Source organism: Pectobacterium peruviense, assembly GCF_003312355.2.
Classification (GTDB): Bacteria; Pseudomonadota; Gammaproteobacteria; order Enterobacterales; family Enterobacteriaceae; genus Pectobacterium; species Pectobacterium peruviense.
This window is the reverse complement of the sequence record NZ_CP161826.1, coordinates 4,439,050-4,669,735: the sequence shown is the minus strand read 5'-3', so window position 1 is coordinate 4,669,735 and position 230,686 is coordinate 4,439,050. Positions and strand designations below refer to the sequence as shown.

Annotated in this window: 206 protein-coding genes, 8 tRNA genes, 6 rRNA genes, 1 other RNA gene, 2 pseudogenes and 1 riboswitch (2 of these 224 running past the window's edge); of the genes and pseudogenes, 125 read left to right on the top strand and 98 right to left on the bottom strand. The window is 51.2% G+C overall.

All coding sequences use genetic code 11. The features are described from left to right. The 10 genes from argH to hemB all read left to right on the top strand — a co-directional run. Positions 1-883: the 3' portion of an argininosuccinate lyase gene (argH, locus tag DUT67_RS21055; RefSeq protein ID WP_113632409.1), read on the top strand. The gene continues 491 nt to the left of window position 1, outside the view; only the last 883 of its 1,374 coding nucleotides appear in the window; its start codon lies off the left edge, out of view; it ends in the stop codon at positions 881-883. 230 nt (positions 884-1,113) lie between these two features. Beyond that, positions 1,114-2,670 (top strand): DNA recombination protein RmuC, encoded by a 1,557-nt coding sequence (gene rmuC, locus DUT67_RS21050; RefSeq protein ID WP_113632408.1) that lies wholly within the window; start codon positions 1,114-1,116, stop codon positions 2,668-2,670. Positions 2,671-2,810: 140 nt separating this feature from the next. After that, on the top strand, positions 2,811-3,566 hold the full coding sequence (gene ubiE, locus DUT67_RS21045) for a bifunctional demethylmenaquinone methyltransferase/2-methoxy-6-polyprenyl-1,4-benzoquinol methylase UbiE (RefSeq protein ID WP_048258273.1): 756 nt from the start codon (positions 2,811-2,813) through the stop codon (positions 3,564-3,566). Positions 3,567-3,578: 12 nt separating this feature from the next. Then, on the top strand, positions 3,579-4,202 hold the full coding sequence (locus tag DUT67_RS21040; protein ID WP_113632407.1) for an SCP2 domain-containing protein: 624 nt from the start codon (positions 3,579-3,581) through the stop codon (positions 4,200-4,202). Continuing rightward, entirely contained in the window at positions 4,199-5,839 is a 1,641-nt protein-coding gene (ubiB, locus tag DUT67_RS21035; RefSeq protein ID WP_113625938.1) for a ubiquinone biosynthesis regulatory protein kinase UbiB, read from the top strand. The genes DUT67_RS21040 and ubiB overlap by 4 nt, the downstream gene beginning before the upstream one ends. 82 nt (positions 5,840-5,921) lie before the next feature. Further along, positions 5,922-6,182 carry a Sec-independent protein translocase subunit TatA gene (gene tatA, locus DUT67_RS21030; RefSeq protein WP_048258276.1) on the top strand — a complete coding sequence of 87 codons (261 nt, stop codon included), beginning with the start codon at positions 5,922-5,924 and terminating at the stop codon, positions 6,180-6,182. Between the two features lie 3 nt (positions 6,183-6,185). Then, positions 6,186-6,797, top strand: coding sequence for a Sec-independent protein translocase protein TatB (gene tatB / locus DUT67_RS21025; RefSeq protein WP_113632406.1), 612 nt, complete (start codon positions 6,186-6,188; stop codon positions 6,795-6,797). A gap of 3 nt (positions 6,798-6,800) precedes the next feature. After that, entirely contained in the window at positions 6,801-7,553 is a 753-nt protein-coding gene (gene tatC, locus DUT67_RS21020) for a Sec-independent protein translocase subunit TatC (protein ID WP_113632405.1), read from the top strand. 79 nt (positions 7,554-7,632) lie between these two features. Next, positions 7,633-8,415, top strand: a complete 783-nt coding sequence (gene tatD / locus DUT67_RS21015) for a 3'-5' ssDNA/RNA exonuclease TatD (protein ID WP_113632404.1) — start codon at positions 7,633-7,635, stop codon at positions 8,413-8,415. A gap of 17 nt (positions 8,416-8,432) precedes the next feature. Next, positions 8,433-9,455 carry a porphobilinogen synthase gene (gene hemB, locus DUT67_RS21010; RefSeq protein ID WP_039307260.1) on the top strand — a complete coding sequence of 341 codons (1,023 nt, stop codon included), beginning with the start codon at positions 8,433-8,435 and terminating at the stop codon, positions 9,453-9,455. Positions 9,456-9,508: 53 nt separating this feature from the next. On the opposite strand, the gene rfaH is transcribed toward hemB, so the two are convergent. Next, the gene (rfaH, locus tag DUT67_RS21005; RefSeq protein WP_048258280.1) at positions 9,509-9,997 is read right to left on the bottom strand and encodes a transcription/translation regulatory transformer protein RfaH; all 489 of its coding nucleotides are present in this window, start codon (positions 9,995-9,997) and stop codon (positions 9,509-9,511) included. A 200-nt stretch (positions 9,998-10,197) separates the two neighbouring features. Between rfaH and ubiD the strand changes: the two genes are divergently transcribed. Next, positions 10,198-11,694, top strand: coding sequence for a 4-hydroxy-3-polyprenylbenzoate decarboxylase (gene ubiD / locus DUT67_RS21000; protein ID WP_048258281.1), 1,497 nt, complete (start codon positions 10,198-10,200; stop codon positions 11,692-11,694). Positions 11,695-11,746: 52 nt separating this feature from the next. Then, positions 11,747-12,448: an NAD(P)H-flavin reductase gene (fre, locus tag DUT67_RS20995; RefSeq protein WP_048258282.1), complete on the top strand. Its 702-nt coding sequence runs from the start codon at positions 11,747-11,749 to the stop codon at positions 12,446-12,448. Between the two features lie 93 nt (positions 12,449-12,541). On the opposite strand, the gene fadA is transcribed toward fre, so the two are convergent. Continuing rightward, the gene (fadA, locus tag DUT67_RS20990) at positions 12,542-13,705 is read right to left on the bottom strand and encodes an acetyl-CoA C-acyltransferase FadA (RefSeq protein ID WP_113632403.1); all 1,164 of its coding nucleotides are present in this window, start codon (positions 13,703-13,705) and stop codon (positions 12,542-12,544) included. 11 nt (positions 13,706-13,716) lie between these two features. Next, a complete protein-coding gene (gene fadB / locus DUT67_RS20985; protein ID WP_113632402.1) occupies positions 13,717-15,906 on the bottom strand; it encodes a fatty acid oxidation complex subunit alpha FadB in 2,190 nt (729 codons plus the stop codon). A gap of 185 nt (positions 15,907-16,091) precedes the next feature. Between fadB and pepQ the strand changes: the two genes are divergently transcribed. From pepQ to birA, 11 genes are all read left to right on the top strand, one after another. Then, positions 16,092-17,423, top strand: a complete 1,332-nt coding sequence (gene pepQ / locus DUT67_RS20980) for a Xaa-Pro dipeptidase (RefSeq protein WP_113632401.1) — start codon at positions 16,092-16,094, stop codon at positions 17,421-17,423. After that, the gene (locus DUT67_RS20975; RefSeq protein ID WP_113625931.1) at positions 17,423-18,034 is read left to right on the top strand and encodes an IMPACT family protein; all 612 of its coding nucleotides are present in this window, start codon (positions 17,423-17,425) and stop codon (positions 18,032-18,034) included. Before pepQ ends, DUT67_RS20975 begins: the two co-directional genes overlap by 1 nt. 43 nt (positions 18,035-18,077) lie before the next feature. After that, entirely contained in the window at positions 18,078-19,529 is a 1,452-nt protein-coding gene (gene trkH / locus DUT67_RS20970) for a Trk system potassium transporter TrkH (protein WP_113625930.1), read from the top strand. 21 nt (positions 19,530-19,550) lie between these two features. Beyond that, a complete protein-coding gene (gene hemG, locus DUT67_RS20965; protein ID WP_113625929.1) occupies positions 19,551-20,090 on the top strand; it encodes a menaquinone-dependent protoporphyrinogen IX dehydrogenase in 540 nt (179 codons plus the stop codon). A 391-nt stretch (positions 20,091-20,481) separates the two neighbouring features. Beyond that, positions 20,482-22,024, top strand: a 16S ribosomal RNA gene (locus DUT67_RS20960). 75 nt (positions 22,025-22,099) lie between these two features. Beyond that, positions 22,100-22,176: transfer RNA gene (locus tag DUT67_RS20955), tRNA-Ile, on the top strand. A gap of 42 nt (positions 22,177-22,218) precedes the next feature. Beyond that, positions 22,219-22,294 (top strand) — tRNA-Ala (locus DUT67_RS20950). A gap of 216 nt (positions 22,295-22,510) precedes the next feature. Next, a 23S ribosomal RNA gene (locus DUT67_RS20945) occupies positions 22,511-25,416 on the top strand. Positions 25,417-25,545: 129 nt separating this feature from the next. After that, positions 25,546-25,661, top strand: a 5S ribosomal RNA gene (gene rrf, locus DUT67_RS20940). The 16S, 23S and 5S rRNA genes sit together here with 2 tRNA genes alongside, the layout of an rRNA operon. A 152-nt stretch (positions 25,662-25,813) precedes the next feature. Next, on the top strand, positions 25,814-26,851 hold the full coding sequence (gene murB, locus DUT67_RS20935; RefSeq protein WP_113628140.1) for a UDP-N-acetylmuramate dehydrogenase: 1,038 nt from the start codon (positions 25,814-25,816) through the stop codon (positions 26,849-26,851). Then, entirely contained in the window at positions 26,848-27,807 is a 960-nt protein-coding gene (birA, locus tag DUT67_RS20930) for a bifunctional biotin--[acetyl-CoA-carboxylase] ligase/biotin operon repressor BirA (RefSeq protein WP_113628141.1), read from the top strand. Before murB ends, birA begins: the two co-directional genes overlap by 4 nt. Positions 27,808-27,841: 34 nt before the next feature. Here the strand turns inward: birA and coaA are convergent, their stop codons facing one another. Then, positions 27,842-28,792: a type I pantothenate kinase gene (coaA, locus tag DUT67_RS20925; RefSeq protein ID WP_048258305.1), complete on the bottom strand. Its 951-nt coding sequence runs from the start codon at positions 28,790-28,792 to the stop codon at positions 27,842-27,844. Positions 28,793-29,002: 210 nt separating this feature from the next. Next, a pseudogene (locus tag DUT67_RS20920) lies at positions 29,003-29,394 on the bottom strand (GNAT family N-acetyltransferase). Positions 29,395-29,724: 330 nt separating this feature from the next. On the opposite strand from DUT67_RS20920, the gene DUT67_RS20915 reads away from it, so the two are divergent. The 14 genes from DUT67_RS20915 to shiA all read left to right on the top strand — a co-directional run bounded on the left by DUT67_RS20915 (position 29,725) and on the right by shiA (position 45,491). After that, a tRNA-Thr gene (locus DUT67_RS20915) sits at positions 29,725-29,800 on the top strand. Between the two features lie 15 nt (positions 29,801-29,815). Further along, positions 29,816-29,900, top strand: a tRNA-Tyr gene (locus DUT67_RS20910). A gap of 128 nt (positions 29,901-30,028) precedes the next feature. After that, a tRNA-Gly gene (locus DUT67_RS20905) sits at positions 30,029-30,103 on the top strand. 6 nt (positions 30,104-30,109) lie between these two features. Further along, positions 30,110-30,185: transfer RNA gene (locus DUT67_RS20900), tRNA-Thr, on the top strand. A 107-nt stretch (positions 30,186-30,292) separates the two neighbouring features. Beyond that, positions 30,293-31,477, top strand: a complete 1,185-nt coding sequence (gene tuf, locus DUT67_RS20895) for an elongation factor Tu (RefSeq protein WP_368350107.1) — start codon at positions 30,293-30,295, stop codon at positions 31,475-31,477. 237 nt (positions 31,478-31,714) lie between these two features. Further along, positions 31,715-32,098 carry a preprotein translocase subunit SecE gene (gene secE, locus DUT67_RS20890; protein WP_113627923.1) on the top strand — a complete coding sequence of 128 codons (384 nt, stop codon included), beginning with the start codon at positions 31,715-31,717 and terminating at the stop codon, positions 32,096-32,098. A 1-nt stretch (position 32,099) separates the two neighbouring features. Continuing rightward, on the top strand, positions 32,100-32,645 hold the full coding sequence (nusG, locus tag DUT67_RS20885; RefSeq protein ID WP_005970339.1) for a transcription termination/antitermination protein NusG: 546 nt from the start codon (positions 32,100-32,102) through the stop codon (positions 32,643-32,645). A gap of 162 nt (positions 32,646-32,807) precedes the next feature. Next, complete coding sequence (gene rplK / locus DUT67_RS20880) at positions 32,808-33,236, top strand: 50S ribosomal protein L11 (RefSeq protein ID WP_005970337.1); 429 nt, start codon at positions 32,808-32,810, stop codon at positions 33,234-33,236. A 3-nt stretch (positions 33,237-33,239) separates the two neighbouring features. Continuing rightward, complete coding sequence (gene rplA, locus DUT67_RS20875; protein ID WP_048258308.1) at positions 33,240-33,944, top strand: 50S ribosomal protein L1; 705 nt, start codon at positions 33,240-33,242, stop codon at positions 33,942-33,944. A 319-nt stretch (positions 33,945-34,263) separates the two neighbouring features. After that, entirely contained in the window at positions 34,264-34,761 is a 498-nt protein-coding gene (gene rplJ / locus DUT67_RS20870; protein ID WP_011091858.1) for a 50S ribosomal protein L10, read from the top strand. 66 nt (positions 34,762-34,827) lie between these two features. Next, on the top strand, positions 34,828-35,193 hold the full coding sequence (gene rplL / locus DUT67_RS20865; RefSeq protein ID WP_005970331.1) for a 50S ribosomal protein L7/L12: 366 nt from the start codon (positions 34,828-34,830) through the stop codon (positions 35,191-35,193). A 327-nt stretch (positions 35,194-35,520) separates the two neighbouring features. After that, positions 35,521-39,549 (top strand): DNA-directed RNA polymerase subunit beta, encoded by a 4,029-nt coding sequence (gene rpoB, locus DUT67_RS20860; RefSeq protein WP_048258309.1) that lies wholly within the window; start codon positions 35,521-35,523, stop codon positions 39,547-39,549. Between the two features lie 141 nt (positions 39,550-39,690). Next, positions 39,691-43,914, top strand: coding sequence for a DNA-directed RNA polymerase subunit beta' (gene rpoC / locus DUT67_RS20855; RefSeq protein ID WP_048258310.1), 4,224 nt, complete (start codon positions 39,691-39,693; stop codon positions 43,912-43,914). Between the two features lie 179 nt (positions 43,915-44,093). Next, positions 44,094-45,491, top strand: coding sequence for a shikimate transporter (shiA, locus tag DUT67_RS20850; protein WP_113627922.1), 1,398 nt, complete (start codon positions 44,094-44,096; stop codon positions 45,489-45,491). A gap of 67 nt (positions 45,492-45,558) precedes the next feature. Here the strand turns inward: shiA and DUT67_RS20845 are convergent, their stop codons facing one another. Next, positions 45,559-45,750 (bottom strand): DUF1127 domain-containing protein, encoded by a 192-nt coding sequence (locus tag DUT67_RS20845; protein ID WP_048258312.1) that lies wholly within the window; start codon positions 45,748-45,750, stop codon positions 45,559-45,561. Between the two features lie 173 nt (positions 45,751-45,923). Here DUT67_RS20845 and DUT67_RS20840 point away from each other — a divergent pair, with 173 nt between their 5' ends. Further along, positions 45,924-47,360, top strand: a complete 1,437-nt coding sequence (locus DUT67_RS20840; RefSeq protein WP_113627921.1) for a PLP-dependent aminotransferase family protein — start codon at positions 45,924-45,926, stop codon at positions 47,358-47,360. A 383-nt stretch (positions 47,361-47,743) separates the two neighbouring features. On the opposite strand, the gene thiH is transcribed toward DUT67_RS20840, so the two are convergent. The 7 genes from thiH to DUT67_RS20805 all read right to left on the bottom strand — a co-directional run bounded on the left by thiH (position 47,744) and on the right by DUT67_RS20805 (position 54,070). After that, a complete protein-coding gene (gene thiH, locus DUT67_RS20835) occupies positions 47,744-48,865 on the bottom strand; it encodes a 2-iminoacetate synthase ThiH (RefSeq protein WP_113627920.1) in 1,122 nt (373 codons plus the stop codon). Then, the gene (locus DUT67_RS20830) at positions 48,862-49,662 is read right to left on the bottom strand and encodes a thiazole synthase (RefSeq protein ID WP_113627919.1); all 801 of its coding nucleotides are present in this window, start codon (positions 49,660-49,662) and stop codon (positions 48,862-48,864) included. The genes thiH and DUT67_RS20830 overlap by 4 nt, the downstream gene beginning before the upstream one ends. 1 nt (position 49,663) lies before the next feature. Further along, positions 49,664-49,864 carry a sulfur carrier protein ThiS gene (gene thiS, locus DUT67_RS20825; RefSeq protein WP_113627918.1) on the bottom strand — a complete coding sequence of 67 codons (201 nt, stop codon included), beginning with the start codon at positions 49,862-49,864 and terminating at the stop codon, positions 49,664-49,666. Further along, the gene (locus tag DUT67_RS20820) at positions 49,861-50,640 is read right to left on the bottom strand and encodes a HesA/MoeB/ThiF family protein (protein WP_113627917.1); all 780 of its coding nucleotides are present in this window, start codon (positions 50,638-50,640) and stop codon (positions 49,861-49,863) included. Before DUT67_RS20820 ends, thiS begins: the two co-directional genes overlap by 4 nt. A gap of 1 nt (position 50,641) precedes the next feature. Further along, on the bottom strand, positions 50,642-51,283 hold the full coding sequence (thiE, locus tag DUT67_RS20815) for a thiamine phosphate synthase (RefSeq protein WP_113627916.1): 642 nt from the start codon (positions 51,281-51,283) through the stop codon (positions 50,642-50,644). After that, positions 51,280-53,235 (bottom strand): phosphomethylpyrimidine synthase ThiC, encoded by a 1,956-nt coding sequence (thiC, locus tag DUT67_RS20810; RefSeq protein ID WP_113627915.1) that lies wholly within the window; start codon positions 53,233-53,235, stop codon positions 51,280-51,282. The genes thiE and thiC overlap by 4 nt, the downstream gene beginning before the upstream one ends. Before the next feature lie 113 nt (positions 53,236-53,348). Continuing rightward, a riboswitch (TPP riboswitch) is annotated at positions 53,349-53,486 on the bottom strand. 122 nt (positions 53,487-53,608) lie between these two features. Next, a complete protein-coding gene (locus DUT67_RS20805; protein ID WP_048258319.1) occupies positions 53,609-54,070 on the bottom strand; it encodes an Rsd/AlgQ family anti-sigma factor in 462 nt (153 codons plus the stop codon). Positions 54,071-54,178: 108 nt separating this feature from the next. Between DUT67_RS20805 and nudC the strand changes: the two genes are divergently transcribed. The 6 genes from nudC to DUT67_RS20775 all read left to right on the top strand — a co-directional run bounded on the left by nudC (position 54,179) and on the right by DUT67_RS20775 (position 58,680). Further along, a complete protein-coding gene (nudC, locus tag DUT67_RS20800; protein ID WP_113627914.1) occupies positions 54,179-54,961 on the top strand; it encodes an NAD(+) diphosphatase in 783 nt (260 codons plus the stop codon). A 116-nt stretch (positions 54,962-55,077) separates the two neighbouring features. Further along, positions 55,078-56,142: a uroporphyrinogen decarboxylase gene (gene hemE / locus DUT67_RS20795; RefSeq protein WP_113627913.1), complete on the top strand. Its 1,065-nt coding sequence runs from the start codon at positions 55,078-55,080 to the stop codon at positions 56,140-56,142. A gap of 15 nt (positions 56,143-56,157) precedes the next feature. Next, positions 56,158-56,847 carry a deoxyribonuclease V gene (gene nfi / locus DUT67_RS20790; RefSeq protein WP_113633039.1) on the top strand — a complete coding sequence of 230 codons (690 nt, stop codon included), beginning with the start codon at positions 56,158-56,160 and terminating at the stop codon, positions 56,845-56,847. Between the two features lie 77 nt (positions 56,848-56,924). Then, positions 56,925-57,515 (top strand): YjaG family protein, encoded by a 591-nt coding sequence (locus DUT67_RS20785; protein ID WP_048258323.1) that lies wholly within the window; start codon positions 56,925-56,927, stop codon positions 57,513-57,515. A 204-nt stretch (positions 57,516-57,719) separates the two neighbouring features. Beyond that, positions 57,720-57,992 (top strand): nucleoid-associated protein HU-alpha, encoded by a 273-nt coding sequence (gene hupA, locus DUT67_RS20780; protein ID WP_005970302.1) that lies wholly within the window; start codon positions 57,720-57,722, stop codon positions 57,990-57,992. 4 nt (positions 57,993-57,996) lie between these two features. Next, positions 57,997-58,680 (top strand): DUF1481 domain-containing protein, encoded by a 684-nt coding sequence (locus tag DUT67_RS20775; protein ID WP_113633040.1) that lies wholly within the window; start codon positions 57,997-57,999, stop codon positions 58,678-58,680. Positions 58,681-59,033: 353 nt separating this feature from the next. Here DUT67_RS20775 and purD read toward each other — a convergent pair whose 3' ends face one another. Continuing rightward, positions 59,034-60,320 carry a phosphoribosylamine--glycine ligase gene (gene purD / locus DUT67_RS20770; protein ID WP_113633042.1) on the bottom strand — a complete coding sequence of 429 codons (1,287 nt, stop codon included), beginning with the start codon at positions 60,318-60,320 and terminating at the stop codon, positions 59,034-59,036. Positions 60,321-60,337: 17 nt separating this feature from the next. Further along, on the bottom strand, positions 60,338-61,927 hold the full coding sequence (gene purH, locus DUT67_RS20765; RefSeq protein ID WP_113633043.1) for a bifunctional phosphoribosylaminoimidazolecarboxamide formyltransferase/IMP cyclohydrolase: 1,590 nt from the start codon (positions 61,925-61,927) through the stop codon (positions 60,338-60,340). A 605-nt stretch (positions 61,928-62,532) separates the two neighbouring features. Between purH and DUT67_RS20760 the strand changes: the two genes are divergently transcribed. The 5 genes from DUT67_RS20760 (at position 62,533) to rrf (DUT67_RS20740) (ending at position 67,712) form a co-directional block, all read left to right on the top strand. Further along, positions 62,533-64,075 (top strand): 16S ribosomal RNA (locus DUT67_RS20760). Positions 64,076-64,150: 75 nt separating this feature from the next. Further along, a tRNA-Ile gene (locus DUT67_RS20755) sits at positions 64,151-64,227 on the top strand. 42 nt (positions 64,228-64,269) lie between these two features. After that, positions 64,270-64,345 (top strand) — tRNA-Ala (locus DUT67_RS20750). Between the two features lie 216 nt (positions 64,346-64,561). Then, positions 64,562-67,467 (top strand): 23S ribosomal RNA (locus DUT67_RS20745). A 129-nt stretch (positions 67,468-67,596) separates the two neighbouring features. Continuing rightward, positions 67,597-67,712, top strand: a 5S ribosomal RNA gene (rrf, locus tag DUT67_RS20740). Between the two features lie 284 nt (positions 67,713-67,996). On the opposite strand, the gene DUT67_RS20735 is transcribed toward rrf (DUT67_RS20740), so the two are convergent. The 6 genes from DUT67_RS20735 to DUT67_RS20710 all read right to left on the bottom strand — a co-directional run bounded on the left by DUT67_RS20735 (position 67,997) and on the right by DUT67_RS20710 (position 74,063). Further along, positions 67,997-68,758 (bottom strand): amino acid ABC transporter ATP-binding protein, encoded by a 762-nt coding sequence (locus DUT67_RS20735; RefSeq protein ID WP_039325148.1) that lies wholly within the window; start codon positions 68,756-68,758, stop codon positions 67,997-67,999. A gap of 8 nt (positions 68,759-68,766) precedes the next feature. After that, a complete protein-coding gene (locus tag DUT67_RS20730) occupies positions 68,767-69,861 on the bottom strand; it encodes an amino acid ABC transporter permease (protein WP_113626523.1) in 1,095 nt (364 codons plus the stop codon). Between the two features lie 9 nt (positions 69,862-69,870). Further along, on the bottom strand, positions 69,871-71,049 hold the full coding sequence (locus tag DUT67_RS20725; protein WP_113626522.1) for an amino acid ABC transporter permease: 1,179 nt from the start codon (positions 71,047-71,049) through the stop codon (positions 69,871-69,873). Positions 71,050-71,115: 66 nt separating this feature from the next. Further along, positions 71,116-72,141 carry an amino acid ABC transporter substrate-binding protein gene (locus DUT67_RS20720; protein WP_113626521.1) on the bottom strand — a complete coding sequence of 342 codons (1,026 nt, stop codon included), beginning with the start codon at positions 72,139-72,141 and terminating at the stop codon, positions 71,116-71,118. Positions 72,142-72,525: 384 nt separating this feature from the next. After that, positions 72,526-73,191 (bottom strand): amino acid ABC transporter permease, encoded by a 666-nt coding sequence (locus DUT67_RS20715; protein WP_005975327.1) that lies wholly within the window; start codon positions 73,189-73,191, stop codon positions 72,526-72,528. A 104-nt stretch (positions 73,192-73,295) separates the two neighbouring features. Next, complete coding sequence (locus DUT67_RS20710; RefSeq protein WP_005975330.1) at positions 73,296-74,063, bottom strand: amino acid ABC transporter substrate-binding protein; 768 nt, start codon at positions 74,061-74,063, stop codon at positions 73,296-73,298. Between the two features lie 304 nt (positions 74,064-74,367). On the opposite strand from DUT67_RS20710, the gene DUT67_RS20705 reads away from it, so the two are divergent. Beyond that, entirely contained in the window at positions 74,368-75,513 is a 1,146-nt protein-coding gene (locus DUT67_RS20705; RefSeq protein ID WP_113632236.1) for an endonuclease/exonuclease/phosphatase family protein, read from the top strand. A 68-nt stretch (positions 75,514-75,581) separates the two neighbouring features. Beyond that, positions 75,582-75,986 carry an ASCH domain-containing protein gene (locus DUT67_RS20700; RefSeq protein WP_113632235.1) on the top strand — a complete coding sequence of 135 codons (405 nt, stop codon included), beginning with the start codon at positions 75,582-75,584 and terminating at the stop codon, positions 75,984-75,986. Between the two features lie 84 nt (positions 75,987-76,070). Here the strand turns inward: DUT67_RS20700 and DUT67_RS20695 are convergent, their stop codons facing one another. Together DUT67_RS20695 and DUT67_RS20690 are read right to left on the bottom strand one after the other, a co-directional pair. Next, complete coding sequence (locus DUT67_RS20695; RefSeq protein WP_113626518.1) at positions 76,071-77,354, bottom strand: putative phage abortive infection protein; 1,284 nt, start codon at positions 77,352-77,354, stop codon at positions 76,071-76,073. A 179-nt stretch (positions 77,355-77,533) separates the two neighbouring features. Further along, complete coding sequence (locus DUT67_RS20690; RefSeq protein WP_039556291.1) at positions 77,534-77,713, bottom strand: YlcI/YnfO family protein; 180 nt, start codon at positions 77,711-77,713, stop codon at positions 77,534-77,536. A gap of 166 nt (positions 77,714-77,879) precedes the next feature. On the opposite strand from DUT67_RS20690, the gene DUT67_RS20685 reads away from it, so the two are divergent. Continuing rightward, complete coding sequence (locus DUT67_RS20685) at positions 77,880-78,068, top strand: host cell division inhibitor Icd-like protein (protein ID WP_113626516.1); 189 nt, start codon at positions 77,880-77,882, stop codon at positions 78,066-78,068. Next, positions 78,061-78,252, top strand: a complete 192-nt coding sequence (locus DUT67_RS20680) for a hypothetical protein (RefSeq protein WP_113626515.1) — start codon at positions 78,061-78,063, stop codon at positions 78,250-78,252. Before DUT67_RS20685 ends, DUT67_RS20680 begins: the two co-directional genes overlap by 8 nt. Positions 78,253-78,390: 138 nt before the next feature. On the opposite strand, the gene fis is transcribed toward DUT67_RS20680, so the two are convergent. The 6 genes from fis to DUT67_RS20650 form a co-directional block, all read right to left on the bottom strand. Then, entirely contained in the window at positions 78,391-78,687 is a 297-nt protein-coding gene (gene fis / locus DUT67_RS20675; RefSeq protein WP_005975342.1) for a DNA-binding transcriptional regulator Fis, read from the bottom strand. 23 nt (positions 78,688-78,710) lie between these two features. Continuing rightward, the gene (gene dusB / locus DUT67_RS20670; protein WP_012822055.1) at positions 78,711-79,676 is read right to left on the bottom strand and encodes a tRNA dihydrouridine synthase DusB; all 966 of its coding nucleotides are present in this window, start codon (positions 79,674-79,676) and stop codon (positions 78,711-78,713) included. Between the two features lie 357 nt (positions 79,677-80,033). After that, positions 80,034-80,768 (bottom strand): carbonic anhydrase, encoded by a 735-nt coding sequence (locus DUT67_RS20665; RefSeq protein ID WP_113626514.1) that lies wholly within the window; start codon positions 80,766-80,768, stop codon positions 80,034-80,036. 174 nt (positions 80,769-80,942) lie between these two features. Further along, entirely contained in the window at positions 80,943-81,830 is an 888-nt protein-coding gene (gene prmA, locus DUT67_RS20660) for a 50S ribosomal protein L11 methyltransferase (RefSeq protein WP_011091893.1), read from the bottom strand. Positions 81,831-81,847: 17 nt separating this feature from the next. Next, positions 81,848-83,299, bottom strand: coding sequence for a sodium/pantothenate symporter (gene panF, locus DUT67_RS20655; RefSeq protein WP_113626513.1), 1,452 nt, complete (start codon positions 83,297-83,299; stop codon positions 81,848-81,850). After that, complete coding sequence (locus tag DUT67_RS20650; protein ID WP_113632234.1) at positions 83,289-83,531, bottom strand: YhdT family protein; 243 nt, start codon at positions 83,529-83,531, stop codon at positions 83,289-83,291. The genes panF and DUT67_RS20650 overlap by 11 nt, the downstream gene beginning before the upstream one ends. A 330-nt stretch (positions 83,532-83,861) precedes the next feature. Here DUT67_RS20650 and leuA point away from each other — a divergent pair, with 330 nt between their 5' ends. Next, positions 83,862-85,532, top strand: a complete 1,671-nt coding sequence (gene leuA / locus DUT67_RS20645) for a 2-isopropylmalate synthase (RefSeq protein WP_113632233.1) — start codon at positions 83,862-83,864, stop codon at positions 85,530-85,532. Here leuA and DUT67_RS20640 read toward each other — a convergent pair. The 7 genes and pseudogenes from DUT67_RS20640 to DUT67_RS20610 form a co-directional block, all read right to left on the bottom strand. Continuing rightward, positions 85,522-86,283, bottom strand: a pseudogene (locus tag DUT67_RS20640) (helix-turn-helix domain-containing protein). The gene leuA and the pseudogene DUT67_RS20640 sit on opposite strands and share 11 nt — an antisense overlap. Positions 86,284-86,441: 158 nt before the next feature. Next, positions 86,442-87,785, bottom strand: coding sequence for an acetyl-CoA carboxylase biotin carboxylase subunit (accC, locus tag DUT67_RS20635; protein WP_048258338.1), 1,344 nt, complete (start codon positions 87,783-87,785; stop codon positions 86,442-86,444). An 11-nt stretch (positions 87,786-87,796) separates the two neighbouring features. After that, the gene (accB, locus tag DUT67_RS20630) at positions 87,797-88,264 is read right to left on the bottom strand and encodes an acetyl-CoA carboxylase biotin carboxyl carrier protein (RefSeq protein ID WP_011091896.1); all 468 of its coding nucleotides are present in this window, start codon (positions 88,262-88,264) and stop codon (positions 87,797-87,799) included. Between the two features lie 24 nt (positions 88,265-88,288). Next, positions 88,289-88,741 (bottom strand): type II 3-dehydroquinate dehydratase, encoded by a 453-nt coding sequence (gene aroQ, locus DUT67_RS20625; RefSeq protein WP_048258339.1) that lies wholly within the window; start codon positions 88,739-88,741, stop codon positions 88,289-88,291. A gap of 254 nt (positions 88,742-88,995) precedes the next feature. After that, the gene (gene msrQ / locus DUT67_RS20620; RefSeq protein WP_113626510.1) at positions 88,996-89,595 is read right to left on the bottom strand and encodes a protein-methionine-sulfoxide reductase heme-binding subunit MsrQ; all 600 of its coding nucleotides are present in this window, start codon (positions 89,593-89,595) and stop codon (positions 88,996-88,998) included. Positions 89,596-89,631: 36 nt separating this feature from the next. Further along, on the bottom strand, positions 89,632-90,633 hold the full coding sequence (gene msrP, locus DUT67_RS20615; protein WP_113632232.1) for a protein-methionine-sulfoxide reductase catalytic subunit MsrP: 1,002 nt from the start codon (positions 90,631-90,633) through the stop codon (positions 89,632-89,634). A gap of 313 nt (positions 90,634-90,946) precedes the next feature. Then, positions 90,947-91,924: an MDR family oxidoreductase gene (locus tag DUT67_RS20610; protein WP_113632231.1), complete on the bottom strand. Its 978-nt coding sequence runs from the start codon at positions 91,922-91,924 to the stop codon at positions 90,947-90,949. Between the two features lie 184 nt (positions 91,925-92,108). Here DUT67_RS20610 and csrD point away from each other — a divergent pair, with 184 nt between their 5' ends. The 8 genes from csrD to tldD all read left to right on the top strand — a co-directional run bounded on the left by csrD (position 92,109) and on the right by tldD (position 104,501). Then, positions 92,109-94,046: an RNase E specificity factor CsrD gene (gene csrD, locus DUT67_RS20605; RefSeq protein WP_113632230.1), complete on the top strand. Its 1,938-nt coding sequence runs from the start codon at positions 92,109-92,111 to the stop codon at positions 94,044-94,046. Positions 94,047-94,362: 316 nt separating this feature from the next. Next, positions 94,363-95,406, top strand: coding sequence for a rod shape-determining protein MreB (gene mreB / locus DUT67_RS20600; RefSeq protein ID WP_010300322.1), 1,044 nt, complete (start codon positions 94,363-94,365; stop codon positions 95,404-95,406). Between the two features lie 173 nt (positions 95,407-95,579). Further along, a complete protein-coding gene (gene mreC, locus DUT67_RS20595) occupies positions 95,580-96,563 on the top strand; it encodes a rod shape-determining protein MreC (RefSeq protein ID WP_113626506.1) in 984 nt (327 codons plus the stop codon). Beyond that, on the top strand, positions 96,560-97,048 hold the full coding sequence (mreD, locus tag DUT67_RS20590; protein WP_011091903.1) for a rod shape-determining protein MreD: 489 nt from the start codon (positions 96,560-96,562) through the stop codon (positions 97,046-97,048). Before mreC ends, mreD begins: the two co-directional genes overlap by 4 nt. 8 nt (positions 97,049-97,056) lie before the next feature. Then, complete coding sequence (locus tag DUT67_RS20585) at positions 97,057-97,650, top strand: nucleoside triphosphate pyrophosphatase (RefSeq protein WP_113632229.1); 594 nt, start codon at positions 97,057-97,059, stop codon at positions 97,648-97,650. After that, on the top strand, positions 97,640-99,109 hold the full coding sequence (gene rng, locus DUT67_RS20580) for a ribonuclease G (RefSeq protein ID WP_048258346.1): 1,470 nt from the start codon (positions 97,640-97,642) through the stop codon (positions 99,107-99,109). The genes DUT67_RS20585 and rng overlap by 11 nt, the downstream gene beginning before the upstream one ends. Positions 99,110-99,150: 41 nt before the next feature. Beyond that, positions 99,151-102,999 (top strand): AsmA2 domain-containing protein YhdP, encoded by a 3,849-nt coding sequence (gene yhdP, locus DUT67_RS20575; protein WP_113632228.1) that lies wholly within the window; start codon positions 99,151-99,153, stop codon positions 102,997-102,999. Positions 103,000-103,055: 56 nt separating this feature from the next. After that, positions 103,056-104,501, top strand: a complete 1,446-nt coding sequence (gene tldD / locus DUT67_RS20570) for a metalloprotease TldD (RefSeq protein WP_113632227.1) — start codon at positions 103,056-103,058, stop codon at positions 104,499-104,501. Positions 104,502-104,589: 88 nt separating this feature from the next. On the opposite strand, the gene DUT67_RS20565 is transcribed toward tldD, so the two are convergent. The 3 genes from DUT67_RS20565 to aaeR form a co-directional block, all read right to left on the bottom strand. Next, a complete protein-coding gene (locus tag DUT67_RS20565; protein WP_113632226.1) occupies positions 104,590-105,183 on the bottom strand; it encodes a hypothetical protein in 594 nt (197 codons plus the stop codon). A 9-nt stretch (positions 105,184-105,192) separates the two neighbouring features. After that, positions 105,193-105,531, bottom strand: coding sequence for a hypothetical protein (locus DUT67_RS20560; protein WP_113632225.1), 339 nt, complete (start codon positions 105,529-105,531; stop codon positions 105,193-105,195). 108 nt (positions 105,532-105,639) lie between these two features. Beyond that, positions 105,640-106,575 carry an HTH-type transcriptional activator AaeR gene (aaeR, locus tag DUT67_RS20555; protein WP_113626500.1) on the bottom strand — a complete coding sequence of 312 codons (936 nt, stop codon included), beginning with the start codon at positions 106,573-106,575 and terminating at the stop codon, positions 105,640-105,642. 619 nt (positions 106,576-107,194) lie between these two features. Here aaeR and aaeX point away from each other — a divergent pair. The 4 genes from aaeX (at position 107,195) to DUT67_RS20535 (ending at position 111,966) form a co-directional block, all read left to right on the top strand. Beyond that, the gene (gene aaeX, locus DUT67_RS20550; protein ID WP_005975424.1) at positions 107,195-107,398 is read left to right on the top strand and encodes a p-hydroxybenzoic acid efflux pump operon protein AaeX; all 204 of its coding nucleotides are present in this window, start codon (positions 107,195-107,197) and stop codon (positions 107,396-107,398) included. 7 nt (positions 107,399-107,405) lie between these two features. Further along, the gene (gene aaeA, locus DUT67_RS20545; RefSeq protein WP_113626499.1) at positions 107,406-108,371 is read left to right on the top strand and encodes a p-hydroxybenzoic acid efflux pump subunit AaeA; all 966 of its coding nucleotides are present in this window, start codon (positions 107,406-107,408) and stop codon (positions 108,369-108,371) included. Positions 108,372-108,382: 11 nt separating this feature from the next. Beyond that, the gene (gene aaeB, locus DUT67_RS20540; protein ID WP_113632224.1) at positions 108,383-110,371 is read left to right on the top strand and encodes a p-hydroxybenzoic acid efflux pump subunit AaeB; all 1,989 of its coding nucleotides are present in this window, start codon (positions 108,383-108,385) and stop codon (positions 110,369-110,371) included. Positions 110,372-110,511: 140 nt separating this feature from the next. Further along, entirely contained in the window at positions 110,512-111,966 is a 1,455-nt protein-coding gene (locus DUT67_RS20535; protein WP_113632223.1) for an NAD-dependent succinate-semialdehyde dehydrogenase, read from the top strand. 94 nt (positions 111,967-112,060) lie between these two features. Here the strand turns inward: DUT67_RS20535 and yjgA are convergent, their stop codons facing one another. After that, the gene (gene yjgA, locus DUT67_RS20530; RefSeq protein WP_113626497.1) at positions 112,061-112,612 is read right to left on the bottom strand and encodes a ribosome biogenesis factor YjgA; all 552 of its coding nucleotides are present in this window, start codon (positions 112,610-112,612) and stop codon (positions 112,061-112,063) included. A 366-nt stretch (positions 112,613-112,978) separates the two neighbouring features. Between yjgA and pmbA the strand changes: the two genes are divergently transcribed. Continuing rightward, a complete protein-coding gene (pmbA, locus tag DUT67_RS20525; RefSeq protein ID WP_113626496.1) occupies positions 112,979-114,319 on the top strand; it encodes a metalloprotease PmbA in 1,341 nt (446 codons plus the stop codon). Between the two features lie 71 nt (positions 114,320-114,390). Here pmbA and rnk read toward each other — a convergent pair whose 3' ends face one another. The 12 genes from rnk to DUT67_RS20465 all read right to left on the bottom strand — a co-directional run bounded on the left by rnk (position 114,391) and on the right by DUT67_RS20465 (position 123,138). Further along, positions 114,391-114,801, bottom strand: a complete 411-nt coding sequence (gene rnk, locus DUT67_RS20520; RefSeq protein ID WP_113626495.1) for a nucleoside diphosphate kinase regulator — start codon at positions 114,799-114,801, stop codon at positions 114,391-114,393. 154 nt (positions 114,802-114,955) lie between these two features. Further along, a complete protein-coding gene (gene npr / locus DUT67_RS20515) occupies positions 114,956-115,228 on the bottom strand; it encodes a PTS phosphocarrier protein NPr (RefSeq protein ID WP_011091918.1) in 273 nt (90 codons plus the stop codon). Between the two features lie 31 nt (positions 115,229-115,259). After that, positions 115,260-116,117: an RNase adapter RapZ gene (rapZ, locus tag DUT67_RS20510; RefSeq protein ID WP_010296630.1), complete on the bottom strand. Its 858-nt coding sequence runs from the start codon at positions 116,115-116,117 to the stop codon at positions 115,260-115,262. A 160-nt stretch (positions 116,118-116,277) separates the two neighbouring features. Continuing rightward, positions 116,278-116,751 (bottom strand): PTS IIA-like nitrogen regulatory protein PtsN, encoded by a 474-nt coding sequence (gene ptsN, locus DUT67_RS20505; RefSeq protein ID WP_048258356.1) that lies wholly within the window; start codon positions 116,749-116,751, stop codon positions 116,278-116,280. 97 nt (positions 116,752-116,848) lie between these two features. Next, entirely contained in the window at positions 116,849-117,136 is a 288-nt protein-coding gene (gene hpf / locus DUT67_RS20500; RefSeq protein ID WP_011091920.1) for a ribosome hibernation promoting factor, read from the bottom strand. A gap of 23 nt (positions 117,137-117,159) precedes the next feature. Then, a complete protein-coding gene (gene rpoN / locus DUT67_RS20495) occupies positions 117,160-118,593 on the bottom strand; it encodes an RNA polymerase factor sigma-54 (RefSeq protein ID WP_113626493.1) in 1,434 nt (477 codons plus the stop codon). Between the two features lie 49 nt (positions 118,594-118,642). Next, positions 118,643-119,368: an LPS export ABC transporter ATP-binding protein gene (gene lptB, locus DUT67_RS20490; protein ID WP_011091922.1), complete on the bottom strand. Its 726-nt coding sequence runs from the start codon at positions 119,366-119,368 to the stop codon at positions 118,643-118,645. 3 nt (positions 119,369-119,371) lie between these two features. Continuing rightward, positions 119,372-119,944: a lipopolysaccharide ABC transporter substrate-binding protein LptA gene (lptA, locus tag DUT67_RS20485; RefSeq protein WP_048258358.1), complete on the bottom strand. Its 573-nt coding sequence runs from the start codon at positions 119,942-119,944 to the stop codon at positions 119,372-119,374. Then, positions 119,925-120,491, bottom strand: coding sequence for an LPS export ABC transporter periplasmic protein LptC (lptC, locus tag DUT67_RS20480; RefSeq protein WP_048258359.1), 567 nt, complete (start codon positions 120,489-120,491; stop codon positions 119,925-119,927). Before lptC ends, lptA begins: the two co-directional genes overlap by 20 nt. Then, the gene (kdsC, locus tag DUT67_RS20475; RefSeq protein ID WP_113626492.1) at positions 120,488-121,054 is read right to left on the bottom strand and encodes a 3-deoxy-manno-octulosonate-8-phosphatase KdsC; all 567 of its coding nucleotides are present in this window, start codon (positions 121,052-121,054) and stop codon (positions 120,488-120,490) included. The genes lptC and kdsC overlap by 4 nt, the downstream gene beginning before the upstream one ends. Positions 121,055-121,073: 19 nt before the next feature. Further along, positions 121,074-122,111: an arabinose-5-phosphate isomerase KdsD gene (kdsD, locus tag DUT67_RS20470; RefSeq protein WP_048258361.1), complete on the bottom strand. Its 1,038-nt coding sequence runs from the start codon at positions 122,109-122,111 to the stop codon at positions 121,074-121,076. 61 nt (positions 122,112-122,172) lie between these two features. Further along, a complete protein-coding gene (locus DUT67_RS20465) occupies positions 122,173-123,138 on the bottom strand; it encodes a calcium/sodium antiporter (RefSeq protein ID WP_048258362.1) in 966 nt (321 codons plus the stop codon). Between the two features lie 403 nt (positions 123,139-123,541). Between DUT67_RS20465 and mlaF the strand changes: the two genes are divergently transcribed. The 7 genes from mlaF to murA all read left to right on the top strand — a co-directional run bounded on the left by mlaF (position 123,542) and on the right by murA (position 128,393). Then, on the top strand, positions 123,542-124,354 hold the full coding sequence (mlaF, locus tag DUT67_RS20460; protein ID WP_048258363.1) for a phospholipid ABC transporter ATP-binding protein MlaF: 813 nt from the start codon (positions 123,542-123,544) through the stop codon (positions 124,352-124,354). A 7-nt stretch (positions 124,355-124,361) separates the two neighbouring features. After that, entirely contained in the window at positions 124,362-125,144 is a 783-nt protein-coding gene (gene mlaE / locus DUT67_RS20455; RefSeq protein ID WP_113626491.1) for a lipid asymmetry maintenance ABC transporter permease subunit MlaE, read from the top strand. Between the two features lie 4 nt (positions 125,145-125,148). After that, positions 125,149-125,715, top strand: a complete 567-nt coding sequence (gene mlaD / locus DUT67_RS20450; protein WP_048258365.1) for an outer membrane lipid asymmetry maintenance protein MlaD — start codon at positions 125,149-125,151, stop codon at positions 125,713-125,715. Between the two features lie 12 nt (positions 125,716-125,727). Next, a complete protein-coding gene (gene mlaC, locus DUT67_RS20445) occupies positions 125,728-126,357 on the top strand; it encodes a phospholipid-binding protein MlaC (protein WP_113626490.1) in 630 nt (209 codons plus the stop codon). Between the two features lie 13 nt (positions 126,358-126,370). Then, the gene (gene mlaB, locus DUT67_RS20440) at positions 126,371-126,661 is read left to right on the top strand and encodes a lipid asymmetry maintenance protein MlaB (RefSeq protein ID WP_113632222.1); all 291 of its coding nucleotides are present in this window, start codon (positions 126,371-126,373) and stop codon (positions 126,659-126,661) included. 134 nt (positions 126,662-126,795) lie between these two features. Beyond that, positions 126,796-127,050 carry a BolA family iron metabolism protein IbaG gene (ibaG, locus tag DUT67_RS20435; protein WP_039304057.1) on the top strand — a complete coding sequence of 85 codons (255 nt, stop codon included), beginning with the start codon at positions 126,796-126,798 and terminating at the stop codon, positions 127,048-127,050. A gap of 80 nt (positions 127,051-127,130) precedes the next feature. Further along, positions 127,131-128,393, top strand: a complete 1,263-nt coding sequence (murA, locus tag DUT67_RS20430) for a UDP-N-acetylglucosamine 1-carboxyvinyltransferase (RefSeq protein ID WP_113626489.1) — start codon at positions 127,131-127,133, stop codon at positions 128,391-128,393. A gap of 107 nt (positions 128,394-128,500) precedes the next feature. Here murA and degS read toward each other — a convergent pair whose 3' ends face one another. The 3 genes from degS to zapG form a co-directional block, all read right to left on the bottom strand. Further along, entirely contained in the window at positions 128,501-129,598 is a 1,098-nt protein-coding gene (degS, locus tag DUT67_RS20425; RefSeq protein ID WP_048258369.1) for an outer membrane-stress sensor serine endopeptidase DegS, read from the bottom strand. A 214-nt stretch (positions 129,599-129,812) separates the two neighbouring features. Continuing rightward, entirely contained in the window at positions 129,813-131,183 is a 1,371-nt protein-coding gene (gene degQ / locus DUT67_RS20420) for a serine endoprotease DegQ (protein WP_113626487.1), read from the bottom strand. A 367-nt stretch (positions 131,184-131,550) separates the two neighbouring features. After that, a complete protein-coding gene (gene zapG / locus DUT67_RS20415; RefSeq protein WP_005975485.1) occupies positions 131,551-131,955 on the bottom strand; it encodes a Z-ring associated protein ZapG in 405 nt (134 codons plus the stop codon). A gap of 216 nt (positions 131,956-132,171) precedes the next feature. On the opposite strand from zapG, the gene zapE reads away from it, so the two are divergent. The 5 genes from zapE to sspB all read left to right on the top strand — a co-directional run bounded on the left by zapE (position 132,172) and on the right by sspB (position 135,872). Next, on the top strand, positions 132,172-133,320 hold the full coding sequence (gene zapE, locus DUT67_RS20410) for a cell division protein ZapE (protein ID WP_113632221.1): 1,149 nt from the start codon (positions 132,172-132,174) through the stop codon (positions 133,318-133,320). Positions 133,321-133,555: 235 nt separating this feature from the next. Continuing rightward, positions 133,556-133,984 (top strand): 50S ribosomal protein L13, encoded by a 429-nt coding sequence (gene rplM / locus DUT67_RS20405; protein WP_005975488.1) that lies wholly within the window; start codon positions 133,556-133,558, stop codon positions 133,982-133,984. Positions 133,985-133,999: 15 nt separating this feature from the next. Continuing rightward, a complete protein-coding gene (gene rpsI, locus DUT67_RS20400; protein WP_011091939.1) occupies positions 134,000-134,392 on the top strand; it encodes a 30S ribosomal protein S9 in 393 nt (130 codons plus the stop codon). Between the two features lie 329 nt (positions 134,393-134,721). Beyond that, positions 134,722-135,363 carry a stringent starvation protein SspA gene (gene sspA / locus DUT67_RS20395; RefSeq protein ID WP_048258372.1) on the top strand — a complete coding sequence of 214 codons (642 nt, stop codon included), beginning with the start codon at positions 134,722-134,724 and terminating at the stop codon, positions 135,361-135,363. Positions 135,364-135,368: 5 nt separating this feature from the next. Next, positions 135,369-135,872, top strand: a complete 504-nt coding sequence (gene sspB / locus DUT67_RS20390) for a ClpXP protease specificity-enhancing factor (protein WP_048258373.1) — start codon at positions 135,369-135,371, stop codon at positions 135,870-135,872. A 63-nt stretch (positions 135,873-135,935) separates the two neighbouring features. On the opposite strand, the gene DUT67_RS20385 is transcribed toward sspB, so the two are convergent. From DUT67_RS20385 to gltB, 3 genes are all read right to left on the bottom strand, one after another. Next, positions 135,936-136,709, bottom strand: coding sequence for a (S)-acetoin forming diacetyl reductase (locus DUT67_RS20385; protein WP_048258374.1), 774 nt, complete (start codon positions 136,707-136,709; stop codon positions 135,936-135,938). A 262-nt stretch (positions 136,710-136,971) separates the two neighbouring features. After that, positions 136,972-138,390, bottom strand: a complete 1,419-nt coding sequence (locus DUT67_RS20380; RefSeq protein ID WP_113632220.1) for a glutamate synthase small subunit — start codon at positions 138,388-138,390, stop codon at positions 136,972-136,974. A 9-nt stretch (positions 138,391-138,399) separates the two neighbouring features. Continuing rightward, complete coding sequence (gltB, locus tag DUT67_RS20375; RefSeq protein WP_113632219.1) at positions 138,400-142,860, bottom strand: glutamate synthase large subunit; 4,461 nt, start codon at positions 142,858-142,860, stop codon at positions 138,400-138,402. A 651-nt stretch (positions 142,861-143,511) separates the two neighbouring features. Between gltB and DUT67_RS20370 the strand changes: the two genes are divergently transcribed. The 5 genes from DUT67_RS20370 (at position 143,512) to DUT67_RS20350 (ending at position 150,161) form a co-directional block, all read left to right on the top strand. Next, positions 143,512-144,441 (top strand): TIGR01212 family radical SAM protein, encoded by a 930-nt coding sequence (locus DUT67_RS20370; RefSeq protein ID WP_048258377.1) that lies wholly within the window; start codon positions 143,512-143,514, stop codon positions 144,439-144,441. 119 nt (positions 144,442-144,560) lie between these two features. After that, entirely contained in the window at positions 144,561-146,930 is a 2,370-nt protein-coding gene (gene arcB / locus DUT67_RS20365) for an aerobic respiration two-component sensor histidine kinase ArcB (RefSeq protein ID WP_113626482.1), read from the top strand. Between the two features lie 480 nt (positions 146,931-147,410). Continuing rightward, on the top strand, positions 147,411-148,064 hold the full coding sequence (elbB, locus tag DUT67_RS20360) for an isoprenoid biosynthesis glyoxalase ElbB (protein WP_048258379.1): 654 nt from the start codon (positions 147,411-147,413) through the stop codon (positions 148,062-148,064). Next, positions 148,061-148,795, top strand: a complete 735-nt coding sequence (gene mtgA, locus DUT67_RS20355) for a monofunctional biosynthetic peptidoglycan transglycosylase (RefSeq protein ID WP_113632218.1) — start codon at positions 148,061-148,063, stop codon at positions 148,793-148,795. Before elbB ends, mtgA begins: the two co-directional genes overlap by 4 nt. 70 nt (positions 148,796-148,865) lie before the next feature. Next, entirely contained in the window at positions 148,866-150,161 is a 1,296-nt protein-coding gene (locus tag DUT67_RS20350; protein WP_113632217.1) for an alginate lyase family protein, read from the top strand. Between the two features lie 141 nt (positions 150,162-150,302). Here DUT67_RS20350 and dolP read toward each other — a convergent pair whose 3' ends face one another. The 4 genes from dolP to DUT67_RS20330 all read right to left on the bottom strand — a co-directional run bounded on the left by dolP (position 150,303) and on the right by DUT67_RS20330 (position 153,915). Then, a complete protein-coding gene (gene dolP, locus DUT67_RS20345) occupies positions 150,303-150,875 on the bottom strand; it encodes a division/outer membrane stress-associated lipid-binding lipoprotein (RefSeq protein WP_113632216.1) in 573 nt (190 codons plus the stop codon). 11 nt (positions 150,876-150,886) lie between these two features. After that, complete coding sequence (gene diaA / locus DUT67_RS20340; protein ID WP_005975525.1) at positions 150,887-151,477, bottom strand: DnaA initiator-associating protein DiaA; 591 nt, start codon at positions 151,475-151,477, stop codon at positions 150,887-150,889. Positions 151,478-151,540: 63 nt separating this feature from the next. Beyond that, positions 151,541-151,897, bottom strand: coding sequence for a YraN family protein (locus DUT67_RS20335; protein ID WP_189315187.1), 357 nt, complete (start codon positions 151,895-151,897; stop codon positions 151,541-151,543). Beyond that, entirely contained in the window at positions 151,894-153,915 is a 2,022-nt protein-coding gene (locus DUT67_RS20330) for a penicillin-binding protein activator (protein WP_113632215.1), read from the bottom strand. The genes DUT67_RS20335 and DUT67_RS20330 overlap by 4 nt, the downstream gene beginning before the upstream one ends. 61 nt (positions 153,916-153,976) lie before the next feature. Here DUT67_RS20330 and rsmI point away from each other — a divergent pair, with 61 nt between their 5' ends. The 5 genes from rsmI to ygiD all read left to right on the top strand — a co-directional run bounded on the left by rsmI (position 153,977) and on the right by ygiD (position 157,188). Then, on the top strand, positions 153,977-154,864 hold the full coding sequence (rsmI, locus tag DUT67_RS20325; protein WP_113626477.1) for a 16S rRNA (cytidine(1402)-2'-O)-methyltransferase: 888 nt from the start codon (positions 153,977-153,979) through the stop codon (positions 154,862-154,864). 25 nt (positions 154,865-154,889) lie between these two features. Beyond that, an RNA gene (gene rnpB, locus DUT67_RS20320) (RNase P RNA component class A) lies at positions 154,890-155,268 on the top strand. Positions 155,269-155,689: 421 nt separating this feature from the next. Then, positions 155,690-155,944, top strand: a complete 255-nt coding sequence (locus DUT67_RS20315) for a type II toxin-antitoxin system Phd/YefM family antitoxin (protein WP_048258553.1) — start codon at positions 155,690-155,692, stop codon at positions 155,942-155,944. Beyond that, positions 155,934-156,221 (top strand): type II toxin-antitoxin system RelE/ParE family toxin, encoded by a 288-nt coding sequence (locus DUT67_RS20310; RefSeq protein ID WP_113626476.1) that lies wholly within the window; start codon positions 155,934-155,936, stop codon positions 156,219-156,221. Before DUT67_RS20315 ends, DUT67_RS20310 begins: the two co-directional genes overlap by 11 nt. A gap of 178 nt (positions 156,222-156,399) precedes the next feature. Next, positions 156,400-157,188 carry a 4,5-DOPA dioxygenase extradiol gene (gene ygiD / locus DUT67_RS20305; RefSeq protein WP_113626475.1) on the top strand — a complete coding sequence of 263 codons (789 nt, stop codon included), beginning with the start codon at positions 156,400-156,402 and terminating at the stop codon, positions 157,186-157,188. A 58-nt stretch (positions 157,189-157,246) separates the two neighbouring features. Here ygiD and DUT67_RS20300 read toward each other — a convergent pair whose 3' ends face one another. The 3 genes from DUT67_RS20300 to tolC form a co-directional block, all read right to left on the bottom strand. Further along, positions 157,247-158,407 carry a glutathionylspermidine synthase family protein gene (locus DUT67_RS20300; RefSeq protein ID WP_113626474.1) on the bottom strand — a complete coding sequence of 387 codons (1,161 nt, stop codon included), beginning with the start codon at positions 158,405-158,407 and terminating at the stop codon, positions 157,247-157,249. Positions 158,408-158,418: 11 nt separating this feature from the next. Beyond that, positions 158,419-159,093: a DUF1190 family protein gene (locus tag DUT67_RS20295; RefSeq protein ID WP_011091959.1), complete on the bottom strand. Its 675-nt coding sequence runs from the start codon at positions 159,091-159,093 to the stop codon at positions 158,419-158,421. Positions 159,094-159,512: 419 nt separating this feature from the next. After that, the gene (gene tolC / locus DUT67_RS20290; RefSeq protein ID WP_048258387.1) at positions 159,513-160,907 is read right to left on the bottom strand and encodes an outer membrane channel protein TolC; all 1,395 of its coding nucleotides are present in this window, start codon (positions 160,905-160,907) and stop codon (positions 159,513-159,515) included. A gap of 336 nt (positions 160,908-161,243) precedes the next feature. Here tolC and nudF point away from each other — a divergent pair, with 336 nt between their 5' ends. From nudF to DUT67_RS20215, 15 genes are all read left to right on the top strand, one after another. Further along, positions 161,244-161,876: an ADP-ribose diphosphatase gene (gene nudF, locus DUT67_RS20285; RefSeq protein WP_113626473.1), complete on the top strand. Its 633-nt coding sequence runs from the start codon at positions 161,244-161,246 to the stop codon at positions 161,874-161,876. Positions 161,877-161,880: 4 nt separating this feature from the next. Then, positions 161,881-162,312: a DUF1249 family protein gene (locus DUT67_RS20280; protein ID WP_048258389.1), complete on the top strand. Its 432-nt coding sequence runs from the start codon at positions 161,881-161,883 to the stop codon at positions 162,310-162,312. A 231-nt stretch (positions 162,313-162,543) separates the two neighbouring features. After that, the gene (gene cpdA, locus DUT67_RS20275; RefSeq protein ID WP_048258390.1) at positions 162,544-163,371 is read left to right on the top strand and encodes a 3',5'-cyclic-AMP phosphodiesterase; all 828 of its coding nucleotides are present in this window, start codon (positions 162,544-162,546) and stop codon (positions 163,369-163,371) included. Continuing rightward, positions 163,371-163,952 carry an esterase YqiA gene (yqiA, locus tag DUT67_RS20270; RefSeq protein ID WP_048258391.1) on the top strand — a complete coding sequence of 194 codons (582 nt, stop codon included), beginning with the start codon at positions 163,371-163,373 and terminating at the stop codon, positions 163,950-163,952. Before cpdA ends, yqiA begins: the two co-directional genes overlap by 1 nt. An 84-nt stretch (positions 163,953-164,036) precedes the next feature. Then, complete coding sequence (gene parE, locus DUT67_RS20265) at positions 164,037-165,932, top strand: DNA topoisomerase IV subunit B (protein ID WP_113632214.1); 1,896 nt, start codon at positions 164,037-164,039, stop codon at positions 165,930-165,932. A gap of 596 nt (positions 165,933-166,528) precedes the next feature. Further along, positions 166,529-167,239, top strand: coding sequence for a hypothetical protein (locus DUT67_RS20260; RefSeq protein ID WP_113632213.1), 711 nt, complete (start codon positions 166,529-166,531; stop codon positions 167,237-167,239). After that, positions 167,208-168,689 (top strand): 4-hydroxyphenylacetate 3-hydroxylase family protein, encoded by a 1,482-nt coding sequence (locus DUT67_RS20255; protein ID WP_223254610.1) that lies wholly within the window; start codon positions 167,208-167,210, stop codon positions 168,687-168,689. Before DUT67_RS20260 ends, DUT67_RS20255 begins: the two co-directional genes overlap by 32 nt. Further along, positions 168,673-169,050, top strand: coding sequence for an NUDIX domain-containing protein (locus DUT67_RS20250; RefSeq protein WP_048258394.1), 378 nt, complete (start codon positions 168,673-168,675; stop codon positions 169,048-169,050). Before DUT67_RS20255 ends, DUT67_RS20250 begins: the two co-directional genes overlap by 17 nt. Next, a complete protein-coding gene (locus DUT67_RS20245) occupies positions 169,040-170,245 on the top strand; it encodes a Xaa-Pro peptidase family protein (protein ID WP_113632212.1) in 1,206 nt (401 codons plus the stop codon). Before DUT67_RS20250 ends, DUT67_RS20245 begins: the two co-directional genes overlap by 11 nt. Before the next feature lie 12 nt (positions 170,246-170,257). Then, positions 170,258-171,277, top strand: a complete 1,020-nt coding sequence (locus tag DUT67_RS20240; protein WP_101781454.1) for a cysteine synthase family protein — start codon at positions 170,258-170,260, stop codon at positions 171,275-171,277. Further along, entirely contained in the window at positions 171,274-172,329 is a 1,056-nt protein-coding gene (locus DUT67_RS20235; protein ID WP_113632211.1) for a quinone-dependent dihydroorotate dehydrogenase, read from the top strand. The genes DUT67_RS20240 and DUT67_RS20235 overlap by 4 nt, the downstream gene beginning before the upstream one ends. Continuing rightward, positions 172,310-172,963 (top strand): orotate phosphoribosyltransferase, encoded by a 654-nt coding sequence (gene pyrE, locus DUT67_RS20230; RefSeq protein ID WP_113632210.1) that lies wholly within the window; start codon positions 172,310-172,312, stop codon positions 172,961-172,963. Before DUT67_RS20235 ends, pyrE begins: the two co-directional genes overlap by 20 nt. 303 nt (positions 172,964-173,266) lie before the next feature. Continuing rightward, positions 173,267-173,719, top strand: coding sequence for a DMT family transporter (locus DUT67_RS20225; RefSeq protein WP_113632209.1), 453 nt, complete (start codon positions 173,267-173,269; stop codon positions 173,717-173,719). An 84-nt stretch (positions 173,720-173,803) separates the two neighbouring features. Beyond that, positions 173,804-174,367, top strand: a complete 564-nt coding sequence (locus tag DUT67_RS20220; protein ID WP_101781461.1) for a TIGR00730 family Rossman fold protein — start codon at positions 173,804-173,806, stop codon at positions 174,365-174,367. Positions 174,368-174,631: 264 nt separating this feature from the next. Then, the gene (locus DUT67_RS20215) at positions 174,632-175,528 is read left to right on the top strand and encodes a LysR family transcriptional regulator (protein ID WP_113632208.1); all 897 of its coding nucleotides are present in this window, start codon (positions 174,632-174,634) and stop codon (positions 175,526-175,528) included. Between the two features lie 40 nt (positions 175,529-175,568). On the opposite strand, the gene DUT67_RS20210 is transcribed toward DUT67_RS20215, so the two are convergent. From DUT67_RS20210 to DUT67_RS20175, 8 genes are all read right to left on the bottom strand, one after another. Then, positions 175,569-176,150 carry an NAD(P)H-dependent oxidoreductase gene (locus tag DUT67_RS20210; protein WP_113632207.1) on the bottom strand — a complete coding sequence of 194 codons (582 nt, stop codon included), beginning with the start codon at positions 176,148-176,150 and terminating at the stop codon, positions 175,569-175,571. A gap of 203 nt (positions 176,151-176,353) precedes the next feature. Then, positions 176,354-177,214, bottom strand: a complete 861-nt coding sequence (locus DUT67_RS20205; RefSeq protein ID WP_113632206.1) for a ketose-bisphosphate aldolase — start codon at positions 177,212-177,214, stop codon at positions 176,354-176,356. 89 nt (positions 177,215-177,303) lie between these two features. Next, the gene (locus DUT67_RS20200; RefSeq protein WP_113632205.1) at positions 177,304-178,155 is read right to left on the bottom strand and encodes a class II fructose-bisphosphate aldolase; all 852 of its coding nucleotides are present in this window, start codon (positions 178,153-178,155) and stop codon (positions 177,304-177,306) included. Positions 178,156-178,166: 11 nt separating this feature from the next. Beyond that, positions 178,167-179,258, bottom strand: a complete 1,092-nt coding sequence (locus tag DUT67_RS20195; protein ID WP_113632238.1) for a PTS fructose transporter subunit IIC — start codon at positions 179,256-179,258, stop codon at positions 178,167-178,169. 25 nt (positions 179,259-179,283) lie between these two features. Further along, entirely contained in the window at positions 179,284-179,598 is a 315-nt protein-coding gene (locus tag DUT67_RS20190) for a PTS fructose transporter subunit IIB (RefSeq protein WP_010297459.1), read from the bottom strand. Between the two features lie 13 nt (positions 179,599-179,611). Next, positions 179,612-180,091 carry a PTS sugar transporter subunit IIA gene (locus tag DUT67_RS20185; RefSeq protein WP_048258406.1) on the bottom strand — a complete coding sequence of 160 codons (480 nt, stop codon included), beginning with the start codon at positions 180,089-180,091 and terminating at the stop codon, positions 179,612-179,614. A gap of 48 nt (positions 180,092-180,139) precedes the next feature. Then, positions 180,140-181,690: a transcription antiterminator gene (locus DUT67_RS20180; RefSeq protein ID WP_080965204.1), complete on the bottom strand. Its 1,551-nt coding sequence runs from the start codon at positions 181,688-181,690 to the stop codon at positions 180,140-180,142. A 421-nt stretch (positions 181,691-182,111) separates the two neighbouring features. Next, complete coding sequence (locus DUT67_RS20175; RefSeq protein ID WP_048258408.1) at positions 182,112-184,514, bottom strand: TonB-dependent receptor; 2,403 nt, start codon at positions 184,512-184,514, stop codon at positions 182,112-182,114. A gap of 252 nt (positions 184,515-184,766) precedes the next feature. Between DUT67_RS20175 and DUT67_RS20170 the strand changes: the two genes are divergently transcribed. The 6 genes from DUT67_RS20170 (at position 184,767) to DUT67_RS20145 (ending at position 191,657) form a co-directional block, all read left to right on the top strand. Next, a complete protein-coding gene (locus DUT67_RS20170; RefSeq protein WP_048258409.1) occupies positions 184,767-185,102 on the top strand; it encodes a DUF2314 domain-containing protein in 336 nt (111 codons plus the stop codon). Between the two features lie 89 nt (positions 185,103-185,191). Further along, entirely contained in the window at positions 185,192-185,695 is a 504-nt protein-coding gene (locus DUT67_RS20165) for an SUKH-3 domain-containing protein (RefSeq protein ID WP_048258410.1), read from the top strand. Positions 185,696-185,908: 213 nt separating this feature from the next. Then, the gene (gene parC / locus DUT67_RS20160; RefSeq protein ID WP_048258411.1) at positions 185,909-188,179 is read left to right on the top strand and encodes a DNA topoisomerase IV subunit A; all 2,271 of its coding nucleotides are present in this window, start codon (positions 185,909-185,911) and stop codon (positions 188,177-188,179) included. A gap of 150 nt (positions 188,180-188,329) precedes the next feature. Continuing rightward, complete coding sequence (locus DUT67_RS20155; protein WP_048258412.1) at positions 188,330-189,067, top strand: 1-acylglycerol-3-phosphate O-acyltransferase; 738 nt, start codon at positions 188,330-188,332, stop codon at positions 189,065-189,067. A 72-nt stretch (positions 189,068-189,139) separates the two neighbouring features. After that, the gene (gene ftsP, locus DUT67_RS20150; RefSeq protein WP_048258413.1) at positions 189,140-190,555 is read left to right on the top strand and encodes a cell division protein FtsP; all 1,416 of its coding nucleotides are present in this window, start codon (positions 189,140-189,142) and stop codon (positions 190,553-190,555) included. A 364-nt stretch (positions 190,556-190,919) separates the two neighbouring features. After that, entirely contained in the window at positions 190,920-191,657 is a 738-nt protein-coding gene (locus DUT67_RS20145) for a GntR family transcriptional regulator (protein ID WP_011091978.1), read from the top strand. A 42-nt stretch (positions 191,658-191,699) separates the two neighbouring features. Here the strand turns inward: DUT67_RS20145 and dkgA are convergent, their stop codons facing one another. The 3 genes from dkgA to DUT67_RS20130 all read right to left on the bottom strand — a co-directional run bounded on the left by dkgA (position 191,700) and on the right by DUT67_RS20130 (position 194,830). Next, positions 191,700-192,527, bottom strand: coding sequence for a 2,5-didehydrogluconate reductase DkgA (gene dkgA / locus DUT67_RS20140; RefSeq protein WP_048258414.1), 828 nt, complete (start codon positions 192,525-192,527; stop codon positions 191,700-191,702). A 395-nt stretch (positions 192,528-192,922) separates the two neighbouring features. Next, positions 192,923-194,086, bottom strand: coding sequence for an alcohol dehydrogenase (gene yqhD / locus DUT67_RS20135; protein ID WP_048258415.1), 1,164 nt, complete (start codon positions 194,084-194,086; stop codon positions 192,923-192,925). Between the two features lie 3 nt (positions 194,087-194,089). Beyond that, complete coding sequence (locus DUT67_RS20130) at positions 194,090-194,830, bottom strand: NADPH-dependent oxidoreductase (protein WP_048258416.1); 741 nt, start codon at positions 194,828-194,830, stop codon at positions 194,090-194,092. 251 nt (positions 194,831-195,081) lie between these two features. Between DUT67_RS20130 and DUT67_RS20125 the strand changes: the two genes are divergently transcribed. After that, positions 195,082-196,047: an AraC family transcriptional regulator gene (locus tag DUT67_RS20125; RefSeq protein WP_048258417.1), complete on the top strand. Its 966-nt coding sequence runs from the start codon at positions 195,082-195,084 to the stop codon at positions 196,045-196,047. Positions 196,048-196,076: 29 nt separating this feature from the next. Here DUT67_RS20125 and DUT67_RS20120 read toward each other — a convergent pair whose 3' ends face one another. Both DUT67_RS20120 and metC read right to left on the bottom strand, forming a co-directional pair. After that, positions 196,077-196,736, bottom strand: coding sequence for a DedA family protein (locus DUT67_RS20120; RefSeq protein WP_048258418.1), 660 nt, complete (start codon positions 196,734-196,736; stop codon positions 196,077-196,079). Between the two features lie 451 nt (positions 196,737-197,187). Further along, positions 197,188-198,378: a cystathionine beta-lyase gene (gene metC, locus DUT67_RS20115; protein ID WP_048258419.1), complete on the bottom strand. Its 1,191-nt coding sequence runs from the start codon at positions 198,376-198,378 to the stop codon at positions 197,188-197,190. A gap of 163 nt (positions 198,379-198,541) precedes the next feature. Here metC and DUT67_RS20110 point away from each other — a divergent pair, with 163 nt between their 5' ends. After that, positions 198,542-198,706, top strand: a complete 165-nt coding sequence (locus DUT67_RS20110) for a hypothetical protein (protein WP_157860046.1) — start codon at positions 198,542-198,544, stop codon at positions 198,704-198,706. A 6-nt stretch (positions 198,707-198,712) separates the two neighbouring features. Here the strand turns inward: DUT67_RS20110 and DUT67_RS20105 are convergent, their stop codons facing one another. From DUT67_RS20105 to DUT67_RS20095, 3 genes are all read right to left on the bottom strand, one after another. Beyond that, positions 198,713-200,005: a TRAP transporter large permease gene (locus DUT67_RS20105; RefSeq protein ID WP_113632204.1), complete on the bottom strand. Its 1,293-nt coding sequence runs from the start codon at positions 200,003-200,005 to the stop codon at positions 198,713-198,715. 15 nt (positions 200,006-200,020) lie between these two features. After that, entirely contained in the window at positions 200,021-200,527 is a 507-nt protein-coding gene (locus DUT67_RS20100) for a TRAP transporter small permease (RefSeq protein WP_048258421.1), read from the bottom strand. Between the two features lie 205 nt (positions 200,528-200,732). Continuing rightward, on the bottom strand, positions 200,733-201,710 hold the full coding sequence (locus tag DUT67_RS20095; protein WP_048258422.1) for a TRAP transporter substrate-binding protein: 978 nt from the start codon (positions 201,708-201,710) through the stop codon (positions 200,733-200,735). A 676-nt stretch (positions 201,711-202,386) separates the two neighbouring features. Here DUT67_RS20095 and exbB point away from each other — a divergent pair. Both exbB and exbD read left to right on the top strand, forming a co-directional pair. Then, entirely contained in the window at positions 202,387-203,397 is a 1,011-nt protein-coding gene (gene exbB / locus DUT67_RS20090) for a tol-pal system-associated acyl-CoA thioesterase (protein WP_080965205.1), read from the top strand. 3 nt (positions 203,398-203,400) lie between these two features. Continuing rightward, entirely contained in the window at positions 203,401-203,826 is a 426-nt protein-coding gene (gene exbD / locus DUT67_RS20085) for a TonB system transport protein ExbD (protein WP_039304187.1), read from the top strand. Between the two features lie 105 nt (positions 203,827-203,931). Here exbD and DUT67_RS20080 read toward each other — a convergent pair whose 3' ends face one another. The 5 genes from DUT67_RS20080 to DUT67_RS20060 form a co-directional block, all read right to left on the bottom strand. Beyond that, entirely contained in the window at positions 203,932-204,951 is a 1,020-nt protein-coding gene (locus tag DUT67_RS20080; protein ID WP_048258423.1) for a LacI family DNA-binding transcriptional regulator, read from the bottom strand. A gap of 30 nt (positions 204,952-204,981) precedes the next feature. After that, positions 204,982-206,391, bottom strand: a complete 1,410-nt coding sequence (locus DUT67_RS20075) for a sucrose-6-phosphate hydrolase (protein WP_048258424.1) — start codon at positions 206,389-206,391, stop codon at positions 204,982-204,984. Continuing rightward, positions 206,391-207,761, bottom strand: a complete 1,371-nt coding sequence (locus DUT67_RS20070; RefSeq protein WP_048258425.1) for a sucrose-specific PTS transporter subunit IIBC — start codon at positions 207,759-207,761, stop codon at positions 206,391-206,393. Before DUT67_RS20070 ends, DUT67_RS20075 begins: the two co-directional genes overlap by 1 nt. Before the next feature lie 70 nt (positions 207,762-207,831). Then, positions 207,832-209,367: a carbohydrate porin gene (locus tag DUT67_RS20065; RefSeq protein ID WP_048258426.1), complete on the bottom strand. Its 1,536-nt coding sequence runs from the start codon at positions 209,365-209,367 to the stop codon at positions 207,832-207,834. Between the two features lie 186 nt (positions 209,368-209,553). Continuing rightward, complete coding sequence (locus DUT67_RS20060; protein ID WP_048258427.1) at positions 209,554-210,489, bottom strand: aminoimidazole riboside kinase; 936 nt, start codon at positions 210,487-210,489, stop codon at positions 209,554-209,556. 471 nt (positions 210,490-210,960) lie between these two features. Between DUT67_RS20060 and DUT67_RS20055 the strand changes: the two genes are divergently transcribed. The 4 genes from DUT67_RS20055 to DUT67_RS20040 all read left to right on the top strand — a co-directional run bounded on the left by DUT67_RS20055 (position 210,961) and on the right by DUT67_RS20040 (position 213,090). Continuing rightward, positions 210,961-211,512, top strand: a complete 552-nt coding sequence (locus DUT67_RS20055) for a polymer-forming cytoskeletal protein (protein WP_048258556.1) — start codon at positions 210,961-210,963, stop codon at positions 211,510-211,512. Between the two features lie 159 nt (positions 211,513-211,671). Then, positions 211,672-211,983 (top strand): type II toxin-antitoxin system HigB family toxin, encoded by a 312-nt coding sequence (locus tag DUT67_RS20050; protein ID WP_048258428.1) that lies wholly within the window; start codon positions 211,672-211,674, stop codon positions 211,981-211,983. After that, positions 211,980-212,396 (top strand): type II toxin-antitoxin system HigA family antitoxin, encoded by a 417-nt coding sequence (locus DUT67_RS20045; protein ID WP_048258429.1) that lies wholly within the window; start codon positions 211,980-211,982, stop codon positions 212,394-212,396. The genes DUT67_RS20050 and DUT67_RS20045 overlap by 4 nt, the downstream gene beginning before the upstream one ends. A gap of 235 nt (positions 212,397-212,631) precedes the next feature. Next, a complete protein-coding gene (locus DUT67_RS20040) occupies positions 212,632-213,090 on the top strand; it encodes a hypothetical protein (RefSeq protein ID WP_113632203.1) in 459 nt (152 codons plus the stop codon). An 81-nt stretch (positions 213,091-213,171) separates the two neighbouring features. Here the strand turns inward: DUT67_RS20040 and DUT67_RS20035 are convergent, their stop codons facing one another. Continuing rightward, entirely contained in the window at positions 213,172-214,524 is a 1,353-nt protein-coding gene (locus tag DUT67_RS20035) for a pyridoxal-dependent decarboxylase (RefSeq protein WP_048258431.1), read from the bottom strand. 32 nt (positions 214,525-214,556) lie between these two features. Beyond that, on the bottom strand, positions 214,557-215,825 hold the full coding sequence (locus DUT67_RS20030; RefSeq protein ID WP_113632237.1) for an MFS transporter: 1,269 nt from the start codon (positions 215,823-215,825) through the stop codon (positions 214,557-214,559). Positions 215,826-215,979: 154 nt separating this feature from the next. On the opposite strand from DUT67_RS20030, the gene DUT67_RS20025 reads away from it, so the two are divergent. Genes DUT67_RS20025 through DUT67_RS20015 form a run of 3 tightly spaced genes read left to right on the top strand, consistent with a single transcriptional unit; the run spans position 215,980 to position 217,614 of the window. Beyond that, on the top strand, positions 215,980-216,426 hold the full coding sequence (locus DUT67_RS20025) for a helix-turn-helix domain-containing protein (protein ID WP_113632202.1): 447 nt from the start codon (positions 215,980-215,982) through the stop codon (positions 216,424-216,426). Positions 216,427-216,435: 9 nt separating this feature from the next. Beyond that, complete coding sequence (locus DUT67_RS20020; RefSeq protein WP_113632201.1) at positions 216,436-216,930, top strand: YhbP family protein; 495 nt, start codon at positions 216,436-216,438, stop codon at positions 216,928-216,930. A gap of 30 nt (positions 216,931-216,960) precedes the next feature. Next, the gene (locus tag DUT67_RS20015) at positions 216,961-217,614 is read left to right on the top strand and encodes a hypothetical protein (RefSeq protein ID WP_113632200.1); all 654 of its coding nucleotides are present in this window, start codon (positions 216,961-216,963) and stop codon (positions 217,612-217,614) included. An 11-nt stretch (positions 217,615-217,625) separates the two neighbouring features. Here DUT67_RS20015 and nrdG read toward each other — a convergent pair whose 3' ends face one another. From nrdG to pyrB, 9 genes are all read right to left on the bottom strand, one after another. Continuing rightward, positions 217,626-218,090 (bottom strand): anaerobic ribonucleoside-triphosphate reductase-activating protein, encoded by a 465-nt coding sequence (nrdG, locus tag DUT67_RS20010; protein ID WP_113632199.1) that lies wholly within the window; start codon positions 218,088-218,090, stop codon positions 217,626-217,628. Between the two features lie 81 nt (positions 218,091-218,171). Next, entirely contained in the window at positions 218,172-220,310 is a 2,139-nt protein-coding gene (nrdD, locus tag DUT67_RS20005; protein ID WP_113626440.1) for an anaerobic ribonucleoside-triphosphate reductase, read from the bottom strand. Positions 220,311-220,717: 407 nt separating this feature from the next. Beyond that, a complete protein-coding gene (locus tag DUT67_RS20000) occupies positions 220,718-221,455 on the bottom strand; it encodes a proteasome-type protease (protein WP_048258437.1) in 738 nt (245 codons plus the stop codon). 23 nt (positions 221,456-221,478) lie between these two features. Further along, on the bottom strand, positions 221,479-222,300 hold the full coding sequence (locus tag DUT67_RS19995; RefSeq protein ID WP_048258438.1) for a transglutaminase family protein: 822 nt from the start codon (positions 222,298-222,300) through the stop codon (positions 221,479-221,481). Next, on the bottom strand, positions 222,297-223,226 hold the full coding sequence (locus DUT67_RS19990) for an alpha-E domain-containing protein (protein ID WP_048258439.1): 930 nt from the start codon (positions 223,224-223,226) through the stop codon (positions 222,297-222,299). Before DUT67_RS19990 ends, DUT67_RS19995 begins: the two co-directional genes overlap by 4 nt. Further along, complete coding sequence (locus DUT67_RS19985; RefSeq protein ID WP_048258440.1) at positions 223,220-224,659, bottom strand: circularly permuted type 2 ATP-grasp protein; 1,440 nt, start codon at positions 224,657-224,659, stop codon at positions 223,220-223,222. Before DUT67_RS19985 ends, DUT67_RS19990 begins: the two co-directional genes overlap by 7 nt. A gap of 221 nt (positions 224,660-224,880) precedes the next feature. After that, positions 224,881-225,267 (bottom strand): 2-iminobutanoate/2-iminopropanoate deaminase, encoded by a 387-nt coding sequence (ridA, locus tag DUT67_RS19980; RefSeq protein ID WP_039354809.1) that lies wholly within the window; start codon positions 225,265-225,267, stop codon positions 224,881-224,883. 98 nt (positions 225,268-225,365) lie between these two features. After that, positions 225,366-225,830 (bottom strand): aspartate carbamoyltransferase regulatory subunit, encoded by a 465-nt coding sequence (pyrI, locus tag DUT67_RS19975; RefSeq protein ID WP_039491703.1) that lies wholly within the window; start codon positions 225,828-225,830, stop codon positions 225,366-225,368. Between the two features lie 15 nt (positions 225,831-225,845). Beyond that, entirely contained in the window at positions 225,846-226,781 is a 936-nt protein-coding gene (gene pyrB / locus DUT67_RS19970; protein ID WP_048258441.1) for an aspartate carbamoyltransferase, read from the bottom strand. A gap of 444 nt (positions 226,782-227,225) precedes the next feature. Here pyrB and DUT67_RS19965 point away from each other — a divergent pair, with 444 nt between their 5' ends. The 3 genes from DUT67_RS19965 to DUT67_RS19955 all read left to right on the top strand — a co-directional run bounded on the left by DUT67_RS19965 (position 227,226) and on the right by DUT67_RS19955 (position 229,310). Next, positions 227,226-227,690: a YhcH/YjgK/YiaL family protein gene (locus tag DUT67_RS19965; protein WP_048258442.1), complete on the top strand. Its 465-nt coding sequence runs from the start codon at positions 227,226-227,228 to the stop codon at positions 227,688-227,690. Positions 227,691-227,956: 266 nt separating this feature from the next. After that, positions 227,957-228,640: a helix-turn-helix transcriptional regulator gene (locus tag DUT67_RS19960; protein ID WP_048258443.1), complete on the top strand. Its 684-nt coding sequence runs from the start codon at positions 227,957-227,959 to the stop codon at positions 228,638-228,640. Positions 228,641-228,644: 4 nt separating this feature from the next. Then, positions 228,645-229,310 carry a PAS domain-containing protein gene (locus DUT67_RS19955; protein WP_048258444.1) on the top strand — a complete coding sequence of 222 codons (666 nt, stop codon included), beginning with the start codon at positions 228,645-228,647 and terminating at the stop codon, positions 229,308-229,310. Between the two features lie 53 nt (positions 229,311-229,363). Here DUT67_RS19955 and argF read toward each other — a convergent pair whose 3' ends face one another. Then, positions 229,364-230,371 carry an ornithine carbamoyltransferase gene (gene argF / locus DUT67_RS19950; protein WP_048258445.1) on the bottom strand — a complete coding sequence of 336 codons (1,008 nt, stop codon included), beginning with the start codon at positions 230,369-230,371 and terminating at the stop codon, positions 229,364-229,366. A 161-nt stretch (positions 230,372-230,532) separates the two neighbouring features. Here argF and rraB point away from each other — a divergent pair, with 161 nt between their 5' ends. Next, a protein-coding gene (gene rraB, locus DUT67_RS19945) for a ribonuclease E inhibitor RraB (protein WP_048258446.1) crosses the window boundary here: on the top strand, positions 230,533-230,686 show its beginning. Its footprint extends 272 nt past the window's final position; the window shows 154 of its 426 coding nt (coding positions 1-154); the start codon lies at positions 230,533-230,535; the stop codon falls past the right edge of the window.

Below are 230,686 nucleotides of genomic sequence, written 5' to 3'. Positions count from 1 at the left end.
GTTTGCACATTGGTGTCTGGCTTATCATGAAATGCTGGTACGTGATGAAAGCCGTCTGGAGGATACGCTGAAGCGTCTGGATGTCAGCCCGCTGGGTTGTGGCGCGCTGGCGGGAACGGCTTATCCGATTGACCGTGAGCAGTTGGCGGGCTGGCTAGGCTTTGCCTCCGCTACGCGCAACAGTCTGGATACGGTTTCCGATCGCGATCATGTGCTGGAACTGCTGTCCGATGCTTCGATCGGCATGATCCATCTGTCACGTTTTGCCGAAGATCTGATCTTCTTCAACAGCGGTGAAGCGGCGTTCGTCGAGCTGTCCGATCGTGTGACATCCGGTTCTTCTCTGATGCCACAGAAGAAAAACCCAGATGCACTGGAGCTGATCCGCGGTAAGTGCGGTCGCGTACAGGGTGCATTGACCGGCATGATGATGACGCTCAAAGGCTTGCCGCTGGCGTATAACAAAGACATGCAGGAAGACAAGGAAGGGCTGTTTGATGCGCTGGATACCTGGCACGATTGTCTGATGATGGCGGGTCTGGTGCTGGAAGGCATTCAAGTTAAACGTCCGCGCTGCAAAGAAGCCGCTGAGCAAGGCTATGCCAACTCTACAGAGCTGGCTGACTATCTGGTCGCGAAAGGCGTTCCGTTCCGTGAAGCGCACCACATCGTGGGTGAAGCGGTAGTTGAAGCCATTCGTCAGGGCAAAGCGTTGGAAGCACTGCCGCTGGCCGATCTGCAAAAATTCAGCGCCGTGATTGGCGATGACGTGTACCCGATTCTGGCGTTGCAATCCTGTCTGGATAAGCGTGCTGCACAAGGTGGTGTATCACCGCAGCAGGTTGCCAAAGCCATTAGCGATGCGAAGCAGCGTCTAGGCTAAGTCGTACTCTTCGCTAAGTTATCCCTTCCATTCCCTCAACGTTGGTGCTTCGCGTTGGGGGATTTCTTTGTTACCGCTCTGATTCTTCTGCACATTATCGTATGTCCATATTCATATGGAATGCGGCTCGCATTTTTCTACTCAGTCTATTCTCCACCAGAATTGTTTCTGGACATCCATACAGTATCATTTTACCTTGACCGACAGCGTGAAAGGCCTGCGGAGGCAAAGTGGATATCAGCATATTTTATGGTCTAGGTGGTGGTGCGGTGGGTCTGTTGATTGGGTGGTTAATTGCCAGCCTTATTCAGCAGCAGAAGCTGTCGCAGCATGATACCGAACAGCGGTTGCTGGCGCAGACATTGCAGCAGACTCAACAGTCACTCAGTGAGCAGCAGCAGGCAAAGCAGCAGGACGAACAACGACTGCGGCAAAACGAGCTGGAACTGCGCACGGTTCACGCTCAACTCTCCGCCAGCCATGAAAAGTTGCAACAGCTTGGTGAACTCCGCACTGAGTGCGTGCAGTTAAATCAGGAACTGCGAGCGTTGCGTGAAATCAATAGCGCGCAGGAAGCCGAGCTGCGTGAAGTTACCATTCGGCTGGAAGAAACCCGGATGGCGGCGGAAGAGAAGCAACGGCTGTTGGCAAGCAGCGAACAGCGGTTGACGACGCAGTTTGAGAATCTGGCGAACCGCATTTTTGAACACAGTGGCCGCAAGGTGGATGAGCAAAATAAGCAGAGTCTGGATACGCTGTTGACGCCGCTGCGTGAGCAACTTGATGGGTTTCGCCGTCAGGTGCAGGACAGCTTTGGTGCGGAAGCGCGCGAGCGTCACACGTTGGCGCATGAGATCCGCAATCTACAACAGCTGAACGCGCAGATGGCACACGAGGCCATCAACCTGACGAAAGCGCTGAAAGGCGACAATAAAACGCAGGGCAACTGGGGCGAAGTCGTGTTAAGCCGCGTGCTGGAAGCCTCCGGTCTGCGTGAAGGCTATGAATATCAAACACAGGTCAGCGTGCAAACGGGGACAAATAGCCGCCTGCAACCTGATGTCATCGTGCGTTTACCGCAGGGCAAAGATGTTGTGATCGATGCCAAGATGTCGCTGGTGGCCTACGAGCGCTATTTCAATAGTGATGATGACGTAGAACGTAGTGCGGCGCTGAACGAACATTTACTCTCGGTTCGCAGCCATATTCGGCAGTTGAGCAGCAAAGATTACCAGCAGCTTCCGGGGCTGCGTTCGCTAGACTACGTACTGATGTTTATTCCCGTCGAACCCGCTTTTCTGGTCGCTATCGATCGCCAGCCCGAGTTGATCAACGAGGCGCTAAAGAACAATATTATGCTGGTCAGCCCGACCACGCTGCTGGTGGCATTACGCACTATCAACAACTTATGGCGTTATGAACAACAGAGCCGCAATGCACAGCAGATCGCCGAAAAAGCCTCACGGCTGTACGATAAGCTGCGGTTGTTTGTGGATGACATGGAATCGCTGGGTCAGAGTCTGGATAAAGCGCAGGGCACTTATCGTCAGGCGATGAATAAACTTTCGTCTGGGCGTGGTAACCTTATTGGCCAAGCTGAGGGATTCCGCGTTCTGGGTGTAGAAATTAAACGCACGATCAGCCCGTCATTGGCGGAAAAAGCAACGGCCCATGAGCACGCTGAACGCGATGAATTACCGGGTTCTGTCGCTCCCGATACTGCCTCGCCGACCGTAAAAACGGAAGGTGAAGAAGGGCAGTCAGCGCACAGGAAGCTTGAAGTATGAAAGCATAAATAGGTATGAATTTCGCGGGGTTGGCTCTCATGCTATGCGAAATTAGTGCAGTGGGGTTTTTATCCGGGTCTGGTACACTCTGACCATTAATGGGTAGACCCGAAATTTGACTGAAATAGTAGGCGGATAAGATGGCAAGTGAGCAGGAGAATACGGCCGACTTTGGTTTCCGGACTGTCGCCAAGGATGAAAAAGAAGTCATGGTGGCTGAGGTTTTTCATTCTGTAGCAGCAAAGTATGACCTGATGAATGACCTGATGTCTTTTGGTATCCACCGTGTCTGGAAGCGTTTCACTATCGAATGCAGTGGTGTAAGGCGTAACCAGCGTGTTCTGGATCTTGCCGGAGGAACAGGGGATCTAACCGCCAAGTTCTCCCGTATGGTTGGGGAAGGTGGCGAAGTCATTCTGGCGGACATCAATGCCTCCATGTTGAAGGTAGGCCGCGAGAAACTGCGCAACAAAGGCATTATCGACAACATCAACTACGTGCAGGCTAATGCAGAAGCGCTGCCGTTCCCTGATGACTTCTTCGACTGCATTACTATTTCCTTTGGTCTGCGCAACGTGACGGACAAAAACAAAGCGCTGCGCTCCATGTACCGCGTTCTGAAGCCCGGTGGTCGGTTGCTGGTGTTGGAATTTTCCAAACCGGTGATTAAACAGCTGAGCACCATTTATGATGCCTATTCATTTCATATCCTGCCGAGGATTGGCGAAGCCGTGGCAAGCGATGCCGGAAGTTACCGCTATCTGGCGGAATCCATCCGTATGCACCCCGATCAGGAAACGCTGAAAGGGATGATGAGCGATGCCGGTTTTGACAGCGTTAACTATTTCAACCTCACCGGTGGAATTGTTGCGCTGCATCGTGGGTTTAAATTCTGATTGGAAACGCCAATGCTGATAACGTCTTTTCTGACAGCTACGCTGGAAACCGCGCTGAATCAGCTGCTTTTTCACGATACTGTTTCTTGTGATCGAAGCATGAAGTCTGCCCGCCAGCGCTTACAGGGAAAAACACTCCAGATCGAACTGGCTGAACTGGATGTTCCCTTAGTGCTGGTGTTTAACGAACAGCGACTGGATGTTGTCAGTCAGTGGGGCGAGTTGGCTGATTGCCGCCTGAAAACACGCGTTCCGGTTCTGATGAAATTACGCGATCGTCAACAGCTTTCGTCACTGATGCGCAGCGGCGAACTGGTTATTGAAGGCGATATTCAAGTCGTTCAACAGTTCATCGTGCTGTGCGATCTGGCGGAGTTCGATCCGGCGGAATGGTTATCCCCTTATCTGGGCGATATTGTTGCTCAGGGTCTTAGCCAGACGGCACAGAAGACATTGAGTTTCCTGAGAAGGTCACTCCATCAGCAGCAAAATTTCCTTTCCGAGACGTTAACGGAAGAGTGGCGACTGGCACCGGGAAAACTGGAGAACGCTTGGTTCCATGAGGAAATTATTGCGTTGGATAAATCCGTCGATATGTTGTCCGAACGGCTGGCGAAACTGGAGGCTTTACGATGACGCCCAGTGAATTACGCCGCCTCTACAGCATTGTGCGCGTGCTGTTGAGCTATGGTCTGGACGAACTCATTCCTAAGATACGCCTGACGTTTCCGCTGCGTGTGGGCCGTCGCCTGTTGTTCTGGCTACCTAACCGTCACCGTAACATGCCTTTAGGGGAACGTCTGCGTTTAGCGCTTCAGGAACTCGGGCCTGTGTGGATTAAGTTTGGGCAAATGATGTCGACGCGCCGCGATCTGTTCCCACCGGCTATCGCCGATCAACTGGCGATGTTGCAGGATAAGGTTGAGCCGTTTGATGGCAAACTGGCGCGTGAGCAAATTGAACTGTCGATGGAGGGGATCCCTCTTGAAGAATGGTTTGATGATTTTGACATCAAACCGTTGGCCTCAGCCTCGATTGCACAGGTTCATACCGCCCGTCTGAAAAGTACGGGAAAAGAGATTGTTATCAAGGTGATTCGCCCAGATATTCTGCCCGTCATCAAGGCAGACATGCGCCTGATGAAACGTCTGGCTGGCTGGCTACCCCGCCTGTTGCCGGATGGTCGCCGCTTGCGTCCGCGTGAAGTGGTGCTGGAATATGAAAAAACGTTGCTTGATGAGCTGAATTTGCTGCGAGAAGCGGCAAACGCGATCCAACTACGGCGTAATTTTGATAATAGCCCGATGCTATATGTGCCTGAAATTTATTCGGATTATTGCAGCGAAAGCATGTTGGTCATGGAGCGTATCTACGGCATTCCGGTTTCTGATATAGATGCGCTGAAAGCCAATGGCACGGATATGAAGTTACTGGCAGAGCGTGGCGTTCAGGTTTTCTTCACGCAGGTATTTCGCGACAGTTTCTTCCACGCGGATATGCATCCCGGCAATATCTTTATCAGCTACGAGCACCCAGAAGACCCGCAATACATCGGTATTGATTGCGGTATCGTCGGTTCTTTGAATAAAGAAGATAAGCGTTATCTGGCAGAGAATTTTATTGCCTTCTTCAACCGTGATTATCGCAAAGTCGCCGAATTGCATGTGGATTCAGGCTGGGTACCTCTGGATACCAATGTTGCAGATTTTGAGTTTGCTATTCGTACGGTCTGTGAACCAATCTTCGAGAAGCCGTTGGCGGAAATTTCGTTCGGTCACGTATTATTGAATTTATTTAATACGGCACGTCGCTTCAATATGGAAGTACAGCCTCAACTGGTATTGCTGCAAAAAACGTTGCTGTATATTGAAGGCGTGGGCCGACAGCTTTATCCGCAGCTAGACTTGTGGAAAACCGCCAAGCCGTTTCTGGAAAGCTGGCTGAAGCAACAGGTCGGTTTACCCGCTGTCTTCCGTGCGCTCAAAGAAAAGGCACCGTTCTGGGCTGAGAAATTGCCGGAGCTTCCTGAACTCTTTTATGATGGACTGCGTCAGCATAAGATGTTGAAGCAAAGTGTCGATAAGTTGGCACATGAGCTGAAAACGCAGCAGGCTCGTCAAGGACAGTCACGATATCTTTTGGGTATTGGCGCGACGCTGCTAATCGGTGGTACGTTGTTACTGATCAGCCGTGTTGAAGCCGATATGGTTCCCGCAGGGTTGATGGCGGCAGGAATCGTCGCCTGGATTATCGGTTGGCGTCGAACTCGTTGAAGCAGATCATGATGCGCGTCAGAATTACCCGATATAATAACGAGAATTCTGTCGTTCCCCTTTTTGAAAAGAGGTAAATGTTATGGGTGGTATTAGTCTCTGGAACCTGTTGATTATCGCGGTTATTGTCATCTTACTGTTCGGAACCAACAAGCTGAGAACGCTGGGCTCGGATCTGGGTGCATCCATCAAAGGCTTTAAAAAAGCGATGGGTGACGATCAGCCGTCTACTAATGCAGACAAAACGCAGCCTGATGCTGATTTCTCTACCAAATCTATCGCTGACAACCAATCAGATGCCAAGCCGGGCGACACGAAGAGCCAGCATAAAGAGCAGGTGTAATCTGTGTTCGATATCGGTTTTGGTGAATTGCTATTGGTGATGGTTCTCGGCCTAATTGTCCTTGGGCCGGAGCGTTTGCCTGTTGCAGTCAGAACGGTTGCAAGCTGGATCAGAACGCTGCGTTCACTGGCGTCTACGGTTCAGAATGAGCTGGCTCAGGAGCTAAAACTCCAGGAGTTTCAGGAAAGCCTGAAGAAAGTCGAAAAAGCCAGTTTGCAGAATCTGTCGCCTGAGTTGAAAGCCTCAATGGATGAACTCAAGGAAGCGGCAGAAGCGATGAAGCGTGGCTATACCGAGACGCCGTCACCGCAAAAGTCAGATGATCCTAACAAATCAGACGATCCCAAAAAATCAGACGATCACAGTGCGACGGTGGATCCGCAGAGTAATGCCCCGTTAAACGATCCTGAAGCGGCCTACGATGGGGTGATTGAAGCGGAAACCGCAGTACGTCCGACAGCCAGCCAGCACAAGCCTGAAAACGCTGCAGTTGCTGAGAATCACAATGAGGGCGGTAACGCCACAAGTGATGAAACTGTCGGTAACGATAATGTCAAACCTGAGCAGTCCCAGTCTTCCGCTGTTTCTGCCCGCCAACCGAGCGATAGTCGTTAGTTTATGGCCGATGAAGATACTCAACCGCTAATCAGTCACCTGATTGAGCTACGCAAGCGGCTACTGAACAGCATTATTTGTGTGCTGGCGGTATTTGTTGTGCTGGTGTACTTTGCGAATGACATTTACCAAGTGGTTTCTGCACCGCTCATCAAGCAATTGCCTGCGGGTGCCAGCATGATCGCGACTGATGTCGCCTCGCCTTTCTTTACGCCGATAAAGCTGACGATGATTGTCTCAGTATTTGTCGCAGCACCGCTGGTGCTGTATCAGGTATGGGCGTTTGTGGCTCCTGCTTTGTATAAACACGAACGCCGCTTAATGATGCCGTTGCTGGTATCCAGCAGCCTGCTGTTTTATTCAGGCATGGCGTTTGCATACTTTGTGGTGTTCCCGCTGGCATTTGGCTTTTTCGCGAAAACCGCGCCCGTTGGTGTGTTGATTGCGACCGACATCAATAACTACCTCGATTTTGTTATGGCGCTATTCATGGCGTTTGGCGTATCGTTTGAGGTGCCAGTTGCCATTGTACTGCTCTGTTGGAGTGGTGTGGTGACGCCAGAAGAGCTGAAGAAAAAGCGGCCTTATATTTTGGTGGGCGCATTCGTTGTCGGGATGCTGCTGACGCCACCGGACGTTTTCTCACAGACGCTACTGGCGATTCCGATGTATCTGCTGTTTGAGATCGGTGTGTTCTTCGCGCGGTTTTATGTTGGCAAAGGTCGACGGACTGGAACGGAAGAGCCATCGCAGTAACTCACGGTTTCCTGCGGCAGGACGATAAAATGACCTCTCTTTGAGAGGTCTTATTTTTTTATTCGCTAGAGTGAAAGTCATGTTTGATATTGGTGTCAACCTAACCAGTTCTCAGTTCGAAAAAGACAGAGAGCAGGTCGTCATCCGAGCAAAGCAAGCGGGTGTCAGTGGCATCTTGATCACGGGAACCAACGCCCAGGAAAGCCATCAGGCAATGTTGCTGGCGCAAACCTATCCCGATTACTGTTGGTCAACGGCGGGTGTCCATCCGCATGATGCGAGCCAATGGAATGACGCTATCGCTGAACAACTTCACCAAATGGCAAACGCTACCTGCGTGGTTGCCATTGGCGAGTGTGGGTTGGATTTTAACCGTAATTTCTCTACTCCAGATGAGCAGGAACGCGCATTCAGCGCACAGTTAGCGATAGCTGCTGAGCTGTCTATGCCCGTTTTCCTTCATTGCCGTGACGCACATCCCCGCTTTATTTCCCTGCTGACGCCATGGCTGAGTCAGTTACCTGCCGCTGTGGTTCACTGCTTTACCGGTAATCGCCACGAGTTGGATGAGTGTCTGTCCGCGGGTCTGATGATCGGCATCACGGGCTGGGTTTGCGATGAGCGTCGCGGGCTTGAGCTACGCGCTTTATTGCCGCACATTCCTGCCGATCGGCTGTTAGTGGAAACCGACGCACCTTATCTGTTACCCCGGGATTTACGCCCTAAACCGGCATCCCGCCGTAACGAACCCTGTTATCTGCCTCATATTATTCGCCAGATTGCGGAGTGGCGTGGAGAAGATGCCACATGGCTGGGACAGACAACAGATGAAAATGCCCGCCGGGTTTTCCGGCTGGCCTGATTCAGGAGAATAATGACATGAGCAATGCTTTTCCCGGCACTTTCCCTGGCCGACGTATGCGTCGCATTCGCCGCCATGATTTCAGCCGTCGCCTTGTTGCTGAAAATCAACTGACGGTAAATGATTTGATTTATCCCGTTTTCGTGATGGAAGGGACAAATCATCGTCAGGAAGTTCCCTCAATGCCGGGGGTATACCGGATGACTATCGACGTGCTTCTGAAAGAAGCCGAAGAGATCGCTAAGCTTGGCGTTCCGGTACTGTCGCTGTTCCCCGTTATTGAAGCGGATAAGAAGTCGCTCTATGCCGAAGAAGCCTATAACCCAGATGGTCTGGTTCCTCGCACGATCCGCGCGCTGAAAGACGCCGTTCCAGAGCTGGGTTTGCTGACGGATGTGGCGCTCGATCCCTATACCACACACGGGCAGGACGGGATTATTGACGAAGATGGCTATGTGATTAATGACGTCACCAAGGAGATTTTGGTGCGTCAGGCGCTGTCTCATGCTGAAGCCGGAGCAGAAATTATTGCGCCTAGCGATATGATGGACGGCCGCATCGGCGCTATTCGCGACACTCTTGAAGCACAGAACCTGATCAATACTCAGATCATGGCCTATTCGGCTAAGTATGCATCGTGCTATTACGGGCCTTTCCGTGATGCCGTGGGCTCAGCGGGCAATCTGAAAGGTGGCAACAAGAAAACCTACCAGATGGATCCGGCCAACAGCGATGAAGCCTTGCAGGAAATCGCGCAGGATTTGCAGGAAGGCGCGGACATGGTGATGGTCAAGCCGGGGATGCCTTATCTGGACGTGGTTCGTCGCGTCAAAGATACGTTCGGTGTGCCGACGTTTGCTTATCAGGTATCTGGCGAGTATGCGATGCACATGGCGGCGATTCAGAACGGCTGGTTGCAGGAACAACCGGTAGTGATGGAGTCTCTGCTGTGCTTTAAACGTGCGGGTGCAGATGGTGTCCTGACCTATTTTGCCAAGCGTGTTGCACAGTGGCTACACGATCAGCATATGCAACGCTAAGCCAGTTCTCATCCGGTGCGGTGTAAACGCACCGGATAGGGCAAAGGGGCAAACTAGGCTTTGCGAAACTCGCGATTATCGATGCTCTGCCTGACCTGCTTGTTCAACATATTCAGCAATAACATCGAGCGGGCTTCGCCATCAGGTTCGGTGTAGATAGCCTGAATACCAGAGAAGATACCGTCGGTAATGACCACGCTATCGCCGGACTGTGGTGTCAGCGGGTCAATGATTACCTGCATGGGACGAAGTGACAATTCATCGATAACCTGCTGCGGAATAGTCGCTGGCAGTGCGCCAAATCGCACAAAGTTACTCACCCCGCGCGTCGCACTGATGGTGGTGGTGTGGATGCGTTCAGGGTCGAATTCCACAAACAGGTAGTTCGGGAACAGCGGCTCACACACGTCAGTTCGCTTACCGCGAACGATTTTATCCAGCGTGATCATCGGGCTCACGCAGGTTACGTCCTGGCGTTCCAGATGCTCTTTCGCTCGCAGCAGTTGACCACGTTTACAATATAGTAAGTACCAGGCTTCCATAATTTCGCAGACTTATGATTCCGACGAGCAAGCATAACAAAAGCGCGCACGGATAAAAAATTTTCGGCAGATATTTTTGTTACCACATTCTGGCGATCAAATTTTTGATGGTGATTAGATTCTTGCCACAAATAGGCGCTGCGGGAAGCGACAGGTTGGCGAAGAGACTTTATAATAGCCAGAACGATAGACTGCCCCCGATGAATAGCATGAAATACCGTGACTTACGCGAGTTCCTCTCGCTGCTGGAAGAGCGAGGGGAGTTGAAACGCATTACTCAGCCCATCGATCCCTACCTTGAAATGACGGAAATTGCCGACCGGACGCTGCGTGCGGAAGGTCCTGCCCTCCTGTTTGAGAACCCTAAAGGCTATGACATGCCGGTGCTGTGCAATTTATTTGGTACGCCGAAACGTGTTGCATTGGGCATGGGACAGGAAGAGGTCAGCGCATTGCGAGACGTGGGCAAACTGCTGGCATTTTTGAAAGAGCCAGAGCCGCCGAAAGGGTTTCGCGATCTGGTCGATAAAATGCCGAAGTTCCGTCAGGTACTGAATATGCCAACGAAACGGCTGTCTTCGGCACCGTGTCAGGAACAGGTTTGGCAGGGTGATGATGTTGACCTGCGTCGGATTCCGGTGATGCAGTGCTGGCCGGAAGATGCTGCGCCGCTCATTACCTGGGGGCTCACCGTGACGCGTGGGCCGCACAAAGAGCGACAAAATCTGGGGATCTATCGCCAGCAGGTGCTAGGCAAAAACAAACTGATCATGCGCTGGCTATCTCATCGCGGCGGCGCCCTGGATTTCCAGGAGTGGTGCCAGGAAAATCCAGGGCAGCGTTTTCCCGTGGCTGTTGCGCTGGGTGCTGACCCAGCGACGATTCTCGGTGCGGTGACGCCTGTGCCTGACACGCTGTCGGAATATGCCTTTGCGGGTTTATTGCGTGGGCATAAGACTGAAGTTGTGAAGTGTTTGTCGAACGATTTGGAAGTCCCCGCCAGTGCGGAAATTGTTCTTGAAGGCTATATTGAACCCGGAGAAATGGCGGCTGAAGGGCCTTATGGCGACCATACCGGCTATTACAATGAAGTCGATCACTTCCCTGTTTTTACCGTCACGCATATTACTCAACGCCAGAATGCCATTTATCACTCGACTTACACAGGGCGGCCACCGGATGAACCCGCCGTGCTGGGCGTGGCGTTGAACGAAGTTTTCGTGCCGATCCTGCAAAAGCAGTTTCCTGAGATTGTCGATTTTTATTTGCCACCGGAGGGTTGCTCTTACCGTCTGGCGGTCGTTACCATGAAGAAACAGTACGCGGGTCATGCCAAACGCGTCATGATGGGCGTCTGGTCTTTTTTACGCCAGTTCATGTATACGAAATTTGTTATTGTCTGCGATGATGACATTAACGCGCGCGACTGGAAGGACGTGATATGGGCGATCACGACACGCATGGATCCGGCACGTGATACGGTATTAGTGGAAAATACACCGATAGACTATCTTGATTTCGCCTCACCGGTTTCTGGTCTTGGCTCCAAAATGGGTCTGGACGCCACCAATAAATGGCCTGGCGAAACGCAGCGTGAGTGGGGACACCCCATCAAGAAAGACCCGCAGGTTTGTGCCCGCATTGATGAAATATGGGACGAGCTAGCCATTTTTAGTGACAGAGAGCCTCGGCGTTAACGGCTGCTGCTCCGTTCTCAGTTTTGCTTTTATGACCCTATAGAGGGAATGCATGACAACATTGAGCTGTAAAGTGACTTCGGTCGAAGCCATAACCGATACGGTCTATCGCGTTCGTTTATTACCGGAAGCGCCTTTTTCCTTTCGGGCTGGTCAGTATTTGATGGTGGTGATGGGCGATCGAGATAAACGTCCTTTCTCACTGGCATCGACCCCAATGGATAAAAACTTTATCGAGTTGCACATTGGGGCGTCCGAACTGAATCTTTACGCGATGGCGGTGATGGAACGCATTCACAAGGAAAAAGCCCTGACGGTCGATATCCCGCATGGCGAAGCCTGGCTGCGGGAAGAGAGTACGCGTCCACTGGTGTTGATTGCAGGTGGAACCGGATTCTCGTACGTACGTTCTATTCTGCTGACCGCGCTGGCGCAGCAACCCGATCGCGATATTTCCATTTACTGGGGCGGGCGTGAATCCCAGCATCTGTATGATTTAACAGAGCTTGAGGGTTTTGCGGCTAAGCACGCTAATCTGCGAGTGGTGCCTGTTGTCGAACAGCCAGAAGAAGGATGGGATGGCAGAACGGGTACCGTTCTGAGCGCGGTCCTGCAGGATTATGGCTCACTGGCAGAGCAGGATATTTATATTGCTGGCCGCTTTGAAATGGCGAAAATTGCGCGTGAACGTTTTTGTAACGAGCGCGGTGCGCTGACAGCTCACATGTTCAGCGATGCGTTTTCGTTTATTTAAAGCCGTCGGCGACAGTAAGAGATAAGCAGTAAAAATCCCACAGCTGTGGGATTTTTTGTTTCTACGGGCGTTGCTTACAGAGCTTGTCTACGCTCAGGCTCGTTCAAATATCGTTGCAATACCCTGTCCCAAGCCGATGCACATCGTCGCTACGCCAAACTGAACGTCGCGGCTTTCCATCAGATTAATCAATGTGGTGGAAATGCGCGCCCCTGAGCAGCCGAGCGGGTGACCCAACGCGATGGCTCCGCCGTTGAGATTGACCTTTTCATCGAGCTGTTCCAATAGACCCAGATCTTTAATGCAGGGTAGCGTTTGGGCGGCGAATGCCTCATTCAGTTCAAAGATGCCGATATCTGTCAGGTTCAAGCCTGCTCGCTTCAGCGCCAGTTTAGTGGCCGGGACGGGGCCGTACCCCATAATTGAGGGATCGCAGCCTACCACGGCCATAGCCCGAATGCGGGCCCGCACCGGTAAGCCTAGCGATGCTGCGCGAGATTCGCTCATGATCAACATGGCCGATGCGCCATCGGACAACGCTGAGGATGAGCCTGCCGTCACCGTGCCGTTAACCGGATCGAATGCCGGTTTGAGAGCGGCAAGGCTATCGACGGTAGTCTCCGGGCGAATGACTTCATCATAATCGAAACGTTGTAGCGCACCGTCTGCATCATGGCCTGCCGTGGGGACGATTTCATGACGAAATGCGCCAGATTGGGTGGCGTTGTAAGCTCGCTGGTGTGAGCGGGCGGCGAATTGATCCTGCATCTCCCGACTAATGTTGTGCATACGCGCGAGCATTTCGGCCGTCAGCCCCATCATTCCGGCGGCTTTAGCTATGGTGCGGCTCAGTCCCGGATGAAAATCGACGCCATGATTCATCGGCACATGTCCCATATGCTCAACGCCGCCGATTAAACAGACATTCGCGTCGCCAACCATAATCGCGCGAGCGGCATCGTGGAGCGCCTGCATAGAAGAGCCACAGAGTCGGTTAACCGTTGTAGCCGGTACGCTCATCGGGATTTCAGCCAACAACGCGGCGTTACGAGCAACGTTGAAACCTTGTTCCAGCGTTTGCTGCACACATCCCCAATAGATATCGTCGATCTCATGGGCGTCTAGCGCGTCGTTACGACTCAATAGGCTGCGCATCAGGTGCGCGGATAGATCTTCGGCTCTTACCTGACGGAAGGCGCCGCCTTTGGAGCGCCCCATCGGCGTGCGTACGGCATCAACAATTACTACCTTTTCCATATTTCCTGTCCTCATGCCGGTTGACCGTGGGAAACGTCCGCGTGTGGCGCGACCGATGGATAATAGCCTTCATTGCTTCTGGCTTTTTGCTGCAAGCCATCAGGCACTTGGTAGATTGCGCTGAGGTGCGCCAACTGTTGCGCCATCTCGACATAACGTTCGCTGCCCAACGTATCCAGATAGCGGCAGGCTCCGCCGTGGAAGGGAGGGAAACCTAACCCATATACCAGCGCCATGTCCGCTTCGGCAGGGCTGGCGACGATACCTTCTTCCAGACAGCGCGCGACTTCATTAATCATCGGGATCATCATCCGAGCGATAATCTCTTCTGCGCTGAACGCTTTTTTCGGTTGGCTGATGTTTTTAAGGAGTGCATCTACGGCGTCATCCTGTTCTTTACGCTGCTTCCCTTTGCTATCGGTTTGATAACGATAGAAGCCCTGACCATTTTTCTGCCCAAAGCGCTGATGTTCAAACAACACGTCGATCGCATCGCGATAGTCTTTTGCCATCCGCTGTGGAAAGCCTTCTGCCATCACGGCTTGTGCATGGTGAGCGGTATCAATGCCGACAACGTCCAGCAGATAGGCTGGCCCCATCGGCCAACCGAATTTCTTCTCCATGGCGTTATCGATCTCGCGGAAATCGGCACCGTCTCTGAGTAGTAAACTGAAGGCTGCAAAGTAGGGAAACAGAACGCGATTCACGAAGAAACCAGGGCAGTCGTTCACGACAATTGGTATCTTGCCCATTTTGCTGGCGTAGGCCACTACGCTGGCGATGGTACTGTCACTAGTTTTAGGGCCGCGAATAATTTCGACCAGCGGCATACGGTGTACTGGGTTAAAGAAGTGCATACCGCAGAAATTTTGCGGTCGTTTTAACGCCGCAGCCAGCACAGCAATTGGAATTGTTGAGGTATTAGAAGCGAGAATCGTGCTCTCGCTAATGTGCGATTCGGTTTCTGCTAATACGCTCGCTTTGATTTTCGGGTTTTCTACCACGGCTTCAACGACGATATCGGTACGTTCAAACCCAGCGTAATCCAATGTCGGATGAATGCTGGCCAGAATCGCCGCCATTTTCATCCCGTCCAGCTTGCCTCGTTCCATCTGTTTGTTCAGGAGCTTAGCTGCCTCATTCATCCCCAGCGCGAGCGGCTTCTCGTTGATATCTTTCATCCGAATCGGCACGCCTTTGAACGCGGATTGATAGGCAATGCCGCCGCCCATAATGCCTGCCCCTAGCACGGCGCCTTGCTTCGGTACGGATGTATTGCCAATCAGCTTCTTGGCTTTGCCTTTAACATATTGATCGTTTAGGAAAATGCCGACGAGTGCGCGAGCTTCATTTGAACGCGCCAGTTGAACGAAGTGCTGCGTTTCGAGCTGCAATGCGTCGTCTCGTGTCATTGTCGCGGCGGCTTCGATGGTTTTTACCGCTAACATCGGTGCTGGATAGTGTTTCCCCGCGGTTTGTAGCACCATCGCTTTGGCGGTGGTAAAGCTCATCATGGCTTCAATTTTACTGAGCTTCAGCGCCTCAAGTTTCGGGTGTCGATAAGCCTGCCAGTCCAATTCGCCCTTTATGGCCTGCTTTAACATCTTGATAGCGGCGGGAATCAGTTTTTCATTGGCGACAACAGCCTGTACCAGTCCCACTTTTAAGGCATCCGCTGCGCTGACGTCTTTACCTGCGGCGATAATCTCCAGCGCGCTGTCTGCACCCAGTAGGCGCGGTAGCCTGACCGTGCCACCAAAACCCGGCATGATCCCGAGTTTAGTCTCGGGCAACCCGATTCGAGCATCCGGTGTGGCTAAGCGAAAATCGGTCGCCAGCACACATTCACATCCGCCACCCAACGCATAACTATTAATCGCGGACAGTGTGGGAACGGGTAAATCCTCAAGGCGATTGAAAATACGGTTGGCGAAGACAAGCCACTCATGCAGCTTTTCTGCTGGCGCGGCAAAAAGAGAAAGAAATTCCGTGATGTCGGCACCAACAATAAATGCAGGTTTGTCAGAACGTAGCAGTAATCCCTTCAGGTCTGGCTGTTCTGCCAGAACGTCCAGCGCTTTACCCAAGCTGGCAACCGTGCGGGTATCTAGTGTGTTTACGGAGCCCGGGGCAGAAAATACCAGCTCGGCAATGCCGTCCTCAAGCCAGTTAATGTAGAGGGATTCACCTTGATAAAGCATGTTTATCTCCGCTGTTTGTGTGAGTGATCTGGTATGACCAGATAATCGAATTGTGGTTATAATGTTAATTTTTTGCAAACGGGAGATTAATTTTTTGCCGAATCGATCACAAAGCACCGGACGCTGCCCTTGGAGAATGCCTGTGTTAAAATGGAGGGATCATGTCGTGACGTACAAGGATACTCATGGAAAAGCTGGCTTCTTTATATCATCACCATCTGGCTACGCTGCAAACGCGTGCTCAGGCGGTTTTAGCGCGCCATCAGCTTGACGCATTACTGATTCACTCTGGTGAACTGTTGACCGTTTTTCTGGACGATCACGACTATCCTTTTAAAGTTAACCCGCAGTTTAAAGCGTGGGTGCCGGTTACTCAGGTGCCGAACTGCTGGCTATGGATTGACGGCGTTAATCCGCCGAAGCTGTGGTTCTACTCGCCAGTTGATTACTGGCATAGCGTAGCGCCGGTTCCTGAGAGCTTCTGGACCGAAGAGATTGAAATTACCGTGCTGAGGAATGCCGATGATATCGGGCAACTGCTTCCATCGCAGCGTGAGCGTGTTGCCTATATCGGATATGCACCACAACGTGCGCAGGATTTGGGAATTCGGACGGAGAATATCAATCCTCAGGGCGTGTTGGATTATCTGCACTATCATCGCGCTTACAAAACAGACTACGAACTGGCCTGCATGCGTGAAGCTCAGAAGACCGCGGTTATCGGCCATCGTGCAGCGCATGAAGCGTTTCTTTCCGGCATGAGCGAGTTTGATATTAATCTGGCCTACCTGACGGCCACCGGCCATCGGGATATTGATGTGCCTTACGGCAATATCATTGCGCTCAATGAACATGCGGCAGTGCTGCACTATACCCAGCTAGATCATCAGGTGCCTTCCGATGTCCGTAGTTTTCTGATTGATGCGGGCGCTGAATATAACGGATATGCCGCTGACCTCACGCGAACCTATTCTGCACAGAGTGACGGGGCGTTTGCTCAACTGATTAAAGATCTCAATCAGGAAATGCTTGCGCTGATTGATACCATTCAGGCGGGAGTGCGCTATACCGATTACCACATTCAGATGCATCAGCGGATTGCGAAGCTGCTGAAATCACATCAGCTGGTTCGAGATATCAGCGAAGAAGCGATGGTAGAGCAGGGGCTTACCTCGCTTTTCCTGCCGCACGGCCTTGGTCACCCGCTGGGCTTGCAGGTGCATGACGTCGCTGGGTTTATGCAAGACGATCGCGGTACACATCTGGCAGCACCGACGCAGCATCCTTACCTACGTTGTACCCGTGTGCTCGAACCTGGCATGGTCATGACGATCGAACCGGGCATCTACTTCATCGAATCCTTGCTCACTCCGTGGCGCGAGGGTGAATATAGTCAACACTTTGACTGGCAAAAAATCGATGCGCTGAAACCGTTTGGTGGTATTCGTATCGAGGATAATATTGTCATTCATGAAGGACGCGTGGAAAACATGACGCGCGACCTGAATCTGGCCTGATGCACGCGTATCCCATTCTTACTGCGCCCGTGAGCTTCAGTGAGGAAATCAAGAAAAGCCGCTTTACTACGATCCTGGCGGCAACGCCGGGAATCAACGCGGCAAAAGCGTTTATCCAGCACGTCAGAGAAGAATATGTCTCGGCGGGGCATCATTGCTGGGCGTTTGTTGCGGGAGCGCCTGACGATTCCCAGCAGCTTGGTTTTTCTGACGATGGTGAGCCGTCCGGCACGGCGGGTAAACCGATGCTGTCGCAACTGATGGGAAGCGGTATCGGTGAGATTACGGCTGTGGTGGTACGTTATTATGGTGGCATCCCACTAGGCACTGGTGGATTAGTGAAGGCTTATGGCGGTGGCGTTCAGCAAGCGCTGAAGCTGATATCGCTGCAAGAGAAAGTCTTGCAAAAAGAGTATGGCTTACAATGTGACTATGCGCTGTTGCCCCTGGTGGAATCACTGATCTTTCAGCTTGGCGGAAAAGTGCTGCATAGCGAGTATGGCGTGGACGTCGTATTGCGGTTCTCTCTCCCTATCAGGGGAACCGAGGAAGCGGCAACGAAATTGCGTGATTTAAGTCGCGGTGCGTTGCATTTATTGCCGATTCCATAATAATCCCAGCGCTTTTTTATGAATCATTAAGGAATTCCCTGCGATGCACTTGCGCGCCATAACCCGTATTGTCGGCCAGTTGGTTATCCTTTTTTCCGGAACGATGGTTATTCCCGGACTGGTGGCGTTAATTTACCGCGATGGCGCAGGCCGTGCGTTTACGCAGACATTTATTGTCGCGTTGGCAATTGGCATCATGCTGTGGCTACCAAACCGCAAACAGAAGCATGAACTGAAGTCTCGAGAAGGGTTTCTAATCGTTGTCCTCTTCTGGACGGTGCTGGGAAGCGTTGGTGCATTGCCTTTCCTGTTTGCTGAACACCCTAATCTGGGCGTAACGGATGCTTTTTTCGAATCATTTTCAGGGCTAACGACAACGGGAGCAACCACGTTGGTCGGTCTGGATTCATTGCCTAAAGCCATCCTGTTCTATCGACAAATGCTGCAATGGTTTGGTGGGATGGGGATCATCGTACTCGCCGTTGCTATCCTGCCGATTCTTGGTGTCGGTGGGATGCAGCTTTATCGTGCCGAGATGCCGGGGCCGTTGAAGGAAAACAAAATGCGCCCGCGTATTGCCGATACGGCGAAAACGCTGTGGCTGATCTATCTCTTACTCACCATTGCCTGTGCCGTCGCGCTGTGGATGGCTGGCATGCCAGTATTTGATGCGATTGGGCATAGCTTCTCTACGGTGTCGGTCGGAGGGTTCTCTACTCATGATGCCAGTATCGGTTACTTCAATAGCCCAACGATTAACACCATCATCGCGATATTCCTGCTGATTTCCGGCTGTAACTTTGGTTTGCACTTTGCTCTGCTGAGCGGCCGCAGCCTGAAGGTATACTGGCGTGATCCAGAATTCCGCATGTTCATTTTTGTTCAGTTGTCGCTGGTGGCTGTGTGCACGATTGTCCTGTGGTTCCACCATGTTTATGACAGCGGGATGCAGACGATTAACCAGGCATTTTTCCAGGTTGTCTCCATGGCGACAACGGCAGGGTTTACAACGGATAGCATTGCATCGTGGCCACTTTTTCTGCCGGTTTTGCTCCTGTGCTCTGCGTTTATTGGTGGATGTGCGGGGTCAACCGGCGGTGGCCTGAAAGTGATTCGTATCCTTCTGCTTTTCCTGCAAGGATCGCGTGAGCTCAAACGTTTAGTGCATCCGAATGCGGTTTATACGATTAAGTTGGGTCACCGAGCGCTGCCGGAGCGCATTCTTGAAGCGGTATGGGGATTCTTTTCCGCATACGCACTGGTTTTTATTGTCAGCATGCTGGCCGTCATTGCGACAGGCGTTGATGATTTCTCCGCGTTTGCTGCGGTCGCTGCCACATTGAATAACCTAGGACCGGGGCTGGGCGTCGTCGCTGAGAATTTTACGTCGATGAATGATACGGCGAAATGGATTTTGATACTGACAATGCTGTTTGGTCGTTTGGAAGTCTTCACGCTTTTAGTGCTGTTTACGCCAACCTTCTGGCGGGAATAGTACCAATAAGGATAAAGAACAATGAAAGCTTTGATCGTGTTTTCGAGTCGGGATGGGCAAACAAGGGCGATTGCCTCCTATATTGCGAATACGCTGAAAGGAACCATGGAGTGTGATGTTGTTAACGTGCTCAATGCGAACGATATCGATCTGGGTCAATACGATCAGGTCCTTATGGGAGCGTCGATTCGGTACGGGCGCTTTCATCCAGCGGTAAATCAATTTATCCATAAGCATCTGGCTTCCCTGCAACAACGGCCTAGCGCATTCTTCTCAGTGAACCTCACCGCACGCAAACCAGAAAAGCGCACAATACAAACCAATGCCTATACGCGTAAGTTCCTGCTGAATTCCCCTTGGCAGCCAGATCTGTGTTGTGTGTTCGCAGGTGCTCTGCGTTATCCGCGTTATCGTTGGTTCGATCGGGTAATGATTCAACTCATTATGCGTATGACGGGTGGCGAAACGGATAGCACTAAAGAAGTTGAATATACGGACTGGCAGCAGGTTGCCCGTTTTGCACAGGATTTCGCTCAATTAGCGGCGAAAAATCCGGCATAACGCTGTCTTTTACTGCGCTTTGCTGAAGAAATCCCCACTCGATAATTATTTTGCATTTAGCGCTTGTCAGCCGCCGAGAAGTCCCTATAATGCGCATCCACTGACACGGCAACAGCGACACGCGGTTGTGGTGACAGGAAAAAGATTTAATGAAGGCGGTCAGTAATGACTTGACTTTAAAGCGGATTAGCATAGTATATGCAGCCCGCGCCACCGAAGAAGTGGCACTGCTCTTTAACAATATAATCAGACAATCTGTGTGGGCACTCACAAGACCGTATCTTAACGATATAAAAAGTCTTGAAGAGTGAACAACAGTGAAATTCATTACGAATAAACAGTTTTAATTCTTTGAGCATCGCTGACGAGTTCAGCAAATCAAACAAATCTTAAATTGAAGAGTTTGATCATGGCTCAGATTGAACGCTGGCGGCAGGCCTAACACATGCAAGTCGAGCGGTAGCACAGAAGAGCTTGCTCTTCGGGTGACGAGCGGCGGACGGGTGAGTAATGTCTGGGAAACTGCCTGATGGAGGGGGATAACTACTGGAAACGGTAGCTAATACCGCATAACGTCTTCGGACCAAAGAGGGGGACCTTCGGGCCTCTTGCCATCAGATGTGCCCAGATGGGATTAGCTAGTAGGCGGGGTAATGGCCCACCTAGGCGACGATCCCTAGCTGGTCTGAGAGGATGACCAGCCACACTGGAACTGAGACACGGTCCAGACTCCTACGGGAGGCAGCAGTGGGGAATATTGCACAATGGGCGCAAGCCTGATGCAGCCATGCCGCGTGTGTGAAGAAGGCCTTCGGGTTGTAAAGCACTTTCAGCGGGGAGGAAGGCAGTAAGGTTAATAACCTTGCTGATTGACGTTACCCGCAGAAGAAGCACCGGCTAACTCCGTGCCAGCAGCCGCGGTAATACGGAGGGTGCAAGCGTTAATCGGAATGACTGGGCGTAAAGCGCACGCAGGCGGTCTGTTAAGTTGGATGTGAAATCCCCGGGCTTAACCTGGGAACTGCATTCAAAACTGACAGGCTAGAGTCTTGTAGAGGGGGGTAGAATTCCAGGTGTAGCGGTGAAATGCGTAGAGATCTGGAGGAATACCGGTGGCGAAGGCGGCCCCCTGGACAAAGACTGACGCTCAGGTGCGAAAGCGTGGGGAGCAAACAGGATTAGATACCCTGGTAGTCCACGCTGTAAACGATGTCGACTTGGAGGTTGTGCCCTTGAGGCGTGGCTTCCGGAGCTAACGCGTTAAGTCGACCGCCTGGGGAGTACGGCCGCAAGGTTAAAACTCAAATGAATTGACGGGGGCCCGCACAAGCGGTGGAGCATGTGGTTTAATTCGATGCAACGCGAAGAACCTTACCTACTCTTGACATCCAGAGAATTTGCTAGAGATAGCTTAGTGCCTTCGGGAACTCTGAGACAGGTGCTGCATGGCTGTCGTCAGCTCGTGTTGTGAAATGTTGGGTTAAGTCCCGCAACGAGCGCAACCCTTATCCTTTGTTGCCAGCACGTAATGGTGGGAACTCAAAGGAGACTGCCGGTGATAAACCGGAGGAAGGTGGGGATGACGTCAAGTCATCATGGCCCTTACGAGTAGGGCTACACACGTGCTACAATGGCGTATACAAAGAGAAGCGACCTCGCGAGAGCAAGCGGACCTCATAAAGTACGTCGTAGTCCGGATTGGAGTCTGCAACTCGACTCCATGAAGTCGGAATCGCTAGTAATCGTAGATCAGAATGCTACGGTGAATACGTTCCCGGGCCTTGTACACACCGCCCGTCACACCATGGGAGTGGGTTGCAAAAGAAGTAGGTAGCTTAACCTTCGGGAGGGCGCTTACCACTTTGTGATTCATGACTGGGGTGAAGTCGTAACAAGGTAACCGTAGGGGAACCTGCGGTTGGATCACCTCCTTACCAAAAAAAGATGTGTGTTACGTGAAGTGCTCACACAGATTGTCTGATGAAAATAACGAGCAGAAATACCTTAATAGGCTTGTAGCTCAGGTGGTTAGAGCGCACCCCTGATAAGGGTGAGGTCGGTGGTTCAAGTCCACTCAGGCCTACCAACTCTTCCGTGAGTGGTATCTAAGGTAACTGTAAGTAGAGACGGGGTTATAGCTCAGCTGGGAGAGCGCCTGCCTTGCACGCAGGAGGTCTGCGGTTCGATCCCGCATAGCTCCACCATCACTACTCGGTATGATAAAAAACATCAGAGTGTACCTGTTTGGGTGCACTGCGATGTTTTGCTCTTTAACAATCTGGAACAAGCTGAAAATTGAAACATGACAGCTGAACATACAGGACTGCCTTCGGGTAGGTCGTGATGAGTCAGTCTGTCAATGAGTCTCTCAAATAATCGCAGCGCGATGATGAATCGAAAGAAACATCTTCGGGTTGTGAGGTTAAGCGACTAAGCGTACACGGTGGATGCCTAGGCAGTCAGAGGCGATGAAGGGCGTGCTAATCTGCGATAAGCGTCGGTAAGCTGATATGAAGCGTTATACCCGACGATACCCGAATGGGGAAACCCAATGTGTTTCGACACATTATCATGACATGAATACATAGTGTCATGAGGCGAACCGGGGGAACTGAAACATCTCAGTACCCCGAGGAAAAGAAATCAACCGAGATTCCCCTAGTAGCGGCGAGCGAACGGGGAGGAGCCCAGAACCTGAATCAGTTTGTGTGTTAGTGGAAGCGTCTGGAAAGTCGCACAGTAAAGGGTGATAGTCCCGTACACAAAAATGCACAAGTTGTGAGTTCGATGAGTAGGGCGGGACACGTGACATCCTGTCTGAATATGGGGGGACCATCCTCCAAGGCTAAATACTCCTGACTGACCGATAGTGAACCAGTACCGTGAGGGAAAGGCGAAAAGAACCCCGGCGAGGGGAGTGAAATAGAACCTGAAACCGTGTACGTACAAGCAGTGGGAGCCTACTAGTTGGGTGACTGCGTACCTTTTGTATAATGGGTCAGCGACTTATATTCTGTAGCAAGGTTAACCGTATAGGGGAGCCGCAGGGAAACCGAGTCTTAACTGGGCGTTAAGTTGCAGGGTATAGACCCGAAACCCGGTGATCTAGCCATGGGCAGGTTGAAGGTTGGGTAACACTAACTGGAGGACCGAACCGACTAATGTTGAAAAATTAGCGGATGACTTGTGGCTGGGGGTGAAAGGCCAATCAAACCGGGAGATAGCTGGTTCTCCCCGAAAGCTATTTAGGTAGCGCCTCGTGAACTCATCTTCGGGGGTAGAGCACTGTTTCGGCTAGGGGGTCATCCCGACTTACCAACCCGATGCAAACTACGAATACCGAAGAATGTTATCACGGGAGACACACGGCGGGTGCTAACGTTCGTCGTGAAGAGGGAAACAACCCAGACCGCCAGCTAAGGTCCCAAAGTCATGGTTAAGTGGGAAACGATGTGGGAAGGCACAGACAGCCAGGATGTTGGCTTAGAAGCAGCCATCATTTAAAGAAAGCGTAATAGCTCACTGGTCGAGTCGGCCTGCGCGGAAGATGTAACGGGGCTAAACCATGCACCGAAGCTGCGGCAGCGACACTTAGGTGTTGTTGGGTAGGGGAGCGTTCTGTAAGCCGTTGAAGGTGGCCTGTGAGGGTTGCTGGAGGTATCAGAAGTGCGAATGCTGACATAAGTAACGATAATGCGGGTGAAAAACCCGCACGCCGGAAGACCAAGGGTTCCTGTCCAACGTTAATCGGGGCAGGGTGAGTCGACCCCTAAGGCGAGGCTGAAAAGCGTAGTCGATGGGAAACAGGTTAATATTCCTGTACTCGGTGTTACTGCGAAGGGGGGACGGAGAAAGCTAGGTTATCCGGGCGACGGTTGTCCCGGTTTAAGCGTGAAGGTGGATGACTTAGGTAAATCCGGGTCATTGTTAACACTGAGGCGTGATGACGAGTCACTACGGTGATGAAGTAACCGATGCTACGCTTCCAGGAAAAGCCTCTAAGCTCCAGGTAACATCAAATCGTACCCCAAACCGACACAGGTGGTCAGGTAGAGAATACTCAGGCGCTTGAGAGAACTCGGGTGAAGGAACTAGGCAAAATGGTGCCGTAACTTCGGGAGAAGGCACGCTCCTGTCGGTGAAGTCCCTTGCGGATGGAGCTGGCGGGAGTCGCAGATACCAGCTGGCTGCAACTGTTTAATAAAAACACAGCACTGTGCAAACACGAAAGTGGACGTATACGGTGTGACGCCTGCCCGGTGCCGGAAGGTTAATTGATGGGGTCAGCCGCAAGGCGAAGCTCTTGATCGAAGCCCCGGTAAACGGCGGCCGTAACTATAACGGTCCTAAGGTAGCGAAATTCCTTGTCGGGTAAGTTCCGACCTGCACGAATGGCGTAATGATGGCCAGGCTGTCTCCACCCGAGACTCAGTGAAATTGAACTCGCTGTGAAGATGCAGTGTACCCGCGGCAAGACGGAAAGACCCCGTGAACCTTTACTATAGCTTGACACTGAACCTTGAGCCTTGATGTGTAGGATAGGTGGGAGGCTTTGAAGCGAGGACGCCAGTTCTTGTGGAGCCAACCTTGAAATACCACCCTTTAATGTTTGATGTTCTAACGTAGACCCGTAATCCGGGTTGCGGACAGTGTCTGGTGGGTAGTTTGACTGGGGCGGTCTCCTCCCAAAGAGTAACGGAGGAGCACGAAGGTTAGCTAATCCTGGTCGGACATCAGGAGGTTAGTGCAAAGGCATAAGCTAGCTTGACTGCGAGAGTGACAGCTCGAGCAGGTGCGAAAGCAGGTCTTAGTGATCCGGTGGTTCTGAATGGAAGGGCCATCGCTCAACGGATAAAAGGTACTCCGGGGATAACAGGCTGATACCGCCCAAGAGTTCATATCGACGGCGGTGTTTGGCACCTCGATGTCGGCTCATCACATCCTGGGGCTGAAGTAGGTCCCAAGGGTATGGCTGTTCGCCATTTAAAGTGGTACGCGAGCTGGGTTTAGAACGTCGTGAGACAGTTCGGTCCCTATCTGCCGTGGGCGTTGGAAGATTGAGAGGGGTTGCTCCTAGTACGAGAGGACCGGAGTGAACGCACCACTGGTGTACGGGTTGTGATGCCAATTGCATTGCCCGGTAGCTAAGTGCGGAAGAGATAACCGCTGAAAGCATCTAAGCGGGAAACTTGCCTCGAGATGAGTCTTCCCTGGGCACTAGATGCCCCTGAAGGGCCGTTGAAGACGACGACGTAGATAGGCTGGGTGTGTAAGCGTAGCGATACGTTGAGCTAACCAGTACTAATGACCCGAGAGGCTTAACCTTACAACACCGAAGATGTTTTGGTGTGATGAAAGACTCATATAAAACGAAATTCAGCTTGTTCAAAGATTGGTTCTGATGGTTGTGCGAGCGCGTAAGCAGTGCATAACGGTTGGGATGAAACAGAATTTGCCTGGCGGCGATAGCGCGGTGGTCCCACCTGACCCCATGCCGAACTCAGAAGTGAAACGCCGTAGCGCCGATGGTAGTGTGGGGTCTCCCCATGTGAGAGTAGGGAACTGCCAGGCATCAAATACGTGGAAAGCCTCTGTCGAAAGACAGGGGCTTTTTGCTATGGAGGATTTTGGGGGATTTACACGTTTAGGTTGGCAAAAGGCCGTCGGTATCCTGCGTAGATCAGGTAGACTATGTGATATCTAAATTAGTCGGTATTTCTATCATGGCGCCAAGCCTTATTTCATTGAAGTCTTATAACTCTTTCTCATTATCTGTTTCTGCATCTTGTATTACGGTTGCGGATACTCAGGACAAATTGATTGAAGAGTGGCGCGTCGCCAGTGCATCACAAGAGCCAGTTTTATTACTAGGAGAAGGAAGTAATGTTCTTTTTCTGGAAGATTTTTTAGGCACTATTCTGCTAAATCGAATCAAAGGTATAGATATTCGTGAGACAAGCGATGGCTGGTATCTTCATGTCGGTGCTGGTGAAAATTGGCATCAGTTAGTTGAGTATACGCTTAAACATGGCATTGTTGGGTTAGAAAATCTGGCGTTAATTCCTGGATGTGTGGGGTCTGCGCCAATACAGAATATTGGTGCGTACGGTATCGAATTGCAACATGTCTGTGATTACGTTGAATTATTGGATCTAACAGAAGGTAAAACGATGCGTCTTACCGCTGAGGAATGCCAATTTGGTTACCGTGAAAGCATATTTAAGCACCATTACCGTTCTAGGTTTGCGATTACTGCAGTAGGGCTTTTTTTAAAGAAAGAGTGGAATCCGATACTGAACTACGGCGATTTGGCCAAACTGAATCCTGAAACTGTTACGCCACAGCAGGTGTTTGATTCTGTATGTCATATGCGCCAAAGCAAACTTCCAGATCCTGTAGTGACAGGTAATGCCGGTAGCTTCTTTAAAAATCCGATAATTACACAACAGGATGCTGAATGTATTTTACGAGAGTATCCGAATGCTCCTCAGTATTTACAAGCTGATGGTAACGTGAAGTTGGCTGCGGGCTGGTTAATTGATCAGTGTAAGCTTAAAGGCTTTCAGCTTGGTGGTGCGGCTGTTCACGAGAAGCAAGCATTGGTTTTGATTAATAAAAATAATGCAAAAAGTTCAGATATTGTCGAATTAGCTCGTTATGTTCGCGATCGGGTTGCTGAGAAGTTCTCTATACAGTTGGAGCCTGAAGTTCGCTTTATTGCTGCACGTGGAGAGGTCAATGCTATTGAGGTATTATCATGAAAGATATTACGGTTCCTCTTAAATTAATTAAGATTCTCTCTGATGGTGAATTTTATTCCGGTGAATTACTGGGTGAAATGATGGGGATGAGCCGAGCTGCGATTAATAAACATATTCAAACTATACGTGATTGGGGAATTGATGTTTTTACTGTAACAGGTAAAGGCTATTCTTTACCTATGCCTATGCAGTTATTAGATGTAGAGGCCATCCTCACAAATCTCCCAGAAGGTGGAGTCACTGTCTTACCTGTCGTTGATTCTACTAATCAGTACATGTTAGAACGATTGGATACATTATCCTCCGGTGACGCATGTCTTGCTGAATATCAGCAATCTGGGCGCGGTCGTCGGGGTCGACAATGGTTTTCCCCTTTTGGAGCGAATTTATATTTGTCCTTATATTGGCGCCTAGAACAAGGACCTGCTGCCGCTGTTGGGGTTAGTTTGGTAATCGGTATCGTAATGGCTGAAGTGCTACACAAACTTGGTGCTGAGGGTGTTCGAGTTAAATGGCCCAATGATTTATATCTAAAGGATCGAAAACTAGCTGGCATTCTTGTCGAATTGACTGGAAAAACGGGTGATGCTGCTAATTTAGTAATTGGTGCTGGTATCAATTTACAAATGAGAGAGCCTGCCCCAGATACTATTAATCAAGGATGGATAAATTTACAAGAAGCTGGTATAGACATTAATCGTAATACACTTGCTTCGACTCTTATTTATGAATTAAGAGAAGCTTTGGCTATTTTTGAACTACAAGGTCTTGAGCCATTCATTTCCCGATGGGAAAAATTGGATAACTATTTTAATCGCTCAGTCCGTTTGATTATCGGTAATCGTGAAATATACGGTGTTGACCGCGGAATAGATCGCCAAGGTGCATTGTTGTTAGAAAATGACGGTCTGATAACGCCATATATAGGTGGGGAGATTTCCCTGCGTGGAGCGTAAAAAGGGGGTTAGCCCCCTGTTTATATTAATTTTTTCACTTTCTTAACCTAACACATTCAACGGCATGGTTAGCACTTTTAGTCATGATAAGGCTAGCCCTCTCCTTGGTAGGTAGAATATTTTCTTTTAAATTAAGCCCATTAATTTCTTTCCATAATTGAGATGCAATACCGATAGCTTCCTCTTCCGTCAGTTTTGCGTAATTATGGAAATATGAATTTGGGTTTGAGAATGCACCTTGTCTGAATTTTAAGAAACGATTTATGTACCATGTTTGCAGGAGTGTCTCCGGTGCATCGACATAGATAGAAAAATCTACAAAATCTGATACAAAAACTCTATGTGGATCATGTGGATAGTCCATTCCACTTTGTAATACATTCAAGCCTTCCAATATTAAAATATCAGGTTGCTCCAACACTTTATTATTATTAGGTACAATGTCATATGTCAGATGAGAATACGTCGGTGCCGTGACTTTATGTGTTCCTGATTTTATATCAGAAACAAATTTCACCAAGCTATGCATATCATATGATTGTGGGAAGCCTTTTTTCTTCATCAAATTACGTTCTTTTAAAACTTTATTTGGATGAAGAAACCCATCGGTTGTAATTAACTCTACACTGCGATGTTCTGGCCAACGGCTCAATAATGCTTGAAGTACACGGGCTGTGGTACTTTTTCCTACAGCGACACTACCTGCAATACCGATTATATAAGGTATCTTTTGGCCATCAGTTCCTAAGAACTGCTCAAGTACAGCCTGACGGCGTAAATTAGAACTGATATAGAAATTTAGCAGGCGAGATAACGGCAGATAAATTTCTGCGACCTCGTCTAATGAAAGATCTTCGTTAATCCCTTTGAGTTTAACGATCTCTTCTTCTGTCAGCGTTAACGGGACAGAATCGCGCAAGGCGGCCCATTGGCTGCGGTTAAATTGTAGATATGGCGTGGCCAAAGATTGCTCTCTATTGCTCATAAGTCGTGTTCTGCCTGCTTAACAGGTAAGAGAAGGGAGTGATAGCTCCACGACGAAGCGGGCTATTAGTGTAGCTAACGCCATAATCGCGGTACCTTCTCTTGTGTAATAAATTTTTGATAATGGGCAGGTTAACACTTTGCTGATAGAAATAAGAAGAGAAAATCGGTTCCGTACCCGATGCATCCGTGTCTGTACATCTGGTACACGCTAGCTGGCGATTGTTTTACCTAAACCATTCGTAGCAAAGAGGCACTTATAATAAATGGCTGTTGGGTGGTAATGGCCATCAGGTGTACAAGCATAGCCGGGTAATTCTCCCAAATGGCGATATCCCAATACGCGGTAAAATGTTTCTGCGAAGGAGCCTACTTGAATATCTAAATAGACTCGTCTCCTTCGTCGTCGCGCACTACCCATAGGATGCGTTCACCGCTGGCGACAGACGTTTGCAATCCGTGAAAATATTCTACGGCTTCTTTGTGAAGTAGTGGTGAGTGGTAATCAACAGAAGCGCCGTTTTCTACAGCATCTATCAGTAGATAGGCCAGTTCTTCACGATAGATAGGCAAGGTTGCTGTATCGAGTTGAACCGTTTTCATCGCATTTTGTCCGTCTGACAGCAATTTGTTTCTAATCAGGCAAAATACATTCCAGATCTATTCTCTTAGAGAAACGAGCAAAATAACATCTGTCAGTGCAGAGTCTGCCCTCCTAAAGGGCAAATAACGTATTTTTGGCGCGAGTGATATCGAAGTGTCTTGATGGTGACATCCTCATCTCATTGGATAAACTGGTGGTTCTTTGCGCTAATTTTTGCTGGTAGTCTAGATTTATGGGTGAATTTGGATAAAATCTAAGCGATAGCGCATTTTACGCAATTTTTTTGTTGCATCGAGCGTTCTGTCTACCTAGAATGCGCAGCACTTGAAGCCGGCTTAGCTCAGTAGGTAGAGCAACTGACTTGTAATCAGTAGGTCACCAGTTCGATTCCGGTAGCCGGCACCATCAAGTACACAATCAGGTGGGGTTCCCGAGCGGCCAAAGGGAGCAGACTGTAAATCTGCCGTCACAGACTTCGAAGGTTCGAATCCTTCCCCCACCACCAAATTCAATCCTGGTAGCAGGATATTCGATGCGGTAGCAAGACTAAGCCGGGTCGACGAAGGCGGGGTCTATAATCTTATTCCCCAATTTCAAAATCTACAGAAAAATTAGGTAGCCGAGTTCCAGGATGCGGGCATCGTATAATGGCTATTACCTCAGCCTTCCAAGCTGATGATGTGGGTTCGATTCCCACTGCCCGCTCCAAGATGTGCTGATATAGCTCAGTTGGTAGAGCGCACCCTTGGTAAGGGTGAGGTCGGCAGTTCGAATCTGCCTATCAGCACCACTTCCTTTTCCTCCTCCTGATTTTCTTTCTGTGAATAAATTCAGCAAGCTATCGCTTGGTTGATGTGGTGATACCACCGATTTATCCGTGTCTTAGAGGGACAATCGATGTCTAAAGAAAAATTTGAACGTACAAAACCGCACGTTAACGTCGGTACTATCGGCCACGTTGACCATGGTAAAACAACGCTGACTGCTGCAATCACTACCGTTCTGGCTAAAACCTACGGTGGTAACGCACGTGCATTCGATCAGATCGACAACGCACCAGAAGAAAAAGCACGTGGTATCACCATCAACACGTCTCACGTTGAATACGATACCCCGTCTCGCCACTATGCGCACGTTGACTGCCCAGGACACGCCGATTATGTGAAAAACATGATCACCGGTGCTGCTCAGATGGATGGCGCGATCCTGGTTGTTGCTGCGACTGACGGCCCGATGCCTCAGACTCGTGAGCACATCCTGCTGGGTCGTCAGGTTGGCGTTCCTTTCATCATCGTGTTCCTGAACAAATGTGACATGGTTGATGACGAAGAGCTGCTGGAACTGGTTGAGATGGAAGTGCGTGAGCTGCTGTCTCAGTACGATTTCCCAGGCGACGACACGCCGGTAATTCGTGGTTCTGCTCTGAAAGCGCTGGAAGGCGAAGCTGAGTGGGAAGCAAAAATCATCGAACTGGCCGGCTACCTGGATTCTTATATTCCAGAACCAGAGCGTGCAATTGACAAGCCGTTCCTGCTGCCAATCGAAGACGTATTCTCCATCTCTGGTCGTGGTACCGTTGTGACCGGTCGTGTAGAGCGCGGTATTGTTAAAGTCGGTGAAGAAGTTGAAATCGTTGGTATCAAAGATACTGCGAAATCTACCTGTACTGGCGTAGAAATGTTCCGCAAGCTGCTGGACGAAGGTCGTGCAGGCGAGAACGTAGGTGTTCTGCTGCGTGGTATCAAGCGTGAAGAAATCGAGCGTGGCCAAGTACTGGCCAAGCCTGGTTCAATCAAGCCGCACACCCAGTTCGAATCAGAAGTGTATATCCTGAGCAAAGATGAAGGCGGCCGTCATACTCCGTTCTTCAAAGGCTACCGTCCTCAGTTCTACTTCCGTACGACTGACGTAACGGGCACCATCGAACTGCCAGAAGGCGTAGAGATGGTAATGCCGGGCGACAACATCAAAATGGTTGTTACCTTGATCCACCCAATTGCGATGGATGACGGTTTGCGTTTCGCAATCCGTGAAGGCGGCCGTACTGTAGGTGCGGGCGTTGTTGCTAAAGTTATCGCTTAATCGCTGATAACGTTTGACGCGACACGCGATAAAAGGGCATCATTTGATGCCCTTTTTCTACGCTGTCATGGTAGAACCTATCTCATCAGCGATTGTGAGATATAATCATTGGTGAGATAGGCTCTGTAGACGCGGCGTAAATACCGAATTATTCGTTTTACAGAACATTTTTCGGTTTGGTTGCCCCGTAGTTGCGGGGCGAAGTTATTTGTCTGAATCATTGTGACAGGTTGGTTTATGAGTGCGAATACCGAAGCTCAGGATAGTGGGCGTAGCCTGGAAGTGATTAAGTGGCTAGCAGTAGGTACCTTGCTGGTTGTTGCGATTGTTGGCAATTATTATTACCGCGAATTTAGCCTTCCTCTGCGTGCATTGGCCGTTGTTATCCTGATCGCTGCAGCTGGTGGTGTGGCGCTGCTGACCACGAAAGGCAAAGCAACCGTAGCGTTTGCTCGCGAAGCGCGTACTGAAGTACGCAAAGTAATTTGGCCGACTCGTCAGGAAACGTTACACACCACGTTAATCGTTGCCGCGGTGACCGCCGTGATGTCACTGATTTTGTGGGGGCTAGATGGTATTCTGGTCCGTTTGGTATCGTTTATCACTGGCCTGAGGTTCTAAGATGTCTGAAGCTCCAAAAAAACGTTGGTACGTCGTTCAGGCGTTTTCTGGTTTTGAAGGCCGCGTAGCACAATCGCTGCGTGAGCACATCAAACTCCATAATATGGAAGAACTGTTTGGCGAAGTCATGGTTCCTACTGAAGAAGTAGTTGAGATCCGTGGTGGGCAACGTCGCAAGAGCGAGCGCAAGTTTTTCCCTGGTTATGTCTTGGTACAGATGGTTATGGAAGATGCGAGTTGGCATCTTGTGCGCAGTGTTCCTCGTGTTATGGGGTTCATTGGCGGTACATCTGACCGTCCTGCGCCGATCAGTGACAAAGAAGTGGATGCGATTATGAATCGTCTCCAGCAGGTTGGTGACAAGCCTCGTCCGAAAACGCTGTTTGAACCAGGTGAAATGGTTCGCGTTAACGACGGCCCGTTTGCCGACTTTAACGGTGTTGTCGAGGAAGTGGACTACGAGAAAAGCCGCCTTAAGGTGTCTGTTTCTATATTTGGTCGTGCGACACCTGTTGAATTGGACTTTGCTCAGGTCGAGAAAGGCTAAGTGTCTGACAAGACTTGCTGAAAATAGCGACTTGCCTATGGCGCGAAATTAACCTATAATTTCGCGCCTTTTGTTTTTTAGTTGCCTTAACGGCGACTGAAACGTAATACAAACCACGGGGAGCCTTTTTCTAGGCGCTATTACCCAATCGAGGAAAGTTAAATGGCTAAGAAAGTACAAGCCTATGTCAAGCTGCAAGTTGCAGCTGGTATGGCTAACCCGAGCCCACCGGTAGGTCCGGCTCTGGGTCAACAAGGTGTTAACATCATGGAATTCTGTAAGGCGTTCAACGCTAAAACGGAAAGCCTTGAGAAGGGTCTACCGACTCCTGTTGTTATTACCGTTTATTCTGACCGTTCTTTCACCTTCGTTACCAAAACGCCTCCAGCAGCAGTTCTGCTGAAGAAAGCGGCTGGTATCAAGTCTGGTTCCGGCAAGCCGAACAAAGACAAAGTAGGTAAAGTAACGAGCGCTCAGGTTCGTGAAATCGCAGAAACTAAAGCTGCGGACATGACTGGTTCTGATGTAGACGCCATGGCGCGTTCTATCGCAGGTACTGCTCGTTCCATGGGCCTGGTAGTGGAGGATTAATAAATGGCTAAGCTGACCAAGCGCATGCGCGTGATCCGTGACAAAGTTGATGTAACTAAACAGTATGACATCAACGAAGCTGTTGCTCTGCTCAAAGAGCTGGCCACTGCTAAGTTTGTAGAAAGTGTAGACGTAGCTGTTAACCTCGGCATCGATGCACGTAAATCTGACCAAAACGTTCGCGGTGCAACCGTTCTGCCTCATGGCACCGGTCGTTCTGTTCGCGTCGCTGTCTTCACCCAAGGTGCAAACGCTGAAGCTGCTAAAGCTGCTGGCGCTGAATTTGTGGGCATGGAAGATCTGGCTGATCAGATCAAGAAAGGCGAAATGGGCTTTGACGTTGTTATTGCATCTCCAGATGCAATGCGCGTTGTTGGCCAATTGGGCCAACTGCTCGGGCCGCGCGGCCTGATGCCAAACCCGAAAGTAGGTACTGTAACACCTAACGTTGCTGAAGCAGTTAATAATGCTAAAGCGGGCCAGGTTCGTTACCGTAACGACAAGAACGGCATCATCCATACCACTATCGGTAAGGTTGATTTCGATTCTAATAACTTGAAAGAAAACCTGGAATCTTTGCTGATTGCGCTGAAAAAAGCAAAACCATCTCAGGCGAAAGGCGTGTACATCAAGAAAGTTAGCCTGTCTACCACTATGGGCGCTGGCGTTGCCATCGACCAGAGCGGTCTGAACGCAGCTGCTAACTAATAGCTTTTGTTCCGCTTTACTCGGGTGTGGGATTTACCTATAATTTTACGCCCGTTGTTCCTTAAGTGGATCGACGCAAGAATTTTTCGGTTGGAGCCTGGCCTATCCAGGCCTCCGTCCAAGACCGCAGGTGTTTCGTAAGAAACTTAATTCTCCTGCGTAGACGGTGACAGAGCCTAAATAACGTTTTTCTTTTTTATAAAGAATAATTTTTTACTGGATTCTGCTCACCGTGTTTCAACGCTTATCTCTAATTTTGGCGATAAGTGAAGTGAGTTCCGGAGAGTTTCTCTCCGGCTAAATCCAGGAGCAAAAGCTAATGGCATTAAATCTTCAAGACAAACAAGCGATTGTTGCTGAAGTCAGCGAAGTAGCCAAAGGTGCGCTGTCTGCGGTTGTTGCGGATTCCCGTGGCGTTACCGTTGATAAAATGACCGAACTGCGTAAAGCAGGTCGTGAAGCTGGCGTTTACATGCGTGTTGTTCGTAACACCCTGCTGCGCCGCGTCGTTGAAGGCACTCAATTTGAATGCTTGAAAGACACGTTTGTTGGTCCGACCCTGATTGCATATTCTATGGAACACCCGGGCGCTGCTGCTCGTCTGTTCAAAGATTTCGCGAAAGCGAATGCAAAATTTGAGGTCAAAGCTGCAGCCTTTGAAGGCGAGCTGATCCCGGCGGCTCAAATTGACCGTCTGGCAACGCTGCCGACTTACGAAGAAGCACTGGCACGTCTGATGTCGACCATGAAAGAAGCCGCTGCTGGCAAACTGGTCCGCACTCTGGCAGCTGTTCGCGATGCAAAAGAAGCCGCATAATAGCGCTTTCTTTTTTAACGCACTTGCTAACGTATAAACTATTTCTGATTCTTAGGAACTATTGTTATGTCTATCACTAAAGATCAAATTCTGGAAGCAGTAGCAGCTATGTCTGTAATGGATGTTGTTGAACTGGTTTCCGCTATGGAAGAAAAATTCGGTGTTTCTGCTGCTGCTGCTGTAGCTGTTGCTGCTGGCCCAGCTGAAGTTGCTGAAGAAAAAACTGAGTTCGACGTTGTGCTGAAAGCTATCGGCGCTAACAAAGTTGCTGTAATCAAAGCTGTTCGTGGCGCAACTGGTCTGGGCCTGAAAGAAGCCAAAGATCTGGTTGAATCTGCTCCAGCAGTTATGAAAGAAGGCGTGAGCAAAGATGACGCTGAAGCACTGAAGAAATCACTGGAAGAAGCTGGCGCAGAAGTTGAAGTTAAATAAGCCAACCTTTCAGGTTGCAGCCTGATTTATTAGGCTGATGGCTGGTGGCTTTTTAGTCACCAGCCTTTTTGCGCTGTAGGGCATCAATGGGATTTCACACTGTTTAGCCATTGATTTCCCCAAATATTTTTTTCTATTGACGACTTAATATACTGTTTTTCCGCATAGGCACCTTGCCTAAGCAAGAGCAACGAAATGGTTTAAGAGTAATAGAAAGACGTATTACGGAAAGTTCTCTATTTTCCGACCAACGTAAATAGTGTTGCATGAACTGTCCTTGTTAGGGCAGACAGAGTGGTTCGACTTGTCAGCTAGCTGAGGAACCCTATGGTTTACTCCTATACCGAGAAAAAACGAATTCGTAAGGATTTTGGTAAACGTCCACAAGTTTTGGACATACCTTATCTCCTTTCTATCCAACTTGACTCGTTCCAGAAGTTTATCGAGCAAGACCCGGAAGGCCAGCACGGTTTGGAAGCTGCATTCCGTTCTGTTTTCCCAATAAAAAGCTATAGCGGTAATTCAGAGCTGCAATACGTTAGCTATCGCTTGGGCGAACCAGTATTTGACGTTAAAGAATGTCAGATCCGTGGTGTGACGTTCTCTGCGCCGCTACGCGTTAAACTGCGTCTGGTGATTTACGAGCGTGAAGCGCCTGAAGGCACCGTTAAAGACATCAAAGAACAAGAAGTTTACATGGGCGAAATTCCGCTCATGACTGATAACGGTACCTTCGTGATCAACGGTACTGAGCGTGTGATCGTGTCTCAGTTGCACCGTAGTCCAGGTGTGTTCTTCGATAGTGACAAAGGTAAAACCCACTCTTCAGGTAAGGTGCTGTATAACGCACGTATTATTCCTTACCGTGGTTCCTGGTTGGATTTCGAATTTGATCCGAAGGATAACCTGTTTGTCCGTATCGACCGTCGCCGCAAATTGCCTGCGACCATTATCCTGCGTGCGCTGGGTTACTCCACCGAACAGATTCTCGATCTTTTCTTCGATAAAATTGTCTATGAAATCAATGGCAATAAATTGCAGATGGATCTGGTTCCTGAGCGCTTACGTGGTGAAACCGCGTCGTTTGATATCGAAGCGAATGGTAAAATTTATATCGAAAAAGGTCGCCGCATCACTGCACGTCATATCCGTCAGTTAGAGAAAGACGGTATTGAGCGCATTGAAGTGCCTGTTGAATATATCGCTGGCAAAGTACTGTCCAAAGATTATATCGACGAGAGCACTGGTGAACTGATCGGCGCAGCCAACATGGAGCTGTCGCTGGATCTGCTGGCTAAACTGAGCCAGTCTGGTCACAAACGTATTGAGACACTGTTCACCAACGATCTTGATCACGGTGCATACATGTCTGAAACCGTGCGTGTCGATCCGTCAAGCGATCGTCTGAGCGCGCTGGTTGAAATCTATCGCATGATGCGTCCTGGTGAGCCACCAACGCGTGAAGCAGCAGAAACGCTGTTCGAGAACCTGTTCTTCTCTGAAGACCGCTACGATCTGTCTGCGGTTGGCCGTATGAAGTTCAACCGTTCTTTGTTGCGTGACGAGATCGAAGGTTCCGGTATCCTGAGCAAAGCTGACATCATCGAAGTGATGAAGAAGCTCATTGATATCCGTAACGGTAAAGGCGAAGTGGATGATATCGACCACCTCGGCAACCGTCGTATCCGTTCCGTCGGCGAAATGGCAGAAAACCAATTCCGCGTTGGTCTGGTGCGTGTAGAACGCGCTGTAAAAGAGCGTCTGTCTCTGGGTGACCTCGATACGCTGATGCCGCAGGACATGATTAACGCCAAGCCGATTTCGGCTGCTGTGAAAGAGTTCTTCGGTTCGAGCCAGCTGTCACAGTTTATGGACCAGAACAACCCGTTGTCTGAGATTACGCACAAACGTCGTATCTCTGCATTGGGTCCAGGTGGTCTGACGCGTGAACGTGCTGGCTTTGAAGTTCGTGACGTACACCCGACTCACTATGGTCGTGTTTGTCCTATCGAAACGCCAGAAGGTCCGAACATTGGTCTGATCAACTCCCTGTCCGTTTATGCGCAAACGAACGAATACGGTTTCCTTGAAACCCCATATCGTCGCGTGCGTGAAAACGTGGTTACGGATGAGATTCATTACCTGTCTGCGATTGAGGAAGGTAACTTCGTTATCGCACAGGCAAACACCAATTTAGACGAAGAAGGTCGCTTCATCGACGAACTGGTTACCTGCCGTAACAAAGGAGAGTCCAGCTTGTTCAGCCGTGATCAGGTTGAATATATGGATGTTTCCACACAGCAGATAGTTTCCGTCGGTGCGTCCCTGATTCCGTTCCTGGAACACGATGACGCCAACCGTGCCCTGATGGGTGCGAACATGCAACGTCAAGCCGTTCCTACCTTACGCGCTGATAAGCCGCTGGTTGGTACGGGTATGGAACGCGCTGTTGCGGTTGACTCCGGTGTAACTGCAGTAGCAAAACGTGGTGGTACAGTACAGTACGTGGATGCATCTCGTATTGTAATCCGCGTTAATGACGATGAAATGTATCCGGGCGAAGCCGGGATCGACATCTATAACCTGACCAAATATACCCGTTCTAACCAGAACACCTGCATCAGCCAGATGCCGTGTGTGTCTCTGGGTGAACCAGTAGAACGTGGTGACGTTCTGGCAGATGGCCCGTCCACCGATCTGGGTGAGCTGGCGCTGGGTCAGAACATGCGCGTGGCATTCATGCCATGGAATGGTTACAACTTCGAAGACTCCATCCTCGTTTCCGAGCGTGTGGTTCAGGAAGATCGCTTTACGACCATTCACATCCAGGAACTGGCCTGTGTGTCTCGTGACACCAAGTTAGGGCCTGAAGAAATTACTGCGGACATCCCGAACGTGGGTGAAGCAGCACTTTCTAAACTGGATGAGTCTGGCATCGTTTATATCGGTGCGGAAGTGACCGGTGGTGACATTCTGGTTGGTAAAGTGACGCCGAAAGGTGAAACCCAACTGACGCCAGAAGAGAAGCTGCTGCGTGCGATCTTCGGTGAGAAAGCGTCTGACGTTAAAGACTCTTCTCTGCGTGTACCAAACGGTGTTTCCGGTACGATTATCGACGTACAGGTCTTTACCCGCGACGGCGTGGAAAAAGACAAACGTGCGTTGGAAATCGAAGAAATGCAGCTGAAGCAGGCGAAGAAAGACCTGACTGAAGAGTTGCAGATTCTGGAAGCGGGCCTGTTTGGACGTATCCACGCAGTGCTGGTTTCTGGCGGCGTAGAAGCTGAAAAACTGGACAAACTGCCGCGCGAGCGCTGGTTGGAACTGGGTCTGACTGATGAAGATAAACAGAATCAGTTGGAACAGCTTGCAGAACAGTATGATGAGCTGAAGCACGAGTTCGAGAAAAAACTCGAAGCTAAGCGCCGTAAAATCACCCAAGGCGATGATCTGGCACCGGGCGTGCTGAAAATCGTTAAGGTTTATCTGGCTGTTAAGCGTCAGATCCAACCGGGTGACAAGATGGCAGGTCGTCACGGGAACAAAGGTGTTATCTCCAAGATCAACCCGATCGAAGATATGCCTTACGATGAGAACGGTACGCCGGTCGATATCGTACTGAACCCGCTGGGTGTACCTTCACGTATGAACATCGGTCAGATTCTGGAAACCCACTTGGGTATGGCAGCAAAAGGTATCGGCGAGAAAATCAACGCCATGCTTAAGCAGCACGAAGAAGTGACTAAACTGCGTGAATTTATCCAGAAAGCCTATGATCTGGGCGACGATGTGCGTCAAAAAGTCGACCTGAGTACTTTTTCCGACGAAGAAGTTATGCGTCTGGCTGAAAACCTGAAGAAGGGTATGCCAATTGCAACGCCGGTATTCGACGGTGCAAAAGAGAAAGAAATCAAGGAACTGTTGCAGATGGGCGGTATCCCTACCTCCGGTCAGATTACTCTGTACGATGGACGTACTGGTGAGCAATTTGAGCGTCAGGTTACAGTGGGCTACATGTACATGCTGAAACTGAACCACTTGGTTGACGATAAGATGCATGCCCGTTCCACCGGTTCTTATAGCCTGGTTACTCAGCAGCCGCTGGGTGGTAAGGCGCAGTTCGGTGGTCAACGCTTCGGTGAGATGGAAGTGTGGGCGCTGGAAGCTTATGGTGCAGCTTATACCCTGCAAGAAATGTTGACCGTTAAGTCTGATGACGTGAACGGCCGTACCAAGATGTATAAAAACATCGTGGATGGCAATCATCAGATGGAACCAGGCATGCCGGAATCCTTCAACGTATTGTTGAAAGAAATCCGTTCGCTGGGTATCAACATCGAGCTGGAAGAAAAGTAATACCAGCTCGTTGTATCGCTGGCATTCGTCATAGGGACACCTGAACGCTGTTTTTAACGGCCATGTTGTTTTTAACAGCATGGCTGCTTTAACGGCATAGTTCAGGTGTCTATCAGGTCTAACTCCGACAGGAGCCAATCCGTGAAAGACTTATTAAAGTTTCTGAAAGCGCAAACTAAAACCGAAGAGTTTGATGCGATCAAAATTGCTCTGGCCTCGCCAGACATGATCCGTTCGTGGTCTTTTGGTGAAGTTAAAAAGCCAGAAACCATCAACTACCGTACGTTCAAACCTGAGCGTGACGGTCTTTTCTGCGCCCGTATCTTTGGGCCAGTAAAAGATTATGAGTGCTTGTGCGGTAAGTATAAGCGCCTGAAACACCGCGGTGTTATTTGTGAGAAGTGCGGCGTTGAAGTAACCCAGACTAAAGTACGTCGTGAGCGTATGGGTCACATCGAGCTGGCTTCTCCGACTGCGCACATCTGGTTCCTGAAGTCACTGCCTTCCCGTATCGGTTTGCTGTTAGATATGCCGCTGCGTGACATTGAGCGTGTGCTTTATTTTGAATCTTATGTCGTGGTTGAAGGTGGGATGACCAACCTTGAGCGCCGTCAGATCCTGACTGAAGAGCAGTATCTGGATGCGCTGGAAGAGTTTGGTGACGAATTCGACGCGAAAATGGGCGCCGAAGCGATCCAGGCTCTGCTGAAGAATATGGATCTGGAGCAGGAATGCGAGCAGCTGCGTGAAGAGCTGACCGAAACCAACTCCGAAACCAAACGTAAAAAGCTGACGAAGCGTATTAAGCTGCTGGAAGCGTTCGTACAGTCTGGTAACAAGCCAGAGTGGATGATCCTGACTGTTCTGCCGGTACTGCCGCCAGATCTGCGTCCGTTGGTTCCATTGGATGGTGGTCGTTTCGCGACTTCCGATCTGAACGATCTGTACCGTCGCGTGATTAACCGTAACAACCGTCTGAAACGTCTGCTGGATCTGGCTGCGCCAGACATCATCGTACGTAACGAAAAACGTATGTTGCAGGAAGCGGTTGATGCCTTGCTGGACAACGGCCGTCGCGGTCGTGCGATCACCGGTTCTAACAAACGTCCTCTGAAATCTTTGGCCGATATGATCAAAGGTAAACAGGGTCGTTTCCGTCAGAACCTACTCGGTAAGCGTGTTGACTACTCTGGTCGTTCCGTAATCACCGTTGGTCCATACCTGCGTCTGCACCAGTGTGGTCTGCCGAAGAAAATGGCACTGGAACTGTTCAAACCGTTCATCTACGGCAAGCTGGAACTGCGTGGTCTTGCTACCACCATTAAAGCCGCCAAGAAAATGGTTGAGCGTGAAGAAGCCGTCGTATGGGATATCCTAGACGAAGTCATTCGCGAACACCCAGTACTGCTGAACCGTGCGCCAACACTTCACCGTTTGGGTATCCAGGCATTTGAACCGGTACTGATCGAAGGTAAAGCGATCCAGCTGCACCCGCTGGTTTGTGCGGCATATAACGCCGACTTCGATGGTGACCAGATGGCTGTACACGTACCGCTGACGCTGGAAGCCCAGTTGGAAGCGCGTGCGTTGATGATGTCGACCAACAACATCCTGTCCCCTGCGAATGGTGAGCCAATCATCGTTCCTTCTCAGGACGTGGTATTGGGTCTGTATTACATGACGCGTGACTGTGTTAACGCCAAAGGCGAAGGCATGGTGCTCACGGGTCCGAAAGAAGCTGAACGCGTTTATCGTGCTGGCCTTGCCTCTCTGCATGCGCGCGTTAAAGTGCGTATCACGGAAGAGATCAAGAGCATCGAAGGCGATGTTACGCATCAGACGTCAATTATTGATACGACTATCGGCCGCGCCATCCTGTGGATGATCGTACCGAAAGGTCTGCCGTACTCGATCGTTAACCAGCCTCTGGGCAAGAAAGCGATCTCCAAAATGCTTAACACCTGTTACCGCATTTTGGGTCTGAAGCCGACGGTTATCTTCGCTGACCAGACTATGTATACCGGTTTTGCTTACGCGGCGCGCTCTGGTGCTTCCGTAGGTATCGATGACATGGTTATCCCAGCGAAAAAAGCCGAGATTATCGAAGAAGCAGAAACCGAAGTTGCCGAGATTCAGGAGCAGTTCCAGTCTGGTCTGGTTACCGCGGGCGAACGCTATAACAAAGTGATCGATATCTGGGCAGCGGCGAACGAACGTGTTGCGAAAGCGATGATGGAAAACCTGTCCGTTGAGGATGTGGTTAACCGTGATGGCGTGGTTGAGCAGCAGGTTTCTTTCAACAGCATCTTTATGATGGCCGACTCCGGTGCGCGTGGTTCTGCGGCACAGATTCGTCAGTTGGCGGGTATGCGTGGTCTGATGGCGAAACCAGATGGTTCCATCATCGAGACACCGATTACCGCAAACTTCCGTGAAGGTTTGAACGTACTCCAGTACTTCATCTCGACGCACGGTGCGCGTAAAGGTCTGGCGGATACTGCACTGAAAACGGCAAACTCCGGTTACTTGACGCGTCGTCTGGTTGACGTTGCGCAGGATCTGGTTGTTACCGAGGACGATTGTGGTACCCATGAAGGTATCATGATGACGCCGGTTATCGAGGGTGGTGATGTTAAAGAGCCACTGCGTGAGCGCGTACTGGGTCGTGTAACGGCTGAAGACGTGATCAAACCGGGCACCGCGGATATTCTGGTTCCACGTAACACGCTGCTGAACGAGCAGTGGTGTGACATGTTGGAAGAGAACTCTGTTGACGTTGTTAAAGTCCGTTCAGTGGTAAGCTGCCAAACCGACTTTGGCGTGTGCGCCAATTGCTACGGTCGCGATCTGGCTCGTGGTCATATCATCAACAAAGGTGAGGCCATCGGGGTTATCGCGGCACAGTCCATCGGTGAACCGGGTACACAGTTAACCATGCGTACGTTCCACATCGGTGGTGCGGCATCGCGTGCGGCTGCTGAGTCCAGCATTCAGGTGAAAAATAAAGGTAGCCTGAAACTGAACAACGTGAAGTTCGTTATGAACGGCAACGGTAAACTGGTTATTACTTCACGTAATACCGAACTGAAGCTGATCGACGAATTCGGACGTACTAAAGAAAGCTATAAAGTGCCTTACGGTGCGGTGATGGCGAAAGGTGACGGCTCAGAAGTTAGCGGCGGTGAAACCGTAGCAAACTGGGATCCGCATACCATGCCTGTGGTGACCGAAGTGAGCGGTTTCATCCGTTTTGCTGACATGATTGACGGTCAAACCATTACCCGCCAGACCGACGAACTGACTGGTTTGTCTTCTATCGTGGTTCTGGATAGCGCAGAGCGTACTGGTAGCGGTAAAGACCTGCGTCCAGCACTGAAAATTGTTGATGCTAAAGGTGAAGATGTACTGATCCCAGGTACCGATATGCCTGCTCAATACTTCCTGCCGGGTAAAACAATTGTTCAGTTGGAAGATGGGGTGCAGATTGGTGCTGGTGATACATTGGCGCGTCTCCCTCAGGAATCCAGTGGTACCAAGGATATTACCGGTGGTCTGCCACGCGTAGCCGACCTGTTCGAAGCTCGTCGTCCGAAAGAACCGGCGATTCTGGCAGAGATCAGCGGCATCATTTCCTTCGGTAAAGAAACCAAAGGCAAGCGCCGTCTGGTGATTTCTCCGTTGGATGGCAGCGATGCTTACGAAGAGATGATTCCGAAATGGCGTCAGCTCAACGTGTTCGAAGGTGAAGTTGTGGAACGTGGTGACGTTGTTTCCGACGGCCCAGAGTCTCCGCACGATATCCTGCGTCTGCGTGGCGTACATGCAGTAACGCGTTATATCACCAACGAAGTTCAGGAAGTTTACCGTCTGCAAGGCGTTAAGATTAACGATAAACACATTGAGGTTATCGTTCGTCAGATGTTGCGTAAAGGCACCATCGTTAGCGCGGGTAGTACGGAGTTCCTGGAAGGCGAGCAGGCAGAAATGTCTCGCATCAAGATTGCCAACCGTAAGTTGGAAGCGGATGGCAAGATCACGGCAACGTTCAGCCGCGATCTGCTAGGTATCACCAAAGCATCTCTGGCGACCGAGTCCTTCATTTCTGCGGCATCGTTCCAGGAAACCACTCGCGTGCTTACCGAAGCTGCTGTTGCGGGTAAACGTGATGAGCTGCGTGGCCTGAAAGAGAACGTTATCGTAGGTCGTCTGATCCCAGCGGGTACGGGTTATGCGTACCATCAGGATCGTATGCGCCGCCGTCAGGCGGGTGAAGCTCCTGTCGTGCCTCAGGTGAGTGCCGATGAAGCTTCTGCTAACCTGGCTGAGCTGTTGAACGCAGGCTTTGGTAGCAGCGACGACGAATAAGTCTCTTTACGCTGCACTATCATGCGGTAAATAATAAAAACCCCGGCTATCATGGTCGGGGTTTTTTTTATAGCGTATATCTCCGTGCGCTACCTAAAGGCCGTCGCAAACGACGTTAAAAATTTCCTCCTGAAATTTTTTGTTGTACAGTGGTGTAAAGTAAATAGAACGGAACCGACATGGACACCTCAACTACGCCAACTATCTCACAGCCTGGCGGCTCATTACCTCATCAGGATGATTCACTTTCTTCTGATAAAACCCTACAAACACAGTCAGTAAGCCATTCTCAACATCGAGCGAAACGTGCGGCATGGGGCAGTTTTGTTGGTGCCGTTGTCGACTGGTACGATTTTCTGCTGTACGGAATTGTTGCCGCTCTTGTATTTAATACCGAGTTTTTCCCGCAGATCAGCCCGACAATGGGGACGCTGGCAGCATTTGGTACGTTCGGCGTTGGTTTTCTGTTCCGTCCGTTAGGCGGTATGGTGTTTGGTCACTTTGGTGACAAGCTGGGTCGTAAACGGATGTTGATGATTACGGTCTGGATGATGGGTATTTCCACTGCATTGATTGGATTGTTGCCGTCGTTTGATTCTATTGGCTGGTGGGCGCCGGTGCTGTTGGTCACACTGCGGGCAATTCAGGGATTCGCGGTCGGTGGTGAATGGGGCGGGGCGGCGCTGTTGGCGGTAGAAAATGCGCCGAAGAAGAAGAAAGCTTTTTACAGCAGTGGCGTGCAGGTTGGCTTTGGTGTCGGACTATTACTGGCAACCGGCTCGGTATCGGTAGTGAGCAATTTGACGACCAATGAGGAATTTACTACTTGGGGATGGCGTCTGCCGTTCTTATTCAGTCTGATTCTGGTTGCTATTGCCTGGTGGGTACGTAACGGGATGGATGAGTCTCAGGAGTTTGAGGCTAATAAAACGCTGGGAGAAAGAGCAAACAAACTGCGTTCATTCCCCATTATGGAAGCACTGCGCCAGCATCCTAAAGCATTCCTGCTAATTATTGCGTTACGGCTTGGTGAGCTACTGACGATGTATATCGTCACCGCGTTTGCACTCAATTACTCCACCACTCATCTTGGTTTATCGCGCGATATCTTCCTGAATATCGGGCTGCTGGTGGGAGCGATAAGCTGTGTATCTATTCCTTTCTTCGCTTATCTGGCGGATAGCTTTGGCCGTCGTCGTATCTATGTGACAGGTGCACTGATTGGCGCGGTGAGCGCGGTGCCATTCTTCATGGCGCTGGAAAGCCACAACACACTGTTGATTCTGTTCTTTGCCATCATGCTGGCGAATGCTGCCCACGATATGATTGTTAGCGTACAGCAACCGATGTTTACTGAACTATTTGGTACGGCATATCGCTATAGCGGAGCGGGTGTGGGTTATCAGGTTGCCAGTGTGGTTGGTGGCGGATTTACGCCTTTTATTGCAGTTCTGCTGGTGCAGTTTATGGATGGTTCATGGCATGCGGTGGCGGCTTACCTTGCCATCGGCTGCTTACTGTCGGCAATTGTTGGGATGTGGATGAAAGCACCCGCAGACGATACAGTCCCTAACTAACCTCTTTATCTTGCCGATACAGATGCACTATCTGTATCGACGATATCTCTACTTTTTTGTTGTTATGTTATCTGAACCGATCGAGATCGCTTCGTTTCAGCCCGATGTCTTTAAGCCCATCATCGCCCATATTCCGCAGTATCTTCAGCGTTTGCGCTCTTGCTCGCCAGGCTTTCCACAGGCGGTACGGTAAAATCAGCATTAGCCAGAACGGTGACTCGCGGAACGGTTTTTGTGATCGATTCTCATGAAATTCCATATTTTCCCCCTCGCCAGTGAATGATCGCTATGATGAGGTGAAAGGTATTTTCAATACAGATGCAAAAAATACATTTTTTTAGCATACAGACTGTGTGATATTGCATCTGAATGGTGATTTTTATTCGAATCTGTACTGATTACCGCTGTAAATCATGATGAGGAACGATACTGATGACGCGTTATCAACACCTTGCTGGGTTGTTAGAACAGCGGATCGAACAAGGGTTATATCAAAGTGGAGAACGACTGCCTTCCGTTCGGGCACTCAGTACAGAACATGGTGTGAGCATCAGTACCGTACAGCAAGCTTATCATCTGTTGGAAACGCGGCAGTTGATTATGCCGCAGCCGCGTTCGGGATATTTTGTCACGCCGCGTAAGGCAACGCCGCCCGTCCCCGCGTTGACGCGTCCGGCTCAGCGCCCAGTGGAAATCACGCAGTGGGAATCAGTGCTGGAGTTGGTGAATGTGCGTCTGGAAACCAACGTGCTGAAATTTGGCAGCGGAATGCCGGATGTGAGCCAGCCGACCATCAAACCACTGTGGAAAGAGATGGGCCGCCTTTGCCAGTATCAAGATCCCCGAGTCTTACAATATGACAGCGTATATGGCGTGCCTGCGCTGCGTGAACAGATTGCCCGCCTTACCGTCGACTGTGGCTGCCAGCTGACGCAAGATGATATTGTGATCACTACCGGATGTCAGGAAGCCTTGTTTGTTGCGGTCCGCGCCGTTTGTCAGCCCGGCGACATCGTGGCCGTTGAATCTCCCGCTTTTCCGGGAACGATGCAGATCCTTCGTGGGCTGGATATCAAAGCGATCGAGATCCCAACCGACTCAGTGACGGGGATCAGTCTCGAAGCGTTACGGCTGGCGCTGGATCAATGGCCGATCAAAGCCGTACTTCTGGTTCCTAGCTGCAACAACCCGCTTGGTTTCATCATGCCTGATGCCCGTAAGAAATCGCTGGTTACACTGGCACAGCATTTTGATATCGCGATTATTGAAGATGATGCCTATGGCGAGCTGGCCTATGAATATCCGCGTCCCCGCGCGATAAAGTCTTTTGATGAGGATGGACGCGTACTGTTGTGTAGCTCGTTTTCGAAGAACCTGGCACCCGGTTTGCGTGTTGGCTGGATCGCTCCGGGACGCTATCTGGAACGCGTGATCCATACAAAGTACATCAGCACGGGATCGACGGTGGTACAGCCTCAGCTTGCTGTGGCAGAATTTATTCGTCAGGGGCACTATCAGCCTCATTTGCGCCGCATGCGCGCCCAATACAAAGCCAACTTGAGCATCTTTACCTGCTGGGTGCGTGAGTATTTTCCGTCCAATATTTGTGTGAGTCGCCCGCAGGGTGGATTCCTGGTGTGGATTGAACTACCCGAATATTTTGATTCGCTCAAGCTCGCGCGCGAAGTCAGAAAGGCGGGCATACAGATAGCCGCGGGTTCGCTATTTTCCGCCTCAGGGAAATATCGCAACTGTATTCGACTCAATTATGCCAACCGCTTCACGGAAGAGATAAGGGAAGGGCTGCGCATTGTGGGTAGTGAAGTCGCGAAGATGATGCATGCGCTTCCTGACCAGAACGCTCCTTGATGATTTTTAAGGAAGGGCCGATACGGGTAAGGATAAGCCCCGTATCGGCGGGTTGATGTGCAGAGCTGATAAGTGGCAAACGGCTCCGGTCAACAGGTTGAGTAACGCTCAGTCCTGCCAACGACGCTACTGTATTCTTCGTCGAAGGCCGTGACGATAGGCCGAATGTCATGTTGCGCGGCGCTATCCTGAGAATATGGCCTTCCGTGTAATTCTCATTCCGGCCTGCGAGCTGTGTCCCAAATCATGCGTATGGCTCACGCCGATCGCTTAACATCGCGAGACGCGAGGGCTACCACGGTGCGAGGTGTCCCTGCGGGAACCTCATCCCGTGTTCCCTCTCACTTCACGCTTAAGTGACCTCTATCCGGCGCATCGTCGTGCTATCTACCTAAATAACCGTCCCAGTCTTTCCACACGGGTTGAAGACCAGCGCGTACGATGGCCTGCGCCACGTCTTCAGGGCGCCGTGAATCATGCGGTGAAAACTGTTCCAGTTCGGGGTGATTGTCGGCATAGCCACCCGGCTGGGTTTTGGAAAACGCGCTGACATTATTAATCGCAATGGGAATCGCATGATCGCGGAAGAAAGGCGATTCACGCGTGGAAAGCGATAGCTCAATATCCGGTGACAATAATCGGAATGCGCAAATCACCTGCATGAGCTGTGCTTCATCCATTAACGACGCTGGCTCAATACCGCCCGCACAGGGGCGCAGGCGAGGGAACGAGATAGAGTAACGACTCTGCCAGTAGCTCTGCTGTAAGTGCAGCAGATGTTCCGCCACCATGTAACAGTCGGTACGCCAGCTATTGGACAGGCCGATTAACGCGCCCAGCCCGATCTTGTCGATCCCCGCGCGACCAAGCCGATCCGGCGTGGCGAGTCGCCAGTGGAAATCCTGCTTTTGTCCTTTTAGATGGTGTAACTGGTAGGTCGCTGGGTGATAGGTTTCCTGATAGACCATCACGCCATCCAGCCCCAGCGTTTTTAACTCAGCGTATTCGTCCTGCGACAGCGGTTGGACTTCGATCATCAACGAACTGAAGAGCGGTCGAATCAGCGGAAAGACACGACGAAAATAATCCATTCCCACTTTGCGCTGATGTTCACCGGTCACGAGCAGCAGGTGCTCAAACCCGAGTTCCTTGATAGCTGCGCATTCACGCAGGATTTCTGCATCATCCAACGTTTTTCGCTTGATGTGATTGCTCATCGAAAAGCCGCAGTAGGTGCAGTCGTTGGAACACAGATTGGACAGATATAACGGCACATAAAAGCTCACCGTATTACCAAAACGCTGGCGGGTGAGTTGCTGTGCCCGCTGGGCTAGCGGTTCCAGATAAGCGCTGGCGGCAGGTGAAATGAGCGCCATAAAGTCATCGCGTGTCGGGTGTGGTGCAGCAAGCGCCCGTTCAACATCATGGGCTGTTTTACTGTTGATGCGCAGCGTCAGGTCATCCCAGTCGAGTTGTTCCCAGACGGTTTGAAAATCGACGCTCATCGTTCCACCCCTTCCGTGTGTCGATCTTCCGTTTGTTGGTGAAGAAAGCCGGTGAGTGGGCTGGTGGCGCTGGCGACGAACTGCTTATTTCCCAGCCCGGCTTGACGAGCAAGCCCGCCGGCATCGACGGCCAGCCGGAATGCATGTGCCATCGCCACAGGATCGCGGGCAACCGCGATTGCTGTATTTACCAACACTCCGTCGGCCCCCATTTCCAGCGCATCGGCCGCATGACTGGGCGCACCGATGCCCGCATCGACAATCACCGGAACACGCGCCTGTTCGATGATAATGCGGAGAAAATCACGCGTTTGCAGCCCCTGATTGGATCCGATTGGCGCACCCAGCGGCATCACCGCCGCGCAGCCAACTTCTTCCAGCCGTTTGCACAGTACTGGGTCGGCACCGCAATAGGGCAGCACCGTGAATCCCTCTTTAACCAGCTGTTCGGCGGCCTTCAGCGTTTCGATAGGGTCGGGCAGCAGGTATTTCACATCGGGGTGAATTTCCAGTTTCAGCCAGTGAGTACCCAGCGCTTCACGCGCCAGTCGGGCAGCAAAAACAGCTTCGTCTGCGGTTTTGGCACCCGACGTGTTGGGCAGTAGCTTAATACCGAGCTGGCGTAGCGGAGCGAGAATGGCGTCGTTGCCGCCATTCAGATCTACGCGCTTCATCGCCATGGTGACTAACTGCGAACCGGAAGCCTCAAGTGCCGCTAGCATCAGCTCTGGCGTGGCGAATTTGCCCGTACCGGTCAGCAGCCGTGAAGTTAATATCGTATCGGCAATGTGCAGCATGTCATCCTCCCGCGATTGCCTGAAAAAGCAAAATATCATCACCGTCCTGCACCTGATGCTGTGACCAAGTCGCGTGCGGGATAATGGTCTGGTTGATGGCTAGCGCAGTGCCGGGCTGGAGCCGGTTTATCTGGCTCAGCAGCATCTCAACCGTGATGGCCTCAGGACATTCAAAGGGTTCATCATTCAACGTGATTTTCATGCCACGTCCCCGCATACCGAGCAATGGGGCGCACGCGTGAGTTGAAGCGTGTTCCAGCTCTGCTGTTTGCCATTGAACATTCTCAGCTTGCCGTCCAACGCGGATGGCATGCCTGCCAGCATTTTGATTGCCTCCAGCGCCTGAAGTGTGCCAATCACACCGACTACTGGGCCAAGTACGCCCGCAGTACGGCAGTTGCGCTGCGGTTCGGCTGTATCCGGGTACAGGCAGGCGTAGCAGCCAGAGTGATAAGGCGGCGTGAAGACCGCAAGCTGACCGCTGAAACCGACGGCGCTACCGCTGATCAGCGGCTTACCTGCACTCACGCAGGCGGCGTTAACCGCGTGGCGGGTTGTCATGTTGTCGCTGCAATCCAGCACCAGATCGACGCGGCTGACGGCGTCGTGTAACGCCTCACCACTTAGCCTTTCGGTGAGTGCGATCGCTTCCGAATACGGATTTAATGCCTGTAGCTGACGCTGTGCCAACACTGCTTTGGGCTTGTCGGTTTCGCTGGTGCGGTACAGAATCTGGCGTTGCAGGTTGCTGATATGCAATGAGTCATCGTCAGCAAGTAGCAGCGTGCCGACTCCAGCGGCGGCCAGATAGAGTGACGCGGGGGAACCCAGTCCACCGAGCCCTACCAGCAGAACGCGGGCGGCTTTGAGTTTCTCCTGACCTTCAGGGCCAACATCTTCCAGCATCAGTTGACGGCTGTAGCGCATGAACTCGCTATCGCTCAGCCCCGCAGGCGTTGGAGGGCGATTTGTTACCATTTCATGCCTCCCGTCCTTCAATCATCTTGAGCAGCGTCGCAGTGGCCTGCCGCCAGCCTGGAGCCTGAGTAATGGCGCTGACGACGGCAATGCTGCCGACGCCCGTCGCCAGCACCGCAGGCACTCTGTCGATGCTGATCCCACCGATTGCCACGGTGGGAAAACGGTCTTGCAGATCGGCGATGTGCTGGGTCAGTTCGGCCAGCCCTTGCGGTGCGGAAGGCATGTCTTTGGTTTGTGTGGGGAAAATATGCCCAAGCGCAATGTAGGACGGGTTTATCGCCACGGCACGCGCCAGTTCACGATCGTCGTGCGTGGAGACGCCTAAACGCAGGCCAGCTTTTTTAATCGCGACCAGATCGGCGGTATCGAGGTCTTCTTGACCCAGATGTACGCCGTACGCCTGATGTTTTACTGCCAATTTCCAGTAGTCATTGATGAAGAGTTGCGCCTGATAGCGCCGACCCAATGCGATCGCCTGGATCACATCGGTTTCGGCCTGATCATCTGACCGATCTTTGATTCTTAGCTGGATCGTTTTCACCCCGACACCGAGCAGGCGTTCGATCCACTCCACGCTATCGACAACGGGATAGAGCCCCAGCCGCTGTGCCGTCGGGGCAAAAGGCGTCGAGTCCGTCATTTGCTTTCCTCTGCTTGCAGGCTGGTGGCGTTGTGATAAAGCTCGCTGCCGCGAGAGCGGAATTCCTGCGACATCTCAGCCATGCCAATTTCAATTGGTTTGGCTTCGGCTTGCTGTTTGGCGGCGTAATCGCGTACTTCCTGCGAGATTTTCATCGAGCAGAATTTCGGGCCGCACATAGAACAGAAGTGGGCGACCTTACCGGATTCTTGCGGCAGCGTTTCATCGTGGTAGGCACGTGCCGTTTGGGGATCGAGCGCCAGATTGAACTGATCTTCCCAGCGGAACTCGAAGCGCGCTTTCGACATAGCGTTATCACGGATTTGTGCGCCGGGATGACCTTTCGCCAGATCGGCGGCGTGGGCGGCGATTTTGTAAGTAATCAGCCCTTGTTTAACGTCTTCTTTGTTCGGCAAGCCGAGATGCTCTTTCGGCGTCACGTAGCAGAGCATCGCGCAGCCGAACCAGCCGATCATGGCGGCACCGATGCCAGAGGTAAAGTGATCGTAACCCGGTGCGATATCTGTGGTTAGCGGGCCGAGTGTATAGAACGGGGCTTCGTGACAGTGCTCCAGTTCTTCGGTCATGTTGCGGCGGATCATCTGCATCGGAACATGGCCGGGGCCTTCGATCATCACCTGTACGTCGTATTCCCAGGCAATTTTGGTCAACTCACCCAGCGTATGCAGCTCGGCAAACTGGGCTTCGTCGTTGGCATCCTGAATGGAGCCCGGGCGTAAGCCGTCGCCCAGCGACAGCGCGACATCATAAGCGGCGCAGATTTCACAAATTTCGCGGAAGTGTTCGTACAGGAAGCTCTCTTTGTGATGCGACAGGCACCACTTCGCCATGATGGAACCGCCGCGCGACACGATGCCAGTCAGGCGTTTGGCCGTCATCGGCACGTAGCGTAACAGCACGCCAGCATGGATGGTGAAATAGTCGACCCCTTGCTCGGCCTGTTCCAGCAGCGTATCACGGAACATTTCCCAGTTCAGGTTTTCTGCCACGCCGTTCACTTTCTCCAGCGCCTGATAGATTGGCACTGTCCCGATTGGCACCGGGCTGTTACGCAGAATCCACTCGCGAGTTTCGTGAATATAGCGTCCGGTCGAGAGATCCATCACGGTATCCGCGCCCCAACGGGTAGACCAGACTAGCTTTTCCACCTCTTCCTCGATGGAGGATGTCACAGCGGAGTTACCGATATTGGCGTTAACTTTCACCAGAAAATTGCGCCCGATAATCATTGGTTCTGATTCGGGGTGATTGATGTTTGAGGGAATAATCGCGCGCCCGGCGGCCACTTCCTGACGAACAAACTCTGGTGTGATGTTTTCCGGCAAAAGGGCTCCGAAACTTTGCCCCGGATGCTGCTGGCGCAGTACTTCACCACGAATGCGTTCGCGTCCCATATTTTCGCGAATAGCGATAAATTCCATTTCGGGGGTAATTATCCCCTGTCGTGCATAGTGGAGTTGGGTGACGCATTTGCCTGCTTTGGCACGCTGCGGTCGTGGCAAATGCTCAAAGCGTAGATGATCCAGACCCGCATCCGCCAGACGCTGCTGGGTGAAATCGGAGCTGACGCCGGATAACGCTTCGGTATCGTGACGTTCTGCAATCCAGCTGGCGCGCAGCTTTGCTAACCCAACGCGGACATCGGGTTGGGCAGTGGGATCGCCATAAGGCCCTGAAGTGTCGTAAACCGGGATCGGCTCATTGGGTTCGTATTGGGGATTATCTTTGCTGCCGCCGAGTAGCGTCGGGCTGAGCTGAATCTCTCGCATCGGTACGGCGATGTCGTCGCGCGAGCCCGAAAGGTAAATGCGTTTGGAATTGGGAAAGGCCGTTCCCTGTAAGGTTTCAATAAACTGTTGGGCGGCGGCGCGCTGTTCACGGCGACCCGATTTTGACAACACTGTTTTTATAGACAAGGGTTCTGTAGACATAGCAAGTTCCTGTAATACGTAAAGGGAAGATTGCTTGTCTGGAGCCGGAGGGAGTAATAATGATATTGAGCATCAGAGCAGGTATGTAGAAATACACAGCCTTGGGCTCAATGAGGCGCATTACTCTTGTTCCCTTCGCAGGTATTAACCCGATCAGGTTCCGCGGATCCCGAATTAACGGTCTCAGCCTGTGCGCTTATAGGTTTCGTAAAAACGAAACACAAGCACGCTAGGCACTCCGACAAGATTTGCCCGTCTGTTAGACGGGTCAATAAAACCCCTACACTGTATGACGGCAAAACGCGGATGTCAAAGCGTGCCGCTTTTATCTGTATAGCGTGTGATGATGTTCTTAAATAACGTCAAATGACGGCTAGTGATCGTAAACTTGCTTGATCATGTTGTCTTCTAACGTAAAACGCTCTTCTAATGCCTCGCCGACGCTGGAGAGTGCCTGTTGGAATTCGAGGCAATTATCATGGTCGATGGCGGCCGCCAGATGGCTATCGTAAAACGTCATGATTTGCTGCGTATTATTCTGCAGGGCGAGGTCAAGCTGGGTGGAAAGCGCTAATACTTGTTCGCTGTGAGTCGCTGCTTCATGCAGCATTTTTTCATATAAATGAAAGTGGCCGGTAGAAAGATAGTCCACCAGATTCTGGCAAAAATTATCCAATGCCTCTTCATCCAAAAGAGAAAGCGCTTCCTTGTTCGGCTTGATGCCAACCAGATGATAGTAAGCCACCAGAAGCTGCTTACGCGCTTGTAGCCATTGGTCGATTAACGCATTATTGCCACCAACGTATTCAGTCAGACTTTGTAGCTGGTTTAGCATTGTTGACTCCGTGAACGGTAAGAAATAACTGAAATCCCAGTTATAAAACTTATGTAATCACTCTGAATGTAAAATGCCAGTGAAGTGGCAGTGGAGCAATAAAAAGATATGGAACAGACGCTAAAAGGTGATGAAACCGGCTGGTGGGTGGTTAGCGATGCGGTACAAATCTGGCTACCTCAGGGGGAATTGCCGCACGGAACGGCTATAGCGTGGGCTTTGCAGGGGAAAGTGGCTCGTCAAATCGGTGAATGGCAAGGGCAGCCTGTCTGGCTGGTGTGTCAGGGACGGGATTCCGATATGGCATCGGTCCGCCAACTGCTCGATCAGGATGTGAGCTTATTCCAACTGGCGGGGCGAGGCGTACAGTTGGCTGAGTTCTATCGCTCTCATCGTTTTTGCGGTTACTGTGGTCATGAAATGGTATGGAGTAAAACGGAGCTGGCATGCTTATGTCACCACTGCAAAGAGCGCTATTACCCGCAGATCGCGCCTTGCATCATCGTTGCGATTCGCCGTGGTGAGGAAATTTTGCTGGCGCAGCACAATCGGCATCGCGGAAACATGTACACCGTGCTGGCTGGGTTTGTAGAAGTCGGTGAAACGCTGGAGCAGACGGTCGTACGTGAGGTAATGGAAGAGAGCCAAATCCAGATAAAAAACCTGCGTTACGTGAGTTCACAGCCTTGGCCATTCCCGCATTCGCTGATGATGGCGTTTATGGCCGATTATGCGGGTGGAGAAATCAAGCACGATCCGAAAGAGTTGCGTGACGCAGGCTGGTTCCGCTATGACCAGCTCCCGCAGCTGCCCCCGCCGGGTACCGTGGCACGTCGGCTTATCGAAGATACGGTGGTGTTGTGCCGTGCTTATCACGAGAACGAAGGCTGACGTGGTACTATTTGCGCCATCAATGACTCGCGTGGACAAAGTGCTCGCGTCATAACGCATCTGCTTCAACCCATCTATCCGGTGTCAAACCGCCGTGAGGCTGAAAGGAAAATAACATGACTGATCTGAAAAACGATCGCTATTTGCGGGCATTACTGCGCCAACCTGTTGATGTTACTCCAGTGTGGATGATGCGTCAGGCGGGGCGTTATCTGCCGGAATATAAGGCAACGCGCGCGCAGGCTGGTGATTTTATGTCGCTGTGTAAAAACGCAGAGCTGGCTTGTGAAGTCACGTTACAACCTTTACGGCGCTATGCGTTGGATGCAGCGATCCTGTTCTCCGATATCCTGACCATCCCAGATGCCATGGGTTTAGGTCTCTATTTTGAAGCAGGGGAAGGCCCACGTTTTAGTTCTCCCATCACGTCTCATGCCGATGTGGTTAAACTGCCGGTTCTCGACCCCGAGCAGGAACTCGGCTATGTGATGAACGCGGTGCGGACGATCCGTAAAAACCTAGCTGGTGAAGTGCCGCTCATTGGCTTCTCGGGTAGCCCGTGGACGCTGGCGACCTATATGGTTGAAGGCGGCAGTAGCAAAGCGTTTACCGTCATCAAGAAAATGATGTTCGCTGAGCCTAAAACGCTGCACCTGTTGCTGGATAAGCTGGCTGATAGCGTCATTCTTTATCTCAACGCGCAGATTCGCGCAGGCGCGCAGGCAGTCATGGTATTCGATACCTGGGGCGGCGCATTGAGCGGGCGTGATTATAAAGAATTCTCTCTGCATTACATGCATAAGATCGTTGATGGTTTACAGCGTGAGAACGAAGGCCGCCGTGTGCCAGTGACGCTTTTTACCAAAGGCGGAGGCCAGTGGCTGGAGGCGATGGCAGAAACAGGCTGTGACGCGCTGGGGCTGGACTGGACGAGTGATATTGCCGATGCGCGTCGTCGCGTCGGTGATAAAGTTGCACTACAGGGAAATATGGATCCCTCTATGCTGTATGCCGATCCGGCACGGATCGAACAGGAAGTTGCATCGATCCTCGCCGAATTTGGGCAAGGTAATGGACACGTTTTCAATCTGGGTCACGGCATCCATCAGGACGTGCCGCCGGAGCATGCTGGCGTTTTTGTTGAGGCGGTGCATCGGTTGTCCCGCGCTTATCACGCATAATTCACAGGAGGTGATGTGATTGATACACAACGGCTGCGAGCTGAGCAGTTGGCTCGCGCTTCTGATGTGATTCGGCACGACGATTTACCGTTTGAACAGCCTGCACTTATCGCGGGTGCGGATGTTGGCTTTGAACAAGAAGGTTCGGTAACTCGCGCCGCTATTGCGGTAATGCGCTATCCTTCGTTGGAACTGGTAGAATACAAGATTGCGCGTATCAGCACGACGATGCCCTATATTCCCGGTTTTCTTTCGTTTCGTGAATGTCCTGGGCTGTTAGCCGCATGGGCGTTGCTTGAACAGAAGCCGGATTTGCTGTTTGTTGATGGACATGGGATTTCTCATCCGCGTCGTCTCGGCGTTGCCAGTCATTTTGGTCTGTTGGTTGATGTGCCCACGATTGGTGTGGCGAAAAGTCGGCTTTGTGGCCGGTTTGAGCCGTTGGCGGAGAGCGTCGGCAGCCAGCAACCCTTGCTGGATAAGGGCGAGCAGATTGGTTGGGTATGGCGCAGCAAAGCGCGCTGTAATCCGCTGTTTGTGGCGACAGGGCATCGAGTCAGTCAGGATAGTGCATTGCACTGGGTACAATCTTGCATGCGCGGCTACCGTTTACCGGAGCCGACCCGCTGGGCTGATGCCGTCGCATCAAATCGTCCCGCATTTGTGCGTTGGCAACGGCAGCAAGCGGCTAACGTATTGTCGTAAAACTTTAGGAATTCAGGCATAGGGCGTCACTGTGATTTCAGGTACACTGCCGTCCGTCGCCGTTAATGAGCATAAAAATGTTACGTAACCCCATTCATTTACGTCTGGAAAAGCTGGCGAGCTGGCAACATGTCACTTTCATGGCATGCCTTTGTGAACGTATGTATCCAAATTACCACGAATTTTGTCGTCAAACAGAATTCGGCGACGCGATGGTTTACCGCCGCATTCTCGATCTGGTATGGGAAACATTGGTTGTTAAAGATGCGAAGGTCAATTTCGATAGCCAGTTGGAAAAGCTGGAAGAAGCGGTTCCTGCTGCTGAAGATTACGATCTTTATGGCGTCTACCCTGCTATTGATGCCTGTATCGCGCTGGGCGAGCTGATTCATTCGCGTTTAAGCGGTGAAACGCTCGAACATGCGATAGCCATCAGCGAAGCGTCTATCCGTACGGTTGCTATGTTGGAAATGACGCAGGCTGGCAAAGAAATGACCGACGATGAGCTAAAAGTTTTGCCTGCGATTGAAGAGGAATGGGATATCCAATGGGAGATTTTTCGCCTGTTGGCGGCCTGTGAAGAACGCGACATTGAGCTGATCAAAGGGCTCCGTTCCGATCTGCGCGAGGCCGGAAGTAGTAACATCGGGATAAATTTGCATCAATAACGCGATAAAACGTGATTTAAGGCCTGAAATGGCCTGTCTTAAGGCTTCACATTCGCACCCTGTCTGGTCTACATTTGGGGGGCGTAAAAAAAGTGGCTGTCGGTGCGTGTATGCAGGAGAGTGCTATTACACCCTAAAACGGGAAAGGGCATATCCGTCGCACTCGATGCTTAGCAAGCGATAAACACACTGTAAGGATAACTTATGAATAAGACTCAACTGATTGATGTAATTGCGGACAAAGCTGATCTGTCAAAAGCACAGGCTAAAGCAGCTCTGGAATCAACTTTGGCGGCAATTACCGAGTCTCTGAAAGAAGGTGATGCAGTACAATTAGTTGGTTTTGGTACGTTTAAAGTCAACCATCGTAATGAGCGCACTGGCCGCAACCCACAAACCGGTAAAGAAATCAAAATTGCTGCTGCCAATGTGCCAGCGTTTGTTTCTGGCAAGGCTCTGAAAGACGCTGTTAAATAAGCTCATGCCGGTTAAAAGTTTAAGCAGAGGGGCGGTTTCGCCCCTTTTGCTTTTACGACGTTGGTGTGGCGCAGGTCTCGTACTTATCGCTGTAGTGGCCTGCAGTAGCCGCACCGCACCGCCGGAAGTTTTCTCCAGCGGTTACGTAGCCGATCGCGGTATCGTGCGTTTGTGGCGTAAAGATGATGCGCAGAATACGACGGCGCTGACCACCGTGTATAACCCGCTTCAGGGTAATGCTTTGGTGGTGACTCGCTATACGTTCCAGCAGGATAAGCTACGCGAGATACAGCGTAATCAGCTCGGGACGCAACAAGAAGATATGCGTTTGCGCTTTGCTGAAGATGGAACCGTCAGCTTTATGCAGCGGCAACTGGCTGAAAGACGTGAATCGGTTTCCGATGATGATGTCGCACTCTACCAGTTTGATGCTAAACGCATGCTGGAATTGAGTGATGTCCTGCGTGCAGGCAAAGTGATGCTGAAGCAAGGGAAATGGCTGGAAGGGCAGGTTCAGTCTTGTGACGGTACGGTAGTTCGCCCTGATTTTGACAGAGACTCGCGTGAATGGATTGCGCAGCAAAAATCGCATGCAACGCGTCCGCTAAACGTAGCGTGGCTGGAAGCACCAGAAGGAACTCAGCTATTGCTGGTGGTGGAAGATGATGTCTGCCAGTGGCAGCCATAGCTATACCCGTCATACTTCAAGTTGCATGTGCGTTGGCTGCTCTACTCGACACACTTGCGTGTGCCTCGCCCCTTTGGGGCCGCTGCAAGCAGCGTTCAAATCTGCTTTTGGCAGATTTGTCACTCACCCGAATCACTTACTTGAGTAAGCTCATCGGGATTCCCTCTCTTGCCGCATTACGAGACTCATAAATGAGCCTCGCCCTTGCGGGCCAACGCTTTGCGTTGTTCAAAACGCTAACGTTTTGTCCGGAAACTCGAATTATTTAGGGTATATAAAAGCCTGACTATAAAAACCCGGATTTCTCCGGGCTTCAGTATTTATCAGACAATCGTTTATCGGATCATCGCTTATTAGGCTTGCTCGCGTTCAATGGCGCGGTAGCCGATGTCTTTGCGACAGAATACCCCTTGCCACTGAATACCTGCTGCTATTTCATACGCGCGCTGTTGTGCTTCAGCCACGGTGTTACCCAATGCTGTGACACACAGTACCCGACCGCCGTTGGTAACGACATTAATTCCATTCAGTTTGGTGCCAGCATGGAAAACTTTGCCATCTTCGGCATCCTGCTGCGGTAGACCAGAAATAACATCGCCCGTATTGTAATCAGCCGGATAACCACCCGCCGCCAATACCACGCCCAGAGACGGACGCTCATCCCAGACTGAGTCTTTCTGATCCAGCGTGCCGTCACAGCCTGCCAGACACAGTTCCACCAGATCGGAGCGCAGGCGCAGCATAATTGGCTGTGTTTCTGGATCGCCAAAGCGACAGTTGAATTCGATCACTTTTGGCTGGCCATCGGCAGAAATCATCAGACCGGCATACAGGAAACCGACATAGGTATTTCCCTCTGCGGCCATGCCGTTCACGGTCGGCCAAATTACCTGATCCATCACTCGCTGGTGGATTTCATCGGTCACGACCGGTGCTGGCGAATAAGCGCCCATACCACCAGTATTCGGGCCCGTATCTTTATCCCCAACGCGTTTATGATCTTGGCTGGTTGCCATTGGCAACACGTTCTTGCCGTCCACCATAACGATGAAGCTGGCTTCTTCGCCATCAAGGAACTCTTCCACCACGATACGGTGTCCAGCATCGCCGAATGCATTACCTGCCAGCATATCCTGAATGGCGTTTTCCGCTTCCTGCAACGTCATCGCGACAATCACGCCCTTACCAGCGGCTAACCCATCCGCCTTGATGACGATAGGTGCACCTTTGCTGCGTACATAGGCCAGCGCGGGTTCCACTTCGGTAAAATTCTGGTATTCCGCCGACGGGATGTTATGGCGTGCCAGAAAATCTTTAGTAAAGGCTTTCGAGCCTTCTAATTGCGCGGCGGCCTGCGACGGGCCAAAGATTTTTAGACCTGCACTCTGAAACGCATCCACAACACCGATAACTAACGGTGTTTCTGGACCCACGATGGTTAAATCGATCTGGTTTTCCTGAGCAAAGGCGACTAACGCTGGAACATCGGTTGCGGCGATATCAACGTTGGTCAGCGCTGGCTCAAGTGCGGTGCCCGCGTTTCCTGGAGCAACATAAACCTGTTTCGCCAGCGGTGACTGGGAGGCTTTCCAGGCCAGTGCGTGTTCGCGTCCGCCATTACCAATTACTAAAATGTTCATTTCGGTCAGCTCCAGAATTAATGGCGGAAGTGGCGCATGTCGGTAAAGATCATCGCAATGCCGTGTTCGTTAGCGGCAGCAATAACTTCATCATCACGAATAGATCCGCCCGGTTGGATCACACAGGTAATGCCAACGGCCGCGGCAGCATCAATACCATCACGGAATGGGAAAAATGCATCAGAGGCCATGGCGGAACCTTTTACTTCCAGCCCTTCATCGCCCGCTTTGATACCAGCGATTTTCGCTGAGTAAACGCGGCTCATCTGACCAGCACCTATCCCGATGGTCATGTTGTCGCGTGCGTACACGATCGCATTGGATTTAACGAATTTAGCCACTTTCCAGCAGAAGAGCGCATCGCGTAATTCCTGCTCGCTCGGCTGGCGCTCGGTCACGACACGCAGTTGAGACGCATCGACCATACCCAAATCGCGATCCTGTACCAGCAAACCGCCGTTGACGCGTTTGAAGTCCAGAGCCGGGACGCGTTGCTGCCAGCTACCGCTGGTCAGGACGCGTACGTTTTGTTTGGCTGCGGTCACCTTCAATGCAGCATCACTAGCGGATGGCGCAATAATGACTTCGACAAACTGACGGCTGATGATGGCCTGTGCCGTTTCTTCATCCAGTTCGCGGTTGAAGGCGATAATGCCGCCGAATGCCGATGTCGGGTCGGTTTTATAGGCGCGCTCGTAAGCATCAAGAATTGAACCGCCAATTGCTACGCCGCACGGGTTCGCGTGTTTAACGATAACGCAGGCTGGTTCGGGAAATTCTTTCACACATTCCAGCGCCGCATCGGTATCGGCGATGTTGTTATAAGACAGTGCTTTGCCTTGTAACTGTATAGAGGTGGCGACAGAAGCCTCGTGAATATTCTCTTCTATATAGAAGGCAGCTTGCTGATGACTGTTCTCGCCGTAGCGCATGTCCTGCTTTTTGATGTAGTTCAGGTTCAGCGTGCGCGGGAAGTGGCCAGATGGTTTATCGGTATCACCGTGGTAAGGCGGAACCAGTGCGCCAAAGTAGTTGGCAATCATACTGTCGTAAGCAGCAGTATGCTCAAAGGCTTTAATGGCTAAATCGAAACGGGTTTCGTAGGTCAATGAACCTTCGTTGGCGTCGATTTCATTAATAATAGTGCTGTAGTCGCTGCTCTTGACCACGATAGCCACATCTTTATGGTTCTTGGCGGCGGAGCGCACCATCGTCGGGCCGCCGATATCGATGTTCTCAACGGCATCTTCTAATGTGCAGTTCTCACGGGCGACGGTCTGAGCGAACGGATACAAATTCACAACGACGATATCAATGGGTTTGATGTCGTGCTGCGCCATGATCGCATCATCTTGATCGCGTCGTCCCAGAATGCCGCCGTGTACTTTCGGGTGCAGGGTCTTTACACGCCCATCCATCATTTCCGGGAAACCGGTGTAGTCAGAGACTTCTGTCACCGCTAAGCCAGCATCGGCCAGCAAACGGGCGGTTCCTCCGGTTGAAAGGAGCTCGACGCCACGGTGGGACAGAGCTTGAGCAAATTCGACAATACCTGCTTTGTCAGAAACGCTGAGCAGAGCGCGGCGAATTGGACGGCGTTGTTGCATGATGATGTTATCCCCTGGATTTGGGTAGTCAGTAAAGAACGGTATGTGAATATCGTCTTTGTCAGAGCAATAATTGCGGAATAAAGAGAAATATTCAGTTAGCGTTCGCAAAAACACGACGATTTTGAACGGGGGGAATTGTAGCGAAAACGTTTGCGTGATGCTCGTCAATTTTTGAGTAGAATGCTTTCTGTGGATAAGTTTGTGCAAAAATAGGTATAAGGCGGGGTTTTGCTGTGGAATGCAGCAAACAGTCATTTTTCTTTAAAATACCTATTGCGGCAGGTCGAGAAGTCCCTATAATGCGCCTCCATCAACACGGCGATGTGAACACACAACCGGGTTGATAAAGAAAGAGAAAACGCTTTAAAATAAACGTTGACTCTGAAGGTGATAAGCGTAACATACGCCACCTCGCGAAGCGGATAAGACCGCAACGCACTGCTCTTTAACAATATAATCAGACAATCTGTGTGGGCACTCACAAGACCGTATCTTAACGATATAAAAAGTCTTGAAGAGTGAACAACAGTGAAATTCATTACGAATAAACAGTTTTAATTCTTTGAGCATCGCTGACGAGTTCAGCAAATCAAACAAATCTTAAATTGAAGAGTTTGATCATGGCTCAGATTGAACGCTGGCGGCAGGCCTAACACATGCAAGTCGAGCGGTAGCACAGAAGAGCTTGCTCTTCGGGTGACGAGCGGCGGACGGGTGAGTAATGTCTGGGAAACTGCCTGATGGAGGGGGATAACTACTGGAAACGGTAGCTAATACCGCATAACGTCTTCGGACCAAAGAGGGGGACCTTCGGGCCTCTTGCCATCAGATGTGCCCAGATGGGATTAGCTAGTAGGCGGGGTAATGGCCCACCTAGGCGACGATCCCTAGCTGGTCTGAGAGGATGACCAGCCACACTGGAACTGAGACACGGTCCAGACTCCTACGGGAGGCAGCAGTGGGGAATATTGCACAATGGGCGCAAGCCTGATGCAGCCATGCCGCGTGTGTGAAGAAGGCCTTCGGGTTGTAAAGCACTTTCAGCGGGGAGGAAGGCAGTAAGGTTAATAACCTTGCTGATTGACGTTACCCGCAGAAGAAGCACCGGCTAACTCCGTGCCAGCAGCCGCGGTAATACGGAGGGTGCAAGCGTTAATCGGAATGACTGGGCGTAAAGCGCACGCAGGCGGTCTGTTAAGTTGGATGTGAAATCCCCGGGCTTAACCTGGGAACTGCATTCAAAACTGACAGGCTAGAGTCTTGTAGAGGGGGGTAGAATTCCAGGTGTAGCGGTGAAATGCGTAGAGATCTGGAGGAATACCGGTGGCGAAGGCGGCCCCCTGGACAAAGACTGACGCTCAGGTGCGAAAGCGTGGGGAGCAAACAGGATTAGATACCCTGGTAGTCCACGCTGTAAACGATGTCGACTTGGAGGTTGTGCCCTTGAGGCGTGGCTTCCGGAGCTAACGCGTTAAGTCGACCGCCTGGGGAGTACGGCCGCAAGGTTAAAACTCAAATGAATTGACGGGGGCCCGCACAAGCGGTGGAGCATGTGGTTTAATTCGATGCAACGCGAAGAACCTTACCTACTCTTGACATCCAGAGAATTTGCTAGAGATAGCTTAGTGCCTTCGGGAACTCTGAGACAGGTGCTGCATGGCTGTCGTCAGCTCGTGTTGTGAAATGTTGGGTTAAGTCCCGCAACGAGCGCAACCCTTATCCTTTGTTGCCAGCACGTAATGGTGGGAACTCAAAGGAGACTGCCGGTGATAAACCGGAGGAAGGTGGGGATGACGTCAAGTCATCATGGCCCTTACGAGTAGGGCTACACACGTGCTACAATGGCGTATACAAAGAGAAGCGACCTCGCGAGAGCAAGCGGACCTCATAAAGTACGTCGTAGTCCGGATTGGAGTCTGCAACTCGACTCCATGAAGTCGGAATCGCTAGTAATCGTAGATCAGAATGCTACGGTGAATACGTTCCCGGGCCTTGTACACACCGCCCGTCACACCATGGGAGTGGGTTGCAAAAGAAGTAGGTAGCTTAACCTTCGGGAGGGCGCTTACCACTTTGTGATTCATGACTGGGGTGAAGTCGTAACAAGGTAACCGTAGGGGAACCTGCGGTTGGATCACCTCCTTACCAAAAAAAGATGTGTGTTACGTGAAGTGCTCACACAGATTGTCTGATGAAAATAACGAGCAGAAATACCTTAATAGGCTTGTAGCTCAGGTGGTTAGAGCGCACCCCTGATAAGGGTGAGGTCGGTGGTTCAAGTCCACTCAGGCCTACCAACTCTTCCGTGAGTGGTATCTAAGGTAACTGTAAGTAGAGACGGGGTTATAGCTCAGCTGGGAGAGCGCCTGCCTTGCACGCAGGAGGTCTGCGGTTCGATCCCGCATAGCTCCACCATCACTACTCGGTATGATAAAAAACATCAGAGTGTACCTGTTTGGGTGCACTGCGATGTTTTGCTCTTTAACAATCTGGAACAAGCTGAAAATTGAAACATGACAGCTGAACATACAGGACTGCCTTCGGGTAGGTCGTGATGAGTCAGTCTGTCAATGAGTCTCTCAAATAATCGCAGCGCGATGATGAATCGAAAGAAACATCTTCGGGTTGTGAGGTTAAGCGACTAAGCGTACACGGTGGATGCCTAGGCAGTCAGAGGCGATGAAGGGCGTGCTAATCTGCGATAAGCGTCGGTAAGCTGATATGAAGCGTTATACCCGACGATACCCGAATGGGGAAACCCAATGTGTTTCGACACATTATCATGACATGAATACATAGTGTCATGAGGCGAACCGGGGGAACTGAAACATCTCAGTACCCCGAGGAAAAGAAATCAACCGAGATTCCCCTAGTAGCGGCGAGCGAACGGGGAGGAGCCCAGAACCTGAATCAGTTTGTGTGTTAGTGGAAGCGTCTGGAAAGTCGCACAGTAAAGGGTGATAGTCCCGTACACAAAAATGCACAAGTTGTGAGTTCGATGAGTAGGGCGGGACACGTGACATCCTGTCTGAATATGGGGGGACCATCCTCCAAGGCTAAATACTCCTGACTGACCGATAGTGAACCAGTACCGTGAGGGAAAGGCGAAAAGAACCCCGGCGAGGGGAGTGAAATAGAACCTGAAACCGTGTACGTACAAGCAGTGGGAGCCTACTAGTTGGGTGACTGCGTACCTTTTGTATAATGGGTCAGCGACTTATATTCTGTAGCAAGGTTAACCGTATAGGGGAGCCGCAGGGAAACCGAGTCTTAACTGGGCGTTAAGTTGCAGGGTATAGACCCGAAACCCGGTGATCTAGCCATGGGCAGGTTGAAGGTTGGGTAACACTAACTGGAGGACCGAACCGACTAATGTTGAAAAATTAGCGGATGACTTGTGGCTGGGGGTGAAAGGCCAATCAAACCGGGAGATAGCTGGTTCTCCCCGAAAGCTATTTAGGTAGCGCCTCGTGAACTCATCTTCGGGGGTAGAGCACTGTTTCGGCTAGGGGGTCATCCCGACTTACCAACCCGATGCAAACTACGAATACCGAAGAATGTTATCACGGGAGACACACGGCGGGTGCTAACGTTCGTCGTGAAGAGGGAAACAACCCAGACCGCCAGCTAAGGTCCCAAAGTCATGGTTAAGTGGGAAACGATGTGGGAAGGCACAGACAGCCAGGATGTTGGCTTAGAAGCAGCCATCATTTAAAGAAAGCGTAATAGCTCACTGGTCGAGTCGGCCTGCGCGGAAGATGTAACGGGGCTAAACCATGCACCGAAGCTGCGGCAGCGACACTTAGGTGTTGTTGGGTAGGGGAGCGTTCTGTAAGCCGTTGAAGGTGGCCTGTGAGGGTTGCTGGAGGTATCAGAAGTGCGAATGCTGACATAAGTAACGATAATGCGGGTGAAAAACCCGCACGCCGGAAGACCAAGGGTTCCTGTCCAACGTTAATCGGGGCAGGGTGAGTCGACCCCTAAGGCGAGGCTGAAAAGCGTAGTCGATGGGAAACAGGTTAATATTCCTGTACTCGGTGTTACTGCGAAGGGGGGACGGAGAAAGCTAGGTTATCCGGGCGACGGTTGTCCCGGTTTAAGCGTGAAGGTGGATGACTTAGGTAAATCCGGGTCATTGTTAACACTGAGGCGTGATGACGAGTCACTACGGTGATGAAGTAACCGATGCTACGCTTCCAGGAAAAGCCTCTAAGCTCCAGGTAACATCAAATCGTACCCCAAACCGACACAGGTGGTCAGGTAGAGAATACTCAGGCGCTTGAGAGAACTCGGGTGAAGGAACTAGGCAAAATGGTGCCGTAACTTCGGGAGAAGGCACGCTCCTGTCGGTGAAGTCCCTTGCGGATGGAGCTGGCGGGAGTCGCAGATACCAGCTGGCTGCAACTGTTTAATAAAAACACAGCACTGTGCAAACACGAAAGTGGACGTATACGGTGTGACGCCTGCCCGGTGCCGGAAGGTTAATTGATGGGGTCAGCCGCAAGGCGAAGCTCTTGATCGAAGCCCCGGTAAACGGCGGCCGTAACTATAACGGTCCTAAGGTAGCGAAATTCCTTGTCGGGTAAGTTCCGACCTGCACGAATGGCGTAATGATGGCCAGGCTGTCTCCACCCGAGACTCAGTGAAATTGAACTCGCTGTGAAGATGCAGTGTACCCGCGGCAAGACGGAAAGACCCCGTGAACCTTTACTATAGCTTGACACTGAACCTTGAGCCTTGATGTGTAGGATAGGTGGGAGGCTTTGAAGCGAGGACGCCAGTTCTTGTGGAGCCAACCTTGAAATACCACCCTTTAATGTTTGATGTTCTAACGTAGACCCGTAATCCGGGTTGCGGACAGTGTCTGGTGGGTAGTTTGACTGGGGCGGTCTCCTCCCAAAGAGTAACGGAGGAGCACGAAGGTTAGCTAATCCTGGTCGGACATCAGGAGGTTAGTGCAAAGGCATAAGCTAGCTTGACTGCGAGAGTGACAGCTCGAGCAGGTGCGAAAGCAGGTCTTAGTGATCCGGTGGTTCTGAATGGAAGGGCCATCGCTCAACGGATAAAAGGTACTCCGGGGATAACAGGCTGATACCGCCCAAGAGTTCATATCGACGGCGGTGTTTGGCACCTCGATGTCGGCTCATCACATCCTGGGGCTGAAGTAGGTCCCAAGGGTATGGCTGTTCGCCATTTAAAGTGGTACGCGAGCTGGGTTTAGAACGTCGTGAGACAGTTCGGTCCCTATCTGCCGTGGGCGTTGGAAGATTGAGAGGGGTTGCTCCTAGTACGAGAGGACCGGAGTGAACGCACCACTGGTGTACGGGTTGTGATGCCAATTGCATTGCCCGGTAGCTAAGTGCGGAAGAGATAACCGCTGAAAGCATCTAAGCGGGAAACTTGCCTCGAGATGAGTCTTCCCTGGGCACTAGATGCCCCTGAAGGGCCGTTGAAGACGACGACGTAGATAGGCTGGGTGTGTAAGCGTAGCGATACGTTGAGCTAACCAGTACTAATGACCCGAGAGGCTTAACCTTACAACACCGAAGATGTTTTGGTGTGATGAAAGACTCATATAAAACGAAATTCAGCTTGTTCAAAGATTGGTTCTGATGGTTGTGCGAGCGCGTAAGCAGTGCATAACGGTTGGGATGAAACAGAATTTGCCTGGCGGCGATAGCGCGGTGGTCCCACCTGACCCCATGCCGAACTCAGAAGTGAAACGCCGTAGCGCCGATGGTAGTGTGGGGTCTCCCCATGTGAGAGTAGGGAACTGCCAGGCATTAAATACGTGGAAAGCCTCTGTCGAAAGACAGGGGCTTTTTGCTATGGAGAATCTGGGGGGATGGGAGAGCATATCTATGTATCTCTCAGTCGCTCTCCGCTGAGAGTATGATGTTATGCGATGTAAGGACGGTTCTTGGGGATGCGGAAATTGTTTTCTGCCCGACATTACTCAATGATTTGGTATGAATGATCGTCTGCTCTACAGTGCGAACTGTGAGAACCATCATAATGGTGATGCAGGAGAAAGCCTGCGCAGATACGCAGGCTGATTGTTCTGGATTAGTGCAGAATTTGTGAAAGAAATGACTGCGTGCGCTCTGAGCGAGGGCTAGAAAAGAAGATATCCGGTGGTGCTTGCTCTACGATCTCACCCTGATCCATAAAGATCACTCTGTCAGCGACAGTTTTAGCGAATCCCATTTCGTGCGTTACGCACAGCATCGTCATTCCATCTTGTGCCAGCCCCAGCATGGTATCCAGCACTTCTTTCACCATTTCAGGATCCAGTGCAGACGTCGGTTCGTCGAACAACATAATCTTAGGCTTCATACACAGCGAACGCGCGATGGCTACGCGCTGTTGTTGGCCTCCAGATAGCTGTCCCGGGAACTTATGGGCATGTGCGGCGATGCGTACGCGTTCCAGATAGTGCATGGCTAGCTCTTCTGCTTCTTTTTTCGGCGTGTGGCGTACCCAGCATGGTGCCAGCGTGCAGTTCTGCAATACAGTTAAGTGCGGGAAAAGATTGAAGTGCTGAAACACCATGCCAACTTCGGTACGAACTTTTTCGATGTTGCGTAAATCATTATTCAATTCAATGCCGTCGACAACAATCCGTCCCTGCTGATGTTCTTCGAGATGATTAATGCAGCGTATGGTGGTTGATTTACCTGAGCCGGACGGGCCACAGAGCACAATTCTTTCCCCTTGTCTGACCTGCAAATTGATGTCTTTCAGTACATGAAATTGTCCGTACCACTTATTCACATTCTCTAAGGTAATCATGTGATCGGTTGATTGAGTTAATGCAGTCTGATTCATGGATGGCCTCAGTGTGACTTGTGTCCAGTGTTAAAACGATTTTCCAGATGTTGGCTATAGCGCGACATGCTGAAACAGAAAATCCAGTAGACCATGGCGGCAAAAACGTAACCTTCTGTCGACATACCCAGCCATGTGGGGTCGACGGTTGCCTGCTGGATACTGCTGAAGAGATCGAAAAGGCCGATGATGATGACCAGACTCGTGTCTTTAAAGAGAGAAATGATCGTATTCACTAGACCTGGGATAACCATTTTCAGCGCTTGGGGAAGGATGACCAGCCCCTGCATACGCCAATAGCCTAAGCCTAAGGATTCAGCGGCTTCATACTGTCCTTTAGGAAGTGCCTGCAAACCACCGCGAACCACCTCGGCGACATAAGCTGATTGGAATAAAATCACGCCAACTAATGCCCTGAGCAGTTTGTCGATAGTGGTGCCTTCCGTTAAAAACAACGGCAGCATCACGGATGACATGAAAAGCACGGTGATTAACGGTACGCCACGCCAGAATTCGATGAATACAACGGACAGCATACGGACAATCGGTAGCGTGGAACGGCGGCCTAATGCGAGCAAGATGCCAAGCGGCAGCGCACCGGCGATACCCACCGCGGCGATAATCAGCGTTAACGTTAACCCGCCCCACTGATACGTTTCCACTCGACTGAGCCCGCCAAAACCACCGTAAAGTAGCCACCAGGCGATGAGTGGGTAAGCCACTGTCCAGACGGCAATGTAACGTCCGCGATAGGGAATGGTTTTCAGGAACATCGGCAGGATACTAAGCAGCCCGATAGTGAGTGCAAAGTTAATGCGCCAGACTTCTGTTGCTGGATACAGCCCATACATGAAATGACCAAATCTGGCATGAATGAAGACCCAGCATGCGCCATCACGCGTACAGTCATTACGAGTTGTGCCAATCCAGTTAGCCTGAAAAATTGCCCAGTTGAGCAGCGGCGGTATGGCAACCCACAATAGCCAGAGGCAAAACAGTGTTAACAGGCTATTGCTAATACTTGAGAAGAGATTACGTCGTGCCCACTGCATGGCTTTGAGCAGAGGCGGCTGACGGTTTTGCGTATAATGATTCATCGTCATGACGTCCTCTTAGCGTTCGACTAACGCGATTCTTCGGTTATACAGATTCATTAACAGCGAGATCAGCAGGCTGATAATGAGGTAGACCGACATGGTAATGGCGATGGTTTCGATAGCCTGGCCCGTCTGATTCAACACGGTTCCCGCGAATAGTGACACCATATCGGGATAGCCAATGGCAGCCGCCAATGATGAGTTTTTCACGATGTTAAGATACTGGCTGGTCAGCGGTGGAATGATGACGCGTAACGCTTGCGGGAGGATGACTTTACGTAGCGTAACGGGATTGGGTAAGCCGAGAGAACGCGCTGCCTCATGTTGACCGTAGGAAACTGATTGGATACCAGAACGAATAATCTCGGCGATAAATGATGAGGTATAGACCGAGAGCGCAACCGTCAATGCAGCTAGTTCAGGGATCAACACCATACCGCCGCGGAAATTGAATCCTTTTAATTCCGGTACATTCCAGTGAAAAGCAGGGCCGAAAATCAGATGGCTGAGCGCGCACAGGACAAGCAACAAGCCCAACGTCAGTGGCCAGGTTCTACGCGCCTGACCGGTTAACGCGTGATAGCGTTGATTACGCCGAAAGAGGCTCCATGCCACCACCAGCGTGATCAGTAGAGAAAGAAAAAACGCAGCGGTGCCCGGTCCCATCTCTGGGGATGGCAGATAAAAGCCTCGGTTGCTGAGGAACGCGATATCAAATGCACTGATGGACTGGCGCGGGCCAGGCAGATTTCGCAATACGGCAAAATACCAGAAGAAGATCTGCAATAACGGCGGAATATTACGGAATATCTCGATGTAAATGTTGGATATTTTCCTTAATAGCCAGTTATCGGATAGCCGAGCAAGACCGATGGTAAAGCCGAGAATAGAAGCAAACACGATGCACAATGCCGAAACCAAAAGCGTGTTGAATAGCCCAACAAGAAACACGCGGGCGTAGGTGTCACCCTGTTGATAGTCAATCAGGTGTTGGACGATGCCAAAGCCGGCGCTTTTATTCAGAAAATCGAAGCCAGAGGTAATGCCCCTTTGTGCCAGATTGGTCACAGTGTTGTGCAACAGGTAGGCTGCGACAGACAATACAGCGATAACAACGACAATTTGATACAGCCAGGCGCGCACCGCTGGATTCGTCAGTGATAAATCACCTTTTACGGTTGGGCGTTGTAGCATGCTGGAACCTCGATACGGGGGCACTGAGGGGCGCAGCAATACACTGCGCCCAAGTTGTTCTGATAATTAACGTACCGCTGGCGCGTACTGGATCCCGCCTTTGTTCCACAGTTCGTTCAGGCCACGCTTAATTTTCAGCTCGCTGCCCATACCGACATTACGTTCAAAGATTTCGCCGTAGTTACCGACCTGTTTGATGATTTTGAATGCCCAATCATTCGGTAGTTTGAGATCTTTGCCGTAGCTGCCTTCATGACCAAGCAGGTGAGACATATCTGGTGTAGCCGGTTTTGCTGCCAGTTGATCGACGTTTTTCGAGGTCACGCCCATCTCTTCAGCATTCAGCATGGCGAACAGCGTCCAGCGGACGATAGAGAACCACTCTTCATCACCACGGCGTACGACTGGGCCCAGAGGTTCTTTGGAAATCACTTCTGGCAGAACGATGAATTCAGCAGGTTTGCTCAGCTTGATACGCAGTGCATACAGCTGTGACTGGTCTGATGCCAGCGTATCGCAACGGCCAGACTCCAGCGCTTTGGCACTTTCATCAGAGCGGTCGAACGTGACGGGGGTGTACTGCATTTTATGCGTTTTGAAGTAGTCCGCGACGTTCAGCTCGGTATCGGTTCCGGCCTGAATACAAACGGTTGCGCCATCCAGCTCTTTTGCACTGGTTAAGCCCGCTTTGTTATGTGTCAGGAAGCCAATACCGTCGTAGTAGGTTACGCCAGTAAAGAGCATACCCATTCCGCCGTCACGAGAGGAGGTCCAGGTGGTGTTGCGCGACAGCACGTCAACTTCGCCGGATTGCAGTGCGGTGAAGCGCTCTTTCGCCGTCAGCGGCGTGTATTTGACTTTATTGGCATCACCGAATACAGCAGCGGCAAGACCGCGGCACACGTCAACGTCAATACCGGAGTATTTGCCACTGGCGTCTGCATAGGAAAAGCCGGGTAAGCCATCACTGATACCACATTGCACAAATCCTTTCTTCTGAATGGCGTCCAGCGTTGCACCAGCATGGGCTTGGTTGATGGCGGCAAAGAGTGACGCGCCAGCAACCAGAGTAGAAATCACTATTCTTTTCATAATCATCCTAGCGTCTAGAGTTATCTGCTGTTGTTGCAGTACACAGTTGTGTTGCGGCGCACAATAAGGTGCACCATACCTGTCTGTCGGTATGCCGACGTAAGCAGAGCAAAGCAAATAAAATGCCAGTTTTCTATTTGCTTGATAATGAAGACGAAATGGAATGGTTATTGATCTAAGTGGGTACTTCTAATTAGGTATGCGCGCACCGTGACAAATGCAACGAGGGCAATGCGCCCTATTTTAGTGCGTCAAAATAGAGAGGGCGGGCATCTTCAGTCTGTTTGCGTATTTTTAGGTGTGGGATTGCCGGTTAAGCAGGGAGCAATGGGGGCGTAATAACGTCATCAGCCCAGCGCATGGCATGGGCTGATGTAGAAAACGTTAGTGTGTGATGTGGCGCTGATAATACTTTTCGAGCTTAACCTGTAATTGGCTCAGCACCGTGCTGAACATCAGATAAATCAGCGCAGCCTCGACATACAGAATCAGAGGTTCATAGGTAACGGAAACGATACGCTGAGCGGATAAAAACATCTCTGGCACGGTGATGACGGCGGCTAGCGACGTATCCTTGATTAAGGAAATAAACGTATTGGAGAGCGGCGGTAGCGAAACGAAAACGGATTGGGGGAAGATGACCCAACGAATCGCCTGCCTGCCATTCATGCCGAGAGAATAGGCGGCACTCCATTGGCCTTTCGGGACTGATAAGATTGCCCCACGGACGATCTCCGAGCTATAGGCCCCCACACTGACGGTGAAACCAATAAGTGCCGCCGGGAAGGCATCAAGAGTAATACCTGCGCTGGGCAGCCCATAAAAAATCAGGAAAAGCTGCACCAGCAACGGTGTGCCACGAATGACCCAAACGTAGAAATCACCCAGCCATTTCAGCGGCTTTGGGCCATAGAGGCGAACCAGCGCGATGAGAATGCCGAGAGCTAGGCCAAAGATGAAAGACAGGATAGCCAGAGGGACGGTAAATTTCAGTCCCGCAGACAGCAGACTCCAGAAAGAGTCTGCCATGAGTTGTAGCCAAGGCGGCATGAAAACGAGCTCCGATAACGATAGGCGCTAATCACAGCGCGCGCTGATAACAATGACATTGATAACAACTGCATTGATAACAACGCGCTCTGGTAACAGTGCGATTATTGAGAAACATCCTCCCCGAAGTATCGCACAGATATCGTTTTATAGGTGCCGTCAGCTTTGATTTCATCCAGAGCTTTATTCAATGCTTCCACCAGTGGAGCCTGATCTTTACGCACCAGAATAGCGGAAGGTTCGCCGTCCTTTGAGGTCGCGGCAATCTTCACGTTGGCATCTGGCTTATGCTTTTTAAAATCCAGGAAGGACAGATTATCGTTTAGCGTGGCGTCGGCACGGCCGCTAAGAACCAGATCCAGAGACTGATTAAAACCATCCGTTGGTACAATTTCCGCACCGTAGCTGGTGGCTTGTTTAGAGTAATTACTGGTCAGGCTTTGGGCCGATTTTTTGCCTTTCAGATCGCTGAAATCCTTGATGGCGGTGTTATCACCACGGACAACCAGCACGGCTTTGGAGTCGATATAAGGCTTGGAGAAATCATACTTGACCTGACGTTCTTTGGTTACGCCAACCTGATTGATGACCGCATCGTAGCGCTTGGCATCAATACCGGCGATTAAACCGTCCCAACGTCCTTCAATGAACTGGGCTTTCACACCGAGTTTTTCTGCTACCGCGCGACCAACGTCCACATCGAAGCCAACCAGTTGCCCTGATTTATCATGATAGGTGTAAGGCGCGTAGGTGCCTTCTGTACCGAACTTGATAACCCCTGCGGACTTGATGGCGCTAAGGTCATCTGCATGAGCGAATACGCTGGTAGCAAGCAAGGCGCTGGTCAGTAAAGCAAAACGTATTTTTTTCATTATGAATTCCTGTGAGTGGTGTGCAGCGATGTGCTTATAACTTTTGTTAATAATGAATCTACGCGACAACACATCTGTTTATAAATCACGTTGTGTGATGATTTATATCAGAAGTGAATATAGTCCTGAACGTCGTTTGTCGTGAATTGTAGTGAATATAGTGCGCTTGCCAGGTTTTAACCATCTTGTGCGAAAGAACGATAGAAAAAGTCTGCTGCTGCCGTAAATGTTACCCAACTGTCACAATGGGCTTCTATTCTCAAAGGACATCATTGCTTTTGCCACTACCCAGCAGGAGACAACAATGAAGATCCGTATCGCCAGTTATAACGTTGAGAACCTGTTCCATCGCACCGCGATTCTCAATCTCCCCGATTCCCAGCAAATCGATGCCTTATTGGAACAGGTCAGGCAGCTCCAGCTGCTTCTCGAACAGCCCCAATACGATGATGCCTTGAAGGATCAGGTGTTCCGTCTTTCTATCGCACTCCGGCCTTATATTGATATCCGTACCGACGCAGGCACGTTGGGGAGATGGAAAAAGGAGGAGGCTGGTACGGGTTTCAGGATCAATAAAAGCTGCCGTGGTCGTGGAGATTGGATCGGTGAAATTGTGTTTAAATCGCAGGAATTCAGCAGCCAACAGCGCAAGAACACGGGCAAGATTATTAACCTGCTTAACGCCGACATCCTGTGCGCCGTTGAAGTTGAAAACATGGATGTATTACGGGATTTCAACAGTCAGGTACTCGGGAAAAAGAAATTTAGTCAGTTCGTTATGATCGACAGCCCGAATGACCCACGCGGCATTGATGTTGCCTGCCTGACGCGTTATCGAATCGCCCAGCTACGCACCCATATTTTTGACGCCGGAAAGCAGTTTGACCCCGTATTTAGCCGTGATTGCCTTGAAGTCACGCTGGATGCTGGCCTCAAACAGCCGATTTATATTCTGTGTAACCATTTCAAAAGCCAAAGCGGTCAAACAGAACAAGAGCGACAGCGTGGCGCGCAGAAGCGCCGAGACCAATCCGAACGTGTCGCAGAGATTGTCCAACAGACTTACGATCTCAAGAAAGATTACGTGGTGATTCTCGGCGATTTGAACGAGGATTCGTCAAATCCTTGGCAAAGTTTGGCTCCGCTGTTTTCTCTGTCGGATCTACATCCCGTTATTGATCCTGAACGACCCGAAAAAGAGCGTTACACCTACTATTTTGCTGGCGGCAAGAAAGGTGCTCGGTTAAATCAACTGGACTACATATTCTTGTCTGCACCGTTGCATCAGGCGGTAGTGGAATGGGGCGTCGAACGTCGAGGCATCTATAATATCGACAAGATTACCGCCAAAGAGGGCGCTGAACCCGTTACACCGCTACCCGAAGTGACATCATGGGACACAGCGGCGTCCGACCATGCGGCACTCTGGGTGGAAGTGGATATTACCTGATCGCCTCTTTACGGCTATGATGGCGTGAGAGAAGAAAGCAATCATATCCGTATAAATAGAGGAAACTGATGAGCGATAGACAAGGATTGGAAAAGTACCCAGACGCGCTGCGCTGGTCATTTGGCGACAGCACCGAGCTGGCGGATGAGCTGCTGCAACTGGTGCGGGAAGGGCATAAAACGGCGAGCTGTGGCTCGTATCACGCGTTCAAAAGTGAACCTTCGCCACAGGTCGGCGATTACAACATCATTCTGGACGGAGCCGGACAGCCCTCATGCGTAATTCGGACGCGCTCGTTAACGCTGGTGCGCTATTGCGATGTGACGACTGAGATGGCGGCGAAAGAGGGCGAAGGAGACAAAAGTCTGGCTTTCTGGCAGCAAGCACATCAGGAGTTTTTCGAACGAGAAGGCACCTTCGCCCCAGATATGCTGCTGGTGTTTGAAGAGTTTGAGCTGGTTGAGGTGCTTTGAAATAGTTGATGCTCAAGCTGGCTGTGTTTTGTGGTCGGGCGGCTAAGTTTGATGGTTGGGTGGAGTGATAAACGGACACATTCTTCATACAACTCTCTGACTAAACGTTGCTTCACTATATGAAGTCCAACGTGCTGCCTCGGAATCTATCTCCGACTGATATTTTCCATCCTCAATATCCGAAAAATGTTGTACCCAGCTTAAATACTCGCGACAGGTATTTTCAAAATCGTTAGAGTTATATATAACGGATTTTTTTTCATTATAGATTTTACAATAATAATTATTCTGGGTATCTAAATTATTCTCTTTTTTAAGGATCTCAAGTGATTTAAGTATGTAGTCATTACTGATCTTAGGATATGAATCAAGATTTTTCTGCGTGATGTTATTATTTCTATTAATATCAAAATCATGGTCTAAATTTAAAATGTGACAATCCTGAAATTTTGAAAAATAATATCCAAATTCCTTTTTATTTATAATGGTGTAAAAATCCTTGACTTGGGAGAAAATTATCAATACATCGATAGGCGCTTCTTTGAGGTTTTTTATGGATTGCTCTCTCAGAGGATTATCAAAAATACATGAAATAATTAATGGCAGGGGAAAGCGAATCTCATTAATATCACGATATGAATCTTTATCCTTCCTAAGGATATAGTTAAATTTGTCAGTTAGTGCGAATTTTATCTCGTCGTATAATTTTTTTAATTTCTCAGATCCTGAAAATTCATTTTTAGTAGTAACATTGAGGAAAAGTGCATGTTCAAAGAAATTAAATTTATTAAGGAGGCGTTGGTAGCCAGCATATTGATTTTCAACATTATTCTCAAAAACATAACTAGCATTTACTGCTATTAAATATAAAATATCATTGCGGATGAGAGATCGTACAAGCGAAGTATATTTCCTTTTACCCTCAATACCTGCATCATCTTTATAAAAGTCCTTATCAACAAATTTAAGTAAGTGATATAGAACCCGCATATAAGGGCTAATCACGCTGTGCCCACTAAGTTTATTAAATGCTTCGAAGTGACCAATCGTTCCATTGAGTTGCATCAATAGTGCGGAACCATCTGCACCGTCAAGATATGCTTTTACCGTATCCAGTTGAGTGTTATGTTGTTCCAACAATAGGCTAAAATGACGTGTAAATTCATCCCGTCGCGCATTGCTTTCAGTATGCGTGAGAGCCGATTGAGCGACTTTTGTACTGTTTCTGGCAGCATTTGCAGCTCTAGCTGTATAAATTAAAACAGCAGCGGTTAGCATGGCGCCAGCAAGATTGAACAGTCCTACAATCGGTCCAACGGAGTTTTTATATCCATCCCACAACTCAGCGATCATTGTTGAAAACTCCATGATTTATTCCTTATCTAGTATAATAATAAGATTTTCGATACTAAATAATTACCGATAATCCAAACAATTCGGAGCAGTGCCTGCTATAAGGTTTTCTTGAATTGTTGTAATGTTCTCCTCTGACCGCTAGCTTAAGCTCTAGTCCGTACAGATTACATTACCCGCAACCACACTCAGCCTTAAGATTCATCTTTAGGCTGCTTGCGCTGGCGGCGTTTGATCTCACCTTGCATGGCAGAAACGATAAATTGCCCTGTGCTTTCATCCGGCTCTTTTACTTTTTCCATTGCTTCAGCAATATCATGTGGAACTCTCGCCTCAAGCTTTCTTGATTTTGCATTTACTGCTTTCGTTGCCATGACTATTCCTAATGCTGATTGGTGCCAGACAGTATACACAATAAAGCACAAAAAATAGCGTTGACGTGGCTGACACCTTGAGTGGTTCAAGGTTAAAAATAGCGAAGCCCGCGGGTGCTACCAACACCTACGAGCCTCTAACCACAATGTTATTGGAGCTAACACTATGGCTGATATCCAGTCTACTCAAACTCGCCCCGAATTTCAGTATCGCTTGCTTGCTTTGGGAACATGTTCCCAACGTGTCGTGCATATTATCGCTGCTACTGAACATCAGGCGCGGGAACATTCCCCTGATGGTCATGTCATGGTCTTCGCTGGTCGTCTGCCTGTTCAGGAGGTGCGTCATGTTTGATAACACGCCGTTAGAACCCGAAGAAGCACTCGATCAGTGTCGTGCGTTGGCTTACGCCATTGTTGAATTGAACCATCCAGAATCGAAAGAGATCTTAACGTTCGTGTTAGCGGAACGGCTAGATAACCTGCATCGACTCTTTCATGCGCCGGAGACTGATGAACCAGAGAGAATTAGTCATTAACAACGGAGTACTGATATTGCAGACGCAATGGCTCAGGTTGTTCACATCATGGCTGCTTCTGCCCTGAAAAATGGCAAAGAAAAAGGCGCTTAACCCAAGAGGTAAAGCGCCTTTTTTCAAATGCTTAACTGATTAGTATCAGTTCATGCCGTATTTTTTCAATTTCTTACGCAGAGTACCACGGTTGATGCCCATCATCAGGGCTGCGCGGGTTTGGTTACCGCGGGTGTATTGCATCACCATGTCCAACAGTGGCTGTTCAACTTCAGCCAGTACCAGCTCATACAGGTCACTTACATCCTGACCGTTCAATTGAGCAAAATAGTTCTTCAGTGCCTGTTTAACCGAGTCGCGCAGGGGTTTTTGGGTTACCTGAGCCTGAGAGTTTACAGTGGAAACGGTCAGTACGTCAGAATTCACGCGTTGTTCGAACATAGTTCTGTCAGCTCTTTTTCTGTTTACGCAAGATTTTCAAAATATGCCTTCAACGCCTCCAGCTGCTCGCTGGCATCCTCAATGGCGTTGAATGTGCGCCTAAACTGGTCGTTTGGGGCGTGCTCCTGGAGATACCAGGATACGTGTTTACGAGCGATACGAAATCCCTTGCCTGGACCATAAAAGTCGTGCAATTCCCGTATGTGCTCGATCAACAAGCGCTTGACCTCTACCAACGGCAGTGGTGCTAGCAACTCCCCTGTGTCCAGATAATGCTGGATTTCCCGAAAGATCCAGGGTCTTCCCTGAGCGGCTCGTCCTATCATCAGGGCGTCAGCCCCAGTGTAGTCAAGAACCGCTCTGGCTTTATGCGGGTCTGTAATGTCGCCATTCGCAATAATAGGAATGGAAACGGCCTGCTTAACTGCCCGAATGCTGTCGTATTCGGCGAAACCATTGAACAGGCACGCACGAGTGCGTCCGTGAATAGTTAACGCCTGAATGCCACAGTCTTCAGCCAATTTGGCAATTTCTACACAGTTGCGGTGCTCTGGTGCCCAACCGGTACGGATCTTCAGTGTTACCGGTACGTCTACCGCTTTCACTACCGTAGAGAGGATCTGTTTGACCAAATCCGGATACTGCAACAACGCAGATCCTGCCATCTTGCGGTTCACCTTCTTCGCCGGGCAGCCCATATTGATGTCAATGATCTGCGCGCCGGAATCAGCATTAATTCTCGCTGCCGCCGCCATCTCATCGGGGTCACAACCGGCAATCTGCACGGCTCTGATACCCGGTTCATCACTATGTACCATTCGCAAACGCGACTTGTCTGAACGCCACACTTCCGGATTGGAAGACAGCATTTCAGACACGGTCATTCCAGCGCCCATCGCATGACAGAGTGCTCTAAATGGGCGATCGCTAATACCAGCCATTGGGGCTGCTATCAAACGATTGGTAAGCTGAAATTGTCCAATGTGCATAGACAAAAATTGACCATACTGTGCCTGCAAGGGCGCGTATATTACGCATTTTTTACGTCAGATGAAAGGCCAAACTTTGACCAATTTACGGCTATCGATCAATGAAAATGCAGTTCGTAGAGGCATATGAAAATATTATTCATATTTAACAGTGTGTTATATTTTTGTGTCGATTTTTTGCTCTGTAAAATATTCATCTTCTTACAGAATTTTATCTGTAAGCGTGGTCGTTTTTACTGGAGATACAACAGGCTAGCAATGTTTTATCAGTGAAATGCTTTGGTTCATGCGGCAAAAAAGGGCACCAATTTACCTGAGGCTGGCCGGCAAATGCTCTGACCAGCCTCGCGGAGTGGCTTAATGGATGATGATTCGACCATTAAGCGGCTGTGTGGGGCGATTATTGGCGTGGTGCATGACCGAGCTGAACTGGCCTATTTGTTCAGCAGAGGCGGTGACAGGATGATCCAGCACCAGCCAGCGGATGCCTTCTGAGCACGGTGGCGTAGTGAGTGACCCACTGAATCGATAGTAGTTTAATGACGTCGGTAACAAGGCCTGAATTGCAATCGGCGTGCGCACGTCCTCCGCCTGATCGACGCGAGCTGGAATCTGCTGCCATGCCGTGGCTAACTGTGGATTGGCTTCTCCCTCCTGAAACATCAGCGCAATAACGGTGAGCGCGCCATCCGTGTTTTTATAGACAAAGTGGCCTTCCAACGGAAATTGTTTACCATCAATTTCATTTTCACTCGGTGCGTGAAAGTGGAATTGCTGCAAGGCGAATGTCTCGTTATCCAGCTGCAGCGTATTCCCTGAACTGACGTTAACCTGAATGGTATGCCCGTTGTTGATAATCTGCTGTGTCCCAGACTGGAAAGCCAACTGTAAGGGCTCGTGCTGGGTGCTTAGTGCTTGCCGGATATTGACTGGAGACTGATTTTTCCCCGTTTCACACAGCGAGAAGTCTGGGGAGAGTTTTCCCCAGTGCGCTGGATCGCCGTGGCCTTCGTAGCCCCAGTGAACCGAATCTGCCGCCGATGCGGAAAAGCAGGCCGACAGCATAAGTGCGATAGAGAGTTTACCTTTCATTTTTCATCCCTTAAAAATAATGATACGGCATCGTTGAGCGCCGGGCGCAGGTGCGTCCGGTCACTTGCCGGCCAGCATCATACGCCAGCTTATCGGGATAAATCATGAGGTATAACAAGAAGGAGCCCACCCACCGTTGCGTACACGGCGGGCGGAGCAGGAGGGATAACGTGATTAGGACGTGTGGCGTTGGCCGGTAATACGACACCATTCTTCGCGTTCAGCGACGGGATCGAGCGTGAACTTGTCTGCGTACGCTTCTGCGACGCCATCGGCCTGCGTGGACAGTACGCCGGACAGGCCGAGGTGACCCCCAGCTTTTGGCAGATCGCTAATCAGCGGTGCCAGTTCGCGCAGTGGGCCAGCGAGGATGTTGGCGACGACAACATCGGCAGACAGGTCGGCAGGCTGGTCTTTCGGCAGATAAAGCTCAAGACGCTCAGAAACGCCGTTGCGCTGTGCGTTGTCGCGGCTGGCCTGAATCGCCTGCGGATCGATATCAATCCCGATAGCGCGTGCTGCACCTAGTTTCAGGGCGGCAATCGCCAGAATACCGGAGCCGCAGCCGAAATCGATGATGGTTTTCCCTTCCAGATCCAGCCCATCGAGCCATTGCAGGCACAGTGACGTCGTTGGGTGGGTACCGGTGCCGAACGCCAGGCCGGGATCGAGCATCACGTTTACAGCGCTCGGATCAGGAATTTCACGCCAGCTTGGGCAAATCCACAGACGTTTACCGAACTGCATCGGGTGGAAGTTATCCATCCACTCGCGTTCCCAGTCTTTGTCTTCCAACTGTTCGATCTTGTGCTTAAAACCCACGCCCAGCAGCGGCTCTTGCTCCAGCATGGCGATAACCGCGTTCATGTCGGTTTCGGCATCGTACAGCGCAATCGCGTCGGTATCGCCCCACAGGCGAGTCTCGCCCGGCAGCGGTTCAAACACGGGAGTATCGTGCGTATCCTGAAACGTAACGGATACCGCACCGCTTTCTATCATGGTGTCACCCAGTTGTTCAGCAACCTTTCCTGAGGTGTTTATTTTCAGTTGAATCCACGGCATAGCAGTCTCTATTACATTTAAAGTGAAGATGAAGCGGCAACCGGCGCTGGTGGATTATGACCAAAGCGATTACCAATAATAAACGCCATCAGGCTGAGTAACAGCGATGGCACAATAGGATGGTATCCAGCCAACTGAAGATTGAAGCTGGCCAGTAAGGTATAGCAAATGGCACCGGTGAACATGGCGCTAAGCGCACCCGCAGCATTCGCGCGCTCCCAATACAGGCCTAGCACCAGCGGCCATAGGAACACCGCTTCCAGCCCGCCAAACGCCAGCAGGTTCAGCCAGATAATCATCTCCGGTGGCCGCAAGGAGGCCAGCAGCACAAGCAGCCCCAACAGCAGGGTTGTCACGCTGGACAGGATCTTGATGCGGCGTTCGTTATGGATCTGCTCAGGGCGGACGCTGAGATAGAGATCCTTGATGATCGTGGCAGACGCTTGAAGCAGATGCGCATTAATGTTGGACATGATAGCGGCCATTGGCGCGGCGAGAAAGATCCCCGCGGCCAGCGGTGGCAGCACGGTGACCATCAGTGCGGGTAAAACCTGATCGGGAATCGTCAGATTTGGCATAACTGCACGCCCCAATGCACCAGCCAGATGCATGCCGAGCATCAGAATGCCGATGACGATCGTACCGATAATAATTCCACGGTGTAACGCTTTGCTGTCGCGATAAGAGATACAGCGAACGGCGGTGTTCGGCAAGCCGATGACGCCGAAGCAGACTAGCACCCAGAATGAGGCCATAAAGGGCATCGACAGAATGCCGCCGCTGCCCTGTGGTGATACTAGCATCGGGTCGATTTGTTGCAGCTTATCCACCGCGCTGTGCAAACCACCAGCGGCATAAATCACGCCAACCAGCAGGATGACGGTACCAATCAACATCACGATGCCCTGCATCGCATCATTGAGCACGCTGGCACGGAAGCCGCCAAACGTGGTGTACAGCGCGATAGTGACGCCGAAAATCAGCAGACCGATGTCATAAGGAATGTTCGCGGCGGTTTCGAGCAGACGCGCGCCGCCGATGAACTGCACGGCCATAGCACCGATAAACGCGACCAGCAGGCTAATGCTAGCGAACCACACCAGCAGCGGGCTGTTGTAGCGGGCGTACAGCATGTCATTCAGCGTGATGGCGTTATAGCGTCGAGCCAGAATGGCGAATTTTTTTCCCAGAATGCCCAGCGACAGCAGCATAGTGGGAAGCTGAATCATCGAAAGCAGCACCCAGCCCAGCCCGTATTTATAAGCGGCACCCGGCCCGCCGATAAAAGAGCTGGCGCTAACGTAGGTGCCGATGAGCGTCATCGCCAGTACAAACCCGCCCATCGAGCGGCCACCGAGGAAATACTCGTTAAGAAAGTTACCCGCCTGACGGCGGCGGTACGCATAGACCGACAGCCCGAAGACCAGCAGCAAATAGCCAATCAGCGGCAATAAAATTTCAATTTGCATCGTCACTCTCCAGTGAGAGATCGCGGAAAATAACGTGCACCATGAGCCAGCACAGCAGCGTAAACACGAGCGGCAGCAGCAGACAGGCCATCTCAAACCAGTGTGGAAGGCCGGTTATCCCTTGTGTGTTGTCAGGCAAATAGGCGGCAAGCGCCCAGGCCACTAAATAAACCAGCGTCAGGCCGAAAGCCCAGCGGGCCTCTTTGTGCGCCTGAGGAAAGCGTGTATCCATGTTCTTCTCCACCGTAAAGGGAGCATAGGTATTGTTATGAGCGTCGTGATGACGAAAGCGGGAATTTTACGGCATGTGGGAAAATTGACTAGTAAGAATTACGTCATCAGCGTAAAAGCCAGCCGTGGGGTACGCATTATTTGACGCGAGAACATTTTACTCCGAGCGCCAACAGGGAGTGAACATGACGGTTTTTTCAGAGTGAAAAACGCGGAAAAGGAGCCGAACGGTTGAATGATTGTCACTTTTGCGTCATTAGTTGTCACCTCCGGATGAGCGTGCTCATAGCTCTCTGGATAACACTGGGGTTCCATTAAAAGGAGCCCGATCATGTTGAATAACCCTTCATCGAAATACAAAGCGTATCCACCGATTGGCCTAAAAGATCGGCAATGGCCTGATAAGACATTAACCCAACCCCCACGTTGGCTTTCCACGGATTTACGGGACGGTAATCAGGCTCTTGCTGAGCCGATGAATGAAATGCGTAAACTGAAATTTTGGGATCTGCTGATTGCCTGCGGATTCAGAGAGATTGAGGTCGCTTTTCCGTCTGCTTCACAAACTGATTTTAATTTTGTTCGCTTATTGATTGAAGAAAAGCGTATTCCGCAGAATGTGACAATTCAGGTTTTAACGCAGGCGCGAGAAGATTTGATTGCACGTACATTTGAATCGCTGAGTGGCGTACATCGCGCCACCGTTCACTTATACAACGCGACTGCACCGATTTTCAGGGAGGTGGTGTTCCGTCAGACACGCGATGAAATTATTCAGCTTGCGGTCAATGCGACGAAGCAGATCCGTCAGTTATGTGCTGAGGCGCAGGAGACTGACTGGTCCTTTCAATATTCACCGGAAACGTTCTGCTTTACCGAGCCAGATTTCGCGCTTCAGATTTGCGAGGCTGTCGCCGATGTCTGGGAGCCTGATGCGTGCCGTCCCATGATCATCAATCTTCCCGCGACCGTTGAGGTCAACACGCCTAATGTGTATGCCGATCAGATAGAATATTTTTGCCGACATTTTTCCCGTAGAGATAAGGTCTGTATCAGTGTGCATCCGCATAATGACCGCGGTACAGGTATTGCCTGCGCTGAACTTGCTTTACTGGCTGGTGCTGAAAGAGTTGAGGGCTGCCTGTTTGGCAATGGAGAGCGTACCGGTAATGTCGATTTAGTGACGCTGGCACTTAATCTTTATACGCAGGGAATCTCCCCTGAACTCGATTTCAGCCACATGAAGAAGGTGGTGGAGGTGGTTGAGGAGTGTAATCAACTCCCCGTCGCACCACGTCACCCTTATGCCGGAGAACTCGCTTTTACGGCTTTTTCCGGATCGCATCAAGATGCGATTAAAAAAGGGTTTGCAGCACGACAGCATTCGGCCTCGCCATTATGGGAAATTCCCTATCTTCCGCTCGATCCGGAGGACATCGGTTGCAGTTATGAGGCCGTTATCCGCGTAAACAGCCAGTCAGGGAAAAGTGGTGCTGCCTGGCTGCTTGAGCAAAATCATGGCCTCATCTTGCCTCGTCAACTTCAGAAGGCATTCAGTCTGCTGGTACAGAAAGCGTCTGAATCTGAGGGGAAAGAGATGTCGCAGATGGCTGTCTGGATGCTATTTCGTGAGGCTTACGGTTTAGTCGAATTACCGCTGATTCGGTTAACTAAATATACCTGCGATAATCAGCTTGGGCATAACACAACGCTTTCAGCTGAAATCATTTTCCGTGAGAAAAGACTGAATTTGAAGGGGGCAGGAAACGGTTTTCTCTCTGCGGGAATGACGGCTCTCTGCCGAGAGGTGAAAGCAGACCTTAATATTGTGAGCTATCAGGAACACACGTTAGGCCAGCGTAGTGACAGTCGTTCTGTGGCTTATGTGTGCTGTCAGAACCATGCGGGTGAGTGTGCATGGGGTGTTAGCATTGACAGCGATGTTACCCGAGCCTCTTTGCAAGCGATGTTGAATGCCGCAGGGCGTTTGATTATGGGTTGAAGTAATTGCCGGGCGTTACGCCCATGACTCTGCGAAACATGGCACTGAAGGCTCCCGGGTTGGCATAGCCTAAATCCAGCGCCACTCGGGTGACTTGTTCGCCCTGTGCCAGGCGCGTTAGCGCAATCAGCAAACGTGCACGACGAACCCACTCACTAAATTGCATACCGGTTTGCTGATAAAAATGTCGGCTGAGCGTTCTTACGCTGACATTGGCTTGCTCGGCAGCGTTGGCCACAGTTCAGGCCTCATAGGGGGCCTGACGGACGGCGTTGCATAATAATTTCAGGCGCTCAGAAATCGGCTCAGGAAGACAAAAAGGAAGCGTATTCATCAAACGTATTTCATCAAGGATAAGTTCATAAATACGTTCGGTCCGACTTCCTGGCTCATAATTAGCGGGAAGTTTCAGGACATCAATGATGAGTTCTCGTAATAAAGGTGTGATCCCCACGACCTGACAGATAACGGGGAGGTCTGCTCTGGCAAGCGGTTCGACAAAAAGTACTCTGGCCTTAACTTCACCCACAATATGCAAGGCATGTGGAATATCTGCGGGTATCCATACCCCACGCGAAGGTGGAACCACCCAGATTCCCTGTTGGGTTTCAACCCGAATAACCCCACTAAGCGTATGAATTAACTGAGCGCAACTGTGAGTGTGCCAGCTTTCATAATCCCCGTGATTATAGTTGTGGGCGTACGGAATTAATGGTCTGCACGAGAAATCAAAATCGGATTGTCTTGTCACTCTGCAACCACCATCTCATCCTAAAAAAGACGATATATCCTACCTCGTTTACTTGCGGGCTGCTTGTGTTAGTCAGCGTTTGCGAACTGCATGACGACTCGAAGGCATAAATAACAAAGGCCAGCATATGCTGGCCTTTTGACTCGATTGCGTAGCGTTTACTGCAAGCCGAGTTTCTTCTCCAGATAGTGGATGTTAGTGCCACCTCTCTGGAAGTTTTCGTCGCTCATGATCTTCATCTGAAGTTCGATGTTGGTTTTGATGCCATCGATGATCAGTTCAGCCAGCGCGTTCTTCATACGGGAAATCGCGATTTCGCGGGTTTCGCCGTAGGTAATTAGCTTGCCGATCATGGAATCGTAATACGGCGGTACGGTATAACCGGCGTAAATATGCGATTCCCAACGGACACCAAAGCCGCCCGGCGCGTGGAAACGCGTAATTTTACCCGGGCTTGGCAGGAACGTATTCGGATCTTCCGCGTTGATACGGCATTCCACCGCATGGCCGCGAACCTTGACGTCTTTCTGCTTGATGGACAGCGGTTGACCGGCAGCAATACGCAGCTGCTCTTTGATCAGATCCACACCGGTAATCATCTCGGTTACCGGATGCTCCACCTGAATACGGGTGTTCATTTCAATGAAATAGAACTCACTGTTTTCGTACAGGAATTCGAACGTACCCGCACCACGATAGTTGATATCGATACAGGCTTTGGCGCAGCGTTCACCGATATTGCGACGCAGTTCGTCTGTAATGCCCGGTGCTGGCGCTTCTTCCACCACTTTCTGGTGGCGACGCTGCATGGAGCAGTCACGTTCGGCCAGATAGACGGCGTGGCCCTGACCATCAGCCAGAATCTGAATTTCCACGTGACGTGGGTTTTCCAGATATTTTTCCATGTAGACCATGTCGTTGTTGAAAGCCGCTTTGGCTTCCGCACGGGTCATGTTGATGGATTGTTCCAGCTCTTTGTCGCTGCGCACGACGCGCATCCCACGACCACCGCCGCCGCCAGAGGCTTTGATGATGACCGGATAGCCGATGCGTTTTGCATGAACACGGTTAGCGTCCATATCATCGGTCAGAGGGCCATCAGAGCCTGGTACGGTTGGAACACCCGCTTTTTTCATTGCGGTGATGGCAGACACTTTGTCGCCCATCAGGCGAATCGTGTCGGCTTTCGGGCCGATGAAGATAAAGCCGGAGCGTTCAACCTGCTCGGCAAAATCGGCATTTTCGGACAGGAAGCCGTAGCCAGGGTGAATCGCGACGGCACCCGTGATTTCCGCAGCGGAAATAATCGCTGGGATATTCAGATAGCTTTTTGTTGACGGCGCCGGGCCGATACAAACAGTTTCGTCCGCCAGCAATACGTGTTTCAAATCGCGATCCGCACTGGAGTGAACGGCGACGGTTTTGATGCCCAGTTCTTTACAGGCACGCAAAATACGCAGCGCAATTTCTCCGCGGTTAGCGATAACGATTTTATCTAGCATGATAAGCCTCGTTATTCGATGACAACCAGTGGCTCGTCAAATTCGACCGGTTGACCGTTTTCGACCAGGATGGCTTTAACCACGCCTGCTTTGTCGGCTTCGATCTGGTTCATCATTTTCATGGCTTCGACGATGCACAGGGTATCGCCGACGTTGACGCGCTGACCCACTTCCACGAAAGACTTAGCATCCGGGCTTGGGGTGCGGTAGAAGGTTCCAACCATTGGAGAACGAACAATGTGTCCACTGATGGCAGCCGGTGCTGCAACTGCTTCCACTGGCGCTGGTGCAACGGCGGCAGCCAGAGCAGGCTGTGGCTGCATCATTGGCGTAGCGTAAGCCTGTTGCATCATCGGGTAGTTAACCGCTGCTGGGGCACGACTGATACGTACTGATTCTTCACCTTCAGAAATTTCCAGTTCGGCGATGCCGGACTCTTCAACCAGTTCGATCAGTTTTTTGATTTTACGAATATCCATGGATGTGGTTCCGTACTCTTTTGTTTAATTGGAAGTTGACAGGCGTTTTACTGCCGTCTGTAAAGCATACTGATAACCATCCGCCCCCAGGCCACATATCACGCCTACCGCAACATCAGAAAGATAGGAATGATGACGAAAAGGCTCACGTGCGTGCACGTTGGACAGATGAATTTCGATAAACGGAATCGCGACTGCCAGCAGGGCATCACGCAGCGCAACGCTGGTGTGGGTAAATGCCGCCGGGTTAATCAGAATGAAGTCTGTGTTTCCTCTGGCCTGATGGATGGTATCGATCAGAACATGTTCCGCATTGGATTGCAGATGGGAAAACTTCACGTTCAATGCCTGCGCCTGTGTTTCCAGTTCGCTGACAATGTCTGCTAACGTCGTGCTACCGTATTTGTCGGGCTCTCGGGTACCTAGCAGATTCAGGTTTGGACCATTCAAGAGCAAAATGCGAAAATTTTCTGCCATTATGCTGCTATCTCCCGCGATTGACCAAGATTGCAAAAACAGTGTCGCACAAAATAGCGCGAAGCTATTCGTTTGTCACCTTTCGTGACGCAAATTGTCCGGCCCGAGAAATTAAAGTCGAGCATTATAACCATATCGTGGCAATTCGCAGCTAAATACTGGTCTTATCAGCGGAGATATTCCTACGCCAGATCGTGAAAAGGCGTGAATCTCACTGCGGTGAATAACCCGTTTTTCCTGTGTTACTGCGGCGTTTAGCGCCACCATTGGCGAAATTTCTTATAACGTAGTAGCAGCAATATCAGCGCCGCTAGCGTATACAAAATAGGCTGCGGGGACAGCGTTTTAACTGACCAAAGATAGTGGATAGGCGCAAGGATGGCGACTAAATAGACGAAATTATGCAGTTTTTGCCATTGCGATCCCAACTTACGCATCATTATCTGTGGCGAAGTGATTGCCAGCGCCAGCAAAATCAGCCAACTGATGATACCCAGCGTTAAATACGGTCGGGATATCAGCTCTTTGCCCAGCAGCGCCAGATGATCCAAACCCAACTCCAGCAGCGCATAGCTCACCAGATGTAACGTCGCCCAGAAAAAACACCACAGCCCGAGGAGACGTCGGCAGCGAATCAGTAGCGGTTGTTTACCGTAGCGCGCCAGTGGAGTGACCAACAGCGTCGCCAGCAGCAATTTCAGCGCCATTCGGCCGGTAAAATGCTGGATATCTTTGGCTGGGTCAGCGCTGAACCACCCTTGGTCGACTGACAATATCAGCCACAACAGCGGCAGAAAACCAGCCAGATGGAGTAGCACTTTTAGCCGATTAATGTGTTGTAACGTCAGTCTCATGCTGATGTAGATTCCTATCCTGACAGGATGCTATTGCTAGAAGTTGTCGCGCAGGTTCAGACCGCGATACAGCGAGGCGACCTGTTCTGCATAGCCGTTGAACAGCAGCGTAGGTTGACGCTCAACGTTAAGCAGCCCACCAGACCCGATGACGCGCTCTGTCGCCTGCGACCAGCGTGGATGATCTACATGCGGGTTAACGTTGGCATAGAAGCCGTACTCATCTGGTGCTGCCAGATTCCACGTGCAGGGTGGCTGTTCACGGGTGATCCGGATATGTACGATGGATTTAATGTTCTTGAAGCCGTATTTCCATGGTGTAACTAACCGGATTGGCGCACCGTTCTGCGGCGGCAGTGTTTTGCCATAAACACCGACAGCCAGCAGTGCCAAGGGGTTCATGGCTTCATCCATCCGTAGTCCTTCTACATAGGGATACTCCAACCCGCCACCCATAAAGCGATCTTTTTGCCCCGGCATTTGCTCTGGATCGTGAAGCGTCTGAAACGCTATGTAGCGCGCGTTGCTGGTGGGTTCGGCGAATTTAATCAGTTTGGCTAATTCAAACCCGACCCACGGAATCACCATCGACCACGCCTCGACGCAGCGAAAACGGTAGATCCGCTCTTCCAGCGGAAAGCGTTTTAGCAAATCGTCGATATCCAGCGTGAGAGGTTTGGCGACATCACCATCTATCTTGATGGTCCAGCCGTCGGTTTTTAACCCGCCTGCATTGGCCGCCGGATCGGCTTTGTCCAAGCCGAATTCATAGAAGTTGTTATAGCCTGTGACCTTATCTTCCGGTGTGAGCGGCAGATCGAGCTTCCAGTCAGCGGGTTGGCTAAACGTGAGCGGTTTACCCGGCGGGGCTTTAGGTTTATCGCTGCCTTTAAACCAAGCAAGCAGGTCGGCCTGTGCGGAAAGCGGCAATGAGAGTGCCGCTACAGAAATACCCAACGCTTTTAATACGCGCCGACGCTGATAGAAGAGGGATTCCGGGGTAACGTCGGCTTCTGTGAGCTTGCGATGTTTGTGCATGTGAACTCCCGCCAGTCATTATTATTGTTGACGCAAGGTGGCGTTTTTAATGGTTACCGTTCACTTAGTTATAGATGAGTTGCGGTAAAAACCGCGATAGGAGAGATGAAATACTTTTTTGCAGGGTGTAACAGCCACCCGCAGGTACCCTATGTACTGATAGTGCGCCGAGCGATGATAATGGATAGATCGTAAAGACGCTGTGAATACATCCTTGTACGCTCGAGCCGCGACATCCCTGTCGCGGACGCTTTACTCTTCTATTCCATTATCATCGTTTTCGTTCCGTAAATTGGTGCATCAACGAAATACGTTAGCTGATTTTTACCAGCGTGCGGCCGGTAACTTTATTTTCCAGCAGCGCAGCGGCGACGGCGGGCACGTCTTTCAACCCGATTTCCTGTGTCACCTGCTGGTAGAACGATTCAGGCAGGATGGCCGCTAGACGCTCCCACGCTTGCTGACGACGAGCCAACGGTGGCATGACGGAATCTACGCCTTGCAGGCGAACATTACGTAAAATAAATGGCATCACGGTCGTTGGCAGCGCAATACCGCCCGCCAGACCGCACGCAGCAACTGTTGCGTTGTAGTCCATCTGTGCCAGCAGCGTCGCCAGCACGTTGTCGCCGACGGTATCGACCGCACCAGCCCAACGTTGCTTTTCTAACGGACGAGGACTGCTGCTAAATTCGCTGCGATCCAGCACCTGTTTGGCGCCCAGCTTTTTCAGATAATCGGTGTTGTCAGCACGACCGCTGACGGCGGTAACCTGATAGCCTAGCTCGGAAAGCAGGGCGACAGCCGTGCTACCTACGCCGCCGCTGGCCCCTGTCACAATAATGTCGCCGCTTTCTGGGGTTATGCCGCCGTCTTCCAGCGCCATCACACACAGCATCGCGGTAAAGCCTGCTGTGCCAAGAATCATGGCGTTACGTGCATCCAGCGAGGCGGGGAGCGGCACCAGCCAATCGCTCTTCACGCGTGCCTGTTGTGCCAGGCCACCCCAATGGTTTTCGCCTACGCCCCAACCGGTGAGGATGACGGGCTGACCGACGGCAAACCGATCGCTGTCACTGTGGTGCACAGTCCCGACAAAATCGATCCCTGGAACCATTGGAAAGTTACGAATAATTTTGCCTTTGCCTGTAATGGCAAGCGCATCTTTATAATTAATACTGGACCAACTGATATCAACAGTCACATCCCCGGCGGGAAGCTGCTCCGCGTCAATCTCGCGAATCTGAGCGTGGGTCAGTCCGTCTGACTGTTCAAGAACTAAAGCCTGCATGGGCTATCTCCTGTAGCAGGATTAAAGATTAGGCGGTCATTAACGACTATAGTTATTACAGATACTATTTGTTAATACAGTTACCTTCGCTAGTACTGGTACTATGCGTTGTAGCTGATTTATGCGAACTGATAAAAAACAACAAACTCGCAGAAATGACAATTATTTGGAATAGGACGCAGGGATGGGATTTACGACCAGATTCTCGATACTCATAGTATTGCTGACGGTTCTGGCAATTTTTCTTATGCTTTTCAGTAGCATATTTAGCCTCTGTTATTATAGCCAGTTGCGGACCGAGCAACAGCTGCGTGAGGTCACGGCCAGTATCGATCAGGCATTATTAGTGCAATCGCCCGAAAACATCCAATATTGGCTGCCGGGAATGATGAAAACGGCAGGCATTGTCGCGCTGGAGATTCAGGATAACGATTCGCCGCTCTACTCAATACAACTGCCCGAGGCCAGTTGGGAACGCACGCACCTCTACCATGAGGTCGAATTCCCGCTGATGCACCATATGAATATGGAGATCGCCTTAAAATATGTCGATCCGCTGATTGGTTTACCACGCTTCGTGGTGTCGACGTTGTCAGTGTTGCTGGCGGCGGGACTAATGCTCCTGATGCTGTACTTCTCCATCCGCTGGTTACGTCATCAGGCCGCCGGACAGGAAGAGTTGGAAAAGCGCGCACAGCGTATTCTCAAAGGCGAACGTGAATCGGTTATGCAGGGGTCGGTACGTGAATGGCCGGTCAATACCAGCGGAGCACTCGATCAGCTGTTGTCCGATTTAGTGGAAGCGCGAGAAGAGCGTGGGCGGGTTGATACCTTAATCCGTGCTTTCGCTGCGCAGGATGCTGAGACTGGGCTGAGTAACCGTCTGTTTTTTGATAACCAATTGACCACTCAGTTGGAAGATGGCGAAGAGGTGGGGACGCACGGCATCGTTATGATGATCCGTGTGCCAGATTTTGAAACGTTGCAGGAAACGCACGGTTGCAGCGGCGTGCTTCAGGAATACCGTTTTACGCTGGTTAACCTGCTGTCGACATTTGTCATGCGCTATCCCTCTGCGCTGCTGGCGCGTTATTTCAGCAGCGATTTCACCGTATTACTCCCTCACAGTACGCTAAAAGAAGCCAATGCGATTGCCACGCAGTTGGTGAAAGCTATTGATATTCTTCCTGCCTGCCCGCTGATCGACCGGGAGGAGGTTCTCCACATTGGCATCTGTGCCTATCGTGGCGGGCAAAGCGCTGAGCAGGTGATGGAAAGTGTGGAAGACGCGACGCGCAATGCGGTATTGCAGGGCGGTAACAGCTGGTGCGTGTTTGACAGGCAGGTGCCAGATAAGAGCCGCGGCAGTGTGAAATGGCGGACCTTGCTGGAACAAACATTGGCGCGTGGCGGCCCGCGACTGTACCAAAAGCCTGCGGTCACAAAAGAGGGCGTTGTACATCATCGTGAAATGATGAGCCGGATTTATGACGGAGAACAGGAACTGCTCGCGGCGGAGTATATGCCGCTGGTTCAACAGTTGGGGCTGGCAACCAGCTATGATCGGCAGCTAGTTGCACGAATTGTTGATTTGTCAGCGAGCTGGCCCGGAGAAACACTGGCTTTACCGGTAAGTGTGGACTCACTTTTGCAAAAACCTTTTTTGCGTTGGCTGAAAGAAATATTGCTGCAATGTCCGAAAACGCAGCGACAGTGCATTTTATTTGAACTTGCAGAGGCAGATGTTTGTCAATATATCGGCCGTCTGCGCCCGGTTCTCAATTTGATCCTGGGATTAGGCTGTCGTCTGGCTGTTACACAGGCAGGCTTGACGCTGGTCAGCACGACATATATCAAGTCACTTCCCGTGGAGATCATCAAGCTTCATCCCGGTTTGGTGCGCAGCCTTGAACGCCGTCCAGAAAATCAGCTTTTTGTACAAAGCCTGACCGAGGCGTGTAAAGGAACGCAAACGCGGGTGTTTGCCGCGGGAGTGCGTACCAAAGAGGAGTGGCGGATGCTATTGGGCAAGGGCGTTTATGGTGGGCAAGGCGATTTTTTTGCCACATCAGTCCTTGTAACGGATGAGCTGAAAAAATATTCACCGCGGCATCGTGTTTAGTATAAACGTCCTGTTCAAATTGACGTAGAATGAGGCGGTTGTTAAATCGGTTAGTGTGTGCTTACGTTAGCGCCAATCCGATTAAATGTTAGATTTTATGTCCTGTGTTAGCGCAATTCTGTCGGGTGGACAGTGGTAAGATGCCTTGCCGCCTGAGGAGAAGGCATTCTGTGCCTTCTCCCTGACGCCGACGTGCGCAACTCAGACTTATTTTTCACCGAAGCAGAGCCTTTTCGTGCCTTGTCGCTGCTTCGTGTGGTTGGTAAAGTAGGCGGATTTATTTTTCGCCCCCAGCTTGCAGGATTATCCTTTAGTTATGTTTAAGAAATTTCGTGGCATGTTTTCCAACGACTTGTCCATCGACCTGGGTACCGCCAATACCCTGATTTATGTTAAAGGGCAGGGCATCATACTGAATGAACCCTCTGTGGTTGCGATCCGTCAGGATCGTGCCGGTTCCCAAAAAAGCGTTGCTGCGGTCGGTCATGACGCTAAGCAAATGCTGGGCAGAACGCCTGGGAATATCGTGGCGATTCGCCCGATGAAAGATGGTGTGATTGCAGATTTCCAAGTGACGGAAAAGATGTTGCAGCACTTCATCAAACAAGTGCATAGCGACAGTTTTATGCGTCCAAGCCCGCGCGTACTGGTGTGTGTTCCCGTTGGAGCAACACAGGTTGAGCGTCGTGCCATCCGTGAATCTGCGCTAGGTGCCGGTGCGCGTGAAGTGTTCCTGATCGAAGAGCCGATGGCGGCAGCGATCGGTGCTGGCATGCCAGTATCCGAAGCGACCGGTTCCATGGTTGTGGATATCGGTGGTGGTACCACTGAAGTTGCGGTGATCTCGCTGAACGGCGTGGTGTACTCCTCTTCTGTACGTATTGGCGGTGACCGCTTCGACGAAGCGATCATCAACTACGTTCGTCGTAACTATGGTTCACTGATCGGTGAAGCGACGGCAGAACGTATCAAGCATGAAATCGGTTCTGCTTATCCGGGTGACGAAGTGCTTGAGATTGAAGTTCGCGGTCGTAACCTTGCTGAAGGTGTACCGCGTGGATTTACGCTGAACTCCAACGAAATTCTGGAAGCGCTGCAAGAGCCGTTGACGGGTATCGTCAGCGCGGTGATGGCAGCATTGGAACAGTGCCCACCGGAACTGGCCTCCGATATTTCCGAGCGCGGTATGGTGTTAACCGGCGGCGGTGCGCTGCTGCGTAATCTGGATCGTTTGCTGATGGAAGAAACCGGTATTCCGGTTGTGGTAGCTGAAGATCCGCTGACCTGTGTTGCCCGTGGTGGTGGCAAGGCGCTGGAAATGATCGACATGCACGGTGGCGATTTGTTCAGCGAGGAGTAATCCTGTCTGGAAAAGGGGGGACCGGATGGATGAACGCCTGCGTTTTTCATCTCTCGTGGTTACCCCTTTTTTATTTGCCTGATCAATGAAACTCGCCCTACGGGGTGCTGCTTTGTGACGTTAAAAATCGCCAAAGGCGATTTGAGGTTGCTGTCGAGGAATACGCAAATTCTATGAAGCCGCTTTTTAGCAGGGGGCCTTCCCTGCAATTACGACTTTTTCTTGCTGTCGTTACCGCGATTGTCGTGATCGTTGCGGACAGTCGGCTCGGTTCGTTCGTCAAAATTAGAACGTACATGGACACCACTGTCAGCCCATTCTATTTTCTGGCGAATGGGCCCCGTCAGGTTCTGGACAATATGTCTGCATCACTGGCAACCCGTGAGCAATTAGGCCTTGAAAACACCGCACTGCGTCAGGAACTGTTGATGAAAAACAGTGACCTTTTGCTGTTGGGCCAGCTTAAACAGGAAAATGCGCGGTTACGTGAACTGCTGGGCTCGCCGCTGCGTCAGGATGAGCAGAAGATGGTGACGCAGGTGATGTCCGCCGGAACCGACCCTTACAGCGATCAGGTCGTGATTGATAAAGGTCAGGCGAACGGCGTGTATGAAGGGCAGCCGGTCATCAGCGATAAAGGCGTGGTGGGTCAGGTTGTGGCGGTTGGTCAGTTTACCAGCCGAGTTTTGTTGATTTGTGATGTTTCCCACGCGTTGCCGATTCAGGTGCTACGCAATGATATCCGCGTGATTGCCGCCGGTAATGGCTGCACCGACGATCTGCAACTCGAGCACCTTCCTAATAATACCGACATCCGAGTGGGTGACGTGCTGGTCACATCGGGGCTGGGTGGACGTTTCCCCGAAGGGTATCCGGTCGCAGTCGTATCATCGGTTAAAGAGGATACGCAGCGGGCCTATACGATTATTCAAGCGCGTCCGACGGCGGGGCTACAACGCTTACGCTACCTGTTATTACTGTGGGGCGTGGAAAACAACTCCACTACGTCGCTGCCGCCAGCGGAAGTGCACCGGGTTGCTAATGAGCGTCTGATGCAGATGATGCCGCAGGTTTTACCATCGCCTGACGAAATGGGGCCGCCGCTTCCACCTGATGCCGCCGCGCCCGTCGCTGAGCCGCAGAGAGGCCGCCAATGAACCGTTATCGCAGGCATGGCAACTGGATTATCTGGCTTTCTTTTCTGATCGCGATGGTCTTGCAGATTATGCCGTGGCCGGATGAAATCTACATGTTTCGCCCCTCCTGGCTGACACTGTTTCTGATTTACTGGGTGATGGCTTTGCCACATCGCGTGAATGTCGGCACCGGATTTGTGTTAGGCCTGATTATGGACCTGATTCTTGGGTCTACACTGGGAGTACGGGCGCTGGCACTTAGCATTGTTGCTTATCTGGTCGCCTTTAAATTCCAGCTGTTCCGAAATATGGCGCTATGGCAGCAGGCATTAATCGTCATGCTCTTGTCGCTGCTGATGGATCTCACGGTGTTCTGGGCAGAATTTTTAGTTATTAATGTCTCTTTCCGGCCGGAAACATTCTGGAATAGTGTTGTTGATGGCGTACTCTGGCCGTGGCTGTTCCTGCTGATGCGTAAAATTCGTCGTCAGTTTACTGTGCAATAAGGTGATTCATGACCCAGCTTTATCTGGCCTCCGCTTCTCCCCGTCGTCGCGAGTTGCTCACGCAGCTCGACATTCCTTTTTCTGTGCTGAATGTCGCGGTGGAAGAACAACGTTTACCAGAGGAAGCTGCGGAGATTTACGTTCGGCGTCTGGCGCATGAAAAAGCGAGCGCGGGTGTCGCGGCTGCACCATCCGATTTACCGGTTCTGGGTGCGGATACCATCGTGGTGCTGAACGGTCAGGTATTGGAAAAACCGCAGGACGAAACTCATGCGGCAGAGATGCTGAGTCAGCTGTCAGGAAAACAACATCAGGTGATGACCGCCGTCGCGCTGGCAGATAAAGACGATATCTTGAGCTGTCTGGTGATAACCGATGTCGTCTTTCGTCCGCTCTCGCAGCAGGACATCGAACGGTATATCGCTAGCGGTGAGCCGATGGATAAAGCCGGGGCTTATGGTATTCAGGGCAAAGGTGGATGCTTTGTCCGGTCGCTTAACGGGAGCTATTACGCAGTCGTTGGGCTGCCGCTGGTAGAAACCCATGAGCTATTCAGTAATTTTGCTGCATTGCGGAGCGCAAGAGGAAAACATGACTGCTGAGTTACTGGTAAACGTTACACCGTCAGAAACGCGCGTTGCCTATATCGACGGCGGCATTCTGCAAGAAATTCACATTGAGCGTGATGCGAAACGCGGTATTGTCGGCAACATTTATAAAGGCCGCGTGAGCCGCGTCCTGCCGGGCATGCAGGCAGCGTTTGTGGATATCGGCTTAGATAAAGCCGCGTTCCTGCACGCGTCCGATATTATGCCGCATACCGAATGCGTTGCCGGTGACGAACAAAAGAATTTTCACGTCCGTGATATCGCCGAGCTGGTGCGTCAGGGACAGGACCTTATGGTTCAGGTGGTCAAAGATCCGCTGGGAACCAAAGGTGCGCGTCTGACTACCGACATCACGCTACCGTCGCGCTATCTGGTGTTCATGCCCGGTGCATCGCACGTTGGTGTATCACAGCGCATTGAGAGTGAAGCGGAACGCGATCGCTTAAAGAAAACGGTCGCCGACTATTGCGATGATGACGGTGGTTTCATTATTCGTACCGCAGCGGAAGGGATCGGTGAAGAAGAACTCTCGCAGGATGCGGCGTTCCTGAAGCGCCTGTGGGGTAAGGTGATGGAGCGCAAAAAGCGTAACCAGAGCAAATGTAAGCTCTACGGTGAAGTGGCGCTCGCACAGCGAATTTTGCGTGATTTTGCAGGCGCTGCGCTGGACCGTATTCGGATTGACTCCCGGCTGACGTACGAAGCGCTGCTGGAGTTTACCTCCGAATATATCCCGGAGATGACGCGTAAACTCGAGCACTATGCGGGTAAACAGCCGATTTTTGACCTGTTTGATGTGGAAAATGAGATCCAGCGTTCACTGGACAGAAAGGTTGAGTTGAAGTCCGGTGGCTATTTGATCATCGATCAGACTGAAGCCATGACGACTGTCGATATCAATACGGGGGCGTTCGTCGGTCACCGCAATCTGGATGAAACCATTTTCAATACCAATACCGAAGCGACGCAGGCTATTGCGCGACAGCTGCGCCTGCGTAACCTCGGCGGCATCATCATTATCGATTTCATCGATATGAATAACGAAGATCACCGTCGGCGGGTGCTGCATTCACTGGAGCAGGCGCTGAGTAAAGATCGGGTCAAAACCAGTATTAACGGCTTCTCTCAACTAGGATTAGTAGAGATGACGCGCAAACGCACGCGTGAGAGTATTGAACACGTGTTGTGTCATGAATGCCCGACGTGTCATGGTCGTGGCACCGTGAAGACGGTAGAAAGCGTCTGTTATGAAATCATGCGTGAAATTGTGCGCGTCCACCACGCTTATGACACCGACCGTTTCCTTGTTTATGCCTCACCAGCTGTCGGGGAAGCCCTGAGAAGTGAAGAATCGCACGCGTTAGCTGAGGTTGAAATTTTCGTCGGCAAGCAGGTCAAAGTACAAATCGAACCCCTGTATAGCCAGGAGCAGTTTGACGTCGTAATGATGTAAATTCGTGCGCTCGTCGTCGGCGACGAAAGAAGGAGAAATTAGTGAGGCGACTGCCCGGAATATTAGTCATCACGGGTGCCACTCTTGTCGTGATGGTTGCGCTGTTGGTCAGCGGCTTAAGACTGGTGCTGCCACAGCTCGATCATTTCCGGCCACAGCTGGTGGCCTGGGCGCAGTCTGCTGCTGGCGTTCCGTTAGAAATCGGCTCAATGACGGGGCGATGGGAGTCCTTTGGCCCCACGCTGGAAATTGAAAAATTTCGCACATCGCTGCCGGAATCGGACTGGCAGGTTGATCGCATTACGCTGGCGCTGGATGTGTGGCAGTCGCTGTTGCATGGGCGCTGGCAGTTCCGCGATCTCACGTTTCATCAGTTAAAGCTCGATCTTAATAGCCAACTTAATGGGCAGCAGCAGGATAACAAACTGATGGAGTCAGGAAAGGTCAGCGATCTTTTCCTGCGCCAGTTTGACCATTTTGACCTGCGTGATAGCCAGATTACCTTTCTTACCCCTTCCGGTTCCCGAGCGGAGCTGAGTATTCCTCAACTGACCTGGTTGAACTCCGACAAACGTCACCGCGCAGAAGGTTTGATCAGCCTGTCGAGTTTTAACGGCCAGCACGGTGTGGTGCAGATGCGCATGGATTTGCGCGATGAGCAGGGGCTACTGGGCAACGGTACGTTCTACCTGCAAGCTGACAATATCGATATGAAGCCGTGGCTCAGCCGCTGGATGAAAAACAACACGGGGCTAGAAAGCGCCGATTTTAGTCTGGCAGCATGGCTCAACGTCCGTGATGGTGGCATCCACAGTGGTGATGTACGCCTTAATCAGGGGACGGCAAACTGGGGTGAGGGAAGTGACGCGCATCGTCTGAATGTGGATGACATGACGCTACATGTCAGCCGTCAGGAAAATGGCTGGCAGGTGGATGTTCCCACGTTGAATCTGGCAACGGATGGTATCGCTTGGCCGAAAGGCAGGCTCTCTGCCCTGTGGTTGCCAAAAAATGAACACATGCTGGGGCCCGATCGGCAGGAAGAGCTACGTATTCGAGCCAGTAATTTGGCGCTGGAGCGTGTAAACACGCTGCTTCCACTGCTGTCCGGCACGACGCCAGCCTTGAAAGCGCGCTGGGATGAGCTGCAACCGACGGGCACATTGAATTCCGTTGCCGTCGATATCCCTCTGCAACAGCCAGAAAGAAGCCGCTTTCACGCCAACTGGCAGGATGTGAGCTGGAAGCAGTGGAAATTGCTGCCTGGCGTCGATCACTTCTCCGGTTCTGCCCGCGGCAGCGTTGAGCGTGGTCAGGTCAGCGTAGCGTTAAAGCAGAGTACGTTACCCTATGTGGATATGTTCCGCGCGCCGCTGGAAATCAAGCAGGCCAACGGCACGATAGACTGGCGTAATGATGCGCAAGGTCTGTCACTCTGGAGCCATGGGCTAGACGTACAGGCGAAATCGCTGTGGGCTAACGGTGATTTCCGTTACGAACAGCCCGCGAGGCAGGAACCGAAGCTGGATATTCTGGCGGGAATCCGGCTGACCGATGCGGCAGATGCCTGGCGCTATTATCCCGAACTGTTTATGGGCACTGAGCTGGTGGATTACCTGAGCGGTGCGCTGAAAGGCGGCCGCGTCGATAATGCGACGCTGATCTTTGCCGGTAATCCGCAGCATTTCCCGTTTACGCATAACGAAGGTCAGTTTGAAGTCTGGGTGCCGGTTAAAGATGCCACCTTTGAGTTCCAGCCGGGCTGGCCTGCGCTAACGCCGCTGGATATCAATCTGGATTTCGCTAATAACGGTCTGTGGATGTTTGCGCCGCAAATCTGGCTGGGTAAGGTGGAAGGCAAAAATATTAGCGCGGTCATTCCTGATTATGAAAAAGAGATGCTGCTTATTGATGGCGAACTGGATGGTTCTGGGCCTGAAGTGGGCAACTATTTTCATCAGACGCCGCTGAAATCCTCGCTGGGTACCGCGCTGGATGAGCTGAAAATTGGTGGGCCGGTGAAAGGCACGCTACATTTGGATATTCCGCTTGTCGGTGATGATGTCCGCGCCAGTGGCGATATTGCGCTGAATAATAACAGTTTGTATATAAAGCCGCTGGATACCACGATTAAGAATCTCACGGGTAAGTTCCGTTATGAAAACGGCAATTTACGTAGTGAAACGCTACAGGCGAATTGGCTGAATCAGCCGATGGCGGTCAATTTCACGACAGAAGAGCAGGCTAAAGCGTTTTTGGTGAATGTGGGCTTGCAGGGCGACTGGCAGCCAGCGCTATTGCCAGGTTTACCGGCATCGGCAAGCAAAGCGCTGTCCGGCGCGGCGAACTGGAAAAGTACGGTTGCTGTCAACCTGCCACACTCGGGTAAAACAACCTACGATGTTGATGTACTGGCTGATTTAAATAAAGTAAGTAGTCACTTACCTAACCCGCTGAATAAGCCTGCTGGCGAGAACTTGCCGCTAGAAGTCAAAGCCAGCGGTGACCTGAATGGTTTTACTATGCAGGGGCGAGTGGGCAAAGATAACCGTTTCAATAGCCAATGGCTGCTGAAAGGCGACACCGTGACGCTGGCGCGGGCAAGCTGGCAGAATGCGGCAACAACGGCACCGGCATTACCAGAAGACTCCGCTTTGGTGCTCGATCTCCCACCGCTGGATGCAGAAAGCTGGCTGGGGCTTCTGCCATCGCTGCGTACCTCTACTATGGCGGAAGGGAATGCGTCGGCAGGAGGGAAAAAAGTGCGTAGCTCTCTGCGTTTCCCTGAGGCGGTGACGCTGCGAACGCCTGAGCTGCAATTGTTAGGGCAACAGTGGCACGATCTGGAAATTACGCGAAAAAATACGCTTGGCGGCAGTGAAGTGCAGGCGAAAGGACGTGAAATTGACGGAAAGGTTGAGATACCCAATCGCGGCATGTGGCGCAGCGACATCAATTATCTCTACTACAATCCTCAGTGGAAAGGTAACGAAGCGACCAACCCGGTGGCGCTGGCGGAGAAAAAATCGCCTCTGAACGACCCGAGTATCAGCTTTGAGGACTGGCCGTCGCTGGCAGTTAACTGCCGTCAGTGCTGGATTGTCGGGCAGAATATGGGACGTATTCAGGGAACGATACTGCCAGAAAAGGAAAAATTAACGCTGACGGACGGTATCATTGATACAGGTAAGGCTCGCCTGACGGTAAACGGGTCCTGGCAGGAAAACGCAGAAGGCGTGCGGACTGCGCTAAAGGGCCGTCTGACGGGGGACAGTCTGGAGCAGAACGCTAACTGGTTTGGCGTCGATTCACCGCTGAAGGCTGGTTCTTTCGATGTAGATTACGATCTGTATTGGCGCGGGACGCCTTGGGCGCCGGATATTGCCAGCCTGAGCGGGATATTGCACACGCGCATTGGTAAAGGTGAAATTGCTGAAGTCGGTGCTGGTCAAGCCGGGCAACTGCTACGTTTATTGAGCTTCGATGCATTGATGCGTAAGCTGCGGTTCGATTTTAGTGATACGTTTGGCCGTGGGTTCTACTTCGACTCGATTAGCAGCACCGCATGGATTAAAGATGGCGTGCTGCATACTGATGATATGCTGATCGACGGGTTGGAGGCAGACATCGCGATGAAAGGCGATCTCGACCTCGCTAAGCGACAGGTCAATATGGAAGCGGTTATCGCCCCGGAAATTTCTGCGACGGTGGGCGTGGCGACTGCATTTGCCGTCAATCCGGTTGTGGGGGCCGCAGTGTTTGCTGCCAGTAAAGTACTGGCACCGCTATGGAACAAGATTTCGCTGATTCGCTACCAGATTTCCGGTAGCCTCGATCAGCCAAAGATTCAGGAAGTGCTGCGTGAGCCGAACAAGAAGAAAGGCGAATAATGCCGTTAGGGCAGCGCAGCGTACTCAGCCGATTATCTGATAAAGAGTGAAAAACTATGAGCCTTTCGTTTGTCAGTGAGCAGTTACTCACCGCTAACAAATTGAATCTTGACGATCTCGCCGCTGTGCTGGGGTCACTTAATGAACGTCGACTGGATTATGCCGACCTGTATTTCCAATCCAGCTACCATGAGTCCTGGGTGCTGGAAGATCGCATCATCAAAGACGGTTCCTATAACATCGATCAGGGCGTGGGTATCCGTGCGATTGACGGTGAAAAAACCGGGTTTGCGTATGCCGATCAGATCACGCTGAATGCATTGCATCAGAGCGCGCAGGCAGCACGCAGTATTGTGCGGGAACAAGGCACTGGTACGGCGCGCACGCTGGGTGCAGTGTCGCATCGTGCGCTCTATCCAACGTTGAATCCGCTGGATAGCCTGACGCGTGAAGATAAGATTGCGCTGTTGCAACGTGCGGATACGGTCGCTCGTGCTGCGGATACGCGGGTGCAGGAAGTCTCCGCCAGCCTGACCGGCGTGTATGAGTTGGTGTTGGTGGCTGCGACGGACGGCACACTGGCGGCGGATGTGCGTCCGTTGGTTCGTCTGTCGGTCAGCGTGCTGGTCGAAGCGGAAGGTAAACGTGAGCGCGGTAGCAGTGGCGGCGGCACGCGTGGCGGCTATGCGTATTTCTGGGAAGTGACGGACGGCGAACCTCGCGTTGACGCCTGGGCGAAAGAAGCGGTGCGTATGGCGCTGGTTAACCTGTCTGCTGTGGCGGCACCCGCTGGGCCGATGCCCGTGGTGTTGGGTGCAGGCTGGCCGGGCGTGCTGCTGCATGAAGCGGTCGGTCATGGTCTGGAAGGTGATTTTAACCGTCGCGGTACGTCAGTATTCAGCGGACAGATGGGTAAACTCGTTGCGTCAGAGCTGTGTACGGTGGTGGACGATGGCACGTTGAGTGGACGTCGTGGCTCTATCTCGATGGACGATGAGGGCGTTCCGGGGCAATACAATGTCCTGATCGAAAACGGTATTCTGAAAGGCTACATGCAGGACAAGCTGAATGCTCGTCTGATGGGCGTTGCGCCAACGGGCAATGGTCGTCGCGAATCTTATGCGCATCTGCCGATGCCGCGTATGACGAACACCTATATGCTGGCTGGAAAATCCACGCCGGAAGAGATTATCTCCAGCGTTGAATACGGCCTGTATGCGCCAAACTTTGGTGGCGGTCAGGTTGATATCACCTCTGGCAAATTCGTCTTCTCGACATCCGAAGCATATCTGATCGAAAAAGGGCGTATCACCACGCCAGTCAAGGGCGCGACGCTGATTGGCTCCGGCATTGAAGCGATGCAGCAGATCTCTATGGTCGGCAACGATCTGGCGCTGGATAAAGGCGTTGGCGTGTGCGGCAAAGAAGGGCAAAGCCTGCCCGTCGGCGTTGGTCAACCTACGCTGAAGCTGGAAAGTCTGACCGTCGGCGGCACCGCGTAATTCGTTATGATGCTCTGAATCCCCTTTGAAACCGCGCTTTTATAAGCGCGGTTTTTTTCCAGAGGGCGTTATGCAACGGAGCACAAAATCAGGACACGGCAGCAATAATCGATTTGAGCTGCGTGATGTGTATTTCATCCCGCTGTACCAAAACATCTTCCTTAATTTTGAGAACAATACCTTTTAATAGGTCTGTTGTACTGGAGATGTTTGTCGTGGTTTTTAGTACGTCAATGTCTGTTGCAACATGTCTGCCTTTAAGAGAAAGGCGCTTCTCGGATTTTCCTTTTGCCAACTCACTTTGTAGAAAACGCGGGATATCTTTTGCCGCTGTGTGGTCAGCCGCCAGAGTGTGAAGATAGTATTTCATCAGAGTGGGAATAAAATCGGGTTCCCCACCTAATTCGCAGCTTGCCAGATTTAGGATGTCTATCATGTGCGCGGGGACTCTACTTTCCAGCGCTTTACGCTGCACATCTAGTGCTTTCTTAATCATGGGGGTGGACTGATGGGGGATGATGGCAACATTCCCGCAGCGATCGCAAACGCCAACCAGAACCTGTCTCACCACGCCACGGTTATCACTGAATGGGACGTCTTTAAGTTGAAACGTCGCTGTTTCATATGACTGGCAGGTATTACAGAGCGCTCCCTGTGTATCGCCGACTTTGAAAATTTTCATGTCATCGCCTCAATGGTGGACGCTAATAAAGACACAATCCGGCTCGGTAAAGTACCACTTGATATACCACGGTACTCCCCGATAGCGGCAACGGATGATATGAACATCAACATGTGCTGCAAAATGATGGGGTGAAGAAGAGTAGGATGTCCCTGGTGATTTATAAATAACATCAATGAGTTCTGTTATTGATATTTGTCCGATTGCCAGAAAATTCTTTGTGCTGATATTCCCTCTGGCTTCATGCAGCACATTACCTGACTGCAGACAGACGATAAGCTGCTTTTTTGCATTCTTGAACCCCATCCTCTCACCCGTATTGTACGAATTTATTCGTACGTTATCCATGTGATTTTACTTTCCTGAACGAAGAAAGAGGTATAACGCACGGATGCCGGGATGGGGATGCGTTTTATATGAAAGAGGAAAACGCTTCGCATTTTCTCTTTGCAAAACCTACTTTTTTTCCTCGCCATGATCCTGCCGATAGCCTTGATATGTCAGGGCGACGTCTTTGAAGTATTCCGTCAGATAATTAATGCAGACTTGGACTTTCAGCGGCAGGTTGTCTTTGCGGGTGTAGAGCGCGTAGACCGGGCGCGGATCGGAGTGATAGCGATTGAACAGAATCTCGATTTCGCCGCGATTGATTTCCTCCACGATCCACATAAGCGGAACGTACGCGATACCTGCTCCGGCCTTGAGCCAGCGAACCAGCGTTTGTGGGTCGTTAGTGACAAAGCGCCCTTGTGGTGTGACGCGGGTCGAGATGCCTTCCGGTGCGATCAGCTCAAATTCGCTGTCGGGACGCACGCTGTATTCCAGCCAGGAAAAGTTCACCATATCTGCTGGCTTATCCGGCGTGCCGTGCTGCGCCAGATAGCTTTTTGCGGCACAGATCACCATCGGCATTGAGCCTAAGCGTTTCGAGAACAGGCTGGAATCCTGTAGTGCGCCGACGCGGATAACGATATCCAGCCCGTCGGCGATCAGGTCGGGAGCCGGAATTCCGGTAACCAGATTGACGGACAAACCGGGATATTCCTTCAGCATCGCAGCTGTCATGGTGGACAATACATTCTGCGCCATGGTGGACGAGCTACCAATGCGTAGCGTGCCGATCGGTGTGTTGTTGAAGGCATAAAGCTGTTCGTGTACCTCATGCGCTTCATGCAGCATCCGGCGACAGCCGTGATAGTAAATTTTCCCTGCTTCCGTCAGACCAATGCTGCGCGTACTGCGGTTCAGCAGCTTAATCTGTAGCTCATCTTCAAGCTTGCTGACGGTCTGGCTGACGGCGGATACGCTCATCTGCAACTGGCGTGCGGCGGCGGTAAAAGAACCAAATTCCACCACGCGGGCAAACACCGACATACTCTTTAGTCTTTCCATTATTCACTCTGGCTTAAAAGTGATTTAGATCACACTATGTAGATAAGGTGATAATAAGCATCCATAATATAGCCTATCCGGTGATGCCGAGTGGAACATTGTCCGCTCAAGGCTCCCCAATAATTATTTATCCAATATATAGCCTAAATAATTCAAGTTGCAGGACAAAAACGGCAAGGTGTTTTTGAACAGCGCTTGCGCTGACCCCGAAGGGGTGAGGCCATCAGGCCGAATAACGTGGCAAGCGAGGGACAAATTCGTCTGGAACGAATTTGACCAGCCAACGGCTGGCCTTCGGTGAGGGACAGGATGTCTCTCATTTCATCCCGATGAGCTTACACAGGTAAGTGATTCGGGTGAGTGAACGCAGCTAACGCACATGCAGCTTGAAGTATGACGGGTATAGAGTAATACGCTGATTTCCCATCGTTAGTCAGTCCCTACTGACATCGCTACTCATCAGTTTACCGCTATCCCATCCGTTGGCCGCCAGCCTGCGGGATGAAGCGCTTTTGTCGCTGTTGAACGTCAGCACTAGGCTGCGCTATCGCACGACATAATTTACCATCCGGTAGCACACCTGCTCGCTGCCGCTACCTAATAGAAAAAGGAAAAGAGGATGAGTTCACTCCCGGTTATGGTGCTGTTCGGGCTGTCATTTCCCCCCGTATTTTTCGTCTTACTGGTGTCGCTGACCCTGTTTTTTGTCGTGAACCGCCTGCTGCAACCGACGGGTATCTATGACTTTGTCTGGCATCCGGCGCTGTTTAACAGCGCGCTGTTTTGCTGCTTGTTCTATTTATTATTCCGTTACGGTCTGTGAGGCGTCTGTGAAAAGTTTCTTTTTAACCTTGTTTAGGCAGCAGGCCGCGCTGATCAAAAAACTGAGCCGTGTGGTCATTACGCTGGTGATTGTGCTGTGTGCAATTGTGGCCATTTTTCGTGTTTGGGCGTTTTACACCGAATCGCCCTGGACGCGTGATGCCAAATTCACGGCGGATGTGGTGGCGATAGCACCGGACGTCAGCGGGTTGCTGACTGACGTTCGCGTCACGGACAATCAACTGGTGAACAAAGGTGATGTGTTATTTGTCATCGACCAACCTCGTTACCATCAAGCTGTGGCGCAGGCGGAAGCCGATGTTGCTTACTATCAGGCGCTGGTGACGGAAAAACGCCGGGAATCAGGGCGTCGTGCGCGGCTCGGCGTCAGTGCGATGTCACAGGAAAATATCGATCAGTCTAGCAATGCGTTAGAAACCGCAACGCACCAGCTTGCTAAAGCGCAGGCGGTATTGTCACTGGCGAAATTGGAGCTGGATCGCACCGTGGTACGCGCGCCTGCCGACGGCTGGGTCACCAACCTGCATGTGCAAAGCGGCGAGTTCATTGAACGCGGTAATACAGCGGTAGCGCTGGTGAAGAAGGATTCGTTTTACCTGCTGGCGTACATGGAAGAGACCAAGCTTGAAGGCGTTCGCCGTGGCTATCGTGCGGAAATCACCCCGCTGGGTAGCGAAAAGATATTTTATGGCACCGTTGATAGCGTGGCGGCTGGGATAAATAACAGCAGCAACAGTGCGAACACTAAGGGCCTGGCTAACGTAGATTCCAATTTGGAGTGGGTGCGTTTAGCGCAGCGTGTGCCGGTAAAAATCCGCCTCGATCGGCAAATGGGTGATCTCTACCCTGCTGGCACGACGGCGACGGTGGTGGTTACTGGCGAGCAGGTCAACAATGATAAAAAGCCGTCGCCGCTTATCCGTCTGCTTTATCGCCTGCGTGAGTTTGGCTAAGTGAGGCGATGATGAAAACCTCGTCGTTGACAGGTTCTGTGTTCTTTACGACACCAAAATTTGCGCGCCTTCGCTTCGCTTTTAAACTGAGCTTTGCGATTGTGCTGTCCCTGTTTCTGGGGTTCCACCTACAGTTGGAAACGCCGCGCTGGTCGGTTCTGACGGCGGCGATTGTCGCTGCTGGCCCCGCATTCGCGGCGGGCGGCGAGCCGTTTTCCGGTGCAATTCGCCATCGTGGCATATTACGTATTATCGGGACGTTTATTGGCTGTATTGGTGCGCTTGTTATCATTATCGCTACTGTTCGTGCGCCTGTGGTAATGCTGATGCTGTGCTGTATTTGGGCTGGCTTCTGCACCTGGGTTTCCTCGCTGGTTAAAGTTGAAAACGCCTATATATTTGGGCTGGCGGGCTATACCGCGCTGATTATTATTGTGTCGACGCAGGGAACGCCGCTGCTGACGCCGCAGTTTGCCGTGGAGCGCTGTAGCGAGATTGTGCTGGGCATCGTCTGTGCCATTCTGGCGGATTTGCTGTTCTCACCACGATCAATCAAACAGGATGTTGACCGCAGCATCGGTGAACTGCTGGTGGATCAGTATCGGTTACTGCAACTCAGCATGAGCGGGGCGGAGAAAGAAGCGATAGATGCGGCATGGCATGCACTGGTGCGCAAAACGACTGCACTCAGCGGTATGCGCAGTAGCCTGATGCTGGAGTCCTCGCGCTGGCAAAACAGCAATCGCCGCTTAATGTCATTGCATACGCAATCGCTCATGATGATCACTCAGGCGTGTGAAACTTACCTGATTTTGCAGGATGCACCGACCCCTATAAAAAGCAGTCTGAAGCTGGTGTTGGATCAGCCTGTTGAGTCGTTCCGTGATGTGCATTGTCGTGTGAAAGCATTGCGCCACCTGATTGCGGCTGACAGCCGTACCGTACCGCCTACGCTGATCGACTGGGTTGGGGCGGCGACGCGTTATCTGCTGATGGCGAAGGGCGTGCAGACCAACGGACGCATCAACACGATAGAAGCTGATGTGTTGAACAGTGATGTAGAAATTAAAGTGCCTTCGGCGGAAACCCATCATGCCATGATCAACGGCTTACGCACCGGTGTGGCGACGGCGCTGGGCTGCCTGTTCTGGCTTAGCACTGGCTGGACGTCCGGTAGCGTGTGTATGGTGATGATTGCGGTGGTGACATCGCTTGCCATGCGTTTGCCGAACCCACAAATGATGGCGAAGGATTTTCTTTTCGGGACGATCTATGCGCTGCCACTGGGGGCGCTGATGTTCATGTTTATCATGCCGTCGACGCAGCAAAGTATGTTGCTGCTGTGTCTGAGCCTGGGGGTGATGGCTTTCTTTCTCGGGCTTGAAGTACAAAAACGTCGGCTGGGTTCGCTGGGCGCATTGGCCAGTACGATCAATATTCTGGTACTGGACAACCCGATGACGTTCAACGTTAGTCAGTTTCTGGACAGCGCGATCGGCCAGATCATCGGCTGCTTTCTGGCGCTGATGGTGATCCTGCTGATCCGGGATAACACCAAGGCGCACACGGGGAGAACGTTATTGAACCGCTTTGTGTATGGTGCGGTTTCGGCATTGACCACCAACAGGGCGCGACGAAAAGAGAATCACCTGCCAGCGCTTTACCAACAGCTTTTCCTGCTGCTGAGCCGCTTCCCTGACGATATTGCCAAATATCGCCTCGCACTGTGGCTGATCATCATGCACCAACGTCTGAGAACGCTGGATATTCCGCAAAATGCGACGCTGTCTGCCTTTCATCGCCAGATTCGTGCGACGGCAGAGCAGGTGATTTCAGCCCGACGCGATGCTACGCGCAGCCGCTATTTTGCGCAGCTGTTGGATGAACTTGAGCGTTATCAGCAGATGCTGACAGAACAGCAACTTCCCCCGAGCGTGACTGCGCCCGTGGGCCGATTGACTGGGATCCTACGTGATTATCAGCATGCGCTGAGCAACTAATCATCTGTGGATGAGACGGCGCAGCCAACCTAACGATTAATCCGATAGTGGCGCAGGCCGTGTTCATCACTTCTATACTAAATTATCTATAGCTTCCCTCAGAACATAAGGGAATATGACCATTTTCAGGAGGTAAGACGATGTCAGGAAACCATTTACAGGATCATGAACTGTTTAAAACGGGCTACTTCGTTGCAGGGAAGTGGCAGCAAGGCGGAGCCACTTTCGAGGTGGTGAATCCGGCGACGGGTGAGTCTATTGCCAGTGTAGCGAAAGCGGGAAAGAAAGAGACGCAAGCGGCGATTGGCGCTGCCCATGCCGCATTCCCTGCCTGGAAGCGTAAAACCGCGAAGGAACGTTCTGAAATTCTGTATCGCTGGTACGAGCTGATTCTGGAGAATAAACGCTATCTAGCGGAGTTGATGACCGCCGAGCAGGGCAAACCGGTGCAGGAAGCCGAAGGCGAAGTCGTTTATGCGGCGAATTTCATTCAGTGGTTTGCCGAGCAGGGAAAACGCGTCAACGGCGAAATTATTCCCCCCGCCAAGCCCGGCTCGAAGATTTATGCCACGCGTGAACCCGTTGGTGTCGTTGTGGCGATTACGCCGTGGAATTTCCCGCTGGCGATGTTGACGCGTAAGTTAGGGCCCGCGCTGGCGGCGGGGTGTACCGGTGTCATCAAACCCGCGAACAACACGCCGCTGTCTGCGTTTGCGCTGTTGGCGCTGGCACAGCAGGCGGGTGTGCCGGATGGCGTACTCAACGGCGTTGCGGGCGATACGCAGGCGATTAGCGATACCGTCATGGCGAGCGATAAAGTGCGCAAAATTTCCTTTACCGGCTCAACAGAGGTAGGGAAAACGCTGGTGCGCAACGCGGCCGACACCATGAAGAAAGTGTCGATGGAACTGGGCGGCAACGCGCCTTATATCGTGTTTGATGATGCGGATATTCAGGCCGCGGTGAAAGGCGCGATGGCTAACCGCTTCCGTAATGCGGGTCAGGTTTGCGTCAGTGCCAACCGATTTTATATTCAGGACGGCGTCTACGAGGTGTTTGTTTCCCAGCTTGCAGAAGAAGTGAAAAAGCTGAAGGTCGGAAACGGTATGGATGACGGTGTAGAGCTTGGCCCACTGATTGATGATGCCGCCGTCGAGAAGGTGGAAAAACACGTCAATGACGCGGTGGAAAAAGGCGGCAAGGTGCTTGTTGGCGGTAAACGACACAAGCTGGGCCACAGTTTTTTTGAACCGACAGTGATTGTTGATGCCAACGAAGCGATGCTGCTTGCGCAGGAAGAAACCTTCGGCCCAGTCGCCCCATGTTTTCGTTTCAAAACGGAAGAAGAGGTCATTGAACGCGCCAACAATACGCCATTTGGCCTGGCGGCTTACTTCTACAGCCAGAATTTGCAGCGTGTGTTCCGTGTGGCAGAAGCGCTGGAGAGCGGCATGATTGGCATTAACGAATGTGCCGTTTCGACCGAGCTGGCACCCTTTGGCGGCGTGAAAGAATCGGGGTTAGGTCGTGAAGGCTCTGTGCTGGGGCTGGACGAATTTCTGGAAGTGAAAACCTGGCATCTAGGCGGGCTGTGATCTGAATGAATGTCGCGATCTGAATTGATCGTGAACGCAATGAGATACGGGTAAAGCACGGGATGAGTGATTACTCCTCATCCCGTTATCGCTGTTAATCTGTGGTTTCAGCTAGCTCACGCAGATACTGGAAGATCTGGCGGGTGGCTTTCGGCGGTTTGTTCGCGGCTTTCTCTTTCTGTGCATTACGCACCAGAGAACGCAGCTGCTGACGGTCGGCATGTGGATACAGCGCCAGAATCTCTGGAACCACATCGTCTCCCTCAGTAATCAGGCGGTCGCGCAGTTGTTCCAGTTTGTGGAATAACGCCACCTGCTGGTTATGACGGTTGTTCAGCTTATCCAGCGCGGTTTGGATCGGTTCTGGATCGCGGGCGCGCAACATTTTACCAATCAGCTGTAGCTGACGGCGGCGGCCTTCTTTCTTGATCCGCTGCGCCAGTTCCACTGCCGCACGCAGATCGTCATCCAACGGGATCTTCTCCAGGGCATTTTTACCCAGATCAACCAGTTCCGCACCGAGATCTTTCAGCGCTTCGGCATCACGCTTTATTTCGCTTTTACTGACCCAGATAATTTCATCATCTTCGTCGTCTTCTTGATTATCCGGGACGTCATTCAGCCAGTCTTCGGGTTTTTGTTTCATGGTTGGCTCCTAAAAAGTGTCCAGGAGCAATGCTTAACGCGACGCGTAGCGGCTCCGGGATGGTGAACAGCGCGCCCACCAGAAAAAAGAGGCTGATACTAACAGGTTTGGGCTTTGTGCGAAATTGTCCGTAGATCCTGTTAGACTAGAAAGCATTATGCTACACCTTTTTATGCTCGTCATACTTCAAGTTGCATGTGCGTTGGCTGCGTTCAGTCACCCGAATCACTTACTTGAGTAAGCTCATCGGGATTCCTTCGCTTGCCGCCTTTCTGAAACTTGAATTATTTAGAGCATATTTCTCTCTACTCATATTTTTCGAGTGGAGATGATGGTGAGCTTTCTTCCACTCATTATGGCAGAACAATGACGATAACTACTCAGGTTGCAGAGCAGCGTAAAGCGCTGGAACTCGCGGTTGCTCAGGCGTTGGAACTGGCGCGTGCCGGCTCTGATGCGGCAGAAGTCGCGGTGTCAAAAACGACGGGCATTAGCGTCAGTACCCGTTATGGTGACGTTGAAAATGTTGAATTCAACAGTGATGGTGCTTTGGGCATCACGGTTTATCATCAACAGCGTAAAGGCAGCGCATCGTCTACCGATCTCAGTCCAGATGCGATAGCACGTACCGTACAGGCCGCGCTGGATATTGCCCGTTATACCTCTGTCGATCCTTTTGCGGGCCCAGCGGATCGCGATCTTCTGGCGTTTGACGCGCCGGATCTGGATCTGTTCCATCCGACTGAGCTTGATGCGGATCGTGGCATTGAGTTAGCCGCTCGCGCAGAGCAGGCTGCATTACAAGCTGACAAGCGTATCACCAACACCGAAGGCGGCAGCTTTAACAGCCACTATGGCGTTAAGGTGTTCGGCAATAGCCACGGCTTGCTGAAAAGCTACTGCTCTAGCCGTCATTCCATGTCCAGCTGCGTGATTGCCGAAGTGAATGGCGATATGGAACGGGATTATGCTTACACCGTCGGTCGTGCGCTGGAAGATTTACTTAGCCCAGAATGGGTGGGTGAAGAGTGCGCGCGTCGGACGTTATCCCGCCTGTCACCGCGTAAACTGCCAACCATGCAGGCACCGGTGATGTTTGCTGCGGAAGTGGCGACGGGTCTGTTTGGTCATTTGGTTGGTGCCATCAGCGGCGGCAGCGTTTATCGTAAATCCACTTTCCTGCTGGATAAGCTCGGTCAACAGATTCTGCCAGAGTGGCTGACGATTGAGGAACATCCGCATCTGCTGAAAGGGCTGGCCTCTACGCCGTTCGATAGTGAAGGTGTGCGGACGCAGGCGCGTGACATTGTGAAAGCAGGCGTGTTGCAGACCTGGCTCATGACAAGCTACTCCGCACGTAAGTTGGGGATGCAGAGCACCGGCCATGCGGGTGGTATCCACAACTGGCGGATTGCCGGACAAGGTTTGGATTTCAACGGCATGTTGAAACAGATGGGCAAAGGCCTGTTGGTGACCGAACTGATGGGACAAGGCGTGAGCGGTGTCACGGGGGATTATTCCCGCGGGGCATCCGGTTTCTGGGTCGAAAACGGCGAAATTCAGTATCCGGTCAGCGAGATTACGATCGCGGGTAACCTGAAAGACATGCTGCGTAATATTGTGACGCTAGGGAACGATATCGAAACCCGAAGCAATATCCAGTGTGGTTCCGTGTTGCTACCAGAGATGAAGATCGCAGGGGAATAAACCTGGCTTGCATGAGTAACCGTCGCCGTCGGCAGTGTCCGACGGCTGTTACTCTATCGCATTTCTCTGGCTTAGCGGTGGTACTCGCCTGCGGCTTCTGGCTGATAGAGTAGTTCTAATACTTCAATTCGCGTTTCTTCACCGTTTGGCAGTTGCCAGGTGATAGCGTTTCCCACATGCATTCCCAATAGTGCTGCGCCCAGCGGAGCCATCACCGACAGCGGTTCTTTACTGTCCTTCACTGCAGCTGGATAAACCAGCGTGCGGATATGCTCTTCGTTGGTATTCAGATCGCGGAAACGCACCCGACTATTCATGGTGACGACATGTGAGGGAATCGATGCTGAAGGCAGAATTTCTGCGCGATCCAGTTCTTCATTCAACGCCTGTGCGATATCGCTGTCCGCAAATGCGGGCTGCTCCAATAACTTATCCAGACGTTCTGCATCCAATTCACTGATTGTCAGGTTAGGTTTCGTCATACTCCTCTCCAGTTGATGTTTTCAGATGATATAAAAATAACCCCCCGCGCCCAGAGGAGCAGGGGGTATAAGAAAATATGATATTAGGGATAGTAGGAGGTTCGGAAGGGAAAGTGAAGCACTAAGGTCTACAGATAGCCTGCTAAGGAAATAGCTAGTCTTCGTCGAACCCCGCTTCGAATAGCCCGATGACGGCAGCAAGCGCCTGTTCTTCGTCTTGGCCAGTGGCTTCTACTTCGATGAGGCGACCTTTGGCCGAGTCCAGCATCAACATGGCAATGACGCTGCTGGCCTCCGCTTCGGTGCCGCTGTCATTACGCAGTATCACTTCCGCATCAAAGCTTTGCACCAGCTCGAACAACTTCATCGCTGGGCGAGCATGCATACCCAGCTTGTTTTTAATTTCAACCGTTTGCCGAACTGTCATGGGTTACCTGGCTGTGCTGGTTTGCCGACTATCACGAGGGTTTTCGCTTTTCCAGCGTACGGTGGCGTGACTGCACGTTTTTACCGCGTGAGCGGAAGTAGTCAGCCAACTGCTCAGCGACATACACCGAACGGTGTTTACCGCCAGTACAGCCAATAGCGACAGTCAGATAGCTACGGTTATTGGTTTCCAGCATCGGCAGCCACAGTTCGAGATAGCTGCGAGTCTGGTAGATGAAATTGTGAACTTCGGTATGTCGGTCGAGGAAGGACGCAACGGGCTTATCCAGACCGGTCATCGGGCGCAGTTTCGGATCCCAGTGCGGGTTTGGCAGGAAGCGCACGTCAAAAACGTAATCGGCATCGATAGGAATGCCATGCTTGAAGCCGAACGATTCGAACACCATGGTGAGTTCGCGCTCTCGCTTGCCGAGCAGTCGCGTACGCAGCATTTCGGCCAGTTCGTGTACCGACATCTCTGAGGTATCGATAATCAGATCGGCGCGTGAACGCAGCGGTTCCAACAGATCGCTTTCTTCATCAATCGCGCTTTCCAGCGACAGATTCTTGCTGGATAGCGGGTGCAGACGACGGGTGTCACTGTAACGACGGATCAACGTATTGCGATCGGCATCCAGAAACAGTAGTTGAGGTGAGAAACTTGGTGGCAGTTGCTCCATGGCGTGCTCAAAGATTTCCGGCGATTCCGGCATATTGCGCACGTCAATGCTGACCGCTGCGGAAATGTTACGTGCCGCAAGCGTATTAGCCAGTTCTGGCAGTAGCACCACGGGTAGATTATCTACGCAGTAGAACCCCATATCTTCCAATGCGCGCAGGGCGACAGATTTCCCTGAACCTGAGCGACCACTGACAATCATCAGCACCATCTGACGACTCCCCTCTGGCAATGTGATGGCGAATTTTCATTGCCGCTGTTTTTATAAAGTGATGTATAGCTAAAAAAATGACGGCTTAGCGCACGGATTGCAAGCATTCTCTGACTCTACAGCGAATTGCCCGTCATCGTGAATATGACGATTATCCGGTTCAACCGGCTTCCGTCATAATCTGGTACAGCTCTTCATCGCTTTGCGCCGCACGCAGGCGTCGGCAAACCGTTTTATCCGCCAGCCGCTTGGCAACAAGCGACAGGGTATGTAAATGGGTTTTACATTGTTCCGCGGGAACCAGCAAGGCAAAAAGCAGATCAACGGCCTGATTATCAATGGCATCGAAAGCGATCGGTTGCTCTAACTGAATGAAAACACCGATGGCGCCCAGCGCATTATCGTCTTCCAGCTTACCGTGAGGAATGGCAATGCCGCCGCCGATTCCCGTACTGCCCATACGTTCCCGGGTGAGAATGGCATCGAAGATAATCTGCGAAGGAATATTGAGCTGCTTAGCGGCCAGCTCACTGATAATTTCCAATGCCCGTTTCTTACTCTGGCAGTGGACGGTGCTTCGGGTGCACTCAGGACGTAATACGGTGCTGAGTTGCAATACGGGATCGTGGCTCATTTTATTTTCACTTAACGACGCTTTCACTTCTGGTGATCCCGACCCACCATGTTAGATGGGCCGAGTTTGTTCCTTTACCAAACGGCAAAGGAGAAAATTAGTGCTGCTTAAGTTTATCTTTATGCTTATTAAGCTGTCTCGCCAGCTTATCAATCAATAAATCTATCGCGGCGTACATATCTTCCGCTTCAGAGGTTGCATGCAGCTCCCCACCATTAACGTGGAGCGTGGCCTCGGCAATTTGCTGAACTTTTTCCACTCTCAATACCACATTGACCTGATTAATCCGGTCAAAATACTGCTCTAATTTGGCAAATTTTCCATTCACAAAATCACGCAGCGGTTCAGTGATCTCGATGTGGTGTCCGGTAATGTTGAGCTGCATAGTGTCTTCCTTCTCTGTTGAGATCAAATCAGTTGTTTACGCTGATTTGATGGTGGGATAGATAAAGACTCTCGGTATTTTGCAACGGTACGGCGCGCCACGATGATGCCCTGATCGGAGAGCAAGGCAGTAAGCTTGCTATCGCTGAGTGGCTTCACGGGGTTTTCCGCTGCAATAAGCTTCTTCACCAGCGCGCGAATTGCCGTTGATGAGGCTTCTCCGCCGCTATCGGTATTTACGTGGCTGGAGAAGAAATATTTTAGCTCAAAAATGCCGCGTGGACTGTGCAGGAACTTCTGTGTCGTCACGCGTGAGATAGTGGATTCATGCATATCCACCGCCTGCGCGATGTCTGCCAGTACCATGGGCTTCATGAATTCTTCACCCTGCTCAAAGAAATCCTGCTGTTGCTCGACGATACAGCGGGTTACTTTCAGCAGCGTGTCATTGCGACTTTCCAGGCTTTTGATGAGCCAACGCGCTTCTTGCAGGTTGCTACGGATAAATTGGCCGTCGCTGTCGTTGCGCGAGCTGTTACCCAACGCCGCGTATTGCTGGTTAATCTGTAGGCGGGGAACGCTATCAGTATTCAGTTCAACGGCCCAGACGCCCTGAACTTTGCGCACCAGCACGTCAGGGATCACGTATTCGGATTCACCCGTGTTGATCGACTGCCCAGGACGTGGATCGAGCGATTGGATCAGCGCCAGCGCTTCTTTCAGCACTTCTTCTTTCAGACGAGTAACGCGGATCAGGCTACGGAAATCATGGTTGGCTAATAGATCGAGATGATCGCTGACGATCAGGCGCGCTTCGGCCAGTCGTGGCGTGCTGTCATCAAATTGAGAAAGCTGTACCAGCAGACAATCACGCAGATCGCGGGCGGCAACGCCAACGGGATCGAAGCGTTGAACGCGCTTAAGTACAGCTTCGACTTCTTCCAGCGTCACGTCGTCGTCACCGATGCTGTCGAGGATGTCCCCCAGCGGCACGGTCAGGTAACCAGTGTTGTCTACCGCATCGACGATAGAAGTCGCAATGGCCGCGTCGGTGTCTGAAAATGGCGTCAGCTCAACCTGCCACATCAGGTAATCCTGAAGCGTTTGCGTGGTTTCGCCTTGATAAATAGGGAGTTCTTCATCGCGATAGTCAGAGCCAGTGCCCGACGGCGTGCCTGCGGAGTAGATCTCATCCCAGGTGGCATCGAGCGGCAATTCTTCCGGCATGTCCCTTTGCTCAAGGGCTTCACCGGTATCCAGTGAATCGCTATCTGCCTTTTCAAATGACTCGATTTCGTCGTGCTGATCCGTTTGTTCGAGCAACGGATTGCTTTCCAGCGCCAGTTGAATCTCCTGTTGCAATTCAAGCGTGGACAGTTGCAACAGGCGGATCGCCTGTTGGAGCTGTGGAGTCATGGCCAGTTGCTGGCTAAGCCTGAGTTGCAAACCTTGCTTCATAAATCGCGCTAACGTCCCATAAGTACTGCAAAGAGAAAATATTACCCTATCAGAGTCGGAAGCCTTCGCCCAGATAGACGCGTTTCACCTGTTCATCGGCCAAAATTTCGGTCGGTGAACCGTGGGCGATCAGATTGCCCTGACTCACGATATAGGCTCGTTCACAGACATCAAGCGTTTCGCGGACGTTATGATCGGTAATCAACACGCCAAGCCCGCTGTCACGCAGATGCTCAATGATTTTTTTAATATCCAGTACGGAGATCGGGTCTACGCCCGCAAACGGTTCATCCAGCAGGATGAATTTCGGATTTGCTGCCAGCGCGCGCGCAATCTCTACGCGGCGTCTTTCCCCACCGGACAGCGATTGTCCCAGACTATCGCGCAAATGAATAATATGGAATTCTTCCATCAGTTCGTTGGCACGATCTTCCTGCTGCTCGGTTGTCAGATCTTTACGGATCTGTAACACCGCCATCAGATTGTCATAGACGCTTAAGCGACGGAAAATAGAGGCTTCCTGCGGCAAATAACCGATGCCACGTAGGGCACGTTCGTGCAGGGGAAGCAGGCTGATGTCATCGTCGTCAATGACGATGCGGCCTTCATCACGCGGGACGATGCCGACGACCATGTAGAACGTGGTCGTTTTACCGGCACCGTTCGGCCCGAGCAGGCCGACGATTTCACCGGAATTGACGGTGAGGCTGACGTTTTCCACGACCTTACGGCCTTTGTACGCCTTGGCCAGATTTTCTGCGGTTAATGTTGCCATAACTTATTCAGTGACCCGTGGTTGCGGTTGCTGAGAACGAGAAGGCTGGTTCTTATTCTCTTTCTCCTGAAGCTGAGAGGGGACTAACACCGTCGTCACGCGTTTTCCTTTGTCGCTGGTCGCTTCCATCTGCTGTTGTTTCACCAGATAAGTGATGCGATCGCCTTTTACATTGCTGTCCTGCTGTTCCAGATAGGCATTGCCTGTCAGCACCAGAAAGTCAGTGGCCAGCTCGTAGCGGATTTTCTGCGCGTGACCTTTCACCGGTTTGCCGTTGTCCTGCATCTGGTAGAACGTCACAGGATTACCGTAACCTTCCACCACTTCACTGCCTTGCGCGCCCTGTGGACGCGTCACGACGACCTTGTCGGCTTTCACTTCAATCGTCCCTTGCTTAACGACAACATTGCCGGTGAACGTCACCGTGTTGCCCTGCATGTCTAGAGATTGCTGTGCTGAATCAATGTGAATAGGTTGGTTGCTATCGCCGGTGACGGCAAAGGCGGAAACGCTGACGGCAAACAGCGAGCTGGCGATCAGGGTGTTACGCATCAGGTTATTGGTTTTGGATTTCATAAGAGGTTTTTACCTTTTCGATCAACTCGGCCGTTTTGTTACGCAGATTTCCGCGCATTTTCATTCCGCTTGAGGTAAAGCTGGTGCCGTACAGGGTGACTTCATCATCGGAAGAGACGTCCTGTGTGACCAGATTCACCTGGGCATTATTCGTTGTGATGCGCTGAAGCTGCGCGTCCTTCGTCAGGCTATTCACCTCGACGTGGCCGTACAGATAGAGCATCTTGTCTTTTGTCAGCTTGGCGCGATCGGCGCGTACTGACCAGGTTGCCGTGCCCTGTTCATTGAACAGCGTGGCAACAGGGGTCGTAAACCAACTTAACTGCTCGTCGTTGAAATATTCTGCTTTTTCCGAAATCAGTCTGTAGCTCAGTTTACCGGCAGGGCTATATACCTGCGTGTTGGTCTTTTCGCTGGTATAGACTGGCACGGCGGGATCGTTGGCATCCGGTGCCGTTACCGTGTTGTCATCCGCAATATTCCAGCCAATGAGGATAAGCACCAATAGTGCCAGAAAAGCGGTCAGCCAACGCTTGGTTTTACTCATATTGACAACCCTTTGGCATGCTCCAGCTTGTCCTGCGAAAATAGAATCAAATCACATAGCTCACGTACTGCGCCACGCCCTCCCGCAATGCGGGTGACATAATCTGCGCACGGTAACAGCAGCGGGTGTGCATCTGCCACGGCAACGCTCAGCCCGACCTGTGCCATCACGGGCCAGTCGATCATGTCGTCGCCGATATACGCGACCTGATTGGCTGTTACGGACAGTTTATCTAACAGATCGTTGAAGGCCAAAACCTTATCCGATTGCCCCTGATAAAGATGGTTAATACCCAGCGTTTTACAGCGATCTTCCAGCAATTTAGCGGAACGCCCGGTAATGATGGCAACCTCAATGTCAGATGTCAGCAAGCAGCGAATGCCATAGCCGTCACGGACGTTAAAGGCTTTCAGCTCTTCACCGTGGTTACCCATGTAAATCAGACCATCGGACATCACGCCGTCAACGTCGCAGATTAACAGGCGAACTTCACGGGCTTTATCCAGTACCTGCTGATCGACCGGTCCATAACAGGTATCGGTTTGCGCCCTGGTTTCACTCATTCACAATTATCCTTTCTTTTTAAACCACGCCAGCCCGCAACATATCGTGCATATGGACAATACCGACCAGACGATCGTTTTCTGCCACTAGCACCGAGGTGATGTGGCGCGACTGCATCAGGTTAAGTGCATCCACCGCCAGCGTTTGCGGTGCGACCCGGATGCCGCCTGCGGTCATCACATCAGCAATGCGCGCGCTGTTCAAGTCTATATTCATGTCGAAGATGCGGCGCAGGTCACCATCAGTGAAGATGCCCTGAATTTTCATATCCGCCTCGCAGATTACCGTCATACCCAGATTTTTGCGCGTAATTTCCACCAGCGCATCACGCAACGACGCATCGTGTGGGACATGGGGAATCTCGTCACCCGAATGCATGATATCGCTGACGCGCAGTAAAAGTTTGCGGCCGAGTGCGCCACCGGGGTGAGAAAGGGCGAAATCTTCGGCGGTAAAGCCACGCGCCTGTAGCAAGGCTACGGCCAGTGCGTCGCCCATGACCAGCGTCGCCGTGGTGCTGGTGGTAGGGGCCAGACCGAGCGGGCAGGCTTCCTGTGGGACGTGGACGCACAGGTGAATATCCGCCGCTTTACCCATCGTACTGTCTGGTGCGCTAGTCATACAGATCAGGAACACTTTCTGGCGTTTCAGAACGGGAATCAGCGAGAGAATTTCATGCGATTCACCAGAATTAGAAATGGCGATCACGATATCGTGCGGTGTCACCATGCCGAGGTCACCATGGCTGGCTTCGCCCGGATGAACAAAAAAAGCGGGAGTACCCGTGCTGGCGAAGGTCGCGGCAATCTTGCAGCCGATATGGCCGGACTTGCCCATCCCCATTACCACGACTTTTCCCTGGCAGTGAAAGATCTTTTTGCAGGCGAGGGTAAAATTGTCATCAATGTACTGGTCTAACTGCGCAAGCCCATCGCGCTCAATACTCAATACTTGCTTACCCGCCTGCTGGAAGTCGAAATCTGGCTGTAGTCTATGTTCGGATAGTGCACGGTCAGACTGCTGTTTTAGGTGAGCGTCTTGTTCAAACTGTGACATACCAATAGTCCTGATTATGATGAAAAACGGAACAATATATTGTGAGAAATAGAACTGCGTATTACGAAAAACAGAACAGCACCGTAAGGTAGGCGATAAACGCGCAGCATAATAATGCGCCTGCCCCCTGTCCTATACGGCGTTTTTTGCTGAGGCACAGTGCAGTTAACAGCACGCTCGCCGCCAGCATGACCCAATAGTCGCGCTGAAAAATCTGAGGATTCAGCGCGCCCGGCGAGAGCAGCGCGGGTACGCCCAGCACAATCGCGATATTAAAAATGTTCGAGCCAATCAGGTTACCCAGCGCGATATCATCTTCTTTCTTCAACGTCCCGACGATAGCGGTAGCGAGCTCAGGCAGACTGGTGCCAATCGCTAATATCGTCAGCCCAATCGTCAATTCGCTGACATCAAAGTAACGTGCAATGACGGTCGCGTTATCCACCACCATACGGGCCGCCATGGGTAAAATAATCATGCCGAGAATCAACCACAGTACGGCGACCATCTGGTTACTGTCGTCCTGCGGAAGTTCCGCCAACTGTTCGCGAGTCAGGCTATCACCACCTTCCCGCTGCGCCTGTTGTGCCATGCGAAGTATCAACACCAGACACAGAATGGCAGCAAAGAGCAGCATCATGCCGTCGGCGCGGCTCAGGTAGCTATCATGCAGCAAAACGCCACACAATAAAGTGACCGACAACATGAGCGGCAATTCCCGGCGCAGTATGGCCGAATGTACGGTGAGTGGACGAATGAGCGCTGCGCCGCCGAGAATGAGTAAAATATTGGTGATATTGGAGCCGATAACATTACCGACGGCCATATCGTTTTGATCGTTTAAGGCGGCGGTAACAGAAACAATCAGCTCAGGTAGCGAGGTGCCGAAGCCGACAATGGTGATGCCGATGACGAAAGGAGGTAAGCCAAGAGAACGTGCAAGCACGGCAGCGCCATAGACAAGACGATCGGCACCGTAGACCAGTAATAGCAAACCAACGAACAAGAGTAGTGTTGCAAAAAGCATGCAGCGTCCTTTAATAGGATCATACTTCAAGCTGCATGTGCGTTGGTTTTTCTTGCTCACCCCAGTCACTTACTGGTGTAAGTTCCCAGAGACTCGCTGCGCCGCCGCCGTCCTGCAACTCGAATTATTTAGTGTATAATCACCAGCTTGTTGTCGAATAAGTCAGTATTTCTGGACGAATTTCGCACAAAAAGCATTTTTCTGTGATGAGTGCTAATTCTGACGGTGCTTGGCGAAAAAGTAAAACCTGTCGCGATAAGTAAAACCCGATAACGGTTTATGCCGCCATTTTGGACAAGAACTTACGGTAAGTTTTTGTAAAACTCTCACTTGCATAAAAGCCAGCCGTTAGGCTGGAGTGAAAGACCTCTATAAGCGTACTGATTGGTAAGGAATGGAAATAATGAACCATGAGGCAACTAATCTGGTCGAGATCCGTGGTCTTAGCTTTCGGCGCGGAGAGCGAGAGATTTTTACAGACATCACGTTGAACGTACCTAAAGGCAAGGTCACTGCGATCATGGGGCCTTCCGGTATTGGTAAAACCACGTTGCTGCGTCTTATTGGCGGGCAACTATCGCCGGACAGCGGTGAAATTTGGTTTGATGGCGAGAATATCCCTGTGCTGTCGCGCAGCGAACTGTACAACGCGCGCAAGAAAATGAGCATGTTGTTTCAGTCTGGTGCGCTATTCACCGATTTGAACGTGTTTGATAATGTCGCCTGGCCGCTGCGTGAACATACCCAACTACCGGAATCGCTGCTGCATAGCATTGTGATGATGAAGTTGGAAGCAGTGGGGCTACGTGGAGCTGCCGAGCTGATGCCAGCGGAACTTTCCGGCGGCATGGCACGGCGCGCGGCACTGGCGAGATCCATCGCGCTCGACCCGCAGTTGATTATGTTCGATGAGCCTTTTGTGGGGCAGGATCCGATCACGCTGGGGACCTTGGTGAAGCTCATTGATGAGCTAAACCACGCATTGGGCGTGACCTGCATTGTGGTTTCTCACGATGTACCGGAGGTGATGAGCATCGCCGATTATGCGTATATCGTGGCCGACAAACGGGTGATAGCTGAAGGAACTGCGGATCAGCTCAGGGCAAATACTGACCCACAGGTTCGTCAGTTTCTGGATGGCATCGCCGATGGGCCAGTGCCTTTCCGTTTTCCTGCTGGTGACTATAAAACGTCGCTGCTAGGCTCAGGGGGTTAACGCAGTCATGTTATTACGGACGTTGGCGTCGCTAGGACGTCAGGGAATCTCCGCCAGTGCCTCGTTTGGGCGCGCTGGGCTGATGCTGTTTAATGCGCTGGTGGGTAAACCCGAATTCAGAAAGCAGTGGCCGCTGTTGGTGAAACAACTTTACAGCGTTGGCGTGCAGTCGCTACTTATCATCATGGTTTCCGGTCTGTTCATCGGCATGGTGCTGGGGTTACAGGGTTATATCATCCTGACGACTTACAGCGCCGAGGCCAGTTTGGGCATGATGGTGGCGCTGTCGCTGCTGCGTGAGCTTGGTCCGGTGGTGACGGCACTGCTGTTCGCTGGGCGTGCCGGTTCCGCGTTGACGGCGGAAATCGGCTTGATGAAGGCAACTGAGCAGCTTTCCAGCATGGAGATGATGGCGGTTGACCCGCTGCGCCGCGTTGTCGCGCCGCGCTTCTGGGCGGGGTTAATTAGCATGCCGCTGCTGGCGGTGATTTTTGTCGCCGTGGGGATCTGGGGAGGCGCGTTGGTCGGTGTGGATTGGAAAGGTATCGACAGCGGGTTCTTCTGGTCTGCCATGCAGGGCGCGGTTGACTGGCGTCAGGATGTGTTGAACTGCGTGATTAAAAGTATCGTATTTGCGATTACCGTGACCTGGATTGCACTGTTTAACGGCTATGACGCGATCCCGACGTCTGAGGGGATTAGCCGTGCAACGACCCGAACCGTCGTGCACTCGTCGTTAGCGGTACTGGGATTGGATTTTGTGCTGACAGCACTGATGTTTGGGAACTGAGTCGATGCAAACAAAGAAAACTGAAGTCTGGGTTGGTGTGTTTATGTTGATCGCGCTGGCTGCCATCCTCTTTTTATGTCTGAAAGTGGCCGATCTCAAGTCGATCGGTAGTGAGCCAACGTACCGCCTGTACGCGACATTTGACAACATTGGCGGATTGAAAGCGCGTTCTCCGATCCGAATTGGTGGCGTGGTTATTGGCCGCGTGGCGGATATCTCGCTGGACGAGAAAACCTACCTTCCGCGTGTGGCAATGGATATTCAGCAGCGTTACGATCATATTCCCGATACCAGTTCTCTGGCTATTCGTACCTCTGGCTTGCTGGGCGAGCAGTATCTGGCATTGAACATCGGGTTTGAAGATGAGGATATGGGCACGACGATTCTGAAAGACGGTGGTGTGATTCAGGACACCAAGTCGGCCATGGTGCTTGAAGACCTCATCGGGCAATTCCTATATAAGAGCGGTGGCAATAGCGAGGATAATGCCGGTCAATCGGGTACGGAACCTGGTGCCGATCCTGCGGCCATGCCTGAGCACAACAACGAATCTGTTCCTTCACATCCATAAGAGGATATCTGCATGTTTAAACGTTTACTGATGGTGGCTTTACTGGTGGTCGCGCCATTAGCCAACGCGGCGGATCAAACGAATCCCTATCGTTTAATGAACGAAACGGCGGAAAAAACTTTCGATCGTTTGAAGAACGAGCAGCCAAAAATCAAGCAAAACCCTGACTATTTGCGTACCGTCGTGCGTGAAGAGCTGCTGCCGTATGTTCAGGTGAGATACGCTGGTGCGCTGGTTCTCGGTCGTTACTACAAAGATTCTACGCCGGCACAGCGTGATGCCTATTTCAAAGCGTTTGAAGCCTATCTGGAGCAGGCTTACGGCCAGGCTCTGGCGATGTATAACGGGCAGAACTATCAAATCGCCCCTGAACAGCCGCTGGGCAATGCCGACATTGTTTCCATTCGTGTCACCATCGTAGATAACGGCGGCCGTCCTCCTATACGTCTGGATTTCCAATGGCGTAAGAACAGCAAAACCGGTAACTGGCAGGCGTACGACATGATTGCCGAAGGTGTCAGTATGATCACCACTAAGCAGAACGAGTGGGCGGCAATATTGCGCCAGAAAGGCGTTGATGGCCTGACTCAACAGCTAGAATCTTCGGCTAAGCAGACCATCACGTTGGATCAGAAAAAGTAATTTGGGTACGAATATGGCGAACGCATTGAACTGGCAGGTGCAGGAATCAACGCTGGCATTAACGGGCGATCTCGATCGTGAAACGCTGTTACCGTTCTGGCAGCAGCGTGAATCGTTGCTGGCGGGTAAAACCACGCTGGATGTGTCTGGATTAAACCGTGTTGATTCTGCTGGGTTGGCATTGCTGATGCATGTTTATCAGCAGCCGTCTTCAGGCGGTGAGATAACGATTGTCGGTGCCAGCGATCGGCTAAAAACGCTCATTGCGCTCTATAACCTGAATGAAATCATTCCTGTGTCTTAAACGGCAATGCTGATTGCCGTATTCGCCCCTTTAGGCATCGTCTGAAGGGGCGCATTCTTTGTTTAAGATAGCGCCATATTCATCTAAGATACCTCCCTGTAAATCATCTCCCCCTGACATAGAAATCGAGAGCGATGGAAAATAACGAAATTAAAGACGTGCTGATGAACGCATTAGCACTGGAAGAAGCCCATGTTTCTGGTGATGGCAGCCATTTTCAAGTTATCGCAGTGGGCGGACTTTTTGCTGGAATGAGCCGAGTAAAAAAACAGCAGGCTGTTTATGCGCCGCTGATGGAGTACATCGCGGATAACCGTATTCATGCATTGTCGATCAAGGCCTATACGCCAGAAGAATGGCAACGCGACCGTAAACTGAACGGCTTCTAAGTATTCCCTGTACGAGAGGGAATAAACTGCCGGTATCAGTGTGACGAAATATTGAATTAAGACATCGAGATACAAAGACTATGGATAAATTTCGTGTTCAGGGCCCAACCCGTTTAGCGGGGGAAGTGACCATTTCCGGCGCCAAGAATGCTGCGTTACCAATCCTGTTCGCTGCGTTACTTGCAGAAGAGCCGGTAGAGATTCAGAACGTACCGAAACTGCGCGATATTGATACCACCATGAAGCTGCTTGGTCAGCTGGGTGCGCGCGTTGAGCGTAACGGTTCTGTCCATGTGGATGCCAGCGATGTAAACGTGTTTTGCGCGCCGTACGATCTGGTGAAAACCATGCGTGCTTCCATCTGGGCTTTAGGACCGCTGGTGGCGCGTTTTGGTCAGGGTCAGGTATCGCTGCCCGGCGGCTGTGCGATTGGCGCGCGTCCGGTAGATTTGCATATTTACGGCCTTGAGCAGCTCGGTGCGCAGATCGTACTAGAAGAAGGCTATGTAAAAGCAACGGTTGATGGGCGCCTGAAAGGTGCGCATATCGTGATGGATAAGGTTAGCGTGGGTGCCACGGTAACCATCATGAGTGCGGCAACGCTGGCGGAAGGCACCACAATTATTGAGAACGCTGCGCGTGAACCGGAGATTGTCGATACGGCAAACTTCCTGAATACGCTGGGTGCGAAAATCAGCGGTGCAGGCAGCGATAAAATCACTATTGAAGGCGTCGCGCGTCTGGGCGGCGGTGTGTATCGCGTTGTTCCTGACCGTATTGAAACCGGGACATTCCTGGTTGCGGCTGCGGTATCACGCGGTCAGATTATCTGCCGCAATACCCGTCCTGATACGCTGGATGCGGTATTGGCTAAGCTGCGCGAAGCGGGCGCGGATATCGAAGTCGGCGAAGACTGGATTAGCCTGGATATGCACGGTAAGCGTCCGAAAGCGGTTACCGTTCGCACGTCGCCGCATCCTGGATTCCCGACCGATATGCAGGCGCAGTTCAGCTTGTTGAATCTGGTCGCAGAAGGGACGGGTGTGATTACCGAAACCATCTTCGAAAACCGCTTCATGCATGTGCCTGAACTTATCCGTATGGGCGCACAGGCGGAGATTGAGAGCAATACGGTGATTTGCCACGGCGTTGATAAGCTGTCCGGTGCGCAGGTCATGGCGACCGACTTACGTGCGTCAGCCAGTCTGGTATTAGCCGGTTGTATCGCGGAAGGTGTGACGACGGTAGATCGTATTTATCATATCGATCGTGGCTATGACCGCATCGAAGATAAGCTGCGCGCATTAGGTGCGAACATCGAGCGCGTTAAAGAGCACGAGTAAGCGCTTCGCCTGTTTCTCTTCATATTATGTTTGTTAACCGGGTGGGTTCCCGCCCGGTTTCTTGTTTGTCTGTCGACGTCACTTTTATCAACCGACTTTGCATGCCGCTATTGGGTCGGGAATTCCTGAATTGTCATTTGTAATGTGAATTGCTTTTTATCACGCTCAACCGTGACGGGGATGACGGTACCGGGGCGTATTTCCGACACCTGTTCCATAGTTTCAATAATCGAGCGTGCGGGCTTATTGTTTACGCTTAGAATGACATCTTCGATGTGGATCCCGGCTTTATCCGCAGGGCCGCCAGGATCGATAGTCTGAACCAGAATACCGCTTAATCTACCCTGTACATCAGGATTGTTGGTTAACGTACTGTTCTCAATTTTTTCGAGTTGTACACCGTTGACGCCAATATAGCCGCGCACCACGCGACCATCGCGAATCAGCTTGCCCATCACCTTGGTGGCTAGCGCCACGGGGATGGCGAAGCTAATACCTTCCGGCGTTTCGCCATTGCTGCTCTTATCAAAAGAAAGGGTATTAATACCAACGAGTTCACCGAGCGTATTGACCAGCGCACCGCCGGAGTTCCCGTGGTTAATTGATGCATCGGTTTGTAGCAGATTTTGGCGTCCTACCTGGCTTCTTTGTTGGCCGTAAGCGCTGAGGCTGACGCGGCCAGTGGCGCTGATGACGCCCTGCGTGACGGTTTGCCCCAAATTATACGGGTTGCCGATCGCCATCACGACATCGCCGACGTGCGGGAGACGGTCTGGATTCATGGGAATAACGGGCAGATTGACGCCATCAATTTGCAGCACAGCTAGATCGGTTAGGGAATCAGAGCCGATTACGCGGGCTTCGTACAGCCTGCCATCTGATAGCTCTATCTGGATCTGCTGCACGTTATTAATCACATGCTTATTGGTTAAAATATACCCTTTATCGTTCATGATGACGCCAGAACCCAGAGGGTGAATAGCGACTTCATTGGGTTTTTCCGCATTGGAAACCCGATTATAAATATTAACCACAGCAGGAGCCGCACGGTTGACGCCCTGATGGTAGCTTACGGGCGAGCCATCAGTATTTCTGTCATTGTTTTTCAGAAATGACGTGCCAGACCCGATGAACGGGAGTACGGCCAGAATAATACCGGCAACGAGGGCACCAAATAGCGCTGAACGTAATAACTTAGCAAGCATGGCTGCGATTTACTGTGGAAAAAGGGAGATAAGGGGAGGATATCACGAGAAGTTCGGACACCGCATGGCTCGGTGTCCGATTTTTTATGGCGAGCCATCCCTGGCCGCCCCCCTTACGGGCCGTTGCTGATACAACGTTAAAAATTTCTCCCGGAAATTTTTTAACATCAGCGATTTTCTGGCTGGTTAGGCTGTCGTAAAAAACGACAAGCGATTAACGTAGCAGCAGATAGATCGTTTCTTCGCCTCGGACGATATTCAGCGCCAGAACGGAAGGTTTCGCTTCCAGCAGTTTGCGCAGTTGCGTGATGTTTTCAATACGCTCGCGGTTTACGCCGATGATGATATCGCCTTTTTGCAGACCAACCTGCGCTGCAGGCGTGTCCTTAGCAACGTTATCAATCTGTACGCCTTTGCTGCCGTCTTTCAACTGTCCATTGGTCAGTGATGCACCCTGCAATGACGGTGAAAGCGTTTCGGCGCTGGTCGATGCCGATGTGCTGTTATCCAACACGACGGAAACTTCCTGCGGTTTACCATCACGCAGCAGGCCGATTTTCACGGTCTTGCCCGGCGCGGTGGTGCCGACTTTGGCTCGCAGTTCTGCAAAGCTGCTGATCGGTTTACCATCCAGTGTTGTCAACACGTCGCCAGCCTTGATACCCGCTTTGGACGCGGCAGATTTCGGTAAGACTTCGCTGACGAAAGCGCCGCGCTGTGCGTCGACGTTGAAGGCTTTCGCCATCTCAGACGTCATCTCGCTGCCTTTAATACCCAGCAGCCCGCGTTTGACCTCACCAAATTCAACCAATTGCTGCGACAGATTCTGGGCCATGTTGCTAGGGATAGCGAAACCGATACCGATGTTTCCGCCGCCCGGAGCCAGAATCGCGGTATTGATACCGATCAGTTCGCCGTTAAGGTTAACCAGCGCACCGCCGGAGTTACCGCGGTTGATAGAAGCATCGGTCTGGATGAAGTTTTCCAGCCCTTCAAGATTCAGGCCGCTACGACCCAGTGCGGAGATAATGCCGGATGTCGCAGTTTGACCGAGGCCGAATGGGTTACCCACGGCAACGGCAAAGTCACCGACGCGCAACTGATCGGAATCCGCCATTTTCACGGCGACCAGATTTTTGGCGTCGTTCAGCTGTAGCAGAGCAATATCGGTTTGCTCGTCGCGACCAATCAGCTTCGCATCATATTCACGCCCGTCATTAAGTTGGACGCGGATTTTGTCGGCGTTATTGATAACGTGATTGTTGGTGAGCACATAACCTTTTGCTGCATCAATAATCACGCCAGAACCCAGACCTTCAAACGGACGAGAATTTTGTTTGTCCGTCGGGAAGTTCGGGCCAAAGAAGAACTTGAACTCTTCCGGTACGCGCTGGCGCTGTACCTGTGTACCTTCAACATGCACGCTGACGACGGCTGGCAAGACTTTTTCCAGCATCGGGGCCAGGCTTGGCGTTTGTTGCCCTTGAACCACGGCAGGCAGCGCAGCATTCGCTACGGGAAGCGTGGACAGGGTCAAACCTATACTCATTGCCAGTGCACTAAATAATAATGACGTTTTTTTCATTGTTATTAACTCTCTCACGGCCTGCGGATGAATAAAACGATGATATATAAACTTAAAGACACGGTGAAGAGTCAGACTGGCGATCAATGTGTAAAGTTCACTGCTGTTTCGTCAGCAGATTGTAACTATCGCTTTTTATGGCGCGTGATCGGGTGATGACAGCCTGCGGTGTGCGTCTTAATAAGCGTAGAACAAGGGAGGGAAAGCGTGAGGCCAGAAAGCCTCACGTTATACCCGTCATACTTCAAGCTGCATGTATGTTGGCTGCGTTTACTCACCCGAATCACTTACTTGGGTAAGCTCATCGGGATTCCCTCTCTTGCCGCCTTCATGCAACTCGAATTATTTAGGGTATAATTAGTTGATATTATTTACGGATCGGGCGCTCGCCCCGCAGCAAACCTGACGCACCATCGGAATAATCGCGTGGTGGCATGTTCACCGGTGCCTGATCGTTATCCGCTTCTGACTCGGTCAGACGGTATTTAAATGGATTATCCTGGCCGGGAACGTTAGGTAACAGGTTATTGGAGCTTTTCGCCATGTGCTGATAAAGCTGACGATAGTCATCCGCCATGTTATCCAACAACTCCGCACTGCGGGCGAAGTGTCCGACCAATTCCTGACGATAGTCTTCCAGTTCGGTTTTGCTTTTCTCCAGCTCATTTTGCAATACCTGCTGTTGCCGCAGTTTACGGTTACCAAAGCGCATGGCGACAGCACCAATAATAATACCGACAACTAAACCTATCAGCGCATACTCCCAAGTCATAATCGCTCCTATTTTGACGTCGTTGTCCCGTAGGGATTTTTCACTTAATAATAGTCACTATAACCGTTAACCTTGCCTGAGTGGAATCCTGATGCTCGATGACTGAAGGGAATGTTGATTCACCGCAGACATCAAGGTTGTTAACTGCGACGATTACGGCTTAAATCGACGGCAACACACAGCAAAACACGACTAACTTTTTTCTCAGGGATTGCGATGGCTACTCCACAGACAACACGGCAGCAAACAACACCCTTGGCGCTTTACCAACAGGCACTTTCCGCCGGCGAATATCAACCGGACGAGGTGCAGCGGCAAACCGTTGTGCGTCTGGAAGCGATACATCAGGCGCTATGTGAACGTGCTGCGGATGGCGATGCGGAGGCGTCTGGTCGGGGGAAATGGCGTAGTTGGCTGGGATTGCGTGATAAACGCGAGCCTGAGCCGGTTCAGGGGCTATATATGTGGGGCGGCGTCGGGCGTGGTAAAACCTGGTTGATGGATATGTTTTTTCATAGCCTGCCTGCCGAACGTAAGATGCGTCTGCATTTCCATCGCTTTATGCTGCGTGTACATGAAGAGCTAAACCAGTTTCAGGGGCAAGAAAATCCGCTGGAGAAAGTGGCCGACGGCTTCAAAGCCGAAACCGATGTGTTGTGCTTTGATGAATTCTTCGTCTCTGACATTACCGATGCGATGCTGCTGGCTGAGCTGCTGCGTGCGTTGTTTGCCCGTGGCATTGCGCTGGTGGCGACGTCGAATATTCCGCCGGACGATCTCTATCGCAATGGATTACAACGCGCACGCTTTCTACCCGCCATTGAGCTAATTAAACAGCATTGTGAAGTGCGCAATGTCGATGCCGGTATCGATTATCGTCTGCGTACGCTGACACAGGCGCACCTTTATCTTTCGCCGCTGAATGAAGAAACGAGTGCTGCGATGCAGCAGATGTTCACTCGCCTGACGGGGAAAAAATGGCAGACGCCGGGACCGGTGCTGGAAATCAATCATCGTCCGTTAACGACACTCGGCGTGAGCGACGGCGTGCTGGCTGTCGATTTCCACACGCTGTGTACAGAAGCGCGCAGCCAGAATGATTACATTGCGCTGTCGCGCCTCTACCACACGATGCTGTTGCACAATGTGACGGTAATGGACACGAAAGAAGAGAACACCGCTCGCCGTTTTCTGGCGCTGGTAGATGAGTGCTACGATCGTCGTATCAAATTGATTATCTCTGCACAGGCGTCGATGTTTGATATCTACCAGGGAGAGCACTTGAAATTTGAATATCAGCGCTGTTTATCTCGTTTACAGGAAATGCAAAGCGAAGAGTACCTACGGCAGCCACATCTGGCGTAACGCAGGCTGCAGTTTTCGTCATTTGCGTGTGAAAAAAGGTCGATTTTTGAGAATGACTTCTCTATAATCTTGCGACCCCACGTTACAACAAAGTTTTTTTCCCAAAAACTTTATAGTGCCGGCAATGGCTATTCGAAGGGGTAGGTTTGCTGGACTTGATGGTCGTGTGAGCCTCAACTGTTTTCGAGCGTTAGGGTGTTCACCAACGTGTAACTAATTATTGGGTAAGCTTTTAATGAAAACTTTTACAGCTAAACCAGAGACCGTAAAACGTGACTGGTACGTTGTTGATGCGAACGGTAAAACTTTAGGCCGTCTCGCTACTGAACTGGCTCGTCGTCTGCGCGGCAAGCATAAAGCGGAATACACCCCGCACGTTGATACGGGTGATTACATCATCGTTCTGAACGCTGACAAAGTTGCTGTAACTGGCAACAAGCGTACTGACAAGATTTATTATCATCACACCGGTCACATCGGTGGTATTAAACAAGCGACCTTTGAAGAGATGATTGCCCGCCGTCCTGAGCGTGTGATTGAAATCGCGGTTAAAGGCATGCTGCCGAAGGGCCCGTTGGGTCGTGCTATGTTCCGTAAACTGAAAGTTTACGCGGGCACCGAGCACAATCACGCGGCACAGCAACCGCAAGTTCTGGACATTTAATCGGGATTATAGGCAATGGCTGAAAATCAATACTACGGCACTGGTCGCCGCAAAAGCTCCGCCGCTCGCGTGTTCATCAAACCGGGCAGCGGTAACATCGTTATCAACCAGCGTAGTCTGGAACAGTACTTCGGTCGCGAAACTGCCCGCATGGTAGTTCGTCAGCCGCTTGAACTGGTCGACATGGTTGGTAAATTTGATTTGTACATCACCGTTAAAGGTGGTGGTATCTCTGGTCAGGCTGGTGCGATCCGTCACGGTATCACCCGCGCTCTGATGGAGTATGATGAGTCCCTGCGTGGCGAACTGCGTAAAGCTGGTTTCGTTACTCGTGATGCTCGTCAGGTTGAACGTAAGAAAGTCGGTCTGCGTAAAGCACGTCGTCGTCCTCAGTTCTCCAAGCGTTAATTTCTGGCTGCATTGCAGCGAAATCAATGCAAAAAACCCGGTGCTGGTCACCGGGTTTTTTATGTCTAAAAATAATTTCCTCGAAATATACGCTTTACTTTCCGTATGTTAGCGATGAAATTGCGCTTATGCCCCCACAAAACGAACAAAATCTGATAAGCTATTAGCCGATTTTATGCCTGTGTGCCAGCTATCGCGTAGTCGTTTAAAACGATGGATTTTATCAGGTGACGTTTACACATTGGCGAGCAGAATTTCGAATAGCGGTTTGCAGGTTATTCACTGCGTAGTTATTCGCCATATTATTCTCAATAAACTTGGAGGTTTTCATGGCTGTCGCTGCCAACAAACGTTCGGTAATGACGCTGTTTTCTGGTCAGTCCGACATTTTTAGCCATCAGGTCCGCATTGTATTGGCGGAAAAAGGTGTGAGTGTCGAGATTGAGCAGGTTGACATGGATAATCTGCCTCAGGATCTTATTGACCTCAATCCTTATGGTTCTGTGCCGACGCTGGTCGATCGCGAACTGACGCTCTATGAATCACGTATTATCATGGAGTATCTGGATGAACGTTTCCCTCATCCGCCGTTAATGCCTGTCTATCCGGTTGCACGTGGTAACAGCCGCCTGATGATGCATCGCATTGAGAGCGACTGGTATTCTTTGCTGAAGAAAATTACGCATGGCAACGCTCAGGAAGCGGACGCAGCGCGTAAGCAACTGCGTGAAGAACTGCTGGCGATTGCCCCAGTGTTTAATGAAGCGCCTTATTTCATGAGTGAAGAGTTCAGCCTGGTGGATTGCTATCTGGCTCCGCTGCTGTGGCGTCTGCCGCAGTTAGGCATTGAACTGAGTGGTTCGGGCGCGAAAGAACTGAAAGGCTATATGACACGCGTCTTTGAGCGTGATGCGTTCCTGGCTTCCCTGACGGAAGTAGAACGTGAAATGCGTTTGCAAACCCGAGGTTAAATTGTATGGCGTTGTCTCAACTGTCTCCGCGTCGTCCGTATTTATTACGGGCTTTTTATGATTGGTTGTTGGATAACCAATTAACGCCTCATCTGGTGGTCGATGTGACCCTGCCGGATGTTATGGTGCCAATGGAGTTCGCCCGTGACGGCCAGATTGTGCTGAATATCGCACCGCGCGCTGTTGGTGGCCTTGAGTTAGCTGATGACAGCGTTCGTTTCAATGCCCGTTTTGGCGGCGTGCCGCGCCAGGTTCATGTGCCGATGGCGGCCGTAATGGCGATCTACGCTCGTGAGAATGGGGCTGGAACGATGTTTGAGTCCGAACCTGCTTACGAAGGTGCAGGTGAATATGAAGACTTTCAGGAAGGCGCGCCCTCTTCAGGGACGATCATGTCGATTGTCGATAGCTCACCTGATTCTGAAGCACCTGACGATGGTTCCGGTTCTGATGATGAACCACCACAGCCGCCTAAAGGTGGCAGACCCTCTCTACGGGTCGTAAAATAATCTGTTCCTAAGGGCACCGCTGCGGTGCCCTTTCTTATTTCGTATCGTTAGCAAAATATGCCGTTAATTGAACACCATTCCGCCATCAATCAATAGCGACTGTCCTGTCATATAGTCTGAGTCATGGCTGGCCAGATAGGAGACACAGGCGGCGACATCTTCTGGTTCGGATAGACGGCCCAGTGTGATGCGTTTGGCGAATTCTTCCGTCGCATAGCCACGCGGTTTTCCTGCGGACTCAGAGATCTTCCGATCGATTTCATCCCACATTGGCGTTTTTACGATACCCGGACAGTAACCATTGACCGTGATACCCAGCGGCGCTAAATCGCGTGCGGCAGTTTGCGTTAAGCCACGAACCGCGAATTTACTTGAGCTGTAGACGGCGAGTTCGGGGTTGCCGACATGTCCAGCCTGTGAGCAAGCATTGATGATCTTGCCGCCATGACCGAGAGATTTGAAGGCATCGAGTGCCGCCTGAATGCCCCAGATAACGCCTTTGACGTTGATGTTATAAACGCGATCGACAACTTCTGGCGTGATATCTTCAATCAGGGTTGAGGGAGCAACACCGGCGTTATTGACGATGACGTTAAAGTCACCAAAGCGCTTTTTAGTTTCTGCGACGGCGGCGAAAACCGCTTCACGATCCGCGACGTCTGCCTGTAGTGCGATGGCCTGCCCACCGGATTTTTCGATTTCCTGCGCCACGCTGCGCGCTGTTTCTTGGTTATAGTCCACGATGGCGACGGCAAAACCGTCTGCCGCCAGTCTGAGAGCAATAGCGCGGCCAATACCTTGACCGCCTCCTGTTACAAGAGCCACTTCGACTGTCATATTTCCTCCTTAATGAAATCCAATCTCAATAAAGACAAGTAAATGCCGGAGGTAAGTGTAGGCCTTTCACGTGATATTGCAGGATTTATTACGAAAAGTTCTTTAAAGCGAAGTGGAAAGATGAAGAGTTTATTAGCTCATCTGGTGTGAAATTCTAAAGAAAAAATAGCGTGGTTATTGTCGGTTGCTAACAGACGCTTAAGGTTAAAGTTGGAAAAAGAAAAGGGCAGCTAGCGCTGCCCTCAAGAGACGTGGTGCGTTTCTACACTTCCAGATAGTTCATGATGCCGTCAGCGGCTTTACGACCTTCTGCGATAGCGGTAACCACCAGATCGGAACCGCGTACTGCGTCGCCGCCCGCAAAAATTTTCGGGTTGCTGGTCTGGAAAGCATTGTCACAACTTTCTGGTGCAACAATGCGCCCTTGATCGTCCAGTTTGACGTCATGTTCTGCCAGCCACGCCATTTTGTGCGGACGGAAGCCGAACGCCATAATGACCGCATCGGCTTCCAGTACGTGCTCGGAACCCTCTACGATTTCAGGACGACGACGCCCGTTTGCATCAGGTGCACCCAGCGCGGTACGGGCCATTTTCACGCCGCACACTTTGCCAGCGCCATTGACCTCGACGCTCAACGGTTGCAGGTTGAATTTGAACTCGACGCCTTCTTCACGCGCGTTTTTCACTTCGCGCTTGGAGCCCGGCATGTTCTCTTCATCACGGCGATAGGCACAGGTAACGTGCGTTGCGCCCTGACGAATAGAGGTACGCACGCAGTCCATCGCGGTGTCACCACCGCCCAGCACCACAACGCGTTTCCCTTGCATGCTGATGTAAGGCTCGTCTGCTGCGGCTTCAAAGCCCATCAACTGCTTGGTATTGGCGATCAGGAACGGCAGAGCATCATAAACGCCCTGAGCATCTTCATTGTCCAATCCGCCACGCATAGACTGATAAGTGCCGACACCTAGGAATACCGCATCGTACTCGTCCAGCAGCGCGTTCATTTGTACGTCTTTGCCGACTTCGATATTCAGACGGAATTCGATCCCCATCTCGGTGAAGATTTCACGGCGTTTCACCATCACCTCTTTTTCCAGCTTGAAAGAGGGGATGCCGAAGGTCAGCAGGCCACCGATCTCAGGATGACGATCGAAAACCACGGCCTGTACGCCACTGCGTGCCAGCACATCGGCACAGGCCAGCCCAGCAGGGCCAGCGCCGATGATAGCGACGCGTTTGCCTGTCGGTTTGACGTTGGCAACGCTCGGTTTCCAGCCCATCTCGATCGCTTTATCATTGATATAACGTTCGATGTTGCCGATGGTGACTGCGCCGAACTCATCATTCAGCGTACAAGACCCTTCACACAGACGATCCTGCGGGCATACGCGGCCGCAAACTTCCGGCAGGCTGTTGGTCTGGTGTGATAGCTCAGCCGCTTCGATAATGCGGCCTTCGTTCGCCAGCTTCAGCCAATTCGGGATGTAGTTATGTACTGGACATTTCCATTCACAGTAAGGGTTTCCGCATGACAGGCAGCGATCTGCCTGTGCTTTGGACTGGCTTTCTGAGAACGGCTCGTAGATCTCAACAAATTCAATTTTACGAATCTTCAGCGGTTTCTTGGGCGGATCAACGCGCTGTAAGTCGATAAACTGGTAAACATTCTGACTCATGATGACCTCTTACTGCGCCTGAACCCGCAGCTCGGCTGCGGAACGACTACGGTGACCCAACAATGCCTTCACATCACTTGACTTCGGTTTCACCAGAGCAAATTTCGGTGCCCAGGTCGGCCAGTTAGCGAGGATCTCTTCTCCGCGGTGTGAACCGGTATTCTGTACATGCTCGGTGATCAGGCCACGCAGATGCTCTTCATGAATAGCCAGCTCTTCCACATCCAGCACTTCTACCAGCTCTGGGTTAACGCGTTTGCGGAATTCACCGTCTTCATCCAGCACGTAGGCGAACCCGCCGGTCATGCCTGCGCCAAAGTTCACGCCGGTACGACCCAACACGCAGACGATACCACCCGTCATGTATTCACAACCGTTATCGCCGATGCCTTCTACCACGGTGATACAGCCGGAGTTACGCACGGCGAAACGCTCACCTGCACGGCCTGCGGCAAACAGCTTGCCACCAGTGGCACCGTAGAGGCAGGTGTTACCGATGATGCTGGCTTCGTGACTGCGGAAGGCCGAACCCACCGGAGGACGCACGGAGATGCTACCGCCCGCCATGCCTTTGCCCACGTAGTCGTTGGCATCGCCAGTTAATTTCAGCTCTAGACCACCTGCGTTCCAGACGCCAAAGCTTTGTCCTGCGGTACCGGAGAAATAAGCTTTGATTGGATCGCCAGCCAGCCCTTGATCGCCATGTTTCTCGGCAATCGCGCCAGACAGCGTCGCGCCGACAGAACGATCGGTGTTGCGGATATCGAAGTAGAGCGCTTTGCCCTGTTTCGCATCGATGTGCGGCTGTGCCTGTGCCAGCAGTTCTTTGTTCAACAAGCCTTTATCGAACGACAGATTGCTTTCAGTGCAGTACAGCGCTTTGCCCGGCTGAGGCTGTGCGGCGTGCAGCAGTGGCGACAGATCCAGCTTGTTCTGTTTAGCACTGAAACCGTCCAGCTCAACCAGCAGGTCGGTGCGGCCAATCAGATCCACCAGATGGCTGACGCCCAGTTCTGCCATCAGCACGCGGGTTTCATGTGCGATGAAGTGGAAGTAGTTGGTCACACGCTCAGGCAGGCCGTGGTAGTGATCGCGGCGCAGTTTCTCATCCTGCGTTGCAACACCCGTTGCACAGTTATTCAGATGGCAGATACGCAGGTATTTACAGCCTAGAGCAACCATTGGTCCAGTGCCGAAGCCGAAACTTTCCGCGCCCAGAATCGCCGCTTTGACGATATCCAGACCCGTTTTCAGGCCACCGTCGACCTGAAGGCGGATTTTGTGACGCAGACCGTTGGATACCAAAGCCTGCTGTGTTTCAACCAGACCCAGTTCCCACGGGCAACCCGCGTATTTCACGGAGGACAGCGGGCTGGCACCCGTACCGCCGTCGTAACCAGCGATGGTGATCAGGTCGGCATACGCCTTGGCAACGCCAGTAGCGATAGTACCAACGCCCGGTTCGGACACCAGTTTTACCGAAATCATTGCTTTCGGGTTGACCTGCTTCAGATCGAAAATCAACTGCGCCAAGTCTTCGATAGAGTAAATATCGTGGTGCGGCGGAGGTGAAATCAGCGTCACGCCCGGTACGGAATAACGCAGACGAGCAATGTACGGCGTGACTTTATCACCCGGTAACTGACCGCCTTCACCCGGTTTCGCACCCTGTGCCACTTTAATCTGAATCACATCGGCGTTGACCAGATAGGCTGGCGTCACACCAAAACGACCAGAAGCAACCTGCTTGATACGGGACACTTTATTCGTGCCGTAACGCGCCGGATCTTCACCACCCTCACCAGAGTTGGAGAAACCGCCTAGGCTGTTCATCGCTTCTGCCAGCGATTCATGCGCTTCGGGGCTGAGTGCACCGATAGACATCGCTGCGGTATCGAAACGTTTGAACATTTCAGAAGCCGGTTCGACGCTGTCGATAGCGATGGCCGCGCCTTCTTGCGGTTTTAGCGCCAGCAGGTCGCGTAATGTTGCCGCTGGGCGCTCGTTCACCAGTTTGGCGTATTGTTCGTAATCGCTGTACTCGCCAGTTTTCACCGCAGTTTGCAGCGTCGTGACGACATCCGGGTTATAGGCATGATATTCGCCGCCGTGAACAAACTTCAGCAGGCCACCCTGTTCCAGCGTTTTTCGCTTCAACCAGGCACGTTTGGACAGGTTCAGCAGATCCTGTTCAAAGTCGCTGTAGTTTGCTCCGCCGATGCGGCTGACTACGCCCAGGAAGCACTGTGTCGACACATCTTTATGCAGACCCACAGCTTCAAACAGCTTAGAGCAGCGATAGGATGCAATCGTCGAGATGCCCATTTTGGACATAATCTTGTATAGGCCTTTATTGATGCCGTTACGGTAGTTCAGCATCACGGCGCGATAAGGTTTGTCGATGGTGCGGTTATCCACCATCCGTGCCAGCGTTTCGTAGGCGAGGTAAGGATAGATAGCCGTCGCACCGAAGCCTAACAGCACGGCAAAGTGGTGCGGGTCGCGTGCACTGGCAGTTTCAACAATGATGTTGGCATCGCAGCGCAGACTCTTTTCTACCAAACGGCGCTGAACAGCACCTACGGCCATTGGCGCAGGGACAGGCAAGCGTGATTCGCTAATGCTACGGTCGGACAGCACCAGCAGAACGGCACCGTCTCTGACTTTGCTTTCTGCTTCGTCACACAGTTTTTCGATAGTCTGTTGCAGCGTTTGCTGCAACGGATCAAACGTCAGATCTAGCGTGTCGGCGCGATAGTGCAGCTCATCCTGCGACGTCAACTGTGTGAAGTCGGAGTAAAGCAGGATGGGCGATTTAAAGCTCAGACGGTGAGCCTGACCTTCTGCTTCACAGAAGACGTTCATTTCGCGGCCAATGCTGGTCGCCAGTGACATCACATGTGCTTCGCGCAGCGGATCGATCGGCGGGTTGGTGACCTGCGCGAACTGCTGACGGAAGTAGTCATAAATGATGCGCGGACGGCTCGACAGCACGGCGAACGGCGTGTCGTCGCCCATAGAGCCAGTGGCTTCCTGACCGTTTTCGCCCAGTACGCGGATGACCTGATCCAGCTCTTCACTGCTGTAGCCGTACTGTTTCTGGTAGGTTTCCAGCAGCTCATCGTTGAATTCACGACTGCCGACCTGATCGTCTGGCAGCTCTTCAAACGGCACCAGACGCTTAACGTTTTTCTCCATCCACTCTTTGTAAGGATGGCGGCTTTTCAGATCGTTATCGGTTTCGGCAGAGTGCAGGATGCGACCGCTGCGGGTGTCGATCACCATCAGTTCGCCAGGGCCAACGCGGCCTTTTTCAACCACTTCATCCGGCTGATAATCCCAGATACCGACTTCGGACGCGCAGGTGATCAGCTTGTCTTTGGTGATAACATAGCGCGCGGGGCGTAGGCCGTTACGATCCAGGTTACAGGCAGCATAGCGCCCGTCGGACATGACGATACCGGCTGGACCATCCCACGGCTCCATGTGCATGGAGTTAAAGTCGAAGAAGGAGCGCAGTTCAGGATCCATATCCGGGTTGTTCTGCCAGGCTGGCGGAACCAGCAGGCGCATGGCGCGGATGATATCCATTCCGCCGCTCAGGAACAGTTCCAGCATGTTGTCCAGCGAGCTGGAGTCAGAACCGGTTTCGTTGACGAATGGTGCGGCATCCTGCAAATCTGGGATCAGCGGGGTTTTGAATTTATAAGCACGCGCGCGTGCCCATTGGCGGTTACCCGCGATGGTATTGATCTCGCCGTTGTGCGCCAGATAGCGGAACGGCTGTGCCAGCGGCCAGCGGGGTACGGTGTTGGTTGAGAAGCGCTGGTGGAACAGGCAAATTGCCGATTCCAGACGCAGATCGGCCAGATCGAGGTAGAAACGTGGCAGATCCGCTGGCATGCACAGACCTTTATAGATCGTGACCAGATTGGAGAAACTACAAACGTAGAACTCTTTGTCTTCGATACGCTTTTCGATACGGCGACGCGCCATGAATAGGCGGCGTTCCATATCACGTTGACGCCAGCCTGCTGGGGCGTTAACGAAAATTTGCTCAATGCGCGGCATAGATGACAGGGCAATTTCACCCAGCACATCCGGGTTGGTCGGAACTTCACGCCAGCCCAGTACGGACAGCGTTTCATTCTGCAACTCTTCTTCTACAATCCGACGCGTGGCGCGAGCCAGCTCTTCGTCCTGATTGAGAAACATCATGCCAACGGCGTAGTTTTTGGCTAAACGCCAGCCGTGCTCTTCCGCCACCAGACGAAAGAAACGATCGGGTTTCTGAAGTAATAAACCGCAGCCGTCGCCAGTCTTGCCGTCAGCAAGGATTGCGCCACGGTGCTGCATGCGTGCGAGTGCGTGAATAGCGGTACGCACTACTTTATGGCTCGGCTCACCTTCTATATGGGCGATTAATCCGAAACCACAGTTATCTCTCTCTTGGGATGCATCGTACAACATATTAGTGAACCTCCCCAGGCTCTGTGTGACTCTCACAACCTACTGCGAGAAAGCACCGTGGCGTTGAGCGGCTAGTATTGCGCTCTCTTCTTCGGCCTCTCGTGACGGTCTCACAAGTGGTAAATGACTTGTTTTTAGAGGGAGTCTTCATTTACTGCATAAATATGACGAATCATGGACCCGTCAGGAAAGCTTCCAGCGGATTCCCAAATTAGCGAGAAACCCTGTTCAGGTCAAATACCAGTGCAAAATGTGCTGATAAGCGATAATTTTTAATTATACCTATGAAACATAATGATTTTTTTAGAAAAACTATCTCGGGAAGTGAATATAGGATCTAATTGAAGTGTGAGCTGTATCACTATACAAAAGCGTGAGAACCCTTCTCCATGCTACGTTCTTTCTGCGTTCTAGAATATTCTGCTGTATATGGCTACTTTTAGATTTTATGAAACTATTTTTAAGTATTGCTTCATCTTTTCATTAAGCCTGCCTGCGGGATAAGAAAAATTAATTAGCACGGACGTGAGTTTATTTTCACTAAAAGCGAATAAAAATGCATTTCATTGGGATGTGTGTGATTGATCGCGGTCATCGCGAAGGGGGCGAGAGAAAGGTAGTCTGCTGTTCCTCAAGGGAGCAGGCTAGAATATGCAATTGCAAAAATTAATCAATATGTTTGGCGGAAATCTTCAACGTCGCTATGGCGAGAAGATCCACAAGCTGACGCTGCACGGTGGTTTTAATTGCCCTAACCGTGATGGCACGCTGGGGCGAGGCGGGTGTACGTTCTGTAATGTCGCCTCGTTTGCCGATGAGCAGATGCAGCAACGCAGTATTGCGCAGCAGCTGGAAGCGCAGGCAGGAAAGGTGAATCGGGCCAAGCGCTATCTGGCTTACTTTCAGGCGTATACCAGTACCTATGCCGAGGTTCAGGTGCTGGAAAGCATGTATCAGGAAGCGCTGAAACAGGCCGAGATGGTAGGGATTTGCGTAGGGACTCGCCCCGACTGCGTGCCCGATGCGGTGCTGGATTTGCTGTCTCGTTATCACGATCGAGGCTATGAGGTTTGGTTGGAACTCGGGTTGCAAAGTGCCTGTGACAAAACGCTGCATCGTATTAATCGTGGGCATGACTTCGCCTGCTATCAGGAAACCACCCGTCGCGCGCGTGAACGCGGCTTGAAGGTGTGCAGCCACCTGATTGTGGGTTTACCGGGAGAAGACGCACAGCGCTGTTTAACGACGCTGGAGCAGGTGGTCGAGACTGGGGTGGAAGGCATTAAGCTGCACCCTCTCCATATCGTGGAAGGCAGCACGATGGCGAAAGCCTGGCGAGCCGGAAGGCTGCCCGAACTGGCGCTGGAGCGCTACGTGGAGACGGCAGGAGAGATGATTCGCCATACGCCGCCGGATGTTATCTATCACCGCATTTCCGCCAGCGCCCGCCGCCCGACCCTGCTGGCACCGCTCTGGTGTGAAAACCGCTGGACGGGCATGGTGGAACTGGACCGCTATCTGCAAATGCATGGCGTACAAGGTTCCGCGCTCGGCATGCCCTACCGCTATGCTGATGTGTAATACGTCAAAATACACGGGCAGTAGAAGCCGATATTTCATGTTGTGAATCTACGGGGTAGCGCCGTATAAGCCGCTATTTTACGTTATGATGCGCGGGTGGGTGTCTAAGGGAAATCGCTATGAAGCAAATTCGTCTGTTGGCTCAGTACTATGTTGATTTGATGGTAAAACTGGGGCTTGTCCGTTTTTCACTGCTGCTGGCCTCGGTATTGGTGCTGCTGGCGATGGTGGTGCAAATGGCGGTCACGCTATTGCTCAGCGGAGAGGTCGAAAACATCGACGTCGTCCGCTCCATTTTCTTCGGGCTGCTGATTACGCCCTGGGCCGTTTATTTCCTCTCCGTGGTGGTGGAACAGCTTGAAGAGTCGCGTCAGCGGCTGTCGAAACTGGTGGCGAAACTGGAAGAAATGCGTCATCGGGATCTGGAGCTGAACGCGCAGCTTCAGGAGAACATCGCGCAGCTCAATCAGGAAATTGCCGACCGTATCAAAGCGGAAGAGGCTCGTGTGCTGGTGATGAGCCGGCTCAAAGAAGAGATGTCCCGTCGCGAACAGGCGCAGATTGAGCTGGAGCAGCAATCTGCGTTGCTGCGCTCGTTCCTCGATGCCTCGCCGGATCTGGTTTATTACCGTAACGAAGAAAAAGAATTCTCCGGCTGCAACCGCGCGATGGAACTGCTGGTGGGCAAAAGCCAGAAGCAGCTCATCGGCCTGACGCCGCAGGATGTTTACTCCCCCGATATTGCTGAGAAAGTCATGGAGACGGACGAGAAAGTGTTCCGCCATAACGTTTCTCTGACCTACGAACAGTGGCTGGTTTATCCCGATGGGCGTAAAGCCTGTTTTGAGCTGCGCAAAGTGCCGTTTTATGACCGGATGGGAAAACGTCACGGGCTGATGGGATTTGGACGCGATATAACGGAGCGTAAGCGTTACCAGGACGCGTTAGAGAACGCCAGTAGGGAGAAGACCACTTTCATCTCAACAATCAGCCACGAGCTTCGTACGCCGCTTAATGGCATTGTCGGCTTAAGTCGCATCCTGCTGGATACGCAACTTGACCCTGAACAGCAAAAATACCTGAAAACCATCCACGTCAGCGCGATTACGCTGGGTAATATTTTTAACGACGTGATTGAGATGGACAAACAGGAGCGCCGCAAGGTGCAACTGGATAACCAGCCGATCGATTTCACTGGTTTTCTGGTGGATCTGGAGAACCTCGGTGGTCTGCTGGCGGAACCGAAAGGCTTGAAGTTGATTATGGATCAGCACCAGCCTCTGCCGCAGAAAGTGATTACCGACGGAACGCGCCTGCGGCAGATTCTGTGGAACCTGCTCAGTAACGCAGTGAAATTCACACCGAAGGGTGAGAACGGCGAAAAGGGCGAAATTGTGGTGCGCGTCTGGCATGAAAAGGGCGATCGCCTGCGCTTCGAGGTTGAAGATTCAGGGATGGGCATCCCGGCGGATGAATTGGAAAAAATCTTCGCCATGTATTATCAGGTCAAAGACCAGCACGGTGGGAAGCCAGCAACGGGATCGGGAATCGGTCTGGCGGTGTCGAAGCGTCTTGCACAGAACATGGGGGGAGATATTCATGTTTCCAGTACACAAGGTAAGGGCTCCTGCTTCACCCTGACGGTGATTGCGCCGAGCGTCGATGAGGCGGGAAGCGGTCTGGAAGACGATGATGATTTGCCGCTACCGGCGCTGCACGTTCTGCTGGTGGAGGATATCGAACTCAACGTGGTGGTTGCGCGTTCGGTGCTGGAGAAGCTGGGTAATAGCGTAGACGTCGCGATGACTGGGCAGGAAGCGCTGGACATGTTCGATCCCGATGAATTCGATCTGGTGCTGCTCGATATCCAACTGCCGGATATGACCGGCCTGGATGTGGCGCGTCAGCTACGTTCGCGCTATGGCAACCGCAGCCTGCCGCCGCTGGTGGCGCTGACGGCGAATGTGCTGAAGGACAAACGTGAATATCTGGATGCGGGTATGGATGACGTGCTTAGCAAACCGCTGTCGGTGCCTGCGCTAACGGCCGTCATTAAGCAATACTGGGATACTCACACGGTGTTGACGGAAGAACCAGTGGCTGAAGAAGGTGATGAGATGGCACAAGCAAAAGAAGATCTGCTGGATATCCCGATGCTGGAACAGTATCTGGATTTGGTAGGGCCGAAACTGATTCACCAAAGTCTGGAGATGTTTGAGCAGATGATGCCGGGCTATCTGGCGATTCTGGATTCCAACATGACGGCGCGTGACCAGAAAGGCATTACGGAAGAAGGTCACAAAATTAAAGGCGCGGCGGGTTCCGTCGGGTTACGGCACCTGCAACAGGTTGCCCAGCAGATTCAGACTTCATCGCTGCCAGCATGGTGGGACAACGTGCAGGAGTGGGTCGATGAACTTAAGCATGACTGGCGTCATGACGTTCAGGTACTGCGTGATTGGGTAGCAAAAGCAGAAAAAGAGTCCTGATACGGTCTTTGTGTTGACTGCGGCCACAAGGATGTGGCGAGTAAAACGGGTAGAAAATTTTTTTCGTATCACGCGATATCATGCAAAAAATGCAGAGCGACGTCAGATTAAGTGGTGTTTACGATTTAAGCGGGATGGGGAATGCGGGAGCTTTGCACGTTTTCATACGGTAGAAAAAAATGACCCCGGCCGAAGCCGGGGTGCGCGAATTATGCGCCAACACCAGGGAAAACATGCACCTGCATTTAGATCTCAGGGTTTGTAAACTCGCAAGTGCGGATATTCGTGTCTTAACTAACTGTCTTAACGACATACAGCTTACAACAGCAACTAAAGCTTAACTACTTTACATCTTCATCAAGCAACAAAATAGCAAATGTGGAAATCTTTGTTACAAGAATCATTAAAATGTGTGATGTAGATTAGTGTTTGTCAATTAAAAAATCAATTAGTTGATGTAATGAAATGGAGGAAAAGATGATGAAACGAGTCGGCATTGTCCTTAGTGGCTGTGGTGTTTATGACGGTTCCGAAATTCACGAAGCCGTATTGACGTTACTTGCGCTGGATCGCGCAGGTGCGCAAGCGGTTTGCTTTGCGCCAGATAAACCGCAATTACAGGTGGTTAATCACCTGACAGGTGACGTAACTGATGAGAATCGCAACGTTTTAGCAGAATCAGCACGGATCGCCAGAGGAAAAATCCAGCCGCTATCTACAGCCAATGCACAAGAGCTAGATGCGCTGATTGTGCCCGGTGGTTTTGGTGCTGCGAAGAACTTAAGCGACTTTGCCACGCAGGGATCGGCCTGTCAGATTGATGAAACGCTGCAATTGCTCACACAGGAAATTTATAAGCAAAATAAACCAATTGGTTTTATTTGCATCTCGCCCGCGTTGCTGCCGACGATCTTGGGGATACCCGTTCGCGTAACCATTGGTAACGATATTGATACCGCTGAAGCCGTCGAAGAGATGGGCGGCATCCACGTCGTTTGCCCGGTCGATGATATCGTGGTGGATGAGGAGCATAAGATCGTGACGACACCGGCCTATATGCTGGCTAACTCCATCAGCGAAGCGGCACAAGGCATTGATAAGCTCGTCGCTCGTGTACTGGATCTCACCGAATGAGGTGGAACCGAGGGCGTGGAGGCTTACTCACGTGGCTGAAGCGCCTGATCGTTCGGAGCGTGTTGGTGGTCATCGGTGCATGGCTGGCTGGTATCCTGTTATTTTCTTTCCTGCCCGTGCCGTTCTCTGCGGTGATGGTCGACAGACAGATCAGCGCATGGCTGAAAGGCGAGTTTTCCTATGTTGCCCATTCGGACTGGGTGGCGATGGACGATATCGCACCGGAAATGGCGCTGGCGGTGATGGCGGCGGAAGATCAAAAATTTCCTCAGCATTGGGGTTTCGATGTTGATGCGATTGGTCAGGCGTTGAAACACAACGAACGTAATACACAGCGGATTCGCGGTGCGTCTACGCTGTCGCAGCAGATGGTGAAGAACCTGTTCCTGTGGGATGGACGTAGCTGGGTGCGTAAGGGGCTTGAGGCGGGGATTACCACCGGCGTTGAGCTGGTCTGGACAAAACGACGCATTCTCACCGTGTATCTGAATATCGTCGAATTTGGTCCTGGGATTTTTGGCGTGGAAGCGGCCGCCAGACGTTATTTCAATAAATCTGCCAGCAAGTTGACGGCAAGCGAATCCGCGTTACTGGCGGCGGTGCTGCCAAACCCTATTCGCTTTCGTGCGAATGCGCCCTCCAGCTACGTGATTCAACGTCAACAGTGGATTTTACGCCAGATGCGACAGATGGGCGGAGATGCGTTTTTGCGAGATAACAACCTGAATTAAGGTACTTTGTTCGTTAGTATACCGAGAAATTTTTGCGTTAACGGTCGTGTTTTCGACATCAGGAGAAAGTATGCGGTTACGTTATTGGTCAGGTTTACTGGTTGTACTGTGTTGTATGGCCTCTGTTGTCCGTGCGGATGCGGAGCCTAAAGCGTCATCCCCCGATAATCCCTACGCCTTCTTGCAACAGTCTCAGCTATCTGCAGTAAAGCAGCAGCTACAGCAGAAAACGGAAAAGCCGCAGACGCGAATGGCATACGAGCAGCTTATTTCGGAAGCCGATCGTGCGTTGAAAATTGCTAACCCTAGCGTGACGGAAAAGAAATCCACGCCACCCAGTGGTTCAAAGCATGATTATTTGAGCCTCAGCGCCTACTGGTGGCCCGATCCCGACAAAGCTGATGGTTTGCCTTGGATTCGTCGTGATGGGCAGGTAAACCCTGCTAGCAAGGATGAAGAGACCGATGGCATCCGTCTGGCGAAATTCACCGCCCAAACGCAGTCATTGACGCTGGCATGGTATTTCTCTGGCAAACAGGCTTATGCCGATAAGGCCATGTCGATGATCCGTACCTGGTTTATCGACCCAGCAACGCGCATGAACCCTAATCTTGATTTTGCGCAGGGTGTGCCGGGTATTGCGCCGGGCAGGGGCTCGGGCGTATTGGACGGACGTTATTTTTCCACCCGTATCGTCGACTCGTTGATGATATTGCGTCAGGCTCCAGGCTGGACGACGCAGGACGAGCAGCAGATGCAGAAATGGATGAGTGATTATCTGCACTGGCTACAAACCAGCAAGCTGGGGAAGAAAGAGGCAACGGCTCAGAACAACCACGGTAGCTGGTATACCGTACAGGTTGCGGGCATCGCCTGGTATCTGGGGAAAATCGACCTTGTGAAATCCATGGCGCAATTGCAAAAGGAAAAATTGGATCATCAACTGCAACCAGATGGCTCTCAACCAGAAGAGCTAGCGCGTACCCGCTCTTTCCATTACAGCTACTTCAATCTTCAGGCGATAACGGATATGGCTATTTTGGCTTCCCGTGTCGGGGAGAATATCTGGCAGTACCAAACGCCGAAAGGAAGCAGTGTGACAAAGGCGTTAGATTTTATGGCACCGTATCTGGATGACAATAAAGCGTGGCCGCGCAAGACGATGGACAGGCAAAGCAGCCGTCTTATTCCGCTGTTATTGCAGGCGGAGCGTGGTTTAAAAACGCCGCGTTACCAGACGCAAATCAAGCAGACAGGCTTTGCCGAATTGCTTACCGGTGAGGCTGGCACGCGCGATAAAGAACCGAGTCACATCAGCACGGAAACCCGCCGTGCACTCTGGTTGCTTAATCCTGCTACGCCGTAATTCTGTGGCACGCTGATTCCATCGGGTAAAGATACGCTTCCCTGAACTGGGATAAAAAGAGCAGAAATAAAAAAACCGCTGATGAAGACATCAGCGGTTTTTTGTTTTTTAAAGCATCAACAACGTAAAGAGATAAACGCGTTATTGCAGGTAGGTAAAGGCCGTCGTTACGTGCTTCACACCGCCAACTTTACTGGCGATTTCTGCGGCGGAGGTGCCTTCACGCTGTGTCACCAAACCTAACAGGAAGACTTCGCCGTTTTCCGTGGTGACTTTTACGTTAGAGGATTTGACCGTGTCACTTGCCAGAATCTGTGAGCGAACTTTGGTGGTAATCCAGGTATCCATGGAGGCAGTTCCCATTGAAACCGGAGTACCCTGGCGTATTTCGTTGTAGACTTCGACCGCACCTTCCACGCCGAGGGCAATTTGCTTAGCTCGGCTTGCCATTTCTGTGCTTGGTGCCTGTCCTGTTAACAATACTTTCCCTTGATAAGCCGTCGCAATAATACGGGCATCTTTTTTCAACTGCTCGTCTTTGCTGATTGCATTCGTCACGCGGACTTCCAGTGTGCCATCGTCAACCTGCGTCCCTACAGTACGCGGGTCAGTGGCCGTTTTGGTTGCCACGGCACTGCCAACAGCAACAACCCCGACACAGCCTTGTAGCAGCAGGGCGATAGACAGCACGGCAAATGCAGAACTTATCCTCATGTAGTGCTCCTTCAATCGTTCTGGTGTGGAAAAAGTGTGTTATCAATCAAATCGCACAGGCAATTTACTGTCAGCATGTGCATTTCCTGAATACGGGCGCTGCGGTGTGACGGGATGCGGATTTCCACATCCTGCGGCCCGAGCAACCCGGCCAGTTCTCCGCCATCGTAGCCAGTCAGGGCGACAATCGTCATGTCGCGGGTAACGGCAGACTCTACGGCTTTAACAATATCGCGGCTGTTGCCACGAGTTGAAATTGCCAGTAGTACGTCGCCTGCCTGACCTAACGCTCTGACTTGTTTGGCATAGACTTCTTCATGCAAGCGGTCATTGGCTATCGCAGTTAAGACCACATTATCCGCATTAAGTGCGATTGCCGGTAAGCTGGGGCGTTCGGCTTCAAAGCGATTAATCATGCTGGCGGCAAAATGCTGCGAATTCGCTGCCGATGTTCCGTTACCGCAGCACAGAATCTTGTTGCCGTTCAGCAGAGACTGCACCATCGCGATTGCGCCACGTGAAATGGCGTCAGGCAAGGCTTCTGCCGCTGCAATCTGCGTTTGAATACTCTCGGTAAAACAAACCTTTATTCTATCCAGCACGTTGAATTAACCTACGTAAATTGAAGTCCATCAAGGATGATATATCCCTGAGTGGTAAATGTATTATCCCTGTGCAGCAAAAGCATTGGGGATCCAGTTGAACTGCTCGCCCGTAATAGCTAGCACGTCAAAACGGCAATCCACCGTGTCAAAGCTAGCGCCTCGTTGCGCCAACCACACGGCGGCGGCATGCAGTAGCCGCTGCTGTTTGCGTCGGGTTATGCTGGCTGCGGCATCACCAAAATGTGCGTTGCGCCGATAGCGTACTTCGACAAACACCCAGATATGGCGATCGCGCATGATCAAATCCAGTTCACCGCCGCGTAACGTAACATTCGCGGCGGTGAAGGTTAGTCCCGCACGTTCAAGATAGCGTCGAGCCTGTTGTTCGTAAACTGCACCAGTCGCTCGCTGATTCAGAGAACAGGTACCAACTGACCCTGACGGTATTGCTGCCAGGTTAACTGCCGGTTGATGGTGCAATCCGGCCCTGAGCTTAACATTCCTGTTGCGCCAGGAATTTGGTGGCCCGGAATCTGACGCATTTCACCAAAGTGGCTGGCGAGCGTCCAGGCATCCATCCCCATGGCATACAGGCGGACTAACGAATAATCGTTTTTAAACTGGCTGCTGACCTGCTGCATCAGTGCTGGGTTCGCGCCTGCGAGCAGCGGGATATCGCTGAACTGTAAACCTTCCATTTCGAGGCGGAAGTCAGGCCCTAATCCAGCCTGGAAGCTACGTGAGCTGGCATAAAGCGACGGACGTGCGCGTGAGGTGGTGCGCATGTCGATCATCGGCTTAATCAGCGCTAGCTCGTCTGGTGTTGCAATGATATAGACCGCATCGATATTGCCACTCACGGACGTACTGGACGTAGGTTGAACCTGAGAGGGAATGGTCAGGCCGCCAATGGTGGTGCCAGGCTGTGCCTGCTGCTGCGATACGTTAACAGGTTGGCCGCTCAGGCTTAGACCCGCGCCGCTATTGATGGCCTGTTTTAACTCTGCCGTATTGCCAAAGCGCTGTTGCAGAGAGCTGGTATCGCTTTGCTGGTTCCAGGCCTGAGCAAATGCATTGACGATGCGGTCGCCCAACGCACCGCGAGGGGCTAAGACCAGCGGCTGCTGTTTACCCTGCTGGTGGATAAATTTAGCGGCGTCTCTGGCTTCATCTTCTGGAGACAGGGCGAAATAGCAGATGTTAGGGCTATTTTCGACGCGTTCCGGCTGGTTCAGTGCCAAAATATTCAGTGGTGACTGGCTGTTCGCCAACTGATCCACTTCATTTTTCAGCAGCGGACCAATGACCAGCGATGCACCATCCTGCTGTGCCTGCGTGAGAATATTGGCCAACGGTTGTGAAGAGGTGTCATACACTTTTACTGGGAGCGAACTGGACAGCCCAGCATTTGTAGCCTGCGCTTCAGGCGCTGCTGGTGTCGTTGATGCCACCGCTTGATCGCTGTATGGCGCGGGGGATTGTGCGCTCTGTCCATCCGATGATGGCGTGACCTGCCCATCTTGCGTGGTGTCTGCTGCCGGTGCTGCAGGCGCAGATACGGGCGCGGTGGCTATCTGGCCATTCTTTGCCGCGTTAAAACCTTGCTGGATAGCATTGGCGAAAACCTGTGCCTGACCGTTAAGCGGTAACAGCAGCGCAATGCTATTTACAGACGATGGCTGATAATTGATGACCTGATTTAGCTGTGTAGGCAGTGTTTTCGCGGCAGGATGATGTGGATAACGGGTTTGCCAGTCTTGAATCGCGCTCTGTAACTGATCGGGAGATTCGCGGTTGTTCTGGTAGTTATTCAGCAAATCCACCCAGCCTTGGAGCACGTTTTCATTCGCGTTAATCAGCAACGCCCCAGAATCCTGCGGTGACATTTGTGTCAATGCCAGCCAGGTCTGATCGAGGTTCATCTGATGTTCGTCGCCTTTCAGCAGCGGCTCCTGAGCGATATAGGCTCGCAGCAGCTCAATGGAAGGGCGCCCTTGCGCTGTTTTGATTTGCGTCTGGTAGTAACGCTGCTTTTGCTGATCGGAAAGTGCACCTACATCAAGCTGGCTCAGCGCGGCTTTAGCCGCATCCATATTGTTTTGGGCAACGGACAGTTCCGCACTGAGTAGCTGCTGCTCTTGCTTTTGCGCCGCGCTCAATTTTTCTGGCAGGGTGCTGAACTGTTGGCTTGCCTGAGGGGCTTTCCCTTCCTGTAGTAGGGAACGAATAGCAAGTAATTGCCAGTCAGCCTTGTTATTATCGCTACTTTGCTGCATCTGTTGCAGATAATAATCGGATGATGCGTCGGCTTTGCCCTGAACCTCGGGTGGTGGGCTCTGCGGTGCCTGACTTGGACAGCCTGCGAGAAACAGTGCCGCTAACAAAACAGGGATAGCACGCCCTGCCTGGGTACGGACGAAATGAAAGGGAAGCATACTGTATCCAGTGATTTTTTTTAAAGATGCTCAATATTAAATCGGCAACCCGGATGAAACAATGAATCAAGACCAACAAGCAGATATTTCTGCATCTACCCTCTATATTGTCCCCACGCCAATTGGCAATCTGGGCGACATCACGCAGCGTGCGCTGGCGGTATTGGCGAGCGTTGATCTGATCGCCGCAGAGGATACCCGCCATACCGGTCTGCTGTTACAACATTTTGCGATTAATGCGCGACTGTTCGCATTACACGACCACAATGAACAACAAAAAGCGGATGTGTTACTGGCTAAATTGCAGTCAGGGCAAAGCATCGCGCTGGTTTCAGATGCGGGCACGCCGCTGATTAACGACCCCGGTTACCACTTGGTTCGGCGCTGCCGAGAAGCGGGTATTCGCGTGGTACCGCTGCCGGGCGCTTGCGCAGCGATAACGGCGCTCTCCGCCTCCGGTCTGGCATCTGACCGTTTTTGCTATGAAGGTTTTCTTCCAGCCAAAACCAAAGGCCGTAAAGATAAGCTGCGTGAGCTAGGGGAAGAACCCCGTACGCTGATTTTCTACGAATCCACACATCGTCTTTTGGACAGCTTGCAGGATATCAGTGAGGTGCTGGGGGCTGAGCGTTATGTGGTGCTCGCGCGTGAAATCACTAAAACCTGGGAGTCGATTCACGGCGCACCTGTGGGCGAATTACTTGCCTGGGTGAAAGAAGATGAGAATCGTCGCAAAGGGGAAATGGTGCTGATTGTGGAAGGGCATAAGGTTGATGAGAGTGTCTTGTCTTCCGAAGCTCTGCGCACGTTGGCGCTATTGCGCGCCGAACTGCCACTGAAGAAAGCGGCTGCCCTAGCGGCAGAAATTCATGGTGTGAAGAAAAACGCGCTTTACCGCTATGGGCTGGAGCAAGAAGGCGATAGTGGTGAATCGGAGGATGACAAGTAGGGGAATTTACCCTATTATCCGCGCCGGAGTTGACCAGACAGTCGCCGCTTCACTGCCGTCCCTTTCGGGGGAGACAGGTGGAGGGGAGGAAAGTCCGGGCTCCATAGGGCAGGGTGCCAGGTAACGCCTGGGAGGCGCAAGCCTACGACTAGTGCAACAGAGAGCAAACCGCCGATGGCCCACGCAAGTGGGATCAGGTAAGGGTGAAAGGGTGCGGTAAGAGCGCACCGCGCGACTGGCAACAGTTCGTGGCACGGTAAACTCCACCCGGAGCAAGGCCAAATAGGGGTTCACATGGTACGGCCCGTACTGAACCCGGGTAGGCTGCTTGAGCCAGTGAGTGATTGCTGGCCTAGATGAATGACTGTCCACGACAGAACCCGGCTTAACGGTCAACTCCCTTCATCATAAAACCCCGCTTCGGCGGGGTTTTGCTTTATGGGGGCAGGTAAGATGAATGACTGTCCACGACGCTTTTTATGAAAGAAAGCGGCTTAACGGTTAACTCCCTTCATCATAAAAACCCCGCTTCGGCGGGGTTTTGCTTTATGGGGCAGGTAAGATGAATGGCTGTCCACGACGCTTTTTATGAAAGAAAGCGGCTTAACGGTCAACTCCCTTCATCATAAAACCGCCGCTTCGGCGGGGTTTTGCTTTATGGGGCAGGTAAGATGAATGACTGCCCACGACGCTTTTTATGAAAGAAAGCGGTTTAACGCGCAATAGGAAATGATGGCTGGAAAATACTATAATAAGCACTTTTAGAAGTGCTATTATTAGTGTGTTTAAGTGGTCTTTTACTAACCTGATTGAGTGACTTAGATTATGGCTTTCAACATCCTAACGAATACAGCAGCCAGTATCACTGAGTTGAAACGTGATCCAATGGGGACGGTGCGGTCTGCTGAAGGTGAAACTATCGCTATACTGAACCGCAATGAGCCTGCGTTCTATTGCGTGCCTCCTGCCGTATTCGCTTACTTGATGGAACTCGCTGAAGATGCAGAATTGGGGCATACCGTTGATGAGCGGATGTCAGAGATAGCGGATGCGAAAGAGATTTCGCTCGATGACCTATAAGTTAAAATTTGTGCCTTCTGCAATGAAGGAATGGAAAAAGTTAGGGCATCCTGTTCGGGAACAATTCAAGAAGAAGTTGGCCGAGCGTCTGGATAATCCTCGAGTTCCTTCTGCTCAGCTTCATGGCCGCAAAGATCAGTATAAAATTAAACTTAAGTCTGCTGGCTACAGGCTGGTGTATTTAGTTCAGGATGACACCATTACCGTGATGGTTATGGGGGTTGGGAAGCGTGAAGGAAATCAGATTTATTCTGATACTGAGGGGCGGTCTACTTAATTCCGTCTTTTACGCGTCATGCTTCTGCATCGGTGATTGTTTCTTACAACGTAATACCTTTCAAATTAATTGATGTTCTCCATCACATAACTCTGACTTTTTCTATGTCATAAAGCGCGTAGAGTAAGGCCATCACGTGCTGCGGCACGTTCGCTGACATCTTTCAGAGGATATGACTATGAACAACACTTCCCGGATGCCTGCACTGTTCCTCGGCCACGGTAGCCCGATGAACGTGTTGGAAAGCAATGCTTATACTCAGGCATGGCAAACGCTAGGCGAGACGCTGCCGCGTCCGAAGGCAATTATTGCTGTTTCCGCCCACTGGTATACCCGTGGCACGGCTGTGACGGCGATGGAGAAACCACGCACAATCCATGATTTTGGCGGTTTTCCACAGGCGCTGTTTGATACGCAGTATCCGGCACCCGGTTCGCCTGAGTTAGCAGCGAGAATCCAGCAGGTACTGGCTCCGTATCCCGTTACTGCCGATCAAACCCAATGGGGTTTGGATCATGGTTCCTGGGGCGTGCTGATAAAGATGTACCCAAATGCGGATATTCCCGTTGTGCAGTTGAGCGTGGACGGCACGCAGCCTGCTGAGTATCACTACGAACTAGGGCGCAAGCTGGCGGTTCTGCGTGATGAAGGCTTCATGATTGTGGCCAGCGGTAACGTCGTGCATAACCTGCGGATGGTGAAATGGGATGGCGATGCAGAGCCGTATCCATGGGCCGTCTCATTCAATCAATTTGTGCGTGATAACCTGGCTTATCAGGGAGACGATCATCCGCTGGTTAATTTTATGCAGCATGATGGTGCCGCGCTGTCCAACCCAACGCCCGATCACTATTTCCCGCTGCTTTATGTGTTGGGAAGCTGGGACGGCAAAGAAGCGATCAGTATTCCCGTCGATGGGCTAGAAATGGGATCGCTGAGTATGCTGTCGGTACAGGTGGGCGGCTAAGCGCTCATGTGAAAAAGGCACGGTGAAAACCGTGCCTTGTTGCTTTCAAACTGTTGTCTTAATCCAGAATGGTGTGCGGATAGAAGCGCGAGAGATCCTGAGTGATCAGGGCGCGATCTTCACGTACGCCGATACCGCAGGGCTGATCGTTCACCAGCCAGCTACCAATCAGCGTGTAGCTGTCACCGAATTTCGGCAATTGATGGTATTGCTGGACGATCATGCCTTCTTCGCCGTAAGGGCCATCGGCTGACGCAATCTCTTTTCCGTTTTCCACGATCTGGATGTTCGCCCCTTCACGTGAAAACAGCGGCTTGATGACGTAACTGTCCAGTTTAGGGTGTTCATCTTCCGCAAAGTAGGCAGGAAGCAGATTGGGATGATTCGGGAACATTTCCCACAGCATCGGCAGCAGCGCTTTATTGGAAATGATACTTTTCCAGGCTGGCTCCAGCCAACGCACGCCTGCATCTTCCAGCTTGGTGGAAAACACTTCACGCAGCATGAATTCCCACGGATACAGCTTGAACAGGTTACTAATTACCTGATTTTCAGGATCGGTAAACTGGCCTTTCTCACCGAGGCCGATTTCCTCGATGTACAGAAATTCGCTCGGCAGACCTGCTTCCAGCGCGCAATCCTGAAGATATTGCACCGTACCGCGATCTTCTTCCGTATCCTGACAGCAGGCGAAATGCAGCAAGCCAAAGCCATGATTGAGCTTCAACTCTTCAAAACGTTCGATCAGCTTTTCCTGAATGCTGTTGTACTGATCAGAATTCTGCGGCAGATTCCCTGCGTTGATTTGATCTTCCAGCCACAGCCATTGGAAAAAGGCGGCTTCGTACAGTGATGTCGGCGTATCCGCATTGTTCTCCAGCAGCTTGGCTGGGGATTTGCCGTCATACGCCAGATCGAGACGCGAATACAGCGAAGGCTGATTGGTGCGCCATGAATGTCTGACGAATTCCCAGGTGTGTTTGGGAATACGGAATTTGGCGAGCAGCGCGTCACTGCTGATGACTTTTTCCACCACTTGCAGACACATCTGGTGCAGTTCTGCTGTGGTTTCCTCTAGCTCTTCGATTTGAGCCAGTGTGAACTGGTAGTAAGCCTCTTCGCTCCAGTAGGGTTCGCCATACATGGTATGGAAACGAAAACCAAATTCGGTGGCTTTTTCCTGCCAGTCAGGACGCGCTGTAATATCTATCCGCTTCATTCGATACGTCCTCAGCCGCCCATGCTACGGGAAGAGCTGGAATTCGAGCTGGCGCTGCTGCGTTGCATGCTGTTTTGCTTCGCGACGGTTTCACCAAAGCCACCACGCGTGATGGTCGAGGTTGTCGCGGGTTTTGGTGCCAGTGCGGTTTTAGGCACGGTCATCGTGCGGCCTGTCGCCGCGTTGCCGTAGTTTTTACCGGCTGCATCAACGAATTGGCCATTGGCTGGGCTGGCTGGCGTTTTTGGACTAAATAGCGGCTGCTGTGCGAAACCGGCACCGCCACCCATCATTCGACCCATCATGTAGCCAGCCATCAGTGGCATCCAAGACATACCACCGCTTTGTTGTGGTTCTGCTGCCATACCAGCCTGTGCAGGTGCGGGAGTTTGGGTACACTGCGCTTCGCCAAATTCTGCCACACAGTCTTCTTTTGTTGCGTATTTCGGTGCCGTTTTTTCCGCTTCTTTTAACGCATTATTGTACGCGGTGGTGCATTGGGCAGCCATTGACGGGTTGGCTGATGAACAGTCATCCGCATTCTGGTAGAGGGAGACGGTTTCATCGGTTTGTTCACAGCCCGCGAGGAAAAATACGGCGCTGACGGCCAAAGCAACAGGTGCCAGACGGTGCGTTCGCCATTCCTTGCGGAACGTTTCCTGATTAATATTTTTTGTGCGTTTCATCGTGTTTATCCCAGAGCAAAGCATCACGGCCAATAACAAATAAGTGTGCCTAAGAATAGGGGAACGTTGCTTGAATTTAAAGCGGCAATAGGTGTAACGGAGGGGGTCTTTACGTTGCTATACATTAAAATCCTACCCCATTAGGGCTATTTCATTTGCCATTTTGAACCTGAGCAGTGCTCTAAATCCTCACGTACTACGTGTACGCTCCGGTTTCTGCGCGCTGTCCGTGTCCAAACTGGCTGCACCAATCACGCCTACTGGGATAGGCTTTGAGTCGTGCAACGTTTCTCCTTATGAAGAAAGAAGAGGGCTCCGGCGTTCTGATGCTGTTGCGTTATTTTGTGGAAAAGAGACGGGTATGATACAGGGGAACCGTGGTTCCCCTGTATCGGATTGCTTGTCAATGCATCTACAGATTAACGCTGCGCTGAGGCGGTCGTTGCCTGCGGAGCGGTATTATCCGTTACGGTCGGTGTCGTTGACAATGGTTGACCCAATGACGCATTCAGCGCTTGCAGATCGGCTTCATTCAGCGTGCCCTGCGCGGATTTGATGTTTAACTGATTGATCAGGTAATCATAGCGTGCGCTGGAGAGCTGCTGTTTGGCGTTATACAGCGTGGTGGTGGCATCGAGTACGTCAACGATGGTGCGTGTACCTACCTGATAACCCGCTTCCATTGCATCCAGGGAGCTTTGTGCAGACACTTCAGCCTGTTTGTAAGCGTTGATGCTGCTGATGGAGGCAGAAATATTGTTAAACGATGAACGTACCGTCTGGATGACAGAACGGTGTGCGCTTTCCAACAGTTCACTAGAGCTAACGTAGCTGTGCTGCGCCTGCTTCACCTGAGAATTGGTCGCACCACCGCTGTAAAGTGGTAGAGTGAAGTTAATCCCCACCCGATGCTGCCCAGCGTCTGAATCGTTAAACGAGTTACTGTTTTGTGTTCTTGAACCTGAATAGCGGGTATCGCTCACGCCCGTCGATGCAGTGAGATCCAGCGTTGGCATATAACCTGTTTCGGCGGAACGAATCTGCTCACGCGCCAAATCCTGACTCAAACGTGCAGATAACAGGTTCAGGTTGCGGGCTTCGGCTTCTTTCAGCAGGTTGTTAACGGCTTCAGGTTTCTGGGTAGAGAAACGCTCAATGTTCAGACCAGCCAATTGCGGGTAGAAATTGCCCGTAATCTGGCGCAGTGATTCCAGCGCATTATCCAGCGTATTACGCGTCAACACTTCATTAGCCAGCACGCTGTCATATTGTGCACGAGCGTTCTGAACGTCGGTAATAGCAACCAAACCTACGTTGAAACGCTGTGTCGTTTGATCCAACTGGCGATAAATTGCCTGCTTCTGCGCATTAATGTAGGACAGTGAGTCAATCGCACGCAGCACGTTGAAATAAGCGGTCGCCGTGTTCAACATCAGGTTTTGCTGAGCGGTCTGATAGGTTACGTCTTCAATACCCGCCTGTTTTTCCTGCAACGTCAGCGCACGCCATTTGGACATGTCGAACAGCGTCTGGGTCAGCTGTAGTGTCGCGCTTTTCTCATTGCTATTGACGCCGTTGCTGTCACGGTAACCTTTGTTATAGGTATAACCCGCGTTGATCCCCAACTGTGGTAGTAATGGGCTGCGTGATTCGTTGATTTTTTCAAACGCGGCGTCGCGGGTTGCCGCAGAGCTGCGTAAATCAGGGTTGGTGCTTTTTGCCTGTTGGTAGACCTGTAACAGGTTTTCCGCCTGACTCATGGCGCTAAAGCCACCCAGGCTCAGACCAATAAGAAGAGGGAGCAATTTCTTCATTTGCATTCCTTGTTGTGCAGCAATCTCGCTATGGTAGCGCTGTCTGTAGACGAATAATTGTCGATTCTATCAGAATCTGCCAATAGGATAAGGTAGCTGAACGTGCCATCTTTCAGCGGAGTATGTCCAAATGGTCAGATAAATTGACCCATTGGATGATTCAGCGCGACGTTTTGCTGTTCTGTCAGGCACGAAAAAGTGATGCGATGGGCGAGTATTGCCCCACGTCGCTGACGTCACGCCTAATAAACGTTCAAAAACAATGATGAGTATAATGACAGCGGATTCCGCCATACAATACCGAATTCCATTAATACTTGTTACAGGAGTGCAGCCATGGCGTCTTCCGTATCCGGCTCCGTTACTTTCACCAAAGATGATGTAGAAATTATTGCACGCGAAACGCTGTACGACGGTTTTTTTTCGCTAGAGCGTTATCGCTTCCGTCATCGTCTGTTTAATGGCGGGATGAGTGGTGAAGTGAGCCGTGAAATTTTAGAGCGCGGCCACGCCGTTGTGCTTTTGCCTTACGATCCGGTACGTGATGAAGTGGTATTAATAGAACAGATTCGTATCGCCGCTTATGACTCCAGCGCGTCTCCCTGGTTGTTTGAGCTGGTGGCTGGCATGATTGAGCCAGGAGAAAGCCACGAAGACGTAGCGCGACGTGAAGCAGAGGAAGAAGCCGGATTAAGGGTTGGTCGCTGCCGACCGATAATCAACTATCTTGCCAGCCCCGGTGGCACGAGCGAACGTTTGGCGGTGATGGTGGGTGAAGTAGATACCCGCTTGGCGACAGGGATTCACGGCCTGGCAGAAGAAAATGAAGATATCCGCGTACATGTAGTGAGCCGCGAGCAGAGCTATCAATGGGTTGAGGCGGGGATTGTTGATAACGCGGCGTCTGTCATTGCCTTGCAATGGTTGGCGTTGCACCATGAAGAACTCAAGCGCGCATGGGTGGGGTGAATTTATGAAACGTTATACACCGGATTTCCCTGCCATGATGAGGCTATGTGAAACCAATTTCATGCAATTACGGCGTTTACTGCCGAAAGTGGATGAAGTCGGTGAAATCGCGGTTTATCACGTCGATAATGCGGTCTACCAACTGACGATTGTTGAATCTACTCGCTACACCTCATTGGTCGAGATTAAGCAGACGGCACCCGCTGTCAGCTATTGGAGCCTGCCAATGATGAGCGTTAGGTTGTATCATGATGCGTTGGTTGCGGAAGTGTGTTCCAGCCAGCAGATCTTTCGTTTCAAAGCACGTTATGATTATCCTAATAAGAAGTTACATCAACGTGACGAAAAGCATCAAATTAATCAGTTTCTTGCTGATTGGCTAAAGTATTGTTTGGCGTATGGTTCGATGTCGATACCGGTTTTTGATACCCAATAGATTTCAACGTGCAGGAAAGTGGCGGTCGAGCCATAAGGGAAACCAACGTATACCCTAAATAATTCGAGTTGCAGGAAGGCGGCGACACAGTGAATCCCCGGGAGCTTACATCAGTAAGTGACTGGGGTGAGCGAGGAAAGCCAACGCACATGCAGCTTGAAGTATGATGGGTATATTCTGCAAGTTGAGAGATGACGGGTAGAGACAGATTTACGTAACCAAGGACACCATTTGGAAAGCCTGTTGACACTGCCTGTGGCGAGTGGCGCCAGAGTCAGGATTTTGCAAATAACAGATACCCATCTTTTTGCGGGCGAGCATGAAACCTTGCTGGGTATCAACACCTATCGTAGCTATCACGCTGTGCTGAATGCCATCGAGGCTCGGCAGGATGCGTTTGATTTGATCGTCGCGACGGGCGATTTGGCGCAGGATCATACGCTGCAAGCCTATCACCATTTCTCACGCGGGATTGCGCAGATTCCTGCACCTTGCGTATGGCTCCCGGGTAACCACGATTTCCAACCGGCGATGGTAGACGCGCTGGCTGACGCGGGTATTGCGCCGTCCAAACATGTGCTGCTGGGCGACAAATGGCAGATTATCCTATTGGACAGCCAGGTGTTCGGCGTCCCGCACGGTGAACTGAGTGAATACCAGCTTGAATGGTTGGAGCGCAGCCTGAAAAGCCAGCCCGATCGCTTTACGTTACTGCTGCTGCATCATCATCCACACCCTTCTGGCTGTACTTGGCTCGATCAACACAGCTTGCGTAATGCGCACAATCTTTCTGCGGTGCTGGATCGCTATCCAAAGGTGAACACCGTGCTGTGTGGGCATATTCATCAGGAGATGGATTTTGACTGGCATGGCCGCCGCCTGCTGGCAACGCCATCGACCTGCGTGCAGTTCAAACCGCACTGTACCAATTTTACTATTGATAACGTGGCACCGGGATGGCGCTATTTGGACCTGCTGCCGGATGGTCGCCTGGAAACTGAGGTTTACCGCCTATCGGGCAGCGAATTCCTGCCTGACATGGATTCGGACGGTTACTAATGCCAACACTTCTTTATCTGCACGGTTTTAACAGTACGCCTCAGTCGGCGAAAGCGACAGCGCTGAAAACGTGGCTGGCAGAACAGCATCCTGAAATTGACATGGTGATTCCGCAACTTCCTCCTTATCCGACGGAGGCCGCCGAGATGATGGAGTCGTTGATTATGGAACGAGCGGGTCGTCCGGTGGGCATTGTTGGCTCTTCCCTCGGTGGTTATTATGCCACCTGGCTATCCCAGCGTTTTATGCTGCCTGCCGTGGTGGTGAATCCCGCAGTGAAGCCGTTTGAACTGTTGCTGGACCATCTCGGCGAATATCAGAACCCCTACACCGGCGAACAATATGTGCTAGAGTCTCGGCACGTGTACGATCTGAAAGTTATGCAGGTTGACCGACTGGAATCGCCGGATTTGCTCTGGCTGCTATTGCAGACTGGGGATGAGGTTCTGGACTATCGTCAGGCAGTCGCGTATTACACGGCCTGCCGTCAAACTGTGGAATCAGGGGGCAATCATGCCTTTGTTGGATTTGAGCATTTTTTCACACCCATTGTGAATTTTTTAGGGCTCACGACAGACTGAACCGCCGCATATGCATTGAAAAACGAATCGCCAAAAGCGGTTCGTTAAACACCATTCACTGAACTCAAAGAATTAACGCAAACTATGGCTCAATCAAGTTATAACGCTGATGCGATTGAAGTACTCAGCGGACTGGAACCGGTGCGCCGTCGTCCGGGAATGTACACCGATACCACACGTCCTAACCATCTGGGACAAGAGGTCATAGATAACAGCGTTGATGAAGCGCTGGCGGGTCATGCACGCCGTATTGATGTGATTTTGCACGCCGATCAGTCTCTCGAAGTGATTGATGATGGTCGTGGGATGCCGGTGGATATTCACCCAGAAGAGGGGGTGCCCGCCGTTGAGCTGATCCTCTGTCGTCTGCATGCGGGCGGTAAATTTTCCGGTAAAAACTATCAGTTTTCAGGCGGCTTGCACGGCGTAGGGATTTCCGTGGTGAACGCCTTATCTACCCGTGTTGAAGTCACCGTCAAGCGCGATGGTCAGGTCTATGACATCGCTTTTGAAAACGGCGATAAAGTGCAGGAATTGACGGTAACGGGTACCTGTGGACGTCGTAACACCGGTACGCGCGTGCACTTTTGGCCGGATGAGAAATTCTTCGACAGCGCCCGCTTTTCGGTATCTCGTTTGACGCACCTGCTGAAGGCCAAAGCGGTCTTGTGCCCCGGTGTGGAAATCATCTTCAAAGATAAAGTTAACAACACTGAGCAGCGCTGGTGCTATCAGGATGGTCTGAACGACTACCTGTGTGAGGCGATAAATGGCCTGATCACGCTGCCGGAAAAACCGTTTCTTGGCTCGATTAGCGGCGATACGGAAGCCGTAGACTGGGCGCTGCTCTGGCTGCCGGAAGGCGGTGAACTGCTGACGGAAAGCTACGTTAACCTCATCCCGACGCCAATGGGCGGGACACACGTTAACGGCCTGCGCCAAGGGTTACTGGATGCGATGCGTGAATTCTGCGAATTCCGCAATATTCTGCCGCGCGGCGTGAAGCTGAGCGCCGATGATATCTGGGAACGCTGCGCTTACGTGCTGTCGGTAAAAATGCAGGAACCACAGTTTGCCGGGCAGACCAAAGAACGTCTTTCTTCTCGTCAGTGTGCTGCGTTTGTGTCCGGCGTCGTGAAAGATGCTTTCAGCCTGTGGCTGAACCAGAACGTACAGGCTGCGGAGCAACTGGCCGAGCTGGCTATCTCCAGCGCTCAGCGCCGCATGCGCGCTGCCAAAAAAGTAGTGCGTAAAAAGCTGACTAGTGGGCCTGCGTTGCCTGGCAAGCTGGCGGATTGCACTTCGCAGGATCTCAACCGGACGGAGCTGTTTCTGGTGGAAGGGGACTCGGCGGGTGGATCGGCGAAACAGGCACGTGAACGTGAATTTCAGGCGATCATGCCGCTGAAAGGTAAGATTCTGAATACCTGGGAAGTCTCCTCCGATGAAGTGCTGGCTTCGCAGGAAGTGCACGATATTTCGGTGGCGATCGGTATCGATCCCGACAGCACCGATCTCAGCCAACTGCGTTACGGCAAGATCTGTATTCTGGCGGATGCGGACTCCGATGGCTTGCACATCGCGACGCTGCTGTGTGCGCTGTTTGTCCGCCATTTCCGAGCGCTGGTTCAAGGTGGACACGTTTATGTCGCGATGCCGCCATTGTACCGTATCGATCTGGGCAAAGAGGTTTACTACGCGCTGGACGAAGAGGAAAAAGCGGGAGTACTGGAACAGCTTAAGCGCAAGAGAGGCAAGCCTAACGTACAGCGCTTTAAAGGTCTGGGTGAAATGAACCCGCCGCAGCTGCGTGAAACTACGCTGGATCCCAATACTCGCCGTCTGGTGCAGTTGACCATCAGCGACGACGAGATGGATCAAACGATGGCGATGATGGATATGCTGTTGGCGAAGAAACGCTCGGAAGATCGTCGCAACTGGCTGCAAGAGAAAGGCGATAGGGCGGAGATCGAAGTGTAACGCCACCGAGAGTTGAGTTTTATAAATAACTCAAGCTACGGGCGAACGTTAGCCGTCTTTTAAGCAGATCTTGGTTCACTAAATGAAGTGATCCAGTGCAAAAATATCATGGGGTTTCCTTCCATCAAGTCGGATGATGGAGGGACCACCCTTGTTGAACCATGTTGATAATCAATACATTGCCTGAATTTCGGGTTTTATCCAGATAGGCCTGCCAATTTCCCCCAATTTCCCCCAATTTTCCAGATACCCTCGAATTTCTCTGAGCACGGTGCCACATCCAATAAAAAATAGAATTTTTATTGATCTCATCCTCTTGAATTAAAATTAGCCCCCCATTTTTTTACAAAAATCGTGATCCATATCTCTTTTTATGGCAAGCGTAAATTTCTATTCAATTAATAATGAGATCTAACCCTCACTTTAATCAATTAAATTTGATTCATTCAAATTGGTTTGTAATTTATAAATATATCTTATGATTTAGACCTATGCATCACAAGGAAGCGATGATGAAAATAACAATGTGTAATTAATTTTATTGTTAATAATTAGCTAATTTATTTTCATTTTAAAAACGGTAAAGTACCTAAATTATGTCCTTTCTTAGTCAACAAATAATGATCAAGCCTTGCCAGATCGAAGTAAAGGAATTAAACGATAAGACTTATCTGGTTAGCATTCGTATAGCCGCCTATCATTATTTACCTGGCCAATATGTGAAATTAAGTTGTGGAGATGAACTCGAAAGGTACTTTTCTATATCCTCTTGGCATACATTAAAGAATGAAAATGATGAAATAATTATAGAGCTAATCATAGGGTTTAATGAATTATTCTCAGCATCGCACCGAATTATTCTAGAAATACAATCCGGAAAAAACGTCTCTGTTTCATTGCCACAGGGTCAGGCACATTGGCGGCAATCTGATTACGGTAACGTATTAATCGTATGTGATACTGCTTATAGTTATGCCAGAGGTATCATTCAATATCTGGCGAAGCATTACAGTGAACAACCCACGTTATTAATTTGGATAAATGATAAATGTATTAATTATTTCACTGATGATGATGTGAATGATGTTTTTATTTCCAATGAAAACTTTTATTTCATAACGGTCCAACGTAGTCACGAAAGTCGTGATGTTAATTTTATAAATAAAACAATCAAGACAATTAGTTCCTCTCACTTTTCCCAATCCAACTTCTATATCGGAAGCGGTAAAAACTTCTTTAAATTAATACAAAATGAACTTCATGCCCTAGGGGTTAATGAAGACAGAATTATTTCAGACAATTGCTAATAAGGCTGCTGTTATGTTAAAGGAAGACTACTTACGCAGATTGAAAAGTCCGCGACAGGTTTATATTGATTCTAAATTGATATCTGACGTATCTACTGAACCCTCATTCCGAGGGGCAATTGATAGCATTGCTGAATTCTATCAGCTTCAGGAATCGCAGCCGGAATTGTTCTCTTATGAAGAGAATGGCAGAAATTATCACATCAGCACGCTTGCCCCTAAGACTAAAGAGGACTTGGCGAGAAAGAGAAAGAGTTATAAAGCGATTGCTGATTTATCATTTGGGATGCTGGGAAGAACCCCCGACTTCATCAATAGTGCTTTAGCGGCTATGGCCACAAACTCTCATGTGCTGGGTTCTGGTCAATACACTGATTTTTCTAACAATGCAGTTAAATACTATGACAGATGTCGAAATGATAATTTGTTTGTAGGGCATGGAGCAATCAATCCTCAAATTGATAGAGGCATTCAGTTAGGATTACAAGCAAATCAATATTGCGGGGTTCGGTCTATTTCTCATGATTCAAAGGGAATGATTGTTCGCGGCGCTAAAATGATAGTGACTTTGGCGCCCATTGCTGATGAGCTCTTAGTATTTAATATGCCCGGATTGATTCCCGGTGACGAAGACTTCGCCCTTGCATTTGCTGTACCCGTCACCGTTCAGGGAGTGAAGCTCATTTGCCGAAAACCTCTGAACCATAATGGTTACAACCTTTTAGATCATCCAATTGCAAATCTCTTTGATGAGTCTGATGCGTATATGGTTTTTGAGGATGTATTTATTCCGTGGAGCGATGTGTTTGTCTTCAGGGATATAGAGAAATCGAATGCATTTTATGATAAGACAAGAATTCGAAACCATAATGGGCATCAGGGAATTGTTAGGGGGCTTGCAAAAGCCGAATTATTGACAGGCGTTGCAATTGAACTGGCTAATAAAATGGGGCTTGGTAGCTTCTTGAACGTCCAAGAACAACTCGGAGAGATGACCTCAAGCCTGGAGTTAGTTCGCGGTGCGATTTTGTTAGCGGAAGACGATGCAACTTTAGAAAACGAACTTCTAAATCCGAGTATTCACGCTATTCAGGCTATCCGATACCATTTTCCTAAGTGGTATCATCGGATGGTAAATATTATTCAATCTCTTTCTGCAGGCTCAATGCTTGCTGTGCCCCATCATGGGGATTTTGAAAATAACAATGGTCCGGTTATTAAAGAAGCATTAAAAAATAAAAATATAAGTGCTGAAGATAGGTGTTTCCTCTTGAATTTGGCGTGGGACCTTAGTGGTGATGGTTTTGGACAAAGGCAAATGGTATATGAAAAGTACCATGCAGGTGATCCTATTAGAATAGCTGCAATGCATTATTCACATTACCCTAAGGGTGAATTATTTAAGCATCTGGATAATATAAAGAGAATTTATCATGATTCTTTGCGCTAGCCTGGCATATATCAAGCAAGACAAAGTACTGCTGGTTCGTGTTCGGGATAATACGGTGTGGTATTTTCCTGGCGGAAAAATATCCCCAGGAGAGAATCCTAAAGAAACATTAATACGAGAACTGGAAGAGGAACTCGGATTAGTTGTTCCGGCATCTGAATTGACGTTTCTGACCACAGTAACCGGACCAAATCATGATGGTAGCGATAGGGTTCATCTGTCCATTTTTACTATCTCGTTTTTACCGCCTGTCACCCCATGCGCTGAAATCAGTGAATTGGGGTGGTTTTCTCTTTCTGACACGGAGCACATGGCCCCTGCTGTCGTAAAAACGCTCAAGGTTATTAACAATGGCTTATGATACGGCTCAAATTCGAGACCTTTTCGAAAGAGAAAAAATAGACTTATTGATTGGAGCAAGCAGAGAGAATCTCCACTATTTCACGGGATTTTCACCTGTTGTTAAGACATTGAATCCCTATCATGGGCAATGCTATGTATTACTTCATCGGTATGACGTTGGTGCTGTAAGCATTGTGCATTCGATTGGTGAAATCGATCAGATACTTGATGCGGATGTTCCCGTCCAACATGTTCAGCCCTATGGGATATTTTATCGTGAATATGGCGGTCAAATTTGCTTAACGGAAGATGAAACTGAACTTCTGAAGCTTAGCAATATCGAGTTATCTCAGGCATCGCCAGCTGAAGCCTTAGAAAAGCTGATTCGTAAAATACGAGACTATGGTGACATAAATCGCATCGGGTTTGATGAAGATGGTATGCCACTACAGACCTTGGACTATCTTAAAAATAACTTGCCTGGCATCAAATGGATTGGGGTATCTAAGGCTATACGCCATGCGAGAAGGCGTAAAACACCAAACGAAGTCGAGATGCTGACAAAATCAGCTTTGATTAATGAAGCTGCGATTTATGAGACGGTAAAGTTAGTCAGTAGAGGTTCCAGTGAGACTGAAATAGCAAGTTGGTTCAATCAGGCACTTGTAAAGAAAGGGGCTTTTCCTTCCCTGACTATGCTTAAAGTGGGCCGAGCCGCAGTCGGCGGGCAGAGGCGGCAAAATGAAAAATTGTGTCTGGAATCAGGAGATCTTCTTTGGTTTGATTCTGACGCAGTTTATCAAGGCTATTGGTCCGATATTGCTCGTGTATATGCAATCGACCGTGTCGAACCCTTTATACTAAAGCGTTATCAAGCACTGCAAAATGCAATGTTATCGGCGCTGGATTTTATTCGTCCCGGACAAACGGGAAAACAAGTTTTTTCTCACATTATGGATGTTGTACACCGTTCCGGTTTTCCTGAGTATCGTCGTCATCATGTTGGGCATGCAATTGGTTTAGAACCCTATGAACTTCCAATATTAAATCCCTCTGACGAAAATATTATACAAGAAGGAATGGTCTTGTCAGTAGAAACACCTTACTACGAGTTTGGAATGGGGGCTTTGCATATAGAGGATCCGCTTTTTGTCGGCGTTTCTTGCAACCATTTTTTAACTTCAAATCCTGCGCCTAATTTTAAAATTATATAAAGGAATATAAATATGTACGCAGTAACTAATGTTAGTGAACTGATTGGTAATACTCCTGTTTTTTCTCTTGAACATCCTTTAGTTCCAAAAAATAAAAAACTTTTTATTAAGCTTGAACAATTTAATCCGAATTTTAGTATAAAAGATCGAACGGCATTGGGATTGATTAACAAAGCATTCGAAAGTGGTAAATTGCGTCCCGGTGGTACAGTTATTGAATCGACGTCGGGTAATTTGGGGAAATCTCTTGCTATGCTTAGTGCTTGTATGGGGTTTAATCTCATCGTTGTTGTCGATCCGAAAGTGAGTAAGAATTCGCTGAATTGGTTTACCGCTTTTGGTGCCAAGGTGGACGTTGTAAACACTCCCGATGCCTCTGGTGGATATCAAAAGGCCAGAATTGAGAGGGTTAAAGCATTATTGAATCAGCATCCCGGTGCCTATTGGACCAATCAATATGATAATCCTGACAACCCTGACTTTCATGAAACAGTCACAGCAAAAGAATTCCTTGAAGTCCCCGTAGATATGTTGGTTGGTTCTGTTAGTACAGGAGGACATTTCGGCGGGATTACTAAAGGAGTAAAGGCTGTTCACCCTCATGTTAGATTTATGGCATGTGATGTTGCAGGATCGGCTATTTTCGGGAAACCTTTTCATCCTTACTTATTAAACGGGCTGGGATTAAGTTGGCGAGCGGAGAATACTGATCTGGATGTATTTGATTTTCTCCACAGCGTTAGCGATCAAAATGCAATATCATTATGTCGATTGCTTGCAAAAGATGTCGGACTTATGTTGGGGGGATCTTCCGGTGTTGTTATATTTTCAGCATTGATGGCTTTACAGCTTCCTGAAATTAATTCGGTCATGGCGATTGCACCAGATTCCGGTGTGAATTATCTCGAGCAATTTTATGATGATTCTTGGCTTGAGGAGAAAAATGTAAAATTGCTGACGGGTGAACAATTAAAAAATGAAATAAAAATCAGTTTAGATGAATTTCAGGATGAACTGGTAACTGAAAAATGATTCTCGAACTCTGCCGAAAAACCTTACTCCGACTGCCACCAGAAACTGCGCACCATCTTGCCGTTTTTAGCTTAAGCCGTTTTTCATATGAAAACCGTATCGCTATACCAGATGGTGTTTCTCAGAAAATCTGGAATAAGAAATTCGCTCACCCTTTAGGTATCGGCGCGGGGTTTGATAAAGATGCTGAGGTGTATAATGCTCTGGGGAAGCTAGGTTTTAGTTTTGTTGAGGTTGGTTCAATAACGCCGAAAGCCCAGCCAGGTAATCCCCGCCCACGTTTATTTCGTTTAAAAGACATGGGCGCAATAATTAACCGTTATGGCTTTAACTCTAAAGGCATGCTATATGCTCAACAACGTTTAGCTAATAATAAAAAGAACGTTATTTTAGGCGTGAATATTGGAAAGAATAAGGATTCTGTAGACTATCTCGACGATTTCATCCGCGCTGCGGAGGGACTTATAGACTATGCCGACTATTTAACGATTAACCTGTCTTCGCCTAATACCCCAGGATTAAGGGATCTACAGCATGCTGAAACTATCGATCCACTGTTAGAGAAACTACATCGGTTAAGGTTGGATAGGGGGATAGATTGCCCGATTCTTATCAAGCTCTCTCCAGATATGGAACCGCATGATGAAGCCAATTTGCTTACTTACCTAGCGGGTTCTTTGGTTGATGGACTCATCGTGAGTAATACAACCGTTAGCAGACATAACTTTTCAATGGTCCCCACACAGTTACAAACGGGTGGGATGTCTGGTAAACCGTTACAGGAAAGATCGCGTGATATGCTTATGAGGGTCTTTAAGGTAATAGGTTACAGCAAACCCATTATAGCTTCAGGTGGTATTGATAGCGGTGCGGAAGCCTATAGACGCCTTTGTTTAGGCGCAAGTCTTTGCCAAATATACACCGCCTTTATCTATGACGGCCCAGCCATTTTGCCAAAGATGCTCTCTGAGATTGAATATCTTATGAGGCAGGATGGATTCCAAACAATTAATCAAGTAATAGGTTCATATTATGAAAAGCACTCAGGATGAGTTTGCACAGTTTTTAATTGATAGTCAGGTAATAGAATTCGGTGAGTTCACACTTAAGTCAGCCAGGGTTAGTCCTTATTTTTTTAATTTTGGGAAGTTATCAAGCGCGAGTCTGTTAAATAAAACGGCTTATTTTTATGCGCGATTCATCATGGAAAATGGTTTAAGCCCTGATATAGTTTTTGGGCCTGCATATAAAGGTATACCGTTGGGGGTGGCGACGGCTTTGGCTTTACAACGTGATTTCGATTATGAAGTTAAGTATTCTTTTAATAGAAAAGAAGTGAAGTCATATGGCGACGGTGGCCTTCTGGTTGGTGAGGCATTGTCAAACGCGAGTGTCATGATCGTTGATGACGTTATCACCTCAGGAATGACAATCGATGACACAATAGAGATAATCCGTTCTCAAGGCGGAAACCCTTTGGCTTATCTCGTTGCATTAGATCGTCAGGAATGTGCCTTGGACGCGGAAAAATCAGCATTACAAGCTGCTAGAGAACGATTGGATTTGACTATTTTTTCCATCACTACTATTCAGCACGTTATCAGTTGTTTGCAGAAACATGGTCAGGCGCAAGAAAAAATCGATGCTATCCAGATCTACCTCAATAAATATGGGGCTAAGTGTTGATATCCTGAAAATGGAAACCAGAATTTACGGTGTCGGATCTGAATGAGTTAAAAGTCGGCGATAATTTTGAGAGTTGAATACCGATAATGCTAACTATTTATCTAACAAGATTAGATTAGAAGGATTCTAACAAGTCGTGTTGCCAGTAGGAAGCCTATCTGGTTGAGTTTCTTTTTCCTGACAAGATAGTCAAATGCTGGCTTCACCTATTGTTCTCAGGCACCTTGTTAGATCTGATTATTTTAAATCCAACGGTATCGCCGAAAATGAAATAAATATCTGGCATAATTAGCAGGAGATTCTTTGAATTTTATCTATTGTTTTTTAGCGATAAGCGTAGGGATTGCTATCGCGACCCAATCTGCTGTCAATAATCAACTGAAATCTATACTGGGCGGCAGTACAATGCTTGCTTCGCTAGTTTCATTTATTGTTGGCACTCTATGCCTTTTCTGTCTGTGTGCGGCATCGGGAGAACGTTTGAATCAACTGATTCAATTACGTCATAGCAACGTATGGTTGCTATCTGGTGGCCTTTTAGGCGCATTTTTCGTTTTTGGCACGACATTCCTTGCACCTAGGTTAGGAATTGCCGCCATGATTTCTCTTGTCATTTTTGGACAGATATCGATGTCTTTATTGTTAGACAAATTTGGAATTCTCGGATTGCCTATACGAGAGATTGCACCAATGCGACTCGTCGGCGTATTATTAGTTTTAGCAGGGGTGTTATGCGTTAATCTAAAGACTAGTTGATTTATAAAGCATAATAATAAATTCGGTATGCTAATAAATATTATTGGTTAACAAAACGATAATTACGATGAAATAAGGTTGAATATGCGTGCAGCTGTTTTCTGCGGTTCCAGTCACGGAACAGATCCTGAATATGTAAGAAAAACTGAAAGCCTGGCTTTAGCAATGGCGAGAGAAAAGGTTGACCTGGTTTATGGTGGTGGGCGAGTTGGATTAATGGGAACACTCGCTGACGCCGCAATATCTTCAGGTGTTCATGTCATCGGCATCATGCCTCAATCCTTAGTCGATCATGAGCTGGCTCATCGTGGAGTGCATGAGCTTAAAGTTGTCAAAGATATGCATGCCAGAAAGTCATTAATGGCAGAACATGCTGATATCTTTATCGCGTTACCAGGGGGCGCGGGTACGCTAGAGGAGATTTTTGAGGCCTGGACATGGGCACAACTTGGTTTGCACAATAAGCCCTGTGCTTTTCTTAATATAAATGGCTATTACGATGAATTGTTAGCCTTCATCGACAAGATGATCAGCAATGGTTTTATGAAGCCGGAGTACTCCGAAATGCTGATTGTTTCACATGATCCCGAAGACCTTCTCCAAAAAGCGCTCTCCTATGTTCCACCAAAGCCGAAATGGCAGCGCTAGAAATGCGAAAAGGTATGATGCGAGTTTATATCCGCCCGCGTTGAACATCCTTTCATGATAAAAGTTAGTGAGAAAATCACTGATTTGTCTTTTCTACTCATCGAGTTACTGATTCAGGCCACATATTCATGTGTGGCCTTTGGATGTTTTATGCCGAAATTGAATGAAGCCTAATGGTTTATAATCGTGGCATGATTCATGTTCACTGAAAGTGGTGTATTGCACCGGAATAAACAGCTTCATCAGTAGCAGGTATATTTGCTTATGAAAGTCACGCTTGAGGAACTTCAGGCTTTTGTGGTGGTGATCGACACTGGTTCGATCACGGCGGCTGCGGAACAGCTTGGACAAACGACGTCGGGCATCAGCCGAGCGTTGCGACGTCTTGAGGACAAGCTGGGGACGACTTTACTGCATCGTACTACCCGACGCCTCTCGCTTTCCGAAGAAGGCACGATGTTTCTTGAGCACGCTCGTGGTGTGATTCACGCCGTGGAGCATGCTGAAGAGCAGGTGCTATTGCGGCATGAGCAACCGAGCGGACGGCTGCGGATCAATTCAGCCTCAGCGTTTATACATCATGTGATTGTGCCTCTGGTACCGGAGTTTCGCCGCCGCTACCCAAAAATCATTCTTGAACTCAACACGGATGATTTCATTATCGATCTGCTGGAACAGCATATTCATATTGCCATCCGTATTGGCACACTCAAGGATTCAACTATTCATGCGCGGCCACTTGGATCAAGCAAACTGCGGATTGTCGCCAGCCCCGATTATCTACAGCAGCACGGCACGCCCACGACGGTCGAGTCATTAGCCGATCATATTTGTCTGGGGTTTACTCAGGTGGAGTCGCTGAATCATTGGCCGCTACGGCACGGGCTTCAGGATTTTTACCCCATCACGCCAGCGCTGTTGGCATCAAACGGTGAAATATTGCGTCAGCTTGCACTGCGGGGTGAAGGGATTGTGCGTATGTCTAACTTCCTGATTCGGGAAGATTTGGCGGCAGGGCGACTGGTGCCGATCCTTACCGAGGAGACGGTGGAAGCCAGCCTGCCGGTTTATGCGGTGTACTATCGCAATAGCCAACTGGCGGCGCGCATTAGCTGTTTTCTGGATTTTATGAGCGAGAAGTTAACGGAAAATCCGCTGTGAGGCGTGACTCACAGCGGTGAAGAGACGCGTGAACTGCCGATCAAGCAAAGAGTTCGTCCAGATGTTGACGGTAGTTTGCAAGATAAGCGGGGACGTCCGGTGCCTTTATCACATCGTTGCAGATGAAGGTCGGCAATGGGGATAACCCAATGAACTGGTTCGCTTTGTGGAACGGCAGGTAAACTCCGTCTACCCCTACACCGTGGAAGAACTGCTCAGGATCGTCGAAAGCTTCCAGCGGCGCATTCCACGTCAGAGACAGCATGTATTTCCGACCCTGTAAAAGCCCACCAGAACCGTATTTCTTGCTGGCATCCGAACGGCTACGGCCATCGCTGGCGTAAAGCGAACCGTGACCGGCGGTAAACACGTCATCGATGTATTTCTTCAGGATCCACGGTATATCCATCCACCAACCCGGCATCTGATAAATGATGGTATCTGCCCACAGGTAGTTTTGAATTTCCTGTTCAATATCATAGCCGTTGTCCACGACCGTCACGCGGACGTCGTGACCTTTATCGCGTAGGAAACTGGCGGCGACATCGGTAAGGGTATGGTTCAACTCACCTTTGGAGTGAGCGAATGATTTGCCTGCGTCAATCAGCAAAATGTTTTGCATAGGTCTGCTCTCTAATCGGTTATCAACGAAGATGTTGGGCGTAGTCTAGGGAAGCGAGCAGCGGAGAAAAATGGGCGGTAGCGCATAACACTATTGACTGATTATCAATAATCAAGAAGCAGAATGACGCCATATTGAAATAATGAGCGTAGGGTGAAAGGCAAGAGAGTCCTTCCCTTGCCTTGTTCAGCGCGTTTAGCGGATCAATATAAATCGGCTTTTCCTAGTGAGCCGAAGAGCGCCATTTTGTAGCGAATCACCTCTTTTGCCGCGTTGATGGGTTCCGGGTAGATGGCATTGGGATCCCACCAGGTTTCACGGCTGAGGATTTCCCGCGCTTTCTGGAAATAGGCGAATTTCATGTCGCTGGAGATATTGATTTTGCCCACGCCAAGCGTTACCGCTTCGGCAATTTCGGCGTCCGGGTTGGCGGAACCACCATGTAGAACAAGTGGGATCGAGACCCGCTGCGAGATATCCCGCAGGATATGCATTTGCAGCTCTGGCTTCAGGTCTTTGGGATAGATGCCGTGCGCAGTGCCAATGGCAACGGCTAACGTATCAACCCCCGTCCGGTTGACGAAGTCTTCCGCCTGCTCGGGGTCGGTATAGATCACTTTGCTGACGCCGCCTTCTATCGTGGTGCCGGTATCGCCAATTGTGCCTAATTCCCCTTCTACGGAAACGCCAACGGTGTGCGCCAGCTTCACCACTTCGCGGGTGAGCGCTACGTTCTCTTCATAAGGCAGTAGCGAACCGTCGATCATCACGGAGGTAAATCCGCACTGAATGGCGCGCAGAACGTGTGCAATCGACGCGCCATGATCGAGGTGAATGACAAACGGCACCGGGCTGCGCAATGTTCTTTCTCGCACATAGGCGAAGAATTCATCGGTCACAAATTCCAGCTCACTCGGGTGGATAGAGATGATGGCGGGGGTATTCGTTGCTTCGGCTTCTTCTACCACGGCGCGGATAAAGCAGCTGTCGGCCACGTTAAAGGCGCCGATAGCGAAGCGATGTTCGCGCGTGGGTTTAAGGATGTCGGTCATTGAAATCAACATGTTATTTCTCTCCTGTGTCGAATAAAGGGCAAAGCATTTCTGTACCAGTGGGTAGCCACTGATGGCGAAAGTCGGTAAAGGGCGAACGGTCAGGCTTTGTTGGCTGAGCCGGACCAACTGAGATAATCGACGACCACGTCGCGGCAGGCGGATTCCATTGTCGCCAGCATGTCGGATAGCTCCATTGTTGGATGTTGATGCAGTGTCTGCTGCAACGCCGTTTTTCCTGCCTCAAAAACGGCTGCGCCGACGTTGATTTTGGCGACGCCGTGACGGCTGACGCGGCGAATGTCGTCAGCCTTGGTGCCGCTACCGCCGTGCAGCGCCAGCGGCACGGTTGATTCACGATGCAATGCTTCCAGACGCTTAAAATCAATCTGTGGTGTCACCCCCAGTGGATAAATGCCGTGGGCGGTGCCGACCGACACGGCAAGCAGGTCGATACCGGTTTGGCGGATAAAGGGAATGACATCTTCTACCTGCGTCATTTTCACCGTGGCATCTTCAAGGTCGTAGACGGGAGCATCGGCGATGTGTCCAAGCTCACCTTCCACACAGACGCCAGCGGTTGTGGCGATAGTGACTACCTGATGTGTGCGCTGGATGTTTTCCGTCAGCGGATGGCTGGATGCATCGATCATCAGTCCGGTAAACCCCGCACGGAACGCCTGCCCTATCAGGTTGAATGCTGTGCCGTGATCCAGACTGAGCGCGACAGGGACGGTTGCCCGCTCGGCCAGCGCCTTGACCAGCTGCACCGCAAGATGTGGAGGAAAGTGTGCACTGTGTCCTTGGTAAACATTCAGGATCAGTGGCGCACGCTGCTGCTCGGCGGCGGCAATGGCCGCACGAGCAGTCTCCAGATTGAAACAGTTGATGGCGAGCACGGCATACTGCTGTTGATACGCGTCATCAATGAGGGCTTTCATTGCGGCATACATGGCGGCTCCTGTTATTCGAGAGTGAATGTAATGTCTTCGTCACGAACGCGGCTGTCATCAACGTCGTCGAACTCTTCATCAGCCTGCGTGACGCGTTTCTTAATCAGCGACAGCATCACGCCGCAGATTACGGTGCCGATACCAAGCGCCAGACAGAACATCAGCGGCTTAGTAAACAGCGGGACCACAAACATGCCGCCGTGTGGCACGGGTGCCTCCACACCCCAGACCATGATCAGCCCACCCGCAATGGCGGAGGCGACGACGCAACTGGCAACGACTCTAAACAAATCACGTGCGGCAATCGGTATGACTCCTTCGGTAATCATGCAGATCCCCATCGGGAAGGCGGCTTTCAGCGCCTCTTTTTCTGCGCGGGTGTATTTGTAGCGAGTCAAAAAGAAAGAAAGAGTGATGCCGAAAGGCGGAATCATTGAACCGACAAACTTGACGGCTTCCGGCCCGTAAATGCCATCGACCAACATGCCGTCCGCGAAGAGCGACATCGTTTTGTTTACCGGTCCGCCGAAATCGAAGGTTGCCATTGCCCCCAAAATTGCACCCATCAGGAATTTCGATCCGCCCTGCATGGATTCCAGCAGATGAATCAGTGATTTTTGCAGCCAGATGATGGGTTGACCGATAAACGTCATCATCAGCAGTCCCGCGATAATGGTGCTGAGCAACGGTAGAATCATGACGGGCATCAGCCCCTGCATCGACGTGGGTAGCTTGATGTAGCGGCGCAGCAGCAGCACCGTGTAACCGACTAAGAAGCCGCCGAGAATACCGCCGATAAATCCGGTTTGAATCTGGCCGCAGATAAAGCCCACAATCAGGCCGGGTGCGAAGCCAGGGCGGTCGGCAATGGAGTAGGCGATCGCGGCGCTGATCAGCGGCACAATCAACCCCATTCCCCAGCCGCCGATCTGATTGAGCATCCATGCAATGCTGCCAGTCTGCTTGCCGACATCCGGTCCGCCGATAACCTGGCCGAGTGCAATGCAGATCCCGGCTGCAACAATCAGCGGGATCATCCAGGAAATACCGGTAAGGAGGTGCCGTTTTATTTCCTGTCCAATGGTTATTTTTCTGGTGTTCATAATGATTACCCCGAAATGGATATATTCAGGCACCCGCTAAAGAGCTAGCGACTTTTTCCAGAAACTTGATTGGAGATTTAATAACGACCTCCGTTTTTACCCGAACAATAGGTTTACCTTTAAATCGCTCCTCGCCTGTTATTTTGATATCGATAGCTAGAATAACGACGTCGGCGGCAGCTATCTCATCGGGTGTTAATTCATTCTCAGTGCCAATCGTGCCTTGGGTTTCCACTTTGATCGCGTAATTTAACGCGTTGGCACCTTTAATTAGTTTCTCGCGGGCGATATAGGTATGCGCGATACCTGCCGTGCAAGCGGCAACACAAACAATATTCATTTTGAGCCTCGTCTTATGTCGGAGTGACAGGCGCTGTTTCTGCATACTGACTAAACAGCCGAATAATTTTATGGGGATCGGATTCGTCTAACAGTTGAGCAATCACCTCATCATCGGCCAGTGCACTGGCAACCTGAGACAGCAGGCGAATGTGTGTCGTGTTCTGATCTTCCAGACGCACGGCAAAGAGAATAATGCAGCGAACTTGGCTACCGTCGAGTGTTTCCCAGGGAATATCCTGACGGGTTCGGCCAATCGCGAGCGTGGTTTGTTTTACGGCAGATGATTTCCCATGCGGGATCGCAATATGGTTTTCAAAACCGGTTGAACCTTCGGCTTCGCGTAACCAGACATCGTGAATAAAGTCCTTTTTATTGGTAATAGCACCATCAGCATATAACAGATCGGTTAATTCATTAATGACTTCATCTTTATTGGTCGCGGACATATCTAACTTTACGCGGTTGGCATTCAGTATTTTATTGATATCCATATATCACACCTCATCTATAAATTTAAAAAATTAACCTTCGGAAAATAATCAGTGAGGGACGGCTTGATGTAGTTGATTAGCGATAACTCTTTCGGTAACACGTTTAATGTCATCGTCATTAAAAAAGGCGGATACATAAACAACCGGAATCAGTTGCTCTTCCAGATGAATCGTAGAAATAATCAATTCAATGTCTTCCTGCTGGCAGAATACCTGCATATTACTGGCTGATATCACGCCAACAATAATCCAGTCAGGAAATGCACGCAGAATACGGTTTTTTAGCAAATGTGACGTTCCCACGCCGCTGGAGCACACAACCAAAATACGTTTATGAGCAATTTGGCGTTCCAGCGCGGCTTGAAAATGAATGGTCAAATAGCCGACTTCATCCTCAGCGACGGGATTTAATTGAAATCGCAGACAGACTTCATTCATGGCTTGCTGAGTCATTTCATAAATATCGATAAATTCGATTTTGATATCGTCTAATAATGGATTTCGAATGTGTATTTGATACTTTAATCGGTTAAGCAACGGCTTGATATGAATAAGCAATCCTTCATGTAATAACTTATCCGTACGCAAGTCGATATTGATTAAATCAGAAAATACCTGTGTTAATGCACGTGTAATTCTGCGGGACTCACCATTAGAAAATTGGTAGCGGAGCAGTTGGTTATCCGCACGCTCTTCCATCACAATGCCTGAAGAAATAATATATTGGTAAATAAACCAGACTTCATCGGAAGGTAGCGTGTTCTCGACGCGTTGCTCTATTTGGGTCACCATATTTTGAGCGATGGAGAATATGCGATTATCAACCTGCTGATGAACAGCGTCTTCCGCCATGATGAGCGCTTTTCCCTGCGCAATGCGGTGCATCATAATTAACGTATGGGTGAAAATATTGATGTAATAAGGCTCGCCTAGCGGATAAGAAAGCGATTTCTCCATGTCTTGTAACAGCGCTTCGACGAAGGAAACGTCGTTTTCGCCGAAATAGTTAATCAGTGCCCTATAGCTACCGGGGTCGAGGCGCGAGTGGCTAAGTGAGCCGGGCTCTTTATGATGCATAACGTCATTAATAAGCGAAGCCATCGCCTGACGCACCTGATTCTCGCTGCCTTCAATGTGTGTGCCGCTCTGGCTGCGCACCAGCGATAATCCCAGTGGATGTAGCCAGCTTTCGATGATTTTCAGATCGTTAACGATAGACGCACTACTGATAAAGTAGCGTTCTGACAGTTTGCTGATGGAGGTTTCATGAGGCGTGTCGCTTAATAATTGTGAGGCGATTTTGACGCGGCGAGCATTGTTGATCAGCGCATCGGTCTCCCCATCATCCACGACAAGTTGCTGTTCCAGCAACATGATGTGTCGGTCGTCATCCGTTGTTAACATAATTCCCGCACCGACCTTTTTGTCTGGATAAATATTCCAGACAGAAAGGAAGGCTTCAACAAATTGCATATCGCGATAGACGGTTTTTTCCGACACATCCAGATAATGTGCAATATCTTTAACCGTTACATATCCCTGGTGTTGTAGCAGATATTTCAATAAACGGTTCTGGCGGGAGGTGAGTGGCTGCATCATATTACCCTCTGTGATTCGTTAGATTTTCTGATGCTTATCGGATTGATAATTTTTTCTAAATAATTTCCTTTTTTATTTTCTCTTTCGTTTTATTTGCATAGGGTGCTGTAATGATCAATCTAGTCGCGATAGTCGATAGGGACAATACTAAATGCTGTCCGCCGAATAGGACAAAAATAAAACAGGGTATTGAGTGGATATTAATTGGGATCGCGATCACGCTATCATGGGTAATAATTGTGATCTCACCTGCATATTAATTGTTTCGTTAAACAATGCAGTAAAAATAAGAATATGAGCAAGTCAGAGTGAGGGGAAATAAAAAAGGCAAGAAAGCCGTGGTGCGCTTTCTTGCCTGATTACGGAGGCGATGCCTGAACTGAACATCGCCTTATTTCAGTGAATCAGCGTATCGTGCCGATTAGAAATCGACATTCACACCGAGCTGGAAGGAACGGCCGGGTGCAGTAGACAGCGCGCGATCGTATTGTCCCTGTCGGTCATTGGTTTCAATCTGACGGCTGCTCAGGTAGTCCCAATATTTACGGTCAGTCAGGTTATACACGCCACCGCTGATTTTCACGTCTTTGGTCACGCGATAGTAGGCGGTCAGATCCACCATGCCATAGCCGGGAATCCGCATATATTCAGCTGTTGAGCCGGTAATAGCGGTGCCAGCATTGGTATAGCTTTCACGGCTGGTATCCTTTGCCTGTTTCCCTTTCTGGAAGGTCGACGTCAGGGCGGCGCCGTAGCGCTGAGAAGGATCGTCATAGGCGATGCCAACAACCGCTTTCATCGGCGCGACGCTGTCGAGATCGACATAGCGGTCGCCAAGGTAGCGAGACTGTGATTGACCTTTGGTGTAGCCAAACGCCAGCGTGGTGCTGAGTCCATCAACCGCTGGGAACCAGGTGCCTAGCTGTATTTTGCTGCTGACTTCACCACCGTAGATGTAAGCTTTATCACGGTTTTCGGCCTGAAATATCGTATTGATATTGCTCGGAACATTGGTAAATCTGTCTGGGTTCGTGCTACGACGGTAGCGGGTATTGGCGATAAAATTCTTATACGTGTTGTAGAACAGCGCTGTACGGAATGTGATCCCTTCCGTTGCTTCGCCTTTTAAGCCCCATTCTACGTTGTTGCTGGTTTCTGTTTTGAGGTCGCTATTACCGATAAAGGCATACTGTGCAGGTCCTGCAAAGTTGGCGTCAAGGTTGGTGCTGCCATAGAGCTGGCTGGCATCGGGGAACTGCGCGCCGCGGCGGTACTGCAAATAGGTCGTCAGCGTTGGGGTGATGTCGTAGAGGAAGCTCAGTGAAGGCAGGATTTGCGTATCACTGTTGGCTTTACCGTACAGTCTGTTGACATCGGATCCACTGATGACGCTGCCGTTGCCGCTCAGGCTAACCGTGTTGGTCGCTTTGGTACGTTGATGAACGGCGCGCACGGCAGGGACGACCGAGAAGGCGTGCCCGGCCAGATCCCAGGAGACGGTATCCTGCACGAAGCCGCCGACGTTATAGCTGTCACTATCGGCTTCTGGCTGCATGATGTTATTCGCACCCGTTTGATTCGGTGATTGCCTGAATGGGCGCTCGGTTTTAGTTTGGCTGGCATTGAGACCCCAACTAAACTCGTGACGATCCCAGCTTTTCACCAGATGGGTATCGAAGCCGTACGTTTTTACATTGTAATCAGAATAGACACGGTGGCTATCGGCTGCCGCCATGCCCGTTGTTGCAGGCAACCAGGTGTTGTCGTGAGACTCACTGTTTTGGAAGTAAACGCGGCTATCGATCATATCAACCAAGGTATTGTTGATCGGCGTCCAGCGATCTTTCAGGCTGGCGCTCCAGCGGCGAGTCTCGCTGCTTTGTTGTGCGGTGCCATAAATCGTATTATTGCCGCTCGGTAAGTTACCCCAGTAATCGTAGTGGGTATGGTTGGTTTTATGATAATAATCCAGCGTACCGGTGAGCTGGTGTTCATCATTCGGCTGCCAGATACCCGATGCCAGAATGGCATTAGAGTGCCAGTTTGCAGGGTAAGCGGCGATCTCGTCGCTGTTATTACGCGTTTGCTGGCCGTCACGTCGACTGAGCACGACAATGCCGCGCAGCTCGGTATCCCCGCCTGCGGCGGTGATACCGTTATGCCAACCATGGTTGGCAGAGTCGAAATCACTCTGGAAGCCAACATATTCCTGCTTATTCGCGTTTAAATAATCATCTGCTGATTTGGGACGGAACGAGACGCTGCCACCTAACGCATTAATCGTATTTTCCGCCGAGGTCACGCCAGATTCGATATTGACTCGCCCGTAGAGATAAGGGTCGACATAGTCGCGTCCCATGCCAAACGTATTAAAACCAGCCCTGCTGGCATAACTGCGCCCCGTTGCATTAGGCAGCGCGATGCCATCGGTATCAATGGCGACGCGGTTGCTTTCTATCCCGCGAATGTTGTAGCCCGTGTAGCCGCCACGATCAAAGCCACTTTTCCCTGTATTGCTACCGCCGCTGGAGCCTGTTGCGCTGATTAACGGCTGATAACGCATGATGGTGCCAAAGTCATTACCGCCAGACTTCTGCATATCGTTGGCTGTGATTGAAACGGACGAGCCCGCTTTTTTCTCAATCTCGGGCGCGTGCACGGTCATGACATCACCCGTCGGTTCCGTTTTCGCCGCTGCATTATCTTGATTCTTCACGTTGAGTGCGTTGTTGCCTGTGGTGCTATCCGCTGCCATGCTGTTCAGCGCGACGCCAGTCAAGATGCCGGTGAGAAGAATTTTATTTAAATTCTTGTTAATTAACATAATGATACTCTGCTATAAGGTTGTTCTGGCCAGCGGCGTTGGGGAAACATGGCGTGCTGGTAGCTAACGTCTGCAAGGGAAATGCAAAACGGCGAATAACATTAATTATCATGTGGTAATGATATTTATTATCAATATGTTAATCATTATCGTTTGTCGCGGCAATGATGATGAATAATTCTTAATGAAACGGTTTGTTGGCTATCAAAATCTAAAGCAGGCGGTGTCTGCGTGATGTATCAATGAGGTGTCATGAAATTACCGACGTACGAAACCGATCACTACGAGCTGGATGATGGCGAAGCGATTAACTGCGAGTACCCGGATTCATTCTGGATTCCGGCCAAGGCAGTGCGTGAATCGCTGGAACCCGGCGATTTTGTTAAGTTGATCTTCCGTATGGAGGAAACGGCAGGCTCTGATGACCTCTCGGTCGAAAGAATGTGGGTCAACGTGACGAAAAAGCATCCTGCGTTTTACGAAGGGGTTTTAGATAATAAACCTACGGGAAGCGACTGTGTGCAATGCGGCCAGACGATTACGTTTCATTCTTGCCATGTGATTGGTATCTATGAAGAGAATGAATAACGGCATCGCTAACACCGGTGATGTTCGTGCTGATATTCACTATGTTTAGCACCGCAGTGCGGTGCCCTTAGGGTGCAAGGTGACTAACGATGTTTATTGAAATACCCAAATCTGTTTTTCCACTGTTTCACGCAGCAGGCTGGCCGCATGTCGAACCACAATCAGTCCCGTCGTTTGTGCCAGAGAACCATCCTGCCGCTGACATCCTGCACGCGTTCGGTGGGCTGACGGTCGGGCAGAGCGGCGCAGGAGAAGAGTGCGCCAGCGGTGATATTATTTTTGGCGGCAGTGAGGACTTGCAGGAAGATGAAACGCTGCTGGAGTGGCAAGGCATTCTGAACACGACGCTGATCCTGATCGGCGAGACTCATCATTCGCATGCTGCCTTGCTGATGGATAGCGCGGGAGCCTGCTACGGGATGAGCTTTATACATGAGGCATTCTGGTTTGAAGGAGAGTCTTTTGAGGCCGCCGTTGAGTGCATTCTACTTGGCCGGAAGGGGAAACCCATGCTGCGGCCAGACCAATTGTCAATATCCGCATATGGCGAGACGATTACCACAGATCATCCGAGTGTCCACCACTACGACTAGCCGCCTTCTCCAGCCGCCGTCGGATTCACACCGGCTATCGCCCGGAGTGAGGGTTTTCTGAGAGCGGCATCGTTTCCTGTGACGCGGTTCCCTGCTAACTGTTCCCTGTGACATCACCTCATCAGATAAGGTACTATTCCCGCCAAACATACCGCCGCTATGGCGTGTCGGAAAGCGTAACAATCGCGCCGCGATGTGAGGAAAGTGAGATAAATGAGTGAGATGACTCATGACGGCGCAGAAAGCCTTGCGCTGCGCACGTTTACCGAAAATGCATACCTGAATTATTCCATGTACGTCATCATGGACAGGGCATTGCCGTTCATTGGCGATGGTCTGAAACCTGTGCAGCGTCGCATTGTGTATGCGATGTCCGAGCTGGGACTGAATGCCAGCGCCAAATTTAAAAAATCCGCCCGTACCGTGGGTGACGTGCTGGGTAAATACCATCCGCACGGTGACAGCGCCTGCTATGAAGCGATGGTGTTGATGGCGCAGCCGTTCTCTTACCGCTACCCTCTGGTGGATGGTCAGGGGAACTGGGGGGCACCGGACGACCCGAAATCGTTCGCCGCCATGCGTTATACCGAATCGCGGTTGTCCAAATACGCGGAAGTGCTGCTGTCAGAATTAGGACAGGGCACGGTCGATTACACCCCGAATTTTGACGGCACGATGCAAGAGCCGAAGATGCTGCCTGCGCGTCTGCCGAATATTCTGCTGAACGGTACCACCGGGATTGCGGTCGGGATGGCAACGGATATTCCACCGCATAACGTGCGTGAAGTCGCTGCTGCCGCAGTGATGCTGCTGGAAAACCCGAAAGCCTCGCTGGACGATTTGCTCCAGCATGTGCAGGGGCCGGATTTCCCGACGGAAGCCGAAATCATCACGCCGCGCGATGAAGTGCGCAAACTTTACCAGAACGGTCGTGGTTCGGTGCGGATGCGCGCGGTCTGGAAGAAAGAAGACGGTGATGTGGTCATTACTGCGCTGCCGCATCAGGTTTCCGGTGCCAAAGTGCTGGAGCAAATTGCCAGCCAGATGCGCGCGAAGAAGCTACCAATGGTGGAAGATCTGCGTGATGAATCCGATCACGAGAATCCAACCCGTTTGGTGCTGGTGCCGCGCTCGAACCGTATCGATATGGATCAGGTGATGAATCATCTGTTCGCGACTACCGATCTGGAAAAAAGCTACCGCGTTAACATGAACATGATCGGTCTGGATGGTCGCCCTAGCGTGAAAGGGCTGGTCGAGATCCTGAGCGAGTGGCTGGTATTCCGTCGCGACACCGTGTGCCGCCGACTGAACTACCGTCTGGAAAAAGTGCTCAAGCGCCTGCATATCCTCGAAGGTTTGCTGATTGCGTTCCTGAACATTGATGAAGTGATTCATATCATCCGCACGGAAGATGAGCCGAAGCCCGTTCTAATGCGCCAGTTCAGCCTGAGTGAAACACAGGCTGAAGCGATCCTGGAGCTGAAATTACGTCACTTGGCCAAGCTGGAAGAGATGAAAATCCGCGGTGAGCAGGGCGATTTGGCCAAAGAGCGCGATCAGCTGCAAGCGCTGTTGGCGTCAGAGCGTAAGCTCAGCAATCTGATTAAGAAAGAAATTCAGTCTGATGCGCAAGCTTATGGTGACGATCGTCGTTCACCGCTGCATGAACGCGGCGAAGCGAAAGCGATGAGTGAACACGACTTTGTGCCGTCTGAGCCGGTTACCATTGTGCTGTCGGAAATGGGCTGGGTACGTAGCGCCAAAGGGCATGACATCGATCCGACCGGTCTGAGCTATAAAGCGGGCGATAGCTTCCGTGCCGCTGCTAAAGGTAAGAGCAATCAGCCCGTGGTGTTTATTGACTCCACTGGCCGCAGCTATGCGCTGGATCCGATCTCAATGCCTTCTGCGCGCGGTCAGGGCGAGCCACTGACGGGCAAACTCACGCCGCCGCCGGGTGCGACGATTGAACAGGTGCTGATGGCCGCAGACGATCAGCCGTTGCTGATGGCATCGGATGCGGGCTATGGATTTGTCTGTACCTTCAACGATCTGGTGGCGCGTAACCGCGCAGGTAAAGCGATTATCACGCTGCCGGATAACGCGAAGGCGCTGGCACCGATCGAGATCAAAGGCGAGGATAACCTGCTCATGGCGATCACCGCCGCAGGCAGAATGCTGCTGTTCCCTGTCTCCGATCTGCCGCAGTTGTCGAAAGGCAAGGGCAACAAGATTGTGTCCATCTCCTCGGCTGATTTTGCGGAAGGTAAAGATCGTCTGACCTGGCTGTATCTGCTGCCACCGCAGGCTTCCGTCACGCTGTATTTCGGCAAGCGCAAGCTGGTGCTGCGTCCGAACGAGCTTCAGAAGTATCAAGGCGAGCGCGGACGGAAAGGGACCTTGTTGCGCGGTCTGCAACGCATCGATCGGATTGAGGTAGATGCGCCGCAGCAGGTTGACACTGGCAACAGCGAAGAATAACTCCCCCCTATTGTCGTTGTGCATGTTGAGAAAGGCGGTGTTTACCGCCTTTCTTTGGTTTCCGGTTGCCATCCCGCAGCAAATTGAATCACCGTGTGTTTTAGCGCGAAATCGCTATACTAGCGGCGGCTTTCGGCTAATGAGGTTGCTATGTTATCCATTTTGCGTTTTTTTGTTGTCGTTATCTTTTCGATTTTGATCTGTATTTTTGGCTTATTTTACTGCCTGTTCAGCCCTCGAAATCCCCGTCATGTAGCGACTTTCGGCCGTCTTTTTGGTCGTTTGTCCGTGGTGTTTGGCCTGAAAGTAGAAATGCGGATACCGGAAGAAGCGGCGCATTATGGCAACTGCATCTATATCGCGAATCATCAGAATAATTACGATATGGTCACGGTATCCAGCGCAGTTCAGCCTCGTACCGTTACCGTGGGTAAAAAAAGCCTGCTGTGGATTCCATTCTTCGGGCCACTCTATTGGTTGACGGGTAACCTGCTGATTGACCGTGAAAACCGTGCCAAAGCGCATGGCACTATCGCTCAGGTGGTGAAGCATATTAAAGAGCGTAATACCTCTATCTGGATGTTCCCTGAAGGTACTCGCAGCCGTGGACGCGGCCTGATGCCATTCAAAACTGGCGCGTTTCATGCCGCCATTAGCGCAGAAGTGCCGATTGTGCCGATTTGCGTTTCGACTACCAGCAATAAGGTGAAATTAAACCGCTGGAATAACGGCATTGTGATCGTAGAAATGCTGCCACCGATTGATACCCGTGCATATACCAAAGATCAGGTCCGTGAACTGGCTACACATTGCCATGATGTGATGGCGGCCAAGATTGCGGAGTTGGATGCGGAAGTCGCGGCCCGCGAAGCGGCAAACAAAAAATAAGTTCACCCCATCGGTTATTGGATTATTCCTTAGTTAAACTTTGCTTACGGTTAATGGATTTACGGAGTCATTATGTCACTCAACCGACGTCAGTTTATTCAGGCATCGGGCCTTGCGTTATGTGCGGGTATGACGCCACTGGCGGCGAAAGCCAGTGGGAATCCTGCCGCATTGCCGATACCGCCATTACTGGAGTCGCGTCGAGGCCAGCCTCTCTTTCTGACCATGCAGCGTGCCCATTGGGCGTTTTCCGGTGACCGTAAGACATCCATTTGGGGAATCAACGGCCGTTATTTAGGGCCGACGGTGCGAGTCTATGACGGCGATGACGTTAAGCTGATTTACAGCAACCGCCTGAACGAGCCTGTTGCAATGACGATCGGTGGGTTGCAGGTGCCGGGGCCGCTGATGGGTGGCGCTGCCCGCATTATTTCTCCTGGCGGCGATTGGTCACCCGTGTTGCCGATTCGTCAGTCGTCGGCGACCTGCTGGTATCATGCAAATACGCCGAACCGTATGGCGCCCCATATCTATAACGGGTTGGTTGGGCTATGGCTGGTGGAAGACAGCACCAGTAAATCGCTGCCGCTGCCTAATCACTACGGTGTTGATGATTTCCCATTGATTATTCAGGATAAACGACTGGATAACTTTGGTGTACCTCTCTATAACCCGCCTTCTAGCGGTGGATTCGTAGGGGACTCGCTGTTAGTCAACGGCGTCCAAAGCCCCTTTGTTGAGGTTTCTCGCGGCTGGGTTCGCCTGAGATTACTGAACGCATCGAACTCCCGCCGTTACGTGATGCGACTGAGTGATGGACGGGCGATGCACGTGATCGCCAGCGATCAAGGGCTGCTACCGGCTCCGATGGCCGTGAACCAGCTTTCTCTCGCGCCCGGTGAACGACGTGAAATTCTGATCGACATGTCACAAGGCGAGGAAGTCACGCTGACAGCCGGTGAATCCGCTGGGATTATGGATCGCCTGCGCGGCCTGTTTGAGCCTTCCAGCATCCTGATTTCGACCCAGATACTGACGCTTAAGCCGACGGGGCTGTTGCCATTGGTAACGGATAACCTGCCGATGCGTTTGCTGGCCGATAACATTATTGAAGGCAGCATCAGCCGCACGCGAGAATTCCGCCTGGGTGACAGTTTGCCTGGCATCAATGGCGCGATGTGGGATATGACGCGTGCCGATGTACAAACCCAGCTTGGTCGCTGCGAGCGTTGGATTATCCACGCCGACACGCCGCAGGCTTTCCACATTCAGGGCGTAAAATTCCTGGTGCGCAGCGCGAATGGTCGCCCACCGGCGGTGGAAGACAGCGGCTGGAAAGATACGGTATGGATCGATAATGATGTCGAGCTGCTGGTTTATTTCATGCAGCCTTCCTCAATGGCGTTTCCCTTCCTGTATTACAGCCAAACGCTGGAACTGGCCGATCGCGGTTCGACAGGGCAGCTCATCGTACAGTCTGCGATGTAAACCTATAGCCCACCAGTCACCTTCCGCTATTATCCCTCTGCCGTGACCGATGTTACGGCAGCCCTGTCTGACCGCGATGTTTCCGATGCCCACTTGCTTCTTAATGTGATCCACCTCTATTCAGACAAACCAAAATTAAAGATGCGGAGCCGTGCGGACGATACCTTATATATTGATGTTGCTATGAATTAAGAGTGAATTGTTGTTTAGCGTACGTACTGTTCCGTGTCTGATAAGTACTAAAAAAACATTTTTAATTACAACAATTTCAGAGCCAGAGCGTTTCGTTTCGCCATGAAATCAGGTTCACTTCTGTTTTAACCTGTACGCAGCCAGACGCTGCGTCACTAAAAAAGGCTGCACTATGCGGGAATTACTGCTTTGGCTCAGGGATCAACTGGCTGGTGCATCGTCGGCGCCTCGCTATATACAGCTCGCGTCGTTGCTTGAATCAGAAATCGGTCGCCGTAAGACGTTGTCAGGCCAGTTCTTACCTGCGGAAAGATTGATTGCGCAGCAGTTGGGCTTATCGCGCGTGACGGTTTCTCGGTCCCTGTCGCTGCTGGAAGAAAAAGGACTGGTTACTCGCCAGCAAGGGGTGGGAACCCGCGTTACTCAGCGGCTGAATTATGCTTTGAGTGCCGAGGATGAAGGGTTCACTGCGCTCGTGCTGAAACAAGGCGGCATCGCTGGCAGCCTCTGGCTAGAGCGATCAATACAGGTACCGCCTGCTAGCATCGCGGAAAAAATGTCTTTGCCGGAAGGCGAAGCCGTCACCTATCTGCGGCGTGTCCGGCTCAGTAATGGCGAACCCGTCTCGCTGGAAACGACCTGGATTCCGCAAAAATTCTTACCCGACCCAGAAACACTCGAACAGTCGCTCTATCAATATTGGATAACGGGTGGGGTCATACCGGACAAAAAACGCTATCGTTTCAAAGCGATTGCCTGTGCGGCAGAAATCGCTACGCTTCTGGGTATTGCGGCGGAAGCCCCTGCGCTGTATTGCCAACTGCATGTTTATAACGAGCAGGGTGAACTGCTGGAATACAGCGAAGCGCACTGCCGTAGCGATGTGTATGAGATTCAGTTTGCTGATTAGAGGAAGAATGCCAGCACGGAGAATGCTGGCATCAAAGATGGATTAGTCGTTTCTTGGTTCGTCAGGATCCGAGCCCAGACGTTTTCCGCAGTCCAGCTTGGTAATTTCACTCAGCTCGTCTTTATCCAGACGGAAATCAAACACCTCGAAGTTTTCCTTGATGCGTGCCGGCGTCACCGATTTAGGAATCACCACTAGCCCACTGTCCAGATGCCAGCGGATCACAATCTGTGCCGGTGTTTTCCCGTATTTCATCGCCAGTTTACGGATAATAGGGTGATCAAAGACCCCTTCACCACCCTGCGCCAGCGGGCTCCAGGATTCAGTCTGGATATGGTGTGTGGCATTCCAGGCATGGAGCTGCTTTTGCTGGAGAAGCGGGTGCAGTTCGACCTGATCGATGACCGGCAATACGCCAGTTTCTTCTTTTAATCGCTGTAAATGGTGAATATGGAAATTACTGACGCCGATACTTTTCGCCAGACCTTGTTCCTGAAGTTTGATGAGTCCACGCCAGGCATCCACGAAGGTATTTTGCTGCGGGAGCGGCCAGTGGATCAGATAGAGATCGATATAATCTAACCGAAGTTTTCTCAGGCTCTCTTCCAGCGCTTTTTGCGGATCGGTGTGATCGCCATTCCAGAGCTTGGTGGTGATGAATACCTCTTCGCGCGGTAAATTCGCGGAGCTCAGCGCCTGACCGACCGCTTCCTCATTCTTATAAATCGCGGCGGTATCGATCGCCCGATAACCGATGGACAAGGCTTCATTCACGGCGATCGCCGTGTCTTCACTGCTTGCTCGCCAGACCCCAAGGCCCAACTGGGGCATGATATTGCCGTCCGCCAGCTTAACTTTCGGTTGCGTCATCTCATTCTCCTTTTATATCCGTTAATCCATAAACGTATCATAGGCTTAACTGGATGGGCGACCTGTTCATATCACGGACAGAGAGGAACGTGATCCCTCGCAGGAACAGGCATATGATTTCATTCTAGTAGAAAAATTCGTCGGCTATACGTTACCTGATGATAAAGGGAGCCGATTGGCTTACTGCCGATCGTATAAGCATCGAGATACACGGGGCGACCACAGGGGTGAGGCGTCCCTACGGGAACCTCCCCCTGTGTTTCCCCTAACAACGGGCTTAAGTGACCAGTATTAGCCGATTGGCTCCCCTTAACAGACACAGCATTGAGGGGGATAGATGTGGTTTAAACGATAGCGTTTTCTCCTGTAACTCGAGTTATTGAGGACTGAGGGGCTTAACGCGCCGCCTCGTAAATCTTCTGGCTTTCTTCCAATGTTATGTCGCGGTGCTCGCCTAGCGCAGTCAGGCCGTGCTCGCTGAGTTTGGCGACCAGTGTCGGAATGGAACTGCCATCCAACTGATAGTCAGACAGGCGGGTCGGTACGCCCATTTTTTCAAAGAAGTCACGCGTGGCGGCAATCGCGCCATCGATACGTTGGTCTTCGCTACCGTCGCGCAGGTTCCAGACGCGCTCGGCGTATTGCAGCAGCTTGTCGCGTTTCTGGGCTTTTCTTGCCGTCAGCATGGCGGGCAGAACGATAGCCAGCGTTTGGGCATGGTCGAGGCCGTGCAGCGCCGTTAATTCGTGCCCCAGCATGTGGGTTGACCAATCCTGCGGCACACCTGCACCAATCAGGCCGTTCAACGCCATGGTGGCGCTCCACATCACATTGGCTCTGACCTTGTAGTTTTCCGGTTCAGCCAGCGCACGCGGGCCTTCTTCAACCAGCGTCAGCAGCAAACCTTCCGCAAAACGATCCTGTACTTTGGCATCGACGGAATACGTCAGATACTGCTCAACCGTGTGAACGAAGGCATCGACCACGCCGTTCGCGATCTGGCGAGCGGGCAGGGTGTAAGTCACGACCGGATCGAGCACGGCAAAAAGCGGCTGTGTGTATCGTGAACGGAAGGCGAGCTTATCGTTGGTTGATTTACGGGTGATGACTGCACCGTTGTTGGATTCCGAACCGGTTGCAGGCAGGGTAAGTACCGCCGCCAGTGCGACGCCGCGATCGATTTCCGCGCCACCCGTTTGCAGAATGTGCCACGGGTCTTGTGCAGCCTGATAGTCTGCGGCAGCAGCGATAAATTTCGTGCCATCGACGACAGAGCCACCGCCAACCGCTAGCAGGAAATCAATCTTCTCTGCACGGACGACCTCAACAGCTTTCATCAGCGTTTCATACGTCGGGTTCGGCTCAATGCCGGAAAACTCGCGTACGTTGCGGCCTTCCAGTGCGCGATAGACCTGATCCAGCACGCCATTGTGCTTCACGCTGCCGCCGCCGTAAGTGATGAGGATGCGGGCATCGGCAGGAATTTCTTTGCCTAATTCAGCAATCTGGCCTTCGCCAAACAGAATCTTGGTCGGGGTATGAAGTGTGAAATTTAGCATGGGTTATTTGTCCAGTTTAAAGCCCTGTTGAAGGATCGCGGGCAAGACTTTCGGGAAGTAGATGTGTTGGTAGTAGCTGGCGGTGTTATCACCCCAGTTGTCGCCGTCTGCGCGGCCAGTTTGCTGCCAGTGTGTCACCAGCGTGTGGTTATATTGCTCAATCGCGGCAGGCAGAACGTCCTGATGATAGGTTTCATCATGGCGGAATGAATCCAGCGGCAGGCGCGGTTTCTGGTGTGCTGGGGTATCGACGTAGCCGATGGCGACGCCTGCAACGGGGAACGTTAGTTCAGGGAGTTGCAGAAAATCGATCAACTCCTGTGGTTCGCGACGGATGCCGCCAATCGGGACGATGCCCAGCCCAAATGAGCGCGCAGCGGCCATCAGCGTGCCGAGTGCGATGCCGACATCCGTTGTGCCAGCGATCAGGCTTTCGAGACTTTCATGCGCGTGCTGCTGTTTGCCGCTCATGGCAATCCCGAGCTGCGTTTTATGCATATCTAGCACTACGGTGATGAACACGGGTGCTTTGGCAATCCACGGTTGTCCACCAGCCAGTTCGGCAATGCGTGCCTTGCGTTCTGGGTCGCGGGTGACGATGAGCGAGACTTGCTGAGAGTTCACAGACGTCGGGGCCAAATGTGCGGATTGAATAATGGCATCCAGTACGTCATCGGGAATAGGTTTATCAAGGTAGCTACGTTCGCTGCGGTGTGACGTAAACAGTTCAGTCGTTTTATTCATGTCTTTTCCCGGGGGATGAGGGGACGAAGGTATGCTCAGTATTGTCATCAACCTATGGAAGACGTTCAATGCACATTTCTGTTTGGTTATTGCCTATTTCTACAAATCATAAGAGAAAAGGGTGATAATAATTCACGGGTATGTCATTTTGTTTCCCCTGTCAGGAGAGAGGCTTCAGGCAGGAAAAAAGAGCCGGTAGCGAGATAACACTATATTTATGGAGACCAAGGCATGTTGATGGAGACCAGGGCATGTTGACGGAAAACCAAGGCATATCGACGGAAAGCCAATGTGAGCAGCTTGTTCAGCAACAGACCGTGCGGCAGCGTATCGTGCAGCAGGCAATACGCTGTTCAACCAAAAGTTGGGTCACGCCTTCGCTCGTGCCTCAGGTCAGAATTCTGTATACGGAGCAGCATCATCCGCGTGTGCCGGTGATGTATGAGCCGACGATCGTCATCATTTTTCAGGGCCAAAAAATTGGCTATCTGGGCGGAAAAACGTTTCAGTACGACCCGGAAAATTACCTCTTAATGACCATTCCGCTGCCGTTCGAATGTGAAACGATAGCCAGCGTTGATAACCCGCTGGTAGGGATGTCGATCAGCATCGACATCCAAATGCTTCAGGATTTGCTGATCGACATCGGTGATGATGACAGTGCGATCCGTCCCTGCTCTTGCACGTGCGGGGTGAACAGCGCGCCGTTGAGCGATGAGATTCTGTGCGCCGTTGAACGGCTGCTGGATGCGATGAATAACCCGCGCGATGCCCGCGTGTTGGGCCCGACGATTGTGCGCGAGATTATTTATCATATGCTCTGTGGCGAAAGCGGTGCGGCATTACAGGCGCTGGTGAATCGGCACACGCACTTCAGCCAAATCGCCAAAGCACTGCGGCGCATCGAGAATCACTACGCCGATAACCTCAATGTGGAGCAGTTGGCTGCCGAGGTGAACATGAGCGTCTCTGCGTTTCATCATAACTTCAAGGCGGTCACCAACACCTCGCCATTGCAGTATCTGAAATCCTATCGCCTGCATAAAGCGCGGGTGATGATGATCAACGATGGCCTGAGAGCCGGCGTTGCAGCGGCTCGCGTCGGATATGAAAGTGCGTCGCAGTTTAGCCGGGAATTTAAACGCTATTTCGGTGCGACGCCGGGCGACGAAGTGACAAGATTAAAGGCCACTAATATGGCGGTTGAAGAAAGCTGAAGGCGGCAATCAATCACACGGTTACCGGATTAGGCGACCGTGCGTTTTTTACGCCATACGATGACAGCCATACCGATAAGGCCGCTGATCAGTAAAATAATCGGCAGCAGGATCAGTGCAGTCATCACCTGATCTTCATAGCGTTTGACCAGCGGGATATGGCTGAGCGCATAGCCGAGCGTGACAATCCCCCCGACCCACAGCAGCCCGCTGAGCCAGTTGAAAATCTGAAAACGTGTATTGTTTAACCCTGAAATCCCCGCCATTGTTGGCAGCAGCGTGCGGATAAAGGCTAAAAAGCGGCCAACCAATAGCGCCGTCATGCCGTGACGGTGGAACAGGTGATAGGCGCGCTGGTGGTAATGTGCAGGAAGCTGCAACAGCCAGCCTTTTACCAGACGGGTATCACTTAGCCAGCGTCCTTGAAGGTAGCTGAGCCAACAGCCAAGGCTGGCGGCGATGGTAAGCAGAATCATCGTGGGGAAAAAGCTCATCACGCCTTTGGCAATCATGGCACCGGTGAGCAGCAGCAGGCTATCGCCGGGCAGAAAAGAGGCGGGTAGCAGGCCGTTTTCCAGAAACAGCGTCGTGAACAGAATACCGTAAATCACCCAAATGACGTGGGGATCGGCCAGTGCACTAAAATCCTGTTGCCAGAGCGCCTGAATAATGTCGTGAACCATACTCATATTACTTCCCGCCAGTGACGATATTCACTATCTCTCAGGCCGCGGCGGTGGAATGCTGGGTTACCTGAAATCTACTGCCTATCAAGCCCTAAAATCAGTCTACCCGTCATACTTCAAGCTGCATGTGCGTTGGCTTCCTTTGTTCACCCCAGTCACTTACTTGAGTAAGCTCCTGGGAATTCACTACGTCGCCGCCTTCCTGCAACTCGAATTATTTAGGGTATATGGGGCAAAACGCCTTACCGCATTGTGAGAATACGATAAGGCTTAATGCTTAATTTTTGGTTAAGGTAACGCGGTTTTTTAGTAAGCGTTGACTCATTATTATCATAACGCATTACCCACCGCGTCGCAGGGGAAATCAAGACGCGGCGGTTTTATGGCCGTCACACTTCCTGTATTTTGTTTCCTTCCTGTATTTTTTTCCGGTCGTATGGCAGTGCGTCGCTGATTAAGAGCCGAGTCTGTCAAAGCCTGCGGCCAGATCGTCGATCAGATCGTCACTGTCTTCAAGTCCAATATGTAACCGAATAAGTGTGCCGGTAAAGTCCACGCCGCTCACAGGACGAATAGCCGCCAGTTCTTCTGGCTGATTTGCCAGAATCAGGGACTCAAATCCGCCCCAGGAATACGCCATGCTGAAATGCTCAAAATGGTCCAGATAGTGCGCCAACGTTTCTTTGCTTAATTTCTCTTTCAGGACGAATGAGAACAAGCCGTTACAGCCGTTAAAATCGCGCTCGTAGAATTCATGCCCTTTGCATCCTGGCAATGCAGGATGATTAACGACTGCGACTTCTGGCCGTTCCGCCAGCCATTTCGCAATGCGGATACTGCTTTCCTGATGCTGTTTGAGTCTGACGCCCAACGTGCGCAGGCCGCGGCTGGCGACGTAGGCGGTATCAGCATCCACCATTTGCCCCATCAGGTAAGAGTGTTCACGTAGCTGTACCCAGCAGCGTTCGTTAGCGACTGCGGTGCCGATCATGGCATCGGAATGGCCGACGATATATTTCGTACCCGCCTGAATCGAGATATCAATATCGAAGTCGAACGCCTTGAATAAAATGCCCGCCGCCCAGGTATTATCAATCATGATGACGATCTCGGGATTGATACGGCGTACGGCTTGGACGATGGCGGGGACATCGTGTACTTCCATGGTGATAGAGCCCGGCGATTCAAGAAAGACGACTTTGGTATTGGGCTGGATCAGCTCGGCGATATCGGCACCGATGAGCGGATCGAAATAGGTGGTGCTGACGTTCAGCTTGTTGAGCACTTTCGAGCAGAAATCCTGCGTGGGTTCGTAGGCCGATTCCGTTACCAGAATATGATCGCCAGCCGCGACGAAAGAGAGGATCGCGTTAGAAATGGCAGCCGCACCACAAGGGTACAGTGCACAACCTACGCCGCCTTCCAGTTCCACCATCGCTTCCTGAAACGAGAAATGGGTCAACGTGCCACGGCGACCGTAGAACAGCGCACCTTTAGCTCGATTAATGGTGGCGTGCTTCTTGTCCTGCACGGTATCAAATACCAGAGAGGACGCGCGCTGAATAACGGGGTTGACGGAGCCGTGGGTGAATTTCTTGCTGCGTCCTGCGGCGACTAACGCTGTTGCCGTTTTTTTGCTTGTCATGACCACTATCACCTTTTCTGTTCAGTCCTGCCGAATGACTCAATACGCCTGCTCTTCCCGACCGTGAACGCTGGGAAATTACGGGGCATCATTGGATTTATTAGGATTCGATTTATAAGGTCTACGTTATCACGGCTGGAACGGCGTGTGGGCGGGTTTTGTCATGACAGAAAACTTGCTCGATATTGCGAGCATTCCCGCAGCGAAAGGGGCTTCCGCCGATTTTGATAAGATAAGGCAGAAGGTAGGTGAAAATATTTCAGGTAAGACAACGCGAAGGAAAGCGCCATGTTTTTCTGCATTGCTGCGAATGACATGGCGCAATTGAGATGTGTTAACCCGTATGGACGCCAAAGAATTTAGGCAGCCAGAGCGAGATGGCTGGAATGTAGGTGACCAGCATCAGCACAAAGAAGAGCCCACAGTAGAAGGGCAGCATCGCTTTAACAACCTGTTCTATCTTCTGTTTACTCACTGCACTGGCGACGAAAAGCACCGACCCTACCGGTGGCGTAATCAAACCGATCCCAAGGTTCACCAGCATGATCATGCCGAAATGGACCGGATCGATGCCGAGTGAGATGGCGACAGGCAGCAGAACGGGAGTCAGAATCAGGATCAGCGGTGCCATGTCCATCAGCGTGCCGACCAGTAACAGCATGATGTTAATCCACATCAGGATGACGTACTTGTTATCTGAAATGGAGGTAAAAAACTCGGTAATGCGGCTTGGCAACTGCATGTAGGTCATGATAGCACCGAACGCGGCGGCGAAGCCGATCAGGATCATCACGATCGTGACGGTTTTTACCGTGCGGTACATCAGCTTGGGCAGTTCTGACCATTTATAATCTTTATAGATAAACATGGTCACGAAGAAGGACCACAGGCAGGCGATGGCCGCAGACTCGGTCGCGGTAAAAATACCGGACAGAATCCCCCCCATGATGATGACGACTGTCATCAGCCCCCACAGCGTATCGACAAAGATTTTTAGCGCCTGACGAAACGGCACACGTTCGCCTTTCGGGTAACCGCGTCGATGCGCAAAACCGACGCACATCACCATCAGGGTCAGGCTGAGCAGCAGACCGGGCAGGATCCCTGCGATAAACAGTGAGGCAATGGAAACCGTGCCGCCGGTTGCCAGCGAGTAGATCACGGAGTTGTGGCTAGGTGGTGTCAGAATGGCCTGCACGGAACCGCTGGCGGTGACGGCGGCGGAGAAGTCGCGCGGATAACCCTTCTTCTCCATTTCCGGGATCATCACTGAGCCGATTGAGGCCGTGTCTGCCACGGAAGAGCCGGATATCGCACCGAAAAATGTCGATGCCACGATGTTAACCAGCGATAAGCCACCGCGAATAAAGCCGACAAAGATGTACGCGAAGCTAACCAGACGACGGGCGATACCGCCTTCAGCCATAATAGCGCCAGCCAGAATAAAGAAGGGAATCGCCAGCAGCGAAAATTTGTTCACGCCGTTGGTAATTTGAATCATGACTGCCTCAAGTGGCAAATCGATCCAGAAAGCGCCAACAATCGCGCTCAGCCCTACCGCGTAGGCGACGGGAACGCCGACCGCCAGCAGCACAGCCAGCGTGGCAACAAGAATAAATGCATCCATGGTATTGGCTCCGAATTAAGAACTACCAAGCATGACCACAGGGCGTTTATCCTGCGGGCCGAAAAACATTTTTTCGATGATGAAGAGCACGGTAATTAACGAGCCAATAGGCAGCGGTAAATAACTTTCACCCGCGGTTAATAATGGAAACTCTGCGACGGGTTGTTCCCATAATTCCATGCAGAGCACGGTGCTGTAATAGAGAATAAACAGGCTAATTAAGAGCATCAGGAGATTCGACAAATGAATGCAAATCTTCTTACCGGATTCTGGCAATCTGTCGGTCAACATGCTGACGGCAATATGTGAGTTGGAACGGTAACTGACTGCTGCGCCTACAAAAGTAAACGTCACCATACAAATAATCGAAATGGGTTCCGGCCAGGATAATGCAGCATTTAAAACATAACGTGCAAATATGCCGATAGGAATTATTAGCGTCATAATGAGTAACGCCAGACCAGAAACCCACATGGCAATACGATAGAGTACATCCATACTTAAGTGATAAGACTGTGCCATTGTGTCACCTATATTCACTCAGCTGAGTGATAAGCGAAGGATAATTGTTTATATCAGGCCATTAGGGTGGCGGATAATAGATAACGGAGATCGCTGACAAAGCCGTAGCGCGGTGATAATGGATTAGCCTTCCATTATCACCGTTTTAATTACGTAAATATGCTCGTCAATATTCTGCTATTTATCCGCTGGAATGCGGTCTGAATTATTGGACGTCGGCGACGGCTTTAATCAGCTCCTGATATTTGGCACCAAATTGATCGCGTACGGGCTGCGTCGCTTTGAAATAGTACTCGGTATCGATTTCATGGAACTGAACGCCACCAGCCTTCATTTTATCCAGTGATTGCTGATTGTATTCATTCCACAGTACGCGTTGTTCTTGCTGCGCTTCTTTTGCCAGCTTCAGGATAAGATCCTGATCTTCCTTGGAAAGCTTATCCCACTTGGTTTTGGAATACAGGAACAACTCAGGAATAATGAAGTGGCGGCTCCAGGTGAAATTCTTGGCAACAGGCATGTAGTTATGCGCAACATAGGTCGGTGGATTATTTTCGGTACCGTCAATGACGCCGGTTTGCATGCCGCTAAAGACTTCGCTGGTGCCCATGGCGATGGCGTTAGCCCCCATGGCTTTCAACGTTGCGAGAGCAACCTGGCTGGTTTGAACGCGAATTTTCATGCCTTTAAGATCTTCAGGTTTTGCTACTGGCTGTTTGGTAATTAAATTACGCGTTCCCGCGTCCATCCAGCCCAGGAAAACCAATTTTGATTTACTGCTATGGGTAATCTTGTCACCAATTTCCTGGCCAATTTTTCCGTCCAGTACTTTGTGAAGATGATCTTCATCACGGAAAATATAGGGCAGGGTGAAGACCTCTATTTCCGGTAAAATAGCGGCAACGGGCGTCATTGATACACGGATAATATCAATCGCACCGAGCTGTGCCTGCTCAATCATTTGTTTTTCATCACCTAATACGCCGCCGGGGAAGGTTTTAATTTCCAGCCTGCCATTGGTGGCAGCTTTTAATTTCTCTCCCATTTTCTGAACAGCAACGACATTAGGGTAACCTTCAGGGTGAACATCAGAGGCTTTAATTTGTTGTGCCTGAATCGCTTGACTCATCAGTAATGCAGTAGAGCCCAGACAAACGCCGATCAATGTTTTCGACAGCTTCATTGAGTTATCTCCAGAGGTAGGGTGACATTATCGATAATCAAATGGTGACATTAAAAATGTAAACCCATGAAAAATAGAGTAATGAACAGAGGGTTTACGGGTGAGAGGACGGCGTCCTTATGTGAGCTATTATTGTGGCGCGCGCCGATATTCTCTGTGGATTAAGCTAACCTATTATACAACTTGGTAGAATGACTCGTGTCACAAAAGAAAAAGCTAATGTGAAATGCTGTTTTATATGGATTTTATTACTGGTTTCTTAATCTAAATATACGTAACTTGGTGTTTTTATTTATCTTATTGTGTACTTATGTTTCTATTTATTTCACTAAACTTATCGCCAGCCATCATGAAATGGTGTGATAACTTAATGTCGATCACAAAAACCTCATGATATAGAACTGAGTTTTAGATGAGCCCCAGCGCCTGCCACCTGCCAGATATATTCCTGAATGCTATTTTTTATGATTTTCTTATGCCTTTCCTGTCGATGTGCAGGTAATACCCCCAAAAACCCTGTCAGAACGCAAGAAAAAGTGGGTTATCTGATGTAAATAATAATGAGAACTACTATCAATCCGTTCAGGGTTTGGTATCATTTCAGGCTGCGTTATTGCTGCATTGATACCTGTGGGTATGTGTGGATATTGTACAGAACGAATGGTGGAGGCACAGCGTGAAGACGGCTGTCAGTAATACAACTCAACAGGTGTTATCAACCTGGCAAAAAAAACGTGGCGCGTTCAGCGCATTTTCCCGTAGCGTGCTGGTTATCCTGCTGTGTACGGCGGGACTAAGTGGAAATGCGTTTGCGGCTCAGGCAACGACGCCGTTATCGACACAGAATGCCGCGCCAGCCGCGCAGCCTGCTGCTGCGTCCCCTTCCGCACCCGTGACGACCGATGCACAAGCATCAACGTCAGCGCTCACGCTTCCTGCCAGTGCGGCGCCGGGCACTAACAATCTGATGAAAACCGACTTGTCCGTCTGGGGCATGTACCAGCACGCTGATGCCGTAGTGAAAACGGTAATGATCGGTTTGCTGCTGGCTTCCGTGATTACCTGGGCGATCTTCTTCAGTAAAAGCGTCGAAATGTCTGGCGCGAAACGTCGACTGCGCCGTGAATATCTGGCGCTGGAACAGGCGAAAACGCTCGACGATGCGCTGGAAACGGCGGATGCGTTCAAAGCAGGTAGCGTAGCGCAGCAATTGCTGGTCGATGCACAGAACGAACTGGAACTGTCCGCCCGTTCTGATGATAACAACGGGATTAAAGAGCGCACCGCGTTTCGTCTGGAACGTCGTGTGGCGGCTACCGGGCGTCACATGGGGCGTGGTAACGGCTATCTGGCAACGGTCGGCGCGGTTGCACCGTTCGTGGGGCTGTTCGGTACAGTATGGGGCATCATGAACAGCTTCATCGGAATCGCACAGACGCAAACGACTAACCTGGCGGTAGTTGCTCCGGGTATCGCGGAAGCCCTGCTGGCGACGGCGATTGGTCTGGTTGCGGCGATTCCTGCGGTTGTCATCTATAACGTCTTTGCACGCTCGATTGCTGGCTACAAAGCGACAGTCGGTGATGTGGCGGCACAAGTGCTGCTGCTGCAAAGTCGCGATCTCGATGTGGCTGCCAGCAACGATAACCGGGCGTCTTCAGCCGCGCACAAACTGCGGGTGGGTTAAGTCATGGCGATGCATTTGAAGGAGGACGTGAGTGATGACGGTGAAATGCATGACATTAACGTCACGCCGTTCATTGACGTCATGCTGGTTCTGCTGATTATCTTCATGGTAGCAGCCCCGCTGGCAACGGTAGACATTCGTGTCGATCTACCTGCTTCATCGGCAGTACCGCAGCCGCGGCCAGAAAAACCGCTCTACCTGACGGTAAAGGCGGATAAGCAAATGTTTCTGGGGGAAGAGGTGGTTAACGAGCAGTCGCTGGCTCAGGTGCTGGATGCAAAAACCAGTGCCAACAAAGAAACGACCATCTTCTTTCAGGCAGATAAAAGCGTCGATTATGAAACCATCATGAGCGTGATGGATTCACTGCGTAAAGCGGGCTACCTCAAGGTGGGCCTGGTTGGTGCGGAAACCGCTGCCGCTAAATAACGGCTGATCGATTCAAAAGGGAATGTGATGCGAAGCTCTCAGAAGCGGCGCTAACCACATTCCCTTTTTACGTTCTACCTGCTGGTGAAGTGTGTTGGGCTATGGCTATGCCCGCGAGTCAGGATGACGCCAGTGAATACGCGTCGGGATATAGCGTCGATCTTCTTCAAGCGGCTGTTGTGCGATCAAACTCGTAATCATTTCAAAGCTGTTGCGTGCCAGATTTTCACAATCCTGTGCCACGGTATCGATCTTCAGCGGTAAACAATCAAACAGATAGTGATCGTCAAAGCAGCACAGACGGATGCCGCTTTCCATCAGGTTATGCTGGTTCATATAACGCAGCACCCCTTCCATTAAGCCACAGGCGGCAACAAACAGTGCTTTTGGCGGACGACCCAGCGTCGCACACAGCTGAGCAAACATTTCGTAACCTGCGCTGGGGTGGTAACTACCATGAAGAATCCACTCTGGCTGGCAGTCGATGCCGGCACGTGCCAGCCCAAGCTGGAAGCCTTCCAGACGGTGGCGAGTCGGGGAAATTCGCGGCTGGCCGCCAAGGAAATAGAACTCATCACGATGCTGGCGGGCGATACGCTCGACCATTTCCGCCGTGGATTCTACCGCTTCGGAAATGACCATCGGCAGGGTGGAATCACCAATAATCCGGTCAAATTGCACGACAGGTAGCTGCTGGTTAATTTTCTGATACTCGGTATCACTCAGAAGGCTGGAGGCGACAATCAGGCCATCGACCTGACGCTGTACCAGACTGTTGACCGCCATCATCTCCTGACTGGCATTTTCGTCGGTACAGGCAATCAGCAGCTGTAACCCAGCTTCACGGCACCGCATCTCCAGCTCGCGGGAAATCACGGCGAAGCCGTAGTTGGTCATTTCCGGCACTACCAGCCCCAACGTGTTACTGCGTGAGGAACGCAGTGAACGTGCGTGAATGCTGGGCTGATAACGCTGCTCGTGCGCGACGGCTAAAATGCGATCGCGCGTTTCATCAGAAACGCGGAATTCTTTGCTACGGCCGTTAAGCACCAGACTGGCGGTGGATTTTGATACACCAGCCAGCGCGGCGATGTCACTGATTGTTATGCGTTTAGTCGGTTTCACCGCGTGGTCTGCTATCAGAAAAAAGGAAAGTTATTCTATCACGCACTGCGCTAACAGCCAGTGTTGTAGCGTTAATCGCCCAGAGCCACTGAACGTCATGGTCGCCTCGCTTTCTGGGAACATGCGTGCAGACATCACGGCCTCGCCGTCGTTGATAAAAATTTCAACGCTGGAGCGATCGCATAATATCTGCAATTGACTCAGGTCGCCGCGCCAGTAGCGGTGCTCGGGCTCGCCAGTGCGGCGGTTGCGTCGGCTCATCGTTACACGCTCGCCGTCCCAACAGAGAACAAGCTGGGAGGCAAGATTGAGCTGGAATTCCCCCTGAACTGTGATGAGCACTTCCGCGCTACTTATGGGCAGCGGCGAGGCGTAGTCTGCGGCACCTTGCCAGGTGTAATGCTGTCTACGCAACTGTTGCAATTCGCGCGCAGGACGTTGGTAAACGCGATCGCCATGCCGCGTGAGTTCACGCGGACAGGTCATAATATGGATCCAGCCGTGCTCGATCGTCGGTTCAAAAAACTCATTGTCGTCAGGAATCGACATCCAGCCAAACAGCAGGCGTCGCCCGTCTTCACTCAGCGTGGTTTGTGGAGCGTAAAACTCAAAGCCGAGATCCAGTTCGTGGAAATCCTGATGTGGGTAAACGCCGCTCTCGTAGTCGAGTGAGCCAATGAAATAGCCCGCCTGAAAGGTATTCAGATAACGTTCGTCTTCGGCGGGAACGCCCTGCGGGCAGCAAATCAGTATATCTTTGCCATCCAGCGGGAACAGGTCTGGACACTCCCACATATAGCCAAAATCACCGAGCCCACTCAAACGAGAACCGGCGATCTCGGCGATCTTTTCCCACGCCAGTAGATCGGCGGAGCGATAGAGCACGACCTTCCCCTGAAGATCGAGATCCTGTGCGCCGAGCACCATGTACCAGTGGTCGTCATGATGCCACACTTTGGGATCGCGAACGTGGCCAGTGTAGCCGTCCGGGAGCGTCAGAACCGCGCCCAGCTTGTCGTATTCTCCGTTAGAATTTTCGCGGGCGAGACACTGAAACGCGGTGCGTGAACCGTCATCGTATTTGACGTTACCGGTATAAATCAGCGTGATTGCACCTTGGTCCACGACGGCAGAACCGGAGTAGCAGCCGTGGCTTTCATAGCTTTCGCTCGGCACCAGCGCGACGGGTTCATGCTTCCAGTTCACCAAATCGGCGGAACTCCAGTGCCCCCAGAATTTTGCTCCGTGGGCACAGGCTAAAGGATTCCACTGATAAAACAGATGGTAACGCCCATTATGATGAATAAATCCGTTCGGATCGTTAAGCAGACCCACACACGGTGACAGATGCCATTCCGGGCGATACGGGTCTTCCTGTTTCCGTGAGTGACCTGACATCAGGGCGTGCGCCATGCGCTTTACTAAGTGGACTTCCTTCATTATTCGCTATCCGTTTTGTATTTCAGCAGTAAGGAAATGACAAAGGCGGCACCGAATGCAATCAACATCCCAATCAGATAGTTAAGCATCGATCCACCTTGCACAATGGCCAGCCCCGGAAAACCGGTCAGCCCGACGGCCGTCATATTGACGTGATTGAAGACGACCCACGCGCCACCGAGTGCACCGCCTGCCAGTGCTGCGAGGAACGGCTTGATGAAACGCAGGTTGATACCAAAGATCGCTGCTTCGGTGATACCCAGCAGACAGGAAAGCCCCGCCGGAACGGCAATCGCTCTGATTTTTGCGTCACGCGTTTTAAAGTAGACCGCCAGACACGCGCCGCCCTGCGCCACGTTCGCCATTGCCCAAATCGGCAGCAGGAAGTTGACGCCGATATTCGGGTTACCAAGCAGCCCTGCCTCAATGGCATGGAAGCTGTGGTGAACGCCGGTGATCACGATGACGGAATAGAGGCCACCGAACAGTAAACCCGCGAACCAACCCGCGTGAGCAATTAACGTGCTGAGGACGAGAGAAATACCATCGCCCAGTGCGCGCCCCGCCGGGCCGATGAGCAGCATCGCGACGAAGCCGGAGATGATGACCGTCAGGAAAGGTGTGACGATAATGTCCAGTGCGTCCGGTACAACTTTACGCAGACGTTTTTCCACGATGCTCATGAACCAGACGGCCAGTAGTACCGGGAATACGGTGCCCTGATAGCCGATCATGGCAATGTCCATGCCGAAGAAATGCATGGTCTGGAAGCCACCCGCGACGCCCCAAGCGTTGGTCAGCGCCGGATGCGTCAGAATGCCGCCCAGCGTTGCGCCCAGATAGGGGTTACCGCCGAATTCCCGTGCGGCAGTGAAACCGATCAGCACTGGCAGGATGATAAAGGCAGCGGAACTGAACATATCCAGCATCACGAAGATTGCACTGCTGGAGTCGACCCAGCCGTAGGTCTTGATCATGCCGAGCAGCCCCATCAACAGGCCGGACGCGATAATCGCAGGCATGATAGGGACGAAGATATTAGATAACAGACGCGCCAGACGTTGCAGCGGATTCAGCTTTTTCGCCGCGATAGAAGCCGCTTCGGATTTGCTTGATTCGCTGATGCCTGCGGCTTTAATGAACTCTGCATAGACTTTGTTCACTAATCCGGTACCGAAAATAATCTGCATTTGTCCGGCGTTCTGGAAGCAGCCTTTAACGCCGTCAACGCCCTCAATGGCTTTCTTGTCAGCCAGGTTGTCGTCATTTAATACCAGACGTAGGCGGGTCGCACAGTGGGCAGCGCTGGCGATGTTTTCTTTCCCGCCGAGAAGGGGGATTAGCGCAGCGGCAGTAGCGTTGATATCCATGTTATTCCTCTATATATGCTGTTTCTTCAGCGTCGATCACAGCGTAATCGACGCTAAGGCTGGCTAATGATCAGAACCAGGTTTCCATCTGGATGCCGAAGTTCCATTCACCGCCTGCTTTAAAGCCGGTGGAGCCGAACGTATCATCGTTGGAGTAGTTATCCAGTCGTTTATCCCAGTCCATGTAGCTGGCAAACACGCGCAGTTCAGGACGGCTGAAGAAGTTGCCGATATCGCCGACCTTGAACGTAGGCGCGAAGGTCAGTTTATAGAAGCCGCCGCTCACCTGATTCAGGCTCCGATAACCGCGCGGATCGAGGTCCATGTATTGATAGCTGCCTTCATAGGCCAGTGCAAAGTTTTCGGTGATTTCCTGAATCAGGCGCGCATTAAAGGTCACCCATTCGTAGCTATCGCCGCTGACGTAACGGTCTTTGCTGGTTTGCGCCAGAATGGACGGTGCGAAGCTCCAGGTTTTGTTCAGCGCGGTTGTGCCGTAGGTTGCAAAGCGCCATGTGTTGGCATCGTTGGTGAGATTACCGTCGGAACCGATACTCTTCACTTCGCCGCCTAGCCCGTGACCGTAGAGGATCGCGGTTTTCGATGTCCCGTCGCGTAAGCCATAGAAGCTGTCGCCGTGGTAAGCCACCATCGCGTGATAGCCTTTGTCGCCCGCATTGGTATTGGTGACGGTGATGTTATCGCGGCTTGTACCTGTGTTTTCTTTTACATCGTTATTCTTGGCCGTTAATCCGCTCAGCATGAATTGGAATGGCCCAACGTAGTTGTTGGCGGTAAAGACGTAGTTTTTGATGTCGTTATCCAGCGAGGTGATTTCACCGAGGCTGCGGCCATACAGCGAGAAGTTACTCTTGGCGCTATCCGCCCATTTCACGTCGTAGATCCCGCCGCCGGTGCCTGCGAGGAACACAACATCGCTATCTAGCCAGTGAATATCGAAGTTATCACGATCGAAGCGTTTGCCTGCCCACAGCGTGGTGTCCTTAAAGACACCGGTGAAGGTCGGCAGTGAACCCAGTTCGACGAAGGCTTCGCGGATGTTCAGATCGCTGGTGGTCGCCGTCCAGTCGTTATAGCTGCGCTGACCGTCCGCCATCATCACCTTGAATCGAGTGGTTGCGCCATTATCCAGCTTCTGTTTGTGTTCCAGTTTGAGCTCGACGTAAGTGTCGTCTTCATTACCCAAACGACCAATATGTCCACCTGTCTGACCGGCAGGGGACATGCCCGGCCCGATATCGGTTTTGGCACTGGTGGCGGAATCATTGATCGACAGGCCGGAACGTGCGTAGCCGTGGAATTCGAATCCATCGGAGAACGACTTCTGTTTGGCCAGCGCCGTCGTGCGCTGTTCCACCTGCTGGGTTTTTTGTTCGGTTTGGGTTGTGCGGGTTGCTAGCTGCTGGGTTTGCTTTTCAGCGGCATTGGCTCTGGCCTCGGCGGCTTGAGCACGTGCTTCAGCCTGTTGCAAACGCTGTTCCATTGCGTTCAGGCGGTCTTCGATACTGTCGGTGTTGGCAGCAGAAACATAAAACGGGGAGGAGAGTAATAATCCTATCGTCACAGCAAGGTGGCTTGGTTTCATTTTTTCGTTCTCGTCGTGAAGGAGATTTATTGTTTTTGGAATTCTCACGTTTAGCTAAATTGCTAAACCGGTTTTTCATGAGGAAAATAAAAGCCAGCAGAAGGGTTAGCAAGAAATTTCACTCACCCGATTCTGTAACTGTGATCCTGGCTACAAAACCGGGCGGTAACCGCATGAGCCGAAGGGTTAGGGCTTGGCTACGGGGAGGGTGTGCAATTGCTGCGCGTAGGGGAGTGCTGTCATCGCGCCTTTTGCCGTAGTAGCCAGTGCGCCACACTGCTGCGCCTGCTCGATAATCGGGTCCCAGCTCAGCGGCTGCGATAAATCGTCATATTCCGCCAGGCCGTGCAGCAAACCGGCAACGAAGGCATCCCCTGCACCCGTGGTATCGACAGGTGTTACCGACGGCGCAGCAAAGTGTTGTAGCTGGTGGCGATCGTGCAGCCAGACGCCTTCGCTGCCCAGCGTCACCAGCAATAGCCGAGTGGGGTAGCGCTGCATGAACTGCTGGATCCCTTCTTCAACATCCGCTGTTGGACAGAGGAAGGTCAGCTCCTCGCGCGACAGTTTCACCACATCAGCCAGCATCAGCGCTTGTGTCAGGCAGTCGCGCAGTTCCTGCTCGCTCTGCCAGAGGTCGTCACGGATATTGGGGTCGAAGCAAACTCGCCCCAGCGCGGCTTTAATCTGCCGCATTGCCTCAAACGCCGTACTGCGCGACGGTTCCTGCGACAGTGCAATAGAACAGAGGTGCAGCCATTCTCTCCGGTTGAATACCGGCAGATCTTCCGGTTGTAAGAACAGGTCGGCACTCGGGCGCACCATAAACGTGAAGGTGCGTTCACCCGCGTCATCAAGGCTCACGACCACGGTTGATGTGCGGTGGTGTTTGTCGTACGTCATGTGATAGGTATCGACGTTTTCCTGTTCCAGCACCGTTTTCAGGAAATGGCCAAAAACATCGTCACCGACGCGGCCGACAAAAGCGCTGCTTCCCCCCAGTCTGGCAATGCCAACCGCGACATTGGCTGGTGCACCGCCGGGGCATTTCAGATAGCGTTCCGTATCTTCCGGGATGAGATCGACAACGGCGTCGCCCATGACCCAAATTCTGTTTGCCATAAAGTTACTCTTATCAACGATAGTCAGACTGTTTGCTAAAATAGAAGAATCGGTTTAGCTGCGCAATACTCTTCACCGAAGAGATGCACCCACATCAATAAAACTCACATTTCCACACCGTATTGGCGAAAATTTATGCGATAGTCATCACGTTGCCACGGTCATTGGACTAAATAAAAGGGCTTACCATCCGATAGTTATGGGGCGTGGCCAGAATTAATCTGGAAATTAAGCAGCAAAAAGGACGAATGGAGAAGGATATGCGTTACCCCACCTCTTTCTGGGTTTATCCCGGTGCGTAATTACAACCTGCTTTGGGGAATATGGGCGATATGGGCTTTATTAGTTGTCGTCTGGCTTGTTGATATTTATAGCGAATTTCCCCTTCACTATTACGGTCAAGGAGTGGCTGCCATGTTGGCCGCAAGTGCCGTGATTGCATTTTTCTATACTGTTAAAAGGAATAACATGATGTTTTCATTTGATAAAAATAAAAAAGATGTAAAAGAACCGCAAGGGCGCAGTGAAATAAACAGCTCTCCCGCTATCAGCCCATCGAACGAGTTGATTAATTCAGTGAACCCTGTGCGTGTGAAAAAGGATACCTTCATTTCTCAGGGCGCGCGTATGACGGGCTCTTTGTCCGTTGATGGCAACATCACTGTGGAAGGTCAGGTAGAAGGTGACGTGCAGTGTGATAACACGATTAAAGTGGAGCACACCGGCCAGATAAACGGCGAAATGAGATCGCAGCAGATCGTCATCAACGGTCGTGTGGAAGGACGCGTAGTCGCCAGCGTTGTGGCGATTCTGGCGCAAGGAAAAGTGTTCGGCGATATCTTCACCGATGAACTTTCCATCGAAAAGGGTGGCATCTTCACTGGCCAATCCCACCCGGTGACCCCACCGACGCAGAGTCAGGAAAAACTGACCTATGTGGAAAAGAAAAAAGAGAAAACCAGCAAAGCTCCCGCAGAACAAGAGAACGTCGTTGCACTAGCGAGTAATGCGCCGACTGTGTGAGGCTCGTTCTTACCATCTGAATGCGATCTCCGTATTCCCCGCGCTAGCGGGGAATAAACCGAATATCAGGAATGTAAATTATACGGGTTTCCTTATTGTCAACTCGTTCCGTTTACGGCATATTATTTCCAATTTGGAAACAAAAGGGAATGAATCAGGATGCATGTGATTTCTCGGGCACCTTTTGACACTGCAACCAACCAGTTTCCGAATCAGGCGGCAGCACTTGCTGACCTATATCGAGTTATAAAACGCGAAATGTACGCAACGCCGGACGATATGAAAAATCGCTTTCCCAGCTTAGACAGGATGAAATATCGGGAAAAGTGGTGGGTTATTGATATCGGTGGTGGGCATCTTCGAGTGATGTTTTTTGCTGATTTTGAGCGAGGAAAAATCTTCATCAAACACATAACATCCCATGCAGAGTACGACAGGCTGACAGAGCATTACCGGAGGAATAAAGAATGATATATTCAGACGCCATCAAGGCAGCTAACGATCTGACGAGTATCGTCCCTTTTCTCGGAGGCAGCACCTCTCGTAAGGATTATGAGGATGCACTGAAACTCACTGAATATCTGATCGAGAGTGAGCCAGATAGTTCGCTAATCGATATGCTGACTGCCAAAATTGATCAATACGAAAATGATGCGCCGGAGTTTGCAGCCTTCAACGAACGTATTAAGGCACTCCCTGCCGGTATCGCTTTGCTACGTGTCCTCATGGATCAGCATCAGCTAATGCAGAGTGATTTTGAAGCTGAGATCGGTAAAAAGTCTCTGGTATCCCGTATTCTAAATGGTGAGCGTACGTTAACACTTGCTCACATGAGGGCACTCGCTAAGCGATTCAATATTCCCGTGAGTGCTTTTGTCGATTAACACGCTGGTTCGGCGATTATTGCTAAGAGCAGCATGATGCACTGCACTATATAGTATAGTGTTCCCCGCATCATCATAGTGCTCCCCGCGCCAGCGTAACCAAATCCCGCTTCTGGCTGGCGCGATGGTGGATTGCGTGTCAGTATTAAAGAACGCTATTTTTGTGCTCACCGTACTGGTGAGGCACTATGCCAATGAGTTTTTGTCTTCCATACGTTACCCGTAAGGAGGTGATATGAAAGTTGAAGCCGCAGAGTCGTCCGTCTTTGCCAGCCAGCAGGTGATGGCGAAGCGTTCTACAGAGCATGCCGAGAAAGTGGCGCTGTCCGAACAGCTTCAGTCTTATCAGGCGGGCAGTGGTGCCGTTCCTGCCGGTGAGACGACGCGGTATGATTTCACCCGCATTAGTCCTGCCGAACTGTACGAAACGGTCGGTAGTCTGGTTAGCAGCGGGCAATTGGGGCGGGAAGAAGGCTCCGCGCTGCTGGGTTTTATCTCATCGCCGCCAGCTGAAGGTGGGAGTGTTCCACCTTCTAATGTGTTCCAGCCGATTAATGTTTTCGACACTATTCAGCAAGGTGTCGCGGGCGCGTCATCCCGTAGTGAAGTGCAAAATACCGAAAGTCTGCAACGTGCGGCAGAGGCGTTGAATCGCTTTCAGGGACAAGTCTCCAGCATTAGCGTTTACGTCTAGCATATCGGTACGCAATGGCCTGATGACGTCATCCTTTCCCCCTGTCCCCGCGTTTGCGGGGACAGTCGTTTTATACCTCGCTCAGCGTGGGGTTTGAGCTTTGATCTCCGTCAGCAGCGCGATCAGCGCCTGCACGTTGTCGTCCTGTGTACGCCAGGATGAGACGCTGATTCGTAATGCCGGACGCCCTTGCCAGACAGTGCCGCCAAACCATGCCTTGCCCGAAGCCTGTAACGCTTCCCGTATTGCCGTCGTTTGGCTGTCGGTTTCCCCACGCAGCAGAACCTGATTGAGCACCACCCGATTTACTATCTCAAAACCCGCATGGCGCAGGCCGTCGGCGATCCACGTTGCCTGCCGGCAGTGTCGTTCGATCATCTCAGCCACGCCGTCACGCCCCAATGTACGCAATGCCGCCCATACGGGAATCCCACGCGGGCGACGGGAAAATTCGAGCGTTAGATTCTTCTGGGCATCGCGTGCCGCGCTTGAGTAAACCGCATCCGCGTTCATCGCCTCGGCTAACGCGTCCGCATTTCGGCAAATCGCCATCGCGCAGTCGTAGGGGGTGTTTAGCCATTTATGCGCGTCCGTTGTCCAACTGTCGGCCAGTTCGATACCCGCAGTGAGTGCCGCGTGAGATGAGGCTCTGGCCCAGAGCCCGAACGCCCCATCAACGTGAACCCAAGCTCCTGCCGCTTTAGCGAGCGGAATGATTTGTGCAAAGTCATCAAATTCGCCCGTGTTTACCTCACCAGCCTGCAAACAAAGAATGGTGCGCTCGTCGAGCGGAGGAAGCTGTGTTACATCGATCTGCCCAAACGCATTAACAGGTGCGACGATGACATGGCGTAGCCCAAAGCCAAGCACGCGCAGCGCTTTTTTCACGGTAATGTGCGTCAGTGCTGAAATCACAACCTTAATCTCAGGTGCGCCGAGTAGCCCATCGTTGTCAAAATCCCAGCCCTGTTTTGCCAACAGATCACGGCGTGCGGCGACCAGACAAGAAAGGGTGCAGGCGGTGGCGCTGGTGCCGAAACCAACGGCACTTTCTGTCGGTAAATTCAGGATATCAAGCACCCAACGGCTGGCGAGGCGTTCCAGCGTGGCGGATACCGGCGAATTATCAAAGGTGGACGCACACTGATCCCAGGCGATCATCAATCGCTCGGAGGCAGCGGCAACTGGCAATGTCGCACCGATAACAAAGCCGAAATAGTTCGGGCCATTAGAAGCGGTGGTGGCGGGTGAACCGACCTCATCCAGTAGCGTTAGGGTGTCTTCAGGCGAGAAACCTTGTTGCGGCAGCACTTCATCAAAACGCGCTAGCCCTGCGAGGGCATCGGCATCGGGAAAAACCCGACGCTGTGTATTCCCCGCCAGATAACGTCTACCGCGCTCATCGGCATCAGCCAGTAATGTCAGTTCGTTCATCGTTTTTCCTTTATCAAGAATCGTTTCCGTTATCATGACGGTGTGAATGCGGTCGATGACGGCGCTGAAACGTGCAACGTCATTTTCCAGAAGAGTAATGCCAACAGGCTGACGGCGGCGCCAAGAAGGCATACGCCTGACCAGCCAGCAGCGTCATATGCCACTGTCGTTGCCATCGCGCCAAGGCCGCTACCGATGCTATAAAACAGCATATAGCAGCCAACCAAACGGCTGTGTGCATCGGGATGCGTCTTGAAAATCATGCTTTGGTTGGTAACGTGAATGGCCTGTCCGCCCAGATCGAGAACGATGATGCCGACCACCAAGGCGAAGAGAGAATAGGGTGCTAACCACAGCGGCAGCCACGATGCCAGCAGCAATAATAGGGCGATGCCGCTGACCCACTGTTCGCGGCCCTTATCGGCCAGCGAGCCTGCTTTCACTGCTGCCAGTGCGCCGAGAATACCCACCAGACCAAACGCGCCGATAACCGTATGAGAAAAGAAATAAGGTTCGCGGCTTAGCGGTAAAACGAGCGCGCTCCAAAAAATGCTCAGGGCAGCAAACATCAGTAAAGCGATGACGCCACGTATTTGCAACACGTGTTCTTTACGCAGCAGGGTCAGCATCGAAAGCAGCAGCGCGGAATAGCGCGGGCGCTGTTGGGCTCGCGGCTGATGTGGCAGTGCGCGCCATAAAAGCGCGGCGAGCAGGAGCATTAGCAGTGCGGAAAAGAAGTACACGCTGCGCCAGCCTGCCATATCAGCGATGAAACCGGACAGTACGCGAGCCAGCAAAAGCCCAATCACCACGCCGCCCTGCGCGGCTCCCACAACGCGCCCACGTTCCTGTGGTGCGGCAGCGGTCGCGGCATAAGCAATCAGACCCTGGGTCATGGCCGTGCCGAACATGCCCACGGCTAGCATGCTGATCAATAAATACAGAGATGTGGTGGCTAGCCCAACGGCAATCAGCGCCACAATTAGCCCACTCAACTGTACCAACATCAAATTGCGTCGGTTTAGGATGTCACCTAACGGCACCAGCAGAATTAACGCCAGCGCACAGCCAAGCTGTGTTGCCGTCATCACGCCGCCAACGGCGGCGATACTGATATGAAAATCTATCGATAGCGCATCCAGCAGCGGCTGTGCGTAATAAACATTGGCGACGCTGAGGGCGCTGGCACAGGCAAACAGCAGCACTAACGCGCGCGGTAATGCCGTCTGCGCAGGTAGCGTATTGCTGTAAAGATCATATTCAGTGACGGATGACGTGGTATGAATAGGACTATTTTTCATAATATTGGCTTTCATTACTCAGTTTGGTTTCAAAATAAAACCAGTTGAAGCATGAACGATCTGGTTTTACTCTGCAACCAGAAAATGTGCGGTCAGTTTTTCAGCTTGTGGGTAAGGCAGGTAGGATGAACAGGAAAAAGGGGAGGAAATAGTCATGGTGAAGCGCAAAAGTCTGAAAGAGGATGTGTGTCCCGTCGCGCGCGCGCTGGATGTGGTTGGCGATCGTTGGACATTGCTAATTATCCGAGATGCTTTCGACAATCGCCGCCGTTTCAGCGATTTTCAGCGCAGTTTGGGCGTTGCCAAAAATATTCTTACCGACCGTCTGCGCACTTTGGTTGACGAGGGCATTTTTTCCGTTCAGCCCGTTTCCGAAAGCTCGGCTTATCAGGAATATGTTCTGACACCAAAAGGTGAGCAGCTATTTCCGCTCGTTGTGGCGCTACGCCAGTGGAGCGAACAGCAGTTGTTCGCTGAAGGGGAACCCCGCTCTCTGCTATTGGATAAACACACCGGGCAGCCTCTGCAAACCATGCTGCCGCATTCTGTGCAAGGCCAACGGGTGGTCGGGCAGGATACGTTCGTTCAGAAAGTGGATTGAGGTGCCGTGATGCAGAAAGAATTGAGAGAAACAGGCCGCGATCTTGAGGCAATCTCCCGCTATTTGAAGAAGTTGCACGTACTGACGTTATGCGTAGGTGAAAATTCGGAATTATGGTGTGCGAGTTGCTTCTATACTTATGACGATGAACAAATAGCCTTCTATCTAATGACGGAGTTGCAGACACGTCACGGTGAAATCATGGCAAGGCTGCCGCAGGTGGCCGGTACGGTCAGCGGCCAGCCGAAGAGTGTGATGCTGATTAAAGGCGTACAGTTTCGGGGACAGGCGGTGCAGTTAGACGGTGATGCGGCACAAGCGGCCAGAGCGCGGTACAACACTCGCTTCCCTATTGCCCGCGCATCGCAAGCGCCGATTTGGCGGCTTGAACTGACAGAAATCAAAATGACGGACAATGCGCTGGGCTTTGGTAAGAAACGCTACTGGCAGCGTGACGAGCAAACAGGCCAGAAAGAACAATGCCAGCATGAAAAGATGGGATAACAAAAGACGTAGAGCAAAGGGGGAAAGCCAATGAGCCGAGTACTGTTATTAGGTGCAACAGGGTTAGTGGGACACGAATTGTTAGAACTGCTGAAAGCCAATAATCGGGTAGAGACGATCTATGCACCGACCCGTAAGCCGTTGGCGCATTCAGAGAAAGTGGCCAATCCGCACGATCCCGATCTGTCAGCTGCGCTGGCGCAATTGACAGATCCTGTCGATATTGCATTTTGTTGCCTGGGTTCGACGCTCAAGACGGCAGGCAGTAAGCAGGCTTTCCGCTACGTGGATTACACGCTGGTCGTGGAAGGGTCAAAAGTGGCGCTAGCGCTGGGCGCGACGCACCTTTTGGTCGTCAGTTCACTGAGCGCGAGTGCAACGTCTCCTTTCTTCTACTCGCGAGTGAAGGGGGAAACGGAAAAATCGCTGCGTCAGCAAGGCTGGCAACACCTGACATTGGCACAGCCGTCGATGCTGTTGGGGGACAGGGAAGACAGTCGCACACTGGAGAGTCTTGCCGCGCCGCTGTTCCGATTATTCCCAGCGAAGTGGCGGGCGATTGAGGGGAAAACGGTGGCGCAGGCGTTGTTGAATCAGGCGTTCTCGCCGGAGCCAAAAGCACGGGTTACGGTACTAGAGTCCGATCAATTACGTTCGCTGGGGAAGTGGCAGCCGCTTCAGTAGACGCTTATCGATCAACGCAGGCGGTGGACCACCTGATTGCTGCTGCCGCGCCAAATCAGTGCGGGATCTTTCAGATCTTGCACAAATTTTCCATCGACTAACACGTTGATGAGATCGACTATCCGCTGTTGTTCCGGCGTGATGTCCGCCAGCACGTAGCCTGTCCAAACCCAGATATCTTTGCCGGGGCATTCTGCACGTATACGTTCTACTAGCCGCAGGATGTCAGGCACATTTTGCGGATGTAGCGGATCGCCGCCAGACAGCGAAATTCCCTGCCGGGGGATGAGCGTATCCTGAAGATCGGCGATGATCCGATCTTCCTGCTCCTGTGTAAACGGCTGACCGGAGTTCAGCCGCCAGGTGCTTTTGTTGTAGCACCCAACGCACTCATGCACGCAGCCAGCGACAAACAGCGTGCAGCGGGTGCCGGGGCCGTTGACCACATCGACGGGATAATATTGGTGGTAATTCATACGGTAGAGCCCATGTTGTGACGCGGGCGTGTGTTAACGATGCCGCGAAAGGTGGGCCGCATTGTTGCGGCCCAGAAGGGATCAACCCAGTTGACCGTTACCCAGATGCTTAATCCGGCGTTTAACCTCTTCCTGCTTACCGGCGTTGAACGGGCGTGCGTCCGGGCTGCCGAGGTAGCCGCACACGCGACGCGTGACGGAAACGCGTGCCGAATCATGATTACCACATTTCGGACAGGTGAAGCCTTTGCTGGTGCACTCGAATTCACCGGTGAAGCCACACTCATAGCATTCGTCGATCGGCGTGTTGGTGCCGTAGTAAGGCACGCGGGTGTAGCTATAATCCCACACGTCTTCCAGCGCTTTGAGGTTGTGTTGCAGGTTCGGATATTCGCCGTAGCAAATAAAACCCCCGTTAGCCAGCGGCGGATAGGGCAGCTCAAAGTCGATTTTTTGGTAAGGGTTCACCTTCTTCTCTACATCAAGGTGGAAGCTGTTGGTGTAGTAGCCTTTGTCCGTCACGCCCTGTACGACGCCAAACTCAGCGGTATCCAGACGGCAGAAACGGTCACACAGGTTTTCGCTCGGCGTGCTGTAAAGGCTGAAGCCGTAACCCGTTTCATCTTTCCACTGCTCGGTGGCGGCCTTCAGACGGGCGATGATAGCCACGGCTTTGGCACGTAGCGCCTCGTCGTCAAACACGTGCGTTTGGCTACCGAAGAGTGCGTTGATGGTTTCATGCAGGCCGATATAGCCCAGTGAAATGGAGGCGCGTCCGTTCTTGAAGATGTCCGCGATGCTGTCGTCTGCTTTTAAACGCACGCCACAGGCACCTTCCATATACAAGATCGGCGCGACGCGGGCTTTCACATTTTCCAGCCGCGCAATGCGCGTCATCAGCGCTTTCTTCGACAACGTCAGGCGTTGATCGAGCAGCGTCCAGAAGCGGTCTTCATTGCCCTCGGCTTCCAGCGCAATACGCGGCAGGTTCAGGCTGATAACGCCCAAATTATTGCGACCATCATGAATCTGCTGGCCGTCTTCTTCATACACGCCGAGGAAACTGCGGCAGCCCATTGGTGTTTTGAACGAACCAGTGACCTTGACGACCTGATCATAATTCAGGATATCGGGGTACATACGCTTGCTGGCGCACTCCAGTGCGAGCTGCTTGATATCGTAATTTGCATCGCCCGCTTTATGGTTCAGACCATCGCGGATGGCGAAGACCAGTTTAGGAAATACTGCCGTTTTATGGTTTTTACCCAGCCCGGCAATACGATTGCGCAGGATGGATTCTTGAATCAAACGCGATTCCCAGCAGGTGCCAAGCCCGAAGCCAAAGGTGACGAACGGCGTCTGGCCGTTAGCGGTGTGCAGCGTGTTGACTTCGTATTCCAGTGACTGAAAGGCGTCGTAGCACTCTTTTTCTGTGCGAGTCAGGGCATAGTTTTCTGCATCTGGAATCTGCCACTCTTCTGCTACGGCTTTATGTTTCGCGTGGCTGGCGGTGACGAACGGAGCCAGAATTTCATCAATACGGTTAATCGTGGTGCCGCCATAAATGTGGCTGGCGACCTGCGCGATAATCTGCGCGGTGACGGCGGTAGCAGTTGAGATCGACTTTGGCGGCTCAATCTCCGCATTGCCCATTTTGAAGCCGTTGGTCAGCATGCCGTCCAGATCGATCAGCATGCAGTTGAACATCGGGAAAAACGGCGAGTAGTCGAGGTCGTGATAGTGAATCTCACCGCGTTCGTGTGCCAGTACCACATCACGAGGCAGAATGTATTGTTTGGCGTAATGCTTGGCGACAATACCAGCCAGCAGATCGCGCTGGGTTGGGATCACTTTACTGTCTTTGTTGGCGTTCTCGTTCAGCAGCGCCATGTTGCTCTGCTCGACCAGACCGCGAATTTCCTGATTCAGGCGACCTTGACGCTCACGCGCAATATCTCGGTCATGGCGGTATTCGATGTAGGTACGTGCCAGCTTCTTATAATTGCCGGACATCAGCAGGTTTTCGACCGCGTCTTGAATATCGCGGATATCCACGCGCGATTTATCCTGCATTTGTTGAGCGACCGCACAGGCCACAGTTGCACAGTAGTCTGCATCATTGACATCGGCTGCATGTGCCGCGCGTTCGACCGCCTCTTTGATGCGAACTTCATCAAAAGGCACCTGGCAACCGTCCCGTTTAATCACTACTGGTTTCACGTTTTCTTCCTCTGGAAAGGTTATCCACAGGCAAAAGCCCTACCCGACAAGGGTTGCAGAGGGCTGTGGATGACACTGTGGATAAACACTATATGTAGGTCGTGTTTATAGGATAGGCACTATATATTGAAATTGCGTAGGGGCGCTTGCGCTTTTATCGCTGCAAAATTGATGTAGAGCAAAGAAATTCCTCCCTAGTAGATAAATCGAACTTGAACAAAATTTAATCATATTGAGTGAGGGGTTCGCGAAGGCTTGCGGTGCGTGGTCTGGCAGCTTATCGGGCGTTTTTTTATGGGTAGAAGAGTAAAAGTACAGAAATATCTGAAATGCCAGATGGTGTTTTTCGGCATTCGTAGTAAGCGTGACGGTGACTACTGAATGCCGATGACCGATGAGGGGGCGAGCTACGGTTGACTATCAGGGAAGGGGGGAAGCTGTCGGAAGGTATTTACTAGCCCTTCTGACCAGGCTTTGCGGATCGTGTTGAAATAGGCGTTGTTTTCGGTAACGCGCTGTTGCTCACCGCTGTCAAAACTGCCGGTGCGGTAAATCATCACGTCCAGCGGCAGGCCAACCGACAGGTTGCTGCGCAGGGTGGAGTCGATAGAAATCAGCGCACAGCACATGGCTTGTTCCAGCGGCGTATCCATCGTCAACACGCGATCGATGATCGGTTTGCCGTACTTACTCTCGCCGATCTGGAAATAGGGGGTGTCCGGCGTGGCTTCAATGAAGTTGCCTTCAGGATAAATATGGAACAGCCGATGTGTTTCACCACCAATCTGGCCGCCTAGCAGCAGGTTGCAGCCGAAATTGGTATTACTGCCGCTCTGCTGCGCGCTGCTATCGCGGTGAATCACTTCGCGTACGGTTTCCCCGAGTAGCATCGCAGCGTCATACATGGAGTTAGCCTGCATAAGGTTTGGCGTATGCTGCGCGTCAATACGGGCGTTGAGCAGGCTGATGATGCTTTGCGTTGTCGCCAGATTTCCTGCACATTGGATCACTAATACGCGCTCATCATCATGTTGAAAAACATGAAGTTTTTTGAACGTTGCAATGTGATCGACGCCCGCGTTAGTGCGGGAGTCGGAAGCAAAAACCAGGCCGTCAGACAGACACATGGCGACACAGTACGTCATAAAGTACCTTTTCGTTAAAAATTTTACTGTTGCTGCTGTACCTGCTGTTGCCGTTCAAACAAGCGGACTTCAGCTTCTGAAAACATCTCTTCGCATCCGCCTCCCAGCCGTGTACCGCGTACCGGGCAGGCATCCATATAATCCATTCCCACGGCCAGCCACAAATGCTGATGGAGTTGTCGGGTACTGTTGGTTATATCGAACCCCTGCCAATACCCGTTTAGCCACACTTCTGCCCAGGCATGCATGGCGACATGTTGGGTATCCTGACTGTACACGTAGCCGCTGACATAGCGTGCTGGAATATTCAGGCTTCGGCAGCAGGCTAGAAACACGTGCGTGTGATCCTGACAAACGCCTTTCTGCATGGCAAACGCCACCGCTGCGGTATCCTGTACCTGCGTTGCTCCGGGAGTATACGGCATTTTCAGCTGTAACTCCGCCATCAGCGTATTCAGGCTCTCTTCCGCTGCATCTGGACGATAATAGCGTTGTGCAAACGCTCGAATATCGCCATCGGCTTCGGTTAGCGGCGTGGTGCGTAAAAAAACCAGCGGCGACAGGCCATCCTGCGTTTCGAGCTTTTCTCTTTCGCCGTCGTCACCGATCTCAACCACACCTTGCGCATGAATCGTGATGTCGTGATGTGGGTGATCGAGTGTCAGCACATGCAACACATTACCATATGCATCGGTGGTTTGAACCGCTGAGGCGGGCAGCGTCAGTTTCCATTCCTGTATTCTCTGATGTGCGGAGTTTTGCGGCGTCAGGCGCAGGTACTGGGTGCTGAACTTCACTTCTTCATCATAGCGATAGTGAGTGAGGTGGTTGATAGTGAGTTTCATAGCGCCTCCAGATAGGTATGACGAATACTGTCTGCCAGTTCATTGATTTTAATGATGAAATTATTGAGGTAGGTGGGTAAATCCTGCGCCAGAATGTCGTCCAGCGTGCTGAAGCGCAGCTCGACGTGTAGCAGGTGGGCGAGCCGATGTGGCACTTTGGCACGTTGGCTACCGATAGCTTCCAACTGAAGTACCAGATCGCCGACGCAGGCGTGCAGCGAACGCGGTACATCCTCGCGTAAGACCAGCAGCTCGGTGACGGTTTCCGGGCTGATTGGCTGGCGATAGATGCTGTGGTAAGCCTCGCGTGCACTCACGGCACGCAGCAGGGTATCCAGACGATAGTATTCACGTACTGGGTCGGGGTCGCTATTGAGCTGTTGGTGTTTAACATTCAGTAACTGTGCAGTCGCACAGGCGCGTTCAATCAGTGTGCCAACACGAATGAAGCACTGGGCGTCATTGCGCAGCAGCGTGCCGAACATCGCACCGCGAAACAGATGGGAACGCTCTTTCACCCAGTCAAAAAACGCATCAATCCCAATATGATCAACACCCTGATGCCGCAGGTTCCGAATGTCGATGCGTGTGGCGTTAATACACTCCCACACCTCGGAGGAAAGGCTGCCGCGCACGGCGTGCGCATTGTTCCATGCCATTTCGATACAGTTGTAGATGCTGCTTGGGTTCTCGCTGTCCAGCGCGAAGAAATTCAGCAGGTTATTCATGGAAAATTGGGTGTAGCGCTGCTGAAATAGCTCATGTGTGGCGGTCAGGTTCAGGGGAAGAGCCAGATCGCGTTGCTGCTGGCTGTGGCGCGGCATCATCGAGAGTTTGTAGGTGACATCCAGTACACGGGCGAGGCTTTCTGCCCGTTCCAGATAGCGAGCCATCCAATACAGTTCACTGGCAGTACGGCTTAGCATGATTCGTCCTCCTCCATGACCCAGGTGTCTTTGGTGCCGCCGCCCTGTGAGGAGTTGACGACCAGAGAACCTTCCGTGAGTGCGACACGCGTCAGGCCGCCGGGAATCAGTCGGATTTCCTCACCGGACAAGGCAAAAGGGCGCAAATCGATATGTCGGGGAGCCAGACCATCGTCGATAAACGTTGGGCAGGTGGAGAGCGCTAATGTTTCCTGGCCGATATAGTTGTGCGGGTGCACGAGTAAACGCTGGCGGAATGTCTCGATCTCCTGACGTGTCGCCCGTGGGCCAACTAGCATTCCGTAACCGCCTGCACCGTGAACTTCCTTGACTACCATGCTATCCAGATGATCGAGCACATAGCGCAGATCCTTGGGATTGCGACATTGCCAGGTGGGAATATTGTGGAGGATCGGCTCTTCAGACAGGTAGAAACGAATCATTTCCGGCACATACGGATAGATGGATTTATCGTCGGCCACACCGGTGCCAACAGCATTCGCCAATACGACGCCACCAGCCCGATACACGGACAACAAACCGGGCACGCCGAGCATCGAATCCGCACGAAACGCCAACGGATCGAGGAAGGCATCGTCCACGCGGCGATAAATCACATCCACCTGACACGGACCTTCCGTGGTGCGCATATAGACCGCCCCTTCTTTCACGAACAAGTCCGCGCTTTCTACCAGTTCGACGCCCATTTGCTGCGCCAGAAAACTGTGTTCAAAGTAAGCGCTGTTGAAACGGCCCGGCGTCATCACGACCACGGTAGGGTCGTCAACGAGTGTGCTTTCACGCAGGGTCTGTAGCAGATAGCTGGGATAGCGTTCAACAGGGGCGATGTGCTGGCTGGCAAAGAGATCTGGGTAGAGCCGCATCATCATTTTGCGGTTTTCCAGCATGTAAGAGACGCCGGATGGGGTACGCAGGTTGTCTTCCAGCACGTAATAATGCCCGTCGCTGTTGCGCACCATATCGATCCCAGTGATGTGGGCGTAAATGTTGTTGTGCAGGTTCACACCTTGCATACAGGGTTGATACTGCTCATTCGCCAGCACCTGTTCACTGGGGACAATGCCAGCCTTGAGTATGTGCTGCTGATGGTAAATATCGTAGAGAAAGGCGTTCAGTGCCTGTACCCGCTGACGGATGCCGCGATCAAGCAACTGCCATTCGTGGGCAGGAATAATGCGCGGTACGCTGTCGAAAGGAATTAAGCGCTCGGTGCCCCCTTCCTCGCCGTAAACGTTAAACGTAATACCCACGCGGTGAAACAGCAGTTCCGCCTGCTCCTTCTTTTGTTTAATGGCCTGCTGATCGGTTTGTTGAAGCCATTGCCAATAGGAATTGTAGTGTTGACGTTGTTTGCCTTGCGACGAGAGCATCTCGTCGTAATAAGGCGCAGATGGAAGTTTCATTTTTATCATTGTCATCCCCAAGCATCACGCTTAATAGCGATAATAGGACAATGCATAAAATGCGCCATTTTGGAAAAAGCGTGATGCAGTCAGGATGGTGCTCGGTTTTTTCCTCTAATTGGTGCGTAGCAAGGCGAGTTTGCACTGAGGAGGGAGAATAAAGGCGCGGGAAATCAGCAAGACGCAGCCACAATGGTGCGTCTTGCGAAGGGGACGATCAATAATGGTGCTTAGCGGCGAACGGCAATCGCTTCGATTTCGATCTTCACATCTTTCGGCAGACGGGCGACTTCAACGCAAGAGCGAGCCGGGAACGGTGCACTATGTTCGTTGAAGAAGGCTTCATATGCGGTGTTCACGAGTGCGAAATCGTGCAGGTCTTTCACGAACACGGTCATTTTCACGATATCGGAAACTTTTAGGCCAGCAGCTTCCACGATCGCCTGAACGTTTTCCAGTGACTGGCGTGTCTGAGCGGTGATGTTATCTGCCACCAGGCCGCTTTTCGGGTTCACGGGGATCTGACCAGACGTGAAGATCATGCTGCCAAGGTCGACGCCCTGAACATAAGGGCCGATGGCGGCTGGGGCGTGCTCAGTGCTGATAATGCGTGACATGGTATCTCCTTGATGGGGGCGTAAAAGAAACGCGGACGCAGCCATTATTCAAAAAAGCCCCGTAACAGGCAATATCCATGACGGGGCAAAGCAGAAAACTAGCGATCTTGCAGTACAGCCTGACGCTCAAATTCTTTCTCACAGTACTTACATTTCAGGTGAACGTCACCGTCACGCTGCTTAACGCTGAATGACGATGAAACCGGTTCGCTGCGGCTGATGCAGTTGCTGTTCGGGCAGGTGAGCACGCCGGTAATGTGGTCAGGCAGCGTCGGCACCAGCTTGCGCACCACGTCATACTCATCAATCTGATTGACGGTCGCCTGCGGTGCGTAAATCGCCAGCTGATTTGCCTGCTGTTCAGTGAGAAACACGTTTTCGATCTTGATCAGATCTTTGCGCCCAAGGTGGTTGGACGGCAAATTCAGGCCTATAGTGATGCGCTGGTCTGTTGCGGTCAGTTTAAACAGCGTCAGCAGCTTAAAACCCACCTGTGCGGGAATGTGGTCGATCACCGTGCCACGTTTGATCGCTTCAACCTGTAATTTATTATCGTGTGTCATGATGGTTTCTTCCTCTTACAGAACCAGTTCGCGATTCAGGACCAGCGCCAGCAGCGCCTGACGGGCGTAAATACCGTTGCCAGCCTGTTGGAAATAATAGGCGTAGGGCGTGGCATCCACATCAATGGTGATCTCATCGACGCGCGGCAGTGGGTGCAGCACTTTCAAATTCGGGCGGGCGCTGTCGAGGTCGGCAGCACGCAGGACAAACTGGGATTTGATGTTGATATATTCGGACGGATCCAGACGCTCTTTCTGAACGCGCGTCATGTACAGAATATCCAGCTCACCCACGACTTCGTCGATGCTGTTGTGCAGGCTGTAAGCAATATTCTTCTCTTTCAGCATACTCAGAATGTAGTCCGGCATCGCCAGCGCGTCTGGAGCGATGAAGTAGAAGCGGTTGCCCTCGAACTTCGCCAGCGCTTGCGTAAGTGAATGCACGGTACGGCCATATTTCAAATCACCGACCATCGCGATGTTGATGTTGTTCAGTCGGCCTTGCGTTTCCTTAATGGTGAACAGATCGAGCAGCGTTTGCGTCGGGTGCTGGTTCGCACCGTCACCGGCGTTCAGTATCGGAATGCCGCCGGAAAACTCGGTAGCAAGGCGGGACGCACCTTCCTGCGGGTGACGCATCACGATGGCATCAACATATTGGCTGATGACGGAGATCGTGTCGGCCAGTGTTTCGCCCTTTTTCCCCAGCGAGGTGTTGTTGCTGTCGGCGAAGCCGACGACGGATGCGCCCAGGCGGTGCATCGCGGTTTCAAAGGATAAGCGCGTCCGGGTAGAAGCCTCGAAGAAGCAACTGGCAATCACTTTATGTTTTAACAGCTCAGGCTGGGGCTTGGCTTTCAGGCTGGCGGCGACATTCAGCGCCAGTTCTAAATCTTCCCGACTGAGGTCGTTAATCGAAATAATATGTTTTTGATAGAGCGGATTGACCATGTTGTCTTTCTCCTAACGAGTAAACAGGAAATGTCGTATCTGGCGGCCCGAACAGTGGGCAAAAAAAAGCCCCTCATTGAGGGGCTTTCTTAATTGATCGATTGAGCGACGGAAAGGAAAACGCTGGCTGCCGGATGGCAGTTGTGGTTGAGAACCAACATAAGTAGCGGATTTTTTGGTGTAACGGTGCATGACCCCTCCCGGCAAACTGTCGGAAATTATACGCGCCGACTAGGCTATTTCAAGCATAAAACGTGGTTTTTTACGCATCGCAATCGGTTGCTTAGCGAATGCGCTATGCATGGCGGCCGTAGAGGGAATAAGGCCAACTGATAAGAGTGATGAGTGGTTCACTGTTTCGGATTAACACGCTGGCGGGTGTCACATTTGGAGAGTATAAGGATTGTAAAACAGAGTTTCATTTTTTATATCAACGAGGTTTTTATGATTACTGGCAATGTCCACCACCTTGATCTGGTTCCTTATCTGCCTGCCAAACTGCGTGAAGCGATTGAATATGTGAAGCAAAACATCACGGCAGACACGCCGTTGGGCAAGCATGACATCGAGGGTAACAGCGTGTTTGTGCTGATCTCCAACGACAGCACAGACCTGCTGGAGAAACGTCGTGCTGAATACCACGCCAAGTATCTGGACATTCAGATTGTGTTGTCCGGTGTGGAAGGGATGACGTTCAGCAACTTGCCTGCGGGCAAGCCAGATACCGATTGGTTGGCGGATAAAGACATTGCCTTCCTGCCAGCGGGTGAACAGGAAAAGCTGTTTGTGATGCAGGAAGGGGATTTTGTCGTCTTCTTCCCAGGAGAAGTGCACAAACCGCTGTGTGCCGTGGGCGAACCTGCACATGTGCGCAAAGCTGTGGTGAAAATAGACGCATCGCTGGTGTAGGATTTCAGTGAACACTGGCAGCAAGGCCTAGAAAAAAAACAGCCAGTCAGTTGCTTAACTGACTGGCATTATTCAGAAAATGATTTTCTTGCTAGAAAATTTCATGACCTTTCGATTATAGGCATGTTATTACTTTACATTATGTAGGATGTTATCCCTGGTATTGGCCTGTCACAGACCTTTTATTCTCTTTTAGTTTTTATAAACAGGTACATATCAGGTACGGTATATTTTATGTAGGGTAATTTTAATGTAGGGATACACTGATGAAACCAATTACATTACCTGACAGATTAATCGCAATGTTCGAAAGCGATCCTCTCGTCGGCTGGGCAGTAAAAGACACAAGCTCCCGTTTTATTTATGTCAATAACACCTTTAAAACCTGGCAAACCATATCAACTCGTTATGATTATGAAGGCTTGAATATTAGGGATATCCCTGTTCCTGTAGCCGAATTTTCAGACATTTTTAACCAGCAGGAACGAGAGATAGAGCGTACAGGTAAGGCGGTGAGAGCCATTACAACGCATATTCAAGGCACGGAAAAAATAATGCAGCCTGCCTACAATATTCAGGAGCCACTCTATGATGAACATCACAACTGTGTAGGCACAGTTATCAGCGTCAGACACGTCAGGATCATCACGCCGACCTCGTTGCTGAATGGAACAATAATGCAACACTCCACCTTCGAGTCCCCTTCTAAATTATTTACCGAGAAGGAATGGGAGGTTATTTATCTGTTGGTCTGTGGGATGATGCTTAAAGATATAAGCAGCATCCTTTCAATCACTGTCGATGCCGTTAACAGCAGACTCCGAAGCTGCTACAGAAAAACAGGCTTGAATTCACTATCAGGCCTAAAAGAATACTGTAGAGATAACAGTTTTGATAACTACATCCCACTGTTCTTTCTGAAAAAAGGACATATCATTATCCGAGGCTAACCTGATGGATCCAGATTTGACTCCTGTTGAGTATTACTTTGATAACTCTTTGTTTGGCTGGGCAATAAAGGACTGCAACTCCCAGTATGTTTATGGCAATAAGATGGTATGTCAGTATTTCGGCGTAACAGAAAATAACCTTTTAGGTTGTCTCGACACTGACTTAACGCCCGATGTCAGCGAGCACTACGACCATATACTGTATGACGATCAAAAAATATTGACCACAAATGAAATGAGTATCGTCCTCAAAACATTTGATTACGGAAGACAAAATAGACTCAGGTCTTTTCTGGTGGAGAAGCGTCCTTGGCGGCTCAATGATGGCAATGACGGTATTGTTTGCACTTACATAGAAATCACCAATGTTTACTTTTCAACCTTTCTTATGCCACGCGAAAGGAAGCCCTTTGTGTTCACTCGACCGGCAAATATTTTTACAGACAAAGAGTGGGAAGTCGTTCTTTTGCTACAGTGCGGGGTGAAGCAGAACGGTATTCCGGACATACTTGGTATAAGTCCTTCAACGCTTCGTAATAGGATAACGCGTTGCTGTGATAAAACAGGTGTGACAAATAGCGCCACCCTGATCCAGCACTGCAACCAAAAAGGATGGGATAACTACATTCCCCCTTTTTTTCTGATAAAAGGGCATGTGTCGATTACCTGAGGGCCTGCCCACCTCTGATCTGTTTTTAAAACACATCAAAGGCAGGCTAAACCTTAATCCTGTACCAGCGTGGCGACCATCACCGCTTTGATGGTGTGCATGCGGTTTTCCGCCTGATCGAACACGATGCTGTGCGCGGATTCAAAGACTTCGTCCGTGACTTCCATTCCACCGTGCAGGCCATACTGCTCTGCCATTTGCTGACCCATTGTGGTCTGGTCATCATGGAACGCAGGCAGGCAGTGCAGAAACTTCACCTGTGGATTGCCCGTTGCGGCGATCATCGCCGTGTTCACCTGATACGGCCTCAGTAGTGCGATACGTTCTTTCCAGGTTTCTTTCGGTTCGCCCATGGAAACCCAAACGTCGGTATAAATGAAATCTGCGCCTGCAACGCCTGCGGCGATATCTTCCGTCAGGGTTATGCTACCACCTGTTTGCTCCGCCGCTGCCTGACACTCAGCCACCAGACCGGCGTCCGGCCAGCAGGCTTTTGGCGCAACAAGACGTAAATCCAGCCCGGTCAGCGCCGCTGCTTCCAGCATGGTGTTACCCATGTTGTTACGTGCATCGCCAGCGTAGACGAGCGTCATGTCTGACAGCGCTTTACCCGGTAAATGTTCCTGCATCGTCAGCAAATCTGCCAGCAACTGCGTGGGATGGAATTCGTTTGTCAGCCCGTTCCACACTGGAACGCCAGCATATTGCGCCAGCGTTTCGACAATCTGCTGGCCGTAGCCGCGATATTGAATGCCGTCGTACATTCTTCCCAGTACGCGTGCGGTATCTTTGATGGATTCTTTATGACCGATTTGGCTACCGCTCGGGCCGAGATAGGTCACCTGCGCGCCCTGATCGTATGCAGCAACTTCGAAAGAGCAGCGAGTACGAGTCGAATCTTTTTCGAAGATGAGTGCGATGTTTTTACCTTGCAGGCGGCGGGTTTCGGTCCCGTTTTTTTTATCGGCTTTCAGTTTCGTTGACAGGGCTAAAAGATTGGCAATTTCTGCGGGTGTAAAATCCATTAACCTTAAAAAGTGACGCTTGTAGAACGGTTGCATGATGTACCTCTCCATGTGATCCAATAGCATTGATTGAATTAAAATTCACTTTATATGTGTAATTATTCAAATTCAAGTGGTGATATCAAACTTTGTGGTGGAGCAAGCTGCAGGGCTGTGGGACAATAAGTAATATTACGTCGATTAATGAGGACTGAGGCATGGCAAACCGCGAATTACTGGAAGAGCAACGGGAAGAGACACGCCTGATCATTGAAGAACTGCTGGATGATGGCAGCGATCCTGACGCGCTCTATACCATTGAACACCATTTCTCTGCTGAGAAGTTTGAAGTGTTGGAAAAAGTCGCTGTAG

What these genes read in the sequence shown, in the direction of transcription:
- ubiE (WP_048258273.1), top strand. Translation starts at nt 2,811, where the DNA reads ATGGCAAGTGAGCAGGAGAATACGGCCGACTTTGGTTTCCGGACTGTC.
- DUT67_RS21040 (WP_113632407.1), top strand. Translation starts at nt 3,579, where the DNA reads ATGCTGATAACGTCTTTTCTGACAGCTACGCTGGAAACCGCGCTGAAT.
- ubiB (WP_113625938.1), top strand. Translation starts at nt 4,199, where the DNA reads ATGACGCCCAGTGAATTACGCCGCCTCTACAGCATTGTGCGCGTGCTG.
- tatA (WP_048258276.1), top strand. Translation starts at nt 5,922, where the DNA reads ATGGGTGGTATTAGTCTCTGGAACCTGTTGATTATCGCGGTTATTGTC.
- tatC (WP_113632405.1), top strand. Translation starts at nt 6,801, where the DNA reads ATGGCCGATGAAGATACTCAACCGCTAATCAGTCACCTGATTGAGCTA.
- tatD (WP_113632404.1), top strand. Translation starts at nt 7,633, where the DNA reads ATGTTTGATATTGGTGTCAACCTAACCAGTTCTCAGTTCGAAAAAGAC.
- hemB (WP_039307260.1), top strand. Translation starts at nt 8,433, where the DNA reads ATGAGCAATGCTTTTCCCGGCACTTTCCCTGGCCGACGTATGCGTCGC.
- rfaH (WP_048258280.1), bottom strand. Translation starts at nt 9,997, where the DNA reads ATGGAAGCCTGGTACTTACTATATTGTAAACGTGGTCAACTGCTGCGA.
- ubiD (WP_048258281.1), top strand. Translation starts at nt 10,198, where the DNA reads ATGAATAGCATGAAATACCGTGACTTACGCGAGTTCCTCTCGCTGCTG.
- fre (WP_048258282.1), top strand. Translation starts at nt 11,747, where the DNA reads ATGACAACATTGAGCTGTAAAGTGACTTCGGTCGAAGCCATAACCGAT.
- fadA (WP_113632403.1), bottom strand. Translation starts at nt 13,705, where the DNA reads ATGGAAAAGGTAGTAATTGTTGATGCCGTACGCACGCCGATGGGGCGC.
- fadB (WP_113632402.1), bottom strand. Translation starts at nt 15,906, where the DNA reads ATGCTTTATCAAGGTGAATCCCTCTACATTAACTGGCTTGAGGACGGC.
- pepQ (WP_113632401.1), top strand. Translation starts at nt 16,092, where the DNA reads ATGGAAAAGCTGGCTTCTTTATATCATCACCATCTGGCTACGCTGCAA.
- DUT67_RS20975 (WP_113625931.1), top strand. Translation starts at nt 17,423, where the DNA reads ATGCACGCGTATCCCATTCTTACTGCGCCCGTGAGCTTCAGTGAGGAA.
- trkH (WP_113625930.1), top strand. Translation starts at nt 18,078, where the DNA reads ATGCACTTGCGCGCCATAACCCGTATTGTCGGCCAGTTGGTTATCCTT.
- hemG (WP_113625929.1), top strand. Translation starts at nt 19,551, where the DNA reads ATGAAAGCTTTGATCGTGTTTTCGAGTCGGGATGGGCAAACAAGGGCG.
- murB (WP_113628140.1), top strand. Translation starts at nt 25,814, where the DNA reads ATGGCGCCAAGCCTTATTTCATTGAAGTCTTATAACTCTTTCTCATTA.
- birA (WP_113628141.1), top strand. Translation starts at nt 26,848, where the DNA reads ATGAAAGATATTACGGTTCCTCTTAAATTAATTAAGATTCTCTCTGAT.
- coaA (WP_048258305.1), bottom strand. Translation starts at nt 28,792, where the DNA reads ATGAGCAATAGAGAGCAATCTTTGGCCACGCCATATCTACAATTTAAC.
- tuf (WP_368350107.1), top strand. Translation starts at nt 30,293, where the DNA reads ATGTCTAAAGAAAAATTTGAACGTACAAAACCGCACGTTAACGTCGGT.
- secE (WP_113627923.1), top strand. Translation starts at nt 31,715, where the DNA reads ATGAGTGCGAATACCGAAGCTCAGGATAGTGGGCGTAGCCTGGAAGTG.
- nusG (WP_005970339.1), top strand. Translation starts at nt 32,100, where the DNA reads ATGTCTGAAGCTCCAAAAAAACGTTGGTACGTCGTTCAGGCGTTTTCT.
- rplK (WP_005970337.1), top strand. Translation starts at nt 32,808, where the DNA reads ATGGCTAAGAAAGTACAAGCCTATGTCAAGCTGCAAGTTGCAGCTGGT.
- rplA (WP_048258308.1), top strand. Translation starts at nt 33,240, where the DNA reads ATGGCTAAGCTGACCAAGCGCATGCGCGTGATCCGTGACAAAGTTGAT.
- rplJ (WP_011091858.1), top strand. Translation starts at nt 34,264, where the DNA reads ATGGCATTAAATCTTCAAGACAAACAAGCGATTGTTGCTGAAGTCAGC.
- rplL (WP_005970331.1), top strand. Translation starts at nt 34,828, where the DNA reads ATGTCTATCACTAAAGATCAAATTCTGGAAGCAGTAGCAGCTATGTCT.
- rpoB (WP_048258309.1), top strand. Translation starts at nt 35,521, where the DNA reads ATGGTTTACTCCTATACCGAGAAAAAACGAATTCGTAAGGATTTTGGT.
- shiA (WP_113627922.1), top strand. Translation starts at nt 44,094, where the DNA reads ATGGACACCTCAACTACGCCAACTATCTCACAGCCTGGCGGCTCATTA.
- DUT67_RS20845 (WP_048258312.1), bottom strand. Translation starts at nt 45,750, where the DNA reads ATGGAATTTCATGAGAATCGATCACAAAAACCGTTCCGCGAGTCACCG.
- DUT67_RS20840 (WP_113627921.1), top strand. Translation starts at nt 45,924, where the DNA reads ATGACGCGTTATCAACACCTTGCTGGGTTGTTAGAACAGCGGATCGAA.
- thiH (WP_113627920.1), bottom strand. Translation starts at nt 48,865, where the DNA reads ATGAGCGTCGATTTTCAAACCGTCTGGGAACAACTCGACTGGGATGAC.
- DUT67_RS20830 (WP_113627919.1), bottom strand. Translation starts at nt 49,662, where the DNA reads ATGCTGCACATTGCCGATACGATATTAACTTCACGGCTGCTGACCGGT.
- thiS (WP_113627918.1), bottom strand. Translation starts at nt 49,864, where the DNA reads ATGAAAATCACGTTGAATGATGAACCCTTTGAATGTCCTGAGGCCATC.
- DUT67_RS20820 (WP_113627917.1), bottom strand. Translation starts at nt 50,640, where the DNA reads ATGGTAACAAATCGCCCTCCAACGCCTGCGGGGCTGAGCGATAGCGAG.
- thiE (WP_113627916.1), bottom strand. Translation starts at nt 51,283, where the DNA reads ATGACGGACTCGACGCCTTTTGCCCCGACGGCACAGCGGCTGGGGCTC.
- thiC (WP_113627915.1), bottom strand. Translation starts at nt 53,235, where the DNA reads ATGTCTACAGAACCCTTGTCTATAAAAACAGTGTTGTCAAAATCGGGT.
- DUT67_RS20805 (WP_048258319.1), bottom strand. Translation starts at nt 54,070, where the DNA reads ATGCTAAACCAGCTACAAAGTCTGACTGAATACGTTGGTGGCAATAAT.
- nudC (WP_113627914.1), top strand. Translation starts at nt 54,179, where the DNA reads ATGGAACAGACGCTAAAAGGTGATGAAACCGGCTGGTGGGTGGTTAGC.
- hemE (WP_113627913.1), top strand. Translation starts at nt 55,078, where the DNA reads ATGACTGATCTGAAAAACGATCGCTATTTGCGGGCATTACTGCGCCAA.
- DUT67_RS20785 (WP_048258323.1), top strand. Translation starts at nt 56,925, where the DNA reads ATGTTACGTAACCCCATTCATTTACGTCTGGAAAAGCTGGCGAGCTGG.
- hupA (WP_005970302.1), top strand. Translation starts at nt 57,720, where the DNA reads ATGAATAAGACTCAACTGATTGATGTAATTGCGGACAAAGCTGATCTG.
- DUT67_RS20775 (WP_113633040.1), top strand. Translation starts at nt 57,997, where the DNA reads ATGCCGGTTAAAAGTTTAAGCAGAGGGGCGGTTTCGCCCCTTTTGCTT.
- purD (WP_113633042.1), bottom strand. Translation starts at nt 60,320, where the DNA reads ATGAACATTTTAGTAATTGGTAATGGCGGACGCGAACACGCACTGGCC.
- purH (WP_113633043.1), bottom strand. Translation starts at nt 61,927, where the DNA reads ATGCAACAACGCCGTCCAATTCGCCGCGCTCTGCTCAGCGTTTCTGAC.
- DUT67_RS20735 (WP_039325148.1), bottom strand. Translation starts at nt 68,758, where the DNA reads ATGAATCAGACTGCATTAACTCAATCAACCGATCACATGATTACCTTA.
- DUT67_RS20730 (WP_113626523.1), bottom strand. Translation starts at nt 69,861, where the DNA reads ATGACGATGAATCATTATACGCAAAACCGTCAGCCGCCTCTGCTCAAA.
- DUT67_RS20725 (WP_113626522.1), bottom strand. Translation starts at nt 71,049, where the DNA reads ATGCTACAACGCCCAACCGTAAAAGGTGATTTATCACTGACGAATCCA.
- DUT67_RS20720 (WP_113626521.1), bottom strand. Translation starts at nt 72,141, where the DNA reads ATGAAAAGAATAGTGATTTCTACTCTGGTTGCTGGCGCGTCACTCTTT.
- DUT67_RS20715 (WP_005975327.1), bottom strand. Translation starts at nt 73,191, where the DNA reads ATGCCGCCTTGGCTACAACTCATGGCAGACTCTTTCTGGAGTCTGCTG.
- DUT67_RS20710 (WP_005975330.1), bottom strand. Translation starts at nt 74,063, where the DNA reads ATGAAAAAAATACGTTTTGCTTTACTGACCAGCGCCTTGCTTGCTACC.
- DUT67_RS20705 (WP_113632236.1), top strand. Translation starts at nt 74,368, where the DNA reads ATGAAGATCCGTATCGCCAGTTATAACGTTGAGAACCTGTTCCATCGC.
- DUT67_RS20700 (WP_113632235.1), top strand. Translation starts at nt 75,582, where the DNA reads ATGAGCGATAGACAAGGATTGGAAAAGTACCCAGACGCGCTGCGCTGG.
- DUT67_RS20695 (WP_113626518.1), bottom strand. Translation starts at nt 77,354, where the DNA reads ATGGAGTTTTCAACAATGATCGCTGAGTTGTGGGATGGATATAAAAAC.
- DUT67_RS20690 (WP_039556291.1), bottom strand. Translation starts at nt 77,713, where the DNA reads ATGGCAACGAAAGCAGTAAATGCAAAATCAAGAAAGCTTGAGGCGAGA.
- DUT67_RS20685 (WP_113626516.1), top strand. Translation starts at nt 77,880, where the DNA reads ATGGCTGATATCCAGTCTACTCAAACTCGCCCCGAATTTCAGTATCGC.
- DUT67_RS20680 (WP_113626515.1), top strand. Translation starts at nt 78,061, where the DNA reads ATGTTTGATAACACGCCGTTAGAACCCGAAGAAGCACTCGATCAGTGT.
- fis (WP_005975342.1), bottom strand. Translation starts at nt 78,687, where the DNA reads ATGTTCGAACAACGCGTGAATTCTGACGTACTGACCGTTTCCACTGTA.
- dusB (WP_012822055.1), bottom strand. Translation starts at nt 79,676, where the DNA reads ATGCACATTGGACAATTTCAGCTTACCAATCGTTTGATAGCAGCCCCA.
- DUT67_RS20665 (WP_113626514.1), bottom strand. Translation starts at nt 80,768, where the DNA reads ATGAAAGGTAAACTCTCTATCGCACTTATGCTGTCGGCCTGCTTTTCC.
- prmA (WP_011091893.1), bottom strand. Translation starts at nt 81,830, where the DNA reads ATGCCGTGGATTCAACTGAAAATAAACACCTCAGGAAAGGTTGCTGAA.
- panF (WP_113626513.1), bottom strand. Translation starts at nt 83,299, where the DNA reads ATGCAAATTGAAATTTTATTGCCGCTGATTGGCTATTTGCTGCTGGTC.
- DUT67_RS20650 (WP_113632234.1), bottom strand. Translation starts at nt 83,531, where the DNA reads ATGGATACACGCTTTCCTCAGGCGCACAAAGAGGCCCGCTGGGCTTTC.
- leuA (WP_113632233.1), top strand. Translation starts at nt 83,862, where the DNA reads ATGTTGAATAACCCTTCATCGAAATACAAAGCGTATCCACCGATTGGC.
- accC (WP_048258338.1), bottom strand. Translation starts at nt 87,785, where the DNA reads ATGCTAGATAAAATCGTTATCGCTAACCGCGGAGAAATTGCGCTGCGT.
- accB (WP_011091896.1), bottom strand. Translation starts at nt 88,264, where the DNA reads ATGGATATTCGTAAAATCAAAAAACTGATCGAACTGGTTGAAGAGTCC.
- aroQ (WP_048258339.1), bottom strand. Translation starts at nt 88,741, where the DNA reads ATGGCAGAAAATTTTCGCATTTTGCTCTTGAATGGTCCAAACCTGAAT.
- msrQ (WP_113626510.1), bottom strand. Translation starts at nt 89,595, where the DNA reads ATGAGACTGACGTTACAACACATTAATCGGCTAAAAGTGCTACTCCAT.
- msrP (WP_113632232.1), bottom strand. Translation starts at nt 90,633, where the DNA reads ATGCACAAACATCGCAAGCTCACAGAAGCCGACGTTACCCCGGAATCC.
- DUT67_RS20610 (WP_113632231.1), bottom strand. Translation starts at nt 91,924, where the DNA reads ATGCAGGCTTTAGTTCTTGAACAGTCAGACGGACTGACCCACGCTCAG.
- csrD (WP_113632230.1), top strand. Translation starts at nt 92,109, where the DNA reads ATGGGATTTACGACCAGATTCTCGATACTCATAGTATTGCTGACGGTT.
- mreB (WP_010300322.1), top strand. Translation starts at nt 94,363, where the DNA reads ATGTTTAAGAAATTTCGTGGCATGTTTTCCAACGACTTGTCCATCGAC.
- mreC (WP_113626506.1), top strand. Translation starts at nt 95,580, where the DNA reads ATGAAGCCGCTTTTTAGCAGGGGGCCTTCCCTGCAATTACGACTTTTT.
- mreD (WP_011091903.1), top strand. Translation starts at nt 96,560, where the DNA reads ATGAACCGTTATCGCAGGCATGGCAACTGGATTATCTGGCTTTCTTTT.
- DUT67_RS20585 (WP_113632229.1), top strand. Translation starts at nt 97,057, where the DNA reads ATGACCCAGCTTTATCTGGCCTCCGCTTCTCCCCGTCGTCGCGAGTTG.
- rng (WP_048258346.1), top strand. Translation starts at nt 97,640, where the DNA reads ATGACTGCTGAGTTACTGGTAAACGTTACACCGTCAGAAACGCGCGTT.
- tldD (WP_113632227.1), top strand. Translation starts at nt 103,056, where the DNA reads ATGAGCCTTTCGTTTGTCAGTGAGCAGTTACTCACCGCTAACAAATTG.
- DUT67_RS20565 (WP_113632226.1), bottom strand. Translation starts at nt 105,183, where the DNA reads ATGAAAATTTTCAAAGTCGGCGATACACAGGGAGCGCTCTGTAATACC.
- DUT67_RS20560 (WP_113632225.1), bottom strand. Translation starts at nt 105,531, where the DNA reads ATGGATAACGTACGAATAAATTCGTACAATACGGGTGAGAGGATGGGG.
- aaeR (WP_113626500.1), bottom strand. Translation starts at nt 106,575, where the DNA reads ATGGAAAGACTAAAGAGTATGTCGGTGTTTGCCCGCGTGGTGGAATTT.
- aaeX (WP_005975424.1), top strand. Translation starts at nt 107,195, where the DNA reads ATGAGTTCACTCCCGGTTATGGTGCTGTTCGGGCTGTCATTTCCCCCC.
- aaeB (WP_113632224.1), top strand. Translation starts at nt 108,383, where the DNA reads ATGAAAACCTCGTCGTTGACAGGTTCTGTGTTCTTTACGACACCAAAA.
- DUT67_RS20535 (WP_113632223.1), top strand. Translation starts at nt 110,512, where the DNA reads ATGTCAGGAAACCATTTACAGGATCATGAACTGTTTAAAACGGGCTAC.
- yjgA (WP_113626497.1), bottom strand. Translation starts at nt 112,612, where the DNA reads ATGAAACAAAAACCCGAAGACTGGCTGAATGACGTCCCGGATAATCAA.
- pmbA (WP_113626496.1), top strand. Translation starts at nt 112,979, where the DNA reads ATGACGATAACTACTCAGGTTGCAGAGCAGCGTAAAGCGCTGGAACTC.
- rnk (WP_113626495.1), bottom strand. Translation starts at nt 114,801, where the DNA reads ATGACGAAACCTAACCTGACAATCAGTGAATTGGATGCAGAACGTCTG.
- npr (WP_011091918.1), bottom strand. Translation starts at nt 115,228, where the DNA reads ATGACAGTTCGGCAAACGGTTGAAATTAAAAACAAGCTGGGTATGCAT.
- rapZ (WP_010296630.1), bottom strand. Translation starts at nt 116,117, where the DNA reads ATGGTGCTGATGATTGTCAGTGGTCGCTCAGGTTCAGGGAAATCTGTC.
- ptsN (WP_048258356.1), bottom strand. Translation starts at nt 116,751, where the DNA reads ATGAGCCACGATCCCGTATTGCAACTCAGCACCGTATTACGTCCTGAG.
- hpf (WP_011091920.1), bottom strand. Translation starts at nt 117,136, where the DNA reads ATGCAGCTCAACATTACCGGACACCACATCGAGATCACTGAACCGCTG.
- rpoN (WP_113626493.1), bottom strand. Translation starts at nt 118,593, where the DNA reads ATGAAGCAAGGTTTGCAACTCAGGCTTAGCCAGCAACTGGCCATGACT.
- lptB (WP_011091922.1), bottom strand. Translation starts at nt 119,368, where the DNA reads ATGGCAACATTAACCGCAGAAAATCTGGCCAAGGCGTACAAAGGCCGT.
- lptA (WP_048258358.1), bottom strand. Translation starts at nt 119,944, where the DNA reads ATGAAATCCAAAACCAATAACCTGATGCGTAACACCCTGATCGCCAGC.
- lptC (WP_048258359.1), bottom strand. Translation starts at nt 120,491, where the DNA reads ATGAGTAAAACCAAGCGTTGGCTGACCGCTTTTCTGGCACTATTGGTG.
- kdsC (WP_113626492.1), bottom strand. Translation starts at nt 121,054, where the DNA reads ATGAGTGAAACCAGGGCGCAAACCGATACCTGTTATGGACCGGTCGAT.
- kdsD (WP_048258361.1), bottom strand. Translation starts at nt 122,111, where the DNA reads ATGTCACAGTTTGAACAAGACGCTCACCTAAAACAGCAGTCTGACCGT.
- DUT67_RS20465 (WP_048258362.1), bottom strand. Translation starts at nt 123,138, where the DNA reads ATGCTTTTTGCAACACTACTCTTGTTCGTTGGTTTGCTATTACTGGTC.
- mlaF (WP_048258363.1), top strand. Translation starts at nt 123,542, where the DNA reads ATGAACCATGAGGCAACTAATCTGGTCGAGATCCGTGGTCTTAGCTTT.
- mlaE (WP_113626491.1), top strand. Translation starts at nt 124,362, where the DNA reads ATGTTATTACGGACGTTGGCGTCGCTAGGACGTCAGGGAATCTCCGCC.
- mlaD (WP_048258365.1), top strand. Translation starts at nt 125,149, where the DNA reads ATGCAAACAAAGAAAACTGAAGTCTGGGTTGGTGTGTTTATGTTGATC.
- mlaC (WP_113626490.1), top strand. Translation starts at nt 125,728, where the DNA reads ATGTTTAAACGTTTACTGATGGTGGCTTTACTGGTGGTCGCGCCATTA.
- mlaB (WP_113632222.1), top strand. Translation starts at nt 126,371, where the DNA reads ATGGCGAACGCATTGAACTGGCAGGTGCAGGAATCAACGCTGGCATTA.
- ibaG (WP_039304057.1), top strand. Translation starts at nt 126,796, where the DNA reads ATGGAAAATAACGAAATTAAAGACGTGCTGATGAACGCATTAGCACTG.
- murA (WP_113626489.1), top strand. Translation starts at nt 127,131, where the DNA reads ATGGATAAATTTCGTGTTCAGGGCCCAACCCGTTTAGCGGGGGAAGTG.
- degS (WP_048258369.1), bottom strand. Translation starts at nt 129,598, where the DNA reads ATGCTTGCTAAGTTATTACGTTCAGCGCTATTTGGTGCCCTCGTTGCC.
- degQ (WP_113626487.1), bottom strand. Translation starts at nt 131,183, where the DNA reads ATGAAAAAAACGTCATTATTATTTAGTGCACTGGCAATGAGTATAGGT.
- zapG (WP_005975485.1), bottom strand. Translation starts at nt 131,955, where the DNA reads ATGACTTGGGAGTATGCGCTGATAGGTTTAGTTGTCGGTATTATTATT.
- zapE (WP_113632221.1), top strand. Translation starts at nt 132,172, where the DNA reads ATGGCTACTCCACAGACAACACGGCAGCAAACAACACCCTTGGCGCTT.
- rplM (WP_005975488.1), top strand. Translation starts at nt 133,556, where the DNA reads ATGAAAACTTTTACAGCTAAACCAGAGACCGTAAAACGTGACTGGTAC.
- rpsI (WP_011091939.1), top strand. Translation starts at nt 134,000, where the DNA reads ATGGCTGAAAATCAATACTACGGCACTGGTCGCCGCAAAAGCTCCGCC.
- sspA (WP_048258372.1), top strand. Translation starts at nt 134,722, where the DNA reads ATGGCTGTCGCTGCCAACAAACGTTCGGTAATGACGCTGTTTTCTGGT.
- sspB (WP_048258373.1), top strand. Translation starts at nt 135,369, where the DNA reads ATGGCGTTGTCTCAACTGTCTCCGCGTCGTCCGTATTTATTACGGGCT.
- DUT67_RS20385 (WP_048258374.1), bottom strand. Translation starts at nt 136,709, where the DNA reads ATGACAGTCGAAGTGGCTCTTGTAACAGGAGGCGGTCAAGGTATTGGC.
- DUT67_RS20380 (WP_113632220.1), bottom strand. Translation starts at nt 138,390, where the DNA reads ATGAGTCAGAATGTTTACCAGTTTATCGACTTACAGCGCGTTGATCCG.
- gltB (WP_113632219.1), bottom strand. Translation starts at nt 142,860, where the DNA reads ATGTTGTACGATGCATCCCAAGAGAGAGATAACTGTGGTTTCGGATTA.
- DUT67_RS20370 (WP_048258377.1), top strand. Translation starts at nt 143,512, where the DNA reads ATGCAATTGCAAAAATTAATCAATATGTTTGGCGGAAATCTTCAACGT.
- arcB (WP_113626482.1), top strand. Translation starts at nt 144,561, where the DNA reads ATGAAGCAAATTCGTCTGTTGGCTCAGTACTATGTTGATTTGATGGTA.
- elbB (WP_048258379.1), top strand. Translation starts at nt 147,411, where the DNA reads ATGAAACGAGTCGGCATTGTCCTTAGTGGCTGTGGTGTTTATGACGGT.
- mtgA (WP_113632218.1), top strand. Translation starts at nt 148,061, where the DNA reads ATGAGGTGGAACCGAGGGCGTGGAGGCTTACTCACGTGGCTGAAGCGC.
- DUT67_RS20350 (WP_113632217.1), top strand. Translation starts at nt 148,866, where the DNA reads ATGCGGTTACGTTATTGGTCAGGTTTACTGGTTGTACTGTGTTGTATG.
- dolP (WP_113632216.1), bottom strand. Translation starts at nt 150,875, where the DNA reads ATGAGGATAAGTTCTGCATTTGCCGTGCTGTCTATCGCCCTGCTGCTA.
- DUT67_RS20330 (WP_113632215.1), bottom strand. Translation starts at nt 153,915, where the DNA reads ATGCTTCCCTTTCATTTCGTCCGTACCCAGGCAGGGCGTGCTATCCCT.
- rsmI (WP_113626477.1), top strand. Translation starts at nt 153,977, where the DNA reads ATGAATCAAGACCAACAAGCAGATATTTCTGCATCTACCCTCTATATT.
- DUT67_RS20315 (WP_048258553.1), top strand. Translation starts at nt 155,690, where the DNA reads ATGGCTTTCAACATCCTAACGAATACAGCAGCCAGTATCACTGAGTTG.
- DUT67_RS20310 (WP_113626476.1), top strand. Translation starts at nt 155,934, where the DNA reads ATGACCTATAAGTTAAAATTTGTGCCTTCTGCAATGAAGGAATGGAAA.
- ygiD (WP_113626475.1), top strand. Translation starts at nt 156,400, where the DNA reads ATGAACAACACTTCCCGGATGCCTGCACTGTTCCTCGGCCACGGTAGC.
- DUT67_RS20300 (WP_113626474.1), bottom strand. Translation starts at nt 158,407, where the DNA reads ATGAAGCGGATAGATATTACAGCGCGTCCTGACTGGCAGGAAAAAGCC.
- DUT67_RS20295 (WP_011091959.1), bottom strand. Translation starts at nt 159,093, where the DNA reads ATGAAACGCACAAAAAATATTAATCAGGAAACGTTCCGCAAGGAATGG.
- tolC (WP_048258387.1), bottom strand. Translation starts at nt 160,907, where the DNA reads ATGAAGAAATTGCTCCCTCTTCTTATTGGTCTGAGCCTGGGTGGCTTT.
- nudF (WP_113626473.1), top strand. Translation starts at nt 161,244, where the DNA reads ATGGCGTCTTCCGTATCCGGCTCCGTTACTTTCACCAAAGATGATGTA.
- DUT67_RS20280 (WP_048258389.1), top strand. Translation starts at nt 161,881, where the DNA reads ATGAAACGTTATACACCGGATTTCCCTGCCATGATGAGGCTATGTGAA.
- yqiA (WP_048258391.1), top strand. Translation starts at nt 163,371, where the DNA reads ATGCCAACACTTCTTTATCTGCACGGTTTTAACAGTACGCCTCAGTCG.
- parE (WP_113632214.1), top strand. Translation starts at nt 164,037, where the DNA reads ATGGCTCAATCAAGTTATAACGCTGATGCGATTGAAGTACTCAGCGGA.
- DUT67_RS20260 (WP_113632213.1), top strand. Translation starts at nt 166,529, where the DNA reads ATGTCCTTTCTTAGTCAACAAATAATGATCAAGCCTTGCCAGATCGAA.
- DUT67_RS20255 (WP_223254610.1), top strand. Translation starts at nt 167,208, where the DNA reads ATGAAGACAGAATTATTTCAGACAATTGCTAATAAGGCTGCTGTTATG.
- DUT67_RS20250 (WP_048258394.1), top strand. Translation starts at nt 168,673, where the DNA reads ATGATTCTTTGCGCTAGCCTGGCATATATCAAGCAAGACAAAGTACTG.
- DUT67_RS20245 (WP_113632212.1), top strand. Translation starts at nt 169,040, where the DNA reads ATGGCTTATGATACGGCTCAAATTCGAGACCTTTTCGAAAGAGAAAAA.
- DUT67_RS20240 (WP_101781454.1), top strand. Translation starts at nt 170,258, where the DNA reads ATGTACGCAGTAACTAATGTTAGTGAACTGATTGGTAATACTCCTGTT.
- DUT67_RS20235 (WP_113632211.1), top strand. Translation starts at nt 171,274, where the DNA reads ATGATTCTCGAACTCTGCCGAAAAACCTTACTCCGACTGCCACCAGAA.
- pyrE (WP_113632210.1), top strand. Translation starts at nt 172,310, where the DNA reads ATGAAAAGCACTCAGGATGAGTTTGCACAGTTTTTAATTGATAGTCAG.
- DUT67_RS20220 (WP_101781461.1), top strand. Translation starts at nt 173,804, where the DNA reads ATGCGTGCAGCTGTTTTCTGCGGTTCCAGTCACGGAACAGATCCTGAA.
- DUT67_RS20215 (WP_113632208.1), top strand. Translation starts at nt 174,632, where the DNA reads ATGAAAGTCACGCTTGAGGAACTTCAGGCTTTTGTGGTGGTGATCGAC.
- DUT67_RS20210 (WP_113632207.1), bottom strand. Translation starts at nt 176,150, where the DNA reads ATGCAAAACATTTTGCTGATTGACGCAGGCAAATCATTCGCTCACTCC.
- DUT67_RS20205 (WP_113632206.1), bottom strand. Translation starts at nt 177,214, where the DNA reads ATGTTGATTTCAATGACCGACATCCTTAAACCCACGCGCGAACATCGC.
- DUT67_RS20200 (WP_113632205.1), bottom strand. Translation starts at nt 178,155, where the DNA reads ATGTATGCCGCAATGAAAGCCCTCATTGATGACGCGTATCAACAGCAG.
- DUT67_RS20195 (WP_113632238.1), bottom strand. Translation starts at nt 179,258, where the DNA reads ATGAACACCAGAAAAATAACCATTGGACAGGAAATAAAACGGCACCTC.
- DUT67_RS20190 (WP_010297459.1), bottom strand. Translation starts at nt 179,598, where the DNA reads ATGAATATTGTTTGTGTTGCCGCTTGCACGGCAGGTATCGCGCATACC.
- DUT67_RS20185 (WP_048258406.1), bottom strand. Translation starts at nt 180,091, where the DNA reads ATGGATATCAATAAAATACTGAATGCCAACCGCGTAAAGTTAGATATG.
- DUT67_RS20180 (WP_080965204.1), bottom strand. Translation starts at nt 181,690, where the DNA reads ATGATGCAGCCACTCACCTCCCGCCAGAACCGTTTATTGAAATATCTG.
- DUT67_RS20175 (WP_048258408.1), bottom strand. Translation starts at nt 184,514, where the DNA reads ATGTTAATTAACAAGAATTTAAATAAAATTCTTCTCACCGGCATCTTG.
- DUT67_RS20170 (WP_048258409.1), top strand. Translation starts at nt 184,767, where the DNA reads ATGAAATTACCGACGTACGAAACCGATCACTACGAGCTGGATGATGGC.
- DUT67_RS20165 (WP_048258410.1), top strand. Translation starts at nt 185,192, where the DNA reads ATGTTTATTGAAATACCCAAATCTGTTTTTCCACTGTTTCACGCAGCA.
- parC (WP_048258411.1), top strand. Translation starts at nt 185,909, where the DNA reads ATGAGTGAGATGACTCATGACGGCGCAGAAAGCCTTGCGCTGCGCACG.
- DUT67_RS20155 (WP_048258412.1), top strand. Translation starts at nt 188,330, where the DNA reads ATGTTATCCATTTTGCGTTTTTTTGTTGTCGTTATCTTTTCGATTTTG.
- ftsP (WP_048258413.1), top strand. Translation starts at nt 189,140, where the DNA reads ATGTCACTCAACCGACGTCAGTTTATTCAGGCATCGGGCCTTGCGTTA.
- DUT67_RS20145 (WP_011091978.1), top strand. Translation starts at nt 190,920, where the DNA reads ATGCGGGAATTACTGCTTTGGCTCAGGGATCAACTGGCTGGTGCATCG.
- dkgA (WP_048258414.1), bottom strand. Translation starts at nt 192,527, where the DNA reads ATGACGCAACCGAAAGTTAAGCTGGCGGACGGCAATATCATGCCCCAG.
- yqhD (WP_048258415.1), bottom strand. Translation starts at nt 194,086, where the DNA reads ATGCTAAATTTCACACTTCATACCCCGACCAAGATTCTGTTTGGCGAA.
- DUT67_RS20130 (WP_048258416.1), bottom strand. Translation starts at nt 194,830, where the DNA reads ATGAATAAAACGACTGAACTGTTTACGTCACACCGCAGCGAACGTAGC.
- DUT67_RS20125 (WP_048258417.1), top strand. Translation starts at nt 195,082, where the DNA reads ATGTTGACGGAAAACCAAGGCATATCGACGGAAAGCCAATGTGAGCAG.
- DUT67_RS20120 (WP_048258418.1), bottom strand. Translation starts at nt 196,736, where the DNA reads ATGAGTATGGTTCACGACATTATTCAGGCGCTCTGGCAACAGGATTTT.
- metC (WP_048258419.1), bottom strand. Translation starts at nt 198,378, where the DNA reads ATGACAAGCAAAAAAACGGCAACAGCGTTAGTCGCCGCAGGACGCAGC.
- DUT67_RS20110 (WP_157860046.1), top strand. Translation starts at nt 198,542, where the DNA reads ATGACAGAAAACTTGCTCGATATTGCGAGCATTCCCGCAGCGAAAGGG.
- DUT67_RS20105 (WP_113632204.1), bottom strand. Translation starts at nt 200,005, where the DNA reads ATGGATGCATTTATTCTTGTTGCCACGCTGGCTGTGCTGCTGGCGGTC.
- DUT67_RS20100 (WP_048258421.1), bottom strand. Translation starts at nt 200,527, where the DNA reads ATGGCACAGTCTTATCACTTAAGTATGGATGTACTCTATCGTATTGCC.
- DUT67_RS20095 (WP_048258422.1), bottom strand. Translation starts at nt 201,710, where the DNA reads ATGAAGCTGTCGAAAACATTGATCGGCGTTTGTCTGGGCTCTACTGCA.
- exbD (WP_039304187.1), top strand. Translation starts at nt 203,401, where the DNA reads ATGGCGATGCATTTGAAGGAGGACGTGAGTGATGACGGTGAAATGCAT.
- DUT67_RS20075 (WP_048258424.1), bottom strand. Translation starts at nt 206,391, where the DNA reads ATGAAGGAAGTCCACTTAGTAAAGCGCATGGCGCACGCCCTGATGTCA.
- DUT67_RS20070 (WP_048258425.1), bottom strand. Translation starts at nt 207,761, where the DNA reads ATGGATATCAACGCTACTGCCGCTGCGCTAATCCCCCTTCTCGGCGGG.
- DUT67_RS20065 (WP_048258426.1), bottom strand. Translation starts at nt 209,367, where the DNA reads ATGAAACCAAGCCACCTTGCTGTGACGATAGGATTATTACTCTCCTCC.
- DUT67_RS20060 (WP_048258427.1), bottom strand. Translation starts at nt 210,489, where the DNA reads ATGGCAAACAGAATTTGGGTCATGGGCGACGCCGTTGTCGATCTCATC.
- DUT67_RS20055 (WP_048258556.1), top strand. Translation starts at nt 210,961, where the DNA reads ATGTTTTCATTTGATAAAAATAAAAAAGATGTAAAAGAACCGCAAGGG.
- DUT67_RS20050 (WP_048258428.1), top strand. Translation starts at nt 211,672, where the DNA reads ATGCATGTGATTTCTCGGGCACCTTTTGACACTGCAACCAACCAGTTT.
- DUT67_RS20045 (WP_048258429.1), top strand. Translation starts at nt 211,980, where the DNA reads ATGATATATTCAGACGCCATCAAGGCAGCTAACGATCTGACGAGTATC.
- DUT67_RS20040 (WP_113632203.1), top strand. Translation starts at nt 212,632, where the DNA reads ATGAAAGTTGAAGCCGCAGAGTCGTCCGTCTTTGCCAGCCAGCAGGTG.
- DUT67_RS20035 (WP_048258431.1), bottom strand. Translation starts at nt 214,524, where the DNA reads ATGAACGAACTGACATTACTGGCTGATGCCGATGAGCGCGGTAGACGT.
- DUT67_RS20030 (WP_113632237.1), bottom strand. Translation starts at nt 215,825, where the DNA reads ATGAAAAATAGTCCTATTCATACCACGTCATCCGTCACTGAATATGAT.
- DUT67_RS20025 (WP_113632202.1), top strand. Translation starts at nt 215,980, where the DNA reads ATGGTGAAGCGCAAAAGTCTGAAAGAGGATGTGTGTCCCGTCGCGCGC.
- DUT67_RS20020 (WP_113632201.1), top strand. Translation starts at nt 216,436, where the DNA reads ATGCAGAAAGAATTGAGAGAAACAGGCCGCGATCTTGAGGCAATCTCC.
- DUT67_RS20015 (WP_113632200.1), top strand. Translation starts at nt 216,961, where the DNA reads ATGAGCCGAGTACTGTTATTAGGTGCAACAGGGTTAGTGGGACACGAA.
- nrdG (WP_113632199.1), bottom strand. Translation starts at nt 218,090, where the DNA reads ATGAATTACCACCAATATTATCCCGTCGATGTGGTCAACGGCCCCGGC.
- DUT67_RS20000 (WP_048258437.1), bottom strand. Translation starts at nt 221,455, where the DNA reads ATGACGTACTGTGTCGCCATGTGTCTGTCTGACGGCCTGGTTTTTGCT.
- DUT67_RS19995 (WP_048258438.1), bottom strand. Translation starts at nt 222,300, where the DNA reads ATGAAACTCACTATCAACCACCTCACTCACTATCGCTATGATGAAGAA.
- DUT67_RS19990 (WP_048258439.1), bottom strand. Translation starts at nt 223,226, where the DNA reads ATGCTAAGCCGTACTGCCAGTGAACTGTATTGGATGGCTCGCTATCTG.
- DUT67_RS19985 (WP_048258440.1), bottom strand. Translation starts at nt 224,659, where the DNA reads ATGATAAAAATGAAACTTCCATCTGCGCCTTATTACGACGAGATGCTC.
- ridA (WP_039354809.1), bottom strand. Translation starts at nt 225,267, where the DNA reads ATGTCACGCATTATCAGCACTGAGCACGCCCCAGCCGCCATCGGCCCT.
- pyrI (WP_039491703.1), bottom strand. Translation starts at nt 225,830, where the DNA reads ATGACACACGATAATAAATTACAGGTTGAAGCGATCAAACGTGGCACG.
- pyrB (WP_048258441.1), bottom strand. Translation starts at nt 226,781, where the DNA reads ATGGTCAATCCGCTCTATCAAAAACATATTATTTCGATTAACGACCTC.
- DUT67_RS19965 (WP_048258442.1), top strand. Translation starts at nt 227,226, where the DNA reads ATGATTACTGGCAATGTCCACCACCTTGATCTGGTTCCTTATCTGCCT.
- DUT67_RS19960 (WP_048258443.1), top strand. Translation starts at nt 227,957, where the DNA reads ATGAAACCAATTACATTACCTGACAGATTAATCGCAATGTTCGAAAGC.
- DUT67_RS19955 (WP_048258444.1), top strand. Translation starts at nt 228,645, where the DNA reads ATGGATCCAGATTTGACTCCTGTTGAGTATTACTTTGATAACTCTTTG.
- argF (WP_048258445.1), bottom strand. Translation starts at nt 230,371, where the DNA reads ATGCAACCGTTCTACAAGCGTCACTTTTTAAGGTTAATGGATTTTACA.